A 230,686-nucleotide genomic window follows, 5' to 3' on the forward strand; every position below is an offset into this window, starting at 1 on the left:
CTTATATATAAAATCCCTAAAACAACGCATGATATCAATAGTAATTTTTTCAAAATATTATTAATCCTCCTCATAAAATAAATTAATTTTACATAATCCCTTTATATAAATAGTATGCCCTTATTAAAAGAATAGTATTTTAGTAATACTTAACTGTTATTCAATTAACAATTTTATTATATCAAAAATAAGCATAATAAATATAGTGCGTCCTTACATTATTTAATATTATTTTTTAGTTGTTTGTTTTATATTTGAATAAATTGAAAATATGTTAACTAACAAAAATAAGACGACAATCAAATATATATTGAAATAATGTGGATTTTAAAAATAATACATACAAATATAGAACTGTCTAAACAGGAAAATTGAAAACATAAAAAAATGGCCGAATTCATAGCATAGCTATAAATTCGACCATTAATGTTATGATTAGTTTGAGTGATTTCAGTGTCTTAGTATTACATTTGATTAAATTAATTTAAACAGTTAGACAAATCATTGTAGATAGTACTCGTGAGTAATTCTAAGTGTAGAATTAAAAACAAACTAAATATATCTTTCTAAATTTAGATTGATCTTATTCATTATTATTGATTTGTGCTTGTAGTGATTGTGAATTAGACTGTGAAATATTGAGTAAATATTTGGACCTTGCCAATGATTGCTTACTATTATTATAGGAAATTCCTATTCGCTTGGAAAGTAAAACTGTAACAAGCGACCCTAATATCGCTAACACTGTAATTGTGATAAATAATGACACGTTCGCAGTTGGATTAACAAAAAAGATAATCACAGCTATAAGTATAGACACTATAGCGATACCTATTAATATTAATGTAGCATACATATATTGCGTTGCTTGTTTCAAATCTTTTTGAAATTGTTCTTTGGAACGTCTATAGTAAAGGTTGTTTTTGTATAATTTCAAATCTCTGTTTGCATCCATCGTTTGCGCAAAATCTGAAACTTCTTTATTTTCATCCTTTTTTAATGCTTCGATGATTGGTTGGTAACCAAATGTAAGTGCAATTTTTTTCTCTTTTACTGTGCCCTTTGCCAGCCGGTGCAATTCTTCTAATTTTTGTTGGTTCATTGTGTCCACTCCCGTATTGTTTAGTATTGATCTGTGTTATTAAGCCAACTCTCACTTTTCCATTGAGTCTGCTATTTTGTTAACAATAGGTGCTTCTATACATCATCATTTATTTTTTGATAATTCTGTTTTTTGTGAGTTTTGAACTTGAGTTTGCGTCTCCGTGTTATTATCTTGTTTTTCTTGGCTATTGGCTACATGACTGCCAAATAAAGTACCTGAACCTAGCACAGCACATAAAAAGAGCCCACCTAACCAAGTAAAGAATGTTGGTTTTTTTCTTCGTTCATAGCGTTTTGCTTTTTCAGCATCATCATCTAATAAATTACCTACATCGATGTTCTGCGGTCCAGCAACCTTACTGAAATTTGATTGATTTGACTCAATATTTGAAAAACTTAGAGCTTGTTGTTTAATTTCCATAGCACGCGCCGAGATACTTAAACTTGTTTGATTACTTTGTTCTAGTTGTTGATTTAATCGATCTAGATGACTTCTATTATTTTGAAGTTCCATTTCTTTAGAACGGATCGATTCATCTTTATCTGCGCTTTCTCTTTTTGATTTTTCTAATTCTACTCTTAACCAATTAATTTCATCTGTCATTTGTGAGTCTTTTAATTCATAATCAGTTACTTTTTGATTCACTGCTAAATCTAAACGTTCATTAAATGTTGCTTCATTATGAATTAAATCTTGTTCTAACTTACTAATTTCTCCTCTAAGTTTGTCGACGTCTTCACTTCTTTTTTGGACTAATGTTTCCACATCTTTTTCCATAATATTTTGAAGTTCCGACTTTTTAGTAGCTATAGTCTCTTGATGATGTTGAACGATGTCATCGACAATTTTAGTAATATGCAAATCATAGTCATTTTTTACATTGGCATCTAATACTTTAATTTGGTTATTATAAGCATTTTTGGCTTTATCTGATAATGTCTTCTCATATTCACGAATACGATTTGTTAAAATCGGTCTTTCTTCTCTTTCTATTCTTTCTTCCATATCTCTACGTGCTTTTTCGCTACGCTCATTTTTACTTGTTTCAAAATCTTTTTCTAATTTTTTAGTTTGTTCTTCAACTTTCTTTGGAATAACTCCTAAATCTTCTTGTAATTTACTTTCAATTTGTGTGTATGTTCTATGATATTGAGAATCATTTGATTTATAATTACGCATTTTATCTGCTTCAATACTTTTACTCCACAAATCATTAACAAGTTGATTAAAAATGCTGTTTATAATATCTTCTCTCTTTTTTTCTAAAACTGCTAATTTATCATTTTTTGCTTTGTTAAAGTCATCTTCAGTTAATTGTTCAAGCTTTCGGTAAGTAGGTAATATTTCTTCATTATAACCTTTATCATCGACAATACTTCTAAATTCTAAATTTTCATCATCTAAATATACTTTATCTATAAGTGAATCCAATGTGTTATATAGGTTGCTTTTTAAAAATTGGATATCTGAAGACTCTTCATTTTTATTAATAGATATAACTTGTTTTTTCTTATTTTCGTTAAACAATTTTTTCTTAGCTCCATTTTTATTTTGAATTTGTTCTATAATTGCGTCTTTTAATGGTTGTAATGTTTCAAATTTTAAACCTTTACTTAAATCAGAAATATCAAAGCTAGTAATATTAATTTCTTTTAAAATATCATTATTTATAACTTTTAATTTGGACTCATTTTTTTGAGGCATATAAAGTCTTAAACCAAAATTACAGTCAGGACGTTTAGCCTCTTTAATATTATGTAAAGAAGTTAAGTCTGTAACACAATATTCTCGATCTTCAAATATTTTGAATGGCTCATTTTCATCATTATGATCTATCGTCACATCAAAAGATTGCACAATTTTAGAGGAACCTAAGATTTGTTTAAAACAATCAACAGCATTCCCCTTAGAATCTCCTTTTCTCAATACTGGGGCAACGATTGGAACAATATATATTTCGCTTTCTCCTGCAAGTACATGGTCTATTTCTAAAGAACTAATATCTAAAACGTTATTGCTCATTACATGTCATCCTTCCATTCGAGTTATTGTTTAAAAAGTATTTTCATTTTATGCTTAATCGATAGTCAAGAAGTCATAAAATAATATTTCTTCCTGCGCAATGAAATAATATCAAAAAACAAACTTATTTATTTTTTAACATGTTACACAGTAAATTATTATTACTTATCATATTTAGATGATAACATATTAATTAAAGTTGTAATATTAATATTTTAAATAAAAACACGTATTTTAATTATTAATTCGAGTATTTTGTATTTGTTTTTATACAATATACGGAATATAAATATTTTTTTGTGATATGAAATATTAACAGTGATGTGTAAAAATTTATCAGCATAAAAATTTTATATGAACTCCATCCAAATACTTCATTAATTATAGAAATATTTATGTTACGCAGCATTTTCCAGGAAATATTAGCTAATGTTTTAGTTTGATTTTACAACAATAAGTGAAGCCTTATTCTAAAACATAAAAATAGAAAGTCCGAGACATTACTTTATGTCCCGGACTTTTAGCGTTTTACATCAACTTTTCTTAATTAGGAATTGATATCAAACACAGTTCTGATAAGTTTTATTTAATTAATCTTTCACTCTATTTCACTTATTTTTTGTTCTGGATATTTTGTAACACTATCCAATATGTTTATAAATCTATCCAACATACGTTGAATTGTTGATGAAGAAAATAATTCACTCGCATATTTTAAAGACACTTTGTAAACTTCGTCCCCTTCTATCATCATGTGTAAATCAAATTTTATATTTGTATCGATAGTTTCTTTAGGTTCAATTTCCCAACCATCTACGTTCAATAATTGATCATTAATATTTTGGAATGCAAAAGTTACATCATGCAACGTATTACGAGTTAAATTATATTTTTCTACAATTTCTTCTTTCAAGTATTCAATAGGATAATCTTGGTTATCTAAAGCTTTCAACGTTAGCTCAGTAATTTCTGTTAATAATTGATTAAATGATTTATTACCTTCTGGAAAACCACGTAATGCAAGTCTATTAAAAAACGCACCGACAACTTCTTCAGTATCTTTTTGTGTACGTCCTGAAACGGGGCTACCGATTACTACATCTTCTTGATTAGTATACTTATTCATCAATATCATTAATGATGTTAATAAGATTGTATAATCAGTGCTACCAGTCGCTTGTGCAAGTTTATCTATTGCTTTTTTAGTTTCATTAGGCATGTTCACAGTAATTGTTTTACCTTCAAAAGTTTGTTGTTTAGGTCTTGGATAGTCTAAAGGTAAATCTAAAATAGGAAGTTTATCTTCAAACTGTGACAACCAAAATGTACGTTGCTTGCTTAAATCATAATTTTTAATCCATTCACTATAGTCTTTATACTGTAACTTCATCTCACCTAAAGTATGCCCTTGATATAATTTTGAAAATTCACCAATAATATGATAAATGGACGCACCGTCTGAAATGATATGATGAATATCGAATAATAATATATAACGCTGTTTATCAAATTTCACTATTTTAACTCTTAATAACGGTGCAATTTTTAAATTGAATGGTTTTACAAAATCTTGTAAAAGTATATCATAATCAATATTTGATTTTTCTTCATAGTCTACGCTAATTTGTATGTCATCTTCAATTATCTGAACAGTTTCTCCATCAATTGTTTCAAAACGCGTTCTTAATACCTCATGTCGATTAACTAAAGTTTGAAAAGCATTCTGTATACTTTTTATATCTATATCACCTTTTATTTCAAAAGCTCCAGGCATGTTATATGATGTTGTTTGTTTACCAGCAATTTTATTCAATGTATATATATTCTGTTGCATCGGAGATATAGAATAAAATGATTTATCGTCAGCTTTTGGTATTTTTCGTAAATTTTTGTATTTATTACTTTCCTTTATAATTTTAGCCAATTGTATAACTGTTGGTTTTTCAAAAATATCAGTAACTGGTATACGGACACCGCTTTTATGTTCTATTTCATTTATAATTCCCAAAGCATTAAGTGAGTGGCCACCAATTTCAAAGAAATTATCATTCGTGCCAACACTTTCAATATTCAATATATTCTCAAATATTTGAGTGATCATTACTTCTGTGTCATCTTTAGGCGCAACATATACTTTGCTTTTAACTTTAATTTCAGGCAGTTGACTTTTATTTAATTTACCATTGTCTGTGACTGGTATTTTGTCTATTTGAGTTATATATGTTGGAAGCATATAACTTGGTAATTTTTCGCTTAAATCTCTTCTGATATTTTCACAGTTTAGTTGCTCATCTGAGACTAGGTAAGCACACAGCGCTATATCTCCCTCTCCCATTGATTTGGCAATAACAGCAACATCTGTAAGTTTTTCATTCTTACGTAAAGTACTTTCTATTTCACCAAGTTCAATGCGATAACCACGTATTTTTACTTGATCATCGATACGCCCTAAACATATAATATTACCATCTTCCTGCCATTTTGCTAAATCACCGGTACGATATAATTTTCCTTCACCGAATGGATTATCAATAAACTTTTCTTTTGTCAATTGAGGTCGATTTAAATAACCATCAGTTACGCCTGCTCCCCCGATACAAAGTTCTCCTTGAGTACCAATACCCATGAGGTTATTGTCTTCATCCATAATATACGCTTGTGTATTCGCAATAGGTTGACCAATAGGTACAGTTTCATAGGTAACATTATTTTCAAAACTAAAGTTCGTCACATCAATAGTAGTTTCAGTGGGACCATAAACGTTGATTAGTTGTGTATTATTCACCTTACCAATCCATTTACTAAATTGATTAACTAACTCTGGCTTCACTGCTTCGCCTCCAACTAAGACATACCTTAAGCTAGCAAGTAAGTTCGATTGTTTAGTTAACTGAATATAATGAATAAATGGGTTAAACATAGAAGGTACAAAGACAGCTATCGACACTTTAGATGTGTGAATTAATGATGTGATTACTTCTGAGTTACCTTCTTTACCCGAAGGTAACAATGTGGCTTGTGCACCAACCATAGCCCATCCAAATAATTCCCAAATTGACGGATCAAATGTAAATGGCATTTTAAATAATATATTATCTTTACTACTAATACCAAATCTCTTAATTCTTCTATTAAGATTATTCATAACACCTTTAGAAGTTATCTTAACACCCTTAGGTTTACCTGTAGTGCCAGAAGTATAAATAATACACATCAAGTCAGATATACTTGTAACATGCGATAAATTCTTTGTGGGTTGTATTGATATACTTTTATTCTCCATTAAATTTATAACCGATTGATTAAATTCAATAGAAGTGCCTAAAGCTCTATCTGTTAATAGTGTATTGGGTTTACTGTCTCTTAAAATATAATTGATGCGCTCGCTCGGATATTCTGGATCAATTGGAACATAGGCGCCACCCGCTTTTAAAACACCATATATCCCAACTATCATTTCCAAATTACGGTTTGTCATTACACCTACTAAGCTATTCGGTTTGACGCCATTGCGTCGTAATTGATGCGCGACTTGATTTGCTTTAGCGTTCAATGTTTGGTAAGTAAGACTTTCACCTTCGTAAGTAACTGCCTTATTATTTGGCGTTTTTTTCACTTGGCTTTCAAAAATCTCTACAAAGGTTTTCGTGTTACCCATACTTACTTGTGTATTATTAAAGTCATGTAAAATAAGCGTCTTTTCTTCTTCAGTAATAGTCTCAATTTCACTAATTTTTCGTTGCGGATTCTCTAATATTATGTTTAAAATTTTCATAATATTTGAATGTAAATTTGCAACTTCTTTTTCACTTACGACATCTAACTGGTAATCATAATCTATTTCTAGACTCTCTTCTCCATCTCTATTGCTTATATTTAAACCTAACGGTACATTTGTTGTACCAGGGTCTAACCATTCTTCTGAGTATCCTTTTTTTATAAAATCTGGATTATGCTGAGTATTTTGAAATGATACTACAAAGTCTAGTAAACCTTTTGCATTTTTGCTATGTTCCACTATATAACTGTTTGGATATTTTCTATGTTTCAACAACTTGAATGTTTCTTTTTTCATTAACTTTAAAAATTCATTAATAGATAATTTTTTATCCATTTCCACTATTATAGGCAACACTCTTGAATAGACTCCTGTCACTTGCTTTTCAAATTGCGTATTTCTATTGTGTAATATCAATCCAATCGAATTCTTATTTATTGAATTTTTTTTATACTTTAAAATCAACATAGCTGCAGAAAACAAATTACTAATACTTAATTGGTTACTTTTACAAAATTCCATAATTTTCTGTGTGTATATGTTTGGAAGTTTATAATTCAGCCTATTCCCCTGGCCACTGTTATTCCTTTTATTTTCAAACAACTCGTTATTTTCTAAATTTTCTACTTTTTTAATCCAAAATTGTTTATCTTTTTCGAATCTAGATGAATTTTTATAATTTATTTCTTCTTCCACGTGATCTAAATACGTATATTCAAAATCCTCTTCCTTTTTTCCGTAAATTAATGATTCACATAATGTATTCCCCGCTATAGTCATACTCCAGCCATCTGAAATAATATGATGTTGCAATAGTAATATTCCAATATCTCCACTAGGCTGTGTTAAAATTACAAATTTAAATAATTCGCTATTAAGGGCAAATATATTTGTTTCTATCTGTGTAGTAATCCATTCATCATAATCCTTTTTATTATTATAAAAATCAATGTAATTAAATTGTTTTCTTTTATATTCATCTATATATTGCTTATACTCTGTGTTTTGTTTTTTGACTTTAATTCGATAACTCTCATGTCTTTTTATTAAATTGTTTAATGCTTCATTAATCTCTTGTATTTTAACATTATCTTTAATAGTAACCATTGCTGCTATATTATTAATACTAGTATTTTCATAATATTCTTCTAACTGGATAATTTCACTTTGCGCTTCAGATAATATATACTCTCTCACTAAATTACCTCCATAATTTTAATCGAAGTATATAACATGCAATTACATACATATGCACGTTATTTTATGATGATATTCTTTATAGTTTTTTACTACAATCATATATTCAAATAAGTGTAGTTAAATAGAACAGAAAAGCATTTATTTTAGCAGATTCTAAAAAATAAATATTTTATATTAACAAAAAATGGCAAGTTTTATTTTAGCTTGGTCTTATTATACATCAGGCTGTTTTACTTTTTCTTTTAGGCTAAGTATTTGTGTAATTTTTTCTTCAAAAATAATGGTGATACTTGATATAATTTTAAAAGATAATGAACAAGTCGGGGCTTGTTTATTTCCTCTTTTTTCTTTTGAATACCTTTTACTATAGTTTCTGCCAATTTGTCAGAATTTAATATAAATGTTTTATTCATGTTTTTATATAGTCCATGTATATCAGCTTTCTTTAAAAAAGGAGTGTCTATTGGTCCTGGATTTACTACAAGAACATGGTAATTAGGCTCTTCCATTCTCAAAGTATTTAATATTTGAGTAAATGCCGCTTTTGAAGCTCCGTAATGACCAGTACCTTTATCTGTTATTAGTGAAGCAAAGCTAGAAATCCCTACAATTGTTGGTTCTTCAACAAAAAACTTTCGTAAAACATTCAATAAAATAGAAAAATTAATCATATTAATTTTATAAATTTCATTCATTTTCTCTATAGAGATTGAAGACATATTTTCTATATAACTCAAACCTGCACAATGTATAAAACCATCTATATCATGGCTTAATTTATCCTCTAATAATGTTAAATCTTCAACATTTAATAAATCACACTCTAAAGATTGAACATTTTTGTTATTTTTAAATAATTCAATTTGGTTAAATTTATATAAATCTCGGGATAGAATAGTAACTTTACATCCTTTGTTAAGCAATGTTTTTACGATAGAGTAACCTAAACCACTTGTTCCCCCAGTAATAATATAATGCTTATTATCCACGCTAACACTCCTTTTAATTATAATTTAAAATCAAAACATAATAACATTCATGATAATAACATAAAAATCAATTATAAATCATTTTATATATATTCTCTAATCAATAAAATACATCTTTATATAATATTAAAACAATCAAAAACAATAGGAGGCTATTCAAAGTGAAATAAAACCAAATATTTTTCTGCGTATTAATTCAATAATTCACAATCATATTTATTGTACTCATCAAAAAAAGTTGACAGTATAATTCCAATGTTTCATTTATATATTAATCTCTTTCCTTCAGAAAGACAGATAATTTTATACAACAAAAAAACTGCCATACAAATCAATGACTTGAAGGCAGTTTGAAGCATATATTTTAGTATTATATTTTAACATTTACTTCTGACTATTTTTGCTGTCCATTCGTCTTAATAATATAGAACAGGTAGTATAATATACCGATGACAAACCAAATCAATGTATAGAATTTAGCTTGTCCACTTAAACCCCAAAATACTGCAAATACACAAATAAAGATAAGTATTGGCATAACAGGATACAAAGGTAATTTAAATGCTGGTAATGGCAAATCTTTACCTTCTCGTTTACGTAAAGCAAAAATACCCACTGTTACAAACATAAAGGCTACTAACGTTCCTGCTGTAATTAATTGAGCCAAGAACCCAAATGGGAATACAGATCCAACAATTACTGCAACGATAGATAATACGACTAAAGCGCGATTTGGTAAGTTTTTATTGTTCAATTTACCTAACCAAGATGGAAGGATTCCATCTCTACCAAATGAGTAAAGTAAGCGCGAACCAGCTAACATCATTCCAATTAATGCAGTAAACATACCAATGACAGAAATAGCTTGTACAATAATTGCAATCGTACCATGACCGCTTGTACGTAATGCCCATCCAACTGGTTCAGCATTGTTTTTATATTCACTATAATCAAACATACCAACTAGCACTAATGCTACAATGACAAATAACGTCACGGCAATTAGTAATGATCCTAAAATCCCTCTAGGCATCGTTTTTTGAGGATTAATAGCTTCACCAGAATTAGCAGCGATAGAATCAAAACCAATGTAAGCAACAAATATAACAGAACTACCTGCATAAATTCCCTGCCAACCACCGAAAGCACCTGCTGCAGTTTCTTTATATTCAGGAATAAATGGTACATAATGTCCTATATCTATTACAGACAAACCTACTATTATAAATAGGAAAATTGCTAGCACTTTTAACACGACTAATATATTCTGTACTCGTGCTGTTTCTGAAGTACCTCTAGACAATAATAAAGCAGTAATAACAACCACAATTGCTGCTATCAAGTCTATTACCCCACCATCAGTACCTAATGAATTAGAAAGTGAATTAGGTAGTGAAATATGGAAGGGGTCTAACAGCCCTCTTAAATTTGCCGAAAAACCAGAGGCTACAAAGGAAACTGCAATTAAATATTCAGCGATTAATGCCCAACCAACAATCCAACCAAAAAATTCTCCAAATAATATACTAATCCAAGTATATGCAGAGCCTGCAAAAGGCATTACTGTTGCCATTTCAGCATATACAAATGCAACCATAGCTGCTACAATTGCTGCAACTAAAAAGGATAGACTGACGGAAGGCCCCGTATGATCCGCAGCCACAACCCCTGGCAATGTAAAAATAGCAGTTGACACTATTGTCCCAACACCTAATGCTAAAAAGTCCTTAACGCGAAGTGTACGTTCTAAGTGCGCATCTTTATTTTGATAGCGCGATACATCTTCTTTACGTAGTATTCTATGTATCAGATTCATTTTTATATCTCCTAGCTTTTTTTAAAACAAACATGTTTTTAAGTATAATGATTTTTGAAACTATTGTACATGCCATTTTAAAAAAGAATTATTATTTTTAAGTAATTTTACCTAGGTTACTTTAAAGTGCGTACTTACATTTCCCTAATAAGAGGTTTAAAATGGCGTTCATAGGTAATAATTTACTAAAATTTATTTAATAAAAAGGAGTATAACGATGCAAAATATAACTTTTAATAATGGCAATACAATGCCACAACTTGGCTTAGGCGTCTTTAGAGTAGAAAATGATGATACAGCGAAAAATGCAGTAAAGCATGCAATCATTAACGGATATCGTAGTATTGATGCAGCGTTAGTTTATGCTAATGAAGAAATGGTTGGACAAGGTATACAAGAAGGTATAGAAGCCGCAGGTATTAATAGAGAAGATTTATTTATCACATCTAAATTATGGTTAAATCACTATGGTAAAGATAACGTGAAAGATGGCTATGAAACGTCATTAAATAATCTTGGCTTAGATTACTTAGACCTATACCTTATTCACTGGCCAGGTACAAACGAATCACTCATGTTAGAAACTTGGGAAGGTATGGAAGCACTATATGATGAGGGCAAAGTTAAAAATATTGGTGTTAGTAACTTTACAATTGAACAATTAGAGTTGCTAGAAGCGAAAACGACTATTAAACCAGTTATTAACCAAGTAGAATTTCACCCATACTTTACTCAAGAACCGTTAAGAAAATATTTAGCTTCAGCATCTATTCAAATGGAATCTTGGTCACCTTTAATGAATGCTGAAATCCTTACAGATGAGACAATAAATGCTATAGCTGACGAAACTGGAAAATCTCCTGCACAAATTGTAATCAGATGGAACATTGAGCATGGTGTTGTTACAATTCCTAAATCTGTGACGCCACATAGAATTGAAGAAAATATAAATGTTTTTGACTTTTCATTAACTGAAGCACAAATTAATCGTATTGATGCTTTAAACCAAGATAAAAGAATTGGTCCAAATCCTGTAGAATTTAATGGATAAATAATTAATAGAGTGGAACAACAATCATTTTATAATATATGATTACTGTTCCACTTCTTTTTATCCATTATTTCATTAAATTATTTTTTAGTTCTTTTCTTTGAAATGCTAATGAATACGGATCATTGTACCAATACGTCTCGGCTTTTACTTTAATAATATGATTATTTTTAACAGCAGGAATTTGTTGCCACATATTTGTTTTTTCAAATTCTGGTTGAGCTTTACCTTCACTCATCGTGATAATATAGTCGCCAGCATACTTCGGTAGTTGTTCTTGTGATAATTCTTTCCAACCATCTTTTTTGACTTCTTTTTCTAAGGGAGTAGGCATATTTAAATCAAATGCTTGATATAACACTTCTCCACCACGCCCCCACTCTGGGCCAAATGCATAGATAGTTTTGCTAAAATCATCAAAAATTGAAACTGTTGCGTTTTCTCCTATATGCCTTTTGATTTCTTTAGAATCTTTAGCAGTTTGAGCTTTCCATTTTTCCACCCAGTCTTTAGCTTCTTTCTCCTTACCAAGTATCTTACCTAATTCAATTTGTGTATCTAAATAATCCTTATTACCATATTCGATTGGTAATGTTGCAGCAATTTTTTTATATTTTTTAATGTTTTTATCAGTAGTATCAACAATAATTAAATCTGGCTTAAGTTTTGCAACTTTTTCCACATCGTTTTCATTTAGCTTGGCAGTATTTTTAAATTTATCTTTTAGAACATTACTCTTTTCTATATCTTTAGTAACACCTATAATATTGCCGCCTAAATATTTTATGCCACCTGCATATGTATTAGCCACAACTGCAATACGCTTTGGATGTTTCGGGATATCAACTTTCTTACCACTGCCTAAAGTATAACTTTTCGTACTTTCTTCCTCATTAGATTTTGACTCGTTACTACACGCTGAGAGCAGCAGTACTGCTAAAATAATAAAACTTACTAATTGCTTCATTTGAACCCTCCTATTGATAATGATTATCACTATTAATTATATTCTATGCCCAGTATTAATAATAATCAATATATTTATTTGAATTTTAAAATTAACAACAGATATAAGTAATTTAAGCTTTTATTTTATGTCTTGGGTTGATTTATTTATTAAATAATTTACTTACATGATATTGAAGTTATAAGGTAAGTTTATTAACTCATGAAACAAAATAAGTGGCTGGGAGATAACTCCCAACCACTCTCACGTTAAATTTATTCCATACGTTTTAATATTTCTAATTTAATCACTTTTAATGCTTCGCTATATTCTCTATTTGTACTTTCTTGAGCATTAATGATTAATAGTTCAACAAGTTCTATGTCGCTTTTTTCGCTAACCTCATGTTCAAATTGATGTAAGTGTTCTTCAGATGTTTTAGCATTTTGCTTTTCTATTTGATAATATTGATCAGCGCCTAAGCCACCTTCCTCGATCATGACAGATATCCCACTTGAACGTGTTTCATTCAGTCTTTTCACTTTAATGCATTTATTTTCACGAATAATCATTTGAATCCCTCCTAATTTAATGCGTATTTTAAAGTATACTACTGCTTATATAAACATCACATTGCTTCTAGAATTAGATTGACTTCAAATAATCTAGCTGACTTTAATCATTATGTATCGTATTATCTTCACAAATCTCAAGTAGTTAGCTATTAAAATTATTATTTACTAAAGTGTATTATTACATCTTAGTAATTACAACTTCTTTGCTCACTATACTATACCCATTTCCATAATTAATTACGGATTACTAAATAATTTCTTTTTTACTACTTAAAACAATGTATGTCTCTTTCAAAAATGTTTAACAAAGTTTTCATAAATACAATATTACAACGACTTTTATTGCTTAAAATATAATTATATAATTGATAATGATTATTATTATGAAAGAGTGATAAATATGTTGAATTTAAAGACTGGTATTTTAGACAAAAATTATAAAATCAAAGGTATAGAAATTAAAAACAAGCACATGACCCAACGTCTTAATGCTTTAGGTTTAACCCCTGGATCGAAATTAAAGATTAAACAAAAATGCTTATTTAGTGGCCCTTGTATTCTAGAAATAAATGGTCAAAATTTAAGTATCCGTGGTTGTGATGCATGTCATATTTTACTAGAGGAAGCCCATGGCTAATAGTTTCTGTATTTTAGGAAACCCTAATGTAGGGAAAACCTCATTATTTAACGCATTAACTGGCACATACGAATATGTAGGTAACTGGAGCGGAGTCACTGTCGAGAAGAAGGTAGGACGTCTTAAAGATAATGCTGGAAATCTCATTGATTTACCAGGCATATATGAATTATCTCCTATTTCAAAAGATGAGACGGTAGTTACTGACTACTTATTAAAAAATGAATTTTCTGGCATGATTAATATAGTTGATGCTAGCCAATTACAACGAAATTTACAATTAACCGTTCAATTACTGGAACTTGGTGCACCAATAATTATAGGGCTAAATATGATTGATGTTGCTGCGAAACGTGGTATTCATATTAATCAAGAGACACTCATGAAAAAATTAAAAGTACCTTTACTTCCTATTATCGCTAGAAATGGCAAAGGTACTAAAAATTTATTAAATGCACTAAACGATCCACATCTATCTAGAAATTCCCCATTACATATTAATTATGGTGAAGCTATAGAAAACACAATTCAAAACATATCAGAACAGCTTTTGAGGTACAGTAATTTCGACAGACACTTATTACGCTTTATCGCCATACAATTTTTGTTAGATAACATAAAAATCTATGAACTTCTTGATAAAAATTTAATTACTCGAATTGAACCTTTACGCCAAAAGCTAGCCGCTTCTCAATCCATTGATATTCGAGCAGTAATCCTGCAAAAACGAAACGCTTATATAGATAATTTGTTAAACGATGTCGTGGAATATCCTGATGAAGAACGACAATATTTTTCATCACGTTTAGATAAATTATTAACGCACAAATTTCTTGGTATTCCTATATTCCTAGGTATTATGTGGTTGATATTTCAAATCACATTTACTTGGGTCGGTACACCACTATCAGATCAACTTGATGAATTTATTGGGGGAAGACTGACCGACACTGTTAAATCCGCAATGGAAAGCATTAGTTTAGTGCCATTTCTACAGGATTTAATCACGGATGGCGTTATCGCCGGCGTAGGTGCAGTCATAGTATTTATACCTCAAATCATGGTACTTTTCTTCTTTATTTCATTGCTAGAAGACTCTGGATATATGGCACGTATCGCTGTACTCATGGATAGAATTATGGAAACCTTTGGATTAAGTGGTAAATCATTTATTCCTATGATTATAGGGTTTGGCTGTAATGTACCTAGTATCATGGCTACACGTAGTATCGAAAGTGAAAAAGAACGACTTACAACAATTTTAATTGCACCTTTTATGTCCTGTTCTGCACGTCTCCCGGTTTATGCTTTATTTGTTGGTGTATTCTTCGCACAACATCAGGCTTTGATTGTATTAAGTCTTTATATCCTTGGCATCGTTGTAGCATTGGCTACGAGTATAATCTTGACTAAGACTTTATTGAAAAATGATGACTCTGTGTTCATAGTAGAATTACCAACATACCGCATGCCATCTATCAAGACATTGTGGCGAAGCACATGGGAAAAAGCTAAAGGGTTTGTAAAAAAAGCAGGCACATTTATTTTTGGGGGTTCTGTTGTTATTTGGTTATTAAACTACACTGGACCTAGTGGGTTTAATGTAGACGTCAATGATAGTTTTTTACATGCAATTGGTAGCTTCTTTGCCATTTTCATAGCACCATTAGGCTTTGGTACGTGGCAAGCTGGTGCAACTTTAATTCCTGGATTCCTTGCAAAAGAAGTCATTGTCAGTTCAATGGCAATTATTTATGCTTCCGATGAGTCAGGATTAGTCAATATTATCCAAGAGCAATTCACACCATTATCTGCATATGCATTTATGATATTTATATTATTATATATACCATGTTTATCAACCGTAGCAACTATTCGAAAAGAAACTTATTCACTTAAATGGACTGTACTAGCAGTTGCGTATCCTCTAATTGCTGCCTATGTATTATCGTTCATTTTCTATCAAGTTGGACATCTATTTATTTGAGGGAGTAATTTTATGACTATTTTAATTAATATTATTGTATTTTTCGCAATATTTAGCTATACAGTATATACACTCACTAGATTTATTAACAGATCCAAATCTGGAAAGTGTAACTCTTGTGGTTCAAAAGACGGCTGTATAACTGAACGTAGAAAAAACTAAAACAAACGCCGAAGAGATTGGGACGTAAATCCTAGACTCTTCGGCTTTTAATATTTTATCCTAATTAACATCTTGATATGATTATACTTCATCAACAAATACTAAAATAGCATCCTTAAGAAATTGTGTACCGCCTTCAACATGCTTATCATAGTAGTCAGTAAAAGTAGCATCATTAACATACATTTCTGCTAGTCCAGCATGAGCTTCTTTAGAGTATTCAGGCCATGTGTACATGAGCCAGTCTTTGTGTTTTGCCGCTAATAATTGGGCAAGTTCAGAAGCTGGGTTACCTGTTTGATACGCTTCAGATAGCAAATCAATAATTTCTTTTTCTAAAGCTTTCCAAGCATCGTAATCTGCTTGTGTCATATCTTTAAATTTTTTATTACTTTGATCTATAAGATCATCTCCATACTGCATTCTGATTTCTCTTCCATATTTCGTTTCATTTTCTTTAATAGCTTTTTCTTTGAATCCTTCAAATTTTTCTCTATCTTGCATGATAATTTCCCCTTTATTATTAGCAATAGTTTTTTTAACTGTTTGAATGATTTTATCAAGGCGTTCACGTTGTTGTTTTAAGTTATAATAATGGTTTTCTAAAGCTTTCATTCTATTAAATGTTGGTTGTTGAATAATCTCTTTAATTTCGTCTAAACTGATCTCTAACTCACGGTAAAATACGATTTGTTGCAGTGTATCGACTTCTTCTTGTTCATATATACGATATCCAGATTCATTAATTCTAGCTGGCTTAAGTAAACCTATTTGATCATAATAACGTAAAGTTCTATTACTTACGCCTGATAGTTCAGCTAATTGACTTACTGTATATGTCATCATCTGCCTCCTTTCGAATTCCACTTTACACCCTTACGTAACGTAAACCTCAAGGAGAAATTTATTTTTATATACTTACTATTATTCATAAAATTGATTCAACTTTAGCCTGTTTCTAATATATTTACAAAAACTTACATAGCTGATTATTTCCTAGAAAATAATTCACTAAATATTACTATAAGTTACTGATAAAAACATTAACTTTCGAAATTTGATTAACATTTGGATGTTTGGGAAAAGTAATAAAAGAGACGCATTTAGCCCCCTTACTTTCACTTTTCAATGTCGTGTGTGAACACAGAACCGCTAGGCTAGCACTACCGAATTTTTAAATAAAGACAAACACAAAAAGGGTTGAGATAAAATGAAAAAATTATTAATCTTTATTAGTTTTATTATATTATCAACAACTAGTTTTATTGTATGTAAAAAATACTTTTCTTACATTAATACAATGGAAGATCATAATAGAGTGCATTTAGATTAATCATTTTATACATTAATAAAGAGAGAAGAAAACCAAGATCTTGGTTTTCTTCTCTCTTTATATTTTTAATTATGAAGTCATATACCCACCGCCATTCACATGGATGGCTTGGCCAGTTACATAAGAACTATCTGTTAAGCTAGCTAAGAATACATAAGCAGGTGCTAATTCAGCAGGCTGTCCACGTCTACCCATAGGTGTATTACCACCATGAGTTTCTACTTTGCTTTTACTGAAAGAAGCAGGTATTAATGGCGTATAAATTGGTCCAGGTGCAACAGCATTAACACGAATACCTTTCTCAATTAAAGTTGTAGCTAAAGAACGTGTAAAAGCAACAATTGCACCCTTCGTTGCGGAATAATCTATTAATTCAGCTGATCCATTATATGCTGTTACGCTTGTTGTATTAATGATTGTATCTCCTGAAGTTAAATGTGGTAGTGCTGCTTGAGAAAGAAATATCATACCGAAGATATTAGTTTCAAATGTTTCCTTTACTTGCTCGGGGGTTATATCTTGAAATTCATCTTTTGGATATTGTATTCCACCATTATTCACTAAAATATTTAAGCCATCAAAATCATTAACAACATCTTCAACTAACTTTTTTGAATCCTCAACGTTTTTTAAGTCATGGCTATAAGCTTTAACAGATCTTCCTAATGATCTTATTATTCCTATAACTTCTTCAGCGTCTTTTTCTTCATCATAATAACCAATTGCTATATTAGCTCCTTCTCTAGCAAATAAAATGGCGACAGAACGTCCTATGCCTGAATCGCCTCCAGTGATAAGTGCCACTTTCCCTTCCAATTTACCACCAGCCTTATATTCTTCAAATTCGCTAATAGGTCTAGGGTCCATTTGGCTCTCAATGCCTGGTTGTCTATCTTGTGTATAACCTCTAATCTGATTATGAAATTCAGTTAAATTCATTCCAGAAACCTCCAGTTTATTTTGACTTATAACTACTATTTTTAATGTCACCACCTGAAACAATAACATCCTTTTCGTCAAAATCTTTATCATTAAAAAAGTTAGTTAAGATGTTTTTCACACCATTTTCAATACGTTTTTGTGCTTCTAATGTCATACCAGAATAGTGGATTGTCATAGCATTACGTGGCATAGTTCTCCAAGGATGATCTTGAGGCGCAGGCTGTGGATACCAAACATCTCCCGCATAACCTTGGATATGTTTAGCGTTAACCAATTCAACTAAATCTTCTTTATTGACAATCTTACCTCGCGCAGTATTAACTAAATAACTACCTTGTTTCATTCTACTCAATACATCATAATTAAATAAATCATCGGTTTCTTTAGTTAATGGAGATAAAATTACTAAAGCATCACTTGTAGATACTAATTCGTCAAAGTTCACATACTTCGAATATGCTGTATCTTCTTGACTAGAACGTCTAAAATGCTGCACTTGTACGTCAAAAGGTTGTAACCGTTGAGCAACTAATTCTCCAATTTGTCCGTAACCAAAAATGCCTATTTTCTTATGTTGAATATCGTGCGCGTGTTCTCCCACTTTTGATAAATGCCATTCTCCATCATAAGATTGACGATGTCCCTCCATAAAATTACGCATCAATATTAAAAGGTCCATTACCGTATGTTCAGCGACACTTACAGTATTACAGCCAGTCACTTCTATTACTGTTAATTCATTTTCACTTGCCGCTTCTAAATCAACGTGATCTGAACCTACGCCAGCAGTTATAGCTAATTTGAGATTTTCAGCCTTATTAATTCTTTCTTTATTTATATATGCCGGTAAAAATGGAGAACTAATAACAACGTCCATATCTTCAATATGCTCTTCTATTTCTTCATCACTATTAACAACTACAAATTCGTGTTTTTTATTATCTAAAAATGATTTAATACCCAATGCATATTTATCATTTAAAAGTTGATTCTCACTTTCCGCATTAGGGTCTGAAGGGAATAAACCAACTATTTTCATAACTATCTACCTCTTTTTATTTGTCTTTGTATCATGGAAATGTCCCAATTGGCCTACTCAAACTATTTTTAATATATTCACATAGTTTAAGAACAATTCAACAAAACTTATTCAGGTTTTAATACTACTTTGATATTGTTATCTCTTTTTTCATCGAATATTTCATAAGCTTGAGGTGCGTCATCTAATGACATTGTGTGTGTGATGATTTCAGTGGGGTTAAATGTTCCTTCTTGAATCATGTTATATAATTTTGGCATGAGGTGTATAACCGGAGCTTGTCCTGTTTTAATTTGGACATCACGATTGAAGATAAGATCAAGCGGAAAATCGTCTACTGGAGTTGCATAAACGCCTGTTAATTGAATTGTGCCGAATTTACTTACCGCTTCGGCAGCAGTATGAATTGGGCTGATAGTTCCACGTTGGGAAGAATTTGAACTTAATTTACGTTCAGACGCTTGGACTTGGCCATCCATCCCTACACAATCAATAACTATATCAGCACCACCATGCGTAGTTTCACGAAGTAGTTTGCCAATTTCTTTTTCATGATCGAAATTATAAATTTCTACTTGGTTATATTGTTTAGCATGTTGTAGTCTATGTTCAACATTATCCACGCCGATAACACGTTTTGCTCCTTTAAGCTTGGCAAATTTTTGAGCCATAAGACCTATAGGTCCACAACCAAGAACTACCACAGTATCACCTGCCTTGACGCCAGAATGCTCTACACTCCAATAAGCAGTAGGTACTACGTCAGATAAAAATAATACTTGTTCGTCATTCATATTACTGTCAGGAACCACAAAAGAAGAAAAATCTGCGTATGGTACCCTTAAATATTCTGCTTGGCCTCCCCAATAGTTACCGTGCATTTGACCAAAGCCAAATAAACCACCGTTATCCAATTTCCAACTTGCCGGTTCTTTATTTGAGTTATCACATTGCGACTCCATTTCATGAGTGCAATAGTAACACTCACCACAGCCTATATTAAAAGGAATCACAACACGGTCCCCTTTTTTAAGTTTTTTTACGTCTTTACCAACTTCTTCGACAATACCCATAGGTTCATGACCAATAACAAAGTCTGAATCCAACATTAAATCTCCTTGGTGATATAGATGAAGATCAGAGCCACATATGCCTGAGGCCGTAATTTTAATAATTGCGTCTGTCGTTTCTTCAATTTTAGGATCGTCTACTTGCTTAACTTCCATGGTTTTATTGCCTTGAAAAGTTACTGCCTTCATTTAAACACTCCTTCATTATTTTCAGAATATTTAAATATTACCCTTTTGGAGAAATAAGTAAACTGGCGATTGTTTTGAAAAGCGATATGCTTTCATTTATATTAAATGAATTATTTTTCAATCTAAATATTTACCATGTTTTAGCAGAGCTATATCATCAAAATTATTGACTAATTAACTCAGGTTCTTTGTAAGTTCTTTACCTTTCATAGGTAAGCCGTGTACTGTTATAGCTATCTTAGGTTGCATGCTTTCTAACTTTTTATCTAAATATTAAATTATATTACTATAAAATTAGATATTTTAACCCATTAGTCCCCCTGTTTATTCACTTTACAAAAGGTTATATAACTAATATATTTACAAATTCACTTTTCTAAATATTTTATATTATAAATATTCTCTAATTTCCAATAAGACATTTTAATTTTCAATTATTGCAAAAGGAGGTAATAGCTTGAAAAATATAAAGGTTGGATTAACCGTTGCTCCTAATATGCCAGAAAAATTAACAAATAAATTTATAGATATACTACCAGAACTCTTAGAGAAAAGAATTTCAGGAGTTAACTTCGAATTTAAAGTAGAGTCAAATACAGTGGTAGGTAGCGCTGAATATGTAGATAGATGTATTGATTACGTTTATAAACGTAAAGAAAAAAGTGAATTAGACTATTCTATATGTGTTACTGATTTACCAAGCTTTTCTAATAATAAAAGCGTCATATCAGATGTTAATTTTGAGAAACAAACCGCACTTATTTCTTTACCTGCGTTAGGAATCTATAGATTAAAACGTAAACTATGCTCCACAATTATAGATGTCATTATAGACATGTATATGAATTCTGAACATAAAACTTCTCCTTTGAAAAAATTGTCTTCTATAAAAGTTAATGAAGTAATTCCTCAAGAGAAAACTACAACTAGTCACAGATATGTTTATAGTTCCACTATTCTAGGAGTGTTGAAAATAATCTTAGGTATGACTTATGCAAACGAGCCATGGAAAGCAATTATCTCATTCAAAAAGATAATTGCTCTCGGGGTAGCAACTGGCACTTATATTTCTATATTTTCTACGCCTTGGCAATTAAGCCTAGTCTATGAATGGCAAAGATTCATACTACTTATGACGCTTTCGTTAATAGGCATGATTAGCTGGCTAGTTTACGCTCACAATTTTTGGGAGCTCCCTTCTTCAGCAACAGAAAAAAAATACCGTTATCTTTATAACATTACTACATTGTTAACTATGTTTTGTTTATTCCTTTTAAGTTATATTATTCTTTTTCTGTTATTACTAACTAGCATAATTTTCTTTGTACCTGACGATTTATTTAAAAATTGGGGAAACGCAACAGAAAGTTATTCAGTAAGCAATTATTTACGTTTAAGTTGGTTCATATCCTCTGCTGGTCTTTTAGCAGGGGCATTAGGCTCCGTTATGGAAGGAGAAAATACGATGAAAGAGATTACTTATACAAGCCGACAAAGAGGACGTAAGCAAAGAATTCAACGCCAATTAGAAAAAGAGGAAACATCATTAAAAACTGAAAAACAAAAAAAATCGCATAAAATCAAAACATAAAATCTGAAGGAGTAATTACAATGAAGAAAAAAGTCGGTATACTGACAGCCCCTGATTTAGCAAAAAAGCTAGCAGATAAGTATTATGAAACACTTCCTAGTTTGCTCTCTTCACAATTTGATTCATCAATAGAATGGGAAGTAGAAGTGATAAAAGATTCTATAACAGGCGCAGCCAAAAATTTTATTGATTTATATACAAATACTGAAAGTTATGCAAAAGAAAATAACTGGTCATATGTAATCAACTTAACTGATTTACCTATACTTGATGAAAAAAGAGTTATAGCTGCTGATATTAACAAGGAAAGTAAAACAATTTTGCTTTCTGTTTCTGCTTTTGGGTGGGGATCTATACGTAAAAGAGTAGAGCGTGCTATATTATACGCTATGAAAGAAGTTTACTATCTCAACAATGATAATAATCAACAGGATAACGAATACAATAAAAAAGATTATAATCAACACGCTTTTCCATCTAAACGATTACAAAGAAAAACTGTCTATATAGAGGACACTGACTCTTATCATATTCGTTATTTAATAGTCCCTTCTTTTATCGGTAAATTACAATTAGTTTCTGGTATGGTCTCAGTTAACAAACCTTTAAACATGATGAAAACCCTTACAAGTTCACTTGCTTTATCTTTTACCACAGGTGCTTTTGGCTTAATTTTCACCACACTGTGGCAATTAAGTTATATTTTTTCAGAATTACGTTTGTTATCTCTTTCTTTTGCATCTATATTTGCAATGTTAATATGGATTATTTTAGCTCATCAATTATGGGATATCCCTGCTGGAAAAGGAGAAAAATATATTTCTAAATTATATAATTTTACGACGCTAATTACACTTTTCATATCAGTATCAATTTACTATATAACTTTATTTATCTTATTTTTAATAACTTGCTTAACTATTTTGCCTGCTGATTTTGTAGGAAAAACAATAGGAACTTCAGGTCCTGCAGATTTTATACAATATATAGAAATTGCTTGGCTTGCTGCTTCTATTGCTACAGTGGCTGGCGCAGTAGGAGTAGGTTTAACAAATGAAAAATTAGTAAAAGAGAGTACCTTTAGTTACAGACAGCAATCTAGATATGAAAATATCGTTATCAAAAAGTCTGAAAAATAAAAGGCTATAAAATTAAGTATAAATTTTTACTATTTCTTTAATTAACCAATAGGCTAGATAAAGCAAGTATATTTTATCGTTAAACTCACTTCTCTGCTTTCTAGTATTATTGGTACTTGTGCCGCCCAAAAAGTAATGCACTACCTTGTTTTATACCATTAAAAATTTTATATATTATTAAATTTTTAATATAAATATACTTAAAGTTATTCCACGGTTAACTTTAAATGTTTAATAAAATAATTGTTGGGAATATTAATAAAGTGGTGAAATATTATTTTTTTAAAAACCCTAAAGGAGGGAATTTAAAATGATTAATACTTCTTATAAAACGAGTAATAAAACACCTATATAGCATATGATAAATTAAACAAGTTAATTATTGATATAATTAATAAACAAAATTTTACGTTCTTTATAGTAAAAACTGCCTAGAATCCCTTTTTAGCATTTACGTTTCCCATTAAATATAAGCACACACGATACCTATCCTAACGACTAAGTATTTGTAAGAAAATTTCCAAACTATTTTCATACAAATACTTTTTATTTACCTATCTACTTTTAAGATTGGAGTGAAACTATTGATGGTACAATTAAAAGATTATTTAACACGTGAAATCGTTACTTCTGACGTAGAAGAAAATTTAACATCTATAGCACAAAAAATGGCTGAAACAGCAGTCGGTTTCTTACCAATTCTTCAACACACTAATTATGTTGGTGTCATAACAGATAGAGATATAGTAGTGAAAGGGCTAGCAAACAATCAAACAAAAGCTGGAGATATCATGACGACAAATATTGTAACTGCTAATTCTGAGATGACTATTAAAGAAGCAACATCATTAATGAAAGAGCATCGTATATACCGTTTACTAGTAGTAGACGATCATAAAATACAAGGCATAGTAACTTTAGGTGACTTAGGTGTAGAGAATGCTACACAATTAATTGGACAAACAGTAAGCGAAATATCTGAGGAACAAGATAATAATTAACTATTAATTTATTAATCCTTAAGGGTCGCAAACATTTTGTGACTCTTTTTCAAAATTACTTATATGTATCTACAATCGTGTAATTCAAAGAATTTTTTGAGAGTTAAACTATTAAATATTTAGAGGTGATTCTATGAAAATAGAAGATTGCATAGAAAATTTTATTCTCAGTATTAACGAAAAAAATTCCCAATTGTTTTGCAATTTATTAGGACCTAAAGAGCTTTCCAAATTAAGAAAAAAATTATATATAAACAGAAATTATATAAGTATTAATAGATATGTAAAAGAACGGTATTTGGAAAAACTTTCTCGTTTAGTTTCTCCACCTTATTCCTATGAGTATTTTAAGAGAGGAAATAAGTATATTGTGAAATATAAATTTGCCAAAAATAAATCTTATTTCATAACTGAATTCAATGTTTCAGAAAGTGAAGATGATTCCTTGATTAGTTTAAATATTACTAAAATACAAGCTAAAATATAAGACTTTAACCCCCTCTTCAAGTGGTCCCAAATCACCTACGTTTTTTACAATTTGAATCGAAATGAGGTTAGTGTTATGAGTTTTGAAAACGAAACAAGTTACGATATAGACAATTTACCTAGTATTGGTCAACAAGCGCCCCATTTTAAAGGACTGTCTACTCAAGGAGACATAACTTTAGACGACTATAAAGGGCAATGGATGCTATTATTTGCATATCCCTATGACTTTTCTCCAGTATCCACTTCTGAGTTTATAACATTACAAGAAAATTATGATGAACTTAAAGATTTACAAATATCTGTTGTAGGTTTAAGTGTGGATAGTATTGCTTCACATATAGCTTGGTTAACAAGTATAGAATCATCTTTTAATACAAATATAGAGTTTCCACTTATCGCTGACTCAAGTAAACAGATTTCAAAAAATTATGGAATATTGTCTAAAGAAGATGACAAGCAATCAGCTACTCGTGCAGTATTGATTATTGATGATAATTTAGTTGTACGTTCAATTATGTATTATCCTACAGCTATAGGACGCAATGTGAATGAAATCATACGTATGGTAAAAGCAATAAAAACGTCCGATGAAAATGACTCAATTATGCCCGAAAATTGGCAACCAGGAGACAAAGTACTATCCTTACCTCCCTCTAACGTTAAAGATGCCAAGGGACGCATAAATGGTACTAACTATAACTGTAAAACTTGGTATTACTGTGAAAAAGATATAGACCACAAAACCAAAAAAATTTATAATGCTTTCTTGCAAGATGAATAACATATAGATTGTAATTGAACACATTTAGCCAACAAGTGCCTAAAAAATAATAGGAAAGTTTTTACTATATATTTAGTAGAAACTTTCCTTTTTATTATGTGTAAATAATTAGAGTGGTATTATTATCAGTAACATACTAGACATATAAATTGGAAATTTTTAAGTAGATGCCTCTTCTATTCATGTAAATACTTTTTCTTCCAATTTTTAATAGCAATAAACGATAATAGCATCGTACAAATAATCAATACTATGGTAAATGGCCAAAACCATATAGATACAATACTTCCTTCTATGGCTAAACCAATTTTAGAAAATAGGCCAAATGTAAAAACAATACTTCCTAATAAACAAATTGAAACTGGCAACGCGTATTTCCATGGTGTTAAATTAACAACAGCTTTGTCTTGGAAAGTAAAAGGAATCTTTAACGGTCTTACTTTGCCTAAAATCAATAAAAATAGTACTTCTATTAAAAAAAGTAGACCTTGAATATGAATAAAGTTAATAGGCATCGTTACATTGAAAATTGTTGGCAAGCCCCACATTAACATATAATAAATCACCACATGCGAGATAATAACAATTTTAGCTCCAACTGCTGGAACAGTTTTAGAAAATATACCCACTAACACGATTACTATAATCGGTATATTAAAAAAACCTGTAAATTCTCTAATAATCGTCCACAAGCCGTCTGGAGCATACAGTAAAAGTGGGGAAATAAAGAAGGTCAACAAAGATAATATAACGCCAAACCACTGGCTCACTCTTATCATTTCTTGGTCATTTGCTTTTTTATTCAGAACAACTTTATAAATATCATAACAGAACATTGTCGCAGCACTGTTTAACAATGAATTGAAACTAGAAAAAACTGCTCCTAATAATACAGCTAAAAAGAACCCGTTTAAAAACGTAGGGAAAATATCATTGATTAACGCTGGATAAGCTAAATCCATAGTTTTTAACTTAGGACCATAGAGATGATAGGCTATTATACCAGGTATCATCATTAAAAATGGAACTAATATTTTTAAAAAACCTGTAAACAAGGCGCCTTTTTGTCCTTCAGCAAGACTTTTAGCGCCTAATGTTCGTTGAATAACATATTGATTAGTTCCCCAATAAAATAAATTAGCGAATAGCATACCAGTAAATATTGTTCCAAAAGGTACACCATCTTTGCTAGATCCAATAGAATTTAGTTTTTCTGGATGTTCTGTCACTACTGTTTTTATACCTATTAAAAAATCGCCGTTTCCTAACGCTATAAAACCTAATATAGGTACAATTAGACCAACAACCAATAAACCAATGCCATTGATGGTATCTGAAATAGCAACAGCGCGCAAACCTCCAAATATAGCATAAATAGAACCTATAATGCCTATCGTCCAAACTGACAACCACATAGCTTGTTCAAATGTAATACCTAACATATTAGGTATATCAAATACCTGTAATACAGCTATTGCTCCTGAATATAGAACTGATGGGATCGTAATAAGACCATAGCCAAGTAAAAATAATAATACAACAAGCAATCTTGTTCCTTGATCAAATCTGTCATTTAAAAACTCTGGTAATGTTGTAAACGCACCTTTTAAATAACGTGGTAAAAGTACAAGAGCTAAAATAATAACAGAAAAACCCGCTGTGACTTCCCAAGCCATATTAGTTAAATTAGCACTATATGCTTGGCCATTTAACCCAATTAATTGTTCTGCTGATAAATTTGTCAATACTAAAGATCCTGCTATAAAGCCACCTGTCAATCCTCTTCCTGCTAAAAAATACCCCGTCGAGTCGTTCACTTTATTTTTAGTTTTGTGATAAGCATACCAAGCAACAAATGCCATAAAACCTGCACAAGAAAAAAGTGTAAAAAAAGTTTCTCCCATAATTGTCCCCCTATATAAGAAAATCTCAACCGTTAAATTTTATTACTTAATTAATTAATTATTTAAGCAATAAATTTTCTGTGTTTATACATTATTTCCCTTTTTAAGTAAATTTAACTTAAAAATATAAAGATAATTTATTTTTTAGTATCGAATATAATTAGAATTTAATAAAACAATATGCGATGTTTATTAACATAAAAACAGGGGAGTTGATAATTATTGAAAATAAATAATATTTCGAAAGGGGTGTTACAATATGGAACAGTTAATTTCTCATCCACAACGTAATGTATGGTCTGGGATTCTGTTTGGTCTAGGTGTTGCAGCTTTTATTGACGAAGTAGTGTTTCATCAGCTTTTAGCTTGGCATCACTTTTATGACAAATCATCTATGGCTATGGGCTTAGTGTCAGATGGCTTGTTTCATGCGTTTAGTTGGTTTGCCACAATCGCCAGTCTATTTTTATTAGCAGATATTAAAAGAAGAAATTCATTTTGGGTAAAAAGATGGGTTAGCGGTATATTGTTAGGTCTTGGCTTCTTCCAATTGTATGACGGTCTTATTCAACATAAAATATTTCGAATACATCAAATTCGTTACGAAGTTAATGTACTCCCTTATGATATAGTTTGGAACGCCATTGCAGTCATTGTCCTAATTGTTGGATTTATTGTCTTTATACAAACTCAAAAATATATAAGAAGAAAAGGAGGATAAAATATGCATAATCACCTACAACCAGAAATTATTTATTTTGAGGTGCTTATCGTGTGTTTTTTAGTTTTAATTTTTCTTCTCTATTTCTTTGCTGCAATAATAACTAATAAAAAATTTAGTAAATGGCCATGGCATCGTTATGTCTTTTGGAGTTTAGGTATTTTTTGTATAGGCACAGCTTTGGTAGGGCCATTAGCATCTTACGCTCATATGAGCTTTGTTGGTCATATGATTGGGCACCTATTACTCGGTATGCTCAGTCCGCTTCTCTTAGCACTTGCTAAGCCTATGACACTGTTACTGCGATCACTGAACGTATCAACTGCCAGAAGTCTTACATCTATATTAAAAAGCCACTTATTAAAATTTTTAACTCATCCTATTATAGCTACTACACTCAATATTGGTGGATTATGGTTACTTTATACCACACCGCTTTTTCATTTAATGCATCAATCTATTTTTCTATACGCGTTTGTTCACTTGCATGTATTTTTGGCTGGTTATCTGTTCACTATTTCTATTATTTATTTAGATATAACGCCTCATCAATATAGTCACTTATATCGTTCTTTAATATTGATTATAGCTCTAGCAGCTCATAAAATTTTATCTAAATATATTTATGCTTTTCCAACATCCGGCGTACCTAGACCAGAAGCAGAAGCGGGAAGCATATGGATGTATTATGGTGGCGATATTATTGATTTAATATTAATTATTATTCTTTGTTATCAATGGTATAAAGCAACAACTCCACGTGCTACAATGTCTTAAAAATCTTTTTAATAATGTGGTTATATTATAGAATTGAAATTATTAATTTATAACTTCTATATTTTTAAAACCAACATTATTTTATTACTTAGTTATCATTTAAAAATATAGATACTTATTATTAAAATTATTAAAAATGTACCTACAACTAATATAAAGCTGTACAAAAATGTAGCTATATTTCTTAATTTAGTAGTCTTAACCTCATTTGGATCGTTACCTTTCATAAACGCAACGATACGGTCATAGGTTTGTATATCGTATGATTTCTTAATGCTATCCACTTTAATAGAAGCCGTTATACCAATGCCTAATAATATAACTTCAATTATAGCTCCAACTGTTCCCCAATAATACATTGCTGGGCCAATTAAAATCGCGACCGTTAGCATTGGCCATATCATTAAATGCGTCCACAAGTTAAAGCGAGCTTTTCTTAATTTTTGCTCCATAATTTCTACATCTCCTTTGACTAAATCGTCTAAAGAAACATCGAACAATGAACTAAGCATTAATAAATTATGCACGTCAGGATAACTCTTATCATTTTCCCAGTTTGATATTGTTTGTCGTGAAACATATAATTTATTAGCTAAATCTTCTTGAGAAAGTTGATCACGTCGTCGAAAATATTTTATTTGATAACCTAAGTTCATTGCTTTTTGCTCCTTCTATTAGAGATTAAGATAAAATATATTATTAGACTATCAAAGTTCTTTAACATCTGCATAGTTTTCTTTGTCTAAATGCTTTTACATCCTAATTTAACAACTTTTTTAAGACTACCTTTAGACAGAACGACAAAAAAGGACGAGATTGAAACCAGTAAAGTTTCATATCTTCGCCCTCATGATAATCATATATCTAGGTATTTAGTAATCATTTAATCACTTAATTTTGATAACTGTATAGATTCAATAGTTAAAATTCATTCACATCTATACAATTAAATTAGTGATATGGCTAACTCAATTAATGTAGTTCTTCTTGACCACGTTTATTCCAAGTAAGTAAGAAACTGAGCATTGCTAATATACTAATCACTGTCAATAATACAAAACCAATATCCCAGCCAAAATGTTGCACTACAAATCCTAATACGATATTAGCCATTACAGCTCCAAATAAATAACCAAACAATCCTGTTAACCCTGCAGCAGTTCCAGCTGCTTTCTTAGGAACATAATCTAATGCTTGTAAGCCAATTAACATTACAGGTCCGTAGATAAGGAACCCAATAGCAATGAGTGAGACGTTATCTAACCAAGCGTTGCCAGGAGGATTCAACCAATATATAAGTACAAATATCGTTACACCCAACATGAAGACAAATCCTGCTGGACCACGACGTCCCTTAAATAATTTATCAGATAGATAACCGCATAACAATGTACCAGGGATACCCGCCCATTCATATAGGAAGTACGCCCAACCTGACTCACTCAGATTGAATTGCTTCTCTTCACTTAAATATGTAGGCGCCCAATCTAACACTCCATAACGTACAAAATAAACAAATATATTTGCAAAGGCAATTGCCCACACCCATTTATTATTTAGAACATATTTAAATAAAATTTCTTTCGTAGTCAGTTCTGTCTCTAATGTCTGTTTAGATGATGTAGAATAGTCATTATTATAATATTCAATTGGTGGTAACCCCTGTGACTGAGGTGTATCTCTAATTAAACAATATGAAATGATCGCAATAATGATGGCTAATATTGCTGGATAAATGAATACACCTTCAAAGCCTTTTAAATAACCAAAATTATATAGTGCTGTCATGGAAATACCCCATGTCGCTATAGGCGCCATTAGACCGCCGCCTACATTATGAGCTACATTCCATATTGAAGTCTTACTACCACGTTCACTGACGCTATACCAATGGACTAGAACACGTCCTGAAGGCGGCCATCCCATCCCTTGGAACCATCCATTTAAAAATAGTAACACGAACATAATTGTAATACTTGATGTAAAGAAAGGCACAAAACCAAGTAATAAATTTACAATTGCCGTTAGTATTAAGCCTAAAGTTAAAAATATGCGCGCATTACTCCGGTCACTAATGGTTCCCATTATAAACTTACTAAAACCATAAGCAATTGAAATTGCTGAAAGTGCAATACCAAGTTCACCTTTACTAAATCCATCTTCAATTAATGATGGCATCGCTAATGAAAAGTTTTTACGTAATAAATAATAACCTGCATAACCAATGAAAATACCTAAGAATACTTGAAAACGTAATTTCTTGTATGTATCATCAACTTGCTCCTTAGGCAAAGGTTCTATATGTTTTGCTGGTTTTAAAAATTTAAACACCGAATCACTCCTGACTTAATATACTTTTGATATATGATTTATAAAATATCATCATTATATTATATTCAAAAGTAAAATATAGCAAGGCGTTTTGCAGATTTTTTATAAATTAGATAATTTTTTATAAATAATTGAATATTAGAAAAAGCAAGAATTAAAAATTAAAAATATACTCGCTTTTTATAACAAATAATTTTTTATTAGCCTATTTAATAAACTGACAGCTTATCTTTTTAATATTAAACACATTTTTTATTAATATCACGTTACCTGTTGTTGTTGATATGGAACAGGATGATCTAATTCAAATTGAGCGCCGGTAGCAATTTTCTTATATTGATAACCAAAGTAAGCAACCCATAATATGGTCAGCACAAATGCGAGTATATAGCTCAAATTAAGGTCTAAGCCTAAACCAATTTTCTGACTTAAAATATAAGTGAATATATTCCATGTCATAAATACAGCTGGTATAGCTGCAACCCAGAAGTTCTTTTTCGCTATTAATAAATACATGGCGCCTACCCACAATGCCACTACAGCAGTTGTCTGGTTAGCCCAAGAGAAATAACGCCATAAAACTGTGAAGTCAACTTGTGTTAATCCAAAACTTATAACAAATAATGGTGCAGCAACTATAATTCTTTTTACAATACTGCGCTGTCCATAATTCAAATAATCTGCAATAATCATTCTTGCACTACGAAAAGATGTATCCCCACTTGTTATCGGTAGTATGATAACGCCTAATACAGCAATTGTACCGAAGACAGAACCTAATAATAGATGCGAAGCTTGACTAACTACTAGCGCCGCTTCACCACGCGCTAACACATCATTTAAGCCATTATAGCCATTAAATAGACTCATTCCAGCTGCTGCCCATATCATTGCAATAATACCTTCTGCAATCATCATACCGTAAAAAATGAAACGACCATTCTTTTCCTTATTAGTTGTTCTTGAAATAATAGGTGTTTGTGTCGCATGAAAACCAGATAATGCGCCACAAGTAATGGTAAAGAATAATAATGGAAAAATAGATGCGCCATCAGGATGCATATTCTTTAAACTTAACTCAGGAATAGGAGCACCTGTTTGAATAAGACGGAACCCAATGCCTACTGCACTCACTAAGAGTAAAGCACCAAATATTGGATATATACGGCCAATTATTTTATCTATTGGTAAAATTGTAGAGAGTACATAATATAAAAAAATAACAAATATAATAATACCTAGAGCAATACGACCATCCATTAAATTATGTAAAAGTAAGGCTGGACTTGTTACAAAAACTGTACCTGTTAACAACAATAATAAAATTGAAAATATATTAACGAAATGTTTCATAACTTGTCCCAAAAATTTACCTGCAAGTTCAGGTAAATGTGCCCCTTTGTTTCTTATCGAAATCATTCCAGTTAAATAATCATGTACGGCACCTGCAAATATACAGCCAAAAACAATCCAAATAAATGCTACTGGGCCATATAAAGCCCCCATAATCGGACCAAATATAGGACCAACTCCTGCAATATTCAATAATTGGATCAGTGAATTAGATGATGTTTTCATAGGTAAATAATCTACATTATCCCTTTGATGATACGCTGGTGTAGGCCTCTCTTCTTTTGTTCCGAACATTTTATCGATATATTTCCCATAAGTGAAATACCCAATAATAAGTATAATAATAGAAACTATAAATGTGATCATGTTACCATTCCCCCTTAAGATAACGTGAAAGCGTTTTCTTAATTTAATCATAAATAGTATTTTTTCACAATGTTCCGTTAATGTTTTATTCTAATTTGTTTCATAGAAATTGATAATAATATTATATGAAGAACAATCAATGTTTACTTAATTTTTTCAATTGATTATACTATTTAACAAAGATAACTACATAGTTAGTTTTCGATTATTGTAAAATTATGCTGAAATTAATCAGACTAGACACACCCATGAATACTACTAATATAAATGCAAACAATAAATAATTAAAAGTCGAGACAAATGATGTCTCGACCTCGGAACCCAGACGAATCTTAGGTTATAGTTCGTCTAAGATTTGTTTATTTATAGTTGTATAATTACTTTTCAAAACAGCAGTGGTCTTTCAAAACGAAGTTGGCTCTTTTATCAATTGATTTATTCAACATTAATAACACCACCACTGTTTAATTTATATATAATAATCTTTTCAGTATAATATTGACAGTGACTTGGACCGGCTCCTGTGGAAAGAACACTGCCGAAGACTACAGGCTAACCCAGCGCCAACGGAAAGTATGCACAAAAAAATGCCAACAAAGTCGGAGGCTTTGTCGACATTTTGAGGTCGAGACATCCATTTGTCTCGACCTTTATAAATCTAATATTTATATAATTTTATTTTAATTTCATAGTAATCATCGTGATCTTTAGCTTGATGTTCGAATTTAATACCACTTTTTTCAATAGACTCTAAGCTTTGACCAACTGCTTCACGAGCATCAGTTAAGTCTTTTTCAAACTCAAATCTACGGGCTTTAACTTTTTCAGGACCAAGTTTTTGTTTAACTCGTGCTTCTGTTTGTTTAACATTTAGTTTTTGGCTAATAACTGTTTCGACCAAGTCAACTTGATCTTCTTCTGATAAACTTAACATCGCACGTGCGTGACGCTCTGTAATCTTACCTTCACGTAGACGCTCTATTACTTTAGGCGCTAGTTTTAATAGTCTTAATTTATTTGCTATAAAACTTTGGCTTTTACCAACACTTTTGGCCAATTCACTCTGCGTGGTATCACCAATATCTAATAGCTTCTTATATGCTTCCGCTTCTTCTATAACAGATAGATTTTCACGTTGAATATTTTCAATTAAAGCTACTACAGCCGTTTCTTCATCATCTAAATATCTGATAATTACTTCCGCATGTGTTTTATTGAGTGTTTGTAACGCTCTAAATCTACGTTCACCTGCGATGATTTCAAACATATCTTCTTCGATTGGACGTACTACAATCGGTTGTAGCAAACCATGTTCTTCTATAGATTCTGCGAGTTCTTTAATCTTATTTGGCTCAAATACTTGTCTCGGTTGATAACGGTTTGGCACAATGCGTTCGGTATGAATAGATTCAACGTTATTATGATCCTCTTCAATATAACCAACAATGTCATCTTTGTTCTTTAAACCAAATAATTTAGAAAAAGGTTTCTTCATTTATTATGCGCTCCCTCTAAATTAATTGTATTGAATTGAATTCTTTCTATTTTTCAAGTAACGGTGACTTATTCGGCGTTCCTGGTTTTCTTGGATATTTCTTAGGTGTTTGACTTCTTTTATCAATGATAATCATCTGTCTTTCACCTGCGTTTTCAGGTAATTCGTATGAAATGGTATCCAAAACTTTACCACCTAGGACACCTATACCAAAACGTGCTTCTTCCAATTCTTCTTCACCTTTAGAAGATTTTAAAGCAATAAATTGCCCACCCTTTTTAACTAATGGAATACACAATTCACTCAATACCGAAAGTCTTGCAACTGCACGTGCAGTCACAATATCATAAGACTCCCTGTAGACTCCCTTGCCAAATGTTTCAGCACGATCATGTACAAAACTAACACGCTCTAAATCTAAAGCATCTGCCAGTTGGTTTAAAAAATGTATTCGCTTATTCAATGAATCTACAATCGTAACTTTTAAATTTGGAAAAATAATTTTTAAAGGAATGCTAGGAAAACCAGCACCAGCACCTATGTCACATATTGTTAATTCTTTAGTTAAATCCGTATAAAAACTAGCCGCAATTGAATCATAAAAATGTTTCAAATATACTTCATGTTCCTCTGTAATACTTGTCAGATTCATTTTTTCATTCCACTCTACAAGCATTTGATAATACGTTTGAAACTGTTGTTGTTGTTTGTCTGAAAGTTCAATTCCATGTGTACTGAGTTGCTTAGTTAACCATGTTACACTCATTTTAATTATTCACCCTTTGAATTTTACCTTGTTCAAGAAATACAAGTAAGATTGAAATATCGGCTGGATTCACACCTGAAATACGAGAAGCTTGCGCAATATTTAAAGGCTTAACTTCTGCTAATTTTTCTCTTGCTTCCGTAGCTAAACTATCTACTTTGCTATAGTCTAAATCCTCTGGAATTTTCTTCTCTTCCATACGTTTAACTTTTTCAACTTGTTGTAATGACTTATTGATATATCCTTCATATTTTGTTTGAATTTCAACTTGTTCTTCAACATCTGAAGGTAATTGATGTGATTCATCTAAGATTTCAAGGATTAAATCATATGTCATTTCTGGACGGCGTAGTAATTCTAAAGCTAATATACCATCTTTTAGACGTGAACCGCCTTGTGCTTCAATAATTGCTTGTACACGTTCATTTGGTTTAACACGAATGCCCTGTAGACGTTCTTGTTCTGCTTTAATCATGTCGCGTTTTTCATTGAAGCGTGCATAACGTTCTTCAGAAACCATACCTAATTCATAACCTAAGTCTGTTAAACGTAAATCAGCATTGTCATGTCTTAACAGTAAACGATATTCTGCACGAGAAGTTAATAAACGATAAGGTTCATTCGTACCTTTAGTAATAAGGTCATCTATAAGTACACCGATATAAGCATCAGAACGACTTAATATGACTTCTTCTTTACCTTGAACTCTGGCTGCTGCATTAATACCTGCCATAATACCTTGGCCGGCCGCTTCTTCATAACCAGAAGTCCCATTAATTTGACCAGCTGTATATAAGTTTTTTATTTTTTTAGTTTCAAGTGTTGGCCATAATTGTGTAGGTACTAGCGCATCGTATTCAATTGCGTACCCTGCACGCATCATGTCCGCTTTTTCTAAGCCAGGAATAGTTTCTAGCATTTGACGTTGGACATGTTCTGGTAAACTTGTTGATAAACCTTGAACATAAACTTCATTTGTATTTCTACCTTCTGGTTCTAAGAATAACTGATGACGCGGTTTATCATTGAAACGAACAAACTTATCTTCAATTGAAGGACAGTATCTTGGACCAGTACCTTTAATCATACCTGAGTACATAGCTGATAAATGTAAATTATCATCAATTACTTGGTGTGTATCACCATTTGTATACGTTAACCAACATGGTAATTGATCTAAAATATACTCTGTTGTTTCAAAACTAAATGCTCTACCCACGTCATCACCTGGTTGAATTTCTGTTTTAGAGTAATCAATTGTTTTTGCATTAACACGTGGTGGTGTTCCTGTTTTGAATCTAACTACATCAAATCCAAGTCCTCTTAAGTTATCAGCAAGTGAAATAGACGGTAATTGGTGGTTTGGACCACTAGAATACTTCATGTTTCCTAGTATAATCTCTCCACGTAAAAACGTACCTGTTGTGATGATTACTGCCTCTGCCCAGTATTCTGTTCCAATATTAGTACGCACACCTTTAATTACATCGTCTTCAATAATTAAATCGTCTACCATACCTTGCATAATATCAAGGTTGTCTTCATCTTCAATAACTTTCTTCATTTCTTGTTGATATAACACTTTATCAGCTTGAGCACGCAAAGCTCTAACTGCTGGTCCTTTACCAGTATTTAACATGCGCATTTGAATGTGTGTTTTATCAATTGTCTTGGCCATTTGACCGCCTAATGCGTCAATTTCACGTACAACAATACCTTTTGCTGGGCCACCAACTGATGGGTTACATGGCATAAACGCAATGTTATCTAGGTTAATTGTTAACATTAACGTTTTGGCACCACGTCTCGCTGAGGCAAGTCCTGCCTCAATACCAGCATGCCCGGCTCCTATTACTATTACATCATATTCTTGAGCCATAATTTTTCCTCCTTATTATTTTCCTAAGCAGAATTGACTAAATAATTGATCAATCAATTCATCACTTGCAGATTCTCCGATAATTTCACCTAAAATTTCCCAAGTTCTAGTTAAGTCTATCTGTATCATATCCATTGGTATGCCTGTTTCTGCTGCGTCTATAGCATCTTGAATTGTATTTCTTGCCTGTTTCAGTAACGAGATATGCCTTGAATTCGATACATATGTCATATCTTGGTTTTGAACATCGCCACCAAAGAATAAATCTCTGATTTGTATTTCTAATTGGTCAATGCCTTCTTGTTTTAACATAGACGTTTGTATCAACGGCATATCGCCAATCATTTCTTTAACTTCATCTAAATCTAATTGTTTGTCTAAGTCCATCTTATTTACGATGACAATGGCATCTTCGTTTTTAATAACTTCGTATAATTTACGGTCTTCTTCAGTTAATCGCTCATTATAATTAAGTACAAATAAGATTAAATCAGCTTCGCCAAGTGCTTTTCTAGAACGCTCTACACCAATACGTTCTACAATATCTTCAGTCTCACGTATTCCAGCTGTGTCTACAAGCCTTAATGGCACGCCTCTTACATTAACGTATTCTTCTAATGTATCTCTTGTTGTTCCAGGTACTTCGGTCACTATAGCCTTGTTATCTTGAATAAGATTATTAAGCATAGATGATTTACCTACATTTGGTTTACCGACTATTACTGTAGCTAAGCCTTCTCTCATAATCTTACCTTGCGTACCTGTATCAAGTAATTTATTAATTTCAGTTTTAATTTTATTAGATTTATCCAATAAGACTTCTGTTGTAGCATCTTCTACATCATCATATTCTGGATAATCTATATTAACTTCAACTTGTGCGAGAATTTCGAGAATGGATTGTCGCTGTCGTTTAATCATATCACTTAAACGACCTTCTATTTGATTCATTGCAACTTTAGATGCGCGATCGGTCTTAGAACGAATAAAATCCATAACTGCTTCGGCTTGAGATAAATCAATACGACCATTTAAAAACGCACGTTTTGTGTATTCACCCGGTTCTGCCATACGAGCACCATATGTCATTGTTAATTCTAATATCCTATTTATTGTCAAAATACCGCCATGACAGTTTATTTCAACAATATCTTCTCTTGTAAAAGTTTTAGGTGCTCTTAATACACTGACCATAACTTCTTCTACTACTTCATTTGATTCAGGATCAATTATATGACCATAATTAATGGTATGAGATGCCACATCTTCAAGCTTTTCTTTACCCTTAAATAACTTATCTGCAATTTCTACTGAATCAATACCAGATAAACGTACGATTCCTATTGCCCCTTCACCCATTGGCGTGGATATACTCGTTATCGTATCTAAATCCATCATCCATCTCGCCTCCTTGTTGAACTCATTTTTTGTCATTATAATATTTTAAAGACTTTCCTATTAAAAAGCGAACATATTGTTTCGAAAAATTTAAAAATACATCAAAAGCTAGCCTAAGGTTTGTCTGATGTCAGTCTTACTTCAGTCTTATTTTAGCTTCCCCTGCCCTGCCTAAATACGCTTATTAAAAACTTTCGCTATTTTCAAAACATGTTCTAAGCTAGACTGTATTTGTAAAGTGTCCATATGTTTTGCTGGTTGCCTTGCAATTACAATAATTTCTATTGGTATAATATTTTCCTTATGAACTTTAAAGTTTTCTCTAATCGCTCTCTTAATCCGATTTCTAACAACTGCATTACCCAACTTTTTAGAAACACTAATACCTAATCGAAAATGTTCTAGCTCTTTATTAACTTTTGTATATACTACAAACTGTTTATTAGCTACTGATTTCCCTTTTTTATAAATGAATTGAAAATCACTATTCTTTTTAATTCGGTACGCTTTCTCCACCAAACATCACTCACTTATCTATTCATTACATATATTCATATATATATGTTATATATCTATAATTGTCTTAAAACAGCAATTAAATTCAGCGTATTCACTAATCATTTTGCTAAATTAAAACCAAAAAAAAGACCACTGATGAGTCAGTGATCTTATGCTGATAATACTTTACGGCCTTTACGACGACGACGCGCCAAGACTTTACGACCATTTTTTGTGCTCATGCGTTTTCTGAAACCATGAACTTTACTATGTTTACGTTTATTTGGTTGATAAGTACGTTTTACCATGCAAAAACACCTCCATCTTTATTCGGTTCTATACTATTATAATAGATAAATTAATATACGTTTCTGCCTTTAAGTCTTGATTTAACTGTTATTAATTTCTAGTCATAATTCAAGCAACTACTACAATATAACAAAATATATTTTATAAAGCAAGTATCAATTTGAGTGACTCTTTTAAAATAGCTTCAGAGCAATAATACTATTTCTTTTACTATTTATATTGAAGAAACTTAACAACTATCACTTCAATATTGTTGTTGAATTGTATCATACTCCCCTTTTATACATAACCATTTATCCCTAATTTCCATTATACATTTTTCATACATATTTTATAAATTATTTCCCAAGCCCACAAAACGCTAAAAATTTGATATACTGTTTATTCCTTAAAGTTATCCACTTATACACAGTGGTACGATACATATTTGTGGATAAAATATATATTATTCACAGGATTCCATACAATTTAACAACATATTCACACCCATTTGACAGAGGTTCATGTTAAAAAGTATAATTGTGTGGATAAGTCGTGTAGATATTGATAGATACAGGGTTTAATTTATTAAATTATATTGTAAAAGTCTGTGTATAAATCATAGAACTAGATTAGTTATCCACCGATTGTGTGTAACTTGTGGATAATTATCAACAGGCTGTGATTCTTTTTAATTACACTTGTTACTTTTGTGTATAACTTTTAAAATTTACGAAAGTTGGAGTTAGTTATTATGTCAGAAAAAGAAATTTGGGAAAGAGTTCTAACCTTAGCTCAAGAAAAAGTTAGTTATCCTAGCTATCAAACTTTTCTTAAAGATACGAAACTTTATCAACTACAAAACAATGAAGCCATTGTAGTTATAGATGATCCTTTTGTTGCTAATTGGTTAAAATCGAATTACGTTGAAATTGTTCAAAGTGCCTTATACGAAGCAATTGGTCATGAAATTATGCCTGTTTTCTATACAGAAGATGAATTGGAAAACTTAAATCCAAGTAAAAATCAAGAAACTAATGAGGTTGAGCAATTCAAAAAAGAATATACACCTGGAGTAGATGAAGCTGCTATTGGCGGAGAACAATTCAATACACATAATACATTTGAAACATTTGTTATTGGACCTGGCAACAGATTTCCTCACGCAGCAAGCCTTGCAGTTGCTGAAGCGCCTGCACAAGCATACAATCCATTATTTATTTATGGTGGCGTTGGTTTAGGTAAAACCCATTTGATGCATGCGATCGGACATTATGTATTAGCAAACAATCCTGATGCTAAAGTTATTTATACTTCAAGTGAAAAATTTACCAATGAATTTATTAAATCTATCCGAGATAATAAGACTGAACGTTTTAGAGAAAAATATCGTAATATTGATGTACTTCTCATTGATGATATTCAATTTATTCAAAATAAAGAACAAACACAGGAAGAATTCTTCCATACGTTTAATGAATTACATCAAGCAAATAAGCAAATTGTTATTTCCAGTGATAGACCACCTAAAGAAATTGCTAAACTTGAAGATCGACTACGTTCACGTTTTGAATGGGGACTAATTGTTGACATTACGCCGCCTGATTATGAAACAAGAATGGCAATTTTACAGAAAAAAATTGGCGAAGAAAACTTAGATATTCCGACTGAAGCACTTACCTATATCGCAAATCAAATTCAGTCAAATATTCGTGAACTTGAAGGTGCGTTAACTCGTGTATTAGCATTTTCGAAATTACAAGGTCAACCTATTACAACTGAATTAACAGCTGCAGCGTTGAAAGATATTATTCAAGCACCTAAATCTAAAAAGATCACCATACAAGATATTCAAAAAATTGTCGGCCAATACTATAGTGTGAAAATTGAAGACTTTAGCGCAAAAAAACGTACAAAATCAATTGCTTATCCTAGACAAATTGCGATGTATCTTTCTCGTGAACTAACAGATTTTTCACTTCCTAAAATTGGCGAAGAATTTGGTGGACGTGATCATACTACTGTTATTCATGCACACGAAAAAATCGTAAAAGATATACAAAATGATCCAACTTTTAAGCAAGAAGTTGAAAATTTAGAAAAAGAAATAAGAAATCAGTAAAACATTCTGTACTATAACAGTTTTATTGTAGTTTATTTGAGGAATAACATGATGGAACTATTTTTGTGAATTGTGGATAATGTGTAAAAGTCATACACACTGTGCACAAGTTATCCACACCTTTGAAAGGGTGACGCCATCACTTAAATTTGAGTTATCCCCTAATCCACAAGCCCTACTACTATTACTACTGTTTTAAAACCTATATAATTTAATATATAAACGACTGGAAGGAGTTTAATATGATGGAATTCACAATTAGAAGAGATTATTTTATTAATCAATTAAATGACACGTTAAAAGCCATCTCACCAAGAACAACATTACCAATCTTAACTGGTATAAAAATTGAAGTTAAAAATAACGAAGTAATACTTACTGGATCGGATTCAGAAATATCAATAGAAATCACTATACCTAAACAAGTTGATGGTGAAACTATTATTGAAATTGCAGAAACTGGTTCAGTGGTACTTCCTGGTCGTTTCTTTGTAGATATTATTAAAAAATTACCAGGTAAAGAAGTTAAATTGTCTACCAATGAACAATTCCAAACATTAATAACATCTGGTCATTCTGAATTTAACTTAAGTGGTTTAGATCCTGATCAATACCCATTATTACCACAAGTTTCTCGTGATGATGCAATTCAATTGTCAGTTAAAGTACTTAAAAACGTGATAGCACAAACGAATTTCGCAGTGTCCACCTCAGAAACACGCCCAGTACTAACTGGTGTCAACTGGCTTATACAAGATAATGAATTAATATGCACAGCTACAGATTCACACCGCCTGGCTGTGAGAAAAGTAGCGTTAGAAGACGATTCTGAAAATAAAAATGTCATCATTCCAGGTAAGGCATTGTCTGAATTAAATAAAATTATGTCTGACAACGAAGACGATATCGACATTTTCTTTGCATCTAATCAAGTACTTTTCAAAGTAGGTAATGTAAACTTTATTTCACGTTTATTAGAAGGTCATTATCCTGATACATCTCGTTTATTCCCAGAGAATTACGAAATTAAGTTAGGCATTGATAACGGTGAGTTCTATCATGCAATTGATCGTGCATCATTATTAGCGCGTGAAGGCGGAAATAATGTAATAAAATTAAGCACAGGTAATGAATTAGTAGAATTATCTTCGACATCTCCAGAAATAGGTACTGTGAATGAAGAAGTTAAAGCAAGTAATGTAGATGGTGGTAACTTAAAAATTTCTTTCAATTCAAAATATATGATGGATGCACTTAAAGCCATTGATAATGATGAAGTGGAAATAGAATTTTTCGGAACTATGAAGCCATTTATTTTAAAACCAAAAGATGATGACTCAGTTACTCAACTTATTTTACCAATTAGAACATACTAAATTAGTATAAAATGTGAATAAGTGAGCCATAGCAACTAAATTAAGCAGCATATAATGAGATATGCATAGCATGAAACAGTTAACTAAGGCATATTTAAACAATTTTATTAACTGGCTAATTAACTTTGCAGGAGCGAGACTATGAAACCAATTTGTACGTTGGTTTCTGTCCGTTCCTTTTTTTATGGGATTTCAACAAAAATAAAAAGAAATGTGACGCATTGAAACGTGTATACAAGAAAGGATAATGCTAAAAAAGTGAGCGAATTAAGAGAAGATAAAATAAATTTTAATGATTAGAGGCATATAGAGGGCCAATATAAGCCCAAAATAGATATTAGTGGGCCCAAACATCATAACCAAAAAAAATACGCTAAAAATAGCTTAAAATGCAATTTTTAGTTAAGTGCATAAAAATTATGAATTTTATAGCAACACTTTATAATTTGTTTTTAAATAATGATTTGGAGATAGATTGATATTAATTTTAAAGAAATAGATTATTAATCATTAATTTTTGATATAATATTACTAGTAAAGAGCTGTTATAAACAACTTTGAAACTAAATATAAAAAAATAGTTAAAATAAGTTGGAAGAAATCGCTTACTCACTGTATTTTACATGAAATTTTTCGCAAAAAAAGGTATAATATATAAGTGAGCTTAAAAGAAATGGAGTGATTGATTTGGTTGAAGAGGTAATCGTTGATGGGGACATTACTTTAGGACAATTTCTAAAGACAGAAGGTATTATCGAATCTGGCGGACAAGCAAAATGGTTCTTACAAGATTTTGACGTCATGATTAATGACGAGCGTGAAACACGTCGTGGTAAAAAATTAAATCATAGAGATAGCATTGTTATACCAGAAGTCGGTTCATTTTTGATTTTACATCAAGGTGAAGAATGAAATTAAAGAAACTCCAACTAGAGCATTATCGAAATTACGAGTCAATCAGTTTAAATTGTCATCCTGACGTAAATATTTTGATCGGTGAAAATGCTCAAGGGAAGACAAACTTACTTGAATCAATATATACCTTAGCATTAGCAAAAAGCCATCGAACATCTAATGACAAAGAACTGATACGTTTCAATAGCGATTATGCTAAAATAGAAGGTGAACTTAGCTATAGATATGGCGAGATGCCTTTAACGATGTATATTACCAAAAAAGGCAAGCAAGTTAAAATCAATCACTTAGAGCAAAGTAGACTGACACAATATATAGGTCATTTAAATGTCGTATTGTTTGCGCCTGAAGATTTAAACATTGTCAAAGGATCACCACAAGTTAGACGCAGATTTATAGATATGGAACTTGGTCAAATATCTGCAGTATATTTAAATGATTTATCACAATATCAGAGGATTTTAAAACAAAAAAATAATTATTTGAAGCAACTGCAATATGGTCAAAAGACGGACAGTACAATGCTAGAAGTCTTAAATCAACAATTTGCAGAGTATGCGCTCAAAATTACACAAAGACGTGAACATTTTATTAAAGAACTTGAATCACTAGCTAAACCTATCCATTCTGGTATTACCAATGAACGTGAAACATTGTCATTAGAGTACTTGCCAAGTATTAAATTGGCAGATGAAGAACAAAGTGAGACGGAACGCTTAGAGGAAGTCTTAACCTTACTTAATGACAATATGGAACGCGAGAAAGACAGAGGCGTATGTTTATATGGCCCTCACAGAGATGATTTAGGTTTTAATGTAAATGGTATGGACGCTCAGACATACGGTTCGCAAGGTCAACAGCGAACAACAGCACTATCAATAAAACTCGCAGAAATTGAGTTGATGAATATTGAAGTCGGTGAGTATCCAATATTATTGCTAGATGATGTATTAAGTGAATTAGATGATTCGCGTCAATCTCATTTATTGAGCACTATTCAACATAAAGTGCAGACTTTTGTAACGACGACATCCGTAGATGGTATAGAACATGAAATTATGAAAAACGCTAAACTTTATCGCATTAACCAAGGCGAAATTATAAAGTAACAGAAAGTGAAGGTGGAAGCATTGTCAGATGTGAACAACACGGAAGATTATGGTGCTGGACAGATACAAGTATTAGAAGGTCTAGAAGCGGTACGTAAAAGACCTGGTATGTATATAGGATCAACTTCAGAAAAAGGTTTACACCATCTTGTATGGGAAATTGTCGATAATAGTATTGATGAAGCACTTGCAGGGTATGCTAACCAAATCGAAGTTGTTATTGAAAAAGATAATTGGATTAAAGTAACAGATAATGGGCGTGGTATCCCGGTTGGTATACAAGAAAAAATGGGACGCCCAGCAGTTGAAGTTATTTTAACAGTACTTCATGCCGGTGGTAAATTCGGCGGTGGCGGATACAAAGTTTCTGGTGGTCTACATGGTGTAGGTTCTTCTGTAGTAAACGCTTTATCTGAAGACCTGGAAGTTTATGTATATAAAGATCGTCAAGTCTATCATCAAGCTTATAAAAAGGGTGTTCCTCAATTCGATTTGAAAGTAGTTGAAGAAACAGATGATGATAATACTGGTACAGTGATTCGCTTTAAAGCTGATCCTGAGATTTTTACAGAGACGACTGAATATCACTATGAGACATTGCAACAACGTACAAGAGAACTTGCTTTCTTAAATAAAGGTATTTCAATTACTTTAAGAGATGAACGTGGTGAAGAAGTAAGAGAAGACACTTATCACTATGAAGGTGGTATTAAGTCTTATGTTGAGATGTTAAATGAAAACAAAGAGCCATTACATGAAGAGCCTATATATGTCCATCAAACAAAAGATGATATTGAGGTTGAAATTGCATTACAATACAACAAAGGCTTTGCAACTAACTTATTAACTTATGCGAATAATATACACACTTATGAAGGTGGTACACATGAAGAAGGCTTTAAACGAGCACTTTCTCGTGTATTAAATAGTTATGGGATAAGTAGTAAAATTATCAAAGATGATAAAGAGAGACTTTCAGGTGAAGATACACGTGAAGGTTTAACAGCGATTGTCTCAATCAAACATGGTGATCCTCAATTTGAAGGGCAAACAAAAACAAAATTAGGTAACTCTGAGGTACGTCAAGTCGTTGATAAATTATTCTCTGAGTTGTTCGAGCGCTTCTTATTAGAGCATCCGCAAGTAGGACGCATTGTTGTTGAAAAAGGTATTATGGCTTCTCACGCACGTCTTGCTGCGAAAAAAGCACGCGAAGTGACACGTCGTAAATCTGCTTTAGAAATTTCGAGTTTACCTGGTAAACTTGCAGATTGTTCTAGTAAAGATCCTTCCAGAAGTGAAATCTTTATAGTAGAGGGTGACTCTGCCGGTGGGTCTACAAAATCAGGTAGAGACTCAGAAACGCAAGCGATTTTGCCATTACGTGGTAAGATATTAAACGTTGAAAAAGCTCGCTTAGATAGAATATTAAATAATAATGAAATCCGTTCTATGATTACAGCATTTGGTACAGGTATTGGTGGAGAATTTGATTTAAGCAAAGCTCGTTACCACAAAATTGTACTGATGACTGATGCTGACGTCGATGGTGCGCATATTAGAACGTTGCTATTAACATTCTTCTATCGCTTTATGAGACCGTTAATAGAAGCAGGCTATGTATATATTGCTCAACCACCTTTATTCAAATTGACACAAGGTAAACAAAAATATTATGTGTTTAATGAACGTGAGTTGGAAAAACTTAAAGCTGAGTTAGATCCTACACCGAAATGGTCAATTGCACGTTATAAAGGTCTTGGTGAAATGAACGCAGACCAATTGTGGGAAACAACAATGAACCCAGAAAATAGAGCTATGTTACAAGTATCATTAGATGATGCGATAGAGGCAGATCAAGTTTTTGAAATGCTCATGGGAGATGTTGTTGAGAATCGTAGACAGTTTATTGAAGATAACGCAGTCTATGCCAACCTAGATTTCTAATAGAATGAACTGAATTTTTGAAGGAGGATATCTTGATGGCTGAATTACCTGAATCAAGAATTAATGAACGAAATATAACGAGTGAGATGCGCGAATCATTTTTAGATTATGCGATGAGCGTTATTGTATCGCGTGCTTTACCAGATGTTAGAGATGGTTTGAAACCAGTACATCGACGTATATTGTATGGTTTACATGAACAAGGTATGACACCAGATAAGTCATACAAGAAGTCTGCCCGTATTGTTGGGGACGTAATGGGTAAATATCACCCACATGGTGACTCATCTATTTATGAAGCGATGGTAAGAATGGCACAAGACTTCAGCTATCGATATCCTTTAATTGATGGACAAGGTAACTTTGGTTCAATGGATGGCGATGGCGCAGCGGCGATGCGTTATACTGAAGCACGTATGTCTAAGATTACATTAGAAATGCTTAGAGATATAAACAAAGATACGATTGATTTTATAGATAACTACGATGGTAATGAGAGAGAGCCAGCAGTCTTACCATCAAGGTTCCCAAACTTACTAGTTAATGGTGCTTCAGGGATTGCAGTAGGTATGGCTACAAATATTCCACCACATAATTTAACAGAAGTTATTAATGGTGTATTGAGTTTAAGTTATAACCCTGATATTACTATTGCGGAATTGATGGAAGATGTTCAAGGCCCTGACTTCCCAACGGCGGGAATTATACTTGGAAAGAGTGGTATTCGTCGTGCCTTTGAAACAGGCCGTGGATCTATTCAAATGCGTTCTCGTGCTGAAATTGAAGAACGTGGTGGTGGACGTCAACGCATTGTCGTTACAGAAGTTCCATATCAAGTAAATAAAGCACGTATGATTGAAAAAATTGCAGAATTAGCACGTGATAAAAAGATTGAAGGTATCACAGATTTACGTGACGAAACAAGTTTACGTACAGGTGTACGTGTTGTTATTGATATTCGTAAAGATGCAAACGCAAGTGTCGTACTAAATAATTTATACAAACAAACTCCATTACAAACATCATTTGGTGTGAATATGATTGCTTTAGTTAACGGCAGACCTAAATTAATTTCATTGAAAGAAGCTTTAGAAGAATATTTAGAGCATCAAAAAGTAGTAGTACGTAGACGTACAGAATACAACTTGAAGAAAGCATTAGATCGCGCACATATTTTAGAAGGGCTAAGAATTGCATTAGATCATATCGATGAAATCATTCGAGTGATCCGTGAATCAGAAACTGATAAAGTAGCGATGGCTAGCTTACAAGAACAATTTAAATTATCTGAACGTCAAGCTCAAGCTATCTTAGACATGCGTTTAAGACGTTTGACAGGTTTAGAGCGAGACAAGATTGAATCTGAATATAATGAATTGATAGCATATATTGAGGAATTAAAAGAGATTCTTGCTGATGAAGAAAAATTATTACAAATCGTCCGCAATGAATTAATCGATATACGTGAACGTTACGGTGATGAACGCAGATCTGAAATTCAACTTGGCGGACTAGATGATATCGAAGATGAAGATTTAATACCTGAAGAACAAATCGTGATTACATTAAGTCACAATAACTATATTAAACGTTTACCAGTTTCTACGTATAGAGCGCAACATCGTGGTGGACGTGGCGTACAAGGTATGAATACACTTGAGGAAGACTTTGTTAGTCAACTCGTAACGTTAAGTACACACGATAATGTATTGTTCTTTACTAATAAAGGACGCGTGTACAAACTTAAAGGTTATGAAGTGCCTGAGTTATCACGTCAGTCTAAAGGTATTCCAGTAGTCAATGCGATTGAACTCGATAATGACGAATCAATCAGTACTATGATTGCCGTTAAAGACTTAGAAAGTGAAGATGATTACTTAGTATTTGCAACACTCAAAGGTAGAGTGAAGCGTTCTGCATTGAGTAACTTCTCTCATATCAATAAAAACGGTAAGATTGCGATTAGCTTCAAAAATGATGATGAACTGATTGCTGTTCGTCTCACTGATGGAGAACAAGACATTCTGATTGGTACATCTCATGCATCACTAATACGCTTTAACGAAACTACATTGCGTCCGCTGGGTCGTACAGCAGCAGGAGTTAAAGGTATTACACTTAGAGAAGATGATAAAGTTGTCGGTTTAGATGTCACTAATGCTGAGAGCGATGAAGAGATTCTAGTCGTTACTGAAAATGGATACGGTAAACGTACCCCAGTCGATGATTACAGATTATCAAACCGTGGCGGTAAAGGTATAAAAACAGCTACAATTACTGAGCGTAATGGTAACATTGTATGTATTACTTCAGTAACTGGAGAAGAAGACCTGATGGTTGTAACAAACTCAGGCGTCATTATTCGTATTGATGTAGAAGATATCTCGCAAAATGGCCGTGCTGCTCAAGGTGTAAGATTGATTAAATTGGGGGAAAACCAAATTGTATCAACAGTAGCTAAAGTTAATGAGGAAGATGAAATTAAAGAAGTTGATGAATCCACTGAAGCTATAGCATCTGATGTAGACAACGACAACGCATCACAAACTGATTTACAAGGTTCACAAAATAGTGAAGCCATTGTAGAAGATGATGCGCCAGGAAATGCAATTCATACAGAAGTTGAAGACGAGGAAAATACGTCAAACAATGATGGACGACAAGAAGTAAGACAAGACTTCATGGATCGTGTTAATGAAGATATAGACAACGCGGATCATGGAACTGATGAAGACAATGAAGAAGAATAACTTTAATAAAAAGACCTACCTCGTATGAGGTAGGTCTTTTTGTATTATTCATTTTCTAATGATTTCATAGCAATTGGAATTTCACTAATAAGTCTAGAAGGCGGAACGACATACATTTTTTCAGCTAATTGTTCGCCAATAAAACTGTGTGTATATGTCGCACTTGTAACAGCTTCTTCGATATCATTAAATTGTCCAACAAAGCTAGTTATCATACCAGATAAAGTATCACCCATGCCTCCAGTGGCCATCGCTGGTGTACCAATAGGTAGTTTGTAATCTTTATCTTTAAAGTAAAGTTCTGTACCGTGCATCTTCAGTATAATTGTGGCACCAATACGGTCTACCGCTTCACGATTACGTTCATAAGTTTGTTCATCTATCGGGATACCACTTAAACGTTCCCACTCTTTTTGATGTGGTGTGAATATGACTTTACAAGTTGGAATCTCAGGTTTCAATTTACTGAAAATCGTAATAGCATCACCATCTACTATCAAAGTTTGATGAGGTTGTATATTTTGAAGTAGGAAAGTAATTGCATTATTACCTTTAAAGTCACAACCTAACCCAGGACCGATTAAAATACAATCTGTGTTTTCAATCATTTTTGTTAACATTTTTGTATCATTTATATCGATTACCATTGCCTCAGGACAACGTGAATGCAAAGCAGCATGATTTGTTGGATGAGTCGCTACTGTTATTAAACCACTACCACTGTATACACATGCTCGTGCTGCAAGCATGATTGCACCACCTAAGTTCGCATTACCACCAATTAAAAGAATTCTACCATAATCACCTTTATGTGTTTCATCTTTTCGCTTTGGGATGCTCACTGATGATAAAGTTTCCATATTGAAACCTCCTTCTTAAATTACTGAATGTGTGTAAAGTTCTGTATTTTAATAAAGAAAATTAACTGACTAACATATTAAAGAGGTTCTGCTTTTAAAAGTAATTATGACAATTGCAGAACGGTCTGTATTTCAGTTAATTCTCCTTCGTTTTTTGTAATAAGAATTATAAATACAATAAGAAATATTATACCTGGTTGTGCTATTAGTCAATAGTTAAAAGCGTTAAGAAATTATTAATTTCAATAAACTTATTTTTATTACAGCTTTATCCCATTAAAACAGTAATTTAATACCATGTTACGGATATTGGTTAAGCTATTGTCCAACAAAAAATGTAAGCGTATACTCAAAATAATTAGAAAAAAATATTAATCAAGGAGATGGAAAGATGACATTACAACTTAATGGGGAAACATTAACGATTAATGATATTAAACAGTTTTTAAATAGAGAAGATAAAGTAGAAGTTACAGAAGATGCGTTTGAACGTGTGAAAAAGAGTCGCCAAACAGTTGAAGCTATTATAGAGAATAAAGAAACAATTTATGGAATTACAACTGGTTTTGGTTTGTTTAGTGATGTACGTATAGACGAAGGAGAATACAACCAATTACAAGTCAATTTAATTCGTTCACACGCATGTGGTATAGGGAAACCATTTTCAGAAGAAGTTGCATTAGTGATGATGGTATTAAGATTGAATACATTATTAAAAGGGCACTCTGGTGCAACTATAGATTTAGTAGAACAACTGATTTATTACATTAACGAAAGAATTATACCTGTTATTCCACAACAAGGATCATTAGGTGCTTCTGGAGATTTAGCGCCACTATCACATTTGGCTTTAGCATTAATAGGGGAAGGTAATGTCTTTTATAAAGGTGAAGAAGTAGACAGTCGGTACGTCTTAAATCAGTTAAATCGCAAAGCATTAGATTTACAAGCTAAAGAAGGGCTTGCGTTGATTAATGGTACACAAGCAATGACTGCTCAAGGAGTTATAAATTATATAGAAGCGGAAGACCTAGGTTATCAGGCGGAGTGGATTGCTTCTCTTACACACCAAGCTTTAAATGGTATTACAGATGCCTATAATGACAAGGTACATAAAGTTCGAAATTTCCAAGAACAAATAGATGTTGCGGCTAGGATGTTAGACTGGTTGGAAGGTTCAGAATTGACGACGACTCAAGGTGAAATACGTGTGCAGGATGCTTATACTTTGCGCTGTATCCCTCAAATTCATGGTGCTAGCTTCCAAGTATTCAATTATGTGAAGGAAAAGTTAGAGTTTGAAATGAATGCTGCAAATGATAATCCACTTATATTTGATGAAGATGATGAACCCCTTGTTATCTCAGGAGGAAATTTCCATGGTCAACCTATAGCGTTTGCTTTAGACTTTTTAAAACTAGGCGTAAGTGAATTAGCGAACGTTTCAGAGAGACGTCTAGAACGCTTGGTAAATCCTCAATTAAATAATGGACTACCGGCCTTTTTAAGTCCCCAACCGGGATTACAAAGTGGTGCAATGATTATGCAGTATGCTGCAGCAAGTCTTGTTTCAGAAAATAAAACACTCGCACACCCAGCAAGTGTTGATTCTATACCGTCTTCCGCTAACCAAGAAGATCATGTTTCCATGGGGACTATAGCTTCAAGACATGGCTACCAAATGATTGAAAATGCTCGTCGTGTATTGGCAATCGAAACAATCATCGCTCTGCAAGCTGTTGAATATAAAGATATTGATAAGTTATCACCTAAGACGTATGAAAAATATCAAGAACTACGTCATATTGTGCCATCTATCACAGAAGATAGACAATTTCATAAAGATATTGAAGCAGTATCACAATATTTGCGCGATATTGCTTATATGGATGAGATATAATTGACATAAATACTATCACTCTTGAAAAAAATGATGTTATTTGCTATATTTAATTTAACTTAATAAGTCATTGTTCGTAGGATAAGTAGTATTAATTTTTCGGTTTCAGAGAGCCTGTGTTGAGTGTGAACAGGTAGCCAAGGTTAATGTGAATCTACCTACTATTAAGAGAACAATCGGATTTAACCGTTATTTTTGTGAGAGTGCAGTCTAATTTTAGACTGTTAAATAGGGTGGCAACACGTAGACCACGTCCCTTGTAGAGGGATGTGGTCTTTTTTGCGTGTTTATCCCAAATTTTTAAAAATTGAAAGGATGGATGAAGCTATGTTAGATATTAAATTATTTCGTAATGACCCTGATTTCGTTAAAGAAAAAGTAGCTAAGCGAGGTATGGAAGATACAGTAGTAGATGAAGTACTAGAATTAGATGAACAGCGTCGTCAGTTAATTAGTAAAGCTGAAGAAATGAAAGCTGAGCGTAATAAAGTTAGTGGTGAAATTGCTCAGAAGAAACGTAATAAAGAAGATGCAGATGATGCAATCGCAGCAATGCGTAAACTTGGTGATGAAATTAAAGTTTTAGATGATACACTTAATCAAGTTGATGTGGATCTTAACGATAAATTATCACGCATTCCAAATATTATTCATGATGATGTGCCTGAAGGTGCTACAGACGAAGATAATGTAGAAGTTAAACGTTGGGGTACGCCAAGAACATTTGATTTTGAAGAAAAAGCACATTGGGATTTAGTAGAAGAATTAAAAATGGTTAATTTTGAACGTGCAGCTAAAGTATCTGGAGCTAGATTCGTCTTCTTAACAGGCGAAGGTGCACAATTAGAAAGAGCATTAATGAATTATATGATTACGAAACATACAACACAACATGGTTATACAGAAATGATGGTACCACAATTAGTTAACGCTGATTCAATGTATGGTACTGGTCAATTACCTAAGTTTGAAGAAGACTTGTTTAAAGTTGAAAAAGAAGGACTATATACTATACCAACTGCAGAAGTACCGCTGACAAATTATTACCGTAATGAAATTATCGGACCGGATGAATTACCAGCTAAATTCACTGCCCAATCAGCATGTTATCGTAGTGAAGCGGGTTCAGCTGGTCGTGATACAAGAGGCCTTATTCGTTTACATCAATTCGATAAAGTTGAAATGGTTCGTTTTGAAAAACCAGAAGATTCTTGGCAGGCTTTAGATGAGATGACTGGACATGCAGAAGCAATTTTAGAAGAATTAGGCTTACCATACCGTCGTGTTATTTTATGTACAGGTGATATTGGTTTTGGTTCAAGTAAAACGTATGATTTAGAAGTTTGGTTGCCAAGCTATAATGAATATAAAGAAATAAGTTCTTGTTCAAATATTACTGATTTCCAAGCACGTCGCTCGAATATTCGTTTTAAACGTGATAAAAATGCTAAACCAGAATTAGCACATACACTTAATGGTAGTGGATTAGCAGTAGGGCGTACGTTTGCTGCAATAGTTGAAAATTACCAAAATGAAGATGGTTCTGTAACAATACCAGAAGCATTAGTTCCATATATGGGTGGTAAAACAGTCATCCGTCCTATTAAATAAATTATTAAAAGTGCGTAGTTAAAGTATTAGCTATGCACTTTTTTATGTACGGAGAGGGTAGGGGAGGCGTAAAAGTTGAGCATAAGAAATACATAAAATACGCACTATTAAAATAGTTAATTTGATTGAAAGTACTGGAGTTTCTAAGGGAAGTCTAATTGATAACACAAGATTCTGAAATATTTAAATAACTGTATTAACAATGTTTTAAGACGTTCGTTAGACTAACATCACACAAACCGGCGTCTAAAGATGTTGATTACTTTTATGCTATTATATTAGAATGGATTTACTGTTTTTAGCGTTTGAAGTGAGAGGGTGGGAAAATGGACAATGAGGCGCATGTTACTTTTAAACAAGGTGTAAAAGCGTGTATTCCTACTTTGTTAGGTTATGCTGGTGTTGGTCTGTCTTTTGGAATTGTTGCAGTGGCATCAGGATTTAGTATGTTGGAAATTATTTTACTTTGCTTGCTAGTGTATGCGGGCGCGGCACAGTTTATTATTTGTGCACTTGTTATTTCTGGCACGCCCATATCTGCAATTATATTGACGACATTCATTGTGAACTCAAGAATGTTTTTATTAAGTATGACGCTTGCGCCAAATTATAAAAACTATAGTTTATTAAATAGAATTGGTCTTTCTACATTAGTAACAGACGAAACATTCGGTGTAGCTATTACACCACATTTAAAAGGTGAGAAGATTAATGATCGTTGGTTGCATGGATTAAATATAACAGCATATGTTTTTTGGACATTTGCATGTATTATTGGTGCAGTCTTTGGTAAATACATACATCAACCAGAAGCACTAGGATTAGATTTTGCAATTACCGCTATGTTTATATTCTTAGCTGTCTCACAATTTGAGTCGATTAGACGCTCGAAGATAAACATATATTTTGTATTGATTATATGTGTGATTGTAATGATGCTTAGTTTAAGCTTGTTTATGCCTTCATATTTGGCTATCATATTAGCTTCAACTATTGCAGCACTGATTGGAGTGATGATGGAAAAATGACAACGACGGTACATATGTTAACAATTATCGTGTTATGTGGTGTGGTAACATGGCTCACACGAATTATTCCCTTTATTTTGATAACTAAAATAAAGTTGTCTGAACGTGTTATTAAATGGCTATCATTTATACCAATTACATTATTCACTGCTTTAATCATCGATGGATTAATAGAGCAACAAGAAGGTGTGATGGGTTATAGTATTAACGTGCCGTTCTTAATAACGATGCTCCCGACTATTATCATTGCTGTGATATCACGCAGTCTAACAATCACTATACTTAGCGGCATTATTATTATGGCAGTGTTACGTTGGGTATTTTAAATAATCCTATTGAAGTAAGTTATATTATCCGTTAAACTATAAATAATTAGAAAATTAAGATATTTCAGATTGCATTAACAGTTTAATTTTATCTTAATTAATGAGCTTATCTTTAATACAATTAAAATCAAATCTTATTTCGAGAAGCTGAGGGACTTGGCCCGTTGACGCTTCAGCAACCGGCTTATAAAGTACGGTGCTAATACCATCGATACACTCGAATGATAAGTACTTTTAACTTCTTACTTATTTTATGAGTGAGGAGTTTTTTTACTAAGTAGGAGGTAAAACATGACGAATTATACGGTTGATACACTAGAACTAGGGCCATTCACAACGGAGTCAGGTGAATTCATCTCAAACTTAAAACTACGTTATGAACATGTAGGATTAAAAGGGCAACCACTCGTAGTGGTCTGTCATGCTTTAACAGGTAATCACTTAACGTATGGTACAAATGAAAATCCTGGATGGTGGAGAGGGATTATTGACGGTGGTTATATGCCAATCAATGATTATCAGTTTTTGACATTTAATGTTATTGGAAGCCCTTATGGTTCAAGTTCTGCGTTAACAGATCCAAAGTTTCCTGAGACACTTACGTTAAGAGATATCGTACGTGCCATAGAATTAGGTATTGAAACATTAGGTTTCGAAAGGATTAACATATTAATCGGTGGTTCGTTAGGTGGCATGCAAGCAATAGAATTATTATATAATCGTAAATTTGATGTTGAAAAAGCAGTGATTCTCGCAGCTACAGATAAAACATCATCCTATAGTCGTGCGTTTAATGAGATAGCGAGACAGGCCATTCATTTAGACAATAAAGAGGGGATGAGTATTGCAAGGCAGTTAGGGTTTTTAACATACCGTTCGTCTAAAAGCTATGATAAACGTTTCTCACCAGATCAAGTTGTAACCTATCAAAAACATCAAGGCAATAAATTTATGAATCATTTTGATTCTTTATGCTATTTAACACTCCTAGACGTCTTAGATAGCCATGACGTAGATAGAGGACGCGACGATGTAGATGAAGTGTTTAGTAACCTAGATACTAAAGTAATGACAATGGGCTTCACAGATGATTTGTTATATCCAGATGACTTAGTGCGTGCCGTGGGAAAACGTTTTAAATATCACAAACATTTCTTTGTCCCAGATAACGTAGGTCATGATGGTTTCTTATTGAATTTTAATGACTGGGCACCTAATCTATATCACTTCTTAAAAGTATATAAAATTAAAAGAAAATGATTTAATAACTCTATTATATTAATTTTTAGGATGAAGCTATATGACTACTTTCGATAGGGGAGGGTAGACTGACATATATATATAGTACATCCTTTTTTTGTACAAGTATTTAAGTTGTGGTGGCGTAAAGCGACACGAGAAGTAGTAGTATTAGAAATGTAATACCGTGAAGTGTTGATTAGTACAATCATTTATAAGTTTATAATTTTGAAAAGTATAGTATATCGTTATCTTCTGTATTTGGATTGCCAATAATTGTATAAAAGTTTTAAAGAGGTTAAAATAATAGTTATAGTCAAAAATAGTATGGGAGTGGCGAAATTGTTTTCAAAAATATATCCTAAAGTAACTGTGCTTAGTATACTAACGCTAATCGTAGTGGCTTTAGCTTTACATATATTACCTCCGTTAGGCCTGGTGTTAGGTATCTTTGCGACAATTCCAGGCATTATCTTATGGCATAAGTCTATTGAATCATTTGGTTTAACAGCAGTCATTACAGTGGTATTAACAACATTATTAGGTAATATATTTGTGTTGAGCACCATGGTCATTATACTCTTAGTGAGTTTTGTTATTGGCCAATTATTAAAAGAACGTACATCTAAAGAACGCATACTTTATATAACAACTACTTATATTAGTATGTTCTCGTTAATTGCGTTTATGGGACTACAAACGTTTGATAAAATACCAAGTTCTACAGTTTTGATAAAACCAGTGAAAGATTACATGCATAATGTTGTTTCTGGAATTGCGGGAAGTGCAGAATATAAGCAAATGCTTGAAGAAGGCTTCCGCCAGATGTCAGTTCAGTTACCAAGTTATGTCATTATCACAGTATTTCTACTTATTTTAATCAATTTAATTATTACTTTTCCAATTTTACGTAAGTTCAAAATCGCTACACCAATATTTAAACCATTATATGCTTGGCAAATGAAGCGTTCACTATTATGGATGTATATTATTGTCTTGATTTGTGTTATGTTTGCGAGCCAACCAGGGACTTTCCAAAGTATCGTTTTAAACTTTGAAATTGTGTTATCATTATGTATGTATATTCAGGGCTTAAGTGTTATTCACTTTTTCGGGAAGGCAAAATCAATGCCAATCGCACTTTCTGTGTTATTCATGGTTATAGGGACAGCTTTAATGCCATTAACACATATTGTAAGTCTCCTGGGTGTTATAGATTTGTGTATTAACTTAAAAAGTATCATTAAAAAATGATTTGAGGTGGAAGAATGAACCGTCAATCCACTAAAAAAGCGTTAGTTTTACCATTTATTATTATGGCGCTCACAGCAATTGTACTTGTAGTAGTTTGGTTTGTTTTTAACCAGCTCATTGCAGGCATAGCGACAGTTGTATTAGTGATTATTATTGTAGGGACAGCAATAATGGTAAGACGAGCTTTGCAGAAACTAGATAGCTATGTTGATAATCTAAGTGGCCATATTTCGGCAGGCAATAATATTGCAATTAAAAGTTTGCCAATCGGTATGATTATCTTAGATGAAAATGAAAACATAGAGTGGATGAACAAATTTATGTCGGAACGCTTAACGCGTAATGTAATTTCCGATCCAGTTAATGAAGTATATCCTAATATCTTAAAACAATTAGAAAAAACACAAGAAGTTGAGATTTCTGAAAATGAGTACCACTATCGCGTACGTTATTCTGAAAAAGAACATGTATTGTATTTCTTTGATATTACTGAAGAAGTACAAACAAATAAGTTATATGAAGACTCTAAACCAATTATTGCTACATTGTTCTTAGATAATTATGACGAGATTACGCAAAATATGAATGACACACAAAAATCAGAGATTAACTCGATGGTTACACGTGTGATTAGTAGATGGGCTAGTGAGCATAACATTTATTTCAAACGTTATAGCTCAGATCAATTTGTTGCTTATTTAAATCAAGATATATTAAACAACATAGAGGCAACAAACTTTAGTATTTTAAGTCAGTTACGTGAAAAGAGTGTCGGTTACCGTGCACAATTAACTTTAAGTATCGGTGTCGGTGAAGGTTCTGAAGATTTAATAGATTTAGGGGAACTATCACAATCAGGCCTAGACTTAGCGCTAGGACGTGGTGGTGACCAAGTTGCTATCAAGAATATGAACGGAAATGTACGTTTCTATGGTGGTAAGACTGACCCAATGGAAAAACGTACACGTGTTAGAGCACGTGTTATATCACATGCGCTTAAAGATATTCTGATGGAAGGCGACAAAGTTATCATTATGGGGCATAAACGTCCTGACTTAGATGCAATCGGTGGTGCAATTGGTGTATCACGTTTTGCAATGATGAATAACTTAGATGCGTATATTGTCTTAAATGATTCTGACATTGATCCAACATTACGACGTGTTATGGATGCAGTAAATGAAAAACCAGAATTAAAAGACCGTTTTATCACATCGGATGAAGCATGGGATATTATGACATCTAAGACAACATTAGTCATTGTAGATACGCATAAACCTGAAATGGTCATCGATGAGAATATCTTAAATAAAGCTAACCGTAAAGTGGTTATTGACCACCATAGACGCGGTGAGAGCTTTATTTCGAGTCCATTACTTGTTTATATGGAACCATATGCAAGTTCAACTGCAGAACTTGTGACAGAACTACTTGAGTATCAACCGACAGAACAACGATTAACACGTTTAGAATCGACAGTAATGTTTGCAGGTATTATTGTAGATACGCGTAACTTTACGCTACGAACAGGTTCTAGAACCTTCGATGCAGCAAGTTACTTACGTGCGCATGGTGCAGATACAATATTGACACAACATTTCTTGAAAGATGATCTTGATACGTATATCAATCGTACCGAGTTGATTCAAACAGTGAAATTACAAGAAAATGGTGTAGCCATTGCACACGGTTCGAATGATAAAATTTATCATCCTGTTACAGTTGCACAAGCTGCCGATGAACTGTTAAGTTTAGATGGTGTAGAGGCTTCGTACGTGATTGCAAGAAGAGAAGAAAATGTAATAGGTATGTCTGCCCGCTCACTTGGTGCTGTCAATGTGCAGTTAACAATGGAAGCACTTGGCGGTGGTGGCCATTTAACTAATGCAGCCACACAGTTAAAAGATGTAACAGTGGATGAAGCAATAGAACAATTACAACAAGCTATAACAGAACAAATGAGTAGGAGTGAAAATGCATGAAAGTAATATTCACACAAGATGTAAAAGGTAAAGGTAAAAAAGGTGAAGTTAAAGACGTACCAGTAGGTTATGCAAATAACTTCTTATTAAAGAAAAATTATGCAATAGAAGCAACACCTGGTAATTTAAAACAATTAGAACAAAAAAATAAAGCTGCTGAAGCAGAGCGTCAACAAGAAATTGAAGATGCTAAACAATTAAAAGCACAATTAAGTGAAATTGAAGTCGAAGTGTCTGCTAAAACAGGCGAAGGCGGTAAATTGTTTGGTTCAGTAAGTACGAAACAAATCACACAAGCATTACAAGAACAACACAACATTAAAATTGATAAACGTAAAATGGATTTACCAAACGGTATCCATGCATTAGGTTACACTAACGTGCCAGTTAAACTAGATAAAGAAGTTGAAGGTACAATCCGTGTACACACAGTTGAACAATAATAGTGGATTGAGATATGAGGTGTAATCACAATGGATGGAATGTATGAACAAAATCAAATGCCACACAGTAATGAGGCTGAACAGTCTGTCTTAGGTGCCATTATCATAGATCCAGAATTAATCAACACAACTCAGGAAGTATTGCTTCCTGAGTCATTTTATAGAGGTGCACATCAACACATCTTTAGAGCAATGATGAACCTCAATGAAGATAATAGAGATATTGATGTGGTAACCATTATGGATCAACTAACACAAGAGGGTCGATTGAATGAAGCGGGCGGTCCTCAATATCTTGCAGAATTATCAAGTAATGTGCCGACAACACGTAATATCCAATACTATACTGAGATTGTTTTTAAGCATGCAACTAAACGTAAATTAATACAAACTGCAGATAGTATTGCGAATGATGGTTATAATGATGAGCTGGAACTAGATACGATACTTAACGATGCTGAACGTCGTATATTAGAATTATCATCCTCACGTGAAAGTGATGGATTTAAGGATATTCGAGATGTACTTGGTGAAGTATATGAGAATGCAGAATTATTAGATCAAAACAGTGGTCAAACGCCAGGTATTCCAACGGGCTACCGAGATTTAGACCAGATGACAGCAGGGTTTAACCGTAATGATTTAATCATTTTAGCAGCACGTCCTTCGGTAGGTAAGACTGCCTTCGCACTTAATATTGCGCAAAAAGTTGCAACACACGAAGATCATTTTTCAGTAGGTATATTCTCGTTAGAGATGGGTGCAGATCAACTTGCAACACGTATGATTTGTAGTTCAGGAAACGTGGACTCAAATCGCCTGAGAACTGGTATGATGACTGAAGAAGACTGGAATAGATTTACTATAGCAGTCGGTAAACTGTCACGTACTAAGATATTTATCGATGATACACCAGGTATTCGGATTACAGACATTCGTTCTAAGTGCCGTCGTTTAAAACAAGAGCACGGATTAGATATGGTTGTTATTGATTACTTACAATTAATCTCAGGTAGTGGCTCTCGCTTTTCAGATAACAGACAACAAGAAGTTTCTGAGATTTCACGTACATTAAAGGCTATTGCTAGAGAGCTAGAATGCCCTGTTATTGCACTGAGTCAGCTATCACGTGGCGTTGAGCAGCGTCAAGATAAACGTCCAATGATGAGTGATATTCGTGAGTCAGGTTCTATCGAGCAAGATGCCGATATCATCGCTTTCTTATACCGTGATGACTATTATAATCGTGGTGAAGACGAAGAAGACGATGATGACACTAATTTCGAACCTCAAACAAATGATGAAAATGGGGAAATTGAAATTATTATCGCTAAGCAACGTAATGGTCCTACAGGAACAGTGAAGCTGCACTTTATGAAACAATACAACAAATTTACAGACATAGACTATGCACATGCTGAAATGGGTTAAAAAATTATAAAAAAATATTTTCCGTACGATAAATTGATTCAAATTTTTATTGTACGGTTTTTGTTTGTGTTTGGTTTATAGGTTTATAAGTAAGTATGTGTCTTTATTTTACAAATTAGTTCGATAAAGCATTGGTATCACTAGCATAAAGATGCATGAGAGTTAGTTGATATTTTTTGCTGAGTAGAGAGAATCATTGAAAATCAATGTTCGATTTTTGGTTTGCAATCTATCCTGTGTATTGGTAAAATACGTAATGGTTAATCGAGAAAACTTGGAGGTGCTCACATGTCATCAATAGTAGTAGTTGGGACACAATGGGGAGACGAAGGTAAAGGTAAAATTACAGATTTCTTAGCAGAACAAGCAGATGTTATTGCACGTTTTTCAGGCGGTAATAATGCAGGTCATACTATTAAATTTGGCGGAGAAACATATAAATTACACTTAGTACCATCTGGTATTTTTTATAAAGAAAAATTAGCAGTGATTGGTAACGGTGTCGTTGTAGATCCAGTGGCACTATTAAAAGAATTAGACGCATTAAATGAAAGAGGTATTTCAACAGATAACTTACGTATTTCAAACCGAGCACAAGTTATTTTACCTTATCATATTAAACAAGATGAATATGAAGAAGAACGTCGTGGAGATAATAAAATTGGTACAACGAAAAAAGGTATTGGTCCTGCTTACGTAGATAAAGCACAACGTATTGGTATTCGTGTTGCCGATTTATTAGACAAAGAAACATTCGAAAGATTATTAAAAGATAATATTGAATACAAAGGTGCATACTTCGAAGGCATGTTTGGTAAATCATGTCCATCATTTGATGAAATCTTTGAAGCTTATTATGCAGCTGGTCAACGTTTAGCTCCATTCGTTACTGATACTGCAAAAGTTTTAGATGATGCATTTGTAGCAGAAGAGAAAGTATTATTTGAAGGTGCGCAAGGTGTAATGTTAGATATCGACCATGGTACGTACCCATTTGTTACTTCAAGTAACCCAGTTGCCGGTAATGTTACTGTTGGCGGTGGTGTAGGTCCAACCTTCGTATCTAAAGTTATCGGTGTATGTAAAGCATATACATCACGTGTAGGCGATGGTCCATTCCCAACTGAACTATTTGATGATGACGGACATCATATCCGTGAAGTAGGCCGTGAATACGGTACAACTACAGGTCGTCCACGCCGCGTAGGTTGGTTCGATTCAGTTGTATTACGTCACTCTCGCCGTGCAAGTGGTATTACAGACTTATCAATCAATTCTATTGACGTATTAACAGGTCTAAAAGAAGTGAAAATCTGTACTGCATATGAATTAGACGGTAAAGAAATCACTGAATATCCAGCAAACTTAAAAGACTTACAACGTTGTAAGCCAATTTTTGAAACATTACCTGGTTGGACTGAAGATGTAACAGGTTGTCGTTCATTAGATGAATTGCCTGATAACGCACGTAGATATTTAGAGCGTATCTCTGAATTAAGTGATGTTAAGATTTCTATCTTCTCAGTAGGTCCAGACCGTAATCAAACAAACTTATTAAGTTCATTATGGTAAGCAATTAGTGCCATTTAAATTTTATTAAAAAGAAAACCTTGTAGTCGTTCATTTTTCTAAAAATGATTTTGGCTACAAGGTTTTTTGTATGTTTATTTTTGTATCATGCAATGCGTGTCACGAAACTCTAGGATTTTATTAACAGCTAATTCATAACCGTATTGTTCATTATGCGAAGGGCCCTTAATCATATCTATATTGTTTTGATATTCGTCTAAATGATTAAGCATCGTTAATACGGTTTGTTTTAATTGTTCTACAGTAAAAGTTTCGGAATTTAACTGTTGCCCAATATTTAAGTTTTCGATTTGTTGCGCTACAACGGGTTGGTCTGCATTCTGTGGAAAAGCTAGCATAGGTACACCCAGCATAATCGCTTCATTTGCGCTATTCATACCTGCATGTGTTAAGAATAATGAAGTATATTGTAATAGCTCAGTTTGAGGTACAAACGACTTTATAATAAAGTTGGAAGGTACTTCATCAAAATCCTCTATGCGATTCGTTTCTCCAATAGAAACTATAACTGTAACATCAATATCAGCCAATGCTTTAAAACATTTATTGAAAAACGGTATATTTTCATTAAAAACAGTACCTAAAGAAATGTAGATGATTGGTTTAGAATGATCAATTTCTGCCATGAATCCCGAAGGCTGTGGCATGATAACAGACGGTCCAGCAAAGAAATAGTGATTACTGTCAAATGTATCAGAGTTGATTTGAAAGTTTCGCATGACGTATGAAATATTTAAGTCACCTGGATTATTCATCACTTCAAATCTTGAAGGTATCGAAATATCATAAGTTTGTTCTAAACGTGTCTTTAAAGTAATAAACGCTTTGTCAGCATCATCTTTTGCTTCAGCACTCAAATTTACGTTCAATTGATTTGTGAATCGATCAAATGAATCTTTAGTATGTGCAAATGTTGTAATAGAAGAAATAGCAGGAATACCTAATTTTTGAGCCAACATATAGCCACATCCAAACATAGAATCATAAATCATATAGTCATAGTGTTCATCTTCGATCTCTTTTAATATTTTTGGTAAGAACAGATCTGTAGTATTTAACAAGCCATTCATGACATTAAAGAGATTATCACGTCCATAAGTCGAAAAATGAGCCATCATGTCGTCTGAATTAAATGTACGTATTTCTACGCCAATATCTTGAAGCCTATCTGTGAATTTATCAGTTGCGTAATATACAACTTCCTCGCCTTTCTCTACTAATGTTTTACAAACGGCAACTGTTGGGTTTACATGTCCTGCAGAACCTGGGTTAATAAATAGTACTTTTGCCAATTGAGTGCCTCCTCATATGTATTATTTAATTATTTTATCAAAATACATAGAAAACATAAAATATTTCAAATTTAATAAATAGGTTTAATATTAAAGTTTGATGCATTGTTATTGGTATTTTAGTAGTAATACTTAAAGTTTAAGTGCTATTTTGTCGGGCTTTTATCACATTTTTATAGTTTTTTGTAGGTATAGGTAAAAAAGTTACACATTATACCATTAAGATAGAAAATTATACTAATTTAATTTAAAAAATAGCTTGTCATCCTATGAAAGAGTTGGTATAATTTATTTTGTGCTTAAGACAGGCTCCTTGGTCAAGCGGTTAAGACACCGCCCTTTCACGGCGGTAACACGGGTTCGAGTCCCGTAGGAGTCACCATTTTTTTAGGTCTCGTAGTGTAGCGGTTAACACGCCTGCCTGTCACGCAGGAGATCGCGGGTTCGATTCCCGTCGAGACCGTATAATGCCCATCCAATAGGATGGGCATTTTTTGTATATATTTTTTTAATTACTACCTGATTAGGCTTCAATATAAATTGTTGTTCTAGCAAATATAATATTTTTGTAGTTACCTCAGGATAAAAGAATTTATAAGTATTAAATATAGAAGGAAAGCAGATTTTTATTTCGTAAGTAAATTGTGTAAGCAATTAATTCGAACGTAAACGCAATATTGTTTAGACTGGAAATATCTATTCATGACTCGAAAAGTACCCATTTTATAGCAATAATGTTATAATTTTACAATATACAATTTTAATTTTCTATTTAGAAAAATAGAATTGAAGTGCCATAAATGGTAAATTATATTATAGAGATGTGCGTAGAATTTAATGTAAATGTACTACAATATAGAAATGAGGTTTATAAAATATGGCTAGAAAAGTTGTTGTAGTCGATGATGAAAAACCAATTGCTGACATTTTAGAATTTAATTTAAAAAAAGAAGGGTACGAAGTGTTTTGTGCCTATGATGGAAATGATGCAGTAGATTTAATATATGATGAAGAACCAGATATCGTGTTGTTAGATATTATGTTACCTGGTCGTGATGGCATGGAAGTCTGCCGTGAAGTACGTAAAAAATATGAAATGCCAATCATTATGTTAACTGCAAAAGATTCAGAAATAGATAAAGTATTAGGTCTTGAGCTAGGTGCAGATGACTATGTGACGAAACCATTTAGCACACGTGAATTAATCGCACGTGTGAAAGCCAATTTACGTCGCCATTATTCACAACCAGCACAAGAAATTAACGACGAATCTAATGAAATTACTATTAAAGATATCGTTATTTATCCAGATGCGTATTCTATTAAAAAACGCGGCGGTGACATCGAATTAACACACCGTGAATTCGAATTATTCCATTATTTATCTAAACATATGGGGCAAGTCATGACACGCGAACATTTATTACAAACCGTTTGGGGCTATGACTATTTTGGTGATGTGCGTACTGTAGACGTTACAATTCGACGCTTACGTGAAAAAATTGAGGATGATCCATCTCATCCAGAATATATTGTGACACGCCGTGGTGTTGGATATTTCCTCCAACAACATGATTAGAGGCCATGTTAAATGAAATGGCTTAAACATTTTCAATCCTTACACACAAAACTTGTTATCGTCTATGTATTGCTGATTATAATCGGTATGCAAATTATCGGTTTATATTTTACGAATAGTCTTGAAAAAGAATTAACACAAACATTTAAAAATAATATTTCGCAATATGCGAAACAAATAGAAATTAATATTGAAAAGGTCTACGACGAAGATAATTCGGTAAATGCTCAAAAAGAAGTTCAAAACTTATTGAATGAGTATGCTAATAGACAAGAAATAGAAGAAATTCGCTTTATTGATAAAGATCAGATTATCATGGCTACTTCAAAGCAGTCTACCCGTAGTCTAATAAATCAAAAAGCCAATGATAATTCTATTCAAAAAGCACTGTCGCTAGGTGAAATCAATAGCCATACCGTATTAAAAGATTACGGTAATGGTAAACAGCGTGTCTGGGTATATAACTTGCCTGTTAAAACATCTAACGATGGTACGATTGGTGACGTTTATATCGAAGCAGATATCAATGACGTATATAACCAGTTAAGTAATATCAATCAAATCTTTATCGTTGGTACAGGGATTTCATTGTTAATTACGGTAATCCTAGGGTTCTTTATTGCACGTACAATTACGAAACCAATTACAGACATGCGGAATCAAACTGTAGAAATGTCTAAAGGTAACTATACGCAACGTGTAAAAATTTATGGTAACGATGAAATTGGCGAGCTTGCACTCGCCTTCAACAACCTATCTAAACGTGTACAAGAAGCACAGGCAAATACCGAAAGTGAAAAACGACGTCTCGATTCCGTTATCACACACATGAGTGATGGTATTATCGCAACAGATCGACGCGGACGTATACGTATTGTAAATGACATGGCATTAACGATGATGGGGACAATGAAAGAAGATATTATTGGCGATTACATGCTTAACGTATTGAATCTTGAAGAAGATTTCTCATTAGATGAAATTCAAGAGAATAACGATAGTTTCTTGTTAGACATCAATGAGACGGAAGGCATTATCGTTCGAGTTAACTTTAGTACGATTGTTCAAGAAACCGGTTTTGTCACAGGTTATATCGCCGTGCTACATGATGTAACTGAACAACAACAAGTTGAACGAGAACGTCGTGAATTCGTGGCTAACGTGTCTCACGAATTACGTACACCACTGACTTCGATGAACAGTTATATCGAAGCGTTAGAAGGTGGCGCGTGGAAAGATGATGACCTAGCACCACAATTCCTATCCGTTACACGTGAAGAAACAGAACGTATGATTCGTCTTGTAAACGATTTACTACAATTATCTAAGATGGACAACGAATCTGATCAAATTACTAAAGAAATCGTCGACTTTAATATGTTTATCAATAAAATCATTAACCGTCACGAAATGTCTGCGAAAGATACGACATTCATCCGTGAAATTCCAAAACAAACCATCTTTACTGAAATTGATCCAGATAAGATGACACAAGTGTTTGATAACGTTATTACTAATGCGATGAAATATTCACGCGGTGATAAACGTGTTGAGTTTCACGTGAAACAGAATGCATTATATAATCGTATGACGATTCGTGTGAAAGATAATGGTATTGGTATTCCAATCAATAAAGTAGATAAGATCTTTGACCGCTTCTATCGTGTAGATAAAGCACGTACGCGTAAGATGGGTGGTACAGGTCTAGGATTAGCTATATCTAAAGAAATTGTAGAAGCTCACAATGGTCGTATATGGGCGAACAGTGTAGAAGGACAAGGCACGTCAATTTTTATTACGCTTCCATGTGAAGTTTTAGAAGATGGTGATTGGGATGCGGAGTAAAGAGTTAATCAAATCCATAATCCTTATCCTTCTTGTATTAATGAGTGCGGTTTTAACATATATGACCTGGAATTTCTCACCTGATTTAGCCAATGTGGATAAGCAACAAGACAATAAAGAAACAGAAGCTAAGACGATAGGGAAGCCATTAGATCAAGGAATGGATAAAGTGGTTACACCCTATCAGGTAATTCATTCTAAAGGTGAAGATTCTGAAGGTATGGAAGCGACGAAAAGTAATGTAGAAGCAACATTGAAACCATTGAAGAATCATCGTGTATTACGCTCAGAGCAAATGCATAGTAACCATAACTTAATTATCCCAGATCTTAGTGATGAATTTTTAGTATTGGATTTTACGTATGATATGCCATTAGCAACTTATTTAGGTCAAGCCTTGAATATTAACGCTAAAGTGCCAAACAATTTTAAATTCGATCGCTTAATCGTCGACAATAATAAAGATGGTACAGTGAAACTTTATGCGATTAGTAAAGATCGCCATAATGTTGTGCGTATGACAACATCTGCTAAACTCAGCCAATTTGAAAAGGTAATGAAGCAACAACAGAAAAATATGCAGCCTTATACTGAGATTATTACGAATAAAGATACGATTGATAAGGCTACACATATTTTCGCACCAAAAGCCCCTAAAGGTTTGAAATCATATCACACTATTTATAATCGCATTAGTGTAGATACGATGAATGCAATATTATTTAATGATTCTGTCGTGGTGCGTAGTTCGAAAAGCGGTAACGCAACATATAATAATAATACGGGCGTTGCCAATTATAGCGATGATAGTGAAAAATACCGCTATACTAATCTCTCAGAAGATGAAAATCGTTCTACTAATATGAAAGAAAGCATACCGAGTACCTTTGATTATATAAACAATCACGGTGGCTTTACAGATGATTTCAGGTTATTTAATGTGGATAACAAGACTGGTGAACTGACATATCAAATGTTCTTAAACGGTCGCCCAACATTTAATAACGATGATCTTAATAACATTAAAGTATCATGGGGCGATAAAGGCGTCTTTAGTTATGCACGTGCACTATTGAAAGCCAATGTAACGATTGATAGTGGTGAAGACGAGGTTAAACTACCTGGTGCTGAGACTGTACGTGCAGAGTTAGCAAACAATCCAGAGATTAACTTTGAAGAAGTAACAAACATGACGATCGGCTATAATATGGACAACAAACCAGATAATACCGATATTGAAATCCAACGCAATAGTGAATTCAAACCACAATGGTATGTACAATATGATGGTGAATGGCGTGCATACAGTGATGGGGGGCTAGAATAAATGAACTGGAAACGTACAAAAACATTATTTATTTTCGTCTTTATTCTAGTAAATATTGGCTTAGTCATTATCTATATCGATAAGGTGAATAAGTCACATATCAATGATAGTGAAGTTGAAAATGCTGTGGATTTTAAACAAGAAGAAATTAAAATTCCAGACAACCTCCCTAGTGTTAAAAATTTAAAAATGCAGTTACTAACCGCGCGTTCATTTGATTTTTCATCCTATGCTAAAGCACATTCTGATATATCGAGTGAACAATCAGGTGCCATGGCTAAAGGTGACATCAGTAGTCCTATCGACGTCAGCAATGATCAATACACCGACTTAAAGACATATGTCAAAGATAAGGTGTATAAAGGTAAAGACTATGAAATGAGTAACATAGACAACAAAAACGTAACATTTGAACAAACTTATGAAGATTACCCAATAATGAATAACAATAAAGCGAGATTAGAATTTAATATAAATAATGATGGTAAAGCTTCAAGCTATAAACAAACGGCAATGAAATCTATTACACCATCAGAAGGCGCTAACAACGAGAAAAAACAAGTGAATACGGCGAGAAGCGCAATAGAAGCCCTTTACTTTAACCGTTATCTTAAACGCAACGATGAAGTTACTAACGCAAGACTTGGTTACTACACGGTTGTGAAAGAACCCAATGTGCAAGTACTCGAAGCCAATTGGGAGATCAAAGTAAAACACGGAGAAAAGATTAAAACTTACTATGTTGAAGCCGTCTCAGACAGCCCGAAAGTAATTGAAGAATAATATAACTGATCAAACGCACGTCTCTTGAAGAGATGTGCGTTTTTTAATATCCAAAATAATAACTAACGTCTTATTTCTCGAAGAGGGACATAAAACATTAATAAGAAAGCGTTTACAAAATCAAACTACAATGGTAATATTTCACTTAAGCTAGTTAGTTAATTTAAAAAACAAACCAACTAGCAAAGGGGGTATTCAATGGATAAAATTTCGGGTACGCATGATAGTTCTTATGCTGACGAAAGCCAAGTTAATAGTTCAACTAAGTTACGCACTTCTGAGAAAGTTGTATTTGGGGTAGGGGATTTTGGTGCTAATTACAGTTGGACTTTTATTGCATCATTTATCATTATTTACATGACAGATGTAGTAGGTATTGCAGGATCAGTTATTGGAACTATTATACTTTTTTGTCGTTTTGCAGATGGTTTTTCAGACATTTTTATGGGAAGTATTATAGATAATACAAACACTAAAATGGGTAAAGCCAAGCCTTGGGTCTTTTGGACAGCACCTGTATTGGGCGTTTTAACATTCATGTTATTTAATGTGCCAACGTCGTTTAGTTATACAGGTCAAATTGCATATATTTTTATCGTATATTTTTTGATTTCAGTTATTTTTTATACAGCAAATAATGTTGCTTATTCATCATTAGTATCATTTATGACTAAAGATGAAAAAGATAGAGTTTCACTAGGAAGTATACGTTTTATATTTTCTAATTTAAGTGTGTTATGTATAACAACTTTCACTGTCTATTTTGTAACAAGTTTTGGCGATAATCAGCAAGGTTGGACATATACTTCAGCTATATACGCGTTGTTATGTGCAATCCCATTAATGATTACAGGTTATTTTGTAAAAGAAAGAAATGTGGCCGAAAAGCAATATAATGAAGTTAAAAAAACAAAGCGCATTCCATTTAGTTTAATTATTAAATCTTTAATAACTGAAAAATATTTCCTGATTACAATCGTCTTATATTTATTGTGGTATTTGAGACAGACAGATAATAGTATGCGAATCTATTACGCAACGTACATTTTTAATGACGCAAATGTAATGGCAATTATGAGTATAGCGACACTATTACCTACCATTTTAGGATTATTAGTAGCACCCCAATTTGCCGAAAAAGTAGGTATCAAAAATAGTATTATTATCGGGTTAATTCTATCTATTATTTCGTATATTATGATGGGCATATTCTCAGAGAACTTAATACTTTTAGTCGTTGGATTAATTATTCATGGAATCGGATTAGTACCTTTTACAGCAGCATTAAGCGGTATTGTAGCAGATGTTGGAGATATCATTTATTGGAAGACAGGCGTACCAGTACAAGGCTCAATATTCAGTTTAGCAAGTGCTGGCATGAAGATTGGTTCAGGTTTGCAATCTGCAATTGTTGGATGGTCACTATCCGTAGGTGGCTATGTTGCCGGAGCATCAGTTCAATCACAAAGTACCATTTTTGCTATAAAATCCATGCAGATTTATTTTCCATTATTAGCAGTCGCTATCGTAACGATATTCACTTTATTTTTGAATTATGAAAAATTTATTAAACACATAAAAGAACAAATTAGAACAAATAACGTAGGTGAAATGAGAGACAAACAAATATATAAATAAAATGAGGGATTACTATGACAAATTGTATTCATGTAGATAAAAAAGGTTCAGATTGTGGATTAGGTAATGTTGAATCACCACTCTTAACAATAGATAAAGCTGCTTCAGTTGCACAACCTGGAGACAGTATCATTGTGCATGAAGGGATATATCGCGAAGAAATAACACATATAAACACTGGATTAAGTGAATCTAGACGAATTTCATTTGAAGCAGCCAAAGACGAACAGGTGATTATTAAAGGCTCTGAAGAAATAACAGGATGGCAACAAATCGATGGCAGTATATGGAAAGTTGAAATAGATAACACGATATTTAAAGATTTTAACCCATTTGCTACAAAATTATTTGGCGATTGGTTAGCGGTCGATAACGATAAGAGTTTAGGACAAGTATATTTAAACAATCAATCACTTTTTGAAGTAAGTGAATATGAACAATTGGCTGATCCGAAATTGGTTGAAGAAACACTAGATCATTGGACAAATAAACAAGTTACTTATGACTATAAAGACCAATCAATCTATGTCTGGTACGCAAAAGTAGAAAAAGATATAACAACGGTATATGTGAATTTTCATGACTATAACCCCAATAATGAAGTAACGGAAATAAATGTTAGAAAAAGCGCATTTCGTCCCTTCAAAATGCATACAAATTATATTACAATTAGAAACTTTGAAATTGCGAATGTAGCAACGCAATGGTCGCCTCCAACTGCAGCACAGACAGGCATGATTGATACACATTGGAGTAAAGGGTGGATTATCGAAAATAATAGACTTTATAACGCTGTGTGTAGTGCGATTGCGATAGGTAAAGAAATTTCAACAGGTGACAATTTAAATACTTATAGAAAAGATAAACCAGGTTATCAATATCAAATAGAAACCGTCTTTAAGGCAGCCAATAGTGATTGGAGTAAAGAAACTATAGGGTCACATATCGTTAGAAATAATGTGATACATGATTGTGGACAAAATGCAGTAGTAGGACATCTAGGAAGTGCCTTTAGTAAAATATATAATAACCATATTTATAATATAGGTAATAAGAGAGAATTTTTTGGTTATGAAATTGCAGGTATCAAGTTGCATGCTGCGATAGATACACAAGTGTACAACAATTATGTTCATAATTGCTCACTAGGTATGTGGTTTGATTGGCAGACCCAAGGAACAAGAATAAGTAAGAATATATTTAACGATAATACTAGAGACTTGTTCGTGGAAGTAAGTAGCGGTCCGTATATTGTAGATAACAATATACTAACTGCGGATTATGCTTTAGACAACCATGCCCAAGGTGGGGCTTATGTTAATAATATTATTAATGGCGAAATAGTACATAGGTTAATGTTGGATAGAGCCACGCCATACCATGTGCCACACAGTACATTAATAGCAGGATTTGCGCCAGTTTATGGTGGAGATGATAGATTTTATAACAACATATTTATTGGAAAAGAAGATGTACCTAATGTAGGAACTGAAATTTATAATGGTTATAACACGTCACTATCAGAATTTAAAGAAGCGGTTGCTAAAGAAGAAGGCGATCATGAATCATTTCATAAGATAAAACAACCAGTTTATATTGAAGATAATGCATATTTGAATAAAGCAAATCAATTTAATAGAGAAAATCGTAATTTTACAGATAAAAGTGTTAACCCTGATTTATCAATAATCGAAGAAGGTAATGATGTGTATTTAAATATCTCTTTACCTGAATCATTTATTGAATTTAAAGGAAAAGTATATAATACCGAGACATTACCTAAAGTACGTATTGTTGATGCAGACTTTGAAGATGAAAATGGCAATTCACTAACACTCAATACAGATTTAAATGATGATTTGAGAGAACATGAGTCTATGATAGGTCCACTTCAAACGCTAACTACTGGAAATAATAAAGTGAAAATTTGGACTAAAAATAATGCGAAATAATAGAGTTCATTTCAAGAAATAAGAAATTTATATATCTATATAGTATGAAGTAAAAGATTTGTTTTCTACATTGCGTAGGAGATGAATCTTTTATTTTTATGAATTGAAACACGATTAATAAACCTTTCCAATTTTATTCAGATGAAATATCCATAAAGTATGTTAAAATTAAATACTGTTGATGAGCGTTATACAAAAGCAAAAAATAAAGCGATATAGTATAATAAAAGCGTAAAATTCGCGATAAGTTGAAGCGGAAAAGAGAAAATAATTTTATGCGACAGGATTTTTTTAAATTCTGTGATTGTAGTCGTATGCATGATATGACATTAGCTATGCGCCGTGCTCCTGATAGCAAGAGCAACGAAAATTTTAGACAGAGGGTATATTGACGGCACATAAACCGTAGTCTGCCCTATAAAAATATATATTAAACAGTGTTTACAGATTAGAAAGGGTGAATCGCTTGATACGTATGAGTGTATTAGCGAGTGGTAGTACAGGAAACGCCACTTATGTGGAAAATGATAAGGGCAGTATCCTAGTTGACGCAGGTTTGACTGGGAAGAAAATGGAAGAACTTTTTGGACAAATTGATAAACAGATTAAAGACTTAAACGGCATTTTAGTTACCCACGAACATTCAGACCATATTAAAGGATTAGGCGTATTAGCACGTAAATACAACTTACCTATTTATGCGAACGAAAAAACATGGTCAGCCATCGAAAAGAAAGACAGTAAAATTCCAATGGATCAAAAATTCATCTTTAATCCATATGAAACGAAATCATTAGCTGGCTTCGATATCGAATCGTTTAACGTTTCACATGATGCCATCGACCCACAATTTTATATTTTCCATAATAACTATAAGAAATTTACGATTTTAACAGACACAGGTTACGTTTCAGATCGCATGAAAGGTATGATTCAGGGCAGTGACGCATTCGTCTTTGAAAGTAACCACGATGTAGATATGTTACGCATGTGTGGTTACCCATGGAAGACAAAACAACGTATCTTGAGTGATATGGGACACGTTTCCAATGAAGATGCAGCACACGCAATGACAGACGTCATTACAGGCAGCACTAAACGCATTTACCTATCGCACTTATCTCAAGATAACAACATGAAAGACCTAGCCCGCATGAGCGTCGGACAAGTTCTAAATGAACACGATATCGACACACAAAAAGAAGTATTGTTGTGCGATACTGACAAAGCCAATGCTACACCGATATATACGTTATAGAAGCCCTAACCCCTTGATTGAAGGGGTTAGGGCTTCTTAATGCATTAGCCAATGGCTAATGTAATCCAAAAGAGGAAGCGAGTGTAACTGGAAAATTTAGCGGATTGTAAAGCATTGGGAATAAACCAACGTTAACTTACTTTTATAGCGGCATTAAATTGAAAAATTCAGAGACTTTTCATAAATTTGCCGAGATTTAATATGATATTTGAGACTTAGCGCTTTTTAATGGAGTATTACGTAGGAATGATACAATCTATAAATAAACTCACAAATTAATTGAGGAGGACTAGCGATTATTGATAAATCATTAGTCTGATTTGTATTGTAATAACCTAACCAATATCACAATTTGAGATGTTGGTTTTTATTATGTGTAAGAAGAGTAGTGCTAAATTTTAAGGATCATACATCTCTGTGTCTTAATTGAAACCTCATATACACTTAGAGCATAATTATAAACAGTGGATAACTTAGCTAATAAAAGGTTTTTATAGGTAAAAATCATGAAGAAAACGTAAAATTTGTGAATAAGTATGTAAGACACCCATCAACTTATCCACTGTTTTATCCATAGTTATCCATAGATGTGCACAATTAACAAGGAAATACCCACATTATACACAGGTTTATCCACAAATTAACATGTTATTAACGTATTTTTGTTTAGAAAACGTAAACATTATTAAATAATGATATACATTCCTGTTATAATAAGAGGGAATAGTGTGAATAAGTGTACAACTTGTGGATAACTCTAATAACTATTGTTTATTTTAAATTTGGAGGACAATGATGAAGATTACGATACTAACAGTAGGTAAATTAAAAGAAAAATACTGGAAACAAGCAATCGCAGAATATGAAAAACGTTTAGGGGCATACTCCAAAATTGAAGTTATAGAAGTGCCTGACGAAAAAGCACCTGAAAATATGAGCGACAAAGAAGTTGAACAAGTGAAGGAGAAAGAAGGCCAACGCTTATTAGCAAAAGTAAAACCCAAGTCAACTGTCATAACGCTTGAAATCAAAGGCAATATGTTGACGTCTGAAGGATTAGCTAAAGAAATAGAAGGACGAATGACTAGAGGACAAAGTGACTTCACCTTTATTATTGGTGGATCCAACGGCTTACATAAAGACGTGCTAAACCGCAGCGACTATGCATTATCCTTCAGTAAAATGACCTTCCCACACCAAATGATGCGCGTCATATTGATAGAGCAGATCTATCGAGCATTTAAAATTATGCGAGGAGAAGCATATCATAAGTGATGCGTTTTTTTTTAGGTTTTTGGTTGGAATAGTGTGGAAATATATTAGAATTATAATTTTATTTTTGTTTCATGCGCTATTTCACCAGATCCATCGTATATCTGTACCCAACCATCATCGTATACTTTTATAGTATTAGACCCTGAACCAGATTTATTATTAGCATCAATTGTCCATACACCATTACTGTAAGAAGGTTCTTGGAATTTCATTAAATCAGCGTCACCCACTTCATTTATGGCAGTACAACCATATGGATCAAATAATATAACAGATGAGTTAAATTCGATTAATGAATAAATGGAATGGAGAGGATAATATGAAAGAATTAGAAAAAATACTTGAAGATCCAAAGGTGTCAGAAGATGTAAAAAAAACAGTGCAATCAATGAATAAAGATGGTATGCAATTATTAAATGATTACTATGATGAAAATTCTAATTTTTATCAGCGAGCTCAACCGGAGCTTATTGCAAATGAATTCTATGCAGATCCAAATAAAATTAAAAATTTATTTCATTATACTACCTATGAAGCATTTGAAAAAATTCTGTCTTCATCAACTTTTTTAATCGGATCAATACACTATATGAATGATAATAAAGAAATTAAATATGTATATGAGTTAATGAAAAAAGAATTAAAATTACTTGGGGCACCTAATGATATAATTCTCAAATTAGAAAAATTAAATACTATTTTGCCAGATGATGTATACGTATGGTCCTTTAGTGAAAATGATTATTCGCAAGCATTATCAAATTATGGTGATGTAGCGTTAGGTTTTGATAGTCAGGAAATAATGGAGCATCTTGCAAGCTATTACTCAAAGGGCAAAAAAACACTAGATGAGTATACATTTGGTAATGCGTATGTATTTCCTTTAAAAGTGGAATATGATTATGAAGTACAGTCTAAATATATTACAACATTAGCTCATGCTTGGTATGTTGCGCATGATAATTTTGAAAAGGATCCTTATGATATGGATGAAATAATAAAGAGTATAGTACAAGCGCTTCATTTCTTTTCATTATTTTTCAAAAATCCTATTTTAAGACAAGAAGAAGAAATTAGATACATTATTTTCAATATCAATGAGGATAATCTGCTAAATCCAGAGTTGTACATGAATAATAAACCTTTCACTTCTTGTAAAATTACAAACGAAATATTAAAAGAAGTAATTATTAATCCCAACAGTGAAAAAAATTTAGAAGAAGTAGAAAATTCACTAAATAAACAGGGGTTTACTAATGTATTAGTAAATTTATCGAAGTTACCATATTAATATTTAGTTTATTATTAATAAATGAAGAGAGGCTGTTCTTGTGAATGTAATTGGAGCAATAGAGCATAATTATTTATATGAACATGGAGCTGAGCTATTAGGATCTATAATAACTGGGTTAGCTTTCATATTTACTTTTGTAAAACTTTATATTGATACTAAGAAGGAAGCAAATACTGAAAAAGTGAAAAATGAAAAAACATTAATAATGTTAGATTTAATTAGTGAGAAATATATTGGCAAAATTGAATTTCTAGAAAATAAATTAATTGATATAAAACAAGGATTTGCTATAAAAATAGGATTAGATGCGGAACAACAAACTTATCAAATAAACCTAAAGGACATTGAAAGTAATAACCAAATGCATTTCAAAGAAATTTTTCATACAAATTCTTTCGATAAATATCTTATTTTAGAAAGTTTCAAATTAATTAAAGAAAGCTATATTATTAATCATATAAACAAATTTAAAGACGAATTAACTAAAATCCTTAGTAATCAGCATATTAATTTGCAATTAAATTCTTTAGAAAAAATAAATAATAAATTAAATGTATTAAGTGAATTATTAGATGAGTTGGAAGAAATAGATAAGTTTATTAATATTGTAGAAATATCTGTAATGAGAGAATTCAATCATCCCAATTTTATAACATCGAAAAGTGGAAAAGATGAAGGTGAAAATATTCAGGATTTTGAAAATAAAATTATTTCTAAAAAGGTTAAGGAAATTGAAAAAATAACTGAAATTTTGAGTGAGTCTAAACAAAAATTAGTATGATTAAATTAATGATAGGAGTTTATTGAATGAAATATAGTTGGATAATAAAAATATCTTTAATAGTTGGTGCGATAAGTTTAATTGCAAATTTTTTATATGGATTACAAAATAAGAATGGAACAATGTTTGATGAAAGTTTAGTTTCAGCTTTAGCATTTTTTTTATTAATTTTGACTGCATTAATGCAGAATACAGATTTAAAAATCCAAAAAAAAGAAATGGCTAATAATACGCAAGCATTAATTGATCAGCAACAAGAGTTGAAGGAAAATAATACACAATTTAAGTTCTTTCGCACAATCGAAACTATGAATAAAATTAAGGCAGATTTAAATATAATGTACAAAGAAGTAGATTATATTAGCGATTATACAGACCCTGGTAAGTTAACCAATAATATTAATCTGAACAAATTTAATCATATTGAAAGAGTGATAAAGAGTGAGGTGACACATTGGTTCTTTCGTGACCCACCTTCATACTATAGTAGAACTAATGGAAAGGTATATCAATATTACATTAATGCTATAAAAGAATTGGAAAATTCTATAAATACAAAAGATGTAAATATGTATGTGCTTAGGTCATTAATAGACTTTGATCGTATTGATACTAAGGAAATGGAAAAGGAGATAAATAATGATATTAATCAAAAAGTAGAAAAAATTCTTTCTAAAAATAATATTAAAAATGAGTTTTATGTATTATTTAATTTACATAGATTTATTTTGAAAATAACTGAAGATACAAAAAATAATGAGAATAGTTTAAGAGTTTTATATATGAGCACATTAACAGAGAGTGAAAAAATAGTGTATAAGTTATTAGGTGGAGAAGCGTCTATAAAAGACTTTTATGAAGAGTATGGAAATGAATTAGTTTTAAAAAGTAAAGAGTAAGAAAGTATTTATAATTATGTTCAAAAACCGCATCACTACCTGATAAGCAGAAGCGTATCATAAGTGATGCGTTTTTTTATTTTACATTTTACTAGTGATGATGTTAACTAAAAACATACTTGATAACCCAATTTAAAGACGCAATGATCAATTTTATATGCAGAAGATTACATATAGAATTGATAACTTTAATGGGAGGTGACTTATATATGAGACTTGCAGAGCAAATTAGAAAGTATAGAAAAAGTTCTGGTTTAACTCAAGAAGCTTTAGCGGAGAAATTGAATACTACTAGACAGTCTGTTTCAAAATGGGAACAAGGATCTTTAGAGCCTAATATTCAAATGCTTAATAATTTAGCTGAATTGTTTGGTGTTAGTCTTGATAATTTAGTTAATGGTAAAGACGGATTAGAAGATTCTGATGATAAAGATTATGCACATGTACCAATGAATATATGGGAATTTGCTTCTAAAAAATGGTGGTTAATTATTTTAATCGTATTGATTATCGGTGGTACACTTTCACAAATCTTCGGTTAATATATAAGTTCCTTAATTGTTGTTAAGGAGTTTTTATTATGAAAGTTTTAGTTAATATTTTAAAAATTGTAGGATTGAGTATCATATTATTTATTATTTCTGTACTCGCGCAAAATATAGGCATTCTATGGCATATGTTTAGTTTGTATACTTTGGAATATTTGTTGCATGGTTTAACTTATCTGATAGTGGCTATAGGTCTTGTTAATCTATTAGTTAAGAAAGGTTTGAAAAACACGCTATCATATTATAGAGTTACTACTTTTAAGATTTATCCGTTATGCTTAATTTTAGGTTTGGTTTTACCGATTATAGTCATAACTGTTTATTTTGTGTTTATATCTGGAGATATAATTGTTACTCAATTTGCCTCTGAAAAAGAGTATATTGAAATGATTATTTCTGTATTATTCATATCAGGTATCGTTGCGCCAATTGTAGAAGAAATTATATTTAGAGGTGTGCTTTTAAAATACATTGAAGATAAAACAAATATCTTAGTAGCAATTATATCAACATCTGTACTATTCAGTTTGGTACATTTGTTCAATGGGAAATTAGTTGGTTTAGACTTTTATTTATTAATTATTGCTGGAACTATTGCAGGAATGATGTATGGCATTGCTTGTTATAATTATTCTTCAATTTGGGCTAGTATATCATTACATATGTTTTGGAATATTGGAGGTATATTTGTTATTACAAATAGTAAAGAAGACTACGGTCTCATACAGTATGTAATAAATAGTAACAATATATTTATAACAGGTGGTGATTACGGTACGGATGCATCAATAATTTCTATTGTGGGTTACTTTTTGGTTATTGTTGTCCTCTTATTTTCGAGAAATAGTAATTTAAAAGGTTTATAATACCGATATATTACAGTCATTTTAAATTAATAACAGAGCATTTCCCGGGGAATAAATGTGTTTTACAGTATTATTGAGTATGCTATAACAATGAATTTCTGAAAATAATTCTTTCTCTAGCAAAAGTGAAACCGGACAATAACATTAATAGCAATTTAATTACAAGTGCGTCATTAGCCCAATACCACAAAGCAGTGATAGAAATACTTACTATGAAAAATATGTGCAACCAATTATGAGATAGAAATTTGCTGAGTATTATCGCAATCAAAGCCTTTCTTAATAGTATTGACTTTGGTAAAAATTAATAGTTTTACAAGTTGTAAAAAAGCATTCTCGTGGAAGAATGCTTTTTATTTTGGCTAATAAACAATGAAGGAAGTTACATTAACAAGTTAAAAATAAAAACAAAAGAGGGGATCATAGCTCTCTTTTAATTTAAAAAATTATTCCTAATAATAATAAGATTGAACTAATAATAAATAAAATTGAAGCAATCTTTTCACGTTCAAAAAGATAAATTGAAGTTGAAAGAGTAAATATAATTAAAAATACTAACCTAAAAGTTTTGCCAAATGAAAATACACCAATGAAATCCAATAAGAATCCTAGAAAAAAGATTACACTTATAGCGAATAAAACTGTTTGATAGTTTTTCCAACCCTTCATTTGAACTCTCCTTTTCATATATACTTTCCTTATTATATTTACATAAATTAAACAAAAATAAAAATCTATATTCTTTTTTGAAAATTATATTTCAAACAACTTCTTTAAAAATTAATCTCACATTTACATATTCATTTTTGTAGATATAAATATATAGAAATTACTATTAAATAATCGGAGGATATTTATATGGTTACAAATAATAGTATTCAATTATATACAAACAATCGATTACCAGAAATCTTAATTATTAATGGTGTGGATAGAGTTGGTAAAGATTCGTTTATTAATGAAATAGATAAACAAACTAAGTATAGACACATTAAACGTAATACTGTAAGTGATAATAAGAAAAAAGTGAAAACGATGGGTGGTACGTTATATTATTTGCCCAAATTTGAACTGCTCCGATTGCTTTGCCCTCCTAAATAAGATTGTTTTTTAAGAAACTGATATGAACTTAACAACAATTGAGATATTGTCCCCCGGTTTATGAATTTTTAATATATAAAAATCATTATAATATGTCGGAACTGCTATAATGATAAAAGGGTTGAAGTTGCGTAGCTTTGAAGAAAAAGATAACACTTTAAATATTTACATGAGCTCTAATTCAGAAAAATATCAATTGATGTTTCTAAATAAGTTAAAAATGAAAATAAGTGTTAAATTGAAATTTAATAAGGTTTATAAACAATTTCAATATATAGTTATTTATGAATCACTATACAACATATCTTTGAGAAAAGATGCTTTTTTAGCCTGGTTTAGATATATTTTGTTGGAGGATTATAAATGAATACGGATGAAGAACTATTGATTCAATTTTTAAAGGATGTAGATATACTCAACGAGATTGAAACCAATATAGATAATATTAATGTGTTTGAAATACTAGGGACAGTTAATACTGAAATTAGACATAGTAATATGCTCACTTGGTTATTTAATCCTAATGAAGTACATGGACTGAAGGACTTATTCATTAAAAAGTTTATTGAAGCTTATTTGAATAAAGTGAGCAATTCAAAAGATGATAGTTTTATACTGAAAATGTTGGTGAAAGATTTTAATGATGTCATAGTACGTAGAGAATGGAACCATATTGATATTTTGCTTATCTCAGAAACTAATAAAGTTATTATTGCTATAGAGAATAAAATTTGGAGTAAGGAAAGTAAAGGTCAGTTGAAACGATATCAAAATGTATTAGAATCAGAGTTTTTAAACTATGATAAGAATTATATCTTTTTAACTCCAGAAGCAGAGGATTCAAGTAATATAGATGTGTGGACAAGTATGTCATATCAAGATGTTATCACTTGTTTAGAGACTATAGTAACTATGAAAAAAGATACTATAAATTCCAAAGTGGTCAGTTTTATTAATCAATATATAGATATATTAAGGAGATACATAGTGAAAGATGAAAATTTAGAAAAGTTATGTACAGAAATTTATTTTAAGCATAAACGCGCATTAGATTTAATATTTGAATATAAGCCAGATATACATAGTGATATTTCCAATAAATTACAAAGTATCATAAAAGAACATGATTACCTAATACTAGATGATAGTAATAAAAGTTTAGTTCGTTTCACTTCTAAAAAGTTAGATGAGAGAATGGGAAAAAATGAATATGATTCTAAATGGACCTCATCGAATAGGTATTTACTATTTGAGGTAAGGAATACGAATCACCGTAAAAGTTTACATTTATTAATTGGACCTAGTAAAGAAGAATTTCGCAAGAATTTACATGAAAAAGCTTTATCAAATCCCCACATATTTAAACAAGTCAAAAAGACAATATCTCCTGTTTATAATAATCTTTATACAAAAGAACTTTATTCCAGTAAAAAACAATTTGAATATGAAGATATTATTGAAGAAGTTGAGAAAAAATTCAACGAATTTTTGACTCATGACTTACCTAAAATAGAAGCGATTTTGTTAGATGAAGAAATAAGTGATAATACAAAATAAATGGTATTGTAGTCATGTTTTTTAATTGATTGTTTAATATTAAGCTCTTAGATATACATAAACATCATTATTAAAAAAACGCATCACTAACCTATAAGCAGAAGCGTATCGTAAGTGATGGAGGTTTAAATAGAACTATTAATTAAAATAGTTCTATTTATTTCCTGATGCTATTGAGATTCTATTCCGTTATATATTCATGAACTTAATGAGCTTGGAAAAGTGAATATGGATGAAGTCGTAGTCTTTTTTTATCAATTTTGGATAAAATATAAGTCATTTATATGAATGCTTCAAAAACAAAATAAGCAACTGTTCTTACTAAATGAGTTTAATCATCATAATTTCAATGTACATCAATCTACAAGTGGAAAATGTCAACATAATTTAAATGATGAATCTATGATGTTATCTTTTAATGTAGGTGGATTATGGAACATGTTGCTTTATGCTATAGAAAATGATTATGGTAAAGAAGAATTCTTGAAAGGTTTTCAAGAAATTTAGTTATTTTATTATTGTGCTGTATATCCGCCATCTATTAAGATAGATTGACCTGTTACGCTTTTGCCTTTATCACTGGCAATAAATACGGAATAGTCTGCAACATCTTGAATGTCGACAAGTCGTTTTTGAGGAATCATTGGGAATAATACTTCATCAAGTACTTGATCAACACTTACGTTCCTTGTTTTAGCTAAGTCTTTCATTTGATCACGAACAAGTGGAGTATCAATGTAACCTGGACATATGGCATTTACAGTGATACCGTCTTCTGCAGTTTCTAAAGCAGTGACTTTTGTTAAACCGATAATCCCATGTTTGGCACTGTTATATGCAGATTTTCCTGAAAATCCGATAACACCATTAATAGAAGACATATTTAAGATGCGACCAAATTGTTGTTTTTTCATAATAGGTAATACATGTTTCGTCATGATGAATGTACCCACTAACATAATATCAATCATTTGTTTGAATTTAGTTGTTGGGAAATCCTCAATATTTGAGACATGTTGTAAGCCTGCGTTATTTACTAAAACATCTATACGACCGTAATGTTTTTCAGTTTCTTCGACAAGATTTATGACATCATCTTCATTCGAAACATCTGCTGGAATACCGATACAGTCAATCCCTTTATCTTTAAAGTCACGCACGACGTTGTCTAAATTAGTTTTATTAATATCTGTGAATACTACTTTTGCACCTTGGTTTAAAAATTCTTTAGCGATTTCTAAACCAATACCACTAGCAGAACCTGAAATAATTGAAACTTTATCTTTTAACATCGAAACCCCTCCATATTTTCTATATATATTTAGTTTACTTCTACAACATTGATAAGTAAAATGAATGTTAATAATGAAATCTATAACTTAGAGTTATAAAGAGGGGAGAAATAATTTGGAAATCCGTCAATTTAACTATTTTATGACAGTAGCCAAACTGGGTAGTTTCACTAAGGCTTCACAACAATTACATGTTTCTCAACCAGCGCTTAGTAAGACTATCAAAGCGTTTGAATCAGAATTGAATGTCGAGTTATTAGACCGTTCAGATAGACAAGTTAAACTTACAGATTCAGGTGAAATTGTCTATAATCACGGACTCAAAATCTTTGATACATTAAGCTCTTTAACAACGAATTTGGAAGATAATAGTTCATTAAAAAGTGGAAATATAAAGATTGGTTTACCTTCATTAATTGGCATTATGTTCTTTCCTAGCATGATAAAGGAATTCTCTTCGGCGTATCCACATTTAACAACAGAATTAATAGAAGAAGGTACTCATAAAGTTATACGTTTAGTAGATGAAGGTGAGATAGATTGTGGCATTGTTATGTTACCAGTCGATGAAACAAAATTTGATGTCTTTCAATTGACTGAAGATAAATTGATGTTATATCTACAAAAGTCACATCCTTTAGCGCAACGTTCGGAAATTGCATTAACGGATATTAAGAATGAACCGACTATTTTATTTACAGAAGATTTTACGATGCATGATCGTATTATACAAGAGTGTAATAATTCCGGGTTTAAGCCAAATATTGCGTATCAAAGTGCACAATGGGATTTTATAAAAGATATGGTAGAAAATAATTTAGGCGTGACTTTCTTTCCAGAATCATTAAAACGTAAAATCGACTATGATAAAATCACTGCAGTACCTATAACTGAACCGTATATTTACTGGGAAGTGGGTCTTATCGTTAAAAAAGATAGATATCGTTCACATGCAACACGAGCACTAATCGATTATATATTAGAAAATGGTCTTTAGTTTGTTATAACTTTTAGTTATAGAAATTATGATATTTATATATTTAACAAATAATAATATCAGAGCTATATTAGTAATTGTTCACAGGAAAAAAATTTAAAGCTAGCAATTATTATTAGGGAGCGATGTATTATGAATCAAACTAAATACCAACAAGGTATGGATAAACTTATGGAATATACCGCAGAGACAGGTTCAACACATTTAAAAATAGCTGACAATCTTAAAGATATAGCACCTGACGTTTCAAAATATATTATTGAATTTGCTTATGGAGACATTTATTCACGTAACGGTTTAACTAATCAACAACGTGCTTTGGTAACGGTTTCTTCACTTGTAACACAAGGAACAGAGCCTCAATTAGAATTACACATCAATACAGCATTGACTTCAGGGGTGACTCCAGAGGAAATCATAGAAGCGATTACACATTTAATACCTTATACTGGTTTTCCACGTGTATTAAATGCGTTAACAGTTGCTCAAAAAGTATTCGAAGACAGAGAGATTAAAGTATATTTGTCTAAAGTAGAACAATAATAGAGTGTATATTATTTTATAAAGAAAAACATTAATACAACCAAAAATCGCCCGATCCTGTAGTTCTGTTCTACGGATTGGGCGATTATTTTAATACATAATTTGACTATTCCATTAAATAACTATCTTCTGCGCGTTTGATTGTTTTGTTTTTCCATGGGTTGAGTATTGGTTTAACGATAAATCCTATTGTGAATATTACAACGCGACCGCCAGCAATTAGTAGTTTCATGATTTCTATAGTTAGTTTTTTTAAAAAACCGCATCACCAGACGATATGCAGAAGCTTATCACAAATAAGGGTAATTCTATTTATTGTTACAAGAAATAGAGCAGAAATTCAAGTTTAAATGTAAATTGAATTTCTGCGCTTACTTTTCTAATTCTCCAATATATATCTATAAATCTCATCTTTTACAGGTGTTTCCATAGACAATCTCATAGTTACAATGTTGTCTTTGTTTTCGTTTGGCATTTTTGATTGTTCTGCAGTACCTTCTAAGTAGTGTGCTTTTCCCAGGTAATAAAATTCTTTACCATCTAAAACATCTTCTTTTTTTACAAAAATATACATATCCACATTATTCTTTTGATGCGCTAATATTTTCTGTACTTCTGGTGAATTTAATTTTCTATTTGATTTTGTAAACCATTTGAGCTCATCAGGACTTAGGAATTCGTCTTCGTATTTTGTGTTGTCACTGATATTATCATCTTTATGATATGTTATGAAAATCGGTAAAGTATTATTACCGAATTTATATCCATTGATTACCCCGGATTCATCTGATTTCCAATTTAGTAATTTAACGAAGTCTTTTCTTGTATATTTGTTATAAAGTAATAATCCGTTTTGGCATTTTTGATGTGTTTTATTGTTATATTGTGCTAATTCTAATATATCTTCGACATATATCTGGAAGACTCTTTTTTCAAGTGATACAGCAAAAGATTTTGTTAACGTTACTGCATCATTTGAAATGATGATAATTGGTTTACCGTAGGTTTTATTAATAGTGTTGCTAAAAAAACTATAGTCTAATATTTTTAAAGTAGTTTGAACATCTTCTAAGGTAACGTTTGGATCTACATTTTGAGCAATTGTTAATAGTTCATTTATCTTATGTGGTCTTTCAATTATTGCTTTTAAAATAGTATGATCTACATTTTTTAAACCAGGTGCAATTTCTCGCGATAAAAATGTTAAATTGAGGTTTTCATTTTTATTTAAGTGTTCTTCTATTTTCTTACTTTTAACAAGAAAATCATTATAGTTTTTATACGAACTATCTTTTGAGTATATGACACTTGGGTCTATAGAGTTCTGTCTAATAAAGTCCATAAGTAGAGGGATTCTACCGATTCTTTCTGCAACTTCGTTATATGCTTGTTTTATGTGAGAAGCAGCACTTAATTTAACTTGTTTAAGTGAATCGTATATTTTCTTCTTAGCGACTTCCTCAAAGTTGATTGTTGAAACACCCATTAATGCGGTATTACTTGTTAAAAACCTTCTATAGTTATCTTTATTTTGAGATTGGTCTCCTGATAATGCTATTGGGATAAGATAGTTTTTCTCGTAGTTACCTATAAAGTCTATAACCGTTACATATTCTTTGTTTTGACTTTTTCTAAGCCCTCTACCAAGCTGTTGAATAAAGATAATACTTGATTCAGTTTCTCTTAACATTACAATTTGATTTACAGGTGCAATATCTATACCCTCATTAAATAAATTAACAGTTACAATATAATTGATTTCTCCAGATTTAAGTTGCTCTATCACTCTTTGTCTCTTTTCTGCATTGTCTTCACCTGTTAATGCAACAGAAGGCACATTATGTAATGTTAATTTATTAGCTAAATTTTTAGCCTCATCTTTTCTGCTAACAAATATAATACCTTTTAACTCCTCACCAGAATACCCATAATATTGTGTTTTTTCTAATACATGTTTGACTCTTTCATTAGAAGTTAAATTAGTTAGGCTACTAAAATCATCCTTTGATTGTCCTTTATGGATATAATCTGTAACACCAAAATAATGGAAGGGACATAACAATTCACTTTCAAGTGCTTTTTGTAATCTAATTTCATAAGCAATATTGTAATCAAACATTTCAAATATATTTAAGTTATCTGTTCTTTCGGGAGTAGCTGTCATTCCAAGAACGAAATCAGGAGTGAAATAATTGAAAACTTTCTGATATGATTTTGCTGCAGAACGGTGTGCTTCATCATACACAATATAATCAAAATGACTTTGATCAAACTGATTAAAAATATAGTCTTTAGCTAAAGTTTGAATTGTAGCAAATAAATATTTAGCATCAGTTTCTTTATGCCTCCCTGTTAATAATCCAAATTCTTCATCTTTAGAAAAAGGTAATACTTTTTTGAATTCTTCAATTGCTTTCTGTAAGATTTCTTCATTATGTACGATAAATAAAAATTTGTTTGGATTAAAATTTCGCACATCTAATGCACACAAGATTGTCTTACCTGTACCAGTTGCAGATATAATTAATGACTTATCCTTCCCACTCTTTCTAAGTTGCTCTAAAGAATGTAAAGCTTCTTTTTGCATAACGTTTGGTTCGATTTTTACCGCTTGTTCAATGTGATTTTGAGTAACACTTTGTTTCTCTAGATTATATAGTGCATTTTTTAAAGATCTATCATTATATATAAGTTCATAATCTCGTATCCAAGTATCTGAAAGAGGTGTACTTTTATACCATAATTCATCAAATTGAGTTTTTATATTATAAACAAGGTCACCATTCTTTTGTGTGGAAAGTAATATATTGTGTTCATAGTTTATCTTTAATGCATTAGAAGTTAAATTAGAGCTTCCTACTATGATAGAAGCGTAATTTTCATGATCAAAAACATAACCCTTAGCGTGAAAACCATTAACATCAGTTAATCTAACATCAACGTTTTTAAGTTTTAATAACTCTTTATACATTTTAGGCGTGTTAAAACCTAAATAATTAGAAGTAATAATCTTTCCATGAACACCTTTTTGATCTAAATCATAGAGATGAGATTTTAAACTAGCTAATCCACTTTCAGTAATAAAAGCTACAGAAATAGTAAATGATTTGCATTTATATAATTCATTAATAATTGTTGAAAGTACATTCTCATCTTTATTATTAATCAATAACTTAGGCATGAAATTACCTTTATGAGAGATTGTACGATCGATAAATCCCTTATGCAGCGACTGATTAAAGTCTTCTAATAAATTATTCAATATCATTCCCCATCTACAATAATTTTTACAGCTGGTATGTCTGCCGGTGCCCATTCTAATGTTTCTAATTCATTAATATTTAACCATTTAATACTTTTATGTTCAGTTAACTTAGGCATTTTTTCGTTTAATTTACATTTATATGTATGAAGATTAACTATTCCAAAATCATATTTATAAGAAGTTGAAGTAATTTTTTCCCCAACCTCAAGATCACACAACATTTCTTCGTTTATTTCACGTTTTAATGCATCAATCTCAGATTCATCTTTTTCAACTTTACCACCGGGGAATTCCCACATAAGAGGTAAACTCATATTCTCATTTCTTTGCGCACAAAGAACTTTATTATCAGAAAAAATAACAGCACCAACAACTTCAATTTGTTTTTTCAAAATATTACCTCCCAAATAATGTATTTATTTTATATTTTAACAAAATATTGCAGCAAAGGTAATAAAATGTAAATTTACGATCAAATAAATTGAGATTTCTCAAAAATAAAATATCAGAGTATGGATATTTAGGAAAACGGAGCTTTTCTAGTGAATTAATAAAATTTTATTTAGGGACAAATCAATTTTTAGACTATCAATAAGATTTAAGTTTTTAACTAAATACTAAAAAAGTAGATAACCTTATCACAAAATTGATAAAATAGTAATTGATAGAAGATAATTCAATAGGTGATGTAAATGGGAAACTTGTTAAAGATAGAAAATATGCAATATTCATTAGAAAATCTTAATAATTCGGTTCAAAAATGGAAAGCTTCACCGTATGGTAAGTATTTATTAAGATATCCAACGGTTTATATAATAAATGATAAAAAGTGTGGAGGTGATTTTGAAGTATATGTTGGAGAAACTGCAGATATTAGAAATAGAACCAGACAGCATCTTAATGTAGATAGTAAAATGAAAGCATTTTGGGAAGACTTTTCTGAATCAAATAGTTCATCAATGTATGTGATAGGTCATGAATTGTTTAATAAGTCATTGACCTTAGATATTGAAAATAGATTAATGCAATATTTATTAAGTGTAGATAATATTTCCAGAATTCATAATAGTAGGACAAATCAACAAAATGAATACTTTACTTCGGATAAGCTAGATAAAATATTTTCTGATATTTGGAAATCATTAAATAAGAAAAATAAATCCTTGTTTCCAATTGAAAGTATTATTAAAGATTCAGCAATATTTAAAGCCTCTCCATTTCATAAACTGACCCAAGAGCAAATAAACGCAAAAGAAGAGATATTAGATAAAGTCAAAGAAGCCGTTACTTTAGATGAAAATGGCCAATTGATAATTGTTGAGGGAGAAGCTGGATCAGGAAAAACAGTTTTGATGAGTACGTTACTTTATCAAATAGGAAAGAACAATTTAGATTTAGATAAAAATCTAGATATTCATTTATTAGTAAATCACAATGAGCATGTATCAATTTATGATCAAATAGTGACTAAATTAGGTATTTCTACTAAGTCTAATAATATTGTAAGTAAACCCACTAGTTTTATTAATAATCATTCATCAAACGAAAAAGTAGACGTTGTAATTGTAGATGAAGCACATTTACTTTTAACTCAAGGTAAACAGAGTTATCGAGGCAATAATCATTTAAATGATTTATTAGAAAGAGCTAAAGTTGTAGTTATTGTATTTGATTTAAAACAAGTACTTACAACTGAACAAATTTGGGAATTAGATAAGTTGAATTACCATTTTGAATCAGCAAAAAACAAGAATAATCATATTATATTAAAAAATCAAATGCGTATTAATAGTGACGAGGCAACAATTGATTGGATTAGAAATTTGGTTGATAAGCAAGTAATAAACAATATTCCTTATGACAATAAAGGATATGAAATTAAGATTTTTGATACTCCAAATGAGTTAGAGCAATCTATAAAGGACAAGGCTAAAAATACTGATAGTGGTATATCTAGAATGCTTGCTACCTTTGATTGGCCATATAAGGAGAAACCTCATGAGAATGAGGACTATTGGAGAGTGAGGGTTGGTAATTGGTCAATGCCATGGAACTACCAGCTTAAAGTAAGGAGAAACCAATCAAAATTACCATGGGTTGAACAAGAACAATCAATAGATGAAATAGGCTCGACATACACAATTCAAGGTTTAGACTTAAACTTTGCTGGAGTAATAATTGGACCTTCTGTAAAATATAGAGGTGGTCAGATTGTTTTTGATGAAAAAAGTAGTGCTAATAAAAAAGCTACACGTCGGAGAACCTTAGAAGATGGTTCAAAGCAGTATTTCTCAGAAATGTTACTAAAAAATGAATTAAATGTCTTGCTGACACGTGGTGTAAATGGTTTATATATTTATGCAGTAGATGGACAATTAAGAGAGGCACTAAAAAAAGCATTTAAAGGTGATATAAATGGATGAGACAAAAAATATACTAAAAGTGATTAATAAATTTAGAGATGAGCGTAACTGGAGACAATTTCACAATGAAAAAGATTTATCTTTATCTATTAGTATAGAAGCAGCTGAACTACTTGAATTATTTCAGTGGAAATCATCTGAAGAGGTAGTGAATAATAATAGAGAGAGATTAGCAGAAGAATTAGCAGATGTATTAATCTATAGTTATATGCTAGCAGATAATTTAGAATTTGATATTAATGAAATTATAAGTAAGAAATTAATGAAAAATGCTGAAAAGTATCCATTAGAAAAAAGTAAAGATAATAATGCTAAATACAAAGATTTATAATTAGGTGTATGAGTCTTTGATTCTTAGGTGTTAAGGTTAATAATTAAGTTTTATATGATCTCATTGCAAGCTGTTTGAGTAAATCTTTTCATTTTACAATGAGATATTTTTAATTTCAAGATGAATTTCGTTTATACTATTCATTATTATATAGGTTATGCTTAATCATAAACCAATAAGCAGAAGCGTATCATAAGTGATACGATTTTTCAGCAACTTTATTGAATAAGATTTCACTAGCTATGTTTTCAATATATGTTGTTTATTTAACTTCTAAAAATGATAGCTTAATATTAAGTGAGTTTTTAAGTATAAATAATGAAATACTATCAGTTTTTACATTATATAGCTGAAATCTATATTTTTGAGTGGAAGTAACTATTAATTTAGTTATTTCCATTTTTTATGTAAAAAGGAAATCAATAATAACCCTATAATATGGTAATGTTTAAGTAATAGATATAGATAAAGGTAGGAAAATATTATGAGTAATTTATTAAAGAAAAAGGATCTACAGCAATTGTTAAAAATAAATAATGATACCTTTCGAAAATGGAAGAATGCTGGAATACCAATAGTTAAAGAGAAGAATGAAGAATTCTTTGATATAGAACAAGTAAAGAGATGGCATAATAAGATAACAGAAGCAATTGATAATCTAATAATTGATAAAAAGTATGACAATAATACGATCAGTGATGTTTTCAAATGTTCACAGCAGGGAGGAATGCGGCGTTCTCATTTAACTAATACACTAGTACTATTCTCGGATCATACAAATGATATTTATAGTGATCATTCAGTAATAGATGATGAAGGAAATGAAACATTACATTACACAGGTATGGGTCAAAAAGGGGATCAGGATATTAATCATGGTCAAAATAAGACTTTAAATCATTCTGAAAATTTAAGTATTAAAGTATATCTGTTTGAATCATTTATTTCGGGCGAGCATATATTTCGAGGAGAAGTCAGATTGTTTAATAAACCTTACGCTACAGAACAAAATGACAGAAAAGTTTGGATCTTTCCACTAACTTTTAATATTAGTGAATATTATATTCCAGGAAATAGTTCGGATGAGAAATATAGAGAACAGGAGAATCTAATAAATAAACTCAGTGATAATGATGTCTTTGAACGTGCTACGCAGGCGAAACCAGTGGGAAGAAAGGAAGCTGTTACTAAAGTATATACCAGAAATATCCATGTGACTGCACATGTTAAAAATAGATCTAATGGCTATTGTGATTTATGTAACGAACCAGCTCCGTTTAAGGATCGAAATGGACGATCCTATCTTGAATGCCACCACGTAGACTGGTTAGCTAACGGCGGGAAAGATAGTATCGATAATGCTGTTGCTTTAGACCCTAATTGTCACAGGAAAATGCATGAATTAGATTTAAAATCTGATGTGAAAATTCTGAAAGATAGACTAAATTATTATCAAAGTAAGAATTTATAGAAATCTTAGTAATTTGGCTAATTCAATAGTAGACCATTAATGTTTAAAAATAAAAGATTGTTTTAATAAATACACATCTATAAAATCGGTATCAATAAACGATAAGCAGAAGCAAACCATAAATAATGTTTACATTGTGTAAGTGATGATGTTAATAAATAACGTGCTTGATGATTCGCTTTAAATATATAATGATCAATTATGCATGCAGGAGTTTATATATAAAGTTGATAATTTAATTAAGGGTAAAGATAAATTAGAAGATACTGATGGTAAAGTTTATACTTCTGCTCTATTATTAATAGAATTTACAAGTTTATAAAAATATTGAGCGAAGGGCATGTCCATTTGGATGTGTCCTTTGTTTTTAAATTTATTTTGTTATAACAAAAGGTCAGTATTCGATATATCCGCAAAAACATAGAAACAACTGACACTAAAGCAGCATTTCAGAAAGTAGAAAACAGACATGAATACACCTGCTATTTTATTTCACTACATCGATTTGACCGACTAGTAATTTTCTGTCATCTTTTCCAAAAACAATACTAATGTTCCATAGTATAAAACCCCCGTAGCGTAAACTTTATTATCAATTATAATACTGTATAAAAAATACCATGAATTTTATGTATTATTTTCTTAATTTCTTAATAGTGCATAAAAGTCAAAATTAATTATAAAGGTGTTTGAATCTATAATGAATGAACAATATTCATTAGGAGGCAAAGATATGGCTGGAAATTGGTTAGAAATAAATGGAAAAGTAATTATTGTAACAGGTGGAACGTCTGGTATCGGTAGACAAATTGTAACTTCATTACTAGAAAATGATGCAGTTGTTTATAATATAGACCTAAAGGATGACCCAGTTGATAACAGAGATTATCATTTTATAGAGGCTGATGTAACAAGCAAAGAAGCTGTTGAAAGGGCAGTGAATGCGATTGTGGAAAAACAATCTCGTATAGATGTATTAATTAATAATGCTGGTATTAACTTACCTCGATTATTAGTTGATGTTAAAGGTGAAAAACCAGAGTATGAAATTAATATGAAAGATTTAGATTTAATGTTCGGTGTAAACTTAAAAGGGCCAATTCTATTTAGCCAAGAAGTGAGCAGACATTTTATTAAACAAAATAAAGGTATCATCGTGAATGTTGCTAGTGAAGCTGGTCAAGAAGGATCAGAAGGCCAAAGTATATATTCTGCTACAAAAGCAGCTTTAATAGGATTTACGAGAAGTTGGGCTAAAGAATTAGGGAAACATAACATTAAAGTTGTTGCTATAGCACCAGGTATTTTAGAAGAAACTGGTCTAAGAACCAAACAATATGAAGAAGCATTAGCTTATAGTAGAAATACGACAGTAGATAAATTAAATGGTGATTATTCAAAATCTATTCCTCTAGGTAGAGTTGGTAAATTGTCAGAAGTAGCTGATTTAGTTTGTTATTTAAGTTCGGACAAATCAAGTTACATTACTGGTACAACAATTAATATATCAGGTGGTAAATCAAGGGGATAACTTAAAATAGAGAAAGGAGGGAAAGTATTGATATTAAACAAAAAGCATTTATTAATTATTGAAACGCTTAAAAAACAAAATATCTCAATTGATAAACTTTCCCATAAACTTTCTATCTCCCAAAGAACTTTAACGAATTACATTAATCAACTTCAAATTTATTTTGAAGGATCTATTAGTATATTTAAGCAAAATAAATCTCTTTCAATGATAGTAACTGATGAAATGAAATTTCTTAATTTAATTAAAGATATAGAGTTTCAAGTTTATAACCATTTAGATGAAATAGAGGAACGTGGAGAAAACATATTTCATTATTTACTTTATAACGGAGTTTGTACGATAGATGACATAGCTGAAGATTTATTTCTGAGTAAAAGTGTAGTTAATAATAATATAAATGAAATTAAAAATGTATTAGAAGACTATAGGGTGAATATTAGAGGTACACAAAACGTAGGTTTACGTATAGAAGGTAATGAATTAGAAGTAAGAAAGGTATTGATAGAACTATTCAATAAACAGTATAGTTCTCACACATTGCCGGGTTCTATATATGCGATTCTTAACGAGACGAAAAGGCAATATAATTTAGACAATGCAACATTTGAACGTCTTATTACCGCTACTAAAGTTGTTTTATCTAGAATAGAAAACGGTTATGAGATAAGTCAAAAAGTACAAATCGACGATAGCGTATTTGAGTCTAAAGATTTTATAGCTTTAAGCGAAATTAGGGATTATTTAATCCAACACTACTCAGTAAAATTTCCTAATTTAGAAATTTTACAAATTGTTTTTCAAATTATTGGTAGAAGAGCATCATTATTAGATGAATTTATTTCAGAAGATGATCAATCTACTTTAAATCGTATTATTCAGCAAACAATAGATGATATTGATTTTTATTATACTATTAAAATTGATGATGAATTGTTTAGTACGGACATACAACTTCATATTAAATACCTTATCAATAGACTGATATTTGATATTAGAATACAAAATGATTTTATTGATGAAGTTGAAAATAAGTACCCATTTGCATATGAACTGTCTAAAGTGTTAGCAACTAATATTGAAAAAGAAATCAAAATTAAAGTTCCATTAAATGAACTTGGGTTCTTATCAATTTATTTCAGTGTTTATTTACAGCAGTTAGAACAAAAATTTAAAGAAATTCATTCAGTCGCATTTATTACAAACCAAGGTTTGAGTAGTGTGAAATTAATGAAAATTCAATTACAAAAAATATTTGGCAATCAAATAATGATAGATGTAATTAACGAAAATGAGTTAAATCACTTTCAAATTGATAATTATGATTTAATAGTATCAACTATTAAAATCAATAGATTGTTTAACAGAATTATTTATATAGACAACATTTTAGATGAACAAGCACTAAAACTTAAAATCGAACAATTTATGATTTACAAAGACGTAAGCAATAAAAAGCTATTTAATAAAAGTATAATAGTGGATTTTCTAACTGAACAAGATGTTTATCACGTTAATGAAAATATGACATATGAAGAAGTAATCGCTTATTTATCAAACGAGTTGATTAATGAGAATAGAGTTGATCATACTTTTATTACAAAAATTTTAGAGAGAGAAAAACATAAATCAACAATAACAGGATCTTTAGGATTTCCACATACTAGTCATCTTTATCAGGGCATATGGCTAAAATTAGCAATTGTTAATCAGCCACTTCAAGATTGTGAAACGGTAAAACTAGTTGTGCTCGTTGCGACACCAGAAGCAGAAGTAAACGAAGCGGTACTAATCCGGCTATATGAGGAAATTTTAGCTATTACGACCAATAGTTATATTATAAACCAAATATGTAAAGATACGGATTACATAACGCTTGCACATATACTAAATAATGAAATGAGGGTTTAGCTATGTTTTTTATCATGTTAATTGTCATATTAGCTGTTGGATTTGTAGTTCAATACTTACTTGGTTTGGTTCAAATCAAAAATTTCACTAAACATTACACAGAATTGCGAGAAAATGGACGCGTGGCTATAGGGAGAAGACCAGCTATTTTTAAATCAGGAACATTAGTTTTATTCCAAATCAATCGACGTAATGAAATTGAAGATGCGCGTTATATGCAAGGTGTCACAGTATTTTCTAAATTCAAGAAATTAAAAGGTTTAGAAGGTTATAAAATTCATAAATTAAGGGATACTGATTTAAAAAAGTATAACAAATTATTAATAAAAGCTATCTTAGACGCTCAACATACATTTAATATTATTCAATCTGGAGGAGAAATTGAAAAAATACCTTCCCCAATGATGAAAGCGGTTAAAAAAATAAATAGAATGTTTAAAAAAGAAGGGAGTAAATCAACATGGATTTCATAGTTAAGTTAGCTGAAGGTTTTATCAATCTATTTCAAACAGGCGCAGATACATTTATAGACTGGATGACAACAATTGTACCTTTAGTATTGATGTTATTAATTGCGATGAACACATTAATTCAATTAATAGGTGAAAAAAGAATTAATATTATTGCACAAAAATCATCTAAAAACCCATTTTTAAGATATTTAGTATTACCATTTTTAGGTTCATTTATGTTAGCCAATCCAATGGTTCACTCTCTAGGAAGATTTATGCCAGAAAAGTATAAGCCAAGTTATTTTGCATCAGCAGCACAGTTCGCGCATACAAGTAACGGCCTATTCCCACACATTAATCCAGCAGAATTATTTATATTCTTAGGTATCGCAAATGGCGTTCAACAATTAGGGCTACCAATGACAGATTTAGCAGTAAGATATCTACTTGTTGGTTTAGTTATGAACTTTATAGGCGGATGGGTTACTGACTTTACAACTAGTTATGTAGAAAAACAACAAAAAGTAAAATTAAGTACAAAAGTAAAATTAGAAGGATGAGGTGAGGCGTATGAGTAAAAAGGCTAGAATTGTAAAAGGTTCAGGAGGCTTCGGAGGTCCTTTAGAAATTGGAATAGAAGGTAAGAAAGACAAAGTTATGTACGTTACAGGCGGCCACAGACCTGAAATAATAGATAAAATATGTGAAATTACTGGAGGCTCACCTGTAAATGGTTTCGAAACATCAGTACCTGAAGATGAAATTATGGTTGCTGTTATAGATTGCGGCGGGACATTGAGATGTGGTATTTATCCTCAAAAGGGTATCCCTACTGTGAATATTATGGCAACAGGTAAAAGTGGGCCATTGAGACAACATATTACAGAAGATATCTATGTATCGAATGTGGACGTAAATCAAGTTAGTGTAGTGGATGAAAGTGATATCAGTGAAAAATCGGTGTTAACTACTTCGACTGAGACAACAAAAAATAATGAAACTGCTTCTTATACTAGAGATAAAAAAATCATGGAAACAAGAGCAGAACAAGAAAATAAATCCTTCTTAACCAAAATCGGTCTTGCAGCAGGTAAAGTGATTAATACTTTTTATCAAGCGGCACGTGATGCGGTAGATACAATGTTACACACTATTTTACCGTTTATGGGATTTGTAGCACTATTAATCGGCATTATCCAAGGCTCTGGAATAGGAGATTTATTTGCTAAGGTTATGTCACCGTTAGCAGGTAATATTTGGGGCCTACTTATAATTGGATTTATATGTTCACTACCATTTTTAAGCCCATTATTAGGCCCAGGTGGTGTAATTGGACAAGTATTAGGAACCTTAATTGGTGTAGAAATTGGTAAAGGGAATATACCACCAAATTTAGCATTACCAGCATTATTTGCAATCAATACTCAAAATGCTGCTGATTTTATACCAGTAGGTTTAGGGTTAGCAGAAGCAGAAACTAAAACAATAGAAGTAGGTGTGCCATCTGTATTGTATTCACGTTTCTTAAACGGTGTACCGCGTGTATTTATAGCATGGTTAGCAAGCTTTGGATTATATAAATAAGAAGGAGTGTATAGATAATGTACAAGACAGAGATAAAGCGTATAGGAAAAGATGCATCAGCATTCGAATCTGAAAAAATGGTTATATTATTTGGTGATAATGCTCCTGCTGAGTTAGTAGATTATTGCTACATAATTGATATAAATGAAATAGATGGAGAAATAACTGAATCACAAAAGTTATTTCTAGATGATAACGAATATAAAATTACAAAAGTAGGTTCTACTGTTAATAAAAATTTAAATGATTTAGGTCATATTACTTTGAAGTTTGATGGGAGTACAGAAGCTGAACAATCTGGAACATTATATTTAGAAGATAAGCCTCTTGCTAATATAGAAGAAGGCACAAAAATAGAAATTAAATAGTTTTATAAAATCTTTCCCCTTAAAAGAAAAATAACAGGGAACTTTTAAGGGGATTTTTCCCTCTACACTCTCATTACATTCAGGTTGTCAAATTTAAATTACCTGTTTTTCATATTATTTTTGATTCATAGAAAAGTAAGATCAATATACATTTTTCAATAACTGTTTCTATTAGCAAGGATTTATTTTTTATAACTATATTTACTTTTATACACTGATTTTAATTATGAAAATATTTAAGATATTCAATTTTCAACAAAAGCATTAATACAATTAATAAAATAAATGATGGTAACCAAACAAAGTTTAAATTTAATATACTTAGATAAATACAGAGTGCAAGGACTGGGAGGCCTAAAGCATTTCCCAGAGAATAAATGTGTTTTACAGTATGACTGGAGTATACTGTAACAATGGTTTTCCTGAAAATAATTCTTGCGCCACCAAATGTGAAACCGAACAATAACATTAATAGTAATTTAATTACGAGCGTATCTTCAGCCAAATACCACAAGACAGTGATAGAAATACTTACTATAAAAAATAAGTGCAACCAATTATTAGATAGAAATTTGCTGAGTATCATCCCAATCAAAGCCATTCCTAGGCCTAAAGCACAGTCCAATAGTGCGACTTCATGAACTTCTCCACGCTTAAAAGTTGTAAAGGTAGGTAACATGAAGTTGATAGTGCCCAATATTGGCCACATAAGCATACTTATGAAGTAATGTGTAAATTTTACAGATTCTTTAGTATAAACTTTCCCATCTTTAGAAAGAAGCTGATTATCCTTATTTTGTTTCCTAATAGCAAAGTAAAGTAATAGATAGATTAAGGCATACATCAAAAATATCCAACGCAGTGCAATAAATTTAATGATTACTGAAGTAAATACAGGACCTATCATTAATGCAACTTGATTTATTGTCATTGAAAGTGAACTATATTGGTTAATAAATAGTTCACTTTTCTTTTCGACTAATTGTGAAAACCAAAATTCTAAACTTGTTTCCAATAGAAAAAATACAATCCATACAGTAAAGTTTAGAATAATTAATTGTAGTGCATTTTGATAGCATACCGTTATGACGATGACTATATAAAATAGTATTAAGAAAGATAATTTTGTAAGGCCAGCACCTGAATAATTTTTAAAATATAACTTAATTAAAAATGGAGTGAATATTGCTGGAACAAATGAAAGAATTGTAGCAATGGCTAACTCACTGGTAGATTCAGGATTTGCTAGTTCCCAATTTATAATGAGGATTAAACCACCGCAGATAAATCGGTATAGCGCAGTAGTAGTTAAATAGTTAGTCATTGTGAGCATCACTGCAATCAAAAATTTTATTTGCTAATTCATTAGCTTTGTGAATATGTTTGTATGTTTTTGTAGTTGGTAACTCAGGCCAGTTAAATTGAATAAGCCCCTCACGATTACTCCAATTTTCAGGATCAGCTACGGTATCCCCAACATTTTTAAATACATTTATTTTTTTGATTTCAGTATCTTTTGATACATCTGGATAATGAATATGCATTATCTTACCTTTTTGTGCTTTCATAAATGCTATGGCAGACGTTTTTTTGGGCGTAAATGCATATGCAGGTTTTACTTCGTTATTAATATACATAGATATATGAAGTTTGTAGGGGTTAATGTCATAAGAAGATTCGACTAAATCCATAATAGCATCGCCACCAGGTCTAGCTGCAGCTTCTATGACATAGAGGTTGTTGTCTTTTATTTTTATTTCGACATGAGCGACGCCACGTGTAATACCTAAAGATTTACAAGCCTGTATTGCAAGGTCTTTAATATTTATATCTTTATACCTGAAACTGGGAACTAAATGACCCATTTCAGTAAACCACGGTCTAGGAGATAAATATTTCTCTGTAACAGTAATAACTTCATAGAAATTGTGGCCGCACAATACTTCAACTGAAACTTCGTCATCACTATCAATAAATGCTTCGATTAGAAATTCACTTTTAGATACTTGGAAGTCATCTGCATAAACCTCCATAATTTGTTTCGATTTAGCATAGACATCCATACATTCTTGTTTATTATTGGCTAAGTAAACGCCGCCACTACCTCCAAAATCAACCGGCTTTATAATTACTGGAAAATTAAATTCATTCATTAGCTGCTGTAATTGTAAAGAATTATTAAAATACATAGACTTTGGTGTAGGAATACTGACTTTTTCAAATATTGTTTTCATAATGCTTTTATTTCTACATGCATCGATAATTTGTTCTTCGAGGTAAGGCAAACCGGAGTCTTGATTTAGCCTATTGGCAACTTTTAGCGTCCAATCATTTAAAGGAACGATAGCTTTTGGTTCGTACCCTTGAGATTTATGATAAGCTATTTCATTTTTTAATTCTTCATAGCTTAAAGGATTGGCATTAATACAATAATCAAAATATGAATTATATTGATATTTCGCATTTTTAATAGCTGTCCAAATTTGAAAATCTCCGATTGCTTTACCCCCTGCATAAGACCGTTCTCTGAGAAACTGATCTGCACCTAACAACAATAGATATTCTTTCATATTAGCCTCCTCATTTTATGAAATATTTATTATATAAAAATAATACCATATAAATTTAAGTTATAAAATTATGGTGAAATGAATTGTAGAGCATCTATATAGATATTTCTTAGAAGGCGTTAGTTTTAATTTATATAAATTAAAATTCAAGAATATTTACTAAATCTGTTCAACTGTATTTTGGAATTGTTTACTAAAGAAAATATAATTAATAGGCAAGATTAGTTAAGTGAATATAGTATTTTTATTAAAGATAGTTACCGAAATAAAGGTATAGGAAAGTTATTTCTAGAAAAATTAAAAAATGACAATAACACATTGAAGTTATATGTATATGAGAAGAATGTGAGAGCAATTCGTTTTTATCTAAAACATAACTTTGAAATTAAATCTAAAAATGTTGAAGAAGAAACTCAAGATATGAATACTTTATGGGATGGACTGATGGTTGACATCTAAGACAAAGAATTGTTTAATAAGTATGCTTATTATTACATCTTAAGGAGTGGTGGAATGGAAGAGAAGACATTAGAGGTTTTTAAGAAAGGGTCAAAATTATTAAATATACTTCAAGATGAAAAACGCCAACAAATACTTGTGTTGTTATGCAGAGAAGAACAACTTACTGTGAATCAAATAACTGAACTATTGCCAATTTCACGTCCAGCAGTATCACATCATTTGAAATTAATGTATGAGGTTGGGTTATTGACAGTTAAACAAGAAGGGTTAGAAAGATATTATAGTTCTGATTTAGAAGACGCGTTACTTTGGCTCAAAGAGCTCACCACTTCTCTTGAAGAGAATATAAAAAACAAAGAAACTATATAAAAAATTTTAGCCCATATGTTTATATGTTTAAACATATGGATAGTATAATACTATTATCCTCTTATAGAGAGAAAATTTTAATGTTGAAGGAGATTGTTAATTATGGTCAATAAAGTAGTTTTGGAACAAGCTGCTCAAGAATTTAGTGAGGCTAATAAACCGCATCCTCGTATTTATGAATTGGAACCTAAAGATGGTAGAGCCTTATTAGAAGAAGTGCAATCATCCCCAGTCGAAAAATACAATGTAGATATTGAAGATACAACATTTACAACTGAAAAATTTGGAGATGTGCCAGTGCGTTTTATACGTCCAGAAGGAATTAAAGATACACTGCCTGTCATTTTCTATATACACGGTGCGGGTTGGGTATTCGGCAATGCTAAAACACACGATAAGCTAGTTAGAGAGTTAGCCGTAAGAACGAATTCGGTCGTTGTTTTTCCTGAATATACACTTTCACCCGAAGCGAAGTACCCAACAGCAATTGAACAAAATTACGATGTTCTACAACAATTAAAAGAAGTTGCAGAGGAGAAAAACCTAGATATCAATAAGCTTACAGTTGCAGGGGACTCAGTAGGCGGTAATATGGCTACGGTTATGACAATTATGACTAAACAACGTAAAGGTTTAACAATTAACCAACAGTTACTATACTATCCAGTAACAAATGCTGAGTTTGATACTGAGTCATATAATCAATTTGCAGAAAATTATTATTTAACTAAAGAAGGTATGAAATGGTTTTGGGATCAATATACAACTGACCCTAATGAAAGAGCAGAAATAACAGCTTCCCCTCTTCGAGCAACAATAGAAGATTTAAAAGGATTACCAAGTGCTATGATTTTAAATGCTGAAGCTGATGTATTACGTGATGAAGGCGAAGCGTATGCAAATAAATTAAGAGAAGCTGGTGTAGAGGTAACGCAAATGAGATTTCAAGGTATTATTCATGATTTTGTTATGGTAAATTCTATGGATCAAACGAATGCGACACGCGCTGCTATGGATGTATCTACAAAATGGATTAATAAAAAGAATAACTAATAATAAAATCGTTAATTTATCATATTTAAGTGGATGTTATATAAAGTGAATCAATGAAAAGAATTGGTTCACTTTTTTTAGTAAAAAAGGAGATGTAGACAATGCAAACGGTATTAGGAAGTAATGGACAAATTGGACAAGAAATAGCGAAGGAAATTTATAAAAACTATACTAAACATATTCGATTAGTTGGCAGAAAGCCTAAAAAAATCCATGATACTGACGAATTAGTAGCAGTAGATTTAATGAACTATGAAGATACTTATAAAGCAGTTAAAGGAAGTGAAATTGTATATTTTGCTGTGGGCTTACCTGCTAATTCAGAGATGTGGGAAAATAAGTTTCCAATAATTATGGAAAATGTAGTTAAAGCATGCCAGGAAACAAATACTAAATTAGCATTTTTTGATAATACATACATGTACGAAAAAAACGCTGACGTTCAAGTAGAAAATAGTCCGTTTATTCCAGTAGGCAGAAAATCACAAGTTCGTGCTAATATGGCTGAAATGTTGTTGTCAGCTATGCAAGATAAATCTATTGATGCAGTTATTGGCCGAGCGCCAGAATTTTATGGGCCTGGATTGACTCAAAGTATAACGAATTCCTTAGTATTTAATCGAGTGAAAAATAATAAACGAGCGTTTGTTCCTATAAATGATTCTGTATTACGTACGCTTATTTGGACTCCGGACGCAAGCCGCGCTTTAGTACTATTAGGTAATACGCCTGAAGCATATGGTGAAACTTGGCATTTACCGACCGATGATAGTATCACTTATAAAGAAATAATGAATAAAGCAGAAAAAGTATTAGATAGAAAAATTAATTATACTATTGTACCGATGTTTCTATTTAGAATAGGGAGTTTATTTAACCAACAAGTTAAAGAGCTTACAGAGTTATTACCAAGATATAAGTATGACAATGTCTTTAAATCTAACAAATTTAAGGACAGTTTTCCTGAGTTTAAAGTTACAACATATGAAGAAGGTATTAGAAATATTTTAAAAGGGGATTAAAGTAATGAAAAAAATTATGATAGTTAATACAAGTACAGATTATTTTGAAGGCAGCAGTAAAGCGACAGGACTATGGCTTGGGGAACTTGTTCATTTCTATGATTATTTTAACTCTAAAAATTATCAAATTGATTTATTTAATATTAACGGTAGGAGAACGCCAATTGATCCAGTTAGTTTAAAACCATTAATGTTAGATAGTATGACTAAAAAGTATTACAACAATCAATCTTTTATGGATATGTTAAGTAATTCTCAGTCTATAAATGAAGCAAAATCTGCTGAATACGACGTGATTTACTTTACTGGTGGGCACGGGGTAATGTTTGATTTTCCTAATAATGAAGCCATACAACATACAATAAATGAAGTTTATAATCATGGAGGTATTGTTGCTGCAGTGTGCCATGGCATAGCTGCGTTACTGAATGTAAGAGACGAAAATGGCAGGTACTTTATTGATAATAAAGAAATAACTGGTTTTTCTAATACTGAAGAAATCTTAGCTAATCGTAAAAAAGTCGTGCCATTTATGTTAGAGAGCGAAATAAAAAAACGTGAAGCGTATTATAGTAAAGCCAAAGTACCGTTTATTCCCTATGTTAAAGTCGACAATAGACTGGTTACCGGACAAAATCCCCAATCACCAAAACAAGTTGCACAAGCTGTTGATAATATACTTAATAAAAATTAAGCTGAGCAAATTTTGCTCAGCTTTTTAAAAGCCGTATCTTAACGGTAAGTTATTAAACGCAGACCGTCCCTTTGATAAAAGGGACAAAATATATCTACATCGTCAATCTGGCGTTAGAAGTTCTATCGCTGTGGGAATACTAGAATACAGAGGATTTACAAATATTGTTAACATGAGAGAAGGCTATCAAGAATTCCCAGCATTATTTCAATAATCATGACAATAATGGGTTATTTTTAAATTGAGTCATTATTTCTATGTAAATGTATGATGAAATAAAATTGTCCTTACTACTTTTAATGGAGTTGAAGATGACAAAGAATTTTCAGTAACAATAAAATCCATCTAAATTTAGGTAATGAGACTTAATTACTTTATTAGTATACAAATTATAAATATTAGCAAGTAGGAGAGAACAGTATAATTTCTGTTCTCTCCTATTAATTTATTATATCTATTATTTATCATCATCAAAGCAATAGATAAAGTAACATAATATAAATGATGTGAAAAATAACTTTCAAAATACAAAAGTTTGTTTATGAAACGAGTAAGAAAATCGTTAATTATTAAGGGTGTTTTTTAGCTTCATTTTTTGATAATTATCTTTATCTAATTTACTAATATATAGTAGGAACAGTTAATAAAAATTTGTAGAAAGTAATGATAACCTACATTTTAAAGTTAAATTATACATATTTCATTGATTAATTTCTCTTTATCACTTTCATTTAATTCGTTATCGCAGATTAATATATCAAGTTCGTTAAAATCACATATTTTTATAGTAACGGTTTTATTTAATTTACTACTGTCTGCTGTAAGATAATTAATTTTAGACATTTGTAATATTCTGCGACGTGTTTCAACTTCTTCTAAACTATAATCAGTCACTCCATTATTTGATGAAAAACCACTACAACAAATAAATGATTTTTCAATATTTAACCGATCAAAATTAAATAAAAAATCAAAACTTGTAATAGATTGTTCTGATTTACGCACTTTTCCTCCTATGCTAATTACTGTGTGACCTTGGTTTAATGTTTGTAACATTACCGGGATAGAATTAGTAATGATAGTTAGGTTCTCATGATAAGTTAAGTTTTTAGCGATTTGTAAAGTAGTAGAGCCACTATCTAAAAAGATACAATCTCCATTTTTAATTTCATTGGTTGCTTTTTTAGCAATCTCTTCTTTCTTAGCTAAGTTTAAAGATAAGCGTTGTTCAATCATTGATTCTCCATTTTGCTCTTTTTTGATACGGATGCCTCCATATTCTTTAGTAATCAAATCTTCTTTAGCTAATTTTTGAACATCTCTTCTTAATGTTTCCATAGAAATATCTAAATTTTCTTGTAACGATTTCAATTTCATAAAATCGTTTTCTTCAAGCACTTTAATTATTTTACGTCTTCTTTCAGTAGGTAACATAGTGGAATCCTCCTAAATTATATAGTAATATATTAAACAGTTAGTAATTAAGTAGTCAACACTTAATCAACTTTTACATTTGTTTAACATGAGGTTAATAAACAATTTGTATACTTTTAGTATAGCAAATTGGAGGTGCTACATTGTTAGAATTAAAAAATGTTTCAAAAAAATATAAAAATAATGAAGTTCTAAATGATATTAACTTAGCTATCAATAATGGAGAAATCGTTAGTTTACTTGGCCCGAGTGGTTGTGGAAAAACAACATTATTAAATATGATTTTAGGTTTGACAGAAGTAAGTGCTGGAGAAATTATTTATAATAATGAAGTTATTCAAAATAAGCCAATGCACAAACGTGATTTTAATATTGTATTTCAAGATTATTGTTTGTTTCCACATTTAAATGCTTACGAAAATATTATTTACGGTTTAAAAAACTTGAAGAAAAATCCATATGATAAAAAGGTGACTGATTTAATAGAATTGCTCGAACTTAGACCACATTTATATAAAAAGATAAATGAATTGTCAGGAGGACAAAAGCAACGTGTATCTATTGCAAGAACAATCGCTATGGAGCCTAAAATTTTATTGATGGATGAGCCGTTGAGCGCATTAGATGGTGTAATTAAAGAATCTATTAAAGATATGATTCAAAAAATAGCAAAAACACTAAATTTAACGACAATCATTGTAACCCATGACCCAGAGGAAGCCTTAACTATGGCTGATAAGGTGGTTGTAATAGAAAATGGAAAGGTAGCACAATTTGGTACGCCAGATAATATTATTAATGAACCGAAAAATAAATTTGTAGAACAATTTATTTTAGATCAGCTTAAAGTTAAAAGAAATCATATTTATCAACTATTTGGAGCATCCTATGGTGCCTAAAATTTATAGTCAGCGTATATTATTTACACTTATTATTTTATTTTTTCTTATATTTCTTGTTATACCTATTATTTTCTTATTAGGACGTTCAATTATCAGTGATGGTCAATTTAGCTTACATTATTATGATGATATTTTAAATAATAAAACTATAGTGACTTCATTATTTAATAGTATAAAAATATCGTTGTTAGCAGCTACTGTGACAACTATATTAGCTTTTTTTGCAGCTTATACAATTCATATGACACACGGAGCGAGCTGGATTAAAACATATAATAAAACAATGGTGTTGTTACCAATGCTTGTACCGACAATTACATATGGTTTTATACTTATGTATCTATTTGGTAATGAGGGGATATTAGCTCGTATATTAGGTGATGCATCATTTACGATTTATGGTAAAAATGGTCTTTTTATTGGCTATGTAATCTACACATTACCAGCAGCCTATTTCATTATTTCAAATGCATTTAATTATGTAGACCATAGGTTTTATTACATTTCACTAATTATGAAAGATAATAGGTGGAGACGTTTCTATCATACATTATTAAGACCATTATTAATTCCGATTGCAAATGCTTTTGTATTGTCATTTATATTAAGTTTTACTGATTTTGGAATTCCGGCGTCGATAGGTGCGGATTATAACGTTATAGCAACCTCATTATATCAAATGATTTTAGGCTCTATACCTAAATTTGCAGAAGGTGCAGTAATTGCGGTACTAATGCTTATTCCAGCAGTCTCCGGCTTTATATTCTTGTCAGTGATAGAAAAATGGAATGTGAGACAACAAGGAGATAATCATACCGGTGTCAAAAAACGACCAATTCATGACAATATTATGAATGGTGCGAATTTTATACTGAGCACTATTATTTTATTAATATTCATGGTTATGTTTATCGTACCGTTTACAGAACGTTACCCGTATCAATTGAACTTTACATTGACGCATGTAATCAAATTATTTCAAGATGATATTTTGATTCATATTTATATTCAAGCATTATTTGTAGCTGTAGCAACAGCAGTCTTTGGGACTATTATTAGTTTCTGTGGTGCGCTCATTACTGTGCGTACTCAATTATATGGAAAACAAGTGTTGAAAATGATGTCGATGGTTACGAATACTGTTCCAGGAATGATTTTAGGTCTTTCATATTTATTGTTTTTCCAAAATAGTAGCATTAAAGGCACATTTCTTATCATTATTTTGAGTATTGTAGTGCATTATTATACGACACCATTCTTAATGGCTAAGTCTGCGTTAGATAAGCTAAATCCTTCGTGGGATACAACAAGTACATTAATGCGAGATACTTGGACGCAGACAATATTCAAAATTATTATTCCTAACATGAAAACAACTATCGTAGAAATGGTTAATTATTATTTTATCAATGCAATGGTAACTATTAGTGGCGTGATCTTTTTAGTGTCGACATCTACACAAATAGTATCTACACAAATTAATCAGCTACAACACTTTAATCGCTTTGTAGATATCTTTATCCTCTCAATTTTAATTTTTATTACTAATGTTATTGCGCGACTGTTAACGAGTTGGTGGCTAAAGTCACAAAGTAGAAAAGGGGAGAGCTAAATGAAATTGAAACTGTTTGTTGGTGTATTATTATGCCTAATACTGTTATATTTTTCGTATTTTGGTCTTGGCTCATCTACCGATAAAGTCGTCATTGCAACGAATTCTGATGAAGAAGCCATTACTGTTATGGAAAAAACTTTAGACCAACATGGCTTTAAAGGAGAATATATTATTCAACCACATTCTACTGCCGAATTAGGAGGCAAAATGATTGCAGAAGGTAAAAATATTGAAGCAGATGTTGTTACACAATCTACCTATTACTTAGAAAGTGCACAAGATAAAAATAATATGTTTGCATCAATGGAAGCAGAAAAACAGAAAAAGGCTATTGATTCCTTTCCTAATTATATAACTCCATTATTAGGAAATATGGGTTCCTTATTTGTGAATACTAAAGCGTTAGAAAAACAAGGATTACCTATTCCTAAAACAGTAAAAGATTTGACCCAACCTCAATACAAGAACCAAATTGCAATGCCAAATATTATGGAGTCCTCAACCGGATGGCTAGTAATTCAAAGTATTTTAGGTCAATACGGTAAAGAAGAAGGAAGCAAAATTTTAAAAAAATTAATTGAAAATACAGGACCTCATTTAGAAAGTTCAGGTTCAGGGCCACTTAAAAAAGTAGAATCTGGGGAAGTATCTGTTGGTATTGGGTTAAGGGCCCAAGCTGTTAAGTCTGAACAGAATGGAAACCCGATACATTTTATTGATCCTAAAGAAGGTAATTATTCACTAGTAGAGGCTGCGGCCGTAGTGAAAAAAGGAGGAGAGAAACAACAAAAAGCGCAAAAAATGGTTCAAACTATTCAACAATATGGACGTGAAAATTTACTGAAAACATATCCAGTGCCTTTGTATCAAGGAGAAAAAGTAGAGAAAGCTCATAAACCGAAGCATCCTAAAAAATGGAATGAACGTTTAACGGTGGAATTATTAGAAAAACATCAAGATATTTTTAACGATGCTAAAAAACAAGTAGAAAATAATTAAGGAGGCGTTGATTATGACACAATATAAACTTTTAACACCAGGACCATTGACGACAACGGAAACAGTAAAAGCTCAAATGTTGGAAGATCGCTGCACATGGGACGATGACTATAAAGATTTAACGCAGTCGATACGTCAAAAATTGTTAACAATAGGAATGGCAGATACAAATAAGTATACTACAGTGTTACAACAAGGGAGTGGCAGTTTCGTTGTTGAGAGTGTATTACAAACAGCATTATCCAATGATGATCATATACTTATCATTAGTAATGGTGCGTATGGTGAAAGAATGATTAAGATGGCACAAGTGATGAATAAAAGGGTAACCTCAGTTTATTCACCATATAATGCTATACCAAACATCAATGAATTAAAGCAAATAATAGATGATGACACAACAATAACCCACCTCGCATTTGTTCATTGTGAAACAACAACAGGGATTTTAAATCCAATCAAAGAAATATGTGAAATAGCTACTCAAAAAAACTTGCAAGTAATAGTAGATGCTATGAGTAGCTTTGGCGGTGTCCCAATCAATGTAGAAGAATTAAATATTGATTACTTGATTAGTAGTGCTAATAAATGCATACAAGGCGTGCCAGGATTTGGATTTGTTATTGCAAAACGAACATCATTAGAATTATGTAAAGGCAATGCGACGAGTATATCCCTAGATCTTTATGATCAATGGAAAAATATGAATATAGATGGAAAGTGGCGTTTTACTTCACCTACACATGTAGTTGCTTCTTTTAGTCAAGCAATCAGAGAATTAGAAGAAGAAGGTGGCGTAGTACAGAGATATCAACGCTATCAAAGTAACAATACGTATATTATTAATGAAATGAAAAAAATGGGATTTGAACCTTATGTTAAAAATACAGTACAATCACCAATTATTACTACATTTTTATATCCCAATGAGTCGTTTGATTTTAAAGATTTCTATGAATATATGAAGCATCGAAATTTCGTACTATATCCGGGTAAATTGATGAATAAACCTTCGTTTAGAATTGGTAATATTGGTGATTTACATCGAAATGACTTTGAATTAATGATTAAACTAATAAAACAATATCGAATAATGAGAGGGGAATAAATATGACTAAAATCAAAGGAATTATATTCGATTGGGCTGGCACTACAGTTGACTTTGGTTGTTTTGCACCTGTAAATGTATTTATAGATATTTTTAAAGAAGCCGAAGTAAAAGTGACAATAGACGAAGCTCGTGAACCAATGGGTATGTTAAAAAGAGATCATATTCAAACTATGTTAGAAATGCCAAGAATACAACAATTGTGGCAAAAACAATACGGAAAACCACATAACGAACAAGACATAGATAATTTATATAATCAATTTGAAAAGCTATTAATGAAGAATCTAAAATCATTTACTGATCCAATAATTAATGTGACTGAAGTCATAGACGACCTTCGAGACAAAGGATATGTTATTGGGTCTACAACAGGATATACAAGAGAAATGATGAAAATAGTGAGTTCAGCTGCGAAAGAAAAGGGATATGCACCTGACTATATTGTAACAGCTGATGATGTGGGGGGATATGGCAGACCGTATCCATATATGATTTTTGAAAATATGCGCCAACTCGAATTACAATCGGTTCATGAAGTAATAAAAGTAGGAGATACTGTATCCGATATCAAAGAAGCAGTTAATAGTGGTATTACAGCAGTGGGTATTATTAAAGGCAGCTCGGTTGTTGGATTAAGAGAAAATGAGTGGAATAATTTGAATAAAGAGGAAAAAAATAAAATTATAGAAGAAACAAAACAAAAATTCATAGCTAATGGGGCAGATTACGTATTACAAGATATAACAGAATTACCGCTATTATTAGCAGAATTAAATAAAAAAGAATAAAACATTAAAGATATTCCTTATTTACTAAAATAGTCTCAAATATAAGATGTAAAATAAAGACGCTTTCGTTGAATTCATCTTCAGGATGAATTTATTCGGAGGTGTTTTTTTATAAAAATTATCAAATTCACTAACATCTGAGAATAAATTACTTTCTCTCGAAGTATTCAACATTTTTAAACAACACCACCTAAATATCTTTGAACTTTACTGTTACAATTTATTGCTTCGTAGTCACCTTTATTTAAAAACTTCATTGTATTAAACTGTTTTTTCTTTTCCAACTACATGAATCATCATAGTGAAAGTAAAGCGCTAGAGGATATGACATCAACTAAGAAAGAGAAGTTTAAACCAGGAGATAAAGTGACTATAACAACAGCTTATATGCTAGGCATGAAAAGCGCAGAAGGTACAGTTAAAGGCGCCTACAAAACGCATGCTTATGTTGTTAGTTATAAACCTAAAAATGAGGATGAAAAAATAAATAATCATAAATTGGTCGTAAATGAAGAAATTAAAGATGCTCCTGAAAAAGGGTTCGAAAAAGGCGATATAGTTAAATTAGAGCTAATCATATGGATGGTATGAAAGGTGCACAAGCTAAAATAGATGATGTAAAAAACACAACTGTCTACATGTTAGATTATAAATCAACAAAAAATAATAAGATGGTTAAAAATCATAAAAGGATGATAGGTGATGAACTAAAACCGCGTTAAATATAATATTAATATCTATAATTAAAAATTACGCTCTTCCAACTATAAATAATGCAATTTTCTTAGCTAATGCTTCCTTTTCTATCGTGCCATTACTATCAGCTAACTGTAATGCGGCTTCATGAACCATTTGTGAAAAAATAGGCACAAATATTTCTTTTTCATTATCTTCATAAACACCTTTCAAACTTTTTGTTAAAACATTATTCAACTCGCTTAGTATTTTTTCTTTCATTTGAGGTAATGCTAATCCTGCATAGCTACTTCTGCATTCAATATTAGGTTCTTTATAAAAATCGTGAACTGCTAAAATGAGTTGACTTATATTTTCTTGATTAAAAATCATAGTTTCCGAAACATAGTTCTCAATAGAAACTGTAGCAAAATCTTCCATAACATAGTCGATTAAGTCATATTTATCTTCAAAATGAGCATAAAATGTTGCTCTATTTACTTTAGCCCCTTTTGTGATATCTGCTATTGTTATTTTCTCAAAATCTTTTTTATCTACTAAACTAAAAAAGGCGTTAATCAATGATTGTTTCGTATGTGTCACTCTCAAATTTTTTACTTTTTCTGCCATTTGAATCATCTCCTCAACAATTTAAAGTTATTGTTGCTATAGCAACATTCAAGCATGGTTTGTTGATTGTTATATCACTTTATTAATTGTATATTTTACTTAAAGCAACACTTTGTTGTTTTAATATATCATAGACAAGGAGCTACTTAAAATGAAAACATTAGTCATTGTAGGCGCAGGTACTGGTTTAGGACTATCTATAGCTAAAAAATTTGGTGCTGAAGGATTTAGAGTAGCAACTATTTCTCGAAATGTTGAGAAATTAAAAGTTATTCAAGAAAACCTGAGTAATTTAAACATCGAGACAAAAACTTATATAGCAGATATCACAGACTTGGAAGAATTAAAAAAATCTATCCAAACAATTAAAATTGAGTTTGGTTCAATTGATGTCATAGAGTTTAGCCCTCACGCCAAAGAAGATAAATTCACAAATATATTAGAAACTACACCAGATAGTGTATCAGAAATGTTAAAAACTTATTTATTCCCATCAATTCAGTTAGTTAACGAAGTTTTACCAGATATGATAAATAAAGGAGAGGGGGCAATTCTATTTACAACAGGTGTATCTACAATATTCCCTTTACCTTTTGCTGGAAACGCTGGGATTATAGGCGCTGGCTTACGTAATTATGCTGAAAACCTCTACTCTCAGCTGGAAGATAAAGGCATATTTATCAGACATCTTTCAATAGGAACAGTGATAGAACCTGGAACAGTAGGAGACCCAAATTTGATTGCGGAGGCTTGGTATAATTTATATAGTCAAAAAGAAAAGTTTGAAGAGACCTTTCCAAAAGGTCTTAAACAATCTGATATTTCCTAATGAGTGTACCGTAATTAAATGATCAAACTTTATTTTTATATTAATTAAACGTTTTTATGTTTTACTATGTTAGGAAGTTATAGAACATTTATCAAGGAACTAACATAAACGCACTAACCCCTCACTATTGCTAGTAGTGAGGGGGATTTCGTAGGTGTGACTAATCGTCTTTTCATTATACTTGTATAGTCAATACGTACATGTCGTAATAATATAATCGGCGTCATGTGAGCAAGGATTTTCAACATAGATAATATCTCATCTCAGGGGCAAATTGGCCCCTGAGAGAAAAGCAACTACATTATTTTACAATTTGTGAATGTATTCGTATCGTAATTTCCTTAAGTGAATATATGTTAAATAGAATGTACAACTTCACTGTTGCATATAGTCATTTCAATTAAATCATCATTCAATACTACGTTGGTGTCCAGTGGGTTTTTGTTTAATATTACAAAGTCAGCTACGTTACCTTTTTTAATAGCTCCTTCGTAATCATCCGTATTATTCAATTTAGCAGCATCTATAGTCATTTTTTTATATGCTTCACTACGTGTTAAACGTTGGTTTTCACCTAAAACTTTCCCGTTTTTTGTGATCCTATTAACTGCAATTTGAATTGATTCTAAAGGAGAAATAGGTGTAACAGGTGCATCTGTATGAATTGTGAATGTCATATTTGCATTTTCAGCCCATCTTAATGGATCTAAATTTTGTGCTTTCTCTTCACCTAAAAATACATCACGGTGTAAATCTCCAAAATAATATACATGATTGATAAAGAAAGAACCACCAATGTTGTGTTCAGCCATTTCTTTAATATCATCCTGTGTGACTGTTTGTAGATGTTCAATACGATTTAATAAAGGTGTTTTTTTATAATCAGCTGTAGCTTTATAAGCGTTAATGACTGACTTAGCAGCAAAATCACCATTAGCATGCGTCACGATGTTAAATCCTAATTTTTGAAAATGTTTAAATATATCAATCAGTTTGTTGTTACTCATTAATGGTGCAGGCGCTTCACTGCCATCCAAGTATTTATTACGAATTGATGCAGTTTGTAATTGTATAGAGCCATCGCTAAAACATTTAACTCCACCTAAATGTCCCATACCATTACTTATATTATTTAACTTTTCTTCAATTTCGTTAGCATGAATATTTTTTAAATTGTGATTTTGCTCTAATAATTCATGACTTAACATCCAACGTGTGCGAATTCTCTGAGGAGACTCCAAAAATTTAAGTACTCCCTCATAATCTATATATCCTCTACTACCAATTAATAAATCAGATGTATTAGTTATACCACTTTTAACATAGTCATCTACAGCTAAATTCATTGTATAGATAGTATCTTCTGGTTTAGCCTCAGGTAAAGCATGTTGTAATTTTGCAGTTGCTGGAATTTCAATTAATACACCATTAACTTTGCCATTTTGGTCACGCTCATAGTAGCCACCCTCAGGATCTGGGTCATCCAAACTAACTCCCATATACTCTAAAGCTTTTGTATTAACAGTAGCCATGTGCCCCGAATAATGCATAACGCATATAGCAACATCTTCTGAAATTTTATCTAAATCAAAGCGATTAGGATGTCTTTGTTCTTCTAATGATTTTTCATTATAACCGAAGCCCATAACCCATCCTTTTTTGTATAAATTTTCTTTTTGTACTTTGAATTGCTGAATTAATTCATCTATATTAGAAATTTTATTTGCAGAACAATCTACCATTGTTTTTGTAGTACCATATGCTGTGGGATGACTATGAGTGTCAATAAAACCAGGTGTAATCCATTTTTCTTCTAAATCAAGTGCCTCATTATCTTTTATAATTGAATCTTGGGAGATAATTTGATCAATATACCCATCTTTTAAATACAATGTAGCAAGATAAGGCTTATTATCTATCATATCTAAAATATTTGCATTAACTATCTTTGAAATTTCCATTTATAAAACCTCCTATTTTACTGTTAATAATCTATTGGACACCTTATTTTTAGGGTGGTATTTTTTTACATTGCTTTTAATTAATTTCGCAATTTACTTTTTGAGTTTTCAGTAATATATGAAATAACAACTTTAGTTCTTTGTTTCGAAAAAGCTAAAATTACTTGATTTACTAATGGTTATTACTTAAATTTGCTACAATACCAAGCATATCGCACATCAATTTATTTTATTCTATTTTAGTATTTAAGTATTTTACATGTTCAAATAATTTCTTTTGTATGCTTAGTAGTTGCTCAACTTCTTCGGTATTTAAAACAGAATAAACTTCATTTCTCAAGTTTCGGCCTTGCTTTTGAGCTTCTTCTAAAACATCTAACCCTCGATCAGTGATTGTAATTAAAATAACACGTCGATCATTTTCTTGTTGCTCTCTTATTATATAGCCTTCTTTTACAAGGTTGTTTGTTAATTTAGTAATAGCTCCTGAGGTATATCCTAAAGAAAGTGCCAGAGATGACGGTTTTTGTGAACCTTTATCTTTTAATTTAGATAAAGCCAAAATCTGAGATATATTGACATTCATATTGAATTTTTTCATGAAAAGCGTCATTGTAGCATCGTTGAGCAACTCTGCATTATGAATAAGTTCAAAAAAATTATTGTTTTCCATAATTACTCCTTCTTCTAAAATTATTATGATATTAATATACCAGTAATTATCTTTCTGGTAAAATATTTAATAGTATAATAAATGTAAACTTTTATAAATTGAAAATAAGCTAAAAGATAATAATTTTAGGGAGAGGACGAGGAGGAATTATGAGTATTTATATAGAAAGTGTTAATTCATTTAATATAAATGAAGTTAAAAATTTAAAAATAGCTAAGAAACAATTTCATTTTATAGAAACAATAACGGATTGTTTGAACGAAGCAATGAAATTTTCACAGTGGCATCCAGTAGCAATTTATAAAAGTGATATTGTCGTTGGTTTTGCGATGTATGGTTGCTTTGGAGAAAACAAAGAAACTTGGATTGATCGAATTCTTATTGATGAACAACATCAACGTAAAGGCTATGGTCGAGAAGCTATGAAATTGCTGATAAATTTAGTTTTAAATAAATATGATATAAACACAATCTATTTAAGTATTGTTAGAAATAATGATATTGCAAGAGCGTTATATGAAGATTTAGGTTTTCGTTATACATCAATAGATGATTTAAATGGTGAATTAATATTTAAGTATAATAAACATTAATTGCCACTGTAGTGTTTAGTAGCTAAGATTCATAACATAAATTAAACCAAATAAGGAGTGCATAAAAAATGAAAAGATTAAAAGATAAAGTTGTAATTATTACTGGAGCAGCACAAGGCATGGGCAAAATGCATGCTGAAAAAGCATTAAATGAAGGTGCAAAAGTTGTAATTACTGACATAAACAAAGAACTAGGGTTACAAACTTCACAAACATTTGGAGAAAACGCTATATTTATTCAACATGATGTGGCGAATGAAGAACATTGGAGCAATGTAATAAGCACAGTTATTGAGAAATGGGGGCGTATTGATGTATTGGTTAATAATGCAGGAATTACTTATAGTACACCTTTAGAAGAATTGAGTTTAGCAGCTTATATGAAGATTGTGAATATTAATCAGGTTTCTGTATTTTTAGGTATGAAGACTGTAGCAGAGACTATGAAAGCTCAAAAGGCCGGTTCAATTATTAACATATCATCTATGAACGGTTTAGTAGGGGGTGCTATTGGATATACTGATACAAAATTTGCTGTTAGAGGTATGACTAAAGCAGCATCTAGAGAATTATCTCCTTACAATATCCGTGTTAATTCCGTACATCCGGGGGTTATCCAAACCGCTATGTTAGAGCAAGAAGATGTTAAAGAGCAAGTAGAAAAATTCAAAAAAACGATTCCTATGAGACGTGTAGCACAAGTAGAAGAAGTATCAAACATGGTTATCTTTTTAGCTTCTGATGAAGCTAGTTATTCTACAGGGGCTGAATTTGTTATTGATGGCGGTCTGACAGCATTATAATAAAGCAGTTTTAAGAATTTCATATTATGAGGAACTATTATTTTATAATTTTTTGATAATATTATTTGCTTTTCTGCGCCAAAACTCTAGTTAAAAATTTTTATTGCTCTATAGTTACTTACCTTTCTTATATTCAGTACAATAAGAAAAAACAAGTTCTTATTTAACAACATTATCGAAAAGTAGAAATATACTCTATATAAAACAAGGAACATTTTTACGTACATTATTTATGTCACTTAATTATTCAATGGATATAATATAGAACCTATGGGTGAATAGGACGGTAGTTCCTAAAGTGATATATAAAATAAGGCATCATCAGTAACCATTTCTCTCTAGATTTGGTATTGATGATGCCTTGTTTTTAACATAGTTATCATTGTGAATTGATTAAATTTTTGAATATATGATTTTCTCAATTTCTATATTATTTCAATAGAAACTGACTTTTATTTATTAGCCAAAGATATTATACGCTGAACCTTGATTAGATTTATTTCAATGCTAATGAAAAATCTTTATAACCTTCGCTAACGTTTACAATATTAGTAAAACCTCTATATTCTAGTATACCGATTGCGATAGAACTTCTAACTCCTGATTGACAATGAACGTATATTTTATCATTTTTATCAAAAGGTATACTCTCATTTAATAATTTTCCGTGATGGATATTCACCGCTTGTTCTAAATGTCCTTGGTTCCATTCTTCATCGTTACGCACATCTAGCACATGAGTTTCTTTGCCAGTCATATCCGCGCTATGAATAGAAGACGTCATGGTTGTTGTTTGTGGTAAACGGTAACCTGCTACATTTTCAAAACCAATTAACTGTAAAGTATGCACTGCTTCTTCAATCGTAGCTTTATTGCCGATTAAGTCTATATCTTTATTATAGTCTAAATACCAACCAATTTGATTAATAAAGTTGTGATTATAAGGAATATTGATAGTTCCTTGCGCATGACCGCCATGGAAAGCTTCTTTACTACGAAGATCAAATGCGATTCTTTCATTGTTTAAGCTAGGATAAACATTATATGGTTGATACATGTTCATACCAAATTGGTTAATTTGTTTCATTTGGGCAAAATGATGCGGTGGAGCTGGTTGATTTGATGTTAATGTTTCAACAAATGTTGCTTCATCAGTTACATTAAAGGCCCAGTTGTTTATTTTTTCGTAACCTAACGTAGACATAGGTATTGCCCCTAAAGCTTTACCACATGGACTACCTGCGCCATGGCCTGGCCAAATTTGAATATAATCTGGTAAATCTTTAACACTATTTACAGATTGATACATTTGTTTGGCACCGACTTCTGTTGACCCTTTCATTTGTACTGCTTTTTCTAATAAATCAGGTCTACCTATATCACCAACGAAGATAAAGTCACCACTAAATAGCCCCATCGGTATATTAGAGCCTCCGCCTTCGTCAGTAAGTAAGAAACTGATACTCTCGGGGGTATGACCTGGTGTATGCAAGACTTCTAATTTAATATTTCCTACATAAATAGTGTCTTGATGTCTAACAAAATGGGTTTGTTGTGGCATGTTTTTATAACTCAAGTCATCGTCACCTTCACCAGATACGTATATGCTTACGTCCAATTTGTCCGCAACGTCTCTGATGCCTGAAGCAAAGTCAGCATGAATATGCGTTTCAGCAGCTTGTGTAATTGTAAAACCTTCATCATCTGCAACTTGCATATATTTTGTTAAGTCCCGTATTGGATCTATGATCATCGCTTCTCCTGTACGTTGACATCCAATTAAATAAGAGGCTTGAGATAAATTATTATCATAGAATTGTTTGAAAAACATAAAAATCTCCCTTTTTAAAATAAATTTAGTTTATTAAATGAATAAATTATGACTGGCTTGTTCTGTTTCACCAATATAAGTTCCCACGCCACCATATTCGACTTCATCTCTAAGTTCTTCTTTTGTAATGCCCATAACGTCCATGCTCATCGTACATGCGATTAACTTGATGTTTTGATCAATTGCTTGGTCTATAAGTGACGGTAAGGAATCAACATTTTTCTTTTTCATAACATAACGCATCATGATATTACCTAAACCGAACATATTCATTTTTGATAATGGCATGTGTACTGGTGTCTTAGGCAACATAAAATCAAACATTTTTGCAATACCTTTCTTCTTAACATGAGTTGCTTGTGCTTTTTTCAATGCATTAAGTCCCCAAAAAGTGAAAAAGATAGTTACATCTCTGCCGGCAGATTTAGCACCGTTTGCAATAATCATTGCCGCTACTGCTTTATCTAACTCACCACTAAATAAAACGATAGTCGTACCTTTATCGGTATGATTTACTTCTAATTCTCGTGGTTTTTCTTTTTGAATAACGACGTTAATTTCATTGTTATTTTCGTTCAGCTTTACAAGTGTGTGTCCTGTTTGTTTCACCCAGCTTTTAATATCGCTAAGAAAACCAGGGTCTGTAACGGTTACTTCGATTTGGTCACCAATTTCAATATTTTTAATTTCTTTACTAACATTAACTATTGGTCCCGGGCACTGAAGGCCATTAAAATTAAATTGTTTGCGGTTCGGTTTAATTACTTTATTACCATTTTCTACCACATCGTCATGATTGATATTTTGTTTTTCAAAAGCTGCATAACCACCGTCTAAATTCACAACGTCATAACCTTGTTTAGCTAAATATTCGCTTGCTTTAGCGCTTCTATTACCACTTTTGCAGTAGATATAATAAGTTTTATCCTTGTTCTTAGCGAATGTGTCAATATTTTCTACAGAATGTAATATTGCACCATCAATACGGCCTGATTTGTATTCTTCTGGTGTTCTAACATCAATCAATTGTCCTTTTTTCGCTAATTGCTCTAACTCTACTTTACTTAATTCGTTAATATGTTCTTCTTGATATTGTTTCATATTTTCCTCCTCTAGATACCTATAGGGGTATAGTAACAGGTGGGAATAACTTGAGTCAAATACCCCTCTGGGTATTTGACAATTTACTATAAATTTATTACTATAAGTATATTCAATTTAAAATCGGAGGAAACCAATATGGATTATAATAAACAAATGGTAAATCGCATCAATAGAATACAAGGCCAATTAAACGGCGTTATTAAAATGATGGAAGAAGAAAAAGATTGTAAAGATGTCATTACGCAACTCAGTGCATCAAAGAGTTCAATCCAACGTTTGATGGGCGTTATTATAAGTGAAAATTTAATAGAATGTGTAAAAGCAGCCGATGATAAGGGAGAAAGTTCTCAAGAAATGATTAATGAAGCTGTGAATTTATTAGTAAAAAGTAAATAATGGATATGCTCAATATAATAACTATGTTGTTGATTGGTATATTTGGAGGTTTTATATCTGGCTTAGTAGGCATAGGAGGATCCATTATTATTTATCCAGCTATTTTGTTGTTACCATCATTATTAGGGGCTCCTGCCTATAGCGCATACATTGCTTCGGGTCTCACTTCTAGCCAAGTGTTTTTTAGTACACTCAGCGGTTCATTTAAAGCAAGAAAGAAAGCTGAATTCTCACCTAAACTTGTAATGAATATGGGTGGGGGTATGGTTATTGGAAGCATATTCGGAGCAATGCTAGCTAATTTATTTAACGCTACTTTTATAAACAATATATATATAATCATCGCCATAGTTGCATTATTATTAATGTTTGTTAAAGTTAAATCTGTTTCCCAAGAGGTAAGGTTCAAACCTGTTTTACTTATCTTAGTAGGATTTGGAATTGGCGTAGTATCAGGCATTGTAGGTGCAGGCGGCGCATTTATTATTATTCCCGTATTATTAGTTTTATTCAAGTTGCCAATGAATACAGTAGTGACTAACAGTATCGTCATTGCTTTCATCTCATCAATAGGGGCTTTTATTATTAAATTCATACAAGGCTATATCCCTATCGAAAGTGCAATATTTTTAATAATTGGAAGCATGCTCTTTGCGCCTATAGGACTAAAAATAGGTTCCAAGGTACCTGACATTGTGCAAAAAAGCATTGTCAGTATCTTAATCGCAATTGCAATTATACAACTTGTATTTTAATAAATTTAAAAAGGGGGCTTTAAAGTGAATCAGTGGGATGAAAAATTTGATTCAGAAGAATATATTTATGGCAAAGAAGCGAATTCATTTGTTAAAGGTATTTTTAAAAAGCCAACAGACAATAATGAAAAAATTTTATTACTTGCAGAAGGTGAAGGCCGTAACGCGGTATATCTAGCAAAACTCGGGTATGATATAACGACTTATGATATGTCACAAGTGGGGATTAATAAACAATACCAATTAGCGAAAGCAGCACATGTTGACATCAATGCAAATTATGGAGACATCACAAAACCTAACTTAGCGGCTGGGTCATCATTTGACTATAGTATTAATATCTTTGGCCATGTACCTAATGAAGGTAAACAAGAGATGTTCAATAATCTCGTTCAATCATTAGTCATAGGGGGTTATAGTTACTTTGAGTTTTATTCAAAAGAACAATTAGCATATGGCACTGGCGGTCCTAAAGACGAATCCATGTTATATACAATTGATGAAATCGAAGCTTATTTAAAACACTTACCTGTTAAGATTCACGAATTAGAACAGCATGAGGTTTATCGTAATGAAGGTATTAAACACACTGGCACAGGTTCTATAATTCAAGGTTATATAGAAAAAATATAATATTTGAGTATAAGATGATAACAGAGTACGTTAAATAACTTTGACTAAAAATAAGAGTTAATTTATATTGAGTTAGTTATAGAAATTGATGTTTTATAAAAAAAGCGTCATCTAATAAAATCATTTCAAAAATGGTTTTACTAGATGACGCTTTATCATATTGAAGTCCACCGTTAAAAATAAACAGCTATATTATGTTCTTGGCAAAAAACATTGATATCTTTTGGAGGAATTTTATCGGTAAACATTTTGTTAATATCGCTTAAGTCACAATAGGTGAGTAAAGTGGATTTCCCCATTTTACTATGGTCGGCTAAGATAAATGTTTCTGTAGCTTTACTTGTAATATACTGCTTTATCAAATTTTCTTCCATCTCAGAATTAGACAATCCGTTTTGAATATTAACACCTGTTGCTGACATAAAAGATTTATTAATAAGTCAGTGAATTTTTTCATTCATCGTGATAGTAATAATATAATGTATATTATTTTCTCTATAAAAAGACGCTTTCTCAAAAATTTGGTTAAGTGTCATTATAGTTACATATCGTTATAAATCATGATGATTGGTTAACAATATAGAATAAGTAATGAAGACGGTATTATTGGTAATTGAAAATATCAAGGCGAACCAGATTTAGGATTTTTAGAAATGAAAGCCATACAAGAACCCATTGATATTCCGCTAGTATTACATGGTGTATTAAGAATTTCAGATGAAAATTTATTATTTAGTATAATGCTCTAGGGTATGTTCAAGAGATTTCTTATTATCTATGTTATTATTGGACGGATTTTATCGTGGGTACTTAATTAACATTAAGATTATACTTATAAAATTGGACTATTGATTATCGATAGTCCATTTTTTAATTTAATTAAAGTGAATTTTTCTTTCTTTTATGTATGAAAGAGAAGAAACGAAAATTATAGCTTAAACTTTGCATTTTCAACTATAGAAATATTTAGATAGACAATTTGCAACTATTTAGTTATATAGCAAAAAGTTTATGAAATATGTAGATTCATAGTGGTATACACAAAAAAGTATAGACGTATATCTATATAGATGTTAATCTATTTACTGTATAGGAGGTATATTAATGTCTTATAAAGAACTATCATCAATACTAAAAGTTTTATCAGATCCAAGCAGGTTAGAAATACTAGATTTACTATCTTGTGGTGAATTATGTGCATGTGACTTATTGGAACATTTTCAATTCTCACAACCAACACTAAGTCATCATATGAAGTCATTAGTAGATAACAATATAGTTACTACAAGAAAAGATGGCAACAAACACATGTATCAACTTAATCATGCTATTTTACGCGACACCAATCAAAATTTAAATATCATTAACACATCTAATCAGCGCTGTATATGTAAAAATATGAAATCAGGTGGCTGTTGATGACGACGTTAGCAATTATAATCTTCTTGTTAACTTTAATCTTTGTGATATGGCAACCGAAAGGTTTAGATATTGGTATTACAGCTTTAATAGGAGCTGTCGTTGCTATCATTACAGGGGTTGTTAGTTTTTCTGATGTATTAGAAGTAACTGGTATTGTTTGGAATGCTACTTTAACCTTTGTAGCTGTTATTCTTATTTCATTAATATTAGATGAAATTGGTTTTTTTGAATGGTCTGCGGTACATATGGTCAAAGCTTCAAACGGTAACGGCTTAAAAATGTTTGTTTTTATCATGCTACTTGGGGCAATTGTAGCAGCATTTTTCGCAAATGATGGTGCAGCATTAATCTTAACGCCAATTGTATTAGCGATGGTAAGGAATCTAGGATTTAATAAAAAAGTGATTTTTCCTTTTATTATTGCCAGTGGTTTTATTGCTGATACTACATCACTACCTTTAATTGTAAGTAACTTAGTTAATATCGTCTCTGCAGATTATTTTGATATTGGGTTTATTGAATATTTTAGTCGAATGATTATTCCTAATATATTCTCTCTGATTGCTAGTATCCTCGTTTTATGGGTATATTTCAAAAAATCTATACCTAAAACGTTCGATACAGAAAATCTTACAGACCCTAAAAATGCAATTAAAGATCCTAAATTATTTAAAATTTCGTGGATTGTATTAGCCATACTACTCGTGGGTTACCTTGTTAGTGAGTTTATCCAAGTCCCAGTATCAATTATTGCTGGTATTATTGCTTTCATCTTTGTACTGTTAGCTCGTAAATCTAAAGCAGTTCATACAAAACAAGTGATTAAAGGTGCGCCATGGAATATTGTTTTATTCTCTATTGGTATGTATCTTGTTGTTTTTGGACTAAAAAATGTAGGAATCACAACAATTTTAGCTGATGTATTATCTAATATTTCAAGTTATGGGTTGTTCAGCAGTATCATGGGTATGGGCTTTATAGCTGCCTTCTTGTCTTCTATTATGAACAACATGCCAACTGTTTTAATAGACGCTATTGCTATCGGACAATCAAATGTAGTAGGTACTATTAAAGAAGGTATGATTTATGGGAATGTGATAGGTTCTGATTTAGGCCCTAAAATTACGCCAATTGGTTCTTTAGCAACATTATTATGGCTACATGTTTTAACACAAAAGGGTGTAAAGATTTCTTGGGGAACATACTTTAAAACCGGAATCATTGTTACTATTCCAGTACTATTTATAACACTCTTAGGTTTATACCTTACATTAATTATATTTTAAGAAAAGAGGATTTAATTATATTTTAAGAAAAGAGGATTTAATTATGGGTAAGAAAACAATTTATTTTATATGTACCGGCAACTCTTGTCGTAGCCAAATGGCTGAGGGTTGGGGGAAGAACATATTAGGTGAAGGTTGGAATGTCTATTCTGCTGGTATTGAAACTCATGGCGTTAACCCTAAAGCAATAGAAGCTATGAAAGAAGTAGGTATTGATATTTCCAACCATACATCTGATTTGATTGATAACGATATTTTAAAACAATCAGATTTGGTCGTAACGTTATGTAGCGATGCAGATGATAATTGTCCTATCTTACCGCCAAACGTCAAAAAAGAGCACTGGGGTTTTGACGATCCAGCGGGTAAAAATTGGTCAGAATTTCAACGTGTAAGAGATGAAATAGGCGAGGAAATTAAAGCGTTTAAGAAAAAGACCGAGTAATCACTCGGTCTTTTTCTATTAAAATAGTTTTACCTATCTAAATGTCTATATAGCGTAGCTCTACTTATGTTTGTTTTTGCTTTTATCTCATCTAATGTATATTTCTTACTCATATACATTTCTATTGCGTCTCTTAAATTTTTATCATCACGTTTAGGTCTACCTAGACTTTTACCCTCTCTTACATAATTCTCTAATCCCATACGTGTTCTAAATTTTACAATATCACTTTGGAAATCAGTAATATCATGCAATATTTTTATAAAGCTCTCATTCTCATCTTTAATAATATTTCTACTTAAATTAATCACATATAGAGAAATTTCTTTGTCTGAAAGCATATCTAATATATCCACTAAATGTTTTGTAGAATCCGCAATAATACATAAATCTGTAATAAACAATATGTCTTTAGCAGCTAATTTTGAATTTAATAAAGAATCTAGTTCATTTCTTTTTTTATTGTTAGCATGTATTTCTTCAACAATATTATTTGTATATATTTCTATTTTCTTTGTTTGTTCATTGACACTATCATTTATTGTCACAGGTCTAACATAACCATATTTCATTTAAATGCACCACCTAACAGAAAAAGTATAACATACAGTTTCGTTAAGGGGTATACATATGAAACTTTTCTGTTATACTTTACAATATAAATTGATCTGAAGGAGAGGAAATAATGGTTAAAAAACTAAAAAATGAATGGCTTAACCAGCCTGGAAAAAATATACTTGCTGGTATTGTTGTAGCATTAGCATTAATACCGGAAGCTATTGCGTTTTCTATTATCGCTGGCGTAGACCCCATGGTAGGGTTGTATGCAGCGTTTATTATTTCCACTGTGACGGCGATAGTTGGCGGTAGGCCTGCGATGATATCTGGCGCAACTGGGGCCGTAGCACTTTTAGTGACCCCTTTAGTTAAGGAACATGGTGTTGAATATCTTTTTGCTGCGACCATTTTGATGGGATTTATTCAATTATTATTAGGTATACTTAAAGTTGGCCGTTTAATGAAATTTATCCCAAGATCTGTAATGATTGGCTTTGTTAATGCATTAGGTATTATGATTTTCATGTCTCAAATAGAACATATTTTTGGTATATCTATATCGACATATATATATGTAATTACTACTTTACTTATTGTATATGTTATTCCTAGATTCTTTAAAGCTATACCTGCCCCATTAATAGCGATAATCGTTTTAACTGCTCTTTATATGTATACAGGTTCTGATATACGAACTGTAGGAGACTTAGGCAGTATTAAACAAACTTTACCTCACTTCTTAATGCCTAACGTTCCGTATAATTTAGAAACATTGCAAATTGTTTTCCCATATTCATTATCAATGGCTATTGTAGGTTTAGTAGAAAGTTTACTTACAGCTAAAATTGTAGATGATGCGACAGATACCTATAGTAGTAAAAATAAAGAGTCACGCGGGCAAGGTATTGCCAATATTATTACTGGTTTCTTTGGTGGTATGGGAGGCTGTGCCATGATTGGACAATCAGTTATCAATGTTAAATCAGGTGCAAATAGTAGGTTGTCTACATTTACAGCAGGTATTGTTCTTATATTTATGATTATTGTTCTTGGTGGCGTAGTTGTTCAAATACCGATGCCAATTCTTGCGGGAATTATGGTCATGGTTTCTATCGGGACTGTTGATTGGAATTCATTTAAGTATATAAAAAAAGCACCCAAAACAGATGCACTTGTTATGATTTTAACGGTAATTATTGTATTAATGACACATAACTTAGCTATTGGCGTAATCGTAGGGGTTGTCTTTAGTGCTCTTTTCTTTGCGACTAAAATTTCAAAAATTGAAGTTATTCATGAAGAATTAGATAAGAAGCATCATTTCTCTTTTAAAGGTCAAATATTCTTTGTATCAATTGATTCTATGATGGAGCAAATTGATATTAATATTGAAGATAGTATCATAAAGTTGAATTTTGATCATGCTCACTTATGGGATGATTCAGCAGTAGATGCCATTGATACGATTGTTAGAAAATTTGAAGAGAAAAATAACATTGTTTATGTTGAAAAATTAAACACAGACAGTCGAAAAATCGTTTCAGAATTAAGCCAATTAAATGAAAATCATTTAAATTAAGGAGTGTTTTAATGTATAAATCAATTTTACTTGCTGCAGATGGTTCAGAAAATAGTGAACGTGCAGCTCAAGAGGTTCTGAACTTTACAGATGAATATACACTTGTCACAATACTGACGATTGTAGATGCTGAAGAATCAAAAACAGATGTTTTACATGGTAAACAGGGAACTAGTTTAACTCAAGAAAGAGAAAAAAAGCTTTCTCCCATTATCAATTTGTTCATTGAACATAATGTGAATTACGAAATTAACATTGCTCATGGTAACCCATCTGAAAAGGTAGTTGAAGTTGCGAATAGTGGAGAATATCAAGCCATCATCTTGGGAACGCGTGGTTTAAACAGTTTACAAGAAATGGTTCTAGGCAGTGTTAGTCATAAAGTAGCTAAACGTGCTCAAATACCCGTAATTATTGTTAAATAATATTAAATATCTCTGACTAAAGAATAGGCGTCAATTTCTATTGAGATTATATAGAAATTGACGTTTTCTTTATTGTCATTATATTTAGCGTCATTAAGACATAGCTAAATTCTTGTTTAACCGTATCTCTTTGCCCCATCGAATATTTTTTATTGGAGAACTATTAGTAAAATGATTAATAGGAAAAGTTTAATCCAAATAATTTATAATAGTAGAAAGTGATTTTAATTTTTATATAATATAATGTTTCTATGACCTAATAAATTTATAAACACACAACTTTGGATTTTAATTAATTTTAATGCTTTAATGATATAGTATTAAGTGGATTGTGTATTTTCAATATTCAGAAAAATGTTTTTGGCATAATCTATAAAAATTTTGGTGGCATGGGATGGTGTGCTCGAAGAGCATATTCCTAAAATACGATATGCTTCTTCTTTAAATTTTACAATTTTAATTTTTTTATTACTCTGCCTATTGTCTAAAACGAGTTTTGGTCTAATATTTATCCCGAGATTAGCTTCTACAAGTGCCATTATAGAAGCATCTTCAGATATTTCATACCTAATATTAGGTTCTAAATTATGAGATGAAAAAAATTTATTAATTTCATTATCCCAATTTTTTTTAGGTTTAATGAAATCATATGTAAATAAGTCATTAATAGAAACACTCTCTTCATTGGATAATGGATGTTTTTCCGATACTATGCATAGTAATTCATCTTTAATCAATGGTGAAAAGTTTAAAATGTTATTATCTGGAGGTGTATTAAAACAACAGTCCAATTCTCCTGATAGCACCATTTTTTCTAATGATTCATAATCTCCTTCATGAATATTTATTTTTATGTCTGGATAATCATGCTGAAGCGTACTTAAAATTTGAGGAAGCCAGCTCATAGTAATACTAGAAAAAGACCCTACATTTACAATACCAGTTTTTAGACCATTTAAGTTTTGAGCTTCTTGAATCAATGCCTCATGTATTCTTTCTAATTGAAGTGTATATTTATATATTTTTTCCCCTTCAATTGTAGGAGTTACCCCATTGCGATTTCTATTTAATAACTTCAAATTAAGTTCTTCCTCTAATATCTTTATAGAATTACTTAACCCTGGTTGAGTTAAAAATAAAGATTCAGCTGCACCACTCATTGTTTTTAATTGAATAACTTTATTTAAAATTTTATATCTTTGTAAAGTCAAATAATCCCCCCATAATATTTCTGTATATTAAATATAAATAGAATTTATTTTAATTATATATAGTATCCGAATATAATTGTAATATGTCAAGAAAAGTTAAATAAGGGGGAAGAGTATGATTAATACACAAAAAGCTTTAGATATAAAAAATTTTATAGGTGGAGAGTGGATAAAACCTAAGTCCAATGAATACATTGATGTGTATAATCCAGCTACTGGAGAGAAAACTGGAGTTGTTGCTAAGTCTAATGCGGAAGATTTTGAAAGCGCTTACAAAAGTGCCTCAGAAGCCTTTAAAATATGGAAGAAAACGCCTGTACCTAAAAGGTCAAGAATATTATTTAAATATCAACAATTATTAATTGAAAATCGTGAATTACTAACAGAAATTGTTACATTGGAAAATGGCAAAACACTTGCAGATGCAAGCGGAGAAGTACAAAGAGGTATTGAATGTGTAGAATTTGCTGCAGGCGCACCAACTTTAATGATGGGCGAACAACTACCAGATATTGCCACGGGTATTGAGTCAGGTTTATACAGATATCCGATAGGTGTTGTAGGAGGTATTGCACCATTTAATTTTCCAATGATGGTGCCTTGTTGGATGTTTCCATTAGCGATTGCGTGTGGCAATACTTTTATATTGAAACCATCTGAGAAAACGCCGTTACTTGCTAACAAATTAGCTGAGTTATTTAAACAAGCTGGACTTCCTGATGGCGTGTTAAACGTGGTACATGGTTCAGAGAATGTAGTAAATGGCATTTTAAATCATGAAGGTGTTGAAGCAGTGTCATTTGTTGGATCACAACCTGTAGCAGAATACGTATATAAAACAGCCGCAGCAAATGGTAAAAGAGTACAAGCATTAGCAGGAGCAAAAAATCATAGTATTGTCCTTGAAGATGCGGAATTAGATAACACTGTAACTAACATTATTAGCGCAGCTTTTGGTTCTGCAGGACAAAGATGTATGGCAGCTTCTGTAGTAGTAGCAGTTGGTAATATTGCAGATAGATTAATTAAACGCTTAAAAGTAGCTGCTGATGAGATTGTTATTGGAGATGGGGCCGATGAAAACACATTCCTTGGACCAGTTATAAGAAAAAATCAACAACAACAAACATTAGAAAACATTGATAAAGGTGTCGAGGAAGGTGCAACGTTAGTAAAAGATGGAAGAAATATCGATGTAGATGGAAGTGGATACTTTGTTGGCCCGACTATTTTCGATCATGTGCGTACAGATATGAGTATTTGGGAAAAAGAATTATTTGCTCCTGTGCTATCTATTGTGCGCGTTGAAACGCTTGAAGAAGCAATTGCTGTAGCTAATAAATCTGAATTTGCGAATGGTGCATGCTTGTATACTGATAGCGCTAAAGCTGTTAGAGAATTTAGAGAAGAAATGGATTCTGGCATGTTAGGAATTAATTTAGGGGTGCCTGCACCTATGGCATTTTTCCCATTTTCTGGATTTAAAAATTCTTTCTATGGCGATTTACATGCTAACGGTAAAGATGGAGTTCACTTTTATACTAGAAAAAAAATGGTAACAGCACGCTATTAACGAATGATTGGAGGGATTAATATGATTCAACAACAAAATCAAGAAAAAATAAAAGAAAAAGACGCTAATCAAGTTTGGCATGCTATGAAAGGTGCCGATAAAGATGTTAATAGATTGATTGTGGAATCTGCAAAGGGAGCTTGGGTAAAAGATATTGATGGTAATCAGTACTTGGATGGTATGTCAGGTTTGTGGTGTGTCAACGTGGGATATGGCAGAACTGAAATTGCTGAAACAGCATATAATCAATTAGAAAAGTTAGCTTATTTTCCTTTAGCTCACGGTCATAAACCTGCTGTTGAATTAGCTGAAAAATTAAATAGCTATTTAAATGATGAATACGTTTTTTTCTTTTCGAACAGTGGGTCTGAAGCAAATGAAACAGCTTTTAAAATAGCCCGTCAATATCATGAACAAAACGGGGAAAGCCAACGTACTAAATTTATTTCAAGATACAGATCATATCACGGTAATACTATGGGTGCATTAGCTGCAACGGGACAAGCTGAAAGAAAATATAAATATGAGCCGTTAGCTCAAGGTTTTTTACATGTTGCTCCTCCTGATATGTATAGAAAGCCAAAAGATAATGAAACACTGGAGTCTGTTCAAGCGATAGACGAAGTAATGAAGTGGGAGCTTAGTTCCACAATTGCTGGTGTAATTATGGAACCTATTATTACTGGTGGTGGTATTTTAATGCCTCCTGAAAATTATTTAAAGAAAGTTAAGGAAACTTGTGAGAAACATGGGGCTTTGATGATTGTAGACGAAGTGATTTGCGGATTTGGTAGAACAGGAAAAATGTTTGGTTTTATGAATTATGACATAAAGCCAGATATTATAACTATGGCTAAAGGTATTACAAGTGGTTATATGCCATTATCAGTCACAGCTGTAAAAAAAGATTTATTTCAAAGTTTTTCAGGTGAAGACACATACTATCGATTAAGACATGTTAATACTTATGGTGGTAGCCCATCTGCGTGTGCAGTTGCCTTAAAAAACATAGAAATTTTAGAAAAAGAAGCCCTATTTAACCAATCAGAAATTTTAGGACAAAAACTATTAGATAGCTTAGAAGAATTGTTAACGCACCCTAATGTTGGTGATATTCGAGGTAAGGGGTTACTTTTAGGCATTGAATTAGTGAAAGATAAAATAACAAAAACGCCAATAGATTCAGAAAAAAGTAACGGTATCGTTAAAATGTGTAAGGAAAAAGGTTTACTTGTAGGTAAAAATAGTGACACAGTGTCAGGTTATGACAATGTGATTCAATTAGCTCCCCCGCTTTCTATCACAACTGACGACCTTGATTTTATTATTAATACCTTGAAAGAAAGCATTAAGTCATTATAAGTATATACAAAGGAGGTTTATTACTTGGATAATCTAACTATTTTTGAAAGCGCTTTAAAAAACACTGGAGAAGTCAAGCCTATGTATATCAATGGTCAGTGGGTTAAAGGTGACCAAAAAAGAAAAATATATAACCCGGGCAATAACCAGGTGATTGACTCTGTCAGTGAAGGAGGAATTAAAGAAGTTAATAAGGCTGTTCAATCGGCTAAAGAAGCATTTTACCATCACGGATGGCGTGAATCTTATGCCAGAACTCGTGCAGATTTGCTATTAAAGGTAGCTTCTAAACTTGAAGAACAAAAAGACACATTCGCTAAAATAGAAACTTTAAATAATGGAAAAATATATGAAGATGCTCTAGTAGATGTTGAAGATGCAATTCATCAATTCAAATATTATGCAGGTTTAGCTATGCAACCACATGGTCAAACTTATGATGTGCCAGATGAAATACAAGCGATGGTTATTCGTGAGCCAGTAGGTGTAGTAAGTATCATTGTACCCTGGAATTTTCCTTTAGTTATGGCAGTACAAAAAATGTCTGCTGCGTTAGCTGCTGGTTGTACTGTTATCGTTAAACCAGCAGGACAAACACCGTTAACAATCCAAAAATTATTTGAAATAATTGATGAAGTAGGGTTTCCAAATGGTGTTGTCAATTTAATATTTGGACCTGGATCAGTGGTTGGTGACACGTTAGTTAAACATAAAGATGTAGACAAAATAACCTTTACTGGTGGTACTGATACAGGTAAAAATATTATGAAAGATGCGGCTGATACCATAAAAAAAATAGGATTAGAATTAGGTGGTAAATCTCCTAATATTGTATTTAGTGATTCAGATTTCGATACTGCTGTAGATTATGCAATGTTAGCTATCTTTGCAGGCCAGGGGCAAGTATGTTCAGCAGGGTCACGCTTAATCGTTGAGAAAAGTATATATGACGATTTTGTAAGAGAATTAGTAGACAGAACTAAAAATATAAAAATTGGACCTGGCTGGGAACCGGACACAGAAATGGGACCTTTAATCTCTTCACAACATTTAAAGCAAGTGCTTGATTATGTCAATGCAGGAGTAGAAGAAGGTGCAACGTTACTCTGTGGTGGAAATCAATTACAAGAAGGTATATATGCTGAAGGTAATTATATGGAACCAACAATATTCACAGATACTACCCCCGACATGCGAATTGTCCAAGAAGAGATATTTGGCCCCGTATTAGCAATACAAGTTTTTGAAACGGAGGAAGAAGCTTTAGCATTAGCAAATGGTACTGATTTCGGTTTAGCTGCTGCAGTATTTACAAATGATAGTGCAAAAGCCCAAAGAGTTATAAGAGCTGTGCATGCTGGCATCACATGGGTTAATTGTTATCATCCAACATTTAATGAGGCGCCTTGGAGTGGTTACAAACAAAGCGGTATCGGAGGAGATTTAGGAACGTATGGTTTTGAAGAATATTTAAACAAGAAGCAAGTTAATATTTCATTGGATGTGAAACCTTCAGGTGCTTATCACTACAAAGGTAAATCTTAATAAGCATTTTAAATTAAAGGTGGTGATGGTAATGGATAGTTTTGATGTAGTCGTTATTGGAGGAGGTATTATTGGCTCAAGCGTAGCTTATTACTTGTCTAAAGAGGGATATAGTGTCGCTTTAGTGGAAAAAGGTGACATTGCCAGTGGAACTTCTAGTAGATGCGATGCCGTAGCACTAATTTGTGATAAAAAGCCTGGTATGGATACAGAAATTGGTTATAGAAGTATTCAATTATACAAAGAACTAGCTAAAGAATTCTCATTTGATTTCCAATTTTCTACAAGAGGTAGTTTATATGTTTGTGAAACTGAACAGGAATTAGAGATTGCAAGAACCTATGTCAATCAACAAAGGGCTAACGGTTATGATATGAAGACAGTTAGTCATGAAGAGTTACCAGATATCGAGAGACATTTAGCGAATGATTTAGCAGGAGGAGTATGGACAGAAACCGACTCCACAATGAATCCATATTTAGTGTGTTATGCATTTATTGAAGAAGCAAAAAAATATGGATTAACAGTATTTACAAATGAAGAAGTTAAAGAAATCACACAAGGGCCTAATGGATCTGTAGAAGCAGTTAAAACCTCAACGAAAACAATTTATACTAATACAGTCGTTAACTGTGCAGGCGTATGGGCTAGTAAAATCGGTGCCCTAGTTAATATTAATATTCCAATTAGACCGAGGAAAGGCTTGATTTTAGTAACTGAAAAAACAAAAAATATTGTCCACCAAAAAGTACATGAATTTGGATATATGTTATCGAAATTTGAAGATATAAGTTACAAAAGAAATGTGAGTGATTTAGTAGAGCGTAATAATATCGCATTTACGATAGAACCTACAGAAGCTAATAACTATTTAGTTGGAGGACATAGAGATTTTACCGGTTATGATACAAGTACTGATCATGAGGTGATGAAGGGTATAGCAGAAAGAGCCACGAGATTTTTACCAATTTTAAAAAATGTGAATTGCATTCGTGCTTATGCAGGTATTAGACCATGGGTCGTAGATCACTTACCTATCATTTCAGAAGTAGATGAAGTCCCAGGGTATTATATAGCAAGCGGTCATGAAGGCGATGGCATTAGTATGGCTCCAATAACCGGAAAAATGATGACTGAACTTATTTCTCAAAAACCAACAGAATTTAATATCGAAAGTCTTAAATTTTCAAGATATAAAGCAGTAGATAATTTAAATATATAGGAGGAATTATTATGTATAGACCAATAGGAATGATCCCAGCAATGCCAACACCTTTGAATGAGGACGAGTCAATCAATTTCTCAGGATATGAAAAATTAATTAATCATCTAATAGATGGTGGTGTTCATTGTTTATTAGCAGGAGGAAGTACTGGAGAATATTCAATGATGTCTACAGAAGAGAGGAAAGAAGTGCTAAAAGCAGCCGTAGATTATGCAGATGGGCGAGTACCTATAATGGCTGGAACAAGCGAGCATCGTTTAAATGAAACGATTGAATTAACAAAATATGCAGAAGAAATTGGTGCAGATTGTGCTCTGATTATCACGCCTTATTATATGCAAACAAGCGAAGAGGGTATTAAAAATTATTATGAACAAGTAGCAAAAGCTACCAATATTGGTATCGTTATTTATCATTACCCTGGTGCGACAAATGTAACATTGACCCCGGAATTTATTGCGGAATTAAGTGAAATAGAGGGAATAGTTGGAGTTAAAAACACTACTGATCAAGAACATACATGTAAAGTCATAGCATTAACCAAAGATAATGAAGGATTTTCAGTTCTAACGGGTTCAGAGCATTTAATTTTACCTACGTTAGCAGTTGGAGGGGATGGTGCGACAGGTATTATTCACAATTTAGTACCTGATCAAATAGTGGAGATGTATGATTTATTTAAAAATAAAAAAGATATTGATGGTGCTTTAAAGATTAACCAGAGATTATTGCCTCTTTATGACTATGTGGAAGCTGAGCCAGTGCCAGGTCCAATTAAAGCAGGATTAGATTTAATTGGATTAGAAGGAGGTAATGTTCGCGACCCTCTAGTTGAAGCATCAAATGAATTAAAAGAGAAAATGCGTGAAACTTTAAATCGTTTAGATTATAAACTCAATATATAATAGTTTATTTTTACCCTATTTAAAATGAATATAGGTAAGAGAATGGAGATAGGATTATGAAAACCACAAAAAAAATTACCGAATATGGATTTGTGACTTCTAATGATGATGCAAAGATAAATATAAAAAAAGGCCAATACGTATCAGGTTTTTCAGTAGGAATTTTATGTTTAGATGAGTGTTGGTATCCTGTAATTCCGGGGAACGTAGCTAATTTATCGACGTATGATTTTCCAGTTCTTACAAAAGTAGTTCCTAATTGTACACAAAAAAGGATACACGTTGGGGATCCCACTTTAGTTAATGATATTATAGCAAGTGCTATACAATTAGAAAGGGAAGGCGCCAAAGCAATTTGTGGCGCTTGTGGTTTCTTTGGTAATTATCAGAAAGAAATAGCAGAAGCAGTAAATATTCCTGTATTCCTTTCTAGTTTAGTACAGGTGCCTTGGATTGAAACAGGACTTAAGTCTAACCAAAAAATCGGTATACTTACAGCTGATAAAAAAGGTATAACTAAAAATTTATTATTTAATTGTAATGTAGTGAATTATGACAACATAGTTATTAAAGATTTGAGAGAATTGACTGAATTTTCTGGAATCGTGGATAGTAGAGGTAATTTTGATAATGAAACTATGAAAGAAGAAATTATACAAGCAACAATAGAATTATTAGCTGAAAATACTGATTTAGGTGCTATTTTATTAGAATGTAGTGATCTACCACCTTATGCGTCCTTAATTCAACATACGGCAGGCTTACCAGTATTCGATTTTATTACAATGATTAAATGGGTCCATATGGCAACGGCTCAAAAACCTTACACAGGTTTTGTTTAACTATAATGATATAAATTTGAGGAAGTAGAATTAATTTAAGTTTAATAAGGTGGGATAATCATGAATCAACAAAGCCCAATTGTCTGTAGATGTGAGGAAGTAACGTTAGAAGAAATCAACCAAACTATCAATACTTATCAATGTTCCGCACGCGAAGTCAAGTTACGTACAAGAGCAGCTATGGGATGTTGTGGTGGTAGGACATGTCGTCATATGGTAGATCAAATTATTCAAACATATAATGAAAATCATTTCTCAGATGAGATTTCTTTAAGTTATAGGCCTCCAGTAAGGCCAGTAAACTTTGCTGACTTGGCTGAGTTAGGAGGAGATAAGTAATGACGACCAGAATCACAGATCATCCAATATTAGGGAAGTTAGAAAATCAAAAGAAAGTAAACTTTACTTTTGATAATACACGTATTGAAGCTTTTGAAAGCGATACTATAGCGTCAGCATTATTGGCTGCTGGTTATCGAAAAATTAGAGAGCATGAAGAAAGCGGTAATGCACGTGGTATATATTGCAACATCGGTCATTGCTTTGAATGTAGAGTACAATTAAATGATAAAGTTGTAAGAGCATGTATAACAAGTGTACAAGAAGGTATATCGGTCTATTCATTAAGGAAGTGATATAAATGTGGGATTTTTTAGTCATTGGTGCTGGTCCAGCAGGGTTGAAAGCAGGTATAAAAGCGGCAGAGAATGGTATAAGAACAAAAGTGATAGATGAATTTCCTAAACCTGGGGGTCGATTATTAGGCCAATTATATCAAGATAATAATGGCGAATGGTGGAATGGAATAAAAGAAGCAGAAGCTTTAGTACGTAAAGCAGAAAGTTTAAATATTAATATAGAATGTGGTCTTTCTGTATACGATTTAGAAAGTAAAGAGGACTGTTGGGTTGTACATACAGAAAACAGTGCGATTCAAACAAAACATCTTCTTTTAGCAACTGGGGCAAGTGAAAAGCATTTTCCATTGCCAGGGTGGACATTACCAGGAACAATGTCTATTGGAGCAGCCCAAGTTATGAGCAATGTTCATCGAGTGAAACCAGGAGATAATTGTATTGTAATAGGCGTGAATGTGTTGTCCCTTTCAATAGCAGAAGAATTAAATATGTGTGGTGTAAACGTTAAGGCGATTGTATTACCAGTAACACATCAAATAGAGGAACAAGCTGCCAAGCCACAAGAAGTTATTTCAAGATTAATGAATTTAACACACTTGGCACCTTCAAGAATACTTAAAATATTAGGAAGCATTGGAAAGTTATTACCCGCCAATTTAATTGCTAAGATTTACCCTAAACAGGGAATAAAGATGAATGGGATACCTATAAAACTTAAAACTGCTGCTCAAGAGATTGTGGGACAAGATACAGTAGAAGGTGTGGAATTAGTAGATATCGATAAAGAAGGTGTGGTGATACCTAAAACAGAAAAGATAGAACAAGTAGATGTAGTTTGTATATCAGGAGGATTAACTCCTTTAGCTGAACTTGCCTCTGTAGCAGGGTGTGAATTTAAGTATGTCGAAGCGTTAGGTGGATATGTCCCTGTTCATAATGAGAAAATGGAAACTTCTATTTCAAATTTGTATGTTGCTGGAAATATTACAGGAGTAGAAAGTGCCAAAGTAGCAATGGCTCAAGGTGAGGTAGCTGGTTTAAGTGTAGTTAAAAAGCAGTTTGATAACAATGAAATTATAGTTAAACAAGTCGATGACGCTATTGAGAAAGTAAAAAGAGTTAGAGATGAAGCATTAATCCAATTTCAACCCCATATTGATAAAGAGCGTACAAAATTATATCAACAAAGTGTTGAAAATTAAACATAATATAAAGGAGTATTAGATATGAAAATTTTATTAATTGGTGCCACAGGAAATATTGGAGAAGTAGTCTATGAAGAGTTAAAAGATGAAGCAGAAATTATACCAGCACATAGAAATAATTCTGAATATTCAGTTGATATTACTTCTCAAGAAAGTATTAAAGCATTATTAGAAAAAATAGGTGAAGTTGATGGGATTATATGTACCTCAGGAGCAGCAACATTTAATAAAGTAACAGATTTGACTCCAGAACAGAATATGGTAGCAGTCAATAGTAAACAATTAGGACAAATAAATTTAGTGTTACTTGGTTTAGATTATATTAAAGATAATGGATTTATTACTCTTACTACAGGAATCTTAATGGATGACCCAATTAAAACGGCTGCTTCTGCAGCAATGGCAAACGGAGGCGTAGCGGCATTTGTCAAATCCGCATCTATTGAACTGCCAAGAGGTATTCGTATTAATCATGTTAGTCCCACAATGTTAGAAAAAGCAAAAGACAAATATGGACAACTTTTCCAAGGTTACTATCCAGCATCTTCAAAACGTATCGGCTTAGCTTATAGAAAAAGCGTTTTCGGTTCTCAAACTGGACAGGCTTATAACGTATATTAATTACAAGATACGTAGATGGATTGAATATATTTGTCTTGCTTCTTTATAAACAAAGGGGGATAAACAATGAAAGAAATTATTCATTGGTTAAATAGTATAGTTTGGAGTCCAGCATTAGTTATTTTTATTTTAGGTTTAGGGTTTTTATTTACTATAAAAACCAAGTTTGTACAATTTAAATATATAAAAGAAATGATTAAATTAACTTTTTCTGGATCTAAATCTACTGCTGGAATTTCATCTTTTCAGGCTATGTCTATGTCTTTAGGGAGCAGGATTGGAATAGGAAATATAGCAGGCGTGGCAACAGCTATTACTTTAGGAGGCCCGGGCGCTATATTTTGGATGTGGATTTTAGCATTTATTTCTGCAAGTATTGCTTTTGCAGAAACGACACTCGCACAAATTTATAAAGTTAAACAAAATGGAGAGTACCGTGGGGGTGCTCCATACTATATTAATAAAGGATTAAATAAAAAAGGCTTAGCATTGTTATTCGCAGGTATTACGATGATTTCTATGACATTGCTTGTCCCAGGCATACAAGTAAATACAATTGCACTTTCAATGGATCAAGCGTTTGGTCTCCAACCATCTATAACAGCTATAATTTTAGTTATTTTATTAGCTACAATTATCTTTGGTGGTGTAAAAAGAATAGCACGTGCTGCAGAGATGGTCGTGCCTATTATGGCAATTGGTTATATCAGTATATGTATCATCATACTGTTAGTGAATATTACCTCTATACCTAGTGTCGTAGGTATTATAATTAATAGCGCTATAAACCCTACTTCTACTTTTGGTGGCATTATTGGATCTGCAATCTCTTGGGGGGTACAAAGAGGAGCATTTTCAAATGCAGCTGGTTTCGGTAGTGAAACTTTTGAAACAGCTGCAAGCGAAGTATCACATCCAGTAAAGCAAGGTTTAGTACAAGCACTTTCTGTTTATATAACAACGATTATTATCTGTTCTGCAACAGCATTTATGATATTAATAACTGGTATGTATAATATCCAATTAGAGAATGGAACGATAGTTAAGGATAATATCGGTAATGTTGAAGCGGGAGCTAGTAACGTTCAAATGAGTATAGAAACACTTTTTCCAGGTTTTGGAAGTGCATTTGTAGCCATTGCTACATTCTTTTTTGCATTTACAAGTTTAATCACATACTCATATAAAGCAGAATCTAGCTTAGCATTTTTTAATAGTGAACGTAAGAAAGTTATTAAATGGCCACTAATAGTTTTAAAAATAGGTTTTCTTATAATTGTTTATTATCACAGTGTTAATTCAGCTGCATTAGCATGTAGCTTTGGAGATTTAGGTTTTGGTATTATGGCATGGATGAATATGTTAGCGCTTATATTTCTAGTTAAACCAGTTGTTGTAGCTTTAAAAGATTATGATGCACAACGAAAAAAAGGTATAGATCCCATTTTTAATCCTAAGAAATTGGGCATTAAAGGCGCAGACTTCTGGGAAGAAGAATATTATCATGAAATAGAAAAAGAAGTAAAATCAAAAAAATATGTAAATTCTACTATGAAGACAATAAAAATACAAAAAGTTTTAAGTTATACCAAAAATAATATTAATTAAATTTGGAGGTGGAAGAAATGATTATAGGTATCCCTAAAGAGATTAAAAATAATGAAAATAGAGTGAGTTTGTCTCCGAGTGGTGTACATGCACTTGTTGAACAAGGGCACACTGTTATCGTTGAAAAATCTGCAGGTTTGGGTTCATATTTTGAAGACGTGGACTACACTACAGCAGGGGCTAAAATTGTTAATGAGCAAGCAGAAGTTTGGAATGTAGATATGGTTATGAAAGTTAAAGAACCATTAGCAGAAGAGTTCCAATATTTTAAAGAAGGCTTAATTTTATTTACTTATTTACATTTAGCGAACGAACCAGCGTTAACTCAAGCTTTATTGGATAATAAAGTTGTTGGTATTGCATATGAAACTGTGCAATTGCCAGATCGTTCGTTACCATTGTTAACTCCAATGAGTGAAGTAGCGGGACGTATGTCTGCTCAAATTGGAGCTGAATTTTTACAAAAATATAAAGGCGGCATGGGTATACTTCTTGGTGGCGTACCGGGCGTTTCTAAAGGACGCGTATCAATTATCGGTGGGGGTCAAGCAGGTACAAATGCTGCAAAAATTGCGCTTGGACTAGGTGCAGATGTTACGATTTTAGATGTTAATCCTAAACGATTACAAGAATTGGAAGACTTATTTGATGGTCGAGTACACACAATTATGTCTAATCCTTTGAATATAGAGCAATGCGTGAAAGATAGCGATTTAGTGATTGGTGCAGTATTAATTCCTGGCGCTAAAGCTCCAAACCTTGTAACTGAAGATATGGTTAAACAAATGAGAGATGGTGCAGTCATAGTTGATATAGCAATTGATCAAGGCGGTATATTCGAAACAACTGACCGTATTTCTACACATGATGACCCAACTTATAAGAAACATGGTGTTGTACATTACGCAGTAGCAAATATGCCTGGTGCAGTGCCTCGTACATCAACGATTGCTTTGAATAATGCAACACTACCTTATGCGCAACAACTTGCTGGAAAAGGTTATTTAAAAGCATTACAAGATAATCAAGCATTGTCATTAGGTTTAAACACAATTAATGGTAAGCTTACCAATAAAGGCGTAGCTGAAGCTTTAAATATAAAGTGTGACTCTGAGAAGGAGTTTATCCAAGTCTAAGTTAGTAGTTATTATAGGAGCAAAAAGTGTTCTATGAGAAGAATTAGTTTAAAAATTGTTCTGATTTAGGTTACAAAATACGCTTGCTAGGAAGAACGCAATCCAAAATAGGGAAAAACGTAAAAATGAACGTCGATCTCTATGCTATATATAACTAAATCATCAGAAAACCGATAAAGTTTTGAAAAATTATTAACTAAACATTTAACTATAAATGTTTAGTTAATAACTCTGATGTCGATATACTTAAAAATCTGGAAATAAAGAAATAGAGTTACTTATAAATAACAACTTAAAAAGCGCTATTTATGTTACTAAAGCACTTTTATCAGAAATACAAAGAAAAAACACTAATAATATTTAAAATTTTATTTCAAATTCAGGTAAATATATTAAGTGTCATGAAATAGTATATAGTGCTAGTAAATTAGGCTTAAGAGGTTTCACAGAAAAGTTAAACAATTTACTATAAAATACAAGTGTCAAAATTTTAATAATATACATGGGTAAGATACCAACAAAATTACGAAAAAATAACGTTCTTGAAAATATAGGAATATTTATTACGCTAAAGTATGTAACCAGAGCAAATTGTACATGATTTTAAAATTAATATGGCTATTTATCAATTAGGTTAGTAATTATTTCAGGAAATACTGTTAGTTGGAATGTCTCTTTGATATTATTCGTTTTGATGAGCATACTTATTTCTATACTTGGTTATTTATGTGGTAAAGAAATAAAATTTAAAAAACCAAAAATATAAATAGAATTAAAATGGAATTCTATTTATATTTTTGGCGTTTATATGATTTTTAAAAGATTAAAGTTTCTTTTTTACAAGCTTTTTAAATACTACAATAACGAAAATTGCTGTTGTGATTTCGGCAAAAGGCATCGAAAGCCAAATACCATTGGAGCCTATTATTTTAGGTAAAATAATTAAATACCCTAAAAATAAGACATAACTTCTTATAAAAATAATTAAGATTGCTGATCTAACATTACCGACAGATTGAAAATATGTCATGTAGACAAAACTAATACCAATAAATAAATAGCTAATAAAAAACAATCTGATACCATTTACAGCAATGTTTACAACTTCTGTGTCGTGTACGCCAAATAAATTGACTAACCAAGGGGCAAATGAAAAGCCAATTATAAATAAAATTACGCCAAGTGTAAATCCGGTTTTTTCGGCCAAAGCTAGTGTTTCTTTGATTTTCAAATTCTTTTTAGCCCCGTGATAATAACTAATCATAGGTTGTAAAGCTGTTTCGATTCCAAAGAATGCTAAGAAAAGAAAACCATGTAAATAATTAATAACAGAAAAAGCAGTAACGCCTTCAGTGCCTAAACTTGATGCAATGCTTAAATTATAACCTACTATTAATATAAAACTACCAATTTCTGTAAAGAAGCTTGGGAAACCAACTATGATAATTTTGAACAATAATTCTTTGGACCATGCCCATGCAAATTTACTTAATATTACATGCTTTTTGAAGAAATGTGGAATAAAAACAATGATTCCACAGGCACCACCAATTACAGTTGCTAGCCCCGCTCCATACACGCCTAAACCTAATATAAAAATGAAAATATAATTTAACAAAATATTAACTATGGAAGTGATGCCTAATGAGACCATCCCAATTATTGGACGACCATCATTTCTAATAAATATGCTTAGAAATTCTTGTAAACCTAATATCCAACCAAATGAAAATAAAATTTTCAAATAATCTGTGGTTGGTTCTATAGTATCTTTATTAGCACCCAGTAATTTTGCGACAGTATCTATATTTGTATAACCAATAATACTAATAATAAAAAAGGTTCCAACAAAAATAATTAAAGACAACGTAAAACTACTTCGTGCTTTTCTATATAAACCTGCTCCAACATAATTGGAAAAGTTCGTAGCCCCACCAATACCTATCCATAAACTTAGTGCCAATATGAGAGTGAACACAGGAGCTGCTAAATTCACCCCAGCTAAACTATTTTCCCCGACTCCATGACCAACAAAAATTCCATCAAGTAACATATTCAATGACATAAGTAACATGCCAAGAACAGCAGGAAAAAAGAAATTAAAAAACAATTTTTTTACTGGTTTATCTACAAAATCTGTTTGTAATGTTTCCATCTAATATCCTTTCTAAAATAAAGTATAAAAATAAGGAGGCACCTTACAATCCAACTTTAGAGAAATACTTAATTTTTTCATAATTCATACAAAAAGATAACACTATTCGGACGTTCGGTCAATTAATTACGAAAATGAATGAATAATTTGTTATTAAAACGTATAATGAGATTTAAGAAAAATTTAAAAGTAAAATATGGAGGACTTATGAGCAGACCAACAGGTATTAATAGCGCTGATACTAAACAAACCATTACAGATATTGCAACTAAGTTATTTGAACATAAAGGCTACAACGCTACTTCTATGGGAGACATAAAAAATACAACACATTACAGCAAAGGGACAATATATTATCATTTTAAAAACAAAGAAGAACTATATTTGCATTGTATTAAACAAGTTTCTCAAGAATTCATCAAAGCTTGGAGAACAAAATCAAACGACGAAGAATCAGCCGAAGAACAATTGTATATCTGGTCCGACTTAAATCATTTAATGCAAGAAAAACCGATTATGAATACAATTCATGAATATTTTGTATCGACTAAAAAAAACAGCTATGAAATTGTAATAGAGTTATATGAACCGGAATTTAATATTGTTCAAGAAATATTGAAAAATGGTGTGAGACAGGGCGAATTTAACAAAGATTTAAATATTTATGATACATCAGTATTGTTATACAACTTTATAGCTTCACTTGAGAACATTACCCTATTTGGTTATAGTGAGCGGAAAGAACAGAATAATCTATATAAACATGCGATTGATTTGATTTTACCGGGGTTAAAATAGATATTTGCATCAAAAGAAATCGACATGGCACAACTAAAGCTGTTTAAAATATAGCAAATGTGAATTTTTTTTCTAAATTATTAAGAGATTTTAAATTTAACATCACGGATTTAGAAATTCATTACTATTAAAAGTATATATTTTTTCTATGAAAAAAGAGAATTTGTCAATTTTCAATTTGCTGTTATTACTATAATTTAAATTAATATATCTTAATTTCTAAATATATATTCTGTAACAAAGTAATCTAAGTTTATTATATTGAAGTTTTAATATTTCTTGAAATAACTGAAAATATTTATATAGTTACTAAGTATATAAATATGATATAATTGACTGAATTTTCAAAAAGAGGTGTTCATAATGACTAAAGTTTTAATTATTGGTGGGGGCGTTAGTGGCCTTCGAATAGGATCGTTACTTTCAAAAGAAAATATATCTTTTAAAATATTAGAATCAAGAGGAAGAGTAGGTGGGAGAGTTTTAACACATAACCAAGATAATAATTATTTTGATTTAGGGCCGACTTGGTTTTGGCCAGAAACTGAAAAAACTATAACAAACTTAATCAGCGAGTTAAATATTCCTACAATTGAGCAGTATAATGAGGGAAATAGTTTGTTAGAATTATCAAAAAGTGAGAAACCAAAATATATAGAGTCTAAAAAACTTAATAATAAAAGTAGGAGAATTGTTGGGGGCATTAACTCATTAGTTAATGTTTTAAAAAGTAAGATACCTTCTGAAAAAATTGAACTAAATAAGAAAGTAGGTTCAGTTATTAAAAATAATGATGCAACTTTCTCAATAAATACATATGATGAAATAAAAAATGAAAACAAGAGTTACCATGCTGATATTCTTATTTTAACACTGCCTCCTAGGTTACTTTTAGAAAGTGTAAGCTTTACACCTAAATTGCCTAAAAAACTTCAAATAGATTTGCTTAGTAAACCTACGTGGATGGGCGCTCAAGCTAAAATTGTAGTAACTTTTAATAAGGCTTTTTGGAGAGATAAAAACTTATCCGGTAATGTAGTGAGTTGGGCTGGACCACTACGAGAGATATATGATGCCTCTACTGAATATGATGAAAGTGCGTTATTTGGATTTTTCAGTTTACCGCCGGCGATTAGAAATCAATATGATAATGAATCGATTAATAATCAAGTAATTGAACAACTCATTAGGTTATTCGGTCCTGAAGCTCAATCTTATAATAATATCTTTTATAAAGACTGGTCTCAAGATAAGCACACAGTAACTGAAGGTGATAAGCTTAATATTGAAAGTTTCCCAAGCTACGGTGAGCCTCCTAAATACGCTGAAAATGTAATTTTTTCTGGTACTGAATATAATGAAGAACATGGAGGACATTTAGAAGGTGCGTTAGTTTCTGCTGAAAAAGCTTACGTTAAAGTTAAAAAATTACTTACATAAGTGTAATTATCAATATATTATATATTTAAAATAGAAGCTCTCTTTCAATTGACCTAGAATTATGAGAATACGCCTTATTTATAAATATATTAAAAAAGTAGAATGCTATAAGTAACATTTAAGTCATACCGTTGAGCCACGAGTCTATATGAGTATACTTTATAATAAAAATAATCTTTTAAAAGACTTTCTGAACTTTTCCCACGCATATTCATTGAGGTAATATTTATCTCCTGTTTTGATGATGACACCTTTTTTTAATAAATTGTTGAAGGTTCTTTTGTGCTTAATATTTAAATCGTTGTAAGTTTTAGCAGTTTTAGGTGAAGTGGCTCCTGCTTTAATCATTAACTTAGCAACTCTATTTTGTTTCCATACAATGCCTTCAGAACCGTTAGTCACATTACTCACTCCTTTTAGATAATTATATCATTATATAAAATAATTATCTTAGATTGGTATACCTATTTTGTAAGGGAATTGTTTCTATAAACAGTTTTCTTAATCTTTATATTGTTCTATTTAGAATAGTCTTAAATAAGCTTCAAGCATCGTTTAAAACATAAAGTGTTTTTCGTTTATCTTCTAATAGAAGTTAACAAAATTTACAATTGTTTGTTTCTACTTTTATAAGTTTTCACCTGTTGATTTAATTCATCATCTATATAGTCTAGTGAATTGAAATATTTAGCTATAGTGTTTAAAATATCTTTTTCTTGTGAAATTTCGTTTCTAAAATATCTTTTACTTATAATTTGATATTACAAACTAGTAAAAAGCCTATTGTTTTTATATTTATTAAATAACAATAGGCTTCATTTTGCCACTTCATACGATTGACTACAGTAGATTCTTCTGATTTCACCCAAAAAATAATTTCATCACATTGATTAGCACAATAGACGACGTCTTGCGTGGTAAGTACGAGATCTATATATAGCTATATTCATCGCTTTTTTACGTATGTTGAAAGGTATAATGTTTTAATGAACAACTAAAATTGATTGACAGTAATTACAGTTGTAACTATAATGGTTACATGAGGTGGTTAATATTAAAATAAGTAGTCGCTTTACAGTTGCTGTGCATATATTGACTTTAATAAAAATAGAAAAAGAATATACTTTAACTTCTAGTCAGATAGCAGAAAGTGTCAATACGAATCCAGTAGTTATTCGCAGATTAATGGGGAAACTTAAAGATGCAGGTTTTATTGAGGTATCTCGAGGTAATTCAGGTGTGAGACTTTTAAGGCCATTAGATGAGATTACACTGTTTGATGTTTATAAAGCTGTAGAAGTGGTTGAAAAAGGAAATTTATTTCAAATACATGAAGATACTAATATTAATTGTACTGTTGGTGCAAACATACAAATTGTATTAGAAGTTATCTTAGAAAGTGCCCAAGAGGCAATGGAGTCAGTATTGAAAAATGTGACATTAGAAAATATCGTAAATAAGATTCTTGTAAATAACGGGTAAACATATCCGTTCTCCTAACTTGTAACTGTAACTGTTACGATTACAAGATTAAATGAACGGAAATTTTACCAAAATTATTAATCGCCTTAATAAATTTTATTAAAAGAGAAATATTATTTAGCCATTACAAATGGTTATTATGAGTGTAGTTAAGTGAATTCGCAATTACAAAAATTAGGAGGAATTTATTATGAAAATTGGAATTATTGGAGCAACTGGAAAAATCGGAAGCTTAGTACTAGAAGAAGCAATCGAAAGAGGACATGATATAACAGCAATAGTTAGAAATGCCTCAAAACTAGCAAATAATAATGTGAATATATTAGAGAAAGAAGTAACTGAAATTACTTCAGAAGATCTAGAAAAGTTAGACGTTGTTGTTAATGCATTTGGGGCGCCGCTTGGTGAAGAAGATGCACATGTAATAGCTGGTCGTTCATTAATTGAAGCGTTAAAAGGTACTGATACAAGAATTATCGTCGTAGGTGGCGCTGGTAGTTTATATGTTGATGAACAACAAATAATTAAGTTAATAGATACATCAGAATTCCCAGAAATATTCTTACCAACTGCTAAAGGACAAGGCAGAAATTTACAAGATTTAAAAGATTCCAAAGGTATAACTTGGACATTTCTTAGCCCGTCTGCTGATTTTAATGCTGAAGGTATAAGAACTGGAAGTTACCAATCAGGTAAAGATAATTTATTAGTTAACTCTAAAGGAAATAGCTATATTAGTTACCCAGACTTTGCAATAGCAATTTTAGACGAAATTGAAAACCCACAACATAAAAATGAACGCTTTACAGTTGTTGGAGAAGAAATATAAAAATAAGAAGATAAATTGAAAAAGATAGAAAATCAATATCTTAGAAATATATAGGACGGATAATTTCTTTAATTAAAGAGGTTATCCGTTTTTTTATGTAATTAAGATACATTGGTGTTCATCACAATTAACCCTGTTGTTAAAAAATGAATTAATTTTTTGTTTGTTATAATTTTGTGATTTGAATTAACTGAAACATTATTGCTTCTGTCACCCAATATCATATTGATATTTCCAGTACCCATGTGGCAAAATGTATTTACTACCATAAGGGGTGTTATATGAAAATAAATAAAATCATAAATAACAATGTGATTAGTGTTCTGCACAATAAACAAGAGCGTGTCGTTATGGGGAAAGGGATTGGGTTTCAAAAACACGAAGGAGATATCGTAGAAGAATCGAAGATTGATAAGATTTTTGATCTAAGTAGTCAAGAGATATCAGAACGTTTCAAAACGTTATTAATTGAAGTGCCAATCGAGGTTGTTCAAGCAGTTGAGAAGATTATTGAGGTTGCTAAGGTTGAATATCATAAAGACTTGAGTGATACGATTTATGTCGCACTCACAGATCATATAAACTTTGCAATTGAGCGTCAACAACAAGGTATGACGATAAAAAACGGCTTATTATGGGAAATTAAAAAATTCTACCCTACTGAGTACGAGATTGGGATACGTGCTTTGGAATGGATTGATGAAAGTGCAGCTGTTAAATTACCAGTTGATGAAGCAGCGTTCATCGCGATTCATTTGCTCAATGCAGAACATAATAATTTAGCGGATTACAACCAAGTGACTGAAATGGTACGAAATATCTTGAGTTTAATTAAATATCATTTTAGATTAGAGTTTGATGAAGAAAGCCTAACTTATTTTAGATTTGTAACCCATTTAAAATTTTTAGCACAACGTATTTATGCTAAGAACCCACTTAATACAAGTGAAATGGAACTCTATGAAATCGTGAAAGAAAAGTACAAAGATGCGTTTAGGTGTGTGAAGAAGATTGAATCATTTTTAATGAAAAAGTATCAATATGAAATGACACATGACGAAGCATTATACTTAACGATTCATATCCAAAGATTAATTTCTAGAAATGAAAGCGTTGACAATTAATAATTATGTGGTAGATTAATGTAAAGAAAACAAAATAAACAATTAATTGTTTAGGATTGTAACTGTTCGGCAGGCGAGACCTAAGCCATTAATAGACGATTTTATCTGGGGATAAGTATGTCTATTTATGGTTTAGGTCTCTTTTTTATTGTTCTAAATAAGATGGGAGTGACTTAAATGGGAAATGAGCAAAGAATGGCTGATGAAATTTTAAAAAATATCGGCGGTAGTGATAATGTAAAAAATTTAACGCATTGCATGACACGTTTAAGATTTGTATTAAAGGACGAAAATAAGGCCGATGATGAAGCCATAAGAGATCTTGATGGGGTAATGGGTTTGCGAAAGCAAGGAGGACAATATCAAATTATTGTCGGCAATAATGTTTCACGAACGTATGCGGATCTAATGAAATTGGGAGTAAGTGGTGGCGCTAAAAGTAACGAACCCGCTGAAAAGAAAAAATTAACACCTAAACAAATAGGTATTAATATTTTAGATGCCATTATTGGTACGATGTCACCTTTAATACCAGCAATTATCGGTGCTTCAATGATTAAATTGTTAGTAATGATTTTAAATATGACTGGGGTATTATCATCTGAAAGTTCAACATTTAATATTCTAAATACGATTGGTGACGCGCCATTCTTCTTCTTACCTATGCTTGTTGCAGTATCAGCAGCTAGGAAATTTAACAGTAATGTATTCTTGGCATTAGCAGTAGCTGGGGTCATGGTTCATCCAGTATTTATGGATATTATGGAGAAAGCCGCTGAAGGTAAAGCAGCAACATTTGCATACGTACCAGTAATGTCCGTGAAATATACGTATACGATTATTCCTGCTATCGTTATGACTTGGCTGTTGAAATATATTGAAGATATAATCGATCACATTACGCCTATCGTTATGAAAAACTTTTTAAAACCTATGTTGATTTTGTTAGTTGCAGCGCCAATTGCAATTATTATTGTTGGTCCTGCTGGAATTTTAATAGGTACAGGGTTATCGCAATTTGTCTTCTTTGTACATGATCAATTAGGTTTCTTAGCAGTAGCCATTGTAGGTGCATTATGGCCGTTATTGGTTATGACAGGTATGCATCGTGTGTTCACACCAACAATTGTACAAACTATTGCAGAGACTGGTAAAGAAGGTATGGTTATGCCATCTGAAATTGGTGCAAATTTATCACTTGGTGGCGTTTCACTTGCAGTAGCATTTAAAACTAAAAACAGAGAGTTACGTCAAACATCATTGGCGGCAGCATCGTCAGCAATTATTGCAGGAATTACTGAACCAGCATTATATGGTGTAGCTATTCGATTAAAACGGCCTATGATTGCATCGATGATTACCGGATTTGTTGCAGGAGCGGTTGCCGGTCTAGCGGGACTTGCGAGTCGATCAATGGCTTCACCTGGTCTGTTCACTAGTGTGCAATTTATAGATCAAGACAATCCTATGAGTATTTTATGGATTATTGTTGTAATGGTTTTATCTATTGTATTGTCATTTATTTTAACTTTAGTGCTTGGATTTGAAGATATACCAGAAGCAGAAGATGATTTATTAGATGCAGAGACGAAAGGTGACATGATTGTAGAAGCACCTGTTGAAGGTAAAGTGAAGCCGATTGAAAGTGTGGAAGATGATGTGTTTAGTCGAGAAGTGATTGGTAAGAGCATTGCGATTGAACCAACAGGTAATACAATATATGCGCCAATAACAGGAACAGTGACCTCAGTCTTCCCTACTAAGCATGCTGTTGGTATTACAGGTGACGAGGGCGTTGAAGTATTAATTCATGTAGGTATTGATACTGTTAAGCTAGAGGGCGAACCGTTTACATCTGCAGTTGAACAAGGTGACCATGTTAATAGTGGAGAGATTATTGGGTCCTTCGATTTAACTGAAATTATTGAAGCAGGTTATGATCCGACAACGATTGTAGTAATTACAAATACAGATGATTATGATTCTATTACGTCTTTCGATACTGTTGACGTTAGTGCTAATACATCAATATTAGGAGTGGTTAAAAAATGACGATAAAAACTTTTCCAGAAAATTTTCTTTGGGGCGGAGCTATTGCAGCAAATCAGACAGAGGGGGCGTGGAATATTGGAGGGAGAGGTCTAAGTAATATAGATTTAATCCCACATGGACCAAACAGACAAGACATCAAATTAGGATATAAAGCGTCGCAATTAAGCAATACAGAATATTATCCAAGCCATACAGGTATTGATTTTTATCATCATTATAAAGAAGATATTGCTATGCTTGCTGAAATGGGATTGAAAGTCTTTAGAACCTCTATTTCATGGAGTAGAATTTATCCGAATGGTGATGAAGCAACTCCTAACCAAGCCGGTATTGATTATTACACAGACTTATTTAAAACATGTAAAGAACATAATATCTCGTTACTCGTAACATTGGCACATTTTGATATTCCTATGGGAGTCGTTGAGCAGTACGGTGGTTGGAAGAATAGAAAAACAATTGATTTATATATTAAATTTGCAGAAACGTGTTTTGAAAATTTTGGTTCGTATGTTGATTATTGGATTCCATTTAATGAAATTAATGTTGTGTTACACAGCCCATTTTCAGGCGGTGGATTATATTTTGATGAAAATGAGGATAGAGAAACATTGTTATATCAAGCAGCACATTATATGTTAGTTGCAAGTGCTAAAGCTGTGGAAAGTTGTCACCGTATTACGCCTGATGCTCAAATAGGTTGCATGATTGCAGGCGGTAGTTTTTATCCGTACAGCTGTAACCCAGAAGACATCTGGCAGTCTATGATTGATGAAAGGACAAATACATTCTTTGTAGATGTCCAAGCTAAAGGGAAGTACCCTTACTATATGGAATCATTATTTAAGTCTAAAGGAATCCAAATTGATATTACTGACCATGATAAAGAGGTTTTGAAACAAACCGTAGATTTTGTAGCGTTTAGCTATTATGCATCTAGAACCTCTATTGCTGATATTACAAGAGTAGAGAAAAATGAAGGTAATGTAATAGTGTCAGCTAAAAATCCATACTTAAAGATGAGTGACTGGGGATGGGTTGTCGATCCACTTGGTTTAAGGATTACGATGAATCAAATATATGAACGTTTTGAGAAACCACTATTTGTGGTTGAAAATGGATTGGGAGCAAAAGATGTCATAGAAGCAGACGGCAGTATCCAAGATAACTACCGTATTGATTATATGCAACAGCATATACAAGCGATGCATGATGGCATTCAAGACGGTGTACCATTACTTGGTTACATTAGTTGGGGAATTATAGATTTAGTATCAGCGTCCACAGGTGAAATGAGTAAACGTTATGGTATGATATTTGTTGATAAAGACGATGCTGGTAATGGCACCTTAAAACGTAAGAAAAAGAAATCATTTGATTGGTATAAAAGAGTCATACAACAAAATGGTATAGAAATATAAATAGATAGAGAACCAAGTATTTATATTTGGTTCTCTTTTTGTTTTGTAAATGGATAACATAATCCCACAATCTTCTTGTTAAAAGATAAATGCAATATAGGTTCACAGTCTATAAATTCTATAAAATATAACTATAATCAAATGACAATTGTATATTTATAATAATATATAGACTTAATGTCATATTTACAAATAATATATGTAATTAATATAGTCTTAAAATAGTAATGTTAAGGTAGTGGGGAAAGAGTGATATGAATCGTCAGAGGAGGAATTATATGAATCAGAAGAAACATCAATCGATTGCTTTCCGCGCTGCAGCGAGTTTAGTCTTATTATTTAGTCTTATTGCTACACCACAAGTAGTACACGCAAGTGAATCAGAGAAGGCTGTCGATAATGCCAATCCAACAACTAAACAAGAGAGTAATAACAAAATAAAACTTTTAGATAAAAAGCCTAAAGTTGAAGATATCAAAAGGCAAAACAAACCTAATCGAATTATTACAAATATAAATGGTAATCCACAGTCAGAAATGGGTTTTAGCTGGTATACATCAGATGAATTTAATGATTCCAAAGTATGGGTCTCAGAGTCTAAGAACTTTAAAAATGCTAAATCATTTGATGCAGATGCTCAAAAAGTAGATTCAAAGTATCTTGAAAGAGATAAACATGGAAATATCATTTTTAAAGATATTGTTAAAAATGATGAAGGTGAACCAGTAAAAGGTAAAGACGGTAAAGAAAAAGTGAATGGTTATTATACAGATAAACATGCTGGCGGACCAGAATGGATGAGTGGTGACAAGCATGGTAAAACAAGCTTGATAACTGAAGCAGAGTATACATACAAAGCTCAAGCAAAAGATTTAAAACCGAATACGAAGTACTACTATAAAGTAGGAAGTGATGATGGTAAAAAGAGCCAAGGTGGACAGTTTAAAACAGCAGGCAAGAAAGGCGACCCATTTAATTTTGTACAATATACAGATACGCAAAATGCATTTTGGAATGAAAATGTAAGAAATGAAGCTACATTTGGTGCAGATACATTGAAAAATGCTATTCAAACGGCTGGAGATCCTAGCTTTGCTTTACACACAGGTGACTTTATTGAAACAGCAGAAGTTGAAGATGAATGGAAAGATTTATATAAACAATCGCGTCCGTCATTCATGTCATTACCAGTTGTAGCTACAGCAGGAAATCATGATGAATATGCATTAAATGAAGAAGATGAAAAACTATTAACTAAATTTAATGAGCACGTGAACGTACCAAAAGAAAATGACGCTGTAAATGGTGGTTCTTACTATTCGTTTGATTACAATGGCGCACACATGGTTGTTGCAAATACAAATGACAATAAAAAATCTAAAGACAACCCAGACGAAAAAGCAATTGGCAAAAAACAAATGGAATGGATTAAGAAAGACATCAAAAAAGCACGTGATAATGGTTCGAACTGGGTAGTATTAAATCTACACAAACCAATGTACTCTAAGTCTTATCACGCTTTATCAGACAAAGATGTGAAGAAAATTAGAGAAGAGTTAACAAAAGAAATCGACGAGTTAGATGTAGATTTAGTCTTACAAGGTCATGATCATGTATTATCACGTACACATCCACTAGAACATACATCGACGAAAAACAGTTTCGTGAATGCTAAAAAAGAAGACACTAAACAATTTATAGGCCAAGATAACGTAACATATTATGATAATCCCAAAGGTTCTGTGTATGTGTTGCCAAATACAGGTGGAACAAAAGAATATGATAGTATTTATGACCGTTCTTTAGAACATATTAAAAAGGTGAGACCAGAATTAAGTTGGTTAACTGAAAAAGATTTAGAACACTATAACAGCCTATTTAAATTAGGTGAGCAACCTCAAGAAACAGATGCCTTTAAAGATAGTCACTCAAATAACCGTGATTCTTCTTCACAAAACTTCTCAGTCTATGAAGTTGAAGGCAATACATTGAAAGTTAAAATTTATCAATTAAATGGTGACATTAGTAAAGGTGAACAGCGTAATGTTGAACTAGTTGATGAATTTGGTATTCAAAAAGATAATAAATAATTAAATCAACGCCTAAGTTAGAGGATAATGGTCTAGCTTAGGCCTCTTGATTTCCCAGGAAATTGAGGATTGATAAATAATGAAACAAGCAATAAGATACTTAGCAATATTAGTTTTATCTTGTATGGTGTTAGCTGCTTGTAATAGTGAAGAAGCAACTCAACAATCAGGTGAAAAGGCTAAAGCTACTAAAAGTGCTAACCAAGAAAAATCATCTAAAGCATCTATATCAGACAAAGATAAAAAAGAAATAAAAAAAGAAGTCTTGTCTTGGCTTGCGAAGAATGAAAAAAACAATGATAAAGCAGTGTCAAATCGCTATTTCGGTAGTGGTAGTATGTCTGACGGGGATTGGTATGCAGGTACTGAAGGTGGGGAAATTCAAGTAAGTAATAAGGATAAACCAGGGCCGAAAGCTTTTGATTTACATACTGTGACAGGCGCAGTAACTTACACATCAAATGAAGGGATAACTGGTATAGATAAAGCTTCAAAAAACTTATCAAATATTGAAGGGTATAGTACGGTCGCTGATATTAATAAACCCGTAACTAAATATTTATTTGCAGATAATGGCAAAGTGTATGAATATATATTTAAAGATTCAAAAGATGTTACACTGTCATCTGGTTTTGCACCTAAAGATCATAATGGGAAAGACCCAAACTTAAGTCCAAACCAGATGTTCAAAGTAAGTGATAACAAAGCACTTAACGATTTTTATAGTGAGTTATTGAAGAAATATTAGTGGACTAATATAATTTTATTGAATTGACTTATATCACTAGTGATAGTGAAAAGGAAGTTATTATTAAATTAAAGCTTATAGTGGGGATAATAATCAGAAATATAATGATATATTTGTATAATTACTAAATGTAATTAGAGGCTTAGTGATGTATCAAGTGAGAAAATCGCAGAATAAATAAAATTGTACCCCTGAAGTTGGAGTTTAAAAATCTGACATCAGGGGTTTTTATATGAAAATAAACTACATTATACGAAAAGCATAAAGCAATGCTATAAAACTTTATAATATATGAATAGAAATAGGTATTCACTTTTTTTGAAATTTATTATATGCTTTGAAATATATTAACTAAATGAGGTGAGCACTTGAATAAATTTTCAAAATCTGTCATATCTATTTCACTTGCAACTGTATTTACAATTGCGACACCACTAACTACATATACTACTGTTGCACATGCAAATGAATCAACTGCACCGGTAATGGAACAACAAGAGCAAACCAATCTTGGCTCTGAAAATATTATGGCAGTTTCATGGTATCAAAATTCAGCAGAAGCTAAGGCACTTTACTTACAAGGTTATAATAGTGCTAAAGTACAATTAGACAAAGAGCTTGAGAAAAATAAAGGTAAACATAAACTCGCAATCGCGCTTGATTTAGATGAAACAGTTCTAGATAATTCACCTTATCAAGGTTACGCGTCTATAAATAATACATCATATCCGGAAGGCTGGCATGAATGGATACAGGCAGCTAAAGCAAAACCTGTATATGGCGCTAAATCATTTTTGAAATATGCTGATAAAAAAGGCGTAGATATTTACTATATTTCTGATAGAGACAAAGAAAAAGATTTTAAAGCAACTCAAAAAAACTTGAAAAAGCAAGGAATCCCACAAGCAACAGATAATCACATCTTGCTTAAAAGTAAAAATGATAAGAGTAAGGAACCTAGAAGACAAATAGTAGAAAAAGATCATAAGCTAGTAATGTTATTTGGTGATAACCTATTAGACTTCGGGGACCCTAAAAAGCCTAATGCAGCAGAGCGTGAAAAGTTTGTGCAACAGCATAAAGAAGATTTTGGTAAGAAATACATCATTTTCCCTAATCCAATGTATGGTAGTTGGGAAGCGACACTATATAATAATAACTATGATATGAGTGATGCGCAAAAAGATGAACTAAGAAAACAATCAATTAAGCAGTTTAATCCTTCAACTGGAAAAGTTGAGTAATAATAAAAACAGTAGTGAAATAATATTTGTTTTTTTTATTATTAGTTTTTAAACTTTCAGGTATGTTTAATAAATCAAAGAAATCATTTTGTATGGTAGTCAAATGGTGATTAAACTCTTAGCGCATGTTCAACCAGGTATGCGTTTCCTAGGATAAAGATTATTATGTAAAGAAATTGTACACTATTTCAATGAAGAAGGTATCTCAACACCGAAACCAACATTAGTTAAATTTGAAGAACCAGTAGTATAAACATATAAAAGTTACATTTTACAAATCTTTATATAAAGCATTCATCAAACCCATCAACAAATTTTGTTGGTGGGTTTTTCTTTTGGAATAATTATTTTTTAAAATTGTAAATTGACTCTATAAATATATAATGATAATATAATTCATATTAATTTAATCGGAATAATAAAATATGGAGGGATAAAGATGAAAAGAATGAAATTAGGGTACTTTTTAACGGGCTTTGGTCACCATGTTGCTAGTAGTAGACATCCAGATGCATTAGTACACGGGGGCATGAATTTAACAAAAACAATTGAACAAGCAAAACTTTTAGAACAGGCAAAATTTGATTTTCTATTTATGTCAGATAGTTTATATCTTGATGAAAAAACACATCCAGATATGTTTACGTTTTTCGAGCCAATTTCCTTAATGTCGATTATAGCTAGAGAAACCAAAAATCTTGGTTTAATCGTGACAGGTTCTACTTCATTTTCAGAGCCATTCAACTTAGCTAGAATCTTTTCATCTTTAGATCATTACAGTGATGGTAGAGCAGGGTGGAATATTGTGACATCTGGTATTAATAATACAGCTAAAAACTTTAGTGGCGTAAATAATGCGGATCATGACTTAAGATACGATCAAGCGGAAGAATTTGTTGATATATCCAAGCAATTGTGGGATTCATGGCAAGATGTTAGCCCAAAACGACTTCACTCTGCTGGAGGGTTCTTTGATGAAAAACAACCTGAACCAATAAACTATAAAGGAGATTTTTATAGTGTCAGAGGACCTTTAAATATAGAGCAATCACCCCAAGGTTATCCATTACTTGTTCAAGCTGGTTCTTCTAAAAAAGGAACTGCATTTGCCTCTAAACATGCAGAAGTTGTGTTTACAGCACAAAATGATATCGATAATGCAGTTGCTTTTGCTCATAATTTGAAAGAACAAGTTGCTGAAAAACGAGGTCCAGAACAAGAAATTGTTATTATGCCAGGTATTTTCCCATTTATTGGAGAAACACGGGAAGAAGCTGTAGCCCACTATAAAGAATTACAAGATTTGATAGTTCCAGAGATGGGATTAGAATTATTATCTTCTTATTTAGGTGACACAGATTTAAGTGGTTATGAGTTAAGCACCCCATTTGAAAATGTTCATATAGATAAAGGTAATAATATCCAAAGTCGTGTAGACCTTATTAAAGACACAGCGAAGAAGAATAATTCAACGTTAGAGGACGTCATGAAACATGTTGCTGGTGCAAGAGGTCATCATACTATTGTAGGAACGGCTGAAGATGTGGCAGACAGAATGGAAGAATGGTTTACTCGTGGTGCCGCCGACGGATTTAATATAATGCCTCCGTTAAACCCTACGCAATTTGAACTATTTGTAAATAAAGTTGTTCCAATATTAGAAGAAAGAGGTTTAGTCCAAAGGGAATATAATGCAGGTACATTAAGAGAAAAATTAGGATTAAACACTACTAAAGTAAAAAGCTAAGAATAGATATTTTTTGTGATATAAATAGTTATATTCTATTTAAATTTATAATAGGTAAAAATTGAAATAGAAAACTAAATTGAAATTATTAAATACAGGCATGTTTATGAATAAAAACCATAATCAATGAAGTCTGACACCACATCGATTATGGTTAACTAAGTACTATTAATAAATGACTTTTGAAAATTCTAAGCTAGATTCCACGTGGATTAAATCAAATTATTAAGCGCTGAAATCACTGTCACCATATCTTCATTGATAACTAAATCTGCATTATGATCATAAGGTGTGGCATCTTTATTAATAATAATAAGGTTTTGTCCTTTGAAGTTTGAAATTAGACCTGCCGCTGGTTGAACTACGAGTGATGAACCTAAAACAATTAATGTGTCAGCTGTTTCAATTTTATTAATAGCATTAAAAATAGTGTTTTGATTTAACATTTCTCCATAAAGTACGATATCAGGTCTAATGATACTGCCACATGCTTCACAATGGCGCAGGTGATGTTGCATGACATAAGATTTAGAATATTTATTAAAGCAATTAACACAATAGAACTGATTTAAAGTACCGTGAAGTTCATCTACATTCGAACTACCCGCATCAGCATGAAGGCCATCGATATTTTGGGTGATAACGCCTAAAGATTGTTGGTCTTTTTCAAGTTGTGCTATCCATTGATGAATAGTATTAGGTTGTTTATCAGCGAGGAGTAAACGTTTATGATAAAAATCGACAAATCCTTCTGGATCATCTTGTAGATAATTAGTACTTAACAAGTATTCAGGTGAGTAACCTTCTTTTGAAATTTCATCGAATAAACCACCCATAGACCGAAAGTCAGGCACACCACTTGCTACAGATACGCCAGCACCTGTAAAAAATGTAATTCTACTGGAATTATTAATGATACCTTTCAATTGTTCAATATTACGATTCACACTTATCACTCCATTTAAAAATATACTTTGTTGTTGCAAATATTTTATTATACTTACGATAATTTTAAATATCAGCCACTATTTTAGCAAATATGGAAAAATATAATATGAATTAATAGGTTGATGTAATGGTTATAGAGATTATCCATATAAAACATTTGATATTCTTTCAAAGTGGATGATAAAAAGAATTTAATAAATGGTATTATATAAGTAGAGCTAAAGATGATGTTTTGTAGCATACTTTTAAAGTAGTATAAAACAAAATGTTAAGCTTAAAAGTTAATATTACAAATATAAATTAAACGGATATAAGAAATGCTGACAGCATAAGTGTGAGATATTTATTCCGCACCTAACTCATAGAATTATAGTTTCAACCTTTTATTAAATGAAATTAGGAGAAATTGACATGAAATTTTATTTCTTGAGTATATTGATGATATTTTTTGTAGTTCTAGCTACAGCTTGTGATAATGATGTAGCTGATCAAGATAATACAGATGAGAACACACACCAGACAGTTAACCAAAAATTGCCCGATGATATATTTAATAGTGATAAAGCTGATACTGAACTTTCTAATTCTGAAATAAAGCGAAGTATCAAAATATATCTAGATACAGATGAGAAGATAAATAGAGTAAAAGATGAACTAGAAGAAAAAATAGACTCTGATGAAAAGTTAAATAAAGATGAAATGGCTAAGTTAAAGAAATCTAAAAGCCTTTTAACAACTAATGATGAGAATTTTAAGTCATATATAGAAAACAACGAGATTTCAAAAGAATATAACAAACCTTCCCATCAAATAAGTGAGTATATTAGTGAATCGAATAAGGGTATTGATGACATATTTGCTAAACAAAAATTAACAGAAAATGAAAAAGAAAGATTACAAAAGCATAATAATATCGTTAATGGTCGACAACAAGAGAAAATAGAAGCGTTTTTAACAAAACATAATATTAAGACGATAGCTTTTAAAAAATAGGATACCAAAACGACGGTGAAAATAATAAAAATCAATTACAAATAAAATCATTATTGGAGTTAATAAGTGAATAATTTGCATGTATAGTTTATATGTATAATAACCTATACTATTCTCGAGGAAATGAGTATAAGGATTAAAGACGGAATTGAGAATAGTATAGGAAGAAGTAGTTTAAAGTAAGCACAATAAGAGGTAAGTTAAATAATTAATATAGTGAAAGGGCTAAATACTATTCATTAATAATAGCCCTAACTCTATATTTATATGGTTTTTAGATATTAAGGACTATTGATTAGTGAGACGTCTTTCACAGACTTTAAAAAGTTTTCTATTGTTATAAATTCTTCGTTTAAAATTTATACTTTAATTATTACTATTTGAGTCAGATACTTTACTAACTACCTTACCAATAAGTTGCTCTGCATTTTCTTCACCTAAATCACCAAGCGTTACTACACCTGTAATTTTATTATCATCGACGATGAGTAAACGATAAATATTGTGTTTCTGCAATAAATTAACTGCTTCATCAGTTTCCATTTCAGAATCCCCAGTGACTACGTTTTTAGTCATAACCTGTTGGGCAGTATTCAAGCTTTGAGCTACCCCTTTTATAACAATGTCTCTGTCAGTTATAACACCTACATAGTTGCCATTATCTAAAACAGGTAAAAAACCAATATCTTGTTTAGCCATTTTTTTAGCTAACGTTTCTAGGTTCTCTTCAACGTTAACAGTTTCAATATTTTTCGTAATATAGTCTTTTACTTGGCTCATTTTTATCTGTATCCTTTCAACGAGAATTATAATATCTTTAAATATTTAATCGTAAATTGTGAAAGTTCATGTGATTTTGACGTTTAAGAGGAGAGTTATGCTTTAGTCCAATATGCGGCTTCGTTGCTAGAAGGAGAAGGTGGGAATTGTTCATTTTTTTCAATATCGATTGTGGAATTGTCTTGATCAGAGGAATTTCCACTTACTAAACTATCTACTTTAAAAGTGCCATTTTCGGGTGATTTCTCACCTGTTTTATATAAATTTTTGTTAGTCATAAAGTTTGACCTCCTTAATAAAATTTAGAAGAATCAGAAATTTCTGACTCTACAAAGGAGATACCACCTAATGTTATTATTAAACATTTTGTAACTATTAATAATTTTATTTTATACATAGATAGAATTTTACAATGTTTTATAAAAATAATAGGTGGTATAGTTCATTTAGAGTCATGTCTATAAAATAAAAGTTATGACACTATTCTTAAAATATTGAGTACATCCTTTGTATAAATAATTATTTTTCAATTAAGTACAATAGTAGTTAGTGTTAAATAATTAAAAAAATTAGATATTTTGACTTGAAAAATATTTAATGAGATAGGTAAATTACTCACTAAAAAAGTCATTTGCAATACTTTTAACAAACCTCATTCAGAACATTATCCTGCTTACAGAAGATTATCTAATACTCCAATTTATAATATAACAAAAGCTCATATAGAAAATATTATTGCCATGTAGATGTAAAAATATATTAATACATCGCCACCAATTGAAGATAGACAGTGGATTTTACTTTATGAACTAGGTTCTGCAATTTAAACCCTGAAATTAAAGTGAAAAATACAAATAGCTTAGGTGGTCTCCAGAGGATTGCATATAAAAATAAAAAAGGGTGTTATAACATATGTATAAAAACATACTTTTAGCATACGATTGCGAAGAAAATTTTGAAACAGCTATTCAAGAATTAAATAAGATTGCTAGTAATAATACAAACAATTTAAAAAAAGAACCTACTTTGATAACGGTTTTTATTATTATCCCCCAACAGTTACTTGAAAAATCTATTGCTTATCAAAATAAGCACTTTGAGAACATCGTTACAAAAGAAAAAGAAAAATTCAAGCCCTTTTTTGATGACTTAGAGATGTATGGTTTTTGTTATGAAACAAAATATGTATGTGGAAATGTTAAAAAAGAAGTCTTAAATGAATTAAATAGAAAAAGTTATGATTTAATCATACTATGCAATCGAAAGAGTAAATTTAAGACAAAAGACGCGTTAGGAAATGCTTCATACCAAATCTCTAAAAATACAAAAATTCCTACACTTATTATACGATAATAAAATCATAGAGTGCTCAATTATGATCCTATGTTAATTTTAAACTATGTGTACCTTTTTGAAACCTTTATTATGTATAAAGAACCTTATTTTGGAAGAAGAGGGTGGCAAAGTTGTTGACTTTATCGATTGTACCAAAATTAATATTTGGTTTTATTGTTATATTAGTAATTATTAGATTATTAGGAAAAAGGAATTTATCTCAACTTACGCCGGGAGATATTATTTATTTTATGGTATTTGGAGGTATTTTAGAAGAAAGTTTATATGATAATAAAGTTAAGTTTTGGCATGTTTTGTTAGGGTTAATAATTTGGGGACTTATTATTTATTTATTTGAATTAATCATTTCTAAATCACGAATAGCGAGGAAATGGTTCCGTGGCGATACAGATATTCTGATTTCTAATGGAGAAATTAGTCAAAAGTGCTTGAAACATAACAAGTTAGAAATTGACCAAATTTTATCAATAGCACGTGAAAAAAATATATTTGATTTAAGTGACATTAAGAACATGTACATCGAGAGTGATGGCGGTTTTACTATTGAGCCGTATACGTACCAATATCCGTTAATAGAAAATACGTATACAATTTATCCTCTTATCGAAAATGAAACCATTAACAAACAAAACTTAAAAAAGATAAACAAGGATGAAACATGGTTATATAAACAATTAGCCAGAGAAGAAGTTTATAAAATAAAAGATGTATTTTACGCCGATTGGTCTGAATATAGAGGTACATATATTCTTAAACTGTTTCATTAATAAACAAATTTCTTTTTAATAAATATTGGTTATTTTTAGTTCTTTATTTTGGTAAGGATTGAGTCTGTAATGTGAAATTTTCAATATTAAATTAATATAAGAGTATTATTTATAATAGCGTTTACTTTTTATTCTAATAACAGAAACAATTTATATTATATTAATTTTTTTGCTTATAATTAAAATTTGTTTCAATACTGAAAGAAAGGGAACAGCAATTAATGACATTGGCTATTTATAAAGTAAATGTCATTAATTGTTGTTTTTAAGATATACTTCTCAAAACCCACCTCTACTCCTTCATAAATATTACTATTTTTTCCTCTCTCGAAATTTTCATTTTAAATAAAAATAGTAATATTTTACATTTTTAACTGCTACTCATTGAACGTTAAGTATAAAAAATATAAAACCAAATTTTTATGAAAATAAAATGATACAAGTATTAACCACCATATAAAAAGTAATTATTTAAAGAGAATTTCTCAGCTTATCACGTAAACATTTTTATTTGAGTTTAAGGATTTAAAAGAGCCATATAACCATTTGGATTTTTAAACACGTTCCAATCACTCACTTTTTATAAAAGTGGTATATTTTACATTTATTAAAATATTTATATTTGATAATATAAATTACGTTTAATATTAATGAGATGGGGAAAGCTAATAATATGCTTTAGAAATAGTATGGTTAACTAAAGCACACTACTATATTTTCTTGAAAGGAGAATGTGTTATGACAAATAAAGATAACGAAAGAGATGGTATGACAAGAAGTGAAGCTGGACAAAAAGGTGGAGAAAAAACATCCGAAACACACGATAAAGAATTCTATGAAGATATTGGTGAAAAAGGTGGAGAAAAAACATCTGAAACACACGATAAAGAATTCTATGAAGATATTGGTGAAAAAGGTGGAGAAAAAACATCTGAAAACCATGATAAAGAATTCTATGAAGATATCGGCCAAAAAGGCGGAGAACAGAAGTCTCAAAATAACCGCAGTAATAACAACCGCAATAGCTAATAATAAATTTCTCAGTTTAAAATGATTTCTATTTCCCAACTTGATTACAATTAATTTCCCCATTAAAAAACATTCTCAGAAGTGAATAAATTCCAAAATTAAAATAGAATACTAAATATTTCTCTGATATATAATTATATATATCAAACTAAGGCTATATACAAAGCTTGATATTTTGTATATAGTCTTTTTATTTTCTTATGTTATGCAGTCCATATTTTAGTACGCATCCTCCTCAAATATTAGACATATAACTTAGTAATAAGTATATTTATCTTTCTTATAAATAGCCAATTTAAGTTTTTTTAATAACTATTAATTGAAAAATATTATCATTTGTATTGACAACTATACAAGACCGATATATTATATAAATCAAATCGTAACTGTTACGATTTGATAAGGCTGCGCAATGATCTGAAGTTTTTTAATCAATGTTAGCAGGCTTACATAAAATAATTTTAAGTAGAAGGAGAGTCGTATGAATCGAAAGGTTATAGAATTTTCTAAGTATAATCCATCGGGGAATATGACGATACTAGTGCATTCGCAACATGATTCAAGAGATTACGCAAACATAGCTAATCAATTAATGACAACGAGTCATGTTTGTTGTGAGCAAGTTGGATTTGTAGAGTCTACCAATACGGATTTAAATAGAAATTGCCATTTAGTTATGAGCGGAAATGAATTTTGTGGTAATGCCACAATGTCATACATACATTACTTACAAGAAAGTAACATATTGCAAGAAAGGCAATGTGCAATAAAAGTTTCAGGATGTTCAGGGTTGGTTCAGTGTGAAGTACATAGCAATCAACATTATGAAGTCAGTATGCCCCAAGCACAGCACGTGTCCGGAGTAAAGCTTAATATTGATCAACAACAACGACATGCAATAGAAATTGTATATGAGTCATATGTGCATTTTGTTGTTCCAGTCACTGAAGTTACTACAGAATTGCAACATCAAGTTGAACAATTTGTCCGTCAGCAAACATGGAGTAATAAGTATAAAACGATAGGTATCATGTTATTTGATGAACAACGTCAGTTTCTTAAGCCACTTATTTTTATACCAGAAATTAAAAGTTTAGTTTGGGAAAATAGTTGTGGTTCTGGTACTGCATCGATAGGGATTTTTAAAAATTATAAAGCTGAAAGTGCATGCGAGGACTTTATAGTTCATCAGCCAGGTGGCAACATTTTAGTAACATCTAGGAAATGTCCAAAGTCTGGATTCCAAACTTCCATTAAAGGGCAAGTCTCAACTGTAGCAACAGGAAAAGCATTTATAGAATAGGAGGCTGAAATGAATAATTTAGAGAAAGAGATTAGCGCTATATTACATAAATATTTATTGAACTTTGAAACACTATATGAAAATGTCTTGAAAAACAGTGATTACATTGATGCATTAGAAATATTAGTGGATGAGTATAGTCAGTTTATATTAAATCCAGTTTTTAGAAGATTGTATGAAGATTGGGAAGATGAAGCGGTAAAAGAACATCTTACATTGAGACTTCAATTCATATCCGCCCAATGTGTTAAACAAGTAGAAGTTATTCGAGCGCAACGTTTATTAGACGGTAAGGCTTCTACTTCAGGCTACTTTGACAACATAGAGCACTGTATTAATGAGGAATTTGGACAATGTCATATAACTGAAAATGACAAATTATTGTTAGTTGGATCTGGTGCATATCCTATGACACTCATTCAAGTGGCTAAGGAGACGGGTGCTTCTGTTATTGGCATTGATATTGATTCAATGGCAGTTGATTTAGGTCAAAAGATTGTTAAAGTATTAGCACCAAATGAAGATATAGAGATTACAAAGCAGACAGTAGACCAATTAGTTGATATCAAAGAAGTGACGCATATTATATTTAGTTCAACAATTCCAATTAAATATGCCATATTAGACCAACTTTATGATTTAACGAATGAAAATGTTGTTGTTGCAATGCGATTTGGTGACGGAATCAAATCGCTATTTAATTATCCTTCTAAGAAAACTAGTGTAGATAAATGGCAATGTGTAGAGAAGCGTATACAATCTAATCAAATTTTTGATATTGCTTTATATCGTAAGGCAGCAATAAAGGTTGGTGTAGCGGATGTCTAAAATGTTAATTATAGGTACGGGGCCAGTTGCAATTCAATTGGCCAATCTGTGTCATCTAACAACAGACAAACAAATAGATATGGTAGGTCGTGCCTCAACCTCGTTGAAATCAAAAAAGTTATTTCAAGCATATCAAAACGATAAATGCTTTAAAGTAACGACGCAAAATGATGCCCATAAACACATGGCTGGCCGCTTCCAAATTAATCATTTGTATGAAGATATAGAAGTTGTTAATGATTACTATGACACGATTATTATGGCGTGTACTGCAGACGCATATCATAGTACATTGGCACAGCTATCGACAGCAATATTAGAAAAAGTAAAGCGAATCTTGTTAGTATCACCTACATTTGGTTCACAAATGATTGTAGAGCAGCATATGGCTAACTTTAATAAAGATATTGAAGTTATATCATTTTCTACATATCTGGGTGACACGCGTTTGTATGATACTGAGCAACCTAATCATGTTGTAACAACTGGGTTGAAGACGAAATTATACGTAGGTTCTAATCGTGAGCATTCAACAACAATCAATTATTTAAAAAATGTGTTCAAGCAATTCCACATAAATTTGATAGATATGCCAACACCTTTACATGCTGAAACACGCAATAGTTCTTTGTATGTGCACCCGCCATTATTTATGAATGATTTTTCATTAAAAGTTATTTTTGAAGGGACAGAAGTACCTGTTTATGTATATAAGCTATTTCCAGAAGGCCCAATTACGATGACGCTCATTCATGAAATGCGCTTGATGTGGACAGAGTTGATGAACATTTTGGCAAAATTTAGTGTGCGGTCAGTCAACCTTTTGGAATTTATGGTGAAAGACAACTATCCTGTGCATCCTGAGACATTAGCGGATGATGACATCTACAGTTTTGAAAAGTTACCACCAATTCATCAAGAATATTTACTATATGTGAGGTATACAGCGATATTAATTGATCCGTTTTCTGAACCTGATAAACACGGGCGCTATTTTGATTTTTCGGCGGTGCCGTTTAAGCAACTTTATGAAAATGAACAAGGTGCCGTGCACATACCACGCATGCCAAGTGAGGATTATTACCGTACTTCAATTATTCAACATATTGGCAAGCTATTAGATGTTGAGACACCAATGATTGATACATTTATGGAACGTTATGAACAATATTGTCAGGACTATAAAAAGCATAACCATAACCGACAACTATCATCACAATTCACTATGAACTTATTTAAAGATGATAAATCTTTGGTAGAGGAGTTTTTAGATACCAAAGATAAAATTTAGTAATAAGGATTTGTAATATAAAAATATTAAATATTTTTTGGTTTTACATAAGTATTCTCCACAAAAGTATAAATGATATTACAATTTTTAAATGAAAAAGAGGAAAAATAATGAACAAAATTACTAAGATGAGTGCAGTATTAATTACATCAGGCATTATTTTAGCGGGATGTGGAAACGGTAAAGGCATAGAGGAAAAGAAAGAGAATAAGCAGTTAACGTATACAACAGTGAAAGATATTGGTGATATGAATCCACATGTATATGGCGGATCTATGTCTGCAGAAAGCATGATTTATGAGCCACTTATACGTAATACTAAAGACGGTATCAAGCCATTGTTAGCTAAAAGTTGGGATGTGTCTGATGATGGTAAAACGTATACTTTCCATTTGCGTGATGATGTTAAATTCCACGATGGTACAGGGTTTGACGCTGAGGCAGTTAAGAAAAATATTGATGCAGTTCAACAAAATAAAAAATTGCATTCGTGGTTAAAGATTTCAACATTAATTGATAATGTCAGTGTTAAAGACAAATACACCGTCGAACTTCAGTTAACAGAACCATATCAGCCAGCTTTAGCAGAATTAGCAATGCCGCGACCATATGTATTTGTATCTCCAAAGGATTTTAAGGATGATGGAACTAAGAATGGTGTAAAATCATTTGATGGCACAGGTCCATTTAAACTTGGTGAACATAAAAAAGACGAGTCAGCAGATTTTAATAAAAACAATGATTATTGGGGCAAAAAATCAAAGTTAAACAAAATACAAGCAAAAGTAATGCCAGCAGGTGAGACTGCCTTTTTATCAATGAAAAAAGGTGAGACAAACTTTGCTTTCACAGACGATAGAGGTACAGATAGTTTAGATAAAGATGCTTTAAAACAGTTGAAAGATTCTGGTGATTACCAAGTAAAACATAGCCAACCAATGAATACAAAAATGTTAGTGGCAAATTCTGGTAAAAAGGACAGTCCAGTGAGCGATAAAACTGTAAGGCAAGCGATTGGTCATATGGTAAATAGAGATAAAATATCTAAAGAAATCTTAGGTGGCGAAGAAAAGCCGGCAGCACAACTATTCGCGAAGAATGTTACAGACATTAATTTTGACATGCCTACACGTAAATATGATGTGAAAAAGGCGGAAGCACTGTTAGATAAAGCGGGATGGAAACAAACAGAAGATAGTAATGTCCGCAAAAAAGATGGTAAAGAATTAACAATGAGTATGTATTATGACAAAGGCTCATCAAATCAAAAAGAACAAGCAGAATTTTTACAAGCAGAATTTAAGAAAATGGGAGTTCAATTACAAATTAATGGTGATACATCGGACAAAGTTGCTGAACGTCGTACATCTGGTGATTATGACTTGATGTTTAATCAAACTTGGGGATTATTGTATGATCCACAAAGTACAATTAGCGCATTTAAAGCAAGTAATGGTTATGAAAGTGCGACATCAGGTATCGCTAATAAGAATGAGCTGTACGACAATATTGAGGAATCATTTAAAATTCAGGATAGTAAACAACGTTCTGATGCATATAAACAAATTTTACAACAAATAGATGATGAAGGTATTTTCATTCCTATATCACACGGTAGAATGACAGTGGTTGCACCTAATGATTTAGAGAAATTATCATTTACACAGTCGCAATATGAATTGCCTTTTAATGAAATGCAATTTAAATAAAGGAGTGCATTTATAATGTTCAAATTTATTTTAAAGCGCATGATGATTATGGTTCCACTGATGATTGTAGTAAGTTTTATGACATTTCTACTAACCTATATAACAGATGAAAACCCGGCGGTTACAATTTTACATGCGCAAGGCACACCAGATGTATCACCACAATTAATTGAAGAAACAAATGAGAAGTATGGATTAAATGACCCGTTATTGATGCAATACATGAATTGGCTATTACAAGCATTGCAGTTAGATTTTGGTACGAGTTATATTACAGGGGATCCTGTTGCAGAACGTATTGGTCCAGCATTTTTAAACACTTTAAAACTAACTATTATTTCTAGCATTACGGTAATGATTACATCAATTATTTTAGGGGTGGTCAGTGCCTTAACAAGAGGGAGATTTGCAGATTGTGCGATACGTTCTGTAGCTTTCTTTCTAACAGGCTTACCGTCTTATTGGATTGCTTCGATGTTAATTATTTACGTTTCTGTAAATTTAAATTTATTGCCAACTTCTGGACTGACAGGTCCTGAAAGTTACATATTGCCAGTTGTTGTTATTACAATTGCATATGCTGGCATTTACTTTAGAAATATTAGGCGTTCAATTGTTGAGCAGTTAAATGAAGACTATGTACTTTATTTGAAAGCATGCGGTGTTAAATCGACAACTTTAATGCTGCACGTATTACGTAATGCATTACAAGTTGCCGTCTCAATCTTCTGCATGTCTATACCAATGATTATGGGTGGGTTAGTAGTAATCGAGTATATATTTGCTTGGCCAGGATTAGGACAATTAAGCTTGAAAGCCATATTAGAACATGATTTTCCTGTCATACAAACGTATGTATTAATTGTGGCTATACTATTTGTTGTATTTAATACATTAGCAGATATAATCAATGCACTCTTGAATCCAAGATTAAGGGAGGCATCTTGATGATTATTTTAAAACGTTTATTACAGGATAGGGGTGCCGTTGTTGCTCTAGGCATTATTATCTTATATGTTGTGTTAGGTTTTGCAGCCCCTTTAGTGACAACACACGATCCTAACCATATTGATACAGCTAACAAATATAGTGGAATAAGTTTACAACATTTCTTAGGTACTGATCATTTAGGACGAGATATTTTAACGAGGTTGATTTATGCGATTAGACCCAGCTTATTATATGTTTTTGTAGCGCTCTTTATTTCTGTTTTAGTTGGTGCCATATTAGGTTTTGTTTCTGGATACTTCCGGGGTTATATTGATGCACTTATCATGCGTATGTGTGATGTGATGTTAGCATTCCCTAGTTATGTTGTTACACTCGCACTGATTGCTTTATTTGGTATGGGTGCTGAAAATATTATTATGGCATTTATTTTAACGCGCTGGGCATGGTTTTGCCGTGTGATTCGCACAAGCGTTATGCAATATACTGCCTCAGACCATGTTAAATTTGCCAAGACAATTGGCATGAGTGATTTGAAAATTATTCGCAGACATATTATGCCGTTGACACTTGGTGATATTGCAATAATCTCAAGTAGTTCTATGTGTTCCATGATTTTACAAATATCTGGGTTTTCATTTTTAGGGTTAGGTGTTAAAGCACCGACTGCTGAATGGGGCATGATGCTCAATGAAGCTAGAAAAGTTATGTTCACTCATCCAGAAATGATGTTTGCTCCAGGTATTGCAATCGTTATTATAGTTATGGCATTTAACTTTTTATCAGATGCATTACAAATTGCAATTGATCCAAGGATATCTTCAAAGGAAAAACTACGTTCTGTGAAGAAAGGATTGGTGCAATTATGACGTTATTAACAGTACGCCATCTGTTTATCAAAGATAGTTGGACAAATCAGACCATTGTTAACGATGTGAACTTTACAGTGGATAAAGGTGAAGTGCTAGGTATTATTGGTGAAAGTGGTAGTGGTAAGTCAGTCACATGTAAAGCTTTAGTAGGTTTAAATCCTAAGCGCTTAAGTGTTGAAGGGACGGTGACATTTAATAATATACAAATGCTTACTTTGTCAGAGATGCAGTTAAAGAAGTATAGAGGTAAAGATATTGCGATGGTTATGCAACAAGGTAGCCGTGCATTCGATCCATCATCTACAGTGGGCAAGCAATTGATCGAAACTATGAAGGTTCATACGCAACAATCTATTCAAGAAATCGAAGCAACTTTGATAGAATATATGGATTATATGGGGTTAAACAATCCCAAACAGATATTAAAGTCATACCCTTATATGTTATCTGGGGGGATGTTACAGCGTATGATGATCGCTTTAGCTTTGGCATTAAAACCCAAATTAATTATTGCAGATGAACCGACGACAGCTTTAGACACTATTACACAATATGATGTGTTACAGGCGTTTAAAGATATTAAGCATCATTTCGATTGCGCCATGATCTTTATTTCACATGACTTAACAGTGATTAATCATATCGCAGATCGAGTAGTTGTGATGAGGCATGGAAAACTTATTGAAGAAGGCACTAGAGAAGCGGTACTCTACCAACCACAACAAGAGTATACTCAGTATTTATTATCCACACGAAAAAAAGTTAATGATTATTTTAAATCTGTATTAAGGGGTGACTCAAATGCTTAAGATCATGAATGTTGAAAAATCGTATTCGCGTTCACACATATTTCGGCGTAGCATGACCCCTATTGTTAAAGATGTGTCCTTTGAATGTCCAGTTGGTAAAGCAATTGCAATTATCGGTGAGAGTGGTAGTGGAAAATCAACATTGAGTAGGATAGTATTAGGTATTGAGAAACCTAACAAAGGTTCAGTAACGTTGAATGATCAGGCAATGTATAAGAAAAAGGTGAGAAATCATCAAATAAGTGCGGTTTTTCAAGATTACACATCTTCATTACATCCATTCCAATCTGTGAAAGAAATATTATTAGAAGTGATGTGCCAGTGTGACAATCAATATAAAGCAGTCATGGAGGCACGAGCTATTGAATTATTAGAAGAAGTTGGATTATCGAAAGTATACATGGATAAATATCCAAATATGTTATCCGGCGGTGAAGCGCAACGTGTGGCGATAGCGCGCGCTATATGCATGAATCCTAAATATATTTTGTTTGATGAAGCAATCAGTTCTTTAGATATGTCTATTCAAACCCAAATTTTAGATTTGTTAGTAAATTTACGCTCGAAAAGGCAGTTAAGTTATATTTTTATTACTCATGATATTCAAGCTGCCACCTATTTATGTGAGCAGTTAATTATTTTTAAAAACGGTAAAATTGAAGAACAAATTGCAACCAAAGATTTACATCTAAGTGATAATGCTTATACAAAAGCATTGATTGAAAAACAATTATCATTCTAAGGAGTGAGACAATGAAAGGTGCTATGGCATGGCCTTTTTTGAGACTATATATACTAACATTAATGTTTTTTAGTGCTAATGCTATTTTGAATGTCTTTATACCATTACGAGGACATGATATTGGAGCTTCAAATACGGTTATCGGTATTGTAATGGGTGCTTATATGCTAACTGCTATGGTATTTAGACCTTGGGCAGGACAAATTATTGCACGTGTTGGCCCGATTAAAGTATTGCATATCATTTTAATTATTAATGCAATTGCTTTAATTCTATACGGTTTTACTGGATTAGAAGGATATTTCTTGGCACGTGTGATGCAAGGTGTATGTACAGCATTCTTCTCGATGTCATTACAACTAGGAATTATTGATGCCTTACCAGAAGAGCATCGTTCAGAAGGGGTTTCGTTGTATTCACTATTTTCGACAATTCCTAATTTGATTGGTCCTATTATAGCTATTGGTATTTGGCACGCTGATAATATATCTATTTTTGCGATTGTTATTATTTTTATTGCGCTATCCACCACATTCTTTGGTTATCGCGTCACAATTGCCGAACAAGAACCAGATACGTCCCATAAAATTGAAAAAATGTCATTTAATGCGGTTACGGTATTTGCTCAGTTTTTCAAAAACAAAGAGTTGTTCAATAGTGGTTTAATCATGATTGTAGCGTCGATTGTGTTTGGTGCGGTAAGTACTTTTGTTCCGTTGTACACTGTGAATTATGGTTTTGCTAGTGCGGGTATATTCCTAACTATTCAAGCTATAGCAGTGGTTGTAGCAAGACTTTATTTAAGAAAATATATCCCATCGGATGGATTATGGCATCCAAAATTTATGGTGATTGTATTATCGTTATTAATGATTGCATCTTTTGTTGTGGCTTTTGGACCGCAAGTAGGCGTCTTTATTTTCTATGCGAGCGCAATATTAATCGGTATGACACAAGCATTGGTATACCCAACATTAACGTCTTATCTAAGCTTTGTCTTACCTAAAGTAGGGCGTAACATGCTATTGGGTTTGTTTATTGCATGTGCAGATTTAGGTATTTCTTTGGGAAGTGTCATAATGGGACCTCTATCTGATGTACTAGGATTTAAATGGATGTATATTATTTGTGGCCTGCTTGTGATTTGCATAATGATATTAAGTGTGACGAAACGGCCTATACCCTATAAATCGAACTAGTGTAGATTATCAAAAGTTTTAGTATTTGATGCTTGAAAAGTGAAATAATTACAATCATGAAAATAGTAGTGTTTGTATTGTTATACTTAGCGTGGATGCTAAAATGATTTATTGATTAAGTTTAAAATTATTAGAGATATTACATATGAAAACATATAATAAACGCTATAAATTGCTTAAGAAAGGCATTTTATAGCGTTTTAAATTTGGACATTCAAATAAATAATAAAGAAATCTTTGTTAACATACTTTATACTTAAAACAAAATGACAGAATAGAGGTTATTGTAGTGAGGAAGTTATGGATTTGGGGCATATGTATCATAGTTGTTGTTATTATAGCGGCATTTATTACTATAAAGATGTTTACTCAAAATCAATCTGTGATGGAAAAGTCTGGACACTCAAATTTTGTTAATAGCCAAATACCAACACTATTTCTACATGGTTATGGTGGAAGCGCCAATTCAGAAAAATATATGGTTAAGCAAGCTAAACAAAATGGCGTAACTAAAGATGTGATCACAGCAATTGTATCTAAAGATGGAGAAGTAGAATTAAAAGGGAAACTTGAAACAGATACAGCTAATCCTATCGTACAAATTGAGCTAGCAAATAATAAGCAAGGTAATCTTGATGAAAATGCGAAATGGTTTAAAAATGTATTAACGAAATTGCAAAGTGAATACGACATTAATAAGTTTAATTTTGTAGGTCATTCTATGGGGAATTTATCATTTGCGCAATATATGCTGACATATGGGAATGACCCCTCGTTACCTCAATTGAATAAGCAAGTGAATATTGCTGGGACATATAATGGCGTATTAAATATGAATGAAAAAGTGAACGAAATTAGTGTGGATGTTAATGGTAAACCAAGCCGTATGAATCCCCCTTATCAAGAATTGCAACAACTTGAAGATATATACAACGGTAAAAATATTGCCGTATTAAATATATTTGGAGACTTGGAAGATGGTACTCATTCTGATGGACGTGTATCTAATAGTTCATCCCAGTCTTTAAAATATTTACTTGGTGATAGTCCAGAAAGCTATATAGAGTCCAAGTATAAGGGTAAATCAGCACAACATAGCCAGTTACATGAAAATAAAGAAGTTGCTAAAGACTTTATCGCATTTTTGTGGAGGAAATAAGATGATTAAGTTAACAGATTTTATAAAGGTGCCAGATATTGATAAAACAAAGATTAAATTTAATATGAACAGTGGCGACGTAAACGTAAAAGCATGGGATTTATTGTTAGAGGACGAAGCAAGTTGGAAAGATGCTTTAAGTAATATTTATTGTTAACCAAAAATGTTAGTTAAAGAATTAAATAGTTGTTGTTAAAACTTAACACACCATTTACTTATCATATATTTATAACCACCAAAAATGATACAATTTATTAAATTAAAGATAGGAGGCTTATTAATGAATAGTCAAAGAAAATGGGTAATTTTATATTTTATCGCTTTTTTAATCATGATCGCAGTTAATTATTTAAGTGGTAGTAATATAGGAAGTATCGCCCAAAATAAACAAGCAATTATTCAACCTGCTGGTTTCGCATTTGCAATTTGGGGTTTAATCTATGTGCTTATTTTAGTATGGCTAATCAAATTGTGGCTCATGCGTTCGCGTGATAAAGAAGTAGTAAGTCGGTTAAAGTATCTTCCTATTATTAATTTTATATTAAATAGTGTTTGGATTATTGTTTATACACAACAGTGGTTCTTAATTTCAGTAATCGTTATTATAGCATTACTTTATAATATCGCTCAAATGTATGTAATATTATCCAGCTATCGCGGATATAATCGTTTCCCAATTTCAATTTACTTCGGTTGGACGACTGTCGCAACTATTGTTAATATTTTTTCGTTAGCGATAAATAATCATGTTAAAACAGTATTCGGTTTAACAGAATTGAGTTGGACGCTTATAGCGTTAATTTTAGCTACAATTATTGGACTCTTTATAGCTGTCTCTTTTAAAGATTGGCTATATCCATTGGTTTTAATATGGCCTTTTTATGGTATTTATATAGAAAATAGTAATCATTATTTAAGCGTAGATATTATTTTAATCACGGCTAGTTTTATATTATTTGTTATTGCGGTTATTATAGTTTGGAAAAATTTCATTAGGGATAAGCTTTAGATTTTCAAAAGTGTGGTTATTAGAATATTAAATCTAACTAAATTTAATTATAAAGGCATACATTAATAATATAAGGGTATTATATTATACAAGAGACTTAGAACTCTTATCATAATTAAATTAATTGTAATGAGCAAACAGGCTTATTATGCAAAGGATGAGCTGAGGAAGATTTTCCTGCTCATCTTTTTTATTGGAGGCTAAATTTATGAAAAAAATTCTGTTAACTGGTGCTTCGGGGTATATTGGCGGTCATTTAATGAATAGGTTAAAAGACAACTATGAAATTATAGCTGTTTCTAGACATATAGAGAATAAAAAGGACGAACAAAATGTAACTTGGAAATCTGCTGACTTATTTGATTTGAACGAGATAACAGAAGTGATGAAGGACGTTGATATTGCTATATATTTAGTGCATTCTATGATGCCTTCAGCTAAATTAACACAAGCAAGTTTTGAAGATATGGATGCATTACTAGCAGACAATTTTGCAAAAGCAGCGAGTTTTAATCAAGTGAATCATATCGTATTTATGAGTGGATTAATCCCTAATACAAATGAATTATCACCACACTTAAGAAGTCGTTTAGAGTGTGAGCGTATTTTAGGGGCTTATGGCGTACCAGTAAGTACTTTAAGGGCTGGTTTGATTATAGGTTCGAAAGGTAGCTCTTACCCGATCCTAAAAAAATTGGTGGAACGTCTACCAGGGTTACTGTTGCCACAATGGGCATATAATAAAACATTACCAGTAGCTATTGAAGACGTCATTAATGGGCTTTATAAGATTGTAGAACGTAACCCCCATACTAACGAATCAATTGATATCGGCGGACCAACTCATATGACATATAAAGACTTATTTAAGCAAACCGCTGAAGTATTAGATAAACGTTTACCTACCTTAGACTTACCTATTATTCCAATATGGCTGAGTAAATATTGGGTTAAATTGATTTCTGGTGTTCCAAAAGAGATGGTCTATCCACTAATGGATAGTTTGATTCACGATATGGTAAGAAATGAAGAAAATACAGTTGAAGGTATCTCTGTTGGCAAAATAGATTTTAGAGAGAGTGTACGTAAGGCTTTAGCGGAAGAAACTACAAAACAAAAGAAACATAAGAAATCAGGTAAGTCTGCAGTTAAGGATGTTCGTGCAATTTCGAGAGCAATCTTACCTAAAGACATGAATATAAGCCAAGTAACAGAATTATATGCTGATTTTTTAAATAAGATTACACTAAACGTCGTTAATAGCGACTTTAATGAAGATAACTTCTCAATAACTGTACCATGTTTGAATAAAGATTTACTTTTATTAAAAAAAGATGAAACGGCATCTAATGATGAAAGAATTTTGTACCGTATTGTAGGCGGTGACTTTGCGCTTGATTCAAACGGTGGCAATGCGAGATTAGAGTTTAGAAGATTGCCTAATAGCAATGAATGTATTATAGCGTTACAAGAATATGAACCTACATTACCATGGTGGGTGTATAAGTATACTCAAGCAAAAGTTCATAAAAGTGTAATGAATCTTTTTAAATTGAAGTTGGAAACTACGAAAAGTATTAAAAAAGGAGACGTAAATATGAAAAAATTTATTTTACCTGTCGTTATTGTAGGCGCAGTGGTTTTAAAATTATATGGATTGAAAAAGTGTTTAGCTAAAAGAAATAATATGTCTAATGCTGAACTATAGTGGTTAGTTGAATAGTTAGTTATAAAGAAGAGGAGATTAACAATGAAAGCAAGCGAGATAATTAAATCAATCATAAAAGTTATAACGCCAGTTACCGGTGGCAAATTTATAGGAAAATTTGCAGTGAAAAATGCTCGAAAAGATTATAAAAAGAATGTTAAACCGCCTTTTTCACCGCCTGGATATGTCTTTCCTATCGTGTGGCCAATACTTTATACAACGATGGGTGTCGCTTATGCGCTAGTGACTAATAAATCAGAACATAAGACTTTAAGAGGCGTTTACTATACACAATTAGGGCTTAATTACTTATGGTCAGTCTTGTACTTTAAATATAAGTTACGCTTCAGTGCGTTAGTAGAGAGCGTTGTATTGCTTGGTGCAGTAATAACTACAACTGTAAAATTTTTCAATGTGAAGAAGATTGCGGGTATCTTGCTAGTCCCATACATGCTTTGGAGTGCATTTGCAACGTATTTAACGGCTGGGAATTGGTTTTTAAATAAAGAGAATCCAAGCTACACAGGAAAAAATGAGAATTAAATTGATGAAAAAAATAATATATAATGCGCTATATTGGTTTATAGTTCAAATGGTCATTGCCCAATTAGGCACGCGTATTAGTTATAAATATTTAGAGAAGGATAATATATATTTTAGAACTTGGAATTTTGAACAAGAAGGCCGACTATGGCAACAATTAGTTAAAGTCCAATATTGGAAACGTCATTTACCAGATGGCAAACATATTAATCCAAATATTGTGAGTAAAACGACATTTGATATATCTAATAATATGAATGAAATACGTCAATTTATACTAGAAACTAGACGTGCTGAACTTGTACATTTATTGTCTATAATTCCTATTATTGCATTTTTTAAATCATCTAAAAGCGTTAAAATCATTAATCTGTTCTATGTCATTATAGCCAATGTGCCTTGTGTGATTGTACAGCGCTATAATCGTCCTAAACTAATACGTATTTATTTAAAAATGCGAAAAAGAAAAGGTGATTAAATGGGTAATAAAAAAGTTATTGTCATCGGAGGGGGCCTAGGCGGTATTTCCAGTGCAATTTGTATGGCTCAAGCAGGTTATAAAGTGGATTTATATGAACAAAATAAATATATTGGTGGAAAGGTAAATAGGCTAGAAATAGATGACTATGGATTTGATCTCGGTCCATCTATTTTAACTATGCCTAAAGTATTCCAACATTTATTCCAACAATGCGGTGAAAAGCTAGAAGATTATGTTAGTATTCGCAAGTTAGCATTACAGATTAGAAATGTTTATCCGGATGGTCAAATTATAGATTTGTATGAATCTATGGAAGATATATTAATAAATAATGAATCATTATCAAATAAAGATATAAAGCAACTTACTACATTTTTTAATTATGCTCAAAAGATACATGAAGTTGCTAAAAGAAGTTATTTTGATAAAGGATTAGATACGATGTCTGCAATTATCCGTTACCATGGTCCATTTTCAGCCTTAAAACAATTCGACTATTTTCATACAATGCAACAAGCAATTAACAAAAGAGTCGAGAACCCTTATTTAAGAGAAATGCTAGGATATTTTATCAAATATGTAGGATCCTCGTCTTATGATGCTCCAGCTGTATTGAGTTTACTGCCTCAAATGCAACATGCTGAAGGATTATGGTACGTAGATGGTGGGATTCATAAATTAGCAGAAGCGATGGAACAATTAGCGAGAGAGTTAGGGGTGTATATACATTTTAATGCCTCTGTCAAACATATAAATTATAATAACCAAAGCGAAGTGACAGGGATAACTTTAGAAACTAACGAAGAAATATATGCAGATTACATTATATCTAATATGGAAGTAATTCCTGTTTATAAATATTTATTGAATTTTGATGAGCATAAAATAAACAAATTGGAACGTAAATTTGAACCAGCTAGCTCAGGTTATGTGATGCATTTGGGCGTGGATAAAAGTTATCCAGAGCTTAGACATCATAACTTTTTCTTTTCGGATAATTCTAAAGTTAATTATGATGAAGTTTTTCATCAATATATTTTGCCTGAAGATCCAACAATTTATGTCGTTAATACAAATAAAACAGATGAGGCACAAGCGCCAGAAGGACATGAAAATATAAAAATATTGCCACATATACCGTATATTCAAAATAAACCATTTAGTGAAGCGGAATATCGTCAATTCCGAGAACGTATATTGGATAAATTGGAGTCTATGGGCTTACAGGATTTAAGACAGCACATAGTATACGAAGATGTATGGACGCCGCATGATATAGAAAATAAATATAATTCTAATAAAGGCGCCATATACGGTGTAGTATCTAGTAAGAAGAAGAATAAAGGTTTTAAATTTCCTAAAAAAAGTCAATATTATAAAAATTTGTATTTTGTAGGTGGGTCCGTAAATCCAGGAGCGGGCATGCCCATGGTAACCTTAAGTGGTATGCAAGTAGCAGAAGCTATTATTATTGGAGAAAGTAGTTGAGGTTGAATGGCACTTTACATGATAGCTATGGTATTAACGATATTATCTTTAATATGTGGAATGTGCATGTATATGCGTCGAGCAGTTATAAGTAGCGACAAAGAAGGAATTGAGGAAACTGTCAGTGTTATTGTACCTGCTAGAAATGAAGTTGAGAACTTACCTAAATTACTTAACAGTATAGGTAAAGAGCAAGAAATAGAAGTTATCATTATGGATGATGGTTCAACAGATGATACACCAGACGTTGCCCGATATTACGGAGCAAGTGTATATACTGTTAAAAATGATGATACATGGCAAGGTAAATCGCATGCTTGTTGGCAAGGTAGTCAATTTGCATCTCATAACTTATTGATGTTTGTTGATGCGGATGTTCAATTTACAAATGGTTACAGTATCCCTCGTATAGTCAATCAATATTATCTACAGGGCGCTAAAGGTCTACTTTCTATACAGCCTTATCATAAGATAAAGAAATTATATGAAAATATATCGGCTATTTTTAATTTGATGACAATCGTCGGTATGAATAAATTTTCAATAATTAAATCATCAAATAAAGAACAAAGCGCATTTGGGCCTGTGATTTTGACGAATAAGCGAGATTATGAACTGACACAAGGTCATTTGAAAGCTAAAGACCAAATTATCGAAGGGTTTGCCATAAGTAAAGCGTATCACGATTACGATTTGCCAGTTAAATTATATGAAGGTCAAGGGGTAGTCAATTTTAGAATGTATCCCCAAGGATATAAAGCATTATTAGAGGGATGGAGTAAACATTTTGCGCTTGGATCTCAAGTAACTAAAAAATCTACACTTACTTTTGTATTTTTATGGCTATTTGGGTCACTTGTAACTATTTTAGCTATAATTTTTTCTATTAATTTAGACCCATTATATATGATATTAGCCATTATTTTCTATTTTATATACGCTTTACAATTTCACTTATTCATTAGAAGAACAGGCAATTTTAGTCTTATTACAAGTATTTGTCATCCAGTGTTTTTCATATGCTTTGTAGTGATATTTATTAAATCGTGGTTAGATATCAATGTGTTTAAACGTATACATTGGAAAGGCCGTAAAATAGATTTATAATTTAGTTTTTTATAAACGTCGAGTAATTAAAGGCATTTTGAGGAGGGCAACAAATGAATGAGTTAGAGAGAGATTATAACTACTGTCATAATATAATGAAAACACATTCAAAAACGTTTTCATATGCCTTTGACTTTTTGGATATAAGAAGAAAAACAGCAGTATGGGCTATTTATGCAGCTTGCAGAATTATTGATGATAGTATCGATAGATATAAAAACCTTGAGAAATTGGATGAGATAGAGAGTGATTTAGATACTATTTACGGTAATCATATCCGAAGTTATCAAAGTGATGCATCCATTATGAATGCTTTAAATGACACTTTGAATACATATGCAATACCTCAAAACCCATTTAAATCTTTAATTCAATATGTAAAGGGAGATTTAGATTTAAAAATAATCAAAACAGATTCCGATTTATATGATTATTGCTATGGTGTGGCAGGTACTGTGGGAGAATTGTTAACTCCTATATTAGCTGCATCAAATGAAAATAATGTCGAGCAAGCTAAAGACGCTGCTATTGCTTTAGGTAAAGCAATGCAAATAACTAATATTTTAAGAGATGTTGGTGAAGATTTTCAAAATGGACGGATTTATCTCAGTGAAGAAAAATTAGCTCAATATCAAGTTGAACTACATTCTACATATTATGAAGGAGTTAACTCAGATTATATAGAGCTATGGGAAAGTTATGCTACAGAGGCAGTTGGACTATATAATATTGCACTAAATGGTATTAATCACTTTGATGAAGAGGTACGTTATATTATTGAATTAGCGACAACTACCTATCGTGAAATACTTGAGGAAGTAAGAAAGTCAAACTATACGTTGCATAAAAAAGTATTTGTAAGCAAATTGAAAAAAATAAAAATTCATCGCGATATTAGTGCGAAGTATAAAAGGAGTGAAACATTATGAAGCTTGCAGTTATAGGTGGCGGTGTTTCAGGTTTAGCTGCAGCTTCAAGATTAGCAGCAAATGGACACAAAGTGGATTTATATGAAAAGAATCAACAAATAGGTGGAAGGATGAACCAAATTAAGCAAGATGGTTTTACATTTGATATGGGGCCAACTATTGTAATGATGCCTGAAATTTATCGTGACGTTTTTAATTATGCACATAAAAATATGGATGATTACTTGGAGATTAAACAATTAGCACATATTTATGATGTTTATTTTAGTGAAACAGATCAAATTCGTGTACCTACCGATCTTGCACAGTTAAGAGATATGCTTGAAGCTATTGAACCTAATTCTACACATGGCTTTATGTCATTTTTAACAGATATATACGAAAGATACGAAATCGCACGGAAACATTTTTTAGAACGTACTTTTAGAAAACCTACAGATTTTTATAATCCTTTCACTTTATATCAAGGAATGAAATTAAAAACGTTTGATAAAGCAGATAACTTAATTGAAAAATATGTAGATAATAAAAAAATACAAAAAATCTTAGCATTTCAGACTTTATATATAGGCATTGATCCTAAACGAAGTCCTTCATTATATTCAATTATACCAATGATAGAATTAATGTTTGGTGTTCATTTTATTAAAGGCGGCATGTACAATTTTGTAAAAGCACTTCAAACATTAAATGAGGAGTTAGGCGTTCAAATTTATACAAATGCAAACGTTGAAGAAATTATCATTGATAGTCGATTTAAGCGTGCGGAAGGTCTGAAAGTAAATGGACATATAGAAAAGTACGACAAAATAATCTGTACTGCTGATTTTCCGTACGCAACCTCAACTTTAATTAAAAATGAACACCACCCCCCAAAATATACGAGGCAAAAAATTGATAATATGGACTATTCTTGTTCTGCCTTTTTAATGTATATAGGGGTTGATAAAGATTTATCCGAAGAAATTTTGTTACATAATGTTATATTTTCAAAGGATTTTGATAATAATATTAATGAGATTTTTTCTGGAGAAATATCTCGAGACCCTTCAATATATGTATATGCGCCTAGTGTAGAAGATCAGTCGTTAGCGCCAAAAGGTCATACAGGTATTTATATACTCATGCCAGTTTCAGAATTGAAAACAGGCGATGTGGATTGGTCTGATGAAGCAACAATCACAAAGGTGAAGGATATTATTTATAACAAGCTTTCTACAATTAAAGCTTTAAAAAATTTGAAAACACAGGTTGTTACAGAAATTATATACACACCTAAAGATTTTGAAGGAGATTATAATGCGAAATTTGGAGCGGCTTTTGGTTTAATGCCTACATTAGCACAAAGTAACTACTATAGACCACCTAATGTTAGCAGAGATTACAAAAATTTGTACTTTGCTGGAGCAAGTGTTCACCCAGGAGCAGGAGTGCCAATTGTATTGACGAGCGCTAAGATTACGGTTGATGCTATGTTAGAAGATATTAATAAGGGCAAATAAAAGAGCGCTTAAATCACTTGTGAATGGGGTGATTTTAAGCGCTTTTTGTATTAATCGAACGTGATGGTTTGGGGCGTATCTAAATTATTATCGTTCATAACTTTTATTGATTTTGGAACCACTTTAATTACACATAAGTCCGGATCGTCTTTAGAGTCAAAGAAAGTCTTATCTTGTTTTTCCCAAATCCAATCAATAGTTTTCTTATCTTTTAGTATTTCAACATTAGCTTCAATTTCTAAAAAACTACGGTTTGTCGTTTCGTCATAACCTATAAGTACGTGTGCTTTTGGATTATCTTGAAATTCAGCAATTTTTTTAGACTCAATGCTTGTTTTTGTATAAAGCGTGAGTCCATCATTATAAAATACCATGTATCTACTATTAGGTGTATTGTTATGTGCTGTAGATAAGACGCCTATTTTTGATATGTTTAATATATTTTCAATTTCACTTTGCAATTGTTCAGTATTCATATTTTAATCACCTCTAATGATTACATACCCTAAAAGCCTTTGTGATATGTAAATTTTTAAAAGTGACAATATTTTTTAGTGAATTATACATAAATTATAACGGGTATATGGTTAATAAAGTAATTATAAGTTAGAGAATAATTATAAAGTTTAATGTTATCATTTCACTAATTCATCTAGAGCATTTACCGATTTTATAAAGTTGTTTTTAGGCCGATATGGGAGGGAATAGAATGAATTTAGGAGTCGTACTCAATCGTGTTTTTAGAGTTAAAGACAATCCACTATTTGAATATGTAGCGGAGCATCAAGATGAGATAAATAAAGTATATTTTATCGTACCTATAGAAGATTTAAATGACGCAGCAACAGTAAAGCGTGATTATTACCATAAAGTAATAAAAGGATTCTTAAGTACGCTAGAAAGGTATGATATATATCCTTATATTGTCACGTACGAAAAGCTAGGTGAATTAGCTCATACATTGGCGTTGTCTCATGTATTATTAGCAAAAGATATTATGAGTTACCACAAAGAAATGTATGACTATCATCATGTCAAACGAGCTTTTGAAAACCTTCAAATTACAGTGATTGGGCAGCGTGTGAATCATTATTTTCAACCTACAAAGACTTTTAATAAACAGCAACAGCCTTATAAAGTATTTACTAGTTTTTATAAAGCAAATCGTCAAGATTTAGTACATACCCCTAAGAAAAATTATCAATTTAAGCAGTTAACCAAAAATGCGCAAAAAGGTTCAAATCAAAGCGACTTAAAATTCGGAAATAATAAAGATATAGAAAAGTTAGCGCGTAAAACGTGGGATGATTTTTTAAATGATGACATCGCTCGTTATGATAAATTGACTGACGATGTATCACAAGATTTTGTAAGTGGATTAGGTAAATATTTAGCATATGGATTAGTCGATATTCGTGAAATTATAAATGATTTGCTTGAAGGTTACGATAGCGATGAAACAAGTTATGAAGCTTTTATTAGAGAAGTTATATTCCGTGAATTTTATTATGTGTTAATGACACAATACCCAGAAACTGCAACTAAATCTTTTTCTGAAAAGTATCGCAACATGCAATGGTCTTATAATAAATCGCATTTTGAATCGTGGAGAAAAGGACAAACTGGCTATCCAATCGTTGATGCTGCAATGAAAAAGCTAAACCGCACAGGATATATGCACAATCGCTTGAGAATGGTTGTATCTCAATTTTTAACTAAAAATTTATTCATTGATTGGACATGGGGCGAGGACTATTTTAGAGAGTATTTGATTGACTATGATAATGCGTCTAATGTACATGGTTGGCAATGGTCAGCATCAACTGGGACTGATGCGGTGCCTTATTTCAGAATGTTTAATCCTATACGTCAAAGTGAACGTTTTGATGCACAGGGCTATTTTATTAAAACACAGTTAGAAATATTCGATAAGGTCTCAAGTAAAATTATCCACGACCCAACAAAACATAAGACTAAATTGAAAGAAAACTATCAAATTGAAATTGGTAAAGATTATCCAGAAGCTATCGTAGATCATAAAAGTAGTAGAGATTACGTTATGCATAAATTTAAACAGTATTAATGAATAAATAGATTGAGGAGGCGTTGTTCCAAATGTTAAAAAATTTAATACATCATATTTACTTAGAACAAAACAATGATGAAATAATAATAGAAAAATTTAATGAAAAACAGCAATATACCATTTTAGAACAAATTAATGATTTACCACAAAGTGGATTTACAGTTTTTAATCACTTATATGTAAATCCTAGTTTTGAAGAAGCATTTGAGCGTTTGTTTTTAAATAGAAATAGACATTTAAAAAGTATAGAAGGCTTTGAGAGTCTATTGTTTTTGAGGCCTCAAACTAATCATGCGCATTATGTTATTGTAACTGTTTGGACAGACGAAACTACTTATCAACATTGGCAGAATTCTAAAGAGTATAAAGCCTCACATCACAAAAGAGGTACTGACAGTGGCTCAGACAAAAATATCATAAATAGAAAGTTATCATTTAATATTAGTTTAGATTTAACTGATAGTTAAGTGTATTTCAAAATGTAGAATAATTTGAAATATAAAGAAAAAGACGATTTATATTAATCAACAATAGCTTATTTTCAGTTAGCTCGTGAGCAAGATACATGTAGTCTCTTTCTTATATTATAAAATATGGAATCCATTTAGTGATAACTATAAAGTTTCTCGTGAAACATGTAAATAACATAACACTATCAGTTAACTACTCATTAGAAATAATTTAGCGCAATAAAATTATTGGCGATTTATTTGGTAATTCTATGTTGTGAGTAAACTTAATATGGGTAAATGTAATAATATAAATAACTTAACGGAGTGATTAATATATTATTAAATGAGTGGGAGCAAGAAAAAGAAACAATGCATTTATTGTCACAAATACTAGGAAAATATAAATTAGCAGCAGCTTATCAACAGCCACAATGGGCGCATGTAGCTTTAGATATTACAGTTCAAGGCTTCACAACAGGTATGTTGCATGCAGATAATAAAGATTTTTATATTACCGTCAATTTACTTGATGATGAAATTGAGTTGAGAATTGACAACAATAAAGAAATTATAGTATTGAAAGATGATCTTACAATTCAATATTACTACCAAGAGATTCAACGTATATTATCAGAAAGCAAAGTGTTTATAGATATTAATACAATACCACAAGAATTCCCAGATACGACACCGTTTGAAGAAGACTTGCACCATCATCACTATGATTCTCAAATTAGCAATGATGTGTTGAAGTTGATGAAGTTTGCCTATCACGCAGAATCCCAATTCATCGCTCCACTGCGTACTAGGAAGTTTATGCCAAGGTTATTTTGGGGGACATTTGATGTTTCATGTGCAATTATTCAAGACATCCATCAACCATTTGAAAATGATGATATGGTCATTGAACGTGCAGCTTTTGATGAAGAAATGATCGAATTTGGATTTTGGTTTGGAGATGATAATTTTAAAGGCCCAACGTTCTTTGTATTACCATACCCATTCGCTGATAGAAAATTTGAATGTCATGATGATTTTCCACAAGATAGCTATTACAGTGAAACTTTAGGAGAGTTTATTATAGAAGTAACGGAATACAGTAAAGAGAGCATGGACGAAATCGAAAAATTCTTCTATGAATCTTATAATATTTTAAAGGATTATTTAGAATGGCAAGGATGTAGTCATTTTCACTTACCGCTTAAAATGGCTAATAATCATTTGAGTTAGTCTACTTGATCAATTTTTAGTTCTTTAGCGTAAAAATTAGTGTTATGTAATGCGAAAGAAATAAAATGAATTTTGTTTATCAAATGCTATATTATATAAAATTAAAACCATTCCTTTTGTTTATTAAATACAAGAAGAATGGTTTTATTATTATGTTTGCCAACTAGGTTAGGCTTAGGGTTGTGTGAGGTTACAGTGAGGGACGTCTAGTTTGAGACGCAGCATAATGCATTTTATTAATGTCGTTTGTGCGTATAGTGAAACAATGGGTTAATGGATATAAAGAGCTAGAAGGAATTTTGGAGATTATAGTTTGCTACTTGATTTTAATTATTTAATTGATAGTTTCACTTCATGATTTCATTCCACGTCGCATTGTTATATAGCACACTTCACAATTTGTGAGCTAGATAGTTAACTTGAAAATAATGTTTTATCTTTAGGTTGATTCTCTAAATAAATGATTTTCCCTTCATCATCTAATCTTGCAATATCTATACCCTCTTGCGTATAAACACCTGTTTCAAATCTATTTCCACAAATAGCCCAATGTGTTTTGAAAGTGCCATCTTCTTGTTCTATCCAGCCATTATGCATGTGTTTTAAATCTTTATTTGTTTGGTACACACCTTTAACAAATTGTTTCCATGCGTCTTTGCCTTTAAAAGTTTTTTGATTCAACACAAATTCAATATCATTGTTAAATAAATCATTTAACTTATCAAAACTTTCGTCGCTATATCTAGCTTCATCGAACAAGATAAAGTATGAATCTAATGTTTTCATTTTATATACCTTCTTTATAAGTTGATTTGTACATAAGCATCCCAATTAACAAGTGTCTTATTAAAATCTTATTTTATATATAATTAAAGGTGTCGTATAGATATCTGCCTATCAACAGTAAATTTTATATTAACCTTTTAACATAAACACTTAGCCATAAATATAGTTGGCAATGATAAAAGTGATAATTGATAATATCATAGATACAATGATGACACCGATTAAAGGCTTAAACGCTCGGTCTTGCAAATCTTTAAATGATACATTTAACCCTAGTGCCACCATTGCCATCAATAAGCAAATTGTTGTTAATGGCTCAATTATTTGCATTATAAATTGAGGTATAGGTACATAAGTATGAAATAGTGCCATTAATACAAATCCAATTAAAAAGTATGGCATTTCGATACGTTGGTTTGTATTCCTAGCCTGTGATTTCAAGTTCATCACAAATATAAGTATTATACTTAAAGGTATGAGCAAGAATACTCGACCTAATTTACCTAATAAGCCAATTCGTAAAGCTGTCTCACCTGAGAAATCTGCAGCAAGAATAACATGGGCAATTTCATGTAGACTCACACCAGACCATACGCCATAAATCTCTGGTGGTATTGTGAATAGTGTATAGATTACCGTATAGCCTAGTGAAAAAAGTGTACCAATTAATGCAACGATGCCTATACTAATGGCTGTGTCTTTTTCGTGTGCTTTTAAAATTGGAGATACAGCAGCTATCGCAGCAGCCCCACAGACCCCGGCACCAATACCTAGCAATAATGTGATAACTTTATCTCCTTTAATATAGTGATTTAGTAATAACATTAAACCAATACTTACAATTATGACACCACCGTCAATAAGTAATAACGTACTACCTTCTCCTATAACATCAAAAATATTAAGTTTTAGACCATACAATATAATGGCGAATTTTAATAAACGTTTAGATGCGAAAGTAATACCTGGACGATAACTTTCAGGATAACCATTAAAATGTCTAAATAGTATTGCGATAACAATTGCAATTGTCAAAGCACCGACCTTATCTAAAAGTGGCAGCTTTGAACTAATTAAACTTATTGCAGCAATGATAAACGTGAATAATATGCCAAAGATAAATGGTTTATTATTAAATTTAGTCATGTACCGTCTCCTCCTTTTATCAAAAGTGTAGCACCAGAAATTTATAACGTTAAATAAATATTTAGTATATAGGTCATAACAATTTTGATATGATAAGAATAAAACAATGAAAGGTGATAAGCTATGGACCCACTAAAAGTGTTAACTGAAGTTGTAAAGGCACAAAGTTTTACAAAAGCTGCAGAAAATTTGTATACATCACAACCATCAATAAGTAGAGACATAAAGAGACTTGAAAATGACTATGAGATAAAAGTATTTGAGTTTAAACATTCAAAAATGGCATTAACAAGTGATGGAGAGAAACTATACCAATATGCGTTGCAAAGAAATCATTTAGAACAAGTGCTGCGACAAGATCTAAAGATGCAAACAAATACAATCGCTGGAGATTTAAAACTGGGTAGCAGTTACACATTTGGTGAATATCGTTTGTCACGACAACTTACTAAATTAGCCCAAAGGTACCCAGAATTACATATTCATGTACACTTAGATAATTCAGAAACGATTGTTGAACAAATTAAAAATAACATCGTTGACGTTGGTGTGGTCGAAAAAAAGATACAAAACAATGCAATTATAAGCACGTCAATTGCTCAAGATGAAATTGTATTAATTAAAAAGAAGAAATCTAGCCCGTCTAATTTAGAGACATGTTTTATTCGAGAACAAGGTTCCGGTACTCGTGTATACCAAGAAAATGGTTTGAATCAATTATCATTAAACCCTTATTTAGTAGTCATTAATAATACAAGTCTAATTAAAAGTATGGTCCATGCAGGAAATGGTTTTTCGATTGTATCTAAATCAACATTGACACCTGAAGATTTGGAGCAACTTGAAGTTGTTAATTTAGATATTGAAAGGTTTTTCTATTTAATTTTACATAAAAATAAATACATTGATGAAAAAATGAAACGAGTCATATCCGTATTAAAGCAAGATATGGAATAACTTATAAAATGAGATGATTCATAGTGGAATATTTTTGGTTTAGGAGTAAAGAAGTGGAGTAGAAGTTATTGTCACTAATTATAAATCAGTAATAAGTAATTAGCATAGGGTAGAAATCAAATGATAGGCATTGATTTCTATCCTATGCTATTGAGTGAGCATTCATTACTTGTTGCTAATTGAAAAATGGTACCGATATTCAGAAGCACTGATTTCAAAATGCTTTGTAAAATTTTTAGAAAATAGTAGTGGGTCTTTGTAACCAACACGTCTTGATATGTCACTTATACGTGTGCTCGTATGTATTAATAATTGTGAAGCGTGATACATCCTTATATAGGTTAAATATTCTTTAGGGGAACAACTTAAATTCTTTTTGAACAATTTATATAAATGACTACGTGTAATATTAACGCTTTTAGCAACATCCTCAACAGTTATATGTTTTTGATAATTTGTATTTATAAAGTCAACGGCATGTTGGATATCTTCATTTACAATATCAACTTGGACAGAAAAATTTTTAGGAAACTTTTCTTGTAAGGTATAAACTAATTGATACAAATATTGCATAATCAGAATATCATTGGAGTTGTTTGACTCAATACTCTGAGAGAGTTTACAAATGAGTTGAATTATATTTTTAATATCTGTCGTATCTTGTTTTAATATGACATGACTATCAACAATACTACATCGAGATAAATAATTTAATATTTGTTTACCATTCATGCCTACCCAATAATAAGTCCAAGGATTTGAAAATGAAGGTTTATATTCTACTTCCATGCCACGTTCAAGCAAGAAAATATCTCCAGCAGTTAAATGATAAGTTTTACCTGCATAACTAAAAGTACCTTCTCCTTGAGTTACGATATGTAATACGGATTTTTGAAAAACAGTATAATTATAACCTACATTCGGTACGCCGATTTCAATACCACATTCGGCTAAATTAGCATCGACCAGCTTTTTTTGAAATTTCTTCCACAATACTTGCATGTTATCCCTCTTAATTAAAAAACATATTTGAACTTATATTTATATTAATTGAAAATGAAACATTTTGCCATATATCGTCATCATTATGCTATTCATAACCATAACTTACTACTGATAGAATAGAATCAACATACATGTAAGCGTTTTAATTAAGAACTAACATAGAGGTGAATGTAATGAATAGGCATTTAACAGGAAAACAAAAATTTGCATTTGGCTTCGGTGCCGTCGGTAAGGACGCCATATTTAATATCGTCAGTGTATTTCTAATGTTTTATATTACAGACATAGTAGGGCTATCTCCTGCGTTTGTTGGAGTTATGTTGTTTGTTGCACGTATATGGGATGCAATTAATGATCCAATTATGGGAATGATTGTTGATAATACACGAAACAACTTTGGTAAATTTAAGACATGGCTTGTTATCGGCACATTGATTAATGCTGTAGTAACAGTATTATTATTTACTAATTTTGATTTACCACAAACAGCAATGTACATTTATATTTCTATTATATATATTTCCTGGGGAATGACATATACCATGATGGATATACCTTATTGGTCATGGCTTCCTAACTTGACGCATAATCCAAGAGAACGTGAAGAAGTATCAGTCATCCCAAGATTTTTCGCTAGCTTAGCTGCATTTACTGTCGGCACATTTGGTTTATTCTTTATACATAAACTTGGTGATATTTTTGGCGGAGGTAGTGATTCTACAGGTGTTTTTGTATTTGCGATAATTTGTAGTTTGATTTTTATATTTACCATTGGTGTAACTGTCTTTAAAGTACCGGAAGACCAAGAAATGGAAAAGCAAATAGGCATAAAAGTTAAATTTAAAGATATCGGTCGAATTTTATTTAAAAACAAAGAATTATTAGCAATTATGGGCGTACTCTTAACTTTTAACTTGTGTTTGCAAACATTAAATGGCTCTATTATTTATTATTTTAAATATGTAGTTAATGCAGAACATTTATTTTCAATTTTTAATTCTATGATTTTATGCGAAATGGTTGGTTTACTGTTATTACCACGCTTTATTAAATGGGTTGGCAGAACCGCTGCATTTAACACTTCTATAACATGCATTATCTCTGGATTGTTAATTATTTTGATATCCGGCTATATTGCACCACAAAGTATGACTTTAGTTATTATAGGCGCGGGGATATTACGAATTGGTTCAGGTTTTATGGTTGGTATTACAACTGTTTCATTAGCAGATGTGATTGATTACGGAGAAGTTAAATTCGGTCAGCGTAATGAAAGTATTATTACATCAACAAATACATTCTTAACTAAGACCTCTCAAGCGGTGGCGGCATTAATCGTCGGCGTAGGTTTATCTATTTTAGGTTATACGCCAAACGAAGCACAATCAGTTGTGACAATTAACGGTTTAAGAATCATGATCTTAGTTTCACCACTTATTTTCGTTTGTTTAGCCGCATTTTTATATCATAAAGCCTTTAATTTAAAAGGTGACTTTTTAACGGATATTGAAAAGACATTACAGTATAAACGACAAAGGGAATTTAGAGAAAGAATTAAATGAAGGGGTTGTTAGCTATGTTAGACCAGCAGTTTCACGAAAATATAGAGATTCAACATGTTAATTTATTACCAAGACGTGCGTTTTATATACCATATCAACAAGGGGAAGTAGATTATCATTTTGGAACAAGATATAATACTCGAAATGCGACATTGTTAAATGGGGAATGGTGCTTTCAATACTTTGAGTCAATAGAAGCTTATCTAAATCATCCAAATGAACAGGAAAGCAAAACACTAACAGTCCCATCAGTTTGGAATTTATATGGCTATGATCAAATACAATATTTAAATACTCAGTATCCAATACCTTTTGATCCACCATATGTACCTAAAGATAATCCATGTGGACACTACACGAGAAAGTTTACTATCGATGAATATGATCAACAACACGATTATCATTTGAACTTTGAAGGTGTAGATAGTGCATTTTATGTATGGATTAATAATGAATTTATAGGCTATAGTCAAATTGCACATGCTATTTCTGAATTTGATATTTCCGATTTTGTGCAACAAGGTGAGAATAATATTGACGTACTTGTACTTAAATATTCTGATGGTACTTATTTTGAAAATCAGGACATGTTTCGACACTCGGGCATTTTTAGAGACGTTTATATATTGAAACGTGCAACTGAACGTGTTGATGATTTTAAAGTGGAAACAAATCTAAGTGACGGATTAAATTCTGCCCAGATAGATGTAAAAATAGAACGGGCTCACAATCTAAAATCAGTAGAATTTCAATTATTTAATCCTGAGGGTGAAGAGGTAGCAAGCATATCTGGAGTACATGAATATCAATTTGATGTCCAAAATCCACATTTGTGGTCTACAGAAAATCCAAAATTATATACATTATATATTTTGACGGATCAAGAAGTGATTACACAAAAAATTGGAATTCGTGAAGTGGCTATCCAAAATAATCAATTTTATATTAATGGTCAATCTATCAAACTGCGTGGTACAAATTACCATGATAGTCACCCAGAAACTGGTTACGTAATGACAGAATCCCATTTTAAAAAAGACCTAGAATTGATGAAACAAGGGAACTTTAACGCCATTCGCACGGCACATTACCCAAAATCTCCGTTATTCTACGAAATGACGGACCATTACGGTTTTTACGTAATGAGTGAGGCTGATATTGAGACTCATGGTGTTGTTAGGTTATATGGTGAAGACAATAATGAAGATTTTAATATTATAGCTGACGATAGTAAATTTGAAACAGCTATTATAGAGCGTATTGCAGCTTCTATTGTGCCACTGAAAAATTATAGCTCTATCGTATCATGGTCATTAGGGAATGAATCAGGATTTGGTAAGAATATGGTCAAAGGTGCAGAACATGCCAAATCGCTAGATAATACAAGGCCAATTCATTACGAAGGTACATTATATCGAGATAAGCAACAACACTATGATCTATCTAATATAGATATGATTAGTAGAATGTATCCTTCCCCTAAAGAAATTGAGGAAACTTATTTGAAAAAGCCGGATTTAGATAAACCGTTTATCCTATGTGAATACGCACATGCAATGGGCAATTCTCCAGGAGATTTACACGCTTATCAAACACTAGTTGAGCAATATGATAACTTTATCGGAGGATTTGTTTGGGAATGGTGCGATCATGCCATTCAAATTGGAATGAAAGACGGTAATCCTATTTTTAGGTATGGTGGTGACTTTGGAGAAAAACTACATGACGGTAATTTTTGTGTCGATGGCATTGTTTTTCCAAATAGGGTGCCCCATGAAGGTTATTATGAATTCAAACAAGAGCATAGACCATTAAAACTTGTGTCACAAGATGATTTTAAAATTGGGCTACGTAACCAATTGGATTTTACGCCTGCAGAGAAATATTTGTTTGTAGAGGCTACAGTGACAAATTTGAATGGAGAAAAAACGATAAGTGAAATACCTCTTTCAAACTTCTTGCCACACACTATGCAAACAATTGATTTGAGCAATTATATTAATATAGAACATATCAGTGATGTCATATTACGATATAAATTAAAAGATGATGATATATTTCGTCATGAAAATTTTGAATTAGGACATGATCAAATCGTATATCAACGTCGAACAATGAAAGAACAGGATGAGCAATTGGGTGAAATTGATCTTCTAGTAAATGAAACTGATAAATTAATAAAAGTTTCAGTAGATAAAAGTGAAACGTATGTTTTTAATAAAGATAATGCAAGCCTTGAGTCAGTTCTCAAGCATAATCATATAGTGATTAACCCACACACAACAAATAATATTTGGAGAGCTCCCACTGATAATGATACGAATATAAAATGTGACTGGGTTTACTCTGGTTATAAAGATATCACCACACGCGTGTACGATTATCAAATTGTAGAAAGCGAGACAGAGGTCAGTCTTATTTTTAATATAGCGATGGTTAATGAAGCGGTGCCGCCGGTTCTATTTGGAACAGTGACTTGGCGTGTTCAGCATGATGGAATACTTAATGTAACTTATGATTTAGAAAGAGATATGAAAGCACCTTATTTGCCACGATTTGGTTTAGGTTTGACTTTACCTAAAGTATTTGAACAAGTGAAATATTATGGCAAAGGTCCTTTCAGTAGTTACGAAGATAAGGGTGTATCCAATTATTTAGATAAGTTTGAGACGACTGTCACAGACAATGGTGAAGTCCATATCAGACCCCAAGAAACAGGAAGTCATAATGAAACTACATTTGTTGAAATTAGTGATGGGTATAAAAGAGTTATCGTGACAGGTGACAATACATTTAGTTTTAATACAACGCATTATTCATTAAAACAGCTGACCGAAACAACTCATAAAGATGCACTCGAACTTGAAGATCAAACCTATGTATATATCGATTATGCACAAAGTGGTATAGGTTCAAATAGTTGTGGTCCAGAATTAAATGAAGCATATCGGTTAAATGATCGACACATCGAGTTTAGCTTTAATTTGAAATTTGTTTAAGAAATTTTTGAATAATATATAAATAAAAACAGCCCTGATTAACTAATGTTAGTCAATTAGGGCTGTTTTTATTTTACTGAAATTCAACTTAATTATTAGTGATTTCTATATTAATATTCACTCATTATAATTCTTGATTCTTAAATATTTTTAATGAAGTAACATAAGATAGAACAAAAGCTATTATGCCAACTAACGCATATACGCCTACAACAACTACACTGTTTGTTAGATTTGTAGCTTCTGAACCTGATACTGCAACTTCTGATAAATTCATGCCAAAGAAGACGATGAAAAATAAGAAAAGTACAATAAATGATGTTGAAATTAAAATAGCTTAGAAAAATAACAATGGTGATGTACAATTGTCTATAATTTACAAATAAGGGGGGATTGAAATGCAAGAGGATGATTATAAAATATTGTCACTATTAAACGAAGATAAAAGTTTTACAAAAGCTGCAAACAGGTTGTTTATGTCACAACCAACACTATCTTATAGAATAAAAAAGATAGAAAAAGAATTTGGTATTAAACTTATTAATAAACAAGGGAATGAATTTAATTTTACACCTGAAGGTGAATATCTGGTTAAATTTTCAAATAAAGTATTGTTTGAAATTCAAAATTTGAAGTTAAATATTAATGAGATTAGAGAAGGATTGAAAGGAACCATTAAGTTAGGGGCAAATACTAACTTCGCAATTTATAATATGCCTGATTTAATTAAAAGTTATGTGGAAAATTATTCAGACGTATATATGAACATGACAAGTGGATGGAGTATTGAAATTTTGGAACAATTAGAAAATAGTGATATTGATATAGGAATCATCACAGGTGATTATGAATGGCATGGTGAAAGGATATTATTAAAAGAGGATCCATTAACAATTATTAGCAACCAACCTATAAATTTAAAAAAACTACAAAAAGAACATAGAATTGTTTACAAGGCACATCAGAATTATAATACTTATATTGAATTAGAAAATTCAATATCTAAAGCTATTAATGAGTGGTGGGATGAGCGGTATAATACTTATGCCAAAAATATTTTACAAGCGGATAAAATTGAAATTTGTAAAAAATTTGTGCAAAAAGATATGGGATATTCTATTGTACCTAAGTCTTGTATTTTAGAAGAAGACCTATTTTATACAAAAGACCTAGTATTTAAAAATGGGCATAAAATTATGAGAAATACATGGTTATTCTATAAAGAAAGCACAATGAATAATGATATGAAAAATTTTATAACTTTTTGTGCAGAATATTATAATTGCCAATAGGACAAACAGCAAGCTAATGTTGCTTGCTGTATTTTTATTAAAAAATAAATAAGTACATAAATAAATTTTATAACCTCTTAATATTTATAGTTATTTATATTGGAATATTGTAGTGATAATAAGGAGTTAGGGAGCAAAGCAAACTCTTAAATAATCTTATTTTTCTGAAAATTTATTTGCTGTGTAAAGATTATGGTGCTAAACTTCAACTAATTTGAAGCTGTCTTCAAATAAGGGGGGGGTGCCATGAAAGCTAAAAAGCAAATAAATTTGTATATTTTAGGAATGGTATTGGCAATATTAACTTTTTGGCTTTTTGCTCAATCAATGATTAATATCATACCAACGATGCAAAAAGATCTTAAAGTTTCATCAGGTGTTTTGAATATTTCAACGAGTTTGACGTCGCTATTTTGTGGACTATTCATAGTAGTTGGTGGAGGTATCGCAGATAGGATAGGAAGAAAAAGAATTACTTATGTTGGATTAATTATCAGTATCATTGGGTCGTTGTTAATTATTGCAGCTAGAGAACCTGTCTTGTTGATATTTGCAAGAATACTTCAAGGATTATCTGCTGCTTTAATTATGCCAGCAACTTTAGCTTTAATTAAAACAACATTTGACAAAAGTGAAAGACAACGTGCATTAAGTTATTGGTCATTTGGATCATGGGGAGGCGGAGGTGTAACAACATTTGTAGGAGGATTAATAGCGACATATTTTGATTGGCGACTAATTTTCGTACTTTCTATAATCGTATCTGCAATCGCTATGGTATTACTTAGGACAATTGAAGAAACTAAAATTTCTAAATTTAATAAAAAAAGGTTTGATGTAGTAGGGTTTAGTATTTTTGTTTTAGCACTATTAGTAATAAATGTAATTATTACACAGGGTCAAGAATTAGGGTGGTTTAGTATAACTACCATAGGATTATTTATTACTTCAATCATATTAGCCTTAATTTTTATTTTTTACGAAAAGTCTAGAAAGCATCAATTTATAGATTTAAAGTTATTTAAATCTAAGCCTTTCACAGGCGCGGTGCTTACTAATTTTTTACAAAATGGTATAGCAGGTACTATTGTTGTAGCAAATACTTATATTCAACTTGCTAGAGGATATACGGCCTTTGAAACCGGTTTGTTAACGTTAGGTAATATTGTAGCATTGTTGTTAATGATTAGAGTTGGTGAGAAAATGCTTCAGAAGTTTGGTCCTAGCAAGCCAATGTTTCTATCAATTATTATTGCGAGTATAGGAATGAGTTCAGGTGCGTTAACATTTTTACCTAATTTCACCTATCTTGTAGTTGTATTTATAGGATTCTTAATAGGTGGCATTGGAATAGGGTTATATGCTACCCCTTCTATTGACACTTTGCTAGAAAATGTAAGCGATGATAAGTCAGGTATTGGTTCAGGTATATATAAGATGGCGAGTTCTTTAGGTTATTCATTTGGAATTGCTATATCAACGGCAATTTATAGTACATTTTCAGTCTTGATTCATGACATTCATTTAGCAGGTGCAATTGGTATGTTAACACCTCTCGCATTTGGAATTGTATCTATTATTATTTTGATATCGACAATGTATGAAAAGTCATTAAAAGCAAAATTAACTTAAAAATGGAGGAGTTAACTATGATGAAACCAGACGAAAAACAAATACTCAATCTACCGTTTACTGGAATATGTACGTTTGGAAAGTATCCAGTTTGTGATGATATAAAAAAATTAAAAGAGCTTAATGCGGATGTTGCTGTGATTGGCGTACCAAATGATATGGGGACACAATGGAAATCGGGAGCAAGGATGGGTCCCAGAGCAGTTAGAGAAGGTTCTACACTATATAGTTTTGGTTTAGATGGTGCATATGATATAGAAAATGATATCACATACTTAGGCCCCAAATGGAAGGTATTTGATATAGGAGACGTTGATGTTGTGCATGGTGATCTTATGCAAAGTCATGAAAATACTGAAAGAACATTAAGAAAAATCGTTGAAACAGAGGTTATACCTGTGATTATTGGGGGAGACCACTCTATAACAGCAGCGACAGGAAAAGGACTTGAAGCATTAGGGCCATTCCATGTATTACAAATTGATGCTCATTTAGATTGGGCAGATCATAGATCAGGACAACGATATGGTCATGGCAGCTGTATTAGAAGATTATCAGAAATGGATCATGTAAAAAACATTTATCAATATGGTATTAGAGGGATTAGCAGTAGTTTAAAAGAAGATGTCGAGGCAGCACGAAAATATGGAGCAACAATTTTGTCACCCAAACAAATGAGAGAAAAAGGAGCAGAAAATTTAGCCTCCCTCATTCCAAAAGGTGAAAAAGTATATATTACTATTGATATTGATGGTATTGATCCGTCAATCGCCCCTGGTACCGGAACCCCTTCTCCTGGGGGACTACTATATGATGAGGTAAATGATTTACTAAAAGCAGTAGCCAAACATAATGAAGTAGTAGCATTTGATTTAGTAGAAGTCGCTCCTATGTATGACCAAACAGGTATGACAGGTCAAACTGCTGCACGTATTATGCTAGATTTATTGAGCTATGTTTTAAAAGAAAGAGAATTAAAAGGTGAAAGATAAATATAAAATAAGTAGCTGTAAAATTTGATACTACAATAAAAGCACTTCCTTGCGCTTCATGCCTTATTTGATTCGTAAGGAAGTGTTTTTATGTTTAATTAATGGAGATTATATTCATTAAAATAATCCATATTTTGCTTAGAAATAAAATATATAAATGAAAATTATAAAATGTACATAATGTTTGTTATAATTATAACATGCTAAATAAATTTAATAATAAAAAATGTGTAATTATAGTATTTGTCGCTTGAAATAGAATAGAAAAGCCATACATGAGCAATTTAATTAAGCATCAAGATCTATTGAATTACATATCAAGAAACGAACAACATCTAATTGCAATTTAGGAGGAATAAAATTGACAACATCTAACAAACTTATATTCAATCGTACATACATGCTCATGTTAGCAGCAGGTATTTTTGCCATGATTGGATTTAGTACGATTTTAACAACGATTACATGGTATGCTGTTAAAGAGTTACAATCGTCGATGGCGTTAGGTTACATATTAGTATCGGCTACGGTGCCTAGACTACTGATGATGACATTTAGTGGTATGGTGGCTGATAAATTTAAGAAAACAACGATTATGTATTACTCAAATATTGCAGAAGCTGCTGTTATGGTAATCCTCTATTTTCTTATTATTAATAATCAACTTTCATTAATTCCTTTAATGATTTTAGCTGCTTTATTTGGTATGTTAGATGCATTTTTTGGCCCTGCATGTACATCATTAATTCCTAAAGTAGTTAAACAAGCACAACTTCAAAGAGCTAATTCTCTTTTCCAAGGTGGTACTCAAATATCATTTATACTTGGACCAATTGTTGCAGGTATGATTATGGAAAATTTTTCAATCGCAACAAGTTTTTATGTTGCGCTAATATTTGTATTTTTATCAGCAATATTTGTTTTTCCATATTTTATCAAAGAAACGGAAGCACCAGAACGTTCCAATGAAACTCCAATTAAAGATATTATTGAAGGTTTTCGTTATGTAAAATCATCTCGCTTTTTAATTACAGGGATTATTATTCTTGTTACTGCTAACTTTTTTGGTTTGGGAGCTTTAAGTGTAGGTATCCCTATATTAGTAGAAGCTTCGGGAGGCACGCCGATCAATTTAACTTACTTACAATCGAGCTTAGGCGTAGGTATGTTATCTGGAACAGTATTACTAAGTATCGTCACTTTAACTAAAGTTAGAGGGAAAATAACATTATTTACATTATTAGCTATGCTTTTAATATTCTTGGCATTTACACAAGTAACAGATTTAATTTGGCAAATAGTATTATTATTCTTAATAGGATTCTCGTATACAATTGTTTATATTCCATTTATTACCATGGCTCAAGAATTTTCAGATGAAAAGGTGACAGGCAGAGTGATGAGTTTAATCTTCCTTGCAATGACTGGTTTTGATCCAATTTCATATGTTGTGATTTCAGGATTAAATACAATGGATATTTCAATTTTTAATGTTTTAGCGATTTCAGCCATAGCTAGTATCGTTGTTTGGTTGCTTATTCTAATGAATTCTAAAGTATATAGAACAATTGATTAATAAAGAACGGATTATTATAAAATTTCATATATAATCGAGAGCCTCTCACTAATTGTAATAGTGGGAGGTTTATTTTATGGTGAAAATGTTTTGGAAATAATTTATTTTTTGAAAAAATGATTATTAAAAGAAGGTTAATATGTGTTTGAAGAATATCATAGAAAATTTTAATTAGTCTAGGTTTCATTTAACAAAAATTAATTTATTCGTTATAATGCATTTTCGCTTTATTTATGTATAAATTTATACTATATTGATTATTGTGTGTATTTTGAGGTGTATAAATACACAATACAATGTAACGTAAAACTTAAAAAAGACTGACGAGTAGATGTGTACTTTTAGATATAGAGGAGGAAAAACAATAAGAACGTTGACTTCTTAATTGATGTACTGCGAAAGTTAAAACAAATGATTTAATAATAGAAAAGTAACTATGGCATATAAGATTAAAATAGTGAAAATATAGATAATAATGAACAAGAGACAAGGAGCTTGATTATGCTTAACTCTACGATTGAAAATGTAGAAAATGAAAAATATAAATTACAACCAATGAACATACATTACTTGAAAAGAATAGAAAAAATAAGTTTAGAAGAGGTTTACTTTTGTATTGAGAAAAGTGATGTTGTATCAATAGAAGCTTTAGAGACACATATACAACAGTCCAAAAAAGCAATCGCATTGATTGGTGAAGACAATGTGAGAACGACACTTCAAGATTGTGGTAATGGTTTATATCAAGCCACAATAATTTACTTTGAAAAATCACTCGATTCGCTCATGAAAGCAACAAAAGATTTAACGCTTTTAGAAACACAAGAAGCGAGTAAATATATGCTAGCAGATTAAAATAATAACACTTTCGCACGATTTCATTTTAAAGGTGAAATAAGCGAAAGTGTTTTTTTATAGTGAATGAAAACTTTTAAATATGTAAAGTAATATATTATGATTGGTTTATATAATATGAAACATAAAAAGCCACTTTTTAATGTGGCTTAAAGTGTTTATTATTCTATCAGATTTCTGTAAATTTCTTATTTTTTATTGGTGAAATTTGCCATTTCAACAAAATATTGTGAATAGAAGAATAGTTTTGAATGTTATTGCAAATAGCTTTAGTATAAGATTAATTTTTATTATACACATTAATTTAATTGCCTTATACTTATCTTGAAAATATTTTGGATTTCCAAATTTCATAAAACCACTTTAGGAGGTTTTCGATTGAAAAATGCAACGGAGCTAACGCAAATATTGAAATTGTTAGATGGACAGAAATATGGTACTTATAAACGGCTTAAAGGAATATATCAGTTCAAACAATTTCGACTTGCGATAGACCATATACAAGTAGACCCGTATGCCCCTCCATCCAAAATGAGGGTAGTGATGAGTAGAGATATAGCGAATATCCCTAACAATTTATTGGATACTAAAGATAAAATCATCGCTGTAGCAGACTTTTTAGCGCGAACTTTTAATGATAGTATAAGTTCATTTAAGCGAAACAGCCAAAATGCAAAAGCTGCATCAAACATTACTATAGATCAATGTGGCCAAGAAATTTTAGAACGTACAGCGGTAGTAATCAATAAAAATGATATCGAAGTAAGACTTGAGATTAGTTTGCCAGCGGCAGGAAGAAAAATTTTAGGGAAAGCTGCGGTAAGTACATTAATAGAAATACTGCCAAATATTGTACATGAATCATTGCTCTATAAAAATATAGATCATGTGAAATTAGATACACAGGTTACGTTAATGCTAGATCAAGCTTTTATTCGTGAGGAGCTTGAACGTCGTAATCTTGTTGCATTTATTGCGAATGGTTCGATTTTACCGCGTAAAAGTGGCGTATCAGATAAACATTTACCTGGCGCAGTTGCGTTTACAAGTCCTAAAAATGTAGAAGTACAAATGACTATGCCAAGTGGAAAGACGATTACTGGGATGGGGCTACCTAAGGGTATTACCTTAATTGTAGGCGGAGGCTTTCACGGTAAATCGACTGTGCTTGAAGCGCTTGAGCGCGGTATCTATAATCATATTGATGGAGATGGTAGAGAATATGTTATTACATGTCATGATGCCATGAAGATTCGAGCTGAAGATGGTCGCCATATTGAGAAGGTGAATATTAGCCCATTTATAAATAATTTACCGGGAAATAAAGATACACATCAGTTTTCCACTGAAAATGCGAGTGGTAGTACATCTCAAGCAACGAATGTTATGGAAGCATTAGAAGCAGGTACATCATTATTACTGATTGATGAAGACACTTCAGCTACAAATTTTATGATTAGAGATAGCCGTATGCAACGCTTAATTGCACCTGAAAAAGAACCTATCACACCATTTTCGAGTAAAGTAAAACCACTGTATGAAGATTATAGTGTTTCCACTATTTTAATTGTAGGTGGCTCAGGTGATTATTTTGAGGTTGCTGACCAAGTGCTAATGATGGATGAATATGTCTTAAAAGATGTTACTGAAAATGCAAAAGCGATTGCCCAAACACCGGATAATACCACAAATGCTACAAATAATAGTGATTTTGGCAATCTACCTGCTAGAGTACCGTTAAAATCAAGTTTTACTAAAAAAGGGAAAGACAACCATTTCAAAGTAAAAGGACGTTATTCCATTTTGTATGGTAAAGAGCTTATCGATATTTCTGGTTTGGAACAATTGGTGGATACAAGTCAAACTCAATGTTTAGCAGCAATGATAAATTATTATCAAAGTCATTTATTAAATGACCAGGATACGTTATTTCAATCTGCCGATAAATTATACACAGTTATTCATGAGCAAGGATTAGATGTAATATCGTCATTTAAAGGACACCCAGGCAACTTAGCGCTACCAAGAAAACAAGAATTTTGTGCAGCACTTAATCGTTACCGTGGACTAAAAGTGAAAAATAAATAATTATAAAAAACATACTAAGATTAGCTATGAAGAAATCTATGACGATAGATTTTTTCATAGCTATTTTTTATAGTTATAGAGAGAAGTAGATCGTGCGGGCTCTTTTTCAATCCTAGTCACCCTTGCCCGAGTGGGACTAAGAAATCTATGTTAGAAAATTTGATTTCTCTCCCACTCCCTTTTTTGGTTCATACACACATAATTATCAAATGATTTTGTGAACTTAAAATTTCTAGTCTTTATTTTAAAGATTAAGCATAATATCATTTAATCATTTTACGCATCTTATAAACTTGCACATGATTATTCCCAGACTGTCCGATAACTTTGTAGCCTTGTTTAGTATATAAGCGTTGAGCCGTAGTGTTTTCAACTTCAACAGTTAATGAAATTTTTGTATAACCTTTATGTAACGCAAGTTGTTCAGCATATTCAAGTAAAGCACGTCCTACACCCATACCTCTGAATTGGGAAAGTGTTGCTAACATACTCACATGATACTCGTCTGTATTGCCTTCATCTAACCTTATAAGGGCGATTATATCTTTAAATGCATGTAAGAATTGAGGAATTAACTGCAACTTTTGAATTTTTGCAATTTGCCATACAGTCGTAAATGTTTGTTGCTGAAGTTCACTGTAAGGCAAGCACGATATAGCACCTGCAGGCTGTTCATTAACCATAGCAACCATTGTATTTTGGTAACTAAAACGATTACTAGGTTTTTTCCATAATTTCTGCATATTACGAATTAATGCTTGCTTGTCTGTGGTATAGAATAAAACATTTGCCATATCATTTATAGCTAGTAAGTTGAAGCGCGCGCCTTTTTGTAATTGTGGATAAGCCGGAATGATTTTTAAATTGTGCATTATTTATCCTCCTAAAAAAGTGTTCTACTCAACCTATACCCATATACATAAGTGAATAATTTAGCATCATTTAAAATAACGACTTTCTAACTTAAGGCAATTATATACTTTGTTTAGATGAGGGGGAGTCATCGGGTTGTGTGACGGTACTGTTACGTTCCGTGTAAAACACCGACGCATCAATTATTATTAGGTTTGCTGTTTCCTATTTAAATAGAGTTGAGCATTTTGTGCTATCATAAATATAAATTAATGAATGTCTTTTTTAAAAAGAAGTTTACAATGCAATTTGTGTTGGTTAAACTTGGAATGTAGAAGAATTAAGTAGTGCAATATACATATATTAAGGGGCTTATGCTAAATGAAGGAGAAATGGATTTTACCAACAGTTTTAACGGGTGCATTGTTAATTACTGGATGCTCAAACGAGGGTGCGAAAAATGGAGATAACCAAGCAAATAAAGAAAATAAGGACAGTCAATCTACTAAAAGTAATGTTGATGTGAAATATCCTAAAGATGGAGTAAGAGGTATTTATGTAAGTGCCGATGCGACAAACGGCGAAAAATTTGAAGAACTCACAAAGTTTATTGATGAAAGTGATTTAAATGCAATGGTTATTGATGTTAAAGATGATTCAGGGAACGTTACTATAAACTTTAACACTGGTAATAAAGAAATTGATAAACATACATTAGATATTGTTGATGCCAAGCCATTACTTAATAAAATGAAAGATAAAGATATTTATCCTATTGCAAGGATCGTTACTTTTAAAGACAAGAATTTAGCAGAAAGTCATCCTGAATGGTCGTTCAAACAAGCAGATGGGTCAGTATGGGAAAGTGATAGTGGTGATAAGTTTGTCAATCCTTTCGTTAAAGAGGTATGGGATTATAATATTAATGTATCTAAGGAAGCTGCAAAAGCAGGTTTTAGAGATATTCAATATGACTATGTAAGATTCCCTGAAGCATTTGAAAATGTAGAAAGTAGTTTGACGTATGATAAAGGAAACTATAAAAACAGCAAATTAAGTGATGTTGATCAACGTGTAGACACAATTTCACAATTTTTAAAAACTGCACGTAAAGAGTTAAAACCTTATGGTGCTGAGGTATCGGCTGACGTATTTGGTTATGCTGCTATGGTTGAAGAAGCACCAGGGATTGGTCAAAGTTTCCCTAAAATAGCAGAAAATACAGATGCTATCTCGTCTATGATTTATCCGTCACATTGGAGCCCAGGTGACTTTGGTTTAGAAGCGCCAGATAAGGAACCTTATGAAGCTGTTGATCATTATTTAGATAAAGAAACAGCTGTGTTAAATAAATTAGGAGATAAGAAACCGAAGTCTCGTCCATGGTTACAAGATTTTACAGCACGATATTTAGGTGAAGGTAATTATATGGAATACGATAGTAAAGCAGTAGAAGCACAAGTACAAGCACTTAAAGATCATGGCATTAATGAGTACCTATTGTGGAATGCTGGCAATGATTATTCTATGGGTGTAGATTATACACCTGAAGCAAATAAAGAAAAGTTAGACCAAAATAAAGAAGATTTAAAGAAAGGTAACAAAGACGAAAAGAGCGACAAAGATAAAAGTGACAAGTGATTTATCAAAGTGAGAATATTAGTTAAACAACCATTGTACTTTAAATTAAAGTTGTACTAATAAAAAGGAGTAGCACGTTGAAATCAAGTTGAACATTTTGATTTCTGTGATACTCCATTTTTTATATATTTAATTTTTTGTTTCCAATCAAACAGAAGTATAGTAAGCCTGTAATTATTATGATAATACCCATAATAGCGTACATATTTCCATAACCAGTTAAAGGAGTAACATAACCTAATAAATATGGAGAGAGACCTAAGCCTGCGTCAAAAAATATGAAATAAGTGGATGTGGCAATACTTATACGAGAAATTGGTGCTGATTTAACTGCTAAGACTTGTCTTGCAGATTGTAAGTTTCCGAACCCTAATCCCATAATAGCGCTGATTAATAGTAATATAATTCCGTTTGTAACTTGACTTAACATAAACATACTAATTGCATAAAAAATAATTGCTGGATATACAACAACATGGTTCCCTTTATTGTCCATGAGCTTACCCGCAACTGGACGTGTTAGTAAAACCACAATTGCGTAAACTACAAAGTACAAACTTGCTACACTTGTTAAATTTAATTGACTCGCATATAAATTTAGATAAGTTAATACCCCAGAATATGCAAAACTTAATAATAAGATGATTAAACCAACAGGTATGACTCTTGGTTCAATGATATTTTTAAGAAATGAGGTACCTTTTTCTAAATTAACGGAAGCTGTTTTGATTTCAGTGACTTTAGGGGCTTTAACAAAAATACTCATGGTTAAAGCGATGCACATTATGACAAAACAAAAAATAAATAATATAGAAAATGAAATATAATGAATCATTAATATACCAAGAAATGGGCCGAATGCAGTGGCTAACGTCGTACTCATACTATAGTAGCTAATACCTTCAGACTTACGAGATTCTGGAATGATTTGTGTAGCAATTGAACTAATGATTGTTAATGCCATACCATGAGGAATCCCATGTAATAAACGTACTAATATAAGGAACTGTACGTTGATATTAATAAAATAAATACTGATGATAGCTAAACATATAATGATGGTGATAAGTAATAAGCGCTTAAGGCCGAACTTATTAATAAAATACCCAGCAAAAAGTCTGCCGATAACACCACCGATAATAAAGATACCACTGACGAGCCCTGATTGACTCATTGAAGCTTGGTACTGATTAATTGCAAAAGTTGCAATAGTAACCATAAGTAAGTAAAAGACTAAAGTTAGTAAAAAGTTAATCAATGATACGCTGATAAATTGTTTAGTCCAAAGTTTATTGTATTGCATGATGAAAGCCTCTTTTCTAAAATTTAAATTTAAAATTTATCAAAATTCGCACAAAAAAGGGAGTGGGACAGAAATCAAATTTTCTAACATAGATTTCGTAGTCCCACCCCGGCAATAGTGACTAGCATTGAAAAAAGCTTGATATAAGCGTATTTTCAATTCAGTCACCTACTGCCAAATTGAAAATGAGCCTGAGACATCTATTTATGTCCCAGGCTCTTTATATTATTTTGTTAAAAAAGTATATCAATACAACTAAGTACTGATAAAGATTTCACTAATAAAAAAATGGTCACTGTCTTTGTACATATATTGAATTAAAAAATGATAGACTACTCCCGACAGTACAGTTTTTTCGTGTCTTAAATAATTTTTTAATCTAACAGGCTTTAAATATACAGCTACCATGGTTTAGTTGTTTTTTTAATAAAAATTTAATAATTAAATAATACACTCTTCAAATTTAAATAACAATACAAGATATGATTAATTTAGAGAACTATTACATAACTCCAATATACATCTAATGAATGTAATTTTTGAATATCCAATAATCAAACACAATATAATAATAGTAAAACTACATTATTTCTTTTGTATGTTGTATAATATACAATATGTTATTTTTTATATTAATAAATACTAATGAGGAGTACGTTATTTTATGATTAGAATTTTAGTTCCGTGTTTTAATGAGGCAAGTGTTATTGAAAAAACATATGCTGAATTAACAGAAATCATGCAACAAGATAGTCGCAACAATAATTATAAATACGAATTGCTTTTTGTAGACGATGGAAGCAAGGATGACACTTTATCTATTATTCAACAATTAGCGCAACAAGATCATGCAGTGAAATACATATCATTTTCAAGAAACTTCGGTAAAGAGTCTGCCATGTACGCAGGATTAAAGGCAAGTGTAGACGCGGAAGCTTTAATTATTTTAGATGGTGATTTACAACACCCACCAACATTAATACCACAAATGATTAAATACTTTAAAGAAGGCGAAGATCAAATCGTTGCTAAAAGGGATAGAACAGGTGAAAACATAGCACGTAAACGTGTGTCACAATTGTATTATGCAATTATTAACAAAATGGTTGATGTCACACTAGAAGATGGTATTGGTGATTTTAGATTATTAAGCCAGCGGGCAGTGAAAGAAATCGTGAATATGGGAGAATACAATAGATTTTCTAAAGGATTATTTGCATGGATTGGTTTTGAACCGAAAGTCATTGAATATCAGAATGTAACTCGGTTAGAAGGAGAGTCTAAATGGTCATTTAGCTCATTATTAAATTATGGTATCGATGGTTTGATTTCATTTAATAATAAGCCATTGCGTGCCATCATTTATTTAGGCCTGTTTATTTGCGGATTGAGTTTTCTCTATATTTTATTTAATTTTATTTACACATTAAATTATGGTGTGTCTACACCAGGATATTTCACAACAATCTTCTCTGTATTGTTTTTAGGCGGAATTCAGCTTACATCAATAGGCGTGATTGGAGAATATATCGGAAGAATTTATTATGAAGTGAAACAACGCCCACTCTATATTGTTCGTCAATCCAATTTGAATGAACAAGAGGTGGAATAAGATGAAATTATTCAGGATGAATAAGACGTACCTTACAGTAACCGCATTGTTTATTTTTTATATTTTTATGGCTATGCTTACGCCATTAACACATGACGACTGGGATTGGTATAGTCATTATGGTATTCAGATGCTAGAAGAACGCTTTGCAAATTTGAATGGCCGTTATTTGGGTAATATGTTAGAAATTATTGCTGTTCGACTTGATTGGTTTAGATGGCTGTCTTATGCGATTTTTAGTATTTCGATTATATGGATAATTGGACGTCTTGTGAATGAAACTAAGAGTTTATATTATTATTTGTGTGCATTTATTCTGATGCTTACGATACCAAGTGATATATATAAGCAAACATACGGTTGGTTTGCTGGATTTTATAATTATGTTCCTGCAACGTTCTGCGCGCTATTTATTATATGGTATATCTCAACAATTTTATTTAAGCAGAAAAATATGGATCCTATAACTAATATTTTGTTTTACAGTATCTGTTTGGTAGGACAATTTTTTATGGAAAATACAACGTTATTCAATACGATGATTTTAATTTTAGCAATCGTATTACATGTATTACTTTATAGAAAGTTAAATCCTAAATTTATATTAGGTTTGGCTATTTCATCACTAGGGACAATTTTGATGTTTATAAATCCTAATTATCGCAAAATATTTTTTGAGGGTAGTAGTTACCAAAAAGTATCTAGTGATACCGGCATTATTGATAAGGTGACCACAACAATAACAACAGTACTACCTGACTGGGCGGTTTTTAATCAAATGACGATAATCTTGATGATTATTGGTGTTGTTATTGCACTATTATTCAGAAACGCTAAGTTATATACAAGCTCTAAATTGACGCAAGCATTTGTTATAACTGGATTATTGATTTTGCCAATATACTATTTCTTTATTTATAAACAATTTGCGTTACAAAATTTTCATTCACTACTTACTGCTAATTTAGTAAATACATCAATTTGTATATGGTTTTTAAGTGCATTTATTTTATCAATTCATATAGTAGTTGAACCGAAAGAAGTTAAATATACGTTATATTTATTGCTGGCTGCTGTTTTGTTAGTGTGTGCACCTTTGGTAATTGTGTCGCCATTAGGGCCAAGAAATTTTTATACAGTTTCTGCGTTGTTTGTCATTATCTTTTTAATATTATTTTCACAGTTGAACATTACTGGTCAACTATGGAAACGGATTTTGGGTGTTTTAGCAATTGGCTGTGCGACATTATATTTAGGGGCATTTTTCTATATTAATCAAAAAAATGAAACACGAATTACACAGTTAAAAGAAGAGATAAAAGCTCATCCTAAAAAAGAATTTTATACGATGGAAAAATTACCTTTTGAACATTATTTGCATCATGCTACACCAACAAGTACAAGATACCAGTCATTATTTAACAAATATGAAGGTATACCTAAAGATACAAAAATAAAATATGTGCCCTTTGGTTGTAAACATAAATAGGATGCTTGTATGGAGAATTTATAAATTGTAAAAGTAAATATAACATGGGAGTGCACAGAAATCATTGTAGCAAAGTATGATTTCTGTGCACTCTCGTTCTTGTCTTTATATAACGGTTAGTTATCAAGATATAAGCCTGATAAGAGTTATAGATTGAGATACGATAGCCGTATTTTATAATTCTTTTTCTAATATAATTGCTTTGTAATCGTGAATATCTATGCGAGCGAAGATTTCACGTTTTAAGTTTTTGATATGTTCTAGTTTAGCTATGTTACTCATCATGTTATTAGGTACATGATTTTCCCAATGTTCAAGTTCTGAGAATAATTCGTGCAATGATTTCATAAAATTACCACCTTTTATTTTTTTACAAATAAAATAGCTCTTCTTAGATAAGAAGAGCTTCCGCACATCTTCTCATCTGTCAGTTCGTAAATTAGAACTGTTGGATTTAGCACATCGCTCGTCTGAGCTGTTGCTGGAGTTTTACAGGGCCAAGTCCCTCCACTCACTCTTAATAAGAGAACTATTATATTTATAAACATTATAACAAAAGAGTGCAAATTAAGAAATGATATAAATTATTTTATCAATTTGGAACTTTTAAAATAATTAAAAAAGATTAAAAACAAATTAAGCAAGCCCACTAGTAGCCCTATCACTAAAGTAAAAAAGCTCAAAGGCACTAGGAACCAAGGTTCATGTAAAACGCCATCATGAGAAACATAAGAGGGTAACATTAAAAATAAAAATGCAGACAAAATGCCAATTAAAATAAAGATGAGACTTAATATACTGAGCCGAATGCGTTTGATATTACTCCCATCACTGACAAGTTTATTTTTTATGGCGTCATCTCCTAAAATTAAATCATCAAGTGATAAATCGAATTTTTTAGCAATGATTACAATCATTTCTATATCTGGCAGATATCTATTATTTTCCCAAGCAGAGATTGTTTGTCTAGAAACATTAAGTTCATTTGCTAATTGTGATTGCGTTAGCTTTATTTTTTTTCTTAATAATTTAATTTGATTTCCAAAATCCATTTATTTTATCCCCCTTATCAAATTAATAATCAATGTACGCTTGAAAGTTGATTCTACGCAATAGCTAGTGATACTTTACACATACCGCTAGACATACTATCCTCTCATATATGAATGATAGTAATGCTTTCTTTTAATAAGTACTCTTATAGTAAATAATAAATTTTAGCAACAATACAATTATTTAATATAAGAGGAGATGTAAAAATTATGAGTAAAGAGTTTTTGATCGCAAGTGTTATAAGCATGATAATCGGAATTGCGTTAGGAGTTTTATTTCTCATGATACCAAGTTACGTAGATGAAAACAATATATTGCCAGAGCCATGGATTTTAGTGGAGTATGGTTTTCTCTTTTTAGTTATTGGTATTTTTATGATGATAGTATCATTAACTATTTATGGTATAAATAAGTTTAAAAATAGAAATTAAAATAGCGAGCCCGAAACATATATGTTTCGGGCTTTTATTGTATAGAGTATATATTATTAGGATAAAAATTTTCTTATAAAATACTTAAAACTAAAGATATTTCTTTTAAATAAATAGAAATATCCAGGATCAATAAAATAGCACTCCAAGTAATACCCCTAAAATTACAATTAACCAAGATGGTGCTTTACAATATGCCAATAATACAAATAATGTAGCAGCAAATGCGAAATCCATATTGGTGTTTACTGATGACGTGAATATTGGGTCATAAAAAGCTGCGATTAAAATACCTACTACGCCAGCACTGACAGCTTTTAGCATTGATTTTGCGTAGCGATTTGATTGTACGTGCTCCCAAAAAGGTAAAACCCCAACCAATAATAAAAAGGCTGGTAAGAATATAGTAATTGTTGCAATGATACCACCTGTAATACCAGACATAACGGTTCCAATATATGCAGCAAATGTAAATAACGGCCCTGGTACTGCTTGTGTTAATGCGTAACCTGATAAAAAGTCATCGGAACTAATCATATCAGTTGCTACAAATGATTGTTCTAATAAAGGTAAGACAACATGTCCACCGCCGAATACAAGAGCACCAGAACGATAAAAGTTGTCGACCATATTAATCCACGAATTGTTAGTGACAAAATTCAATATAGGTAAGATAAATAAAAGACTAAAAAATAGTATAAGAGAGATGGCGCCTACTATTCGTGGAATATTAAATATTTTTATCGAATCTTTCTGTTCATCTGTTTCTTTAAAAAGCGCTAATCCAACTATAGCCACTACAGTCAAGGCACTTAATTGTGCTAATGGATGAATGACTGTTATAGCTACCACTAAGGTGAACAATGCTAAAATTTTTGTTTTTAAATCGGACAATAATTTTTGACCCATGCCTATAATTGCATTTAATACAATTGCAACGGCAACTAATTTTAGGCCATGTGTCCAACCTAAATCGTTGTTGTAAGCTAAAAGTAAAGTGGCGCAAAGCATTAATATAATTACCGAGGGGATAGTAAATCCAATAAATGAAATTACGCCGCCAATCAACCCCGCCTTAGTTATACCAATACCGAATCCAACTTGACTACTAGCGGGTCCAGGTAAAAATTGACATAATGCGACTAAATTGGTGTATTGTTGTTCTGTCAGCCATTGTCTCCGTTTCACATATTCATCATAGAAGTAACCAAGGTGTGCTGTTGGGCCGCCAAATGAAGTACAGCCTAACCTCAGAGCTACGAGAAATACTTCAAGATATTTCATAACAGATACCCTCCCAAGTTCAAATTTCTCCGACAATTTCTTTTAATTTCTGATGGCTTTTTTCTAGCATTTTCTCACCGAATGGAGTGATTGTGTAGTTCTTACGTTGTTTACCGGCAACGACAGTTTTTTCACTAACAAGTAATGACTCATCTTCCATTCGATGTAAAAGAGGATATAACGTTCCAGCGCTCATTGCATAACCGTGTGTTCTTAACTCATCCATCATCCAGCTACCATAAATAGGATGTTCATTAGCATGATGCAAAATATGGATATAAATAAATCCGAGAAACATACGTCTTTCTAATTTAGAATCGATATTATACAGCCCCTTTAATTATTAATAACGTTAACCGATATCGGTTTGCGATATCATGGACAATATAGCATATATCAAGGTGCTTTTTACTAGATTTACAGAAAGTTTAAAAATTTATAATAATTGTTACTTTATATATTTAAATACGTGTAATTAAGAATAATTAAGATTATTTACTAATGATAGATAAGTAAGGTACAATTATGTGTAAGCGCTTACTATAGTTATTTGACGTGTTAATTTAAGTCGTTTATTTAAAGGAGAATGCACATGAGAGATAAAGTAATCATTGTGACAGGCGGTAGTAGTGGTATGGGTAAAGCAATGGCAACAAGATTTGCCGAAGAAGGTGCAAACGTTGTAATTACTGGTCGTTCATTAGAACGATTAGAAGCAGCCAAAGCTGAAATGGAGAAGTTTGAAGGGCAAGTGTTATGTATAGATATGGATGTGAGGGACCCTGAAAGGGTTCAATACACAGTAGATAAAACAATAGCAACATATGGAAAAATCGATGGCTTGGTCAATAATGCGGCAGGTAATTTTCTATGTCCGGCAGAAGACTTATCACTCAATGGTTGGAACTCTGTTATAGATATTGTCCTTAATGGAACTTGGTATTGTACACAAGCTGTCGGTAAAGAATGGATAAAAAATGGTCAACAAGGACGCATTGTCAATATGGTAGCGACCTATGCATGGAGAGCTGGTGTCGGGGTGGTGCATTCAGCAAGTGCTAAAGCTGGTGTATTATCTATGACAAGAACACTAGCAGTAGAGTGGGGAAGTAAATATGGTATTACAGTCAATGCAATTGCGCCAGGACCGATTGATAATACAGGGGGATCAGGAAAACTTAGTTTATCAGAAGAAGCTAAGCAACAAACACTTGATAATGTTCCATTAGGTAGAATGGGACAACCAGAAGAAATAGCTAGTTTAGCTAAATTCTTATTATCAGAAGAAGCTAGCTATATAAATGGTGCATGTATGACTATGGATGGTGGCCAATGGTTGAATCAAAATCCATTTTAATTAAGGTGTGACAAGAATAACTAATTAATATATAACATAAAACTAATGGAGCATGTCGTTCATACAGTTTTTTAATTAGTACACATAACTAAAATATAATTTAGTTAACGGATACAATTTTAATTTAACCTCATTCAATTGAAATTATCGTCCTTTTCTACTATGATATAGACTTGTGTTAAAAAAAATTAATAAAAGCTTTAATTTACGAAACTTTTTGGTTCAATAACTAGAAAGTTTCTTTTTATGTCGTCTGATTTTTAAGGAAGAAAATGTTACTTTGAGGAAGTTATGTGTGTGTATTTTAAATAATTAAGAAAAGAGGTGTTTGGGGGATGTTGTATAAAATCCATTTTAAAAATATATGTTTTTGTATTTTAGGTACGTTTCTTATTAGTATAGGTATCAATGCGTTTGTCATTGCTTCAAATTTAGGGGAAGGTGGCACAGTTGGTATTTCTTTAAACTTGAAATATACACTGGGTTTATCACCGGCGCTCACTTCCTTGATTATAAATATGATATTAATTGTGATAGGTTGGAAATATTTAAGTAAAACTACTGCAGTTTATACTTTAATCACAGTTATTTCGAGTTCAGCGTTTTTAGGACTGACTGAATCGTTTAATATGCATCTGGAATCTGATTTTATCAATACTGTATTTTCTGGTGTGTTGATAGGAATAGGAAGTGGACTAGTGATTTCTGCACGAAGCACACTAGGCGGTACTTCTGTCATTGCTAAAATTATAAATAAATATAGCGAGATGAAAACTTCGCAGGCATTGTTTATTTTAGATTCAATTATTGTATTATCGTTCTTAATTGTACTTCCAGTCCAGAACGTATTATATACGATTGTAATGCTTTTTATTGTTGAAAAGAGTATGACATTTATTATAGAAGGATTTAATCCGAAAAAAGCGATTACGATTATTTCAGATTATAATAAAGATATCAGTTTAGATATTAATAATGAAACAGGTAGGGGCTCCACACTATTAAATGGTGTAGGAGGTTATGAACGTAAAGAAACGAATGTACTTTATGTCGTAGTACCGCAAAACCAATTAGCTAGAATTAAAAAAATCGTTAACGCGCATGATGAAAATGCATTTCTAGTTATCCATGACGTGCGCGACGTTTTAGGTAATGGATTTATGAAACTACAATAAATTTAGCATTGTAGCTAGGAAATCAGCATTTTATAAAATGATTGCATGATTTTAACTAGTTATTTACTGGTTGTATGATTAGTGATTTGAAGATCCGTGGCTTATGTTGAAGTCTCGGGTCTTTTTAAATATAAAAATAGCTATAAATGAACCTATTGACATAGATCTCTTTATAGCTGAATTTAATGTGTTAATTATGGATGAAAAATAACCTTATTAAAATGTTTCTTGTTATTTACTATTGCATCAAATGTGGCAGGACCTTGCGCTAAATCTAGATAATCTGAAATCATAGCATGTACTTTAATTTTCCCAGTAGACATATAATGTAGTGATGTATGCCATTCTTCACCTGGGAATGGCGCAGATAATCCATTCCAAGAACCAATCACTTTGAGCTCATTACGCAATATCTTTTCAAAATGTTCGCGAGTTATTTCAATATCTGAATAAGGAATACCAAGCATTAAGACTTCCCCGCCTTTAGACGGTAATGTTAATACTTGCCCTATAGTAAATGGTGAGCCAGCAGATTCAACGGCTACATCTATGTTATAAGGGAGTGTTTTAATAACTTCATTTAGATTTTTCTCTTTAGAATTAATTGTATAATCAACACCAAGTGTTTTAGCAATTTCTAGTTTGTTGGAGTCTATATCTATAGCAATAGTCTTAGTAGCACCAAATATTTTAGCCCATTGTAAGGCTAGTAATCCAATACTTCCGCAACCGATGACAGCCACAGTTGCGCCGGGTTTCATAGTTGTTCTATAAAACCCATGTGCCACCACTGCAGACGGTTCAATCATAGCGGCCGTATCAAAATCTACATTATTAGGTAACTTTAAGACGTTATGAGCTGGCAGTTTAACGTATTCTGCAAAACAACCCGGTTCATAAGAACCTATGACATATAAATTTTCACATCTAGAATATGCACCTTTTTCACATTGTTCACAGTTGTGACATGCAATCGCAGGGCATCCTGTCACGGCATCACCAACAGATAAATGTTTTACATCATTGCCTATACTATGGACGGTACCTGAAAACTCATGGCCAAATGGTGTACCTGGTCGGTAAGGACCTAATTTTTTATAACGCGAGTTATCGGAACCGCAAATTCCTGTTGCTACTACTTTGATAATAACATCATTGCTATTGTCAATTTTAGGAGATTTCGTTTCTTCATATCTTAAATCTTGAATGCCATATAAGTTTAAAGCTTTCAAATGTTGTCACCTCTTAACTTTTAAATATGAAATGAATTAACCTTGCTCAGCATTTGTTTTTCTCTTTTTAAAAAATTTAGCGACAAAGTAACCGAAAATGACGATAGTATTTGCATATAGTAAGTTGTTCATATATAAATCTGTAATATTCCTCAAGGGTCCAAGCATGAAATCCAACATTAGTTCTACCATATTTTTACGCTCCTTTTATCGTTTGTATATTAACGATGAATATTTTGAAATTATTCGATAGGGCGAAGTAATACTTTGATACCTTCACCACTCTTGATATGATCGTATCCTTCTGTCCATTGCGTAATATTAAGCTCGTTTGTAATAAGAGATTCTGCGTCGACTTCTCCACGGCTTAGCAGTTGTAAAGAAGGTTCCCAATCTGCTGGTTTTTGGCTTCTAGTACCTACAATACGTAATTCTTTTTGAACTATTTGTTCTAAATTGAATGGGATTTCGCTATCTTTAAAAATACCAACTTGGACATATTGTCCTTTTTTACGTAAAATATCTAATCCTTGTTTGGCGGCCGGTATTGCACCAGAACATTCTAATACGACATTTGCGCCATAACCATTAGTGACTTTATTTACATATGATTTCAAATCAGTATTTTGAATATTAACTACATGATCTAAGTTAAGTTCATATGCTTTATCTAGTCTTGCTTGATCATTATTCAATCCGGTTATTATAACTTTAGCGCCTTTACTTTTAACAACTTGAGCGACTAACAGTCCAATAGGACCAGGGCCAATAACAACAACAACATCTTCAGGTTGGATATCAATTTTAGAAACGGCATGGTGCGCACAGGCTAATGGTTCAGTCATCGCAGCAGCTTTGTAAGAAACATTGTCTGGTATGTGATGAGCGCTAGTTGCTGGAGTAACTAAGTATTGCGTGAAACCACCGTTTTGTTGAGTACCCAAGCCTTTACGATGATTACATAAGTTATAATCGCCATTTTGACAATAGTCACATTCCCCACAAATGTAATATGTTGTTTCGGAAGTAACACGATCCCCAATAGTGAAATTTGTAATATTTGTACCGACTTCTACAACCTCGCCTGAGAATTCATGGCCGAGTATAACTGGAAAATTCACTTTATAATGTCCTTCGTATGTGTGAATATCTGTACCACAAATACCTGTATAATGAACTTTTATTTTTATTTCATCTTTGTTTGGTGAAGGCGTTTCTGTATCTAATACTTCTAGGTTTCCAAAACCTTCTTTAGTTTTAACAAGTGCTTTCATGTGAAGTCATCTCCTATCAGTTAATTAAATAAGCCAAAGAATTTGAATATAATATAGTTTAAGATGTTACCACCTTGGTCTATACTTGAAATTTGTGATGAACCAGCTGGCATTTTCACATTTGTACCTTCTGCCATACTTGTGAATATCGGTGCAACATCAGTTGCGATATATAAGGAAATGGCAATCATGATTGTGCCAACAATAACTGAGTGTATAATGTTTCCTCGAGCAGCACCTACAATAAAAGCGACAATAAATGGAATTGTTGCTAAGTCGCCAAAAGGTAGCACTTGGTTACCAGGCAAAATAACAGCTAACAATACGGTAATAGGCACTAAAATTAAAGCGGTTGCGATAACTGCTGGATGTCCTAATGCAACAGCCGCATCTAAGCCAATGTAGATTTCACGATCACCAAAGCGTTTGTTCAGCCATGTACGTGCAGATTCTGAAACAGGCATTAAACCTTCCATCAAAATCTTAACCATGCGAGGCATCAACACCATAACTGCAGCCATGGACATACCAAGATTTATTACGTCGCCAGCGTTGTAGCCAGCTAATAAGCCAATTGCTAAACCGAGTACTAAACCGACGAATATAGATTCACCAAATGCACCGAATCTTTTTTGAATCGTTTCAGGATCTGCATTTAAGTTTTTAATTACAGGTACTTTTTGCAATCCTTTTACTAAGAAAATACCTGGAGCATATGAAATTGTACTACCTGTTGCAATAGACACCCCAGGTAAGTCATAAAATTTACTCATCATTGGTGCAGTCCAATCAGCCACTTTTAGACAAACAATTTGGAATACTGCAGCGGCTATTAAAGATTGCCAAATACTGCCAGATATTGCATAAACCATGGCGCCCATAAAGGTATAGTGCCAGAAATTCCAGATATCTACGTTCATGGTACGTGTTGTTTTTGTTAATAACATTGCGATGTTAACGACAATGCCTAAAGGAATAATAAATGCAGCAATTGTAGAGGCCCATGCAATAGAAGACGTTGCTGGCCAACCCACATCAATGACATTTAAACTAACCCCTAAGTTTTTAACCATGGCTTGAGCAGCAGGACCAAGGTTGTTAACTAGTAAGTCAATAACTAAGAAAATCCCAACGAATGCAACACCAATTGTCAGGCCTGACCTGAATGCTGCTCCTACTTTTTGCCTAAAGAATAATCCTAATAAGAATATAACGATAGGAAGTATAACTGTTGCCCCTAAATCTAAAAAAGCTTGAATAAAATCTACAAATCCACTCATCCCATACACCATCCTCTTTATATAAAGTACTATTGGTATAAATTAAGATGTCACTTTGTTATAACTATAAAAAATTGTTACGGTATTTATCCCAACAGTTCGTACGATCATTTTAATAAATAGTTCATTAGCTTTGTAATGCATCTAGAATTTCTTTTTTAGTGTCTTCAACCCCAATACCAGTTAAAAAGTTACGTGCATTAATAACAGGGAAGTCGTATTCTTTTTGCGTCATAGCAGTTGTAACTAATAAGTCTGCTGTATCAACATACGAGCCTACCTCAGAAATTTTTATTTGTTTTAAATCTACTTTGATGTTGTGTTCTTTCGCCATTTCTTCAATTGCACTGTTCACTACTGTTGATGTTGCAATACCTGCACCACATGCTACTAATACTTGTTTCATAATAAATTCCTCCTAATTTTTGATATATATATATTTAAGGTGTACTGCTTAAAAGTTTCATTATTCCAAAAAGATGTTTATGCTTCTCTAATTTCATGTTCAATAATATCTACGATGTGAGCATTGTTTGTTGAATTTGCAATGGCTTCAAGTATTTGATTGTTTTGAAAAATACCCATTAATTTTTGGAGTAATGATAATTGTGTATCTTCTTTATCCATTGCGAGCATGAAAATTAATTTTACATCTGTTGTTGCTTCAAGTTCTCCCATAATTACAAAAGGTACGGTTTCTTTAAGTACAGCCACGCCGATAGACTTTGAATTAACGTGTTGAATGTCTGTGTGTGGAATTGCTACCGAACAATACACTGTAGGTAATCCTGTAGCAAAGGATGCTTCTCTTTCAATAACTGCATTTTCATAAGATGCTTTGACGTAACCATTATTGTACATCCGTTTGGCTAATTGACTTAACGCCTCTTCTTTTGTGGTTGCCTCTAAACCAATAATGATGTTAGATGTATCCAATTTTAAACTTTCCATATGGCTCAACCCCTTTGTTTTACTCTATTATTGAAAAGTGTTTAATGACTTCGAACACTTGTGATTTTGAATCAGTTTGTATAATGTTTTGTACCATTTCAGCGTCTTGAGCCAAGTCTCGTAATTGTAGTAGAGGCCTTAAATGTTTAAATTTATCTGTAGCTGCAATAATCACAAATACATTTACATCAAGTCCTGTTTTTAGTGTTAATGGTTCATCTAAAATCAACATACTCATAGAGGTACGGTTCACATTTTGTTCGTTTTCTGCGTGCGGTATTGCGATATTTTGATTAATTACCATGTACGTTGCATCAAAATATTGAATCATAGAATCGATGTAATTAGCATCTATATAGTTTTGGCTATAAAGTGGCTTAGCAGCTACTCGTATGGCTTCGTCTATATTTTTAACGTGAGAGATTAATTGAATATGATTTACAGGCAACAAATCTTGCAAGTTTAAATGATAATTCAATGATATTGAAGACGATTCGATTGATGTATAGGCATGAATCTCATCGAACTGTTGTTTAATTTCATTCAATAAGTTGTCCTCATTATGAATGTCAGCGTGTTTACGTATCATTGCTAACATTTTTTGAGCGTGTATGTCAGTATCAAATGTGTTATTAAGTTGGCCGAATACGTGTTGGCGTAGATGATGTTTTTCTTTAGCAGTTAATATCGTTTTAGTGATATACAATCTCTTATTTGTCATGATGTGCATTGGTGAGAACACCACATCGAAATCAAGAGTGTAATGATTAAATTCGCGTAATGATAACGTATCTAAAAATATAAATTCAGGAAATACACTTCGTAGTTCTTGTAACATTAATTGAGAAATTGATGTCCCTTGTGTACAAACAACAACTGCTTTCACTTTTTTATCAATGTCTTCATCTTGTCTTCTTAAAATGCCACCGATAATAATAGTTAAGTATGCAATTTCATTATCGGGCAGAGGTTGTCTTAATATTTTTTCCATTGGTTTAGAAGAAAGTTTTACAAGGTGAAACAATTCTTTATAATCATCTTTCAGAGTATTCTGTAAACTTTCGACGTCAGATAATTGATATCTAATTCTATAAAAAGCTGGCTTCATATGAAACATTAATTGATTAAGTAACGTTTCACGATCTTTAAATGTGATGAAAGTGATTTTTTCAAATTGATCAAGCATAGACTGAAGTGCTACTTTTAATTCTGGTAAAAATGTTGAATCATCTAGTTCTGACCATTGCACACTTGTTGATAAAAGTTGTAATGTTATAAACAGTTTTTCTTGTAGAGGTATATCAGAGTAATTTGAAGTGAGTATTTCTGTTGCTCGATATTCCTCAGTGTCCGAGAGATCATCATAGCCAATTGAAAAGGGTGAGACAATTTTGTTATGTTGAATTCTCCTAATAATAAAATAGAGTTTATAACGTAACGTTTGCGTACTTTGGTCTATAAAATTGCTTTCTAAATATTGTTCAATTTTATTAATTTGCGCATCTATGATTTGAAGCTTTTCTTTGCGTAAGCCTAAAATATCAAAAACATCATGGTTTAGAATGTTTAGTGTATATGCTTTATCAATTAAGTTAGTTAAAAGTTTTCTGATTTCAAATTCATTACCTTTTAAATGATATCCCTTTTGTCGCGAGTATTTCAGCATAATGTTATATGGTTCTAGTAGTGACTTTAATTGCTTTAAATCGTTTAATACAGTGTTCTTACTAATTTTTAAATCGATAGAAAAGTGATTTAACGATAACACTTCATCTTCTTTAAACAACATCAGTAAAATGAGATGCGCGCGCTGACAAGCAGTATATACTTGCTCATTTTCCTGTGGTAAAGGTTCAATATATACGTTAAGAAAATGTTTTATTGCGTCATCAACGATGAAGAAGCCTTGGCTAGTACGCTCTATCGTAGGTAAATTTTGTTCAGTTAACCATGTATTGATTTTTTGGATTCTATAGCCAAGTTGTCTACGAGATATATTGAACATTAATTCGAGATCTTTGCCTTTAAGCTTAGGGTTTTTAATTAATTCTGTAATGACGCTAAAATTTTCTGTCTGTATATTGAATCCCTCCCTTGTTGTTGACTCTAATTTAGCACATAGCATCAAAGAGTTGTACATTCATCAGACACAAATCCAATTTCATTTTATGTACATCATTGTGATAAAAGTTGCAATATTCAATGAACATCATTGTTTTACGAGTATCATTAGATTATGAAATCGATTAGCGTATAAAGATATTTTTTGTAGTTATGAAAAGAAGACGGGAAAATGTAATAATCGTGAGGACGGTATACTTATCTCTATAGTGTGAAATTACTATAAAATTTTGAATTATTGCGTTTTGAATTGACATATTTTTGACAAAATTTCATAATAGTATATGAATATAAAAATCTAAATATTCACATAAATATGTTTGGAATGATGCATATCAATGAAGTAAGCATAAGATGTAAAGCAAGGACAATGTTGACAGAAGCAGCAATAAATAGGATTTCAGAGGTATCAGAACAATTACAAATGATTGCCAACTTGAATCAGGCAAATGTTTTTATTGATTGTCCCATAGAAGAACATGGTGAAGTTATTGTTGTTGCAGAAGCAGTTCCGGTGAACTGTAAAAGCTTGTATCAAGGATCCGTAGTAGAAGCTAATGTTTATGAGAAGTTTGAGCCTGCTGTATTTGAAGTGCTTTCAGGTAGTGAATTTGCACAACATCGCGCAATTTCACAAGAGGGTAAAGTAGTAGAACAGAGCGCTACGCCAATTAAATTAGCTAATGAAACTATTGGTATTCTAATAATGGAAATAGATGTCAGTAATAAAATTATGGAAGAAAAAAGGTTGAAAGCATTAACACAAGCAACTAGTACTCTAAGTGATTTGGTATCAAATTCAGAGAGTAATCCAATTTTTGTACCAGACATGATTGAAGAAAGCTTGTTTGACTTAGATAACGAATTGAACATACGTTACTTTAATTTAGCAGGAGAAGCAATGGTAAGTGAACTTTTACATTTAGACTGTGAAGCAGGATTAAATTTCATAGAATTGTTTCCATCTATCGAAAATATGCTTACAGATGGACGAATTATCACAATAGAAGAGCGTGCTCTACAAGGGCATTATTTTCAAATTAAATGTATACAGTTGCTTGAAGATGATGTGATGACCGGTCATTTAATTCTGTTAAAAGATATTACAGATTTAAAAGAAAAAGAAAGGGCATTAATATCTAAATCAGTTGCTATAGGTGAAATTCATCATCGTGTGAAAAATAATTTACAGACTGTTGCAAGTTTATTGCGTTTACAGATGAGACGAGGGTTGCCTAATGGGAGTGAAAAATACTTCCAAGAAAGCCTTAACAGAATTTTAAGTATCGCATCAGTCTACGAAGTTATACTAGATGAATCATCCACAGATTCTGTAAATATTGATAAATTAATTAAAAAAATTGGGAATATGATAGTTTATAACGAATCTCCTAATAGAATGATACATATTAATTATAAAACAGATGAAAATATCCACTTAGTTTCAAATATAGCAGTGTCTATCGCATTAATTGCAAATGAACTTATAACGAATTGCTTAACACATGCATTTAATGGACAAGCAAAAGGGGAAATAACAGTTTGTCTATCTTACAATGCTCAATCTGAATTAATTAATCTAAACGTACAAGACACAGGAAAGACTGCGTGTGAATTCAAACAATCATTTGGTTTGAAAATTGTAAACACAATTACGGAAAATGACTTAGACGGGGCTTTTAGAATTGAACGTAATAGTGTTGGAACGAATGCGAGAGTGGAGTTTCAATACAAAGGGGAGAATTAAAATGACATCTATTATAGTTGTTGAAGACGAGTCAATCGTTAGGATGGACATCGTAGAAATGTTAGAAGCTGCGAATTATAATGTAGTTGCTGAAGTCGGTAATGGAGAAAAAGCATTAGAAGCTACTGATAAGTTTCGGCCAGATTTAATCATTATGGACATTAAAATGCCAAAAATGGATGGTTTAAAAGCGAGCAAAATCATTACGAAAAAATACAATATTCCAATATTGCTACTGACGGCATATAGTCATTGTGAATATGTAGAAGAGGCGAAACAGGCTAATATAGTGGGCTATATTGTGAAACCTATATCCGAAGCACAATTATTACCAGCTGTTGAGATTGCAATGAGGCAAGCTCAAAATATTGCTGAATTAAGATTTGAAGTAAATCACACTAAAAAACAAATGAACGATAGGAAGCTTGTTGAAAAAGCAAAAGGCATATTGATGAAGCAATTAAATTTAACAGAAGAAGCAGCTTATCAGAAACTCAGGCGAAAGAGTATGGACAAGCAAGTGGGTATTGAAATTGAAGCGTCTAAGATTATCGAAAAATTGAGATAACAAAACAAGTGAATATAAAAAGCAAAGGTGCTTATTTGAATTAATCAAATAGGCACTTTTTTGTTTTTTTATAGCTTTTAACAATGGGGGAAACATTATGGAGCATATTGGAACGGTAATTATTTATATTATTATGGCGTGTGCAGTGTTAGGTGCATTTGGTGCGATCCGTAATGCAGATAAAGGTATAGGTAAAGAATTTATGGAAGGTATTTATACTATTGGGCCTATTTTTGCTAATTCAGCAGGCATCATGGCATCAATTCCTTTTATTTCAAAATTCATAGAACAAGTTTTTGGACCACTATTTGACAAGATTGGTGCTGATCCAGCAATCGCAGCTACTTCTATACTTGCAACGGATATGGGAGGATATCAACTTGCAGATGTTTTAAAGCAAAGTTATGAAGGATGGATAATGGCGATGATTGTTGGTTTTATGGCAGGGGCAACTATTGTGTTTACTATACCGCTGGGGTTACCAATGCTAGATAAACGAGATCATAAGTATATGGCGCTAGGAATATTGTCAGGGTTATTGGCTATACCATTTGGTGTTTTTATTTCCACGGTAATAATTCTATTAAGCCATACAAAAATTAGAACAGTCATTGATACAACAAGTGCAGCAACACATATATTTCAGATTAGCATATCTACGGTATTTATTAATCTTTTACCATTAATTCTATTTGTATTAATCACAGCAATAGGGTTATATTTCTTTTCTGACATTATGATTAAAATATTTATTGTCTTTGGTAAGGTTCTAGATACATGTATTAAATTAGTATTTGTCTTTTCTGTAGTAGAAATATTCACAGGTTTGTTTACCACTATATTTGGGAGTTGGGGGTTTGATCCTATTATGGCTGATAAGCACGACAATTTTAGAGCATTAGAAAATGCAGGTAATATTGCTATTATGTTATCAGGTGCTTTCCCGATGGTATATTTAATACGTAAATACTTTTCTACAGTTTTGCATAAAGTTGGAAATAAAGTAGGGTTAAGTGAAGTAGGGAGCGCAGGTTTCATAGCAACAATTGCGAACATTTTAGCAATGCTTAAACTTGTAAGAGATATGCCACCAAAAGATAAAGTAATCAACATTGCTTTTGGTGTATGTTCGGCATTCTTGTTAGGCGATCACCTATCTTATACAGCTAATTTCCAGCCAACGCTGATACCTGCTGTAATGATAGGTAAGTTGAGTGCAGGTATTATTGCAATTATATTTGCATATATATTATGTATTCCAAAAGCGAAAAAATTAGAAGAAATTGACAGACGTGCAGGTATTATTGGTGAAAATGAATATTTAGAAAATAAGTAATAGCTCGAGTCTATAAATCCAATATTTTCATTACTCAGAACGGTTGTTTCGAATATAATTCGTACAAAATTGATGAAAAAATAAGGATGTAACAGTTATTGTCTATAAAATTAAAAGTCCCGAGACTTATAATGTCTCGGGGTTTTTTTTATCTATTTCTAAATGTGTACTAAAAGGCTATGAAGTACATGCGTTTTTTATAGTCGGCTCTAAAGTATTTATATATATGTGTAACTATTTAGAAGTAGTTTGCAGTGATACCACCATCTACGTTAATATTTGCACCGTTTGTCCAGTCTGATTCATCTGATGCCAAGTATAACGCACAGTTTACAATATCTTCTGGTTTCCCGAAGCGGCCAGTTGGTTGTCTGTTTAATCTAGTGTTTTTAGCTTCTTCATCTGAGACTAACCACTCCATTAGTAATGGTGTTTCGATTGGTCCAGGACTTATTGCGTTAGTTCTAATACCTTTAGGTCTAAATTGAATAGCTAAAGATTTAGTTAAAGAAACAACAGCGCCTTTTGATGCAGTATAGGCATCTTGTGGTACAGAACAACCCATTTCGGCGACAAATGATGCAATATTAATAATAGAACCAGAATTATGTTTTTCCATTTCAGGAATTACATATTTTGTCATAAAGAAAATTCCTTTAACATTGATATTCATGACTAAGTCCCAAACATCTTCACTTGTATTTACTACAGAATTATCTGCTTCAGGCATAACACCTGCATTATTGTATAGTACATCAATTTTTCCATAAGATTGAACAGTCTCTGCAACTGCCTTTTTAACATTCTCTTCGTTTGCAATATCTACTTTGAACAATGAGGCTTCGCCACCATTGTCCTTAATTATTTGCACAGTTTCAAGACCAGCTTCTTCATCTCTTTCAAAGACTGCAACTTTAGCACCTTCTTTGGCAAAGGTTTGTGCTGCAATTTTTCCCATACCGCCACCTGCGCCGGTAATAATACATACTTTATCTTTTAGTCTCATAAATTGTTCCTCCTTATAATAATAGTTCTGAATGATATTAGCTCTGTTCAAAATAACGTGAACGTTCCCAAGTCGTGACGTAAGAATCGAAATCATTTTGCTCTGATTGCGCAGCTTCTAAATAGTGATTTGCGACATCTTCACCTAATACTTCTGTGACAACTTCACTATTTTTCCATTGCAAGATAGCTTCATGTAATGATGATGGAATTCGCGTAATACTATCTTGTTCGTAGGCATTACCAACCAATTCTTCACTTAAAGGAATTTTGTTATCGATACCATATAGTCCAGCCCCTATAAGTGCGGAATATGCTAAGTAAGGGTTCATATCTGCACCTGAAATACGAGATTCAAAGCGTAATGAATTGCCATCACCAACTACGCGGTAACCTGCTGAGCGATTATCTCTGCTCCATGCGATGCTAACAGGTGCCCAAGAGTTTGGTGCGAAACGTTTATATGAATTGACGTAAGGTGCAAACATTAAGGCAAAATCTTTAGTATATTTTAAAATGCCAGCTAAGAAATGTT

Annotated in this window: 207 protein-coding genes, 2 tRNA genes, 3 pseudogenes, 2 riboswitches and 1 other annotated feature (1 of these 215 cut by a window edge); of the genes and pseudogenes, 147 read left to right on the plus strand and 65 right to left on the minus strand. The window is 31.8% G+C overall.

Annotated features, from left to right (window positions below; translation table 11 throughout):
* Nucleotides 1–583 precede the first annotated feature (583 nt).
* From ACW5YJ_RS01230 to ACW5YJ_RS01250, 5 genes are all read right to left on the minus strand, one after another.
* Complete coding sequence (locus tag ACW5YJ_RS01230; RefSeq protein ID WP_017723645.1) at nt 584–1,102, minus strand: magnesium transporter; 519 nt, start codon at nt 1,100–1,102, stop codon at nt 584–586.
* 105 nt (nt 1,103–1,207) lie between these two features.
* Nucleotides 1,208–3,127 (minus strand): hypothetical protein, encoded by a 1,920-nt coding sequence (locus tag ACW5YJ_RS01235; RefSeq protein ID WP_422483407.1) that lies wholly within the window; start codon nt 3,125–3,127, stop codon nt 1,208–1,210.
* Between the two features lie 598 nt (nt 3,128–3,725).
* Complete coding sequence (locus ACW5YJ_RS01240; protein WP_457338353.1) at nt 3,726–8,102, minus strand: amino acid adenylation domain-containing protein; 4,377 nt, start codon at nt 8,100–8,102, stop codon at nt 3,726–3,728.
* 245 nt (nt 8,103–8,347) lie between these two features.
* Nucleotides 8,348–9,094, minus strand: a complete 747-nt coding sequence (locus tag ACW5YJ_RS01245) for an SDR family NAD(P)-dependent oxidoreductase (protein WP_153671875.1) — start codon at nt 9,092–9,094, stop codon at nt 8,348–8,350.
* Between the two features lie 394 nt (nt 9,095–9,488).
* On the minus strand, nt 9,489–10,910 hold the full coding sequence (locus tag ACW5YJ_RS01250; RefSeq protein ID WP_017723649.1) for an APC family permease: 1,422 nt from the start codon (nt 10,908–10,910) through the stop codon (nt 9,489–9,491).
* A 217-nt stretch (nt 10,911–11,127) separates the two neighbouring features.
* Between ACW5YJ_RS01250 and ACW5YJ_RS01255 the strand changes: the two genes are divergently transcribed.
* Complete coding sequence (locus tag ACW5YJ_RS01255) at nt 11,128–11,961, plus strand: aldo/keto reductase (protein WP_017723650.1); 834 nt, start codon at nt 11,128–11,130, stop codon at nt 11,959–11,961.
* A 67-nt stretch (nt 11,962–12,028) separates the two neighbouring features.
* On the opposite strand, the gene ACW5YJ_RS01260 is transcribed toward ACW5YJ_RS01255, so the two are convergent.
* Both ACW5YJ_RS01260 and ACW5YJ_RS01265 read right to left on the minus strand, forming a co-directional pair.
* The gene (locus ACW5YJ_RS01260) at nt 12,029–12,928 is read right to left on the minus strand and encodes an ABC transporter substrate-binding protein (protein ID WP_017723651.1); all 900 of its coding nucleotides are present in this window, start codon (nt 12,926–12,928) and stop codon (nt 12,029–12,031) included.
* Between the two features lie 254 nt (nt 12,929–13,182).
* Nucleotides 13,183–13,479, minus strand: coding sequence for a hypothetical protein (locus ACW5YJ_RS01265; protein WP_017723652.1), 297 nt, complete (start codon nt 13,477–13,479; stop codon nt 13,183–13,185).
* A gap of 403 nt (nt 13,480–13,882) precedes the next feature.
* Between ACW5YJ_RS01265 and ACW5YJ_RS01270 the strand changes: the two genes are divergently transcribed.
* The 3 genes from ACW5YJ_RS01270 to ACW5YJ_RS01280 are packed head-to-tail and all read left to right on the plus strand — an operon-like array spanning nt 13,883 to nt 16,268.
* A complete protein-coding gene (locus ACW5YJ_RS01270) occupies nt 13,883–14,119 on the plus strand; it encodes a FeoA family protein (RefSeq protein WP_017723653.1) in 237 nt (78 codons plus the stop codon).
* On the plus strand, nt 14,112–16,106 hold the full coding sequence (gene feoB, locus ACW5YJ_RS01275; RefSeq protein WP_135092513.1) for a ferrous iron transport protein B: 1,995 nt from the start codon (nt 14,112–14,114) through the stop codon (nt 16,104–16,106). The genes ACW5YJ_RS01270 and feoB overlap by 8 nt, the downstream gene beginning before the upstream one ends.
* A gap of 12 nt (nt 16,107–16,118) precedes the next feature.
* On the plus strand, nt 16,119–16,268 hold the full coding sequence (locus ACW5YJ_RS01280) for a FeoB-associated Cys-rich membrane protein (protein WP_107552197.1): 150 nt from the start codon (nt 16,119–16,121) through the stop codon (nt 16,266–16,268).
* 81 nt (nt 16,269–16,349) lie between these two features.
* Here ACW5YJ_RS01280 and ACW5YJ_RS01285 read toward each other — a convergent pair whose 3' ends face one another.
* From ACW5YJ_RS01285 to ACW5YJ_RS01300, 4 genes are all read right to left on the minus strand, one after another.
* Nucleotides 16,350–17,111: a MerR family transcriptional regulator gene (locus ACW5YJ_RS01285; protein WP_457338354.1), complete on the minus strand. Its 762-nt coding sequence runs from the start codon at nt 17,109–17,111 to the stop codon at nt 16,350–16,352.
* Between the two features lie 559 nt (nt 17,112–17,670).
* Nucleotides 17,671–18,540, minus strand: coding sequence for an SDR family oxidoreductase (locus ACW5YJ_RS01290; protein ID WP_457338355.1), 870 nt, complete (start codon nt 18,538–18,540; stop codon nt 17,671–17,673).
* A 16-nt stretch (nt 18,541–18,556) separates the two neighbouring features.
* Nucleotides 18,557–19,582, minus strand: a complete 1,026-nt coding sequence (locus tag ACW5YJ_RS01295; RefSeq protein ID WP_017723657.1) for an NAD-dependent formate dehydrogenase — start codon at nt 19,580–19,582, stop codon at nt 18,557–18,559.
* Between the two features lie 107 nt (nt 19,583–19,689).
* Nucleotides 19,690–20,841 carry an alcohol dehydrogenase catalytic domain-containing protein gene (locus ACW5YJ_RS01300; RefSeq protein WP_457338356.1) on the minus strand — a complete coding sequence of 384 codons (1,152 nt, stop codon included), beginning with the start codon at nt 20,839–20,841 and terminating at the stop codon, nt 19,690–19,692.
* 457 nt (nt 20,842–21,298) lie between these two features.
* On the opposite strand from ACW5YJ_RS01300, the gene ACW5YJ_RS01305 reads away from it, so the two are divergent.
* The 5 genes from ACW5YJ_RS01305 to ACW5YJ_RS01325 all read left to right on the plus strand — a co-directional run bounded on the left by ACW5YJ_RS01305 (nt 21,299) and on the right by ACW5YJ_RS01325 (nt 25,842).
* Entirely contained in the window at nt 21,299–22,432 is a 1,134-nt protein-coding gene (locus ACW5YJ_RS01305; protein WP_119604302.1) for a hypothetical protein, read from the plus strand.
* 20 nt (nt 22,433–22,452) lie between these two features.
* Entirely contained in the window at nt 22,453–23,571 is a 1,119-nt protein-coding gene (locus tag ACW5YJ_RS01310; RefSeq protein WP_457338357.1) for a 5,10-methylene-tetrahydrofolate dehydrogenase, read from the plus strand.
* Between the two features lie 587 nt (nt 23,572–24,158).
* Nucleotides 24,159–24,572, plus strand: a complete 414-nt coding sequence (locus tag ACW5YJ_RS01315; RefSeq protein WP_107551931.1) for a CBS domain-containing protein — start codon at nt 24,159–24,161, stop codon at nt 24,570–24,572.
* A gap of 133 nt (nt 24,573–24,705) precedes the next feature.
* Nucleotides 24,706–25,059 (plus strand): hypothetical protein, encoded by a 354-nt coding sequence (locus ACW5YJ_RS01320; RefSeq protein WP_017723662.1) that lies wholly within the window; start codon nt 24,706–24,708, stop codon nt 25,057–25,059.
* 75 nt (nt 25,060–25,134) lie between these two features.
* Nucleotides 25,135–25,842: a peroxiredoxin gene (locus ACW5YJ_RS01325; RefSeq protein WP_017723663.1), complete on the plus strand. Its 708-nt coding sequence runs from the start codon at nt 25,135–25,137 to the stop codon at nt 25,840–25,842.
* Between the two features lie 176 nt (nt 25,843–26,018).
* On the opposite strand, the gene ACW5YJ_RS01330 is transcribed toward ACW5YJ_RS01325, so the two are convergent.
* On the minus strand, nt 26,019–27,746 hold the full coding sequence (locus ACW5YJ_RS01330) for a solute:sodium symporter family transporter (RefSeq protein ID WP_135092507.1): 1,728 nt from the start codon (nt 27,744–27,746) through the stop codon (nt 26,019–26,021).
* A gap of 259 nt (nt 27,747–28,005) precedes the next feature.
* On the opposite strand from ACW5YJ_RS01330, the gene ACW5YJ_RS01335 reads away from it, so the two are divergent.
* Complete coding sequence (locus ACW5YJ_RS01335) at nt 28,006–28,467, plus strand: DUF2243 domain-containing protein (protein WP_017723665.1); 462 nt, start codon at nt 28,006–28,008, stop codon at nt 28,465–28,467.
* A 3-nt stretch (nt 28,468–28,470) separates the two neighbouring features.
* The gene (locus ACW5YJ_RS01340; RefSeq protein ID WP_017723666.1) at nt 28,471–29,244 is read left to right on the plus strand and encodes a cytochrome c oxidase assembly protein; all 774 of its coding nucleotides are present in this window, start codon (nt 28,471–28,473) and stop codon (nt 29,242–29,244) included.
* Between the two features lie 95 nt (nt 29,245–29,339).
* On the opposite strand, the gene ACW5YJ_RS01345 is transcribed toward ACW5YJ_RS01340, so the two are convergent.
* The 9 genes from ACW5YJ_RS01345 to rpmH all read right to left on the minus strand — a co-directional run bounded on the left by ACW5YJ_RS01345 (nt 29,340) and on the right by rpmH (nt 39,638).
* On the minus strand, nt 29,340–29,900 hold the full coding sequence (locus tag ACW5YJ_RS01345; protein ID WP_153671866.1) for a helix-turn-helix domain-containing protein: 561 nt from the start codon (nt 29,898–29,900) through the stop codon (nt 29,340–29,342).
* 316 nt (nt 29,901–30,216) lie between these two features.
* On the minus strand, nt 30,217–31,575 hold the full coding sequence (gene glpT / locus ACW5YJ_RS01350) for a glycerol-3-phosphate transporter (protein WP_457338358.1): 1,359 nt from the start codon (nt 31,573–31,575) through the stop codon (nt 30,217–30,219).
* Nucleotides 31,576–31,836: 261 nt separating this feature from the next.
* A complete protein-coding gene (locus ACW5YJ_RS01355; RefSeq protein WP_107551925.1) occupies nt 31,837–33,294 on the minus strand; it encodes a carbon starvation CstA family protein in 1,458 nt (485 codons plus the stop codon).
* Nucleotides 33,295–33,952: 658 nt separating this feature from the next.
* Nucleotides 33,953–34,789, minus strand: a complete 837-nt coding sequence (locus ACW5YJ_RS01360) for a ParB/RepB/Spo0J family partition protein (protein ID WP_017723670.1) — start codon at nt 34,787–34,789, stop codon at nt 33,953–33,955.
* Between the two features lie 46 nt (nt 34,790–34,835).
* Complete coding sequence (gene rsmG, locus ACW5YJ_RS01365) at nt 34,836–35,555, minus strand: 16S rRNA (guanine(527)-N(7))-methyltransferase RsmG (protein ID WP_017723671.1); 720 nt, start codon at nt 35,553–35,555, stop codon at nt 34,836–34,838.
* Nucleotide 35,556: 1 nt separating this feature from the next.
* Nucleotides 35,557–37,434: a tRNA uridine-5-carboxymethylaminomethyl(34) synthesis enzyme MnmG gene (gene mnmG, locus ACW5YJ_RS01370; protein WP_017723672.1), complete on the minus strand. Its 1,878-nt coding sequence runs from the start codon at nt 37,432–37,434 to the stop codon at nt 35,557–35,559.
* 15 nt (nt 37,435–37,449) lie between these two features.
* On the minus strand, nt 37,450–38,829 hold the full coding sequence (mnmE, locus tag ACW5YJ_RS01375; RefSeq protein WP_026113536.1) for a tRNA uridine-5-carboxymethylaminomethyl(34) synthesis GTPase MnmE: 1,380 nt from the start codon (nt 38,827–38,829) through the stop codon (nt 37,450–37,452).
* Between the two features lie 174 nt (nt 38,830–39,003).
* Nucleotides 39,004–39,351 (minus strand): ribonuclease P protein component, encoded by a 348-nt coding sequence (gene rnpA / locus ACW5YJ_RS01380; protein WP_153672541.1) that lies wholly within the window; start codon nt 39,349–39,351, stop codon nt 39,004–39,006.
* Between the two features lie 149 nt (nt 39,352–39,500).
* Nucleotides 39,501–39,638: a 50S ribosomal protein L34 gene (rpmH, locus tag ACW5YJ_RS01385; protein WP_000240855.1), complete on the minus strand. Its 138-nt coding sequence runs from the start codon at nt 39,636–39,638 to the stop codon at nt 39,501–39,503.
* A gap of 734 nt (nt 39,639–40,372) precedes the next feature.
* On the opposite strand from rpmH, the gene dnaA reads away from it, so the two are divergent.
* From dnaA to gyrA, 6 genes are all read left to right on the plus strand, one after another.
* A complete protein-coding gene (gene dnaA, locus ACW5YJ_RS01390) occupies nt 40,373–41,740 on the plus strand; it encodes a chromosomal replication initiator protein DnaA (protein WP_457338359.1) in 1,368 nt (455 codons plus the stop codon).
* A gap of 242 nt (nt 41,741–41,982) precedes the next feature.
* Complete coding sequence (dnaN, locus tag ACW5YJ_RS01395) at nt 41,983–43,116, plus strand: DNA polymerase III subunit beta (protein ID WP_026113537.1); 1,134 nt, start codon at nt 41,983–41,985, stop codon at nt 43,114–43,116.
* A gap of 678 nt (nt 43,117–43,794) precedes the next feature.
* Nucleotides 43,795–44,028 (plus strand): S4 domain-containing protein YaaA, encoded by a 234-nt coding sequence (gene yaaA, locus ACW5YJ_RS01400; protein WP_171914394.1) that lies wholly within the window; start codon nt 43,795–43,797, stop codon nt 44,026–44,028.
* Nucleotides 44,025–45,140: a DNA replication/repair protein RecF gene (gene recF, locus ACW5YJ_RS01405; protein WP_107551479.1), complete on the plus strand. Its 1,116-nt coding sequence runs from the start codon at nt 44,025–44,027 to the stop codon at nt 45,138–45,140. Before yaaA ends, recF begins: the two co-directional genes overlap by 4 nt.
* A gap of 12 nt (nt 45,141–45,152) precedes the next feature.
* Entirely contained in the window at nt 45,153–47,087 is a 1,935-nt protein-coding gene (gyrB, locus tag ACW5YJ_RS01410; protein ID WP_182477205.1) for a DNA topoisomerase (ATP-hydrolyzing) subunit B, read from the plus strand.
* 35 nt (nt 47,088–47,122) lie between these two features.
* Nucleotides 47,123–49,837: a DNA gyrase subunit A gene (gene gyrA, locus ACW5YJ_RS01415; RefSeq protein ID WP_107551478.1), complete on the plus strand. Its 2,715-nt coding sequence runs from the start codon at nt 47,123–47,125 to the stop codon at nt 49,835–49,837.
* Between the two features lie 44 nt (nt 49,838–49,881).
* Here the strand turns inward: gyrA and ACW5YJ_RS01420 are convergent, their stop codons facing one another.
* Complete coding sequence (locus ACW5YJ_RS01420) at nt 49,882–50,697, minus strand: NAD(P)H-hydrate dehydratase (RefSeq protein ID WP_017723680.1); 816 nt, start codon at nt 50,695–50,697, stop codon at nt 49,882–49,884.
* A 391-nt stretch (nt 50,698–51,088) separates the two neighbouring features.
* Between ACW5YJ_RS01420 and hutH the strand changes: the two genes are divergently transcribed.
* The 10 genes from hutH (at nt 51,089) to ACW5YJ_RS01470 (ending at nt 63,483) form a co-directional block, all read left to right on the plus strand.
* Nucleotides 51,089–52,597 carry a histidine ammonia-lyase gene (hutH, locus tag ACW5YJ_RS01425; RefSeq protein WP_457338360.1) on the plus strand — a complete coding sequence of 503 codons (1,509 nt, stop codon included), beginning with the start codon at nt 51,089–51,091 and terminating at the stop codon, nt 52,595–52,597.
* 70 nt (nt 52,598–52,667) lie between these two features.
* Nucleotides 52,668–52,858: a binding site (T-box leader), on the plus strand.
* 66 nt (nt 52,859–52,924) lie between these two features.
* The gene (gene serS, locus ACW5YJ_RS01430; protein ID WP_135092501.1) at nt 52,925–54,208 is read left to right on the plus strand and encodes a serine--tRNA ligase; all 1,284 of its coding nucleotides are present in this window, start codon (nt 52,925–52,927) and stop codon (nt 54,206–54,208) included.
* A 326-nt stretch (nt 54,209–54,534) separates the two neighbouring features.
* Entirely contained in the window at nt 54,535–55,236 is a 702-nt protein-coding gene (locus ACW5YJ_RS01435) for an AzlC family ABC transporter permease (protein ID WP_457338361.1), read from the plus strand.
* Nucleotides 55,233–55,562: an AzlD domain-containing protein gene (locus ACW5YJ_RS01440; RefSeq protein WP_017723684.1), complete on the plus strand. Its 330-nt coding sequence runs from the start codon at nt 55,233–55,235 to the stop codon at nt 55,560–55,562. The genes ACW5YJ_RS01435 and ACW5YJ_RS01440 overlap by 4 nt, the downstream gene beginning before the upstream one ends.
* Nucleotides 55,563–55,693: 131 nt before the next feature.
* Nucleotides 55,694–55,793, plus strand: a riboswitch (SAM riboswitch).
* 60 nt (nt 55,794–55,853) lie between these two features.
* Entirely contained in the window at nt 55,854–56,822 is a 969-nt protein-coding gene (metX, locus tag ACW5YJ_RS01445) for a homoserine O-acetyltransferase MetX (protein WP_017723685.1), read from the plus strand.
* 306 nt (nt 56,823–57,128) lie between these two features.
* The gene (locus ACW5YJ_RS01450) at nt 57,129–58,055 is read left to right on the plus strand and encodes a DUF2232 domain-containing protein (RefSeq protein WP_457338362.1); all 927 of its coding nucleotides are present in this window, start codon (nt 57,129–57,131) and stop codon (nt 58,053–58,055) included.
* 14 nt (nt 58,056–58,069) lie between these two features.
* Nucleotides 58,070–60,037: a DHH family phosphoesterase gene (locus ACW5YJ_RS01455; RefSeq protein WP_017723687.1), complete on the plus strand. Its 1,968-nt coding sequence runs from the start codon at nt 58,070–58,072 to the stop codon at nt 60,035–60,037.
* Nucleotides 60,034–60,480, plus strand: coding sequence for a 50S ribosomal protein L9 (rplI, locus tag ACW5YJ_RS01460; RefSeq protein WP_017723688.1), 447 nt, complete (start codon nt 60,034–60,036; stop codon nt 60,478–60,480). Before ACW5YJ_RS01455 ends, rplI begins: the two co-directional genes overlap by 4 nt.
* Nucleotides 60,481–60,510: 30 nt before the next feature.
* The gene (gene dnaB, locus ACW5YJ_RS01465) at nt 60,511–61,911 is read left to right on the plus strand and encodes a replicative DNA helicase (RefSeq protein WP_017723689.1); all 1,401 of its coding nucleotides are present in this window, start codon (nt 60,511–60,513) and stop codon (nt 61,909–61,911) included.
* Between the two features lie 288 nt (nt 61,912–62,199).
* Nucleotides 62,200–63,483, plus strand: a complete 1,284-nt coding sequence (locus ACW5YJ_RS01470) for an adenylosuccinate synthase (protein WP_318755117.1) — start codon at nt 62,200–62,202, stop codon at nt 63,481–63,483.
* A gap of 92 nt (nt 63,484–63,575) precedes the next feature.
* On the opposite strand, the gene ACW5YJ_RS01475 is transcribed toward ACW5YJ_RS01470, so the two are convergent.
* Complete coding sequence (locus ACW5YJ_RS01475; protein WP_457338363.1) at nt 63,576–64,793, minus strand: macrolide family glycosyltransferase; 1,218 nt, start codon at nt 64,791–64,793, stop codon at nt 63,576–63,578.
* Nucleotides 64,794–65,100: 307 nt separating this feature from the next.
* On the opposite strand from ACW5YJ_RS01475, the gene ACW5YJ_RS01480 reads away from it, so the two are divergent.
* The 10 genes from ACW5YJ_RS01480 to rlmH all read left to right on the plus strand — a co-directional run bounded on the left by ACW5YJ_RS01480 (nt 65,101) and on the right by rlmH (nt 76,450).
* Nucleotides 65,101–65,175: transfer RNA gene (locus tag ACW5YJ_RS01480), tRNA-Glu, on the plus strand.
* A gap of 8 nt (nt 65,176–65,183) precedes the next feature.
* Nucleotides 65,184–65,256: transfer RNA gene (locus ACW5YJ_RS01485), tRNA-Asp, on the plus strand.
* A 414-nt stretch (nt 65,257–65,670) separates the two neighbouring features.
* On the plus strand, nt 65,671–66,372 hold the full coding sequence (gene yycF / locus ACW5YJ_RS01490; RefSeq protein ID WP_017723692.1) for a response regulator YycF: 702 nt from the start codon (nt 65,671–65,673) through the stop codon (nt 66,370–66,372).
* A 12-nt stretch (nt 66,373–66,384) separates the two neighbouring features.
* Nucleotides 66,385–68,217, plus strand: coding sequence for a cell wall metabolism sensor histidine kinase WalK (gene walK / locus ACW5YJ_RS01495; protein ID WP_017723693.1), 1,833 nt, complete (start codon nt 66,385–66,387; stop codon nt 68,215–68,217).
* Entirely contained in the window at nt 68,207–69,544 is a 1,338-nt protein-coding gene (gene yycH / locus ACW5YJ_RS01500; protein ID WP_026113539.1) for a two-component system activity regulator YycH, read from the plus strand. The genes walK and yycH overlap by 11 nt, the downstream gene beginning before the upstream one ends.
* The gene (locus ACW5YJ_RS01505; RefSeq protein WP_017723695.1) at nt 69,545–70,327 is read left to right on the plus strand and encodes a two-component system regulatory protein YycI; all 783 of its coding nucleotides are present in this window, start codon (nt 69,545–69,547) and stop codon (nt 70,325–70,327) included. It abuts the gene before it with no gap.
* Nucleotides 70,328–70,525: 198 nt separating this feature from the next.
* Nucleotides 70,526–71,965 carry an MFS transporter gene (locus tag ACW5YJ_RS01510; protein WP_017723696.1) on the plus strand — a complete coding sequence of 480 codons (1,440 nt, stop codon included), beginning with the start codon at nt 70,526–70,528 and terminating at the stop codon, nt 71,963–71,965.
* Nucleotides 71,966–71,979: 14 nt separating this feature from the next.
* Nucleotides 71,980–73,917: a right-handed parallel beta-helix repeat-containing protein gene (locus tag ACW5YJ_RS01515; protein WP_457338364.1), complete on the plus strand. Its 1,938-nt coding sequence runs from the start codon at nt 71,980–71,982 to the stop codon at nt 73,915–73,917.
* A gap of 457 nt (nt 73,918–74,374) precedes the next feature.
* Nucleotides 74,375–75,175 carry an MBL fold metallo-hydrolase gene (locus ACW5YJ_RS01520; RefSeq protein WP_026113541.1) on the plus strand — a complete coding sequence of 267 codons (801 nt, stop codon included), beginning with the start codon at nt 74,375–74,377 and terminating at the stop codon, nt 75,173–75,175.
* A gap of 795 nt (nt 75,176–75,970) precedes the next feature.
* Nucleotides 75,971–76,450 carry a 23S rRNA (pseudouridine(1915)-N(3))-methyltransferase RlmH gene (gene rlmH, locus ACW5YJ_RS01525; RefSeq protein ID WP_457338365.1) on the plus strand — a complete coding sequence of 160 codons (480 nt, stop codon included), beginning with the start codon at nt 75,971–75,973 and terminating at the stop codon, nt 76,448–76,450.
* Between the two features lie 50 nt (nt 76,451–76,500).
* Here rlmH and ACW5YJ_RS01530 read toward each other — a convergent pair whose 3' ends face one another.
* Nucleotides 76,501–76,662, minus strand: a complete 162-nt coding sequence (locus tag ACW5YJ_RS01530) for a hypothetical protein (protein WP_457338366.1) — start codon at nt 76,660–76,662, stop codon at nt 76,501–76,503.
* A gap of 107 nt (nt 76,663–76,769) precedes the next feature.
* Here ACW5YJ_RS01530 and ACW5YJ_RS01535 point away from each other — a divergent pair, with 107 nt between their 5' ends.
* The 5 genes from ACW5YJ_RS01535 to ACW5YJ_RS01555 all read left to right on the plus strand — a co-directional run bounded on the left by ACW5YJ_RS01535 (nt 76,770) and on the right by ACW5YJ_RS01555 (nt 80,838).
* Nucleotides 76,770–77,741, plus strand: coding sequence for a hypothetical protein (locus tag ACW5YJ_RS01535; protein WP_457338367.1), 972 nt, complete (start codon nt 76,770–76,772; stop codon nt 77,739–77,741).
* Between the two features lie 40 nt (nt 77,742–77,781).
* Nucleotides 77,782–78,525 (plus strand): hypothetical protein, encoded by a 744-nt coding sequence (locus ACW5YJ_RS01540; protein WP_457338368.1) that lies wholly within the window; start codon nt 77,782–77,784, stop codon nt 78,523–78,525.
* 26 nt (nt 78,526–78,551) lie between these two features.
* Nucleotides 78,552–79,424, plus strand: a complete 873-nt coding sequence (locus tag ACW5YJ_RS01545) for a hypothetical protein (protein WP_457338369.1) — start codon at nt 78,552–78,554, stop codon at nt 79,422–79,424.
* A gap of 209 nt (nt 79,425–79,633) precedes the next feature.
* Nucleotides 79,634–79,966, plus strand: a complete 333-nt coding sequence (locus ACW5YJ_RS01550; RefSeq protein WP_457338370.1) for a helix-turn-helix domain-containing protein — start codon at nt 79,634–79,636, stop codon at nt 79,964–79,966.
* A gap of 38 nt (nt 79,967–80,004) precedes the next feature.
* Nucleotides 80,005–80,838: a CPBP family intramembrane glutamic endopeptidase gene (locus ACW5YJ_RS01555; RefSeq protein ID WP_457338371.1), complete on the plus strand. Its 834-nt coding sequence runs from the start codon at nt 80,005–80,007 to the stop codon at nt 80,836–80,838.
* 438 nt (nt 80,839–81,276) lie between these two features.
* On the opposite strand, the gene ACW5YJ_RS01560 is transcribed toward ACW5YJ_RS01555, so the two are convergent.
* Nucleotides 81,277–81,507: a hypothetical protein gene (locus ACW5YJ_RS01560; RefSeq protein ID WP_457338372.1), complete on the minus strand. Its 231-nt coding sequence runs from the start codon at nt 81,505–81,507 to the stop codon at nt 81,277–81,279.
* A gap of 189 nt (nt 81,508–81,696) precedes the next feature.
* On the opposite strand from ACW5YJ_RS01560, the gene ACW5YJ_RS01565 reads away from it, so the two are divergent.
* The 3 genes from ACW5YJ_RS01565 (at nt 81,697) to ACW5YJ_RS01575 (ending at nt 84,003) form a co-directional block, all read left to right on the plus strand.
* Nucleotides 81,697–81,939, plus strand: a complete 243-nt coding sequence (locus ACW5YJ_RS01565) for a hypothetical protein (RefSeq protein ID WP_457338373.1) — start codon at nt 81,697–81,699, stop codon at nt 81,937–81,939.
* A 363-nt stretch (nt 81,940–82,302) separates the two neighbouring features.
* Nucleotides 82,303–83,496: a PDDEXK-like family protein gene (locus tag ACW5YJ_RS01570; RefSeq protein WP_457338374.1), complete on the plus strand. Its 1,194-nt coding sequence runs from the start codon at nt 82,303–82,305 to the stop codon at nt 83,494–83,496.
* 288 nt (nt 83,497–83,784) lie between these two features.
* Nucleotides 83,785–84,003 (plus strand): hypothetical protein, encoded by a 219-nt coding sequence (locus tag ACW5YJ_RS01575; protein ID WP_457338375.1) that lies wholly within the window; start codon nt 83,785–83,787, stop codon nt 84,001–84,003.
* Nucleotides 84,004–84,011: 8 nt separating this feature from the next.
* Here ACW5YJ_RS01575 and ACW5YJ_RS01580 read toward each other — a convergent pair whose 3' ends face one another.
* Nucleotides 84,012–84,788 carry a 3-hydroxybutyrate dehydrogenase gene (locus ACW5YJ_RS01580; RefSeq protein ID WP_457338376.1) on the minus strand — a complete coding sequence of 259 codons (777 nt, stop codon included), beginning with the start codon at nt 84,786–84,788 and terminating at the stop codon, nt 84,012–84,014.
* A 115-nt stretch (nt 84,789–84,903) separates the two neighbouring features.
* Here ACW5YJ_RS01580 and ACW5YJ_RS01585 point away from each other — a divergent pair, with 115 nt between their 5' ends.
* Together ACW5YJ_RS01585 and ACW5YJ_RS01590 are read left to right on the plus strand one after the other, a co-directional pair.
* Nucleotides 84,904–85,785 (plus strand): LysR family transcriptional regulator, encoded by an 882-nt coding sequence (locus tag ACW5YJ_RS01585; RefSeq protein ID WP_457338377.1) that lies wholly within the window; start codon nt 84,904–84,906, stop codon nt 85,783–85,785.
* Nucleotides 85,786–85,917: 132 nt separating this feature from the next.
* Nucleotides 85,918–86,328 carry a carboxymuconolactone decarboxylase family protein gene (locus ACW5YJ_RS01590; protein ID WP_411775213.1) on the plus strand — a complete coding sequence of 137 codons (411 nt, stop codon included), beginning with the start codon at nt 85,918–85,920 and terminating at the stop codon, nt 86,326–86,328.
* A gap of 106 nt (nt 86,329–86,434) precedes the next feature.
* Here ACW5YJ_RS01590 and ACW5YJ_RS01595 read toward each other — a convergent pair whose 3' ends face one another.
* The 3 genes from ACW5YJ_RS01595 to ACW5YJ_RS01605 all read right to left on the minus strand — a co-directional run bounded on the left by ACW5YJ_RS01595 (nt 86,435) and on the right by ACW5YJ_RS01605 (nt 89,985).
* A complete protein-coding gene (locus ACW5YJ_RS01595; RefSeq protein ID WP_436966031.1) occupies nt 86,435–86,560 on the minus strand; it encodes a hypothetical protein in 126 nt (41 codons plus the stop codon).
* Nucleotides 86,561–86,707: 147 nt separating this feature from the next.
* A complete protein-coding gene (locus ACW5YJ_RS01600) occupies nt 86,708–89,590 on the minus strand; it encodes a DEAD/DEAH box helicase (RefSeq protein ID WP_457338378.1) in 2,883 nt (960 codons plus the stop codon).
* Nucleotides 89,591–89,592: 2 nt separating this feature from the next.
* Nucleotides 89,593–89,985 (minus strand): (deoxy)nucleoside triphosphate pyrophosphohydrolase, encoded by a 393-nt coding sequence (locus ACW5YJ_RS01605; RefSeq protein ID WP_457338379.1) that lies wholly within the window; start codon nt 89,983–89,985, stop codon nt 89,593–89,595.
* Nucleotides 89,986–90,285: 300 nt separating this feature from the next.
* Between ACW5YJ_RS01605 and ACW5YJ_RS01610 the strand changes: the two genes are divergently transcribed.
* From ACW5YJ_RS01610 to ACW5YJ_RS01650, 9 genes are all read left to right on the plus strand, one after another.
* Nucleotides 90,286–92,016: a DUF2075 domain-containing protein gene (locus tag ACW5YJ_RS01610; RefSeq protein ID WP_457338380.1), complete on the plus strand. Its 1,731-nt coding sequence runs from the start codon at nt 90,286–90,288 to the stop codon at nt 92,014–92,016.
* Nucleotides 92,009–92,347: a nucleotide pyrophosphohydrolase gene (locus tag ACW5YJ_RS01615; protein ID WP_457338381.1), complete on the plus strand. Its 339-nt coding sequence runs from the start codon at nt 92,009–92,011 to the stop codon at nt 92,345–92,347. The genes ACW5YJ_RS01610 and ACW5YJ_RS01615 overlap by 8 nt, the downstream gene beginning before the upstream one ends.
* A 484-nt stretch (nt 92,348–92,831) precedes the next feature.
* Nucleotides 92,832–93,818, plus strand: coding sequence for an HNH endonuclease (locus ACW5YJ_RS01620; RefSeq protein WP_457338382.1), 987 nt, complete (start codon nt 92,832–92,834; stop codon nt 93,816–93,818).
* 733 nt (nt 93,819–94,551) lie between these two features.
* Complete coding sequence (locus ACW5YJ_RS01625; protein WP_457338608.1) at nt 94,552–95,349, plus strand: SDR family oxidoreductase; 798 nt, start codon at nt 94,552–94,554, stop codon at nt 95,347–95,349.
* 27 nt (nt 95,350–95,376) lie between these two features.
* Nucleotides 95,377–97,260, plus strand: a complete 1,884-nt coding sequence (locus ACW5YJ_RS01630) for a BglG family transcription antiterminator (protein WP_457338383.1) — start codon at nt 95,377–95,379, stop codon at nt 97,258–97,260.
* Between the two features lie 2 nt (nt 97,261–97,262).
* A complete protein-coding gene (locus ACW5YJ_RS01635) occupies nt 97,263–97,733 on the plus strand; it encodes a transcriptional regulator GutM (RefSeq protein WP_380499517.1) in 471 nt (156 codons plus the stop codon).
* Nucleotides 97,721–98,272 carry a PTS glucitol/sorbitol transporter subunit IIC gene (srlA, locus tag ACW5YJ_RS01640; RefSeq protein WP_038679345.1) on the plus strand — a complete coding sequence of 184 codons (552 nt, stop codon included), beginning with the start codon at nt 97,721–97,723 and terminating at the stop codon, nt 98,270–98,272. Before ACW5YJ_RS01635 ends, srlA begins: the two co-directional genes overlap by 13 nt.
* A 10-nt stretch (nt 98,273–98,282) precedes the next feature.
* Nucleotides 98,283–99,296 carry a PTS glucitol/sorbitol transporter subunit IIB gene (srlE, locus tag ACW5YJ_RS01645; protein ID WP_457338384.1) on the plus strand — a complete coding sequence of 338 codons (1,014 nt, stop codon included), beginning with the start codon at nt 98,283–98,285 and terminating at the stop codon, nt 99,294–99,296.
* Nucleotides 99,297–99,313: 17 nt separating this feature from the next.
* Complete coding sequence (locus ACW5YJ_RS01650; RefSeq protein WP_038679340.1) at nt 99,314–99,664, plus strand: PTS glucitol/sorbitol transporter subunit IIA; 351 nt, start codon at nt 99,314–99,316, stop codon at nt 99,662–99,664.
* Between the two features lie 220 nt (nt 99,665–99,884).
* Here ACW5YJ_RS01650 and ACW5YJ_RS01655 read toward each other — a convergent pair whose 3' ends face one another.
* Together ACW5YJ_RS01655 and ACW5YJ_RS01660 are read right to left on the minus strand one after the other, a co-directional pair.
* Entirely contained in the window at nt 99,885–100,988 is a 1,104-nt protein-coding gene (locus ACW5YJ_RS01655; protein WP_457338385.1) for a hypothetical protein, read from the minus strand.
* Nucleotides 100,981–102,234, minus strand: coding sequence for an ATP-grasp domain-containing protein (locus tag ACW5YJ_RS01660; protein WP_457338386.1), 1,254 nt, complete (start codon nt 102,232–102,234; stop codon nt 100,981–100,983). The genes ACW5YJ_RS01655 and ACW5YJ_RS01660 overlap by 8 nt, the downstream gene beginning before the upstream one ends.
* A 273-nt stretch (nt 102,235–102,507) precedes the next feature.
* Here ACW5YJ_RS01660 and ACW5YJ_RS01665 point away from each other — a divergent pair, with 273 nt between their 5' ends.
* The 6 genes and pseudogenes from ACW5YJ_RS01665 to ACW5YJ_RS01690 form a co-directional block, all read left to right on the plus strand.
* Nucleotides 102,508–102,693 carry a GNAT family protein gene (locus ACW5YJ_RS01665; protein WP_457338609.1) on the plus strand — a complete coding sequence of 62 codons (186 nt, stop codon included), beginning with the start codon at nt 102,508–102,510 and terminating at the stop codon, nt 102,691–102,693.
* A 54-nt stretch (nt 102,694–102,747) separates the two neighbouring features.
* Nucleotides 102,748–103,065 (plus strand): ArsR/SmtB family transcription factor, encoded by a 318-nt coding sequence (locus ACW5YJ_RS01670; protein ID WP_026113474.1) that lies wholly within the window; start codon nt 102,748–102,750, stop codon nt 103,063–103,065.
* Between the two features lie 102 nt (nt 103,066–103,167).
* A complete protein-coding gene (locus ACW5YJ_RS01675; RefSeq protein WP_135092869.1) occupies nt 103,168–104,118 on the plus strand; it encodes an alpha/beta hydrolase in 951 nt (316 codons plus the stop codon).
* 101 nt (nt 104,119–104,219) lie between these two features.
* On the plus strand, nt 104,220–105,140 hold the full coding sequence (locus tag ACW5YJ_RS01680) for an NAD-dependent epimerase/dehydratase family protein (RefSeq protein ID WP_457338387.1): 921 nt from the start codon (nt 104,220–104,222) through the stop codon (nt 105,138–105,140).
* Between the two features lie 4 nt (nt 105,141–105,144).
* Nucleotides 105,145–105,834 carry a type 1 glutamine amidotransferase domain-containing protein gene (locus tag ACW5YJ_RS01685; protein WP_457338388.1) on the plus strand — a complete coding sequence of 230 codons (690 nt, stop codon included), beginning with the start codon at nt 105,145–105,147 and terminating at the stop codon, nt 105,832–105,834.
* Between the two features lie 40 nt (nt 105,835–105,874).
* A pseudogene (locus tag ACW5YJ_RS01690) lies at nt 105,875–106,048 on the plus strand (rhodanese-like domain-containing protein); the annotation flags it as partial.
* A 470-nt stretch (nt 106,049–106,518) separates the two neighbouring features.
* Here ACW5YJ_RS01690 and ACW5YJ_RS01695 read toward each other — a convergent pair.
* A complete protein-coding gene (locus ACW5YJ_RS01695; protein ID WP_135092872.1) occupies nt 106,519–107,268 on the minus strand; it encodes a DeoR/GlpR family DNA-binding transcription regulator in 750 nt (249 codons plus the stop codon).
* Nucleotides 107,269–107,411: 143 nt separating this feature from the next.
* Between ACW5YJ_RS01695 and ACW5YJ_RS01700 the strand changes: the two genes are divergently transcribed.
* The 6 genes and pseudogenes from ACW5YJ_RS01700 to ACW5YJ_RS01725 all read left to right on the plus strand — a co-directional run bounded on the left by ACW5YJ_RS01700 (nt 107,412) and on the right by ACW5YJ_RS01725 (nt 113,405).
* Nucleotides 107,412–108,167: an ABC transporter ATP-binding protein gene (locus tag ACW5YJ_RS01700; RefSeq protein ID WP_457338389.1), complete on the plus strand. Its 756-nt coding sequence runs from the start codon at nt 107,412–107,414 to the stop codon at nt 108,165–108,167.
* A complete protein-coding gene (locus ACW5YJ_RS01705; RefSeq protein WP_171915519.1) occupies nt 108,157–109,782 on the plus strand; it encodes an ABC transporter permease subunit in 1,626 nt (541 codons plus the stop codon). The genes ACW5YJ_RS01700 and ACW5YJ_RS01705 overlap by 11 nt, the downstream gene beginning before the upstream one ends.
* Entirely contained in the window at nt 109,783–110,784 is a 1,002-nt protein-coding gene (locus ACW5YJ_RS01710) for an extracellular solute-binding protein (RefSeq protein ID WP_153671994.1), read from the plus strand.
* Nucleotides 110,785–110,797: 13 nt separating this feature from the next.
* Nucleotides 110,798–111,892, plus strand: a complete 1,095-nt coding sequence (phnW, locus tag ACW5YJ_RS01715) for a 2-aminoethylphosphonate--pyruvate transaminase (protein ID WP_135092875.1) — start codon at nt 110,798–110,800, stop codon at nt 111,890–111,892.
* 2 nt (nt 111,893–111,894) lie between these two features.
* Entirely contained in the window at nt 111,895–112,683 is a 789-nt protein-coding gene (gene phnX, locus ACW5YJ_RS01720) for a phosphonoacetaldehyde hydrolase (RefSeq protein WP_457338390.1), read from the plus strand.
* 288 nt (nt 112,684–112,971) lie between these two features.
* A pseudogene (locus ACW5YJ_RS01725) lies at nt 112,972–113,405 on the plus strand (DUF1541 domain-containing protein).
* 28 nt (nt 113,406–113,433) lie between these two features.
* On the opposite strand, the gene ACW5YJ_RS01730 reads toward ACW5YJ_RS01725, so the two are convergent.
* On the minus strand, nt 113,434–113,988 hold the full coding sequence (locus ACW5YJ_RS01730) for a TetR/AcrR family transcriptional regulator (RefSeq protein WP_119604015.1): 555 nt from the start codon (nt 113,986–113,988) through the stop codon (nt 113,434–113,436).
* Between the two features lie 151 nt (nt 113,989–114,139).
* On the opposite strand from ACW5YJ_RS01730, the gene ACW5YJ_RS01735 reads away from it, so the two are divergent.
* A complete protein-coding gene (locus tag ACW5YJ_RS01735) occupies nt 114,140–114,817 on the plus strand; it encodes an SDR family NAD(P)-dependent oxidoreductase (RefSeq protein ID WP_457338391.1) in 678 nt (225 codons plus the stop codon).
* Nucleotides 114,818–115,173: 356 nt separating this feature from the next.
* On the opposite strand, the gene ACW5YJ_RS01740 is transcribed toward ACW5YJ_RS01735, so the two are convergent.
* The gene (locus ACW5YJ_RS01740) at nt 115,174–116,778 is read right to left on the minus strand and encodes an amidohydrolase (RefSeq protein WP_457338392.1); all 1,605 of its coding nucleotides are present in this window, start codon (nt 116,776–116,778) and stop codon (nt 115,174–115,176) included.
* A 229-nt stretch (nt 116,779–117,007) separates the two neighbouring features.
* Nucleotides 117,008–117,451, minus strand: a complete 444-nt coding sequence (locus tag ACW5YJ_RS01745; RefSeq protein WP_017722245.1) for a MarR family winged helix-turn-helix transcriptional regulator — start codon at nt 117,449–117,451, stop codon at nt 117,008–117,010.
* A 149-nt stretch (nt 117,452–117,600) separates the two neighbouring features.
* Here ACW5YJ_RS01745 and ACW5YJ_RS01750 point away from each other — a divergent pair, with 149 nt between their 5' ends.
* Together ACW5YJ_RS01750 and ACW5YJ_RS01755 are read left to right on the plus strand one after the other, a co-directional pair.
* Nucleotides 117,601–118,044, plus strand: a complete 444-nt coding sequence (locus tag ACW5YJ_RS01750; protein ID WP_017722246.1) for a GNAT family N-acetyltransferase — start codon at nt 117,601–117,603, stop codon at nt 118,042–118,044.
* 68 nt (nt 118,045–118,112) lie between these two features.
* On the plus strand, nt 118,113–118,847 hold the full coding sequence (locus tag ACW5YJ_RS01755; RefSeq protein WP_457338393.1) for an SDR family NAD(P)-dependent oxidoreductase: 735 nt from the start codon (nt 118,113–118,115) through the stop codon (nt 118,845–118,847).
* A 496-nt stretch (nt 118,848–119,343) separates the two neighbouring features.
* On the opposite strand, the gene cstB is transcribed toward ACW5YJ_RS01755, so the two are convergent.
* The gene (gene cstB / locus ACW5YJ_RS01760) at nt 119,344–120,678 is read right to left on the minus strand and encodes a persulfide dioxygenase-sulfurtransferase CstB (protein ID WP_107551628.1); all 1,335 of its coding nucleotides are present in this window, start codon (nt 120,676–120,678) and stop codon (nt 119,344–119,346) included.
* Between the two features lie 33 nt (nt 120,679–120,711).
* On the minus strand, nt 120,712–121,779 hold the full coding sequence (locus ACW5YJ_RS01765; RefSeq protein ID WP_457338394.1) for a DsrE/DsrF/DrsH-like family protein: 1,068 nt from the start codon (nt 121,777–121,779) through the stop codon (nt 120,712–120,714).
* A gap of 138 nt (nt 121,780–121,917) precedes the next feature.
* Here ACW5YJ_RS01765 and cstR point away from each other — a divergent pair, with 138 nt between their 5' ends.
* Genes cstR through ACW5YJ_RS01780 form a run of 3 tightly spaced genes read left to right on the plus strand, consistent with a single transcriptional unit; the run spans nt 121,918 to nt 123,566 of the window.
* Nucleotides 121,918–122,178 (plus strand): persulfide-sensing transcriptional repressor CstR, encoded by a 261-nt coding sequence (cstR, locus tag ACW5YJ_RS01770; protein ID WP_017722250.1) that lies wholly within the window; start codon nt 121,918–121,920, stop codon nt 122,176–122,178.
* Nucleotides 122,178–122,933: a sulfite exporter TauE/SafE family protein gene (locus tag ACW5YJ_RS01775; RefSeq protein ID WP_457338395.1), complete on the plus strand. Its 756-nt coding sequence runs from the start codon at nt 122,178–122,180 to the stop codon at nt 122,931–122,933. The genes cstR and ACW5YJ_RS01775 overlap by 1 nt, the downstream gene beginning before the upstream one ends.
* Nucleotides 122,934–122,957: 24 nt before the next feature.
* A complete protein-coding gene (locus ACW5YJ_RS01780; RefSeq protein ID WP_318755067.1) occupies nt 122,958–123,566 on the plus strand; it encodes a class I SAM-dependent methyltransferase in 609 nt (202 codons plus the stop codon).
* Between the two features lie 173 nt (nt 123,567–123,739).
* On the opposite strand, the gene ACW5YJ_RS01785 is transcribed toward ACW5YJ_RS01780, so the two are convergent.
* On the minus strand, nt 123,740–124,003 hold the full coding sequence (locus tag ACW5YJ_RS01785) for a DeoR/GlpR family DNA-binding transcription regulator (RefSeq protein ID WP_259339155.1): 264 nt from the start codon (nt 124,001–124,003) through the stop codon (nt 123,740–123,742).
* 667 nt (nt 124,004–124,670) lie between these two features.
* On the opposite strand from ACW5YJ_RS01785, the gene ACW5YJ_RS01790 reads away from it, so the two are divergent.
* Genes ACW5YJ_RS01790 through arsC form a run of 3 tightly spaced genes read left to right on the plus strand, consistent with a single transcriptional unit; the run spans nt 124,671 to nt 126,719 of the window.
* Entirely contained in the window at nt 124,671–124,985 is a 315-nt protein-coding gene (locus tag ACW5YJ_RS01790) for an ArsR/SmtB family transcription factor (RefSeq protein WP_457338396.1), read from the plus strand.
* The gene (gene arsB, locus ACW5YJ_RS01795; RefSeq protein ID WP_196218777.1) at nt 124,982–126,274 is read left to right on the plus strand and encodes an arsenite efflux transporter membrane subunit ArsB; all 1,293 of its coding nucleotides are present in this window, start codon (nt 124,982–124,984) and stop codon (nt 126,272–126,274) included. The genes ACW5YJ_RS01790 and arsB overlap by 4 nt, the downstream gene beginning before the upstream one ends.
* 43 nt (nt 126,275–126,317) lie before the next feature.
* Nucleotides 126,318–126,719, plus strand: a complete 402-nt coding sequence (arsC, locus tag ACW5YJ_RS01800) for an arsenate reductase (thioredoxin) (RefSeq protein ID WP_119604007.1) — start codon at nt 126,318–126,320, stop codon at nt 126,717–126,719.
* A 29-nt stretch (nt 126,720–126,748) separates the two neighbouring features.
* On the opposite strand, the gene ACW5YJ_RS01805 is transcribed toward arsC, so the two are convergent.
* On the minus strand, nt 126,749–127,291 hold the full coding sequence (locus ACW5YJ_RS01805; RefSeq protein WP_017722258.1) for a recombinase family protein: 543 nt from the start codon (nt 127,289–127,291) through the stop codon (nt 126,749–126,751).
* A 113-nt stretch (nt 127,292–127,404) separates the two neighbouring features.
* Between ACW5YJ_RS01805 and ACW5YJ_RS01810 the strand changes: the two genes are divergently transcribed.
* Entirely contained in the window at nt 127,405–128,856 is a 1,452-nt protein-coding gene (locus ACW5YJ_RS01810; RefSeq protein WP_457338397.1) for a SulP family inorganic anion transporter, read from the plus strand.
* Nucleotides 128,857–128,867: 11 nt separating this feature from the next.
* Nucleotides 128,868–129,281: a universal stress protein gene (locus ACW5YJ_RS01815; protein WP_017722260.1), complete on the plus strand. Its 414-nt coding sequence runs from the start codon at nt 128,868–128,870 to the stop codon at nt 129,279–129,281.
* 320 nt (nt 129,282–129,601) lie between these two features.
* Here the strand turns inward: ACW5YJ_RS01815 and ACW5YJ_RS01820 are convergent, their stop codons facing one another.
* Nucleotides 129,602–130,492, minus strand: coding sequence for a LysR family transcriptional regulator (locus ACW5YJ_RS01820; RefSeq protein ID WP_017722261.1), 891 nt, complete (start codon nt 130,490–130,492; stop codon nt 129,602–129,604).
* Nucleotides 130,493–130,607: 115 nt separating this feature from the next.
* Between ACW5YJ_RS01820 and ACW5YJ_RS01825 the strand changes: the two genes are divergently transcribed.
* The 12 genes from ACW5YJ_RS01825 to ald all read left to right on the plus strand — a co-directional run bounded on the left by ACW5YJ_RS01825 (nt 130,608) and on the right by ald (nt 143,152).
* Nucleotides 130,608–132,065 carry a CoA-acylating methylmalonate-semialdehyde dehydrogenase gene (locus ACW5YJ_RS01825; protein WP_017722262.1) on the plus strand — a complete coding sequence of 486 codons (1,458 nt, stop codon included), beginning with the start codon at nt 130,608–130,610 and terminating at the stop codon, nt 132,063–132,065.
* Nucleotides 132,066–132,086: 21 nt separating this feature from the next.
* Nucleotides 132,087–133,427, plus strand: a complete 1,341-nt coding sequence (locus ACW5YJ_RS01830) for an aspartate aminotransferase family protein (RefSeq protein ID WP_457338398.1) — start codon at nt 132,087–132,089, stop codon at nt 133,425–133,427.
* Between the two features lie 81 nt (nt 133,428–133,508).
* The gene (locus ACW5YJ_RS01835; RefSeq protein WP_167750759.1) at nt 133,509–134,972 is read left to right on the plus strand and encodes an aldehyde dehydrogenase family protein; all 1,464 of its coding nucleotides are present in this window, start codon (nt 133,509–133,511) and stop codon (nt 134,970–134,972) included.
* Nucleotides 134,973–135,003: 31 nt separating this feature from the next.
* Entirely contained in the window at nt 135,004–136,194 is a 1,191-nt protein-coding gene (locus ACW5YJ_RS01840; protein WP_017722265.1) for an NAD(P)/FAD-dependent oxidoreductase, read from the plus strand.
* Nucleotides 136,195–136,205: 11 nt separating this feature from the next.
* On the plus strand, nt 136,206–137,102 hold the full coding sequence (gene dapA / locus ACW5YJ_RS01845) for a 4-hydroxy-tetrahydrodipicolinate synthase (protein ID WP_119604200.1): 897 nt from the start codon (nt 136,206–136,208) through the stop codon (nt 137,100–137,102).
* Between the two features lie 56 nt (nt 137,103–137,158).
* Nucleotides 137,159–137,944 (plus strand): aspartate/glutamate racemase family protein, encoded by a 786-nt coding sequence (locus tag ACW5YJ_RS01850; protein WP_017722267.1) that lies wholly within the window; start codon nt 137,159–137,161, stop codon nt 137,942–137,944.
* 60 nt (nt 137,945–138,004) lie between these two features.
* Nucleotides 138,005–138,283, plus strand: a complete 279-nt coding sequence (locus ACW5YJ_RS01855; protein WP_017722268.1) for a (2Fe-2S)-binding protein — start codon at nt 138,005–138,007, stop codon at nt 138,281–138,283.
* Entirely contained in the window at nt 138,283–138,579 is a 297-nt protein-coding gene (locus ACW5YJ_RS01860; protein ID WP_457338399.1) for a (2Fe-2S)-binding protein, read from the plus strand. The genes ACW5YJ_RS01855 and ACW5YJ_RS01860 overlap by 1 nt, the downstream gene beginning before the upstream one ends.
* A gap of 5 nt (nt 138,580–138,584) precedes the next feature.
* Nucleotides 138,585–139,784 carry an NAD(P)/FAD-dependent oxidoreductase gene (locus tag ACW5YJ_RS01865; RefSeq protein WP_119604202.1) on the plus strand — a complete coding sequence of 400 codons (1,200 nt, stop codon included), beginning with the start codon at nt 138,585–138,587 and terminating at the stop codon, nt 139,782–139,784.
* A gap of 24 nt (nt 139,785–139,808) precedes the next feature.
* A complete protein-coding gene (locus ACW5YJ_RS01870; protein WP_017722271.1) occupies nt 139,809–140,408 on the plus strand; it encodes a short chain dehydrogenase in 600 nt (199 codons plus the stop codon).
* Nucleotides 140,409–140,474: 66 nt separating this feature from the next.
* Nucleotides 140,475–142,016 carry an alanine/glycine:cation symporter family protein gene (locus ACW5YJ_RS01875; protein ID WP_457338400.1) on the plus strand — a complete coding sequence of 514 codons (1,542 nt, stop codon included), beginning with the start codon at nt 140,475–140,477 and terminating at the stop codon, nt 142,014–142,016.
* A 17-nt stretch (nt 142,017–142,033) separates the two neighbouring features.
* Entirely contained in the window at nt 142,034–143,152 is a 1,119-nt protein-coding gene (gene ald, locus ACW5YJ_RS01880) for an alanine dehydrogenase (protein WP_457338401.1), read from the plus strand.
* A gap of 823 nt (nt 143,153–143,975) precedes the next feature.
* Here the strand turns inward: ald and ACW5YJ_RS01885 are convergent.
* Nucleotides 143,976–145,307 (minus strand): MATE family efflux transporter, encoded by a 1,332-nt coding sequence (locus ACW5YJ_RS01885; protein ID WP_017724083.1) that lies wholly within the window; start codon nt 145,305–145,307, stop codon nt 143,976–143,978.
* Between the two features lie 207 nt (nt 145,308–145,514).
* Here ACW5YJ_RS01885 and ACW5YJ_RS01890 point away from each other — a divergent pair, with 207 nt between their 5' ends.
* The gene (locus ACW5YJ_RS01890; RefSeq protein ID WP_107551634.1) at nt 145,515–146,105 is read left to right on the plus strand and encodes a TetR/AcrR family transcriptional regulator; all 591 of its coding nucleotides are present in this window, start codon (nt 145,515–145,517) and stop codon (nt 146,103–146,105) included.
* A gap of 363 nt (nt 146,106–146,468) precedes the next feature.
* Nucleotides 146,469–147,545, plus strand: coding sequence for a flavin monoamine oxidase family protein (locus tag ACW5YJ_RS01895; protein WP_153672405.1), 1,077 nt, complete (start codon nt 146,469–146,471; stop codon nt 147,543–147,545).
* A 159-nt stretch (nt 147,546–147,704) separates the two neighbouring features.
* Here the strand turns inward: ACW5YJ_RS01895 and ACW5YJ_RS01900 are convergent, their stop codons facing one another.
* Nucleotides 147,705–147,947, minus strand: coding sequence for a hypothetical protein (locus ACW5YJ_RS01900; protein WP_017724080.1), 243 nt, complete (start codon nt 147,945–147,947; stop codon nt 147,705–147,707).
* 651 nt (nt 147,948–148,598) lie between these two features.
* Between ACW5YJ_RS01900 and ACW5YJ_RS01905 the strand changes: the two genes are divergently transcribed.
* The 10 genes and pseudogenes from ACW5YJ_RS01905 to ACW5YJ_RS01950 all read left to right on the plus strand — a co-directional run bounded on the left by ACW5YJ_RS01905 (nt 148,599) and on the right by ACW5YJ_RS01950 (nt 160,282).
* Nucleotides 148,599–149,027: an Rrf2 family transcriptional regulator gene (locus ACW5YJ_RS01905; RefSeq protein ID WP_026113564.1), complete on the plus strand. Its 429-nt coding sequence runs from the start codon at nt 148,599–148,601 to the stop codon at nt 149,025–149,027.
* Between the two features lie 190 nt (nt 149,028–149,217).
* The gene (locus ACW5YJ_RS01910; RefSeq protein WP_457338402.1) at nt 149,218–149,856 is read left to right on the plus strand and encodes an NAD(P)-dependent oxidoreductase; all 639 of its coding nucleotides are present in this window, start codon (nt 149,218–149,220) and stop codon (nt 149,854–149,856) included.
* A 281-nt stretch (nt 149,857–150,137) separates the two neighbouring features.
* Nucleotides 150,138–150,980: a BglG family transcription antiterminator LicT gene (gene licT / locus ACW5YJ_RS01915; protein WP_119603724.1), complete on the plus strand. Its 843-nt coding sequence runs from the start codon at nt 150,138–150,140 to the stop codon at nt 150,978–150,980.
* A gap of 177 nt (nt 150,981–151,157) precedes the next feature.
* Complete coding sequence (gene ascF / locus ACW5YJ_RS01920; RefSeq protein WP_457338403.1) at nt 151,158–153,032, plus strand: PTS cellobiose/arbutin/salicin transporter subunit IIBC; 1,875 nt, start codon at nt 151,158–151,160, stop codon at nt 153,030–153,032.
* Entirely contained in the window at nt 153,029–154,453 is a 1,425-nt protein-coding gene (ascB, locus tag ACW5YJ_RS01925; protein WP_135092750.1) for a 6-phospho-beta-glucosidase, read from the plus strand. Before ascF ends, ascB begins: the two co-directional genes overlap by 4 nt.
* Before the next feature lie 278 nt (nt 154,454–154,731).
* Entirely contained in the window at nt 154,732–156,543 is a 1,812-nt protein-coding gene (locus tag ACW5YJ_RS01930; RefSeq protein WP_457338404.1) for a purple acid phosphatase family protein, read from the plus strand.
* A 79-nt stretch (nt 156,544–156,622) separates the two neighbouring features.
* Nucleotides 156,623–157,291, plus strand: a complete 669-nt coding sequence (locus ACW5YJ_RS01935; RefSeq protein WP_135092752.1) for a hypothetical protein — start codon at nt 156,623–156,625, stop codon at nt 157,289–157,291.
* A 368-nt stretch (nt 157,292–157,659) separates the two neighbouring features.
* Nucleotides 157,660–158,535, plus strand: coding sequence for a 5'-nucleotidase, lipoprotein e(P4) family (locus ACW5YJ_RS01940; RefSeq protein ID WP_107551643.1), 876 nt, complete (start codon nt 157,660–157,662; stop codon nt 158,533–158,535).
* Nucleotides 158,536–158,629: 94 nt separating this feature from the next.
* Nucleotides 158,630–158,788: pseudogene (locus ACW5YJ_RS01945) on the plus strand (mechanosensitive ion channel family protein); the annotation flags it as partial.
* Nucleotides 158,789–158,974: 186 nt separating this feature from the next.
* On the plus strand, nt 158,975–160,282 hold the full coding sequence (locus ACW5YJ_RS01950) for an LLM class flavin-dependent oxidoreductase (protein WP_457338405.1): 1,308 nt from the start codon (nt 158,975–158,977) through the stop codon (nt 160,280–160,282).
* 212 nt (nt 160,283–160,494) lie between these two features.
* On the opposite strand, the gene ACW5YJ_RS01955 is transcribed toward ACW5YJ_RS01950, so the two are convergent.
* The gene (locus ACW5YJ_RS01955) at nt 160,495–161,229 is read right to left on the minus strand and encodes an NAD-dependent protein deacylase (protein ID WP_457338406.1); all 735 of its coding nucleotides are present in this window, start codon (nt 161,227–161,229) and stop codon (nt 160,495–160,497) included.
* A 412-nt stretch (nt 161,230–161,641) separates the two neighbouring features.
* Here ACW5YJ_RS01955 and ACW5YJ_RS01960 point away from each other — a divergent pair, with 412 nt between their 5' ends.
* Entirely contained in the window at nt 161,642–162,223 is a 582-nt protein-coding gene (locus ACW5YJ_RS01960; protein WP_457338407.1) for an NDxxF motif lipoprotein, read from the plus strand.
* Nucleotides 162,224–162,589: 366 nt separating this feature from the next.
* On the opposite strand, the gene ACW5YJ_RS01965 is transcribed toward ACW5YJ_RS01960, so the two are convergent.
* Together ACW5YJ_RS01965 and ACW5YJ_RS01970 are read right to left on the minus strand one after the other, a co-directional pair.
* Complete coding sequence (locus ACW5YJ_RS01965; protein ID WP_457338408.1) at nt 162,590–163,003, minus strand: CBS domain-containing protein; 414 nt, start codon at nt 163,001–163,003, stop codon at nt 162,590–162,592.
* A gap of 95 nt (nt 163,004–163,098) precedes the next feature.
* Complete coding sequence (locus ACW5YJ_RS01970; RefSeq protein WP_457338409.1) at nt 163,099–163,281, minus strand: YjzC family protein; 183 nt, start codon at nt 163,279–163,281, stop codon at nt 163,099–163,101.
* A gap of 634 nt (nt 163,282–163,915) precedes the next feature.
* On the opposite strand from ACW5YJ_RS01970, the gene ACW5YJ_RS01975 reads away from it, so the two are divergent.
* From ACW5YJ_RS01975 to ACW5YJ_RS02080, 22 genes are all read left to right on the plus strand, one after another.
* Entirely contained in the window at nt 163,916–164,356 is a 441-nt protein-coding gene (locus tag ACW5YJ_RS01975; RefSeq protein ID WP_457338410.1) for a universal stress protein, read from the plus strand.
* A 116-nt stretch (nt 164,357–164,472) separates the two neighbouring features.
* The gene (locus ACW5YJ_RS01980; RefSeq protein ID WP_457338411.1) at nt 164,473–165,126 is read left to right on the plus strand and encodes a DUF421 domain-containing protein; all 654 of its coding nucleotides are present in this window, start codon (nt 164,473–164,475) and stop codon (nt 165,124–165,126) included.
* A gap of 768 nt (nt 165,127–165,894) precedes the next feature.
* Nucleotides 165,895–166,155 carry a general stress protein gene (locus ACW5YJ_RS01985; RefSeq protein WP_457338610.1) on the plus strand — a complete coding sequence of 87 codons (261 nt, stop codon included), beginning with the start codon at nt 165,895–165,897 and terminating at the stop codon, nt 166,153–166,155.
* 481 nt (nt 166,156–166,636) lie between these two features.
* Entirely contained in the window at nt 166,637–167,458 is an 822-nt protein-coding gene (gene cntK, locus ACW5YJ_RS01990; protein ID WP_457338412.1) for a histidine racemase CntK, read from the plus strand.
* A 9-nt stretch (nt 167,459–167,467) separates the two neighbouring features.
* Complete coding sequence (gene cntL / locus ACW5YJ_RS01995; protein WP_017724067.1) at nt 167,468–168,286, plus strand: staphylopine biosynthesis enzyme CntL; 819 nt, start codon at nt 167,468–167,470, stop codon at nt 168,284–168,286.
* Nucleotides 168,279–169,577 (plus strand): staphylopine biosynthesis dehydrogenase, encoded by a 1,299-nt coding sequence (gene cntM / locus ACW5YJ_RS02000; protein ID WP_457338413.1) that lies wholly within the window; start codon nt 168,279–168,281, stop codon nt 169,575–169,577. Before cntL ends, cntM begins: the two co-directional genes overlap by 8 nt.
* Before the next feature lie 110 nt (nt 169,578–169,687).
* Nucleotides 169,688–171,286, plus strand: a complete 1,599-nt coding sequence (cntA, locus tag ACW5YJ_RS02005; RefSeq protein ID WP_017724065.1) for a staphylopine-dependent metal ABC transporter substrate-binding lipoprotein CntA — start codon at nt 169,688–169,690, stop codon at nt 171,284–171,286.
* A gap of 15 nt (nt 171,287–171,301) precedes the next feature.
* A complete protein-coding gene (gene opp1B, locus ACW5YJ_RS02010) occupies nt 171,302–172,234 on the plus strand; it encodes a nickel/cobalt ABC transporter permease (RefSeq protein WP_457338414.1) in 933 nt (310 codons plus the stop codon).
* Nucleotides 172,234–173,103 carry a staphylopine uptake ABC transporter permease subunit CntC gene (gene cntC / locus ACW5YJ_RS02015; protein WP_457338415.1) on the plus strand — a complete coding sequence of 290 codons (870 nt, stop codon included), beginning with the start codon at nt 172,234–172,236 and terminating at the stop codon, nt 173,101–173,103. The genes opp1B and cntC overlap by 1 nt, the downstream gene beginning before the upstream one ends.
* Nucleotides 173,100–173,915 carry a staphylopine uptake ABC transporter ATP-binding protein CntD gene (gene cntD / locus ACW5YJ_RS02020; protein WP_107552112.1) on the plus strand — a complete coding sequence of 272 codons (816 nt, stop codon included), beginning with the start codon at nt 173,100–173,102 and terminating at the stop codon, nt 173,913–173,915. The genes cntC and cntD overlap by 4 nt, the downstream gene beginning before the upstream one ends.
* On the plus strand, nt 173,908–174,657 hold the full coding sequence (locus tag ACW5YJ_RS02025) for an ABC transporter ATP-binding protein (RefSeq protein ID WP_457338416.1): 750 nt from the start codon (nt 173,908–173,910) through the stop codon (nt 174,655–174,657). The genes cntD and ACW5YJ_RS02025 overlap by 8 nt, the downstream gene beginning before the upstream one ends.
* A gap of 11 nt (nt 174,658–174,668) precedes the next feature.
* Nucleotides 174,669–175,856, plus strand: coding sequence for a staphylopine family metallophore export MFS transporter CntE (gene cntE, locus ACW5YJ_RS02030; protein ID WP_457338417.1), 1,188 nt, complete (start codon nt 174,669–174,671; stop codon nt 175,854–175,856).
* 361 nt (nt 175,857–176,217) lie between these two features.
* Nucleotides 176,218–177,015, plus strand: a complete 798-nt coding sequence (locus ACW5YJ_RS02035; protein ID WP_457338611.1) for an alpha/beta hydrolase — start codon at nt 176,218–176,220, stop codon at nt 177,013–177,015.
* A 1-nt stretch (nt 177,016) separates the two neighbouring features.
* Entirely contained in the window at nt 177,017–177,172 is a 156-nt protein-coding gene (locus ACW5YJ_RS02040; protein ID WP_017724058.1) for a hypothetical protein, read from the plus strand.
* Between the two features lie 123 nt (nt 177,173–177,295).
* Nucleotides 177,296–178,024, plus strand: a complete 729-nt coding sequence (locus tag ACW5YJ_RS02045; protein ID WP_017724057.1) for a tryptophan-rich sensory protein — start codon at nt 177,296–177,298, stop codon at nt 178,022–178,024.
* A gap of 208 nt (nt 178,025–178,232) precedes the next feature.
* Nucleotides 178,233–179,732: an NAD(P)H-binding protein gene (locus tag ACW5YJ_RS02050; protein ID WP_107551845.1), complete on the plus strand. Its 1,500-nt coding sequence runs from the start codon at nt 178,233–178,235 to the stop codon at nt 179,730–179,732.
* Between the two features lie 42 nt (nt 179,733–179,774).
* A complete protein-coding gene (locus tag ACW5YJ_RS02055; RefSeq protein ID WP_017724055.1) occupies nt 179,775–180,275 on the plus strand; it encodes a TspO/MBR family protein in 501 nt (166 codons plus the stop codon).
* Nucleotides 180,276–180,279: 4 nt separating this feature from the next.
* Nucleotides 180,280–180,753, plus strand: a complete 474-nt coding sequence (locus tag ACW5YJ_RS02060; protein WP_107551843.1) for a glycosyl-4,4'-diaponeurosporenoate acyltransferase CrtO family protein — start codon at nt 180,280–180,282, stop codon at nt 180,751–180,753.
* Entirely contained in the window at nt 180,754–182,244 is a 1,491-nt protein-coding gene (locus tag ACW5YJ_RS02065) for a phytoene desaturase family protein (protein WP_457338418.1), read from the plus strand.
* Between the two features lie 72 nt (nt 182,245–182,316).
* Nucleotides 182,317–183,351 (plus strand): glycosyltransferase family 2 protein, encoded by a 1,035-nt coding sequence (locus tag ACW5YJ_RS02070; RefSeq protein WP_228065322.1) that lies wholly within the window; start codon nt 182,317–182,319, stop codon nt 183,349–183,351.
* Between the two features lie 53 nt (nt 183,352–183,404).
* The gene (locus tag ACW5YJ_RS02075) at nt 183,405–184,280 is read left to right on the plus strand and encodes a phytoene/squalene synthase family protein (RefSeq protein ID WP_017724051.1); all 876 of its coding nucleotides are present in this window, start codon (nt 183,405–183,407) and stop codon (nt 184,278–184,280) included.
* Nucleotides 184,277–185,782, plus strand: coding sequence for a phytoene desaturase family protein (locus tag ACW5YJ_RS02080; protein ID WP_107551839.1), 1,506 nt, complete (start codon nt 184,277–184,279; stop codon nt 185,780–185,782). Before ACW5YJ_RS02075 ends, ACW5YJ_RS02080 begins: the two co-directional genes overlap by 4 nt.
* A 50-nt stretch (nt 185,783–185,832) precedes the next feature.
* On the opposite strand, the gene ACW5YJ_RS02085 is transcribed toward ACW5YJ_RS02080, so the two are convergent.
* The gene (locus tag ACW5YJ_RS02085; protein ID WP_107551838.1) at nt 185,833–186,258 is read right to left on the minus strand and encodes a pyridoxamine 5'-phosphate oxidase family protein; all 426 of its coding nucleotides are present in this window, start codon (nt 186,256–186,258) and stop codon (nt 185,833–185,835) included.
* A 233-nt stretch (nt 186,259–186,491) separates the two neighbouring features.
* On the opposite strand from ACW5YJ_RS02085, the gene ACW5YJ_RS02090 reads away from it, so the two are divergent.
* The 3 genes from ACW5YJ_RS02090 (at nt 186,492) to ACW5YJ_RS02100 (ending at nt 189,550) form a co-directional block, all read left to right on the plus strand.
* On the plus strand, nt 186,492–187,865 hold the full coding sequence (locus ACW5YJ_RS02090; protein WP_017724049.1) for a cryptochrome/photolyase family protein: 1,374 nt from the start codon (nt 186,492–186,494) through the stop codon (nt 187,863–187,865).
* A 32-nt stretch (nt 187,866–187,897) separates the two neighbouring features.
* Nucleotides 187,898–188,335: an antibiotic biosynthesis monooxygenase family protein gene (locus tag ACW5YJ_RS02095; RefSeq protein WP_017724048.1), complete on the plus strand. Its 438-nt coding sequence runs from the start codon at nt 187,898–187,900 to the stop codon at nt 188,333–188,335.
* Between the two features lie 309 nt (nt 188,336–188,644).
* Nucleotides 188,645–189,550 carry a DUF5996 family protein gene (locus ACW5YJ_RS02100; protein ID WP_017724047.1) on the plus strand — a complete coding sequence of 302 codons (906 nt, stop codon included), beginning with the start codon at nt 188,645–188,647 and terminating at the stop codon, nt 189,548–189,550.
* Nucleotides 189,551–189,964: 414 nt separating this feature from the next.
* On the opposite strand, the gene ACW5YJ_RS02105 is transcribed toward ACW5YJ_RS02100, so the two are convergent.
* Complete coding sequence (locus tag ACW5YJ_RS02105) at nt 189,965–190,336, minus strand: nuclear transport factor 2 family protein (RefSeq protein WP_017724046.1); 372 nt, start codon at nt 190,334–190,336, stop codon at nt 189,965–189,967.
* Nucleotides 190,337–190,486: 150 nt separating this feature from the next.
* A complete protein-coding gene (locus ACW5YJ_RS02110; protein WP_457338419.1) occupies nt 190,487–191,482 on the minus strand; it encodes a YeiH family protein in 996 nt (331 codons plus the stop codon).
* 123 nt (nt 191,483–191,605) lie between these two features.
* Between ACW5YJ_RS02110 and ACW5YJ_RS02115 the strand changes: the two genes are divergently transcribed.
* Complete coding sequence (locus ACW5YJ_RS02115) at nt 191,606–192,439, plus strand: LysR family transcriptional regulator (protein ID WP_457338420.1); 834 nt, start codon at nt 191,606–191,608, stop codon at nt 192,437–192,439.
* 165 nt (nt 192,440–192,604) lie between these two features.
* Here ACW5YJ_RS02115 and ACW5YJ_RS02120 read toward each other — a convergent pair whose 3' ends face one another.
* Entirely contained in the window at nt 192,605–193,441 is an 837-nt protein-coding gene (locus tag ACW5YJ_RS02120; RefSeq protein ID WP_457338421.1) for an AraC family transcriptional regulator, read from the minus strand.
* A gap of 176 nt (nt 193,442–193,617) precedes the next feature.
* Between ACW5YJ_RS02120 and melB the strand changes: the two genes are divergently transcribed.
* A complete protein-coding gene (gene melB / locus ACW5YJ_RS02125) occupies nt 193,618–195,006 on the plus strand; it encodes a melibiose:sodium transporter MelB (RefSeq protein WP_457338422.1) in 1,389 nt (462 codons plus the stop codon).
* A gap of 14 nt (nt 195,007–195,020) precedes the next feature.
* Entirely contained in the window at nt 195,021–198,005 is a 2,985-nt protein-coding gene (locus ACW5YJ_RS02130; RefSeq protein WP_457338423.1) for a glycoside hydrolase family 2 TIM barrel-domain containing protein, read from the plus strand.
* A gap of 124 nt (nt 198,006–198,129) precedes the next feature.
* Here the strand turns inward: ACW5YJ_RS02130 and ACW5YJ_RS02135 are convergent, their stop codons facing one another.
* Nucleotides 198,130–198,282: a hypothetical protein gene (locus tag ACW5YJ_RS02135; protein ID WP_457338424.1), complete on the minus strand. Its 153-nt coding sequence runs from the start codon at nt 198,280–198,282 to the stop codon at nt 198,130–198,132.
* 121 nt (nt 198,283–198,403) lie between these two features.
* On the opposite strand from ACW5YJ_RS02135, the gene ACW5YJ_RS02140 reads away from it, so the two are divergent.
* The 6 genes from ACW5YJ_RS02140 (at nt 198,404) to ACW5YJ_RS02165 (ending at nt 206,440) form a co-directional block, all read left to right on the plus strand.
* Nucleotides 198,404–199,297, plus strand: a complete 894-nt coding sequence (locus tag ACW5YJ_RS02140; protein WP_017724039.1) for a LysR family transcriptional regulator — start codon at nt 198,404–198,406, stop codon at nt 199,295–199,297.
* A 246-nt stretch (nt 199,298–199,543) separates the two neighbouring features.
* Nucleotides 199,544–200,929 (plus strand): MFS transporter, encoded by a 1,386-nt coding sequence (locus ACW5YJ_RS02145; RefSeq protein WP_457338425.1) that lies wholly within the window; start codon nt 199,544–199,546, stop codon nt 200,927–200,929.
* A 17-nt stretch (nt 200,930–200,946) separates the two neighbouring features.
* Nucleotides 200,947–201,921, plus strand: coding sequence for an agmatinase (gene speB, locus ACW5YJ_RS02150; RefSeq protein WP_457338426.1), 975 nt, complete (start codon nt 200,947–200,949; stop codon nt 201,919–201,921).
* Nucleotides 201,922–202,282: 361 nt separating this feature from the next.
* The gene (locus ACW5YJ_RS02155) at nt 202,283–203,497 is read left to right on the plus strand and encodes an MFS transporter (protein ID WP_135092774.1); all 1,215 of its coding nucleotides are present in this window, start codon (nt 202,283–202,285) and stop codon (nt 203,495–203,497) included.
* A 501-nt stretch (nt 203,498–203,998) separates the two neighbouring features.
* The gene (locus tag ACW5YJ_RS02160) at nt 203,999–204,352 is read left to right on the plus strand and encodes a hypothetical protein (protein ID WP_017724035.1); all 354 of its coding nucleotides are present in this window, start codon (nt 203,999–204,001) and stop codon (nt 204,350–204,352) included.
* 378 nt (nt 204,353–204,730) lie between these two features.
* Nucleotides 204,731–206,440 (plus strand): ABC-ATPase domain-containing protein, encoded by a 1,710-nt coding sequence (locus ACW5YJ_RS02165; RefSeq protein ID WP_457338427.1) that lies wholly within the window; start codon nt 204,731–204,733, stop codon nt 206,438–206,440.
* A gap of 263 nt (nt 206,441–206,703) precedes the next feature.
* Here ACW5YJ_RS02165 and ACW5YJ_RS02170 read toward each other — a convergent pair whose 3' ends face one another.
* Nucleotides 206,704–207,312: a GNAT family N-acetyltransferase gene (locus ACW5YJ_RS02170; RefSeq protein WP_457338428.1), complete on the minus strand. Its 609-nt coding sequence runs from the start codon at nt 207,310–207,312 to the stop codon at nt 206,704–206,706.
* A 361-nt stretch (nt 207,313–207,673) separates the two neighbouring features.
* Between ACW5YJ_RS02170 and ACW5YJ_RS02175 the strand changes: the two genes are divergently transcribed.
* Nucleotides 207,674–208,933, plus strand: coding sequence for a putative glycoside hydrolase (locus ACW5YJ_RS02175; protein ID WP_457338429.1), 1,260 nt, complete (start codon nt 207,674–207,676; stop codon nt 208,931–208,933).
* Nucleotides 208,934–209,054: 121 nt separating this feature from the next.
* On the opposite strand, the gene ACW5YJ_RS02180 is transcribed toward ACW5YJ_RS02175, so the two are convergent.
* A complete protein-coding gene (locus ACW5YJ_RS02180) occupies nt 209,055–210,236 on the minus strand; it encodes an MFS transporter (protein WP_457338430.1) in 1,182 nt (393 codons plus the stop codon).
* Between the two features lie 664 nt (nt 210,237–210,900).
* Between ACW5YJ_RS02180 and ACW5YJ_RS02185 the strand changes: the two genes are divergently transcribed.
* Nucleotides 210,901–211,848 carry a glycosyltransferase family 2 protein gene (locus ACW5YJ_RS02185; RefSeq protein WP_135092779.1) on the plus strand — a complete coding sequence of 316 codons (948 nt, stop codon included), beginning with the start codon at nt 210,901–210,903 and terminating at the stop codon, nt 211,846–211,848.
* Between the two features lies 1 nt (nt 211,849).
* The gene (locus tag ACW5YJ_RS02190; RefSeq protein WP_457338431.1) at nt 211,850–213,337 is read left to right on the plus strand and encodes a DUF6056 family protein; all 1,488 of its coding nucleotides are present in this window, start codon (nt 211,850–211,852) and stop codon (nt 213,335–213,337) included.
* Between the two features lie 174 nt (nt 213,338–213,511).
* Here the strand turns inward: ACW5YJ_RS02190 and ACW5YJ_RS02195 are convergent, their stop codons facing one another.
* Both ACW5YJ_RS02195 and ACW5YJ_RS02200 read right to left on the minus strand, forming a co-directional pair.
* Entirely contained in the window at nt 213,512–213,685 is a 174-nt protein-coding gene (locus ACW5YJ_RS02195) for a hypothetical protein (protein WP_017724028.1), read from the minus strand.
* Between the two features lie 69 nt (nt 213,686–213,754).
* Nucleotides 213,755–213,864: riboswitch (SAM riboswitch) on the minus strand.
* A 57-nt stretch (nt 213,865–213,921) separates the two neighbouring features.
* Nucleotides 213,922–214,389 carry a helix-turn-helix domain-containing protein gene (locus ACW5YJ_RS02200; protein ID WP_017724027.1) on the minus strand — a complete coding sequence of 156 codons (468 nt, stop codon included), beginning with the start codon at nt 214,387–214,389 and terminating at the stop codon, nt 213,922–213,924.
* Nucleotides 214,390–214,599: 210 nt separating this feature from the next.
* On the opposite strand from ACW5YJ_RS02200, the gene ACW5YJ_RS02205 reads away from it, so the two are divergent.
* The gene (locus tag ACW5YJ_RS02205) at nt 214,600–214,821 is read left to right on the plus strand and encodes a DUF3955 domain-containing protein (protein WP_457338432.1); all 222 of its coding nucleotides are present in this window, start codon (nt 214,600–214,602) and stop codon (nt 214,819–214,821) included.
* 129 nt (nt 214,822–214,950) lie between these two features.
* On the opposite strand, the gene chrA is transcribed toward ACW5YJ_RS02205, so the two are convergent.
* Nucleotides 214,951–216,105: a chromate efflux transporter gene (gene chrA / locus ACW5YJ_RS02210; protein WP_457338433.1), complete on the minus strand. Its 1,155-nt coding sequence runs from the start codon at nt 216,103–216,105 to the stop codon at nt 214,951–214,953.
* Between the two features lie 19 nt (nt 216,106–216,124).
* Nucleotides 216,125–216,427: a PadR family transcriptional regulator gene (locus ACW5YJ_RS02215; protein WP_026113559.1), complete on the minus strand. Its 303-nt coding sequence runs from the start codon at nt 216,425–216,427 to the stop codon at nt 216,125–216,127.
* A 270-nt stretch (nt 216,428–216,697) separates the two neighbouring features.
* On the opposite strand from ACW5YJ_RS02215, the gene fadH reads away from it, so the two are divergent.
* Nucleotides 216,698–217,462: a 2,4-dienoyl-CoA reductase gene (gene fadH, locus ACW5YJ_RS02220; RefSeq protein WP_457338434.1), complete on the plus strand. Its 765-nt coding sequence runs from the start codon at nt 216,698–216,700 to the stop codon at nt 217,460–217,462.
* A 335-nt stretch (nt 217,463–217,797) separates the two neighbouring features.
* Complete coding sequence (locus ACW5YJ_RS02225) at nt 217,798–218,637, plus strand: YitT family protein (protein ID WP_017724022.1); 840 nt, start codon at nt 217,798–217,800, stop codon at nt 218,635–218,637.
* A 194-nt stretch (nt 218,638–218,831) separates the two neighbouring features.
* Here the strand turns inward: ACW5YJ_RS02225 and ACW5YJ_RS02230 are convergent, their stop codons facing one another.
* The 7 genes from ACW5YJ_RS02230 to ACW5YJ_RS02260 all read right to left on the minus strand — a co-directional run bounded on the left by ACW5YJ_RS02230 (nt 218,832) and on the right by ACW5YJ_RS02260 (nt 225,499).
* Complete coding sequence (locus ACW5YJ_RS02230; protein WP_135092782.1) at nt 218,832–219,869, minus strand: galactitol-1-phosphate 5-dehydrogenase; 1,038 nt, start codon at nt 219,867–219,869, stop codon at nt 218,832–218,834.
* 36 nt (nt 219,870–219,905) lie between these two features.
* Nucleotides 219,906–220,061, minus strand: a complete 156-nt coding sequence (locus ACW5YJ_RS02235; protein ID WP_017724020.1) for a hypothetical protein — start codon at nt 220,059–220,061, stop codon at nt 219,906–219,908.
* A 50-nt stretch (nt 220,062–220,111) separates the two neighbouring features.
* Nucleotides 220,112–221,143 carry a zinc-binding dehydrogenase gene (locus ACW5YJ_RS02240; RefSeq protein ID WP_135092783.1) on the minus strand — a complete coding sequence of 344 codons (1,032 nt, stop codon included), beginning with the start codon at nt 221,141–221,143 and terminating at the stop codon, nt 220,112–220,114.
* 20 nt (nt 221,144–221,163) lie between these two features.
* Nucleotides 221,164–222,423, minus strand: a complete 1,260-nt coding sequence (locus ACW5YJ_RS02245) for a PTS galactitol transporter subunit IIC (RefSeq protein ID WP_017724018.1) — start codon at nt 222,421–222,423, stop codon at nt 221,164–221,166.
* 127 nt (nt 222,424–222,550) lie between these two features.
* Entirely contained in the window at nt 222,551–222,829 is a 279-nt protein-coding gene (locus tag ACW5YJ_RS02250; protein WP_017724017.1) for a PTS sugar transporter subunit IIB, read from the minus strand.
* A gap of 77 nt (nt 222,830–222,906) precedes the next feature.
* The gene (locus ACW5YJ_RS02255) at nt 222,907–223,374 is read right to left on the minus strand and encodes a PTS sugar transporter subunit IIA (protein WP_017724016.1); all 468 of its coding nucleotides are present in this window, start codon (nt 223,372–223,374) and stop codon (nt 222,907–222,909) included.
* A gap of 19 nt (nt 223,375–223,393) precedes the next feature.
* Nucleotides 223,394–225,499: a BglG family transcription antiterminator gene (locus ACW5YJ_RS02260; protein WP_107551598.1), complete on the minus strand. Its 2,106-nt coding sequence runs from the start codon at nt 225,497–225,499 to the stop codon at nt 223,394–223,396.
* A gap of 321 nt (nt 225,500–225,820) precedes the next feature.
* On the opposite strand from ACW5YJ_RS02260, the gene ACW5YJ_RS02265 reads away from it, so the two are divergent.
* The 3 genes from ACW5YJ_RS02265 (at nt 225,821) to eutH (ending at nt 229,146) form a co-directional block, all read left to right on the plus strand.
* Complete coding sequence (locus ACW5YJ_RS02265) at nt 225,821–227,242, plus strand: sensor histidine kinase (protein ID WP_368679782.1); 1,422 nt, start codon at nt 225,821–225,823, stop codon at nt 227,240–227,242.
* 1 nt (nt 227,243) lies between these two features.
* Entirely contained in the window at nt 227,244–227,810 is a 567-nt protein-coding gene (locus ACW5YJ_RS02270; RefSeq protein WP_017724013.1) for an ANTAR domain-containing response regulator, read from the plus strand.
* Nucleotides 227,811–227,907: 97 nt separating this feature from the next.
* A complete protein-coding gene (gene eutH / locus ACW5YJ_RS02275) occupies nt 227,908–229,146 on the plus strand; it encodes an ethanolamine utilization protein EutH (RefSeq protein WP_457338435.1) in 1,239 nt (412 codons plus the stop codon).
* Between the two features lie 238 nt (nt 229,147–229,384).
* On the opposite strand, the gene ACW5YJ_RS02280 is transcribed toward eutH, so the two are convergent.
* Nucleotides 229,385–230,152: an SDR family NAD(P)-dependent oxidoreductase gene (locus ACW5YJ_RS02280; protein WP_135092785.1), complete on the minus strand. Its 768-nt coding sequence runs from the start codon at nt 230,150–230,152 to the stop codon at nt 229,385–229,387.
* Between the two features lie 37 nt (nt 230,153–230,189).
* Nucleotides 230,190–230,686, minus strand: the 3' end of a protein-coding gene (locus tag ACW5YJ_RS02285; protein WP_017724010.1) for a glutamine synthetase family protein. The gene runs 895 nt beyond the window's last position; 497 of the gene's 1,392 nt are visible here — the last part of the coding sequence; its start codon lies off the right edge, out of view; it ends in the stop codon at nt 230,190–230,192.

It is taken from the genome of Staphylococcus sp. mip270_02 (assembly GCF_054031535.1).

Bases quoted from the DNA above. Each gene is read 5' to 3' on its own strand.
- ACW5YJ_RS01230 (WP_017723645.1), bottom strand. From the start codon at position 1,102: ATGAACCAACAAAAATTAGAAGAATTGCACCGGCTGGCAAAGGGCACA.
- ACW5YJ_RS01235 (WP_422483407.1), bottom strand. From the start codon at position 3,127: ATGAGCAATAACGTTTTAGATATTAGTTCTTTAGAAATAGACCATGTA.
- ACW5YJ_RS01250 (WP_017723649.1), bottom strand. From the start codon at position 10,910: ATGAATCTGATACATAGAATACTACGTAAAGAAGATGTATCGCGCTAT.
- ACW5YJ_RS01255 (WP_017723650.1), top strand. From the start codon at position 11,128: ATGCAAAATATAACTTTTAATAATGGCAATACAATGCCACAACTTGGC.
- ACW5YJ_RS01260 (WP_017723651.1), bottom strand. From the start codon at position 12,928: ATGAAGCAATTAGTAAGTTTTATTATTTTAGCAGTACTGCTGCTCTCA.
- ACW5YJ_RS01265 (WP_017723652.1), bottom strand. From the start codon at position 13,479: ATGATTATTCGTGAAAATAAATGCATTAAAGTGAAAAGACTGAATGAA.
- ACW5YJ_RS01270 (WP_017723653.1), top strand. From the start codon at position 13,883: ATGTTGAATTTAAAGACTGGTATTTTAGACAAAAATTATAAAATCAAA.
- feoB (WP_135092513.1), top strand. From the start codon at position 14,112: ATGGCTAATAGTTTCTGTATTTTAGGAAACCCTAATGTAGGGAAAACC.
- ACW5YJ_RS01280 (WP_107552197.1), top strand. From the start codon at position 16,119: ATGACTATTTTAATTAATATTATTGTATTTTTCGCAATATTTAGCTAT.
- ACW5YJ_RS01285 (WP_457338354.1), bottom strand. From the start codon at position 17,111: ATGACATATACAGTAAGTCAATTAGCTGAACTATCAGGCGTAAGTAAT.
- ACW5YJ_RS01290 (WP_457338355.1), bottom strand. From the start codon at position 18,540: ATGAATTTAACTGAATTTCATAATCAGATTAGAGGTTATACACAAGAT.
- ACW5YJ_RS01295 (WP_017723657.1), bottom strand. From the start codon at position 19,582: ATGAAAATAGTTGGTTTATTCCCTTCAGACCCTAATGCGGAAAGTGAG.
- ACW5YJ_RS01300 (WP_457338356.1), bottom strand. From the start codon at position 20,841: ATGAAGGCAGTAACTTTTCAAGGCAATAAAACCATGGAAGTTAAGCAA.
- ACW5YJ_RS01310 (WP_457338357.1), top strand. From the start codon at position 22,453: ATGAAGAAAAAAGTCGGTATACTGACAGCCCCTGATTTAGCAAAAAAG.
- ACW5YJ_RS01315 (WP_107551931.1), top strand. From the start codon at position 24,159: ATGGTACAATTAAAAGATTATTTAACACGTGAAATCGTTACTTCTGAC.
- ACW5YJ_RS01320 (WP_017723662.1), top strand. From the start codon at position 24,706: ATGAAAATAGAAGATTGCATAGAAAATTTTATTCTCAGTATTAACGAA.
- ACW5YJ_RS01325 (WP_017723663.1), top strand. From the start codon at position 25,135: ATGAGTTTTGAAAACGAAACAAGTTACGATATAGACAATTTACCTAGT.
- ACW5YJ_RS01330 (WP_135092507.1), bottom strand. From the start codon at position 27,746: ATGGGAGAAACTTTTTTTACACTTTTTTCTTGTGCAGGTTTTATGGCA.
- ACW5YJ_RS01335 (WP_017723665.1), top strand. From the start codon at position 28,006: ATGGAACAGTTAATTTCTCATCCACAACGTAATGTATGGTCTGGGATT.
- ACW5YJ_RS01340 (WP_017723666.1), top strand. From the start codon at position 28,471: ATGCATAATCACCTACAACCAGAAATTATTTATTTTGAGGTGCTTATC.
- ACW5YJ_RS01345 (WP_153671866.1), bottom strand. From the start codon at position 29,900: ATGAACTTAGGTTATCAAATAAAATATTTTCGACGACGTGATCAACTT.
- ACW5YJ_RS01355 (WP_107551925.1), bottom strand. From the start codon at position 33,294: ATGATCACATTTATAGTTTCTATTATTATACTTATTATTGGGTATTTC.
- ACW5YJ_RS01360 (WP_017723670.1), bottom strand. From the start codon at position 34,789: ATGAAGAAACCTTTTTCTAAATTATTTGGTTTAAAGAACAAAGATGAC.
- rsmG (WP_017723671.1), bottom strand. From the start codon at position 35,555: ATGAGTGTAACATGGTTAACTAAGCAACTCAGTACACATGGAATTGAA.
- mnmG (WP_017723672.1), bottom strand. From the start codon at position 37,434: ATGGCTCAAGAATATGATGTAATAGTAATAGGAGCCGGGCATGCTGGT.
- mnmE (WP_026113536.1), bottom strand. From the start codon at position 38,829: ATGGATTTAGATACGATAACGAGTATATCCACGCCAATGGGTGAAGGG.
- rpmH (WP_000240855.1), bottom strand. From the start codon at position 39,638: ATGGTAAAACGTACTTATCAACCAAATAAACGTAAACATAGTAAAGTT.
- dnaA (WP_457338359.1), top strand. From the start codon at position 40,373: ATGTCAGAAAAAGAAATTTGGGAAAGAGTTCTAACCTTAGCTCAAGAA.
- dnaN (WP_026113537.1), top strand. From the start codon at position 41,983: ATGATGGAATTCACAATTAGAAGAGATTATTTTATTAATCAATTAAAT.
- recF (WP_107551479.1), top strand. From the start codon at position 44,025: ATGAAATTAAAGAAACTCCAACTAGAGCATTATCGAAATTACGAGTCA.
- gyrA (WP_107551478.1), top strand. From the start codon at position 47,123: ATGGCTGAATTACCTGAATCAAGAATTAATGAACGAAATATAACGAGT.
- ACW5YJ_RS01420 (WP_017723680.1), bottom strand. From the start codon at position 50,697: ATGGAAACTTTATCATCAGTGAGCATCCCAAAGCGAAAAGATGAAACA.
- hutH (WP_457338360.1), top strand. From the start codon at position 51,089: ATGACATTACAACTTAATGGGGAAACATTAACGATTAATGATATTAAA.
- serS (WP_135092501.1), top strand. From the start codon at position 52,925: ATGTTAGATATTAAATTATTTCGTAATGACCCTGATTTCGTTAAAGAA.
- ACW5YJ_RS01435 (WP_457338361.1), top strand. From the start codon at position 54,535: ATGGACAATGAGGCGCATGTTACTTTTAAACAAGGTGTAAAAGCGTGT.
- ACW5YJ_RS01440 (WP_017723684.1), top strand. From the start codon at position 55,233: ATGACAACGACGGTACATATGTTAACAATTATCGTGTTATGTGGTGTG.
- metX (WP_017723685.1), top strand. From the start codon at position 55,854: ATGACGAATTATACGGTTGATACACTAGAACTAGGGCCATTCACAACG.
- ACW5YJ_RS01450 (WP_457338362.1), top strand. From the start codon at position 57,129: ATGGGAGTGGCGAAATTGTTTTCAAAAATATATCCTAAAGTAACTGTG.
- ACW5YJ_RS01455 (WP_017723687.1), top strand. From the start codon at position 58,070: ATGAACCGTCAATCCACTAAAAAAGCGTTAGTTTTACCATTTATTATT.
- rplI (WP_017723688.1), top strand. From the start codon at position 60,034: ATGAAAGTAATATTCACACAAGATGTAAAAGGTAAAGGTAAAAAAGGT.
- dnaB (WP_017723689.1), top strand. From the start codon at position 60,511: ATGGATGGAATGTATGAACAAAATCAAATGCCACACAGTAATGAGGCT.
- ACW5YJ_RS01470 (WP_318755117.1), top strand. From the start codon at position 62,200: ATGTCATCAATAGTAGTAGTTGGGACACAATGGGGAGACGAAGGTAAA.
- yycF (WP_017723692.1), top strand. From the start codon at position 65,671: ATGGCTAGAAAAGTTGTTGTAGTCGATGATGAAAAACCAATTGCTGAC.
- walK (WP_017723693.1), top strand. From the start codon at position 66,385: ATGAAATGGCTTAAACATTTTCAATCCTTACACACAAAACTTGTTATC.
- yycH (WP_026113539.1), top strand. From the start codon at position 68,207: ATGCGGAGTAAAGAGTTAATCAAATCCATAATCCTTATCCTTCTTGTA.
- ACW5YJ_RS01505 (WP_017723695.1), top strand. From the start codon at position 69,545: ATGAACTGGAAACGTACAAAAACATTATTTATTTTCGTCTTTATTCTA.
- ACW5YJ_RS01510 (WP_017723696.1), top strand. From the start codon at position 70,526: ATGGATAAAATTTCGGGTACGCATGATAGTTCTTATGCTGACGAAAGC.
- ACW5YJ_RS01515 (WP_457338364.1), top strand. From the start codon at position 71,980: ATGACAAATTGTATTCATGTAGATAAAAAAGGTTCAGATTGTGGATTA.
- rlmH (WP_457338365.1), top strand. From the start codon at position 75,971: ATGAAGATTACGATACTAACAGTAGGTAAATTAAAAGAAAAATACTGG.
- ACW5YJ_RS01530 (WP_457338366.1), bottom strand. From the start codon at position 76,662: ATGAAATTCCAAGAACCTTCTTACAGTAATGGTGTATGGACAATTGAT.
- ACW5YJ_RS01535 (WP_457338367.1), top strand. From the start codon at position 76,770: ATGAAAGAATTAGAAAAAATACTTGAAGATCCAAAGGTGTCAGAAGAT.
- ACW5YJ_RS01545 (WP_457338369.1), top strand. From the start codon at position 78,552: ATGAAATATAGTTGGATAATAAAAATATCTTTAATAGTTGGTGCGATA.
- ACW5YJ_RS01550 (WP_457338370.1), top strand. From the start codon at position 79,634: ATGAGACTTGCAGAGCAAATTAGAAAGTATAGAAAAAGTTCTGGTTTA.
- ACW5YJ_RS01555 (WP_457338371.1), top strand. From the start codon at position 80,005: ATGAAAGTTTTAGTTAATATTTTAAAAATTGTAGGATTGAGTATCATA.
- ACW5YJ_RS01560 (WP_457338372.1), bottom strand. From the start codon at position 81,507: ATGAAGGGTTGGAAAAACTATCAAACAGTTTTATTCGCTATAAGTGTA.
- ACW5YJ_RS01565 (WP_457338373.1), top strand. From the start codon at position 81,697: ATGGTTACAAATAATAGTATTCAATTATATACAAACAATCGATTACCA.
- ACW5YJ_RS01570 (WP_457338374.1), top strand. From the start codon at position 82,303: ATGAATACGGATGAAGAACTATTGATTCAATTTTTAAAGGATGTAGAT.
- ACW5YJ_RS01575 (WP_457338375.1), top strand. From the start codon at position 83,785: ATGCTTCAAAAACAAAATAAGCAACTGTTCTTACTAAATGAGTTTAAT.
- ACW5YJ_RS01580 (WP_457338376.1), bottom strand. From the start codon at position 84,788: ATGTTAAAAGATAAAGTTTCAATTATTTCAGGTTCTGCTAGTGGTATT.
- ACW5YJ_RS01590 (WP_411775213.1), top strand. From the start codon at position 85,918: ATGAATCAAACTAAATACCAACAAGGTATGGATAAACTTATGGAATAT.
- ACW5YJ_RS01595 (WP_436966031.1), bottom strand. From the start codon at position 86,560: ATGAAACTACTAATTGCTGGCGGTCGCGTTGTAATATTCACAATAGGA.
- ACW5YJ_RS01610 (WP_457338380.1), top strand. From the start codon at position 90,286: ATGGGAAACTTGTTAAAGATAGAAAATATGCAATATTCATTAGAAAAT.
- ACW5YJ_RS01615 (WP_457338381.1), top strand. From the start codon at position 92,009: ATGGATGAGACAAAAAATATACTAAAAGTGATTAATAAATTTAGAGAT.
- ACW5YJ_RS01620 (WP_457338382.1), top strand. From the start codon at position 92,832: ATGAGTAATTTATTAAAGAAAAAGGATCTACAGCAATTGTTAAAAATA.
- ACW5YJ_RS01625 (WP_457338608.1), top strand. From the start codon at position 94,552: ATGGCTGGAAATTGGTTAGAAATAAATGGAAAAGTAATTATTGTAACA.
- ACW5YJ_RS01635 (WP_380499517.1), top strand. From the start codon at position 97,263: ATGTTTTTTATCATGTTAATTGTCATATTAGCTGTTGGATTTGTAGTT.
- srlA (WP_038679345.1), top strand. From the start codon at position 97,721: ATGGATTTCATAGTTAAGTTAGCTGAAGGTTTTATCAATCTATTTCAA.
- srlE (WP_457338384.1), top strand. From the start codon at position 98,283: ATGAGTAAAAAGGCTAGAATTGTAAAAGGTTCAGGAGGCTTCGGAGGT.
- ACW5YJ_RS01650 (WP_038679340.1), top strand. From the start codon at position 99,314: ATGTACAAGACAGAGATAAAGCGTATAGGAAAAGATGCATCAGCATTC.
- ACW5YJ_RS01655 (WP_457338385.1), bottom strand. From the start codon at position 100,988: ATGACTAACTATTTAACTACTACTGCGCTATACCGATTTATCTGCGGT.
- ACW5YJ_RS01660 (WP_457338386.1), bottom strand. From the start codon at position 102,234: ATGAAAGAATATCTATTGTTGTTAGGTGCAGATCAGTTTCTCAGAGAA.
- ACW5YJ_RS01670 (WP_026113474.1), top strand. From the start codon at position 102,748: ATGGAAGAGAAGACATTAGAGGTTTTTAAGAAAGGGTCAAAATTATTA.
- ACW5YJ_RS01675 (WP_135092869.1), top strand. From the start codon at position 103,168: ATGGTCAATAAAGTAGTTTTGGAACAAGCTGCTCAAGAATTTAGTGAG.
- ACW5YJ_RS01680 (WP_457338387.1), top strand. From the start codon at position 104,220: ATGCAAACGGTATTAGGAAGTAATGGACAAATTGGACAAGAAATAGCG.
- ACW5YJ_RS01685 (WP_457338388.1), top strand. From the start codon at position 105,145: ATGAAAAAAATTATGATAGTTAATACAAGTACAGATTATTTTGAAGGC.
- ACW5YJ_RS01695 (WP_135092872.1), bottom strand. From the start codon at position 107,268: ATGTTACCTACTGAAAGAAGACGTAAAATAATTAAAGTGCTTGAAGAA.
- ACW5YJ_RS01705 (WP_171915519.1), top strand. From the start codon at position 108,157: ATGGTGCCTAAAATTTATAGTCAGCGTATATTATTTACACTTATTATT.
- ACW5YJ_RS01710 (WP_153671994.1), top strand. From the start codon at position 109,783: ATGAAATTGAAACTGTTTGTTGGTGTATTATTATGCCTAATACTGTTA.
- phnW (WP_135092875.1), top strand. From the start codon at position 110,798: ATGACACAATATAAACTTTTAACACCAGGACCATTGACGACAACGGAA.
- phnX (WP_457338390.1), top strand. From the start codon at position 111,895: ATGACTAAAATCAAAGGAATTATATTCGATTGGGCTGGCACTACAGTT.
- ACW5YJ_RS01730 (WP_119604015.1), bottom strand. From the start codon at position 113,988: ATGGCAGAAAAAGTAAAAAATTTGAGAGTGACACATACGAAACAATCA.
- ACW5YJ_RS01735 (WP_457338391.1), top strand. From the start codon at position 114,140: ATGAAAACATTAGTCATTGTAGGCGCAGGTACTGGTTTAGGACTATCT.
- ACW5YJ_RS01740 (WP_457338392.1), bottom strand. From the start codon at position 116,778: ATGGAAATTTCAAAGATAGTTAATGCAAATATTTTAGATATGATAGAT.
- ACW5YJ_RS01745 (WP_017722245.1), bottom strand. From the start codon at position 117,451: ATGGAAAACAATAATTTTTTTGAACTTATTCATAATGCAGAGTTGCTC.
- ACW5YJ_RS01750 (WP_017722246.1), top strand. From the start codon at position 117,601: ATGAGTATTTATATAGAAAGTGTTAATTCATTTAATATAAATGAAGTT.
- ACW5YJ_RS01755 (WP_457338393.1), top strand. From the start codon at position 118,113: ATGAAAAGATTAAAAGATAAAGTTGTAATTATTACTGGAGCAGCACAA.
- cstB (WP_107551628.1), bottom strand. From the start codon at position 120,678: ATGTTTTTCAAACAATTCTATGATAATAATTTATCTCAAGCCTCTTAT.
- ACW5YJ_RS01765 (WP_457338394.1), bottom strand. From the start codon at position 121,779: ATGAAACAATATCAAGAAGAACATATTAACGAATTAAGTAAAGTAGAG.
- cstR (WP_017722250.1), top strand. From the start codon at position 121,918: ATGGATTATAATAAACAAATGGTAAATCGCATCAATAGAATACAAGGC.
- ACW5YJ_RS01775 (WP_457338395.1), top strand. From the start codon at position 122,178: ATGGATATGCTCAATATAATAACTATGTTGTTGATTGGTATATTTGGA.
- ACW5YJ_RS01790 (WP_457338396.1), top strand. From the start codon at position 124,671: ATGTCTTATAAAGAACTATCATCAATACTAAAAGTTTTATCAGATCCA.
- arsC (WP_119604007.1), top strand. From the start codon at position 126,318: ATGGGTAAGAAAACAATTTATTTTATATGTACCGGCAACTCTTGTCGT.
- ACW5YJ_RS01805 (WP_017722258.1), bottom strand. From the start codon at position 127,291: ATGAAATATGGTTATGTTAGACCTGTGACAATAAATGATAGTGTCAAT.
- ACW5YJ_RS01810 (WP_457338397.1), top strand. From the start codon at position 127,405: ATGGTTAAAAAACTAAAAAATGAATGGCTTAACCAGCCTGGAAAAAAT.
- ACW5YJ_RS01815 (WP_017722260.1), top strand. From the start codon at position 128,868: ATGTATAAATCAATTTTACTTGCTGCAGATGGTTCAGAAAATAGTGAA.
- ACW5YJ_RS01825 (WP_017722262.1), top strand. From the start codon at position 130,608: ATGATTAATACACAAAAAGCTTTAGATATAAAAAATTTTATAGGTGGA.
- ACW5YJ_RS01830 (WP_457338398.1), top strand. From the start codon at position 132,087: ATGATTCAACAACAAAATCAAGAAAAAATAAAAGAAAAAGACGCTAAT.
- ACW5YJ_RS01835 (WP_167750759.1), top strand. From the start codon at position 133,509: ATGTATATCAATGGTCAGTGGGTTAAAGGTGACCAAAAAAGAAAAATA.
- ACW5YJ_RS01840 (WP_017722265.1), top strand. From the start codon at position 135,004: ATGGATAGTTTTGATGTAGTCGTTATTGGAGGAGGTATTATTGGCTCA.
- dapA (WP_119604200.1), top strand. From the start codon at position 136,206: ATGTATAGACCAATAGGAATGATCCCAGCAATGCCAACACCTTTGAAT.
- ACW5YJ_RS01850 (WP_017722267.1), top strand. From the start codon at position 137,159: ATGAAAACCACAAAAAAAATTACCGAATATGGATTTGTGACTTCTAAT.
- ACW5YJ_RS01855 (WP_017722268.1), top strand. From the start codon at position 138,005: ATGAATCAACAAAGCCCAATTGTCTGTAGATGTGAGGAAGTAACGTTA.
- ACW5YJ_RS01860 (WP_457338399.1), top strand. From the start codon at position 138,283: ATGACGACCAGAATCACAGATCATCCAATATTAGGGAAGTTAGAAAAT.
- ACW5YJ_RS01865 (WP_119604202.1), top strand. From the start codon at position 138,585: ATGTGGGATTTTTTAGTCATTGGTGCTGGTCCAGCAGGGTTGAAAGCA.
- ACW5YJ_RS01870 (WP_017722271.1), top strand. From the start codon at position 139,809: ATGAAAATTTTATTAATTGGTGCCACAGGAAATATTGGAGAAGTAGTC.
- ACW5YJ_RS01875 (WP_457338400.1), top strand. From the start codon at position 140,475: ATGAAAGAAATTATTCATTGGTTAAATAGTATAGTTTGGAGTCCAGCA.
- ald (WP_457338401.1), top strand. From the start codon at position 142,034: ATGATTATAGGTATCCCTAAAGAGATTAAAAATAATGAAAATAGAGTG.
- ACW5YJ_RS01885 (WP_017724083.1), bottom strand. From the start codon at position 145,307: ATGGAAACATTACAAACAGATTTTGTAGATAAACCAGTAAAAAAATTG.
- ACW5YJ_RS01890 (WP_107551634.1), top strand. From the start codon at position 145,515: ATGAGCAGACCAACAGGTATTAATAGCGCTGATACTAAACAAACCATT.
- ACW5YJ_RS01895 (WP_153672405.1), top strand. From the start codon at position 146,469: ATGACTAAAGTTTTAATTATTGGTGGGGGCGTTAGTGGCCTTCGAATA.
- ACW5YJ_RS01910 (WP_457338402.1), top strand. From the start codon at position 149,218: ATGAAAATTGGAATTATTGGAGCAACTGGAAAAATCGGAAGCTTAGTA.
- licT (WP_119603724.1), top strand. From the start codon at position 150,138: ATGAAAATAAATAAAATCATAAATAACAATGTGATTAGTGTTCTGCAC.
- ascF (WP_457338403.1), top strand. From the start codon at position 151,158: ATGGGAAATGAGCAAAGAATGGCTGATGAAATTTTAAAAAATATCGGC.
- ascB (WP_135092750.1), top strand. From the start codon at position 153,029: ATGACGATAAAAACTTTTCCAGAAAATTTTCTTTGGGGCGGAGCTATT.
- ACW5YJ_RS01930 (WP_457338404.1), top strand. From the start codon at position 154,732: ATGAATCAGAAGAAACATCAATCGATTGCTTTCCGCGCTGCAGCGAGT.
- ACW5YJ_RS01935 (WP_135092752.1), top strand. From the start codon at position 156,623: ATGAAACAAGCAATAAGATACTTAGCAATATTAGTTTTATCTTGTATG.
- ACW5YJ_RS01950 (WP_457338405.1), top strand. From the start codon at position 158,975: ATGAAAAGAATGAAATTAGGGTACTTTTTAACGGGCTTTGGTCACCAT.
- ACW5YJ_RS01960 (WP_457338407.1), top strand. From the start codon at position 161,642: ATGAAATTTTATTTCTTGAGTATATTGATGATATTTTTTGTAGTTCTA.
- ACW5YJ_RS01965 (WP_457338408.1), bottom strand. From the start codon at position 163,003: ATGAGCCAAGTAAAAGACTATATTACGAAAAATATTGAAACTGTTAAC.
- ACW5YJ_RS01970 (WP_457338409.1), bottom strand. From the start codon at position 163,281: ATGACTAACAAAAATTTATATAAAACAGGTGAGAAATCACCCGAAAAT.
- ACW5YJ_RS01975 (WP_457338410.1), top strand. From the start codon at position 163,916: ATGTATAAAAACATACTTTTAGCATACGATTGCGAAGAAAATTTTGAA.
- ACW5YJ_RS01985 (WP_457338610.1), top strand. From the start codon at position 165,895: ATGACAAGAAGTGAAGCTGGACAAAAAGGTGGAGAAAAAACATCCGAA.
- cntK (WP_457338412.1), top strand. From the start codon at position 166,637: ATGAATCGAAAGGTTATAGAATTTTCTAAGTATAATCCATCGGGGAAT.
- cntL (WP_017724067.1), top strand. From the start codon at position 167,468: ATGAATAATTTAGAGAAAGAGATTAGCGCTATATTACATAAATATTTA.
- cntM (WP_457338413.1), top strand. From the start codon at position 168,279: ATGTCTAAAATGTTAATTATAGGTACGGGGCCAGTTGCAATTCAATTG.
- cntA (WP_017724065.1), top strand. From the start codon at position 169,688: ATGAACAAAATTACTAAGATGAGTGCAGTATTAATTACATCAGGCATT.
- opp1B (WP_457338414.1), top strand. From the start codon at position 171,302: ATGTTCAAATTTATTTTAAAGCGCATGATGATTATGGTTCCACTGATG.
- cntC (WP_457338415.1), top strand. From the start codon at position 172,234: ATGATTATTTTAAAACGTTTATTACAGGATAGGGGTGCCGTTGTTGCT.
- cntD (WP_107552112.1), top strand. From the start codon at position 173,100: ATGACGTTATTAACAGTACGCCATCTGTTTATCAAAGATAGTTGGACA.
- ACW5YJ_RS02025 (WP_457338416.1), top strand. From the start codon at position 173,908: ATGCTTAAGATCATGAATGTTGAAAAATCGTATTCGCGTTCACACATA.
- cntE (WP_457338417.1), top strand. From the start codon at position 174,669: ATGAAAGGTGCTATGGCATGGCCTTTTTTGAGACTATATATACTAACA.
- ACW5YJ_RS02035 (WP_457338611.1), top strand. From the start codon at position 176,218: ATGTTTACTCAAAATCAATCTGTGATGGAAAAGTCTGGACACTCAAAT.
- ACW5YJ_RS02040 (WP_017724058.1), top strand. From the start codon at position 177,017: ATGATTAAGTTAACAGATTTTATAAAGGTGCCAGATATTGATAAAACA.
- ACW5YJ_RS02045 (WP_017724057.1), top strand. From the start codon at position 177,296: ATGAATAGTCAAAGAAAATGGGTAATTTTATATTTTATCGCTTTTTTA.
- ACW5YJ_RS02050 (WP_107551845.1), top strand. From the start codon at position 178,233: ATGAAAAAAATTCTGTTAACTGGTGCTTCGGGGTATATTGGCGGTCAT.
- ACW5YJ_RS02055 (WP_017724055.1), top strand. From the start codon at position 179,775: ATGAAAGCAAGCGAGATAATTAAATCAATCATAAAAGTTATAACGCCA.
- ACW5YJ_RS02060 (WP_107551843.1), top strand. From the start codon at position 180,280: ATGAAAAAAATAATATATAATGCGCTATATTGGTTTATAGTTCAAATG.
- ACW5YJ_RS02065 (WP_457338418.1), top strand. From the start codon at position 180,754: ATGGGTAATAAAAAAGTTATTGTCATCGGAGGGGGCCTAGGCGGTATT.
- ACW5YJ_RS02070 (WP_228065322.1), top strand. From the start codon at position 182,317: ATGCGTCGAGCAGTTATAAGTAGCGACAAAGAAGGAATTGAGGAAACT.
- ACW5YJ_RS02075 (WP_017724051.1), top strand. From the start codon at position 183,405: ATGAATGAGTTAGAGAGAGATTATAACTACTGTCATAATATAATGAAA.
- ACW5YJ_RS02080 (WP_107551839.1), top strand. From the start codon at position 184,277: ATGAAGCTTGCAGTTATAGGTGGCGGTGTTTCAGGTTTAGCTGCAGCT.
- ACW5YJ_RS02085 (WP_107551838.1), bottom strand. From the start codon at position 186,258: ATGAATACTGAACAATTGCAAAGTGAAATTGAAAATATATTAAACATA.
- ACW5YJ_RS02090 (WP_017724049.1), top strand. From the start codon at position 186,492: ATGAATTTAGGAGTCGTACTCAATCGTGTTTTTAGAGTTAAAGACAAT.
- ACW5YJ_RS02095 (WP_017724048.1), top strand. From the start codon at position 187,898: ATGTTAAAAAATTTAATACATCATATTTACTTAGAACAAAACAATGAT.
- ACW5YJ_RS02105 (WP_017724046.1), bottom strand. From the start codon at position 190,336: ATGAAAACATTAGATTCATACTTTATCTTGTTCGATGAAGCTAGATAT.
- ACW5YJ_RS02110 (WP_457338419.1), bottom strand. From the start codon at position 191,482: ATGACTAAATTTAATAATAAACCATTTATCTTTGGCATATTATTCACG.
- ACW5YJ_RS02115 (WP_457338420.1), top strand. From the start codon at position 191,606: ATGGACCCACTAAAAGTGTTAACTGAAGTTGTAAAGGCACAAAGTTTT.
- ACW5YJ_RS02120 (WP_457338421.1), bottom strand. From the start codon at position 193,441: ATGCAAGTATTGTGGAAGAAATTTCAAAAAAAGCTGGTCGATGCTAAT.
- melB (WP_457338422.1), top strand. From the start codon at position 193,618: ATGAATAGGCATTTAACAGGAAAACAAAAATTTGCATTTGGCTTCGGT.
- ACW5YJ_RS02130 (WP_457338423.1), top strand. From the start codon at position 195,021: ATGTTAGACCAGCAGTTTCACGAAAATATAGAGATTCAACATGTTAAT.
- ACW5YJ_RS02135 (WP_457338424.1), bottom strand. From the start codon at position 198,282: ATGAATTTATCAGAAGTTGCAGTATCAGGTTCAGAAGCTACAAATCTA.
- ACW5YJ_RS02140 (WP_017724039.1), top strand. From the start codon at position 198,404: ATGCAAGAGGATGATTATAAAATATTGTCACTATTAAACGAAGATAAA.
- ACW5YJ_RS02145 (WP_457338425.1), top strand. From the start codon at position 199,544: ATGAAAGCTAAAAAGCAAATAAATTTGTATATTTTAGGAATGGTATTG.
- speB (WP_457338426.1), top strand. From the start codon at position 200,947: ATGATGAAACCAGACGAAAAACAAATACTCAATCTACCGTTTACTGGA.
- ACW5YJ_RS02160 (WP_017724035.1), top strand. From the start codon at position 203,999: ATGCTTAACTCTACGATTGAAAATGTAGAAAATGAAAAATATAAATTA.
- ACW5YJ_RS02170 (WP_457338428.1), bottom strand. From the start codon at position 207,312: ATGCACAATTTAAAAATCATTCCGGCTTATCCACAATTACAAAAAGGC.
- ACW5YJ_RS02175 (WP_457338429.1), top strand. From the start codon at position 207,674: ATGAAGGAGAAATGGATTTTACCAACAGTTTTAACGGGTGCATTGTTA.
- ACW5YJ_RS02180 (WP_457338430.1), bottom strand. From the start codon at position 210,236: ATGCAATACAATAAACTTTGGACTAAACAATTTATCAGCGTATCATTG.
- ACW5YJ_RS02185 (WP_135092779.1), top strand. From the start codon at position 210,901: ATGATTAGAATTTTAGTTCCGTGTTTTAATGAGGCAAGTGTTATTGAA.
- ACW5YJ_RS02190 (WP_457338431.1), top strand. From the start codon at position 211,850: ATGAAATTATTCAGGATGAATAAGACGTACCTTACAGTAACCGCATTG.
- ACW5YJ_RS02195 (WP_017724028.1), bottom strand. From the start codon at position 213,685: ATGAAATCATTGCACGAATTATTCTCAGAACTTGAACATTGGGAAAAT.
- ACW5YJ_RS02200 (WP_017724027.1), bottom strand. From the start codon at position 214,389: ATGGATTTTGGAAATCAAATTAAATTATTAAGAAAAAAAATAAAGCTA.
- ACW5YJ_RS02205 (WP_457338432.1), top strand. From the start codon at position 214,600: ATGAGTAAAGAGTTTTTGATCGCAAGTGTTATAAGCATGATAATCGGA.
- chrA (WP_457338433.1), bottom strand. From the start codon at position 216,105: ATGAAATATCTTGAAGTATTTCTCGTAGCTCTGAGGTTAGGCTGTACT.
- fadH (WP_457338434.1), top strand. From the start codon at position 216,698: ATGAGAGATAAAGTAATCATTGTGACAGGCGGTAGTAGTGGTATGGGT.
- ACW5YJ_RS02225 (WP_017724022.1), top strand. From the start codon at position 217,798: ATGTTGTATAAAATCCATTTTAAAAATATATGTTTTTGTATTTTAGGT.
- ACW5YJ_RS02235 (WP_017724020.1), bottom strand. From the start codon at position 220,061: ATGGTAGAACTAATGTTGGATTTCATGCTTGGACCCTTGAGGAATATT.
- ACW5YJ_RS02240 (WP_135092783.1), bottom strand. From the start codon at position 221,143: ATGAAAGCACTTGTTAAAACTAAAGAAGGTTTTGGAAACCTAGAAGTA.
- ACW5YJ_RS02245 (WP_017724018.1), bottom strand. From the start codon at position 222,423: ATGAGTGGATTTGTAGATTTTATTCAAGCTTTTTTAGATTTAGGGGCA.
- ACW5YJ_RS02250 (WP_017724017.1), bottom strand. From the start codon at position 222,829: ATGAAACAAGTATTAGTAGCATGTGGTGCAGGTATTGCAACATCAACA.
- ACW5YJ_RS02255 (WP_017724016.1), bottom strand. From the start codon at position 223,374: ATGGAAAGTTTAAAATTGGATACATCTAACATCATTATTGGTTTAGAG.
- ACW5YJ_RS02260 (WP_107551598.1), bottom strand. From the start codon at position 225,499: ATGCTATGTGCTAAATTAGAGTCAACAACAAGGGAGGGATTCAATATA.
- ACW5YJ_RS02265 (WP_368679782.1), top strand. From the start codon at position 225,821: ATGATGCATATCAATGAAGTAAGCATAAGATGTAAAGCAAGGACAATG.
- ACW5YJ_RS02270 (WP_017724013.1), top strand. From the start codon at position 227,244: ATGACATCTATTATAGTTGTTGAAGACGAGTCAATCGTTAGGATGGAC.
- eutH (WP_457338435.1), top strand. From the start codon at position 227,908: ATGGAGCATATTGGAACGGTAATTATTTATATTATTATGGCGTGTGCA.
- ACW5YJ_RS02280 (WP_135092785.1), bottom strand. From the start codon at position 230,152: ATGAGACTAAAAGATAAAGTATGTATTATTACCGGCGCAGGTGGCGGT.